We start from the raw sequence: 227,254 nt of genomic DNA, 5'->3' as shown, positions 1-227,254 counted from the left end.
GGATAGTTCGCCGGCCGCACCAGGCGCTCGGCGCGCTCGATGAACACCAGGGCTTCGCGCTGGTCCCAGGAATGATTGCCGAGCGTCACCGCATCGGCGCCGGCGTCGAGAAACTCCTGATAGATCGCCTCCGTGATGCCGAAGCCGCCGGCCGAATTCTCGCCGTTGACGACGACGAAATCGAGCGACCAGTCCTTGACCATGCCGGGGAGATATTCGGCGATGGCGTTACGCCCGCTACGGCCGACGACATCACCCACGAAGAGAATGCGCAACTTCAGAACTCCGGAAATCGAACACGTCGGATTCCGTTAGCACATAATCCAGCGCCACGTCGTGCGATAGTGCCGGCACCGCCTTGATCTCCTGCGCCGCAAAGGCGAGCCCGATGCCGACGATGTGCTTGGTTTTCCGCAAATGCGCGAAGGTGACATCGTAATGCCCTGCACCATAGCCAATGCGATGGCCGAGACGGTCGAATGCCGCAAGCGGCGTCAGCATGATGTCGGGAATGACTTCGGCTGCTGCCGGCGACGGCTCGGGAATGCCGAGCGGGCCGAGCATCAGGCGGTCGTTCGGATGGAAGAGGCGGAAGATCAGCGACTGACCGCGCGCGGTGACGCAGGGCAGCGCCAGCCTGGCGCCTTCTTCGGCGAGCTTCTTCAGCAGCGGGATCGGATCGATCTCGCTGCGGATCGGCGAATAGCCGGAAACGATGCTGCCGGGCAGCAACTCGAACGGCAGCCCGCGCTTGGCGAGTTTTGCAGCGGCCGTGATGCGTTTCTTCTCGCTCAGCGCATCGCGCGCCGCGAGGGCTTTGGCGCGGAGTTCGGATTTGGTGTTGGTCATGTGCGCTTTTCCCGAGGGCAAAGTCTTGCTCCGCCGTCATCACCCGCCTTGTGCGCTCTTTCGCACTGGGGCGGGTGATCCAGTATTCCAGAGACGCAGTGCTAGACCTCGACGCCGCGGCGTACTGGATGCCCCGCCCCCCGTGCGCAATTGCGCACTAGGCGGGGCATGACACCGAGCCTCAATAGAACCGCAAGCGTGTAGGGGACGCAATTTCGACAGAAACGAACAGGCCAACAAAAGTGCGAAGCCGCGGACGCCGTTGAAGCACTCGATCCCGGAGTTCCCTACGAAAGTAGGTGGGCACCATATGTCCGGGCCCACGGGCCCGGCCAGGGACAGTTCCCTAAAGGATCGATAAGGCCCCGGGGATATATGGCTCCGGACGCGCGTCGCAGCCTCGCTTGCGCAATGTAACAACGATACTGACGAATCGCCAGCCCGGCTGCCGGTTACTCACCTCCTCCCGCTTGCGGGAGAGGTCGACGCGCAAAGCGCGGCGGGTGAGGGTTCTCTCCTCTTGGGGGTTCTCGCCCGGCGGAGACACCCTCTCCCCAACCCTCCCCCGCAAGCGAGGGAGGGAGCGCACCGCCCGCGTGGTGGCAGCCCTACCCGATCGCGATCCCGTTGCCGACGGTCCGGTTCAAGACCTGGGTCGACTTCTCGATGCGTTCGGCGGCGGCGTTCAGCGCGTTGACCACGGCGGTCTGGGTCATCCGGGCGCGCTCGACGGCGGCATTACGGAAATCCCGGAGCTCAACCAGTTCCTGCTCCATGGCGCGGATGCGGTTGCCGGCGTCGATCAGTTCGTCGCAAACGGTCAGCGCTGCCATCACGGTGAGACGGGCATCGCCGATCTCTCCGAATTTTCCACGCAGCGACTGAATCCGCGTCTCCAGGCTCTCCGCAAGCTTCAACAGCCGGACTTCCTGACCTTCCTCGCAGGCCATACGATATTGCCGGGCGTTGATGGTGACGTTGATGTGGCTCATCCGTCCTCTCCGGTATCGAGCACCGAGCGTATCGTGACGATCGCGGAATCCAGCCGATCGGAGATCTCGCGGTTGGTGCGCTCGAGCTTGCGCGCCTTCACCAGCGCGCCGTCGAGCTCGTCGGCAAGCCGCGAACGGTCTGCGCCCAGCGCCTGAATCCGTGTCGCGAGCTCGTTCTCGTCACGGTCGGCATCGCGCCTTCGCTCGACCGCGCTTTCGAGCGCATCGAGCGCCGCCGTGAGCCTGCGGGTCGCGATCTCGATCTCGACGGCAGAGGACTCCGTCATGGCAGAGCTGTTGGATACGCGATCGTTCATGCAGTCAGCGGCGGAACCTATGGGCTTAGCCCGTGGCCTTTACCTCGGAGCTTGCCGTCCGGCAAAAGACTCGGTTCGGCAAGCGGTTAGAAGCAGAAATTTACGTGGCAAGCTAGCCGAGCGCAACGCCGCCGCGAAACTATGCACTGCTAAGCAACTTTTACGGCCAAACCGACGTTTGATTGCCTTGGACTCCCGGAACCGAGGTGCTATCCCAGCCCCCACCTTTCGTGGCCGCCAAGCTCCTCCCACGCGGCCGGCACCACCGCCAAGCGCCTCATTTCAGACGGATTTCAGACATGACGCAAGTCGACCACACCCGTATGGCCAACGCGATCCGTGGCCTCTCGATGGACGCTGTCGAGAAGGCGAAATCGGGCCATCCCGGGCTACCGATGGGCGCCGCCGACATCGCCACGGTGCTGTTTACGCAATTTCTGAAATTCGACGCCGCTGCAATCGACTGGCCCGACCGCGACCGCTTCGTGCTCTCGGCCGGCCACGGTTCGATGCTGCTCTATTCGCTGCTGTACCTGACCGGCAACGCAGGGATGACGCTGGACCAGCTCAAGAACTTCCGTCAGCTCGGCTCGCTGACGCCGGGTCACCCCGAGAACTTCCACACCAAGGGCATCGAGACCACCACCGGCCCGCTCGGCCAGGGCATCTCGACCGCGGTCGGCATGGCGCTCGCCGAGAAGATGCTCGCCGCCGAGTTCGGCAAGAAGATCGTCGACCATCACACCTACGTGCTCGCCTCCGACGGCGACCTGATGGAAGGTGTATCGCAGGAAGCGATCGCCATGGCTGGTCACTGGAAGCTCGGCAAGCTGATCGTGCTCTACGACGACAACGGCATTTCGATCGACGGCCCGACCTCGATCTCCGACTCCGTCGATCAGGTGAAGCGCTTCAAATCGGCCGGCTGGGCCGCCGAGAAGATCGACGGCCATGACCAGGCTGCCATCGCCGCAGCGATCACCCGCGCGCAGAAATCCAACAAGCCGACGCTGATCGCCTGCCGCACCACCATCGGCTTCGGCGCGCCACACAAGGCCGGCACGGCGAAGGCGCATGGCGAAGCGCTCGGCGCCGACGAGCTCAAGGCCGCCAAGGAAAACCTCGGCATCTCGCTTGAGCCGTTCTCGGTGCCGGACGATGTGCTGAAGGCCTGGCGTGCAGCCGGCAGCCGTGGCGCGACGGCACGCCAGGAATGGGAAGGACGTCTCGGTGAGCTCGGCAGCCGCAAGCGCGCCGAGTTCGAGCGCCGCCTGCGCCACGAGCGTCCGGCTTCGCTGGCAAAGGCCGTGCGCGCCTACAAGAAAGAGCTCTTGGAAAAGCCGATGACGGCCGCCACCCGCAAGTCGTCGGAAGCCGTGATCGAAGTCATTGCCGGCGCGATGCCGATGGAGTTCCTGGCGGGCTCGGCCGACCTCACCGGCTCCAACAACAACAAGGCGAAGTCGGCGACCGCCTTCTCCGCCAAGACGCCGAAAGGCCGCTTCATCCATTACGGCATCCGTGAGCACGGCATGGCCGCGGCGATGAACGGCATCTTCCTGCACGGCGGCTTCGCGCCGAACGGCGCGACCTTCCTGGTGTTCACCGACTACGCGCGGCCTGCGATGCGCCTGGCCGCACTGATGGGCGCCGGCGTCGTCTATGTGATGACACATGATTCCATCGGCCTCGGCGAAGACGGCCCGACCCACCAGCCGGTGGAGCATCTCGCCGCGCTCCGCGCCATTCCGAACATGCGCGTGTTCCGTCCCTGCGACGCCATGGAGGTGGCCGAGTGCTGGGAGCTTGCGCTGAACCGCATCGACGGTCCGACCACGCTGGCGCTGACGCGACAGAACCTGCCGCAGCTCCGCACCACCGCGCCGAATGACAACCCTTGCGCGGCCGGCGCCTACGAGCTGGTCGCCGCCCAGGGCGAAGCCAAGGCGACACTGTTCGCTTCCGGTTCCGAGGTCGAGATCGCAGTGGCCGCCCAGAAGCAGCTCGCCGAGCGCGGCATCGCGTCACGGGTGGTCTCGGTGCCCTCGCTGGAGCTGTTGTTAGCGCAACCAGAGGCCAAGCGCGCCGCCATCATCGGCAATGCACCGGTGAAGGTCGCAATCGAGGCCGCGGTGCGCTGGGGCTGGGATGCCGTGATCGGCCAGGATGGCGAATTTATCGGCATGCATTCCTTCGGCGCCAGCGCGCCGGCGAAGGATCTCTACAAGCATTTCGGCATTACCGCCGAGGCTGCGGTTAACGCTGTGCTGAAGCGCGTCAGCTGAGAGTTGAGGTTGCCAAAAAAAAGGACTACGTAGTCTCTCATATGATCAAGCATCGCCCGGCCGAACCGGGCGTCCGCCTCTAAAAAACCCTCGCAGGCGCGCAAAGCGCGTTGTGCGGGACGATGGGGTTATTGAACAGCCGTCACTGAACGGTCATAAGGAGACGAAACATGGCAGTCCGCGTTGGAATTAACGGTTTTGGTCGCATCGGCCGCAACGTCCTGCGGGCTATCGCCGAGTCCGGCCGCAAGGACATCGAGGTCGTCGGCATCAACGATCTCGGTCCGGTCGAGACCAATGCTCATCTCCTTCGCTTCGACAGCGTCCATGGCCGCTTCCCCGGCACCGTGACCGTCGACGGCGACTCGATCAGCCTCGGCGCCAACAAGATCAAGGTGACCGCCGAGCGCGATCCCTCGAAGCTGCCCTGGAAGGATCTCGGCGTCGACATCGCGCTGGAATGCACCGGCATCTTCACCTCGAAGGACAAGGCCTCCGCGCACCTGGCCGCCGGCGCCAAGCGCGTGCTGGTCTCCGCCCCGGCCGACGGCGCCGACGCCACCATCGTCTTCGGCGTCAACCACGACACGCTGACCAAGGATCATCTGGTCGTCTCCAACGGTTCCTGCACCACCAACTGCCTCGCGCCTGTCGCCAAGGTGCTGAACGATCTCGTCGGCATCGAGACCGGCTTCATGACCACGATCCACGCCTATACCGGCGACCAGCCGACGCTGGACACGCTGCACAAGGATCTCTACCGCGGCCGTGCGGCTGCGATGTCGATGATCCCGACCTCGACCGGCGCCGCCAAGGCCATCGGCCTCGTGCTGCCCGAGCTGAAGGGCAAGCTCGACGGCGTCGCGATCCGCGTGCCGACCCCGAACGTCTCGGTCGTCGATCTCAAGATCGTCGCCAAGCGCGCCACCGACGCCAAGGAAATCAACGCGGCGATGAAGCGCGCCAGCGAGCAGCAGCTCAAGGGCGTGCTCGGCTACACCACCGCGCCGAACGTCTCGATCGACTTCAACCATGATCCACACTCCTCGACCTTCCACGAGGACCAGACCAAGGTGCAGAACGGCACGCTGGTGCGCGTGATGTCCTGGTACGACAACGAGTGGGGCTTCTCGAACCGCATGGCCGACACCGCCGTCGCGATGTCGAAGGTGCTGTAAGGATCTGGCGCATTCGAGCACCGTCATTCCGGGATGGTCCGAAGGACCAGACCCGGAATCTCCGAGATTCCGGGTTCGCGCTACGCGCGCCCCGGAATGACCAGAGGCCCGGGACAGAGAGCCAGAGATGACCAACAAATTCCGCACCCTCGACGACGTTGATGTGAAGGGCAAGCGCGTGCTGCTGCGCGTCGATCTCAACGTGCCCATGGACAATGGCCGCGTCAGCGACGCAACCCGGCTCGAGCGCGTCGCGCCGACCATCACCGAAATCTCGGACAAGGGCGGCAAGGTCATCCTGCTCGCGCATTTCGGCCGGCCGAAGGGGCGTGATGCCAAGGACTCGCTCCAGCCCGTCGCCGAAGCGCTGTCGAAGGTCGTGAAGAAGCCCGTCGCCTTCGCCGAGGACTGCATCGGCGAGCCCGCGGCCAAGGCCGTGGCGGCGTTGCAGGACGGCGACATCCTCTGTCTGGAAAACACCCGCTTCCACAAGGAAGAGGAGAAGAACGATCCGGCCTTCGTCGCGGAGCTCGCAAAGCTCGGTGACATCTGGGTCAACGATGCGTTCTCGGCGGCGCACCGCGCCCACGCTTCGACCGAAGGGCTCGGTCACAAGCTTCCGGCCTATGCCGGCCGCACCATGCAGGCCGAGCTGGATGCGCTGGAGAAGGCGCTGGGCTCGCCGACCAAGCCCGTCATCGCCATCATCGGCGGCGCGAAGGTCTCGACCAAGATCGACCTGCTCGAAAACCTCGTCAACAAGGTCGACGCGCTCGTGATCGGCGGCGGCATGGCCAACACCTTCCTGCACGCCCAGGGCGTCGCGGTCGGCAAGTCGCTGGCCGAGAAGGATCTCGCCGCGACTGCGGTGCGCATCATGGAGAAGGCGGAAGCGGCCAATTGCGCCATCATCCTGCCGGTCGATGCGACGGTTGCCTATCATTTCGCCGCGAATGCGCCCTCGCATGCTTACGGCCTCGATGCGATTCCGGCCGACGGCATGATCCTGGACGTCGGCCCGCAGTCGATCGTGCGCGTCCAAGCCGCGATCGACGATGCCGCCACGCTGGTCTGGAACGGCCCGCTCGGGGCCTTCGAGATGCAGCCGTTCGACCGCGGCACGGTGGCGGCCGCCAAGCACGCCGCTGAGCGGACCAAGGCGAAAAAGCTGATCTCGATCGCGGGTGGCGGCGACACGGTTGCGGCCCTTAACCAGGCCCATGTGGCCGGTCAGTTCACCTATGTCTCGACCGCCGGCGGCGCATTTCTTGAATGGATGGAAGGCAAGCCGCTGCCCGGCGTCGAAGTGCTTCGCACCAAGTAATTCAAGGCAAGAAACAAGCGGCCCGAGAGGCCCAAACGGAGAAGAACACACATGGCTCGGATCACGTTGCGTCAATTGCTCGACCATGCGGCAGAGAACGATTACGGCGTACCGGCCTTCAACATCAACAACATGGAACAGGCGCTGGCGATCATGGACGCGGCCAACCAGGTCGACGCGCCCGTCATCATCCAGGCCTCGCGCGGTGCGCGCTCCTACGCCAACGACGTCATGCTCAAGCACATGATGGACGCCGTGACCGAGATCTACCCGCACATTCCGGTCTGCGTGCATCTCGACCATGGCAACGAGGCCGCGACCTGCATGACGGCGATCCAGGCCGGCTTCACCTCGGTGATGATGGACGGCTCGCTCAAGGCCGACGGCAAGACCCCCGGCGACTGGAATTATAATGTCGGCGTGACCAAGACGGTGACCGACATGGCCCATCTCGGCGGTATCTCCGTCGAGGGTGAGTTAGGCGTGCTCGGCTCGCTCGAAACCGGCATGGGCGACAAGGAAGACGGCCACGGCGCCGAAGGCAAGCTGAGCCACGACCAGCTCCTGACCAATCCGGACGAGGCGGTGAAGTTCGTCCAGGAGACCAAGGTCGACGCGCTCGCGATCGCGATGGGAACCTCGCACGGCGCCTACAAGTTCACCCGCAAGCCCGACGGCGACATCCTCGCCATGAATGTGATCGAGGAGATCCACCGCAAGCTGCCGAACACGCATCTGGTCATGCACGGCTCCTCGTCGGTGCCGCAGGACCTGCAGGACATCATCAACGCCTATGGCGGCAAGATGAAGCCGACCTGGGGCGTGCCGGTCGCCGAGATCCAGCGCGGCATCAAGAACGGCGTGCGCAAGATCAACATCGACACCGACAACCGCATGGCCATGACCGGCCAGATCCGGAAAGTGCTGAAGGACAATCCGGAAGAGTTCGATCCGCGCAAATATCTGAAGCCGGCGATGGAAGCGATGACCAAGCTGTGCAAGCAGCGGCTCCAGGAGTTCAACACCGCAGGCCAGGCCGCCAAGTTCAAGAAGATCCTGACCCCCGCCGACATGGCCAAGCGCTACGCCAAGGGCGAGCTGGATCCGAAGGTCGCGTAACGATCGCGCTCTATCGCTCCCTCGCCCCGCTTTTCGCGGGGAGAGGGTTGGGGTGAGGGGCTCTCTCCGCGAGTTGTGCCCTACCGATAGACCTGTACCCCCTCACCCGGATTTTACGCGTCGCGTAAAGTCCGACCTCTCCCCGCAAGCGGGGCGAGGTTGAGGGCAGCCAGCCCGGCCAAACGTATCCCCGATGACCTCCCCCCTTTACCCTGCGACCAACGTTAACTCGGCAATTGCCCGAGAACCGTCTATTTTCACAGGCAAGGGCAGAATCGTTTTGGGAGGACCTCTCGATGAATCTGACTGAGCTCAACAAGGTCGCGACCGCCATGGTCGCGCGCGGCAAGGGCATCCTTGCCGCCGACGAATCCTCCGGCACCATCAAGAAGCGATTCGACGCGATCGGCGTGGAATCGACCGAAGGCAACCGCCGCGACTATCGCGAGATGCTGTTCCGCTCCAAGGAGGCCATGAGCCAGTACATCTCGGGCGTGATCCTCTATGACGAGACGATCTGGCAGGACGCGAAAGACGGCACGCCGCTGGTCAAGCTGATCGAACAGAGCGGCGCCATTCCCGGCATCAAGGTCGACGAGGGCACGCAAGCCTTGCCGATGTGCCCGGGCGAGCTCGTCACCGTCGGACTCGACAAGCTCGCCGAGCGGCTGAAGAAATATTACGAACGCGGCGCGCGCTTCGCCAAATGGCGCGCGGTGATCGACATCGCCAGCGGCGTTCCCTCGATGACCGCAATCAGCGTCAACGCCCACGCGCTGGCGCGTTACGCCGCACTGTGCCAGGCCGCGCAGATCGTGCCGATCGTGGAGCCTGAGGTGCTGATGGACGGCGATCACGACATCGACCGCTGCTACGACGTTACGAGCCGCGTGCTCAACAAGACGTTTCAGGAATTGCGGGTGCAGCGCGTCGCGCTCGAGGGCATGGTGCTGAAGCCGAACATGGCGATCTCGGGCAAAAAATGCGCAAAGCAGGCCTCCGTCGAGGAAGTCGCGGAGAAGACGATCCGGCTGCTGAAGGCCTGCGTGCCGGCGGCCGTGCCCGGAATCGCCTTCCTCTCCGGCGGCCAATCCGATGAGGATGCGACCGCGCATCTCAACGCCATGCACAAGCTCGGCCCGCTGCCCTGGGGCCTGACCTTCTCCTATGGCCGCGCGCTGCAGGCCGCGCCGCAGAAGGCCTGGTCGGGCAGGCCTGAGAATGTTACGGCCGGACAAGACGCATTCAGTCATCGTGCGCGCATGAACGGCCTCGCCTCCAAGGGCGAATGGCAAAGCAGCCTGGAAAAGAAGGCAGCCTAGATCTTGTCGAACAAGCCGCCTCCGCCGCGCCCGGCGCCACGCCTTTATCTCGCGACGCCTGTTGTCGATGATCCCGCATCGCTTGTTGCCGAGCTGCCGGGCCTGCTCGCAGCCGCCGACGTTGCAGCGGTGCTGGTGCGGCTGAAGGAGACCGACCAGCGCACCATGATCTCGCGGATCAAGGCCCTGGCCCCGGTTGTGCAGAATGCCGGCGCGGCCCTGCTCGTCGACGGCCATCCTGAGCTCGTCGCGCGCGGCGGCGCCGACGGCGCGCATCTCCCCGGCATCGCCGCACTGAAAGAGGCGATGCCGTCGCTCAAGCCCGATCGCATCGCCGGCGTCGGCGGGCTGACGACGCGGCACCATTCCATGGAAGCGGGCGAGACGGGCGCCGACTATTTGCTGTTCGGCGAGCCCGACGCCAACGGCCAGCGCCCCTCTCCTCAGGCAATCGCCGAGCGGCTCGACTGGTGGGCCGAGCTGTTCGAGCCGCCCTGCGTCGGCTTCGCCATGTCGTTCGAGGAGGCGCATGACTTCGCCGCCAGCGGCGCCGATTTCGTGCTGGTCGGCGATCTCGTCTGGGCCGACCCGCGCGGCCCCAAAGCGGCGCTGATCGAGGCCGATGCCACGATCAAGAAGGCCTTCACGGCTGCTGCCGTGGGCCAGGGCTAGCGCCCGCCATGAAGCTCCCTCGCATCACGCTTCTGGCCGCGCTGGTCCTGGCAACGCCTGCGGCTGCGCAGCTCCAGCTCACGCCGCCGGCCACGATCCCGAGCCCTGCGCCCGACAAGCAGAAGCCCAAAGAAGCGCCCAAGGACGCGGCAAAGGACAAGCCGAAGGCCGCGCCGCACACGATCACCAAGAAGAAGGAGGCCGCGCCGGCGCCAAAGCCGTCGGCCTCGCCGAGCCCGACGCTGCCGGCCACCGTGATTCCGGCGCCGGCGACCGACAATTCCAACGTCGACCTGGTGTTCGGCGCCTATCAGCGCGGCCAGTACAAGACCGCCTTCGACCTCGCCAGCGCGCGCGCCAAGACCGGCGATGCCAAGGCCATGACCATGCTGGGCGAGCTTTACTCCAACGCCATGGGCATCCGGCGCGACTACGCCAAGGCGGTCGAGTGGTACAAGCGCGCCTCCGATGCCGGCGACCGCGAAGCGATGTTCGCGCTCGCCATGCTGCGCATGGCCGGCCGCGGCGGCCCGGTCGATAAGGGCGAGGCGGTCAAGCTGATGGCCTCCGCCGCCAAGCTCGGCGAGCCCAAGGCGGCCTATAATCTCGCGCTGCTTTATCTCGACGGCCAGACCCTGCCGCAGGACGTCAAGCGCTCCGCCGAGCTGCTGCGCCAGGCGGCCGACGCCGGCCTGCCCGAGGCGCAATACGCGCTCGCGACCTTCTACAAGGAGGGCACCGGGGTGCCGAAGGACCCCGAACGGTCGGTGCGGCTGCTCCAGGCGGCCTCGCTGGCCGACAATGTCGATGCCGAGGTCGAATATGCCATCGCCCTGTTCAACGGCACCGGCACGCCGCAGAACCAGCCCGCGGCCGTGGCGTTGCTGCGCAAGGCCTCCCGCCAGGGCAGCGCAATCGCGCAAAACCGGCTGGCCTGGGTGCTGATCAACGGCATGGGCACAGCGGTGGACAAGGTCGAGGGGTTCAAATGGCATCTGGTGGCCAAAACGTCCGGCAAGGGCGATCCGGAGCTCGACAAGCAGCTCTCCGACCTGCCGGCCGACGACCGCGCCAAGGCGGAGGCCGCCGCCAAGAAATGGCTCGGGACCAAATGACTTGACCTTTGGCCCCTCGCGGGGCACCCAATCCCACTCAAATGGCGCGGTTTTCGCGCCCCCTCCCCCCGATCAAGACCAGAACTCATGCTGTATTCCGCAACTATCAACGTCATGGTCAAAGCCGCGCGCCGTGCCGGCCGCAGCCTCAAGCGCGATCTCGGCGAGATCGAGCATCTCCAGGTCTCGCTGAAGGGGCCGGCCAACTTCGTCTCGCTCGCAGATAAGCGCGCCGAGGAGATCCTCTACCAGGACCTCGCCAAGGCGCGACCCGGCTACGGCTTCATCGGCGAGGAAGGGGGACAGCGCGAGGGCACCGACAAGAGCCACACCTGGATCGTCGATCCCCTGGACGGCACCACCAACTTCCTGCACGGCATTCCGCAATTCGCGATCTCGATCGGGCTCGCGCGCGAAGGCACCGTGATCGCCGGCGTGATCTACAATCCCGCCAATGACGAGCTCTACATCGCCGAGCGCGGCAAGGGCGTCTTCCTCAACGACCAGCGCCTGCGCGTCGCCGGCCGCCGCCAGCTCAACGAATGCGTGGTGGCCTGCGGCCTGCCCCATATCGGCCGCGGCGACCACGAGGAATTCCGCCGCGAGATGACCGCGATCCAGGATCGCGTCGCAGGCCTGCGCCGCTTCGGCGCCGCCTCGCTCGATCTCGCCTTCGTCGCCGCCGGCCGCCTCGACGGCTATTGGGAGCGCAATCTGCAATCCTGGGACATCGCCGCCGGCATGCTGATGGTGCGCGAAGCCGGTGGCACCGTGAGCGACATCAACACGCCGGGCGATCCGCTGCTGACGGGTCACGTCGTGTGCGGCAACGAGTTCGTGCACGGCGAGCTGGTGAAGATTTTGCGGAAGCCAGCGTAGCGCGACGCATCGACGGTGCGCCCCCTCGCCCCGCTTGCGGGGAGAGAGGGTGAGACAGCGTGCGCTCCTTACCAGCCTGCTGGCTGCTACGGTTTCACCGGCGCTGGCGGCCCATACGCCTCGGCTTTCGCCCTCGGCTCCCTGTCTCCCGCCAGCACGCGCTGCACGGAGACGAAGAACACCGGCACCATCAATAGCGCCAGGATCACGACCGCGATCATGCCGCCCATCACGATGGTGCCGAGCGATTGCTGGCTGGCTCCGCCGGCGCCGTGGGCAATCGCCATCGGCAGCACGCCGCAGATGAAGGCCAGGCCGGTCATCAGGATCGGGCGGAAGCGCAGGCGGCAGGCCTCGATCGTGGCCTCGACCAGGGGCTTGCCTTCCTTGCGCAAATCCTTGGCGAACTCGATGATCAGGATCGCGTCCTTCGCCGCGAGGCCAATGATGGTGATCAGGCCGACGGTGAAATAGACGTCATTGGGCAGGCCGCGCAGCATCGCCGCCACCACCGCGCCGACGATGCCGAGCGGCACCGTCAAGAGCACCGCGAGCGGAATGGTCCAGCTCTCATAGAGTGCGGCGAGACACAGGAACACCACGAACACGGACAGCGCCAGCAGGAACGGCGCCTGCGAGCCGGACAATTTCTCCTGGAGCGACTGTCCCGTCCATTCGTAGCCGAAGCCGCGCGGCAGCTTGCCGGCGAGCTTCTCCATCTCGGCGATCGCATCGCCCGAGGTGAAGCCGGGCTTGGCTTCGCCCGAGATGCGCACGGCGGGATAGTAGTTGAAGCCGGCGATCTGCGTCGGGCCGCGCGACCATTCGACGGTCGCGAAGGAGGAGAACGGCACCAGCTGGCCACGGCTGTTCTTGACGTTGTAGTTGAGGATGTCCTCGGTCTTCATGCGGTCGCGGCTATCGGCCTGCACCACGACGCGCTGCATGCGGCCGCGGTTCGGGAAGTCGTTGATGTAGTTCGAGCCGAGATTGGTCGAGATCGTGTTGTTGATGTCCTCGAAGGTGACGCCGAAGGCGCCGGCCTTCTCGCGGTCGATCACGAGATTGACCACGCCGGCCTCGGGCAGGCCCTCGACATAGACCTTCTGCAGCACCGGGCTCGCATTGGCCTCCGCGATCAGCTGGTCGGCGGCGCGCATCAGGGCCGGATAGCCTTTCTGTCCGCGATCCTGGAGACGGAACGAGAAGCCCGAGGAATTGCCGAGATTGTCGATCGGCGGCGGCTGCAGCGCCGAGATCTTGGCGTCGCGGATCGACGCCGACAGATCGCGGTTGATGTCGGCAACGATCGCGGCAGCGGATTCCTTCGGTCCGCGCTCCGACCAGTCCTTCAAGGTGATGAAGGCCTGCGCCGTGTTCATGCCCTGGCCGGAAAAGCTGAAGCCGGTGAGGAAGGTGACGTCGTCGACCCCCGGCCGCTCCGCCAGGTATTTCTCGACCTTCTCGATCACGGCCTCGGTGCGGCCGTAGGACGAATCCGACGGCGTCTGCACGTCGGTGGTGACAAAGCCCTGGTCGTCGACCGGCAGGAAGCCGCCGGGCAGACTGACGAAGGCCCAGGACAACCCGACCAGCAGCGCAGCATAGATCATCATCAGGCGACCGGTGCGCTTGAGCGAGAAGCCGACGGTGCGGGAATAGCCCTCCTTGCCGCCTTCGAGCATGCGGTTGAACCAGCCGAATACGCCCCTCTTTGCGTGACCATGACCGGCCGTGACGGGCTTGAGCAAGGTCGCGCACAGCGCCGGCGTCAGCGACAGCGCGAGGAAGGCGGAGAAGCCGATCGCCGCGACCATGGTCACCGAGAACTGGCGGTAGATGATGCCGACCGAACCCGGGAAGAACGCCATCGGCACGAATACCGCCATCAGCACCAGCGTAATGCCGATGATGGCGCCGGTGATTTGCGACATCGCCTTGCGCGTCGCCTCCTTCGGCGGCAGACCTTCCTCGGCCATGATGCGCTCGACGTTCTCGACCACGACGATGGCGTCATCGACGAGGATGCCGACCGCGAGCACCATGCCGAACATCGAGAGCATGTTGATGGAGTACCCTGCGAGCAGCAGCGTGGTACAGGCGCCCAAGAGCGCCACCGGCACCACGATGGTCGGGATGATGGTGTAGCGGATGTTCTGGAGAAATAAGAACATCACCACGAACACCAGCACCACGGCCTCGAGCAGCGTCGTCAGCACCTTCTTGATCGAGGCCTCGACCACCGGCGTGATGTTGTAGGGGATCTCGTAGGAGATGTTGGCCGGGAAGAAGCGCGACAGCTCCTTCATCTTCTCCTCGACCGCGCTCGCGGTCGCCAGCGCGTTGCCGGTCGGCGACATCAGCACGGAGAGACCGGCCGTCGGCTTGCCGTTCAGGCGGGTGTTGAACTGGTAGCTGAGGCCGCCGACCTCGACGCGCGCGACATCGCGCAGCCGCACCGTTGAACCATCGGCATTGGCGCGCAGGATGATGGCGCCGAATTCATCCGGCGACGAAAGCTGGCCCTTGACCAGCACCAGCGCGGAGGTGCGCTGGTTGTCGGTCGACGGCTCCGCGCCGATGCTGCCCGAAGCGACCTGCGCGTTCTGCGCAGCGATCGCCTTGTTGACGTCGTCCGCCGTGAGCCCGTAGCCGACCAGCTTGGCCGGATCGACCCAGACGCGAAGGCTGCGTTCGGTCGAATAAAGCGTGGCGCGGCCGACGCCGGGAATGCGGCGGATTTCGCCGAGGACGTTGCGGATCATGAAGTCGCCGAGACCGACCTCGTCGAGGCTGCCGTCGGTCGAGTTCAGCGTGATGATCTGCAGCACCGCGCTCGAGGCTTCCTCAATCAAGATGCCCTGCTGGATCACCGCGCGCGGCAGGCGCGCCTCGACGCGCTTGATGCGGTTCTGCACCTCGACCGAGGCCGCGCTGGTGTCGGTGCCCGGCTGGAAATTGGCGATGATCTCGACCTGGCCGAGCGAGTCGCTGGTCGATTCGAAATTGAGGATGCCGGAAGCGCCGTTGAGCTCCTCCTCGATCAGGCGGGTGACGCTGTTGTAGAGGTTTTCCGGCGACGCGCCCGGATAGCTCGTCGAGATCGAGATCGAGGGCGGCGCGATGATCGGATATTGCGCGATCGGCAACAGCGGGACCGAGATCGCGCCGATCAGACAGATGAACAGCGCGACGACCCAGGCGAAGATCGGCCTGTCGATGAAGAAGCTCGCCATGATGCGTTACCGCGCGACCTTGAGGGCGTGCCGGTTATCCGCGCTCGCCTCGGCCTCGGACCAGGATTGCGGCTTGACCTTGTCGCCGGCCGCGAACTTCTGGAAGCCCTCGACCACGACCTTGTCGCCGGCCTTCAGGCCGTCGGTGACGAACCAGATGCCGTCCTGCACGGAGCCGGTCCGGATCGGCTGCACCGCGATGCGGTTGTCGTCCTTGACGACGAACACCTCGCTGCCGCCGCCGCCATTGCGCTGGACCGCCTGCTGCGGCACCGCGATCGCATCGGAGTCCAGACCCTGGTCGAGACGGACACGCACATACATGCCCGGCAGCAGCTCGCGCTTGGGATTGCGGAACTCGCCGCGCAGCGTCACCTGGCCGGTATGGGCGTCGACCTTGGCGTCGGAGAACAGCAGCTTGCCATCGAGCGCATAGAGGGTGTTGTCGTCGAGCACGAGGCGCACCTTGACGGCATCGGCCTCGATGCGATCGAGATCGCCGCTTTCAAAAGCGCGGCGCAGCTGATTGAGCTCGGTCACCGACTGGGTGAAGTCGGCATAAATCGGATCGAGCTGCTGCACGGTGGCGAGATTGGTCTCGTTCTGCACGACGAGCGCGCCTTCGCTGACGAGTGCGGCACCGACTACGCCGTCGATCGGCGCGCGCACGGTCGCATAATCGAGATTGAGCTTTGCCCGCGCGAGCTCGGCCTTGCGGCCTTCGACCTCGGCCCTGGCTTGCAGCTCGGCGGCGATGGTCTTTTCGTTCTCGGCCTCCGGCGCGGCGCGCTGGCTGGTCAGCGTCGCGATACGGCGCGCCTGCTGCTGCGCCTGCATCAAGGCCGCGTCAGCCTTGGCAAGCGCGGCTTCATTGGCCATCACCTCGACCTCGAACGGGCGCGGATCGATGCGATAGAGCGGATCGCCCGCCTTCACCTCGCTGCCCTGGCGAAACAGGCGCTCGACCACGATGCCGGAGACGCGAGGGCGCACTTCGGCGACGCGCGTCGGCGAGATCCGGCCCGGCAGCTCGCGCACCACGGCGCGCAGCTGCGGCTTGACTGTGACGATGCTGACGTCGGGTTCGATGGGCTGGGCAGCCGAAATGGCCGATGAAGATTCGTCGCAAGCAGCTAGCAGCGGCGCAAGGGCCGCGAGCATCATTGCAACGCATGCCGATCGCGCTCGAAGTCCTGACATGAAGTGGGGTGCCCCAAAATTGTTGAAACTGATCACGCCTCGCGCAACGCCCGTCCTGGACTTCCTGCGCGGCTGATGCGATCAAAATAGAATGGGCGTACTGCGACGCAACGCATCGCGCGGGCGGCTCAATGTCACACGCGCTATCGCGCTGAGTTCAGGCTGATTTTTGGGACTCACCAGATTGTGAGTCAGGTTCCACGGCGCCGCGCTGCGACAGAACATCGCAATGGCGCAGCCTCTGCGCGTGCCTCTCAGCTCAATGTCATTGCGAGGATGGAGCTTGCGACAAGCTACTGGGCCTTATCGTAAGCCTGCAGGATCCTGACAAAATCAGCCATGCTGGATCGATCTTGGTTGTCAGCCATGGCCGCAACCTGAGTGTTGGGCGCGGGCTGGCTCCCCTGCCAGAGCCACACGAGGAGATCGGCGATGTTTCTCATGGCGTACTCGCTGCACCAGCTGTGACGGCCAACATCAGTTGAGTGGCAGAGCAGGGAGAAAGGCCGGTGGGCACTACGCCGCCGGCCTTGTCCCGCAACTGCCGGCTCGCTGGCCGGTTCCGTTGCCTTTCACTCTGGATGTATCGGTAACACCAAGGACCTGGCCGGACTATCGCGCGCAGGTATGAAGTGACCATACTTAGGTAGGCTTGGACTACGGCGCGGAAATCATCACGACGCGCCCCGCCCCGCCGCCTTCATCCGATAGTGGCTGACGCCACCCGTTCCGTCGGCGTAACCGAACAGGCCTGAGGCTGCGAGAAGAAACCAACGCCAGCGCCGCATCGAGAGCGATCACGAGCCCCAGCCAAAGTGATCGACCGGTTCACGGGGGGGACTTGCCCAATTGTAAACTATAGATTACAAAATGATCGTGGTCGATGTCGTAGAGACGGAAGCATTTCGGAGCTGGCTTGGCGGATTACGCGACCGTCGCGCAGTTGCGCGCATCGTAAGCCGAATCACATTGATCGAGCGCGGCGCACTTGGCGACGTGAAGTCTTTAGGTGGGGGCCTGTCTGAATTCAAAATAGACTACGGCCCGGGGTACCGTCTCTATGCGGCGCAACGCGGAGCCGTGACGGTCATCCTGCTCTGTGGTGGCGACAAGCGAAAGCAAGATGCGGACATCAAGCGAGCACGCGCGATGCTTGCGGAACTGGAGTAGTGCAATGGCGCTGAAAACAACACCATTTGATGCGGCGGAATATTTGGATACGCCGGAAGCACAAGCCGAGTTCATTACAGCGGCGCTGGAGACTGGCGACGCGGCGTTCATCCGCGACTCTGTGAATACGGTTGCGCGTGCCCGCGGCATGAGCGAGATAGCAAAATCGACCGGGCTGAGCCGCGAAGGGCTGTACAAGGCACTCGGCGAGACCGGAAATCCGGAGTTCTCAACCATGCTGGGGGTATTGCGCGCGCTTGGCTTAGGTCTGACTGCGCGCCCCTTATCCGGAAAGTCCGGCAAGCCGCGCAGATCGGCGAAGCCGCGAACCCGCAAGGCTGCTTAGGCTCAAAGGTCTGCCGCCTTCATCCGGTAGTGGCTGACGCCCCACTCCGTCCCATCGGCATAGCCGAACAAGCCGGCGGTGGCGAGAAAGAACCAGCGCCAGCGCCGCATCCACAAATAGGTCTCGTCGCCATAGACGTTGCGCAGAGAGGCTTCGATCGTGTCGCGTTGCGCGTCGAAATTGGCGAGCCAGTCGTTGGCGGTGCGCTGATAGTGCGTGCCGCTCCAGCGCCATTCCTTCTCGATCGCGAAGATGTCGGCATATTGCCTGACGAGATGATGGCTCGGCATCACGCCACCAGTGAAGAAGTGCTGCGCGATCCAGTCTTCGCGATTGGCGTGGTCGAACACGTAGGAGCCGACGCGATGGGTGAAGATGTGCATGAAGAAACGCCCCTCGGGGGCGAGCCATGAGCGCACGCGCGTCATCAGCTTACGCCAGTTCATCATGTGCTCGAACATCTCGATCGAGACGATGCGGTCGAACTGGCCCTCCGCCGCAAATACGTTCATGTCGGCGGTGACGACGCGCAAGTTGAGCAGACCGCGGCTCTGGGCCATCCCCTCGATATGGGCGCGCTGCGACTGCGAGTTCGACACCGCCGTCACCTTCGCATGCGGAAATTGCCGCGCCATCCACAGCGCCAGCGCCCCCCAGCCGCAGCCGAGTTCGAGGATGGTCTGCCCGTCGGCGAGACCGGCGTGCTCGACGGTCTGACGCAGCGCTTCCTCCTCGGCTTCCTGCAGCGTCGTCGCATCGGTCTTGTAGAAGCAGGAAGAGTATTTGCGGTTCGGGCCCAGCACCTGCGCGAAGAAGCTCGACGGCACCTCGTAGTGCTGGGTGTTGGCGGCGTCCGCGTGCTCGGCGATCGACCGCAGCATCATCCGTCCGGCAAAGGCGGCATCGTCACCTGCCCCGTGCGCCGACAGGCGCGTTGCGGTACGCGAGCACAGGCGCTGGATGGCGGCGCGGACCACGAGATCCGGCAGCGGCACGCGTTCGGCAGTCCCAATGATCGTGGACACGACGCTCATGCGGCCATTCCCTCTCTCGGTGGCAGGGGAAAGAACATGCTGGTTCTGGATTGATAGGCGCGGTAGCGCTCGCCGCGCGATCGCAGCATCTGCGCCTCCAGAGGCGGGATGCCGGTGACGTGGACCAGAATCCAGTACATGAAGGCGGGCGCGAGCAGGCTGGCCCAGCCCCACGCATATCCGTCGGCAAGGCCGATCACGGGATAGGCCAGCCAGCCGAGCCATTCGAAGAAGTAATTGGGATGGCGCGACCAGCGCCACAGCCCGGCATCGCAGACCTTGCCGTGGTTGGCGGGATCGTGCCGGAACCGGCGCAACTGCGCATCCGCCAGCGCTTCGCCGGCGATCCCGATCAGCAGGATCACAGCTCCGAGGACGTCCTGACTCCGCAACGCCGGCATAGGGACATGCGCCGCGACGAAAATGGAAAACACCAGCGGCACCGAGCCGAGCGCCTGGTTCTGCAGGAAGATGAACATCCGCCGCGGGGCGTTGAGCCCCCACTCCGCGGCGAAGGCGGCATAGCGGGGATCGTCGGTGATCCCAGCGGTGCGGATCGCGATATGGGTGCCCAGCCGGAGCGACCAGACCGCCACGAGGCCGGCGACCAGCCATTGCCGGGCGTTGGGACCGTCCCCCGCGATGGGCCACAATGCACTGCCCACCCCGACCAGGCCGACCGCAAAGGTCCAGATCGTATCGACCCAGCCGGAATTGCCGGTGCGCTGCTGCACGACCCAGGCGAAGGCCATCAGGACCGCGAGCGAGAGCGCGATGGCCGTCAGTCCTCCGAGAAACATCGCCATGCAAAAAATCCGACTTAAGCCTGTGGAATGCCGAAGTTTTTCAAAATACGTCTCTATCAAAGCCCGGTTTCAGCTTCGGGTTCCCCACCCTTCCCGAAATCCGCACATCCGGCGCTTTTTTTGGGCGAGCGCTGTGCCATAGTGCGGAGGCAAGCAAGCAGTCGTAATGGATGATACCGGCCATGCCGTCAGGCGCCTCGCCCCGCTCCTCCCTCGATATCGAGTACACAAAACTATCCTCGCCAAGCGTCTTCCTGGTCCGGATGCTGGTCTTCCTGGTGCTGTGCACGCTGGTGGGCGTGGTGCTCTACAAGCAGATCATCCAGGCCTTCTTCGCCAATCCCGGGCTGAACGCCCTGATCGGGGCCGTGCTGTTCATCGGCATCGTGCTGGCCTTCCGCCAGGTCATCCGGCTCTATCCCGAGGTGTCCTGGGTCAACAACTTCCGCATCGCCGATCCCGGCCTGGCGCCGGCCCGGCACCCGAAGCTCCTGGCGCCGATGGCGATGATCCTGGGCGGTGAGCGCACCGGGCGAATGTCCATCACCCAGACCACGATGCGGCACCTGCTCGATTCGATCGCGACCCGCCTGGACGAGGCCCGCGACATCTCCCGCTACATGACCGGCCTGCTCGTCTTCCTCGGCCTGCTCGGCACCTTCTGGGGCCTGATCGAGACGGTCGGCTCGGTCGGCAAGGTGATCGACGGCCTCAAGGTCGGCGGCGATGCCGGCGCCCTGTTCGACACGCTGAAGGAGGGGCTGGCCGCCCCGCTCGGCGGCATGGGCATTTCGTTTTCCAGCTCGCTGTTCGGCCTCGCCGGCTCGCTGATCCTCGGCTTCCTCGACCTGCAATCGAGCCAGGCGCAGAACCGCTTCTACACCGACCTCGAGGACTGGCTCGCCACCACCGTGCGCGAATACGGCAGCGGCGAGGTCGCCGCCATCGCGAGCAGTGGCGGCGGGGTTGCCAGCGGCGAGCTCCAGGCCGCCGTCGAACGCTTGCGCTCCGTGCTCGAGGAAGGCAGCGCCAGCCGCGGCACCACGGCGGCGATGGCGAGCCTTGCCGAAGCGATTCAGGCGCTGGTCTCGCATATGCGGACCGAGCAGCAGATGATCCGCGAATGGGCCGACGGCCAGGGCGAGCAGAACCGCGAGATCCGCCGCCTCCTGGAGCGCATCGCGCGCCAGCCCGAGAAGAGTTAAGCAATCAGCATTTGAGAGGCGAGCATGGCTCTAGCCCGCGGCCGCCGCAGCGAAGGCGCCTTCAACTACTGGCCCGGATTCGTCGACGCGCTGTCGACGCTGGTGCTGTCGATCGTGTTCCTGCTCTCGGTGTTCCTGGTCGTGCAGTTCTTCCTGTCGCAGGAGGTGACCGGCAAGGACAAGGCGCTGGAGCAGCTCAACGCCAAGATCGCCCAGCTCACTGAGCTGCTGTCGCTGGAGAAGCTCGGCAAGCTCTCTCTGGACGATCAGGTCTCGCAGCTCAAGGCTGGCCTCGCCTCGGCCGAGACCGAGCGCGACCGCATGAAGGGCCTCTATGACGGGCTCGCCGCTGCCGGCAACGACGCGCAAGGCAAGACCTCCGAGCTCGGCAAGGCGCTCGACTCCGAGAAAGCGGTTTCGGCGCGAGCGCTGGCGCAGATCGAGGTGCTGAACCAGCAGATCAGCGCGCTGCGCCGGCAATTGGCGGCGCTCGAAGAAGCGCTCGATGCTTCAGAAAAGAAAGACAAGGAATCCCAAAATCGCATCGCCGATCTCGGCTCGCGCCTCAACGTCGCGCTGGCGCAGCGCGTGCAGGAATTGTCGCGCTATCGCTCCGAGTTCTTCGGCCGGCTGCGCGCCATCCTCGGCAATCGCCCCGACATCCGCGTGGTCGGCGACCGCTTCGTGTTCCAGTCCGAAGTGTTCTTCGACACCGGACAGGCGACGCTGCTGCCCGAGGGCCGCGCCGAGCTCGATACGGTCGCAGCCGCGCTGATCGAGCTCGACAAGAAGATCCCGGCCGAGATCGCCTGGGTGCTGCGCGTCGACGGCCACACCGACGTGCGTCCGGTGAATGGCCCGAACTTCAAGTCGAACTGGGACCTGTCCGCGGCGCGCGCGATCTCGGTGGTGCAGTATCTGATCTCGCTCGGCGTGCCGGCGCAGCGCCTGGTCGCCGCCGGCTTCGGCGAATTCCAGCCGCTCGACACCGCCAACACCGAAGACGCCTACAAGCGCAACCGCCGCATCGAGCTGAAGCTGACGGAGCGGTAGTGGTGCTTCTTGAGACAGTCATTCCGGGGCGATGCAAAGCATCGAACCCGGAATCTCGAGGTTCCGGGTTCGCGCTGCGCGCACCCCGGAACGACGGTACATACTGATGACCTCCCTCCACCTCCGCCCCTATGTGGACGCCGACGAAGCGGCGGCGATCGACCTCTGGCATCGCACCTGGCAGCAGGCCTATCCGCAGATCGACTTCGCGGCACGGCTGGACTGGTGGCGCGAGCGCTGGCGCAGCGAGCTGGTGCCGAAGGCCCAAATCATCGTCTCGGAACAAGATGGCGTGCTGACCGGTTTCGTCACCATCGACGGCGAGGGCTATCTCGATCAGCTCGTCGTTGACCCAAACCATTGGGGCTCGGATGCGGCACGGTTGCTGGTCGACGAGGCAAAACGCCTGTCGCCATCGGGCGTCACGCTGCTGGTTAACAAGGACAACGGCCGCGCGATCCGCTTCTACGAACGCAACGGCTTTGCCCATGCCGGCGTAGACGTGAACCCGACGTCGGGACGGCCGGTGCTGAAGATGACGTGGCGGCCGTGACTGATGTCACGCAATAGCGCGGCGGGATTCGCTAGCGTGACAACGACCAAAGCAGATGGAGAGGATCGATGCGGCTGAGCGATCTGGCCAAGGGGTCTTCGGTGTTTCTCGGCGTCATCGTCGCCGGCTATGTCTCGACGATCTATGTCGATCAGCGCCTCGCTCCGCTCCCCAAGACGGCGAGTGAGACGGGTTCGCCCGCGCCAACGAATACCCCTGCCCCGACAGACAGCCCGGCGCCGGCCAATGGTGGCACGGCCTGCATCGGTGAGGGCGGCAGCTGGAAAAACTGGCCCTGGCCGAACGTGCCGATGGGCTCGCCGAAGTGCCCGTGAGCGCCCCGCGCCTCACACCCCCTCGAACTGCAACCTCGCCAGCCTCGCATAAAGCCCGTTCGCCGCAACGAGCTCGGCATGGGTGCCCTGCTCGACGATCCTGCCCTGGTCCATCACCAGAATACGGTCGCAGGACAGCACGGTGGCGAGGCGATGCGCGATGACGAGCGTGGTGCGGTGGCGCATCAGCTCTTCGAGCGCGGTCTGCACCAGCGTCTCGCTTTCGGCGTCGAGGGCGGAGGTGGCTTCATCGAGCAGCAAAAGCGGTGCATCGCGCAAGATGGCGCGTGCGATCGCGATGCGCTGGCGCTGGCCGCCGGAGAGCGTGACGCCACGCTCGCCGAGCGGGGTGTCGAAACCTTCGGGCAGGCGGCGGATGAACTCGGCGGCATGCGCGAGCTCGGCGGCGCGCTCGACCTCGGCATCGGTCGCATCGGGACGGCCGAAGCGGATGTTCTCGCGGGCGCTCGCCGCAAAGACATTGGATTCCTGCGGCACCAGCGCGATACATGAGCGGAAATCGCGCGGGTCGGCGGCCTTCACCGGCACGCCGTCGAGCGAGATCGCGCCATTGCGCGGATCGTAGAAGCGCAGCAGCAGATGGAAGATCGTGCTCTTGCCCGCGCCGGACGGGCCGACGATCGCGACCTTCTCGCCTGGGCGCACGGTGAACGACACGGCGTCGAGCACATTGACGTCGCGCCGCGCCGGATAGGCGAAGCTGACCTGATCGAAGCCGACCTCGCCGCGTGCCGGCACCGGCAGCGCGCGCGGCGTGACGGGCGCCTTGATGTCGGGCTGCACGTGCAGGATCTCGAACAGGCGTTCGGCTGCGCCTGATGCGGCCGACACCTCGCCCCAGACCTCGCTGAGCTGGCCGAGGCCGGCCGCGGCAAAGGCCGCATAGAGCACGAACTGGCCGAGCCGGCCCGGCGTGATCGTGCCGGTGAGCACGTCATGCGAGCCGATCCAGAGGATCCCGACCACGCTTGCGAACACGATGAAGATGACGATGGCGGTGAGCACGGCGCGGGCCTGGGTGGAGGTGCGCGCGGCCTCGTAGGCCTGCTCGACCTCGCCGCCGAAGCGCTTCGCGGCCAGCCCCTCGCTGGTATAGGCCTGCACGGTGCGGATCGCACCGACCAGCTCGCCGGCATAGGCGGACGCGTCGGCCAGCGTGTCCTGCGCGTTACGCGACAGCCGCCGCACCCAGCGCCCGAAGGCGACCAGCGGCAGCACGATCAGGGGGATCGCCAGCAGCACGAAGCCGGAGAGGCGCGGGCTGGTGATCACCATCATCGCAGCTGCACCGAAGAACATCATGAGGTTGCGCAGCGCGATCGACACCGAGGCGCCGACGGCGGATTTGATTTGCGTGGTATCGGCAGTGAGCCGCGACACCAATTCGCCGCTGCGCGCGGAATCGAAGAAAGACGGCGACAGCGAGAGCAGATGCGCAAAGACATCGCGCCTGAGATCGGCGACGATGCGCTCGCCGATCGTCATCACCAGATAGTAGCGCGAGGCGCTTGCGAGCGCGAGCACGGCCACCACCGCGATCATCACCGAGAAGTAGCTGTTGATGAGCTCGATGCCCTCGGGCGTCAGGCCGAAATCGATCATCCGGCGCACCGCGACCGGCACCAGCAGCGTGGTCAGCGCGGCAACCGTGAGCGCGACGAAGGCCAGCGCCGCCCGGCCGCGATAGCGGTTCACATAGGGTGCAAGCGCCATCAGCGGGCGCAGCCTGGCGCGGCCCTTGGCGGGCTGCTCGATCAGCTCGGCTTCGATTGAGGCGGTCTCAGCGGGCGCGATCTGGCCCTCGCGATATTGGTCGTCAAGCCGTTCCACTGCGCTCATGAGATCGGACCCAGGAAGAGGAGTTAGCTCCACATAGGCCGGTGCAAGGGTAGTGGCAAATCCGGTAAGTCCCTTAGGGGACGGCCCGGTTCTCCTGTCCCCACAATGGCTTGTTTTAAGGGGGCCCGTGAGGTATAGACCCGGCCAAATCCGTCATTCGATAGCCCCTCAAGCAAGGCGCCGGGCGCCCTAGGAATTGCCATGAAAGCCGAAATTCATCCGGATTATCATACGATTAAGGTCGTGATGACCGACGGAACCGAGTACCTGACCCGCTCCACCTGGGGCAAGGAAGGCGACACGCTGAACCTCGACATCGACCCGAAATCGCACCCGGCCTGGACCGGCGGCAACGCCCAGCTCATGGACCGCGGCGGCCGCGTCTCGCGCTTCCAGAAGAAGTTCTCGGGCTTCCTCAAGAAGGATTGATCCTGGCCACAAGGCTGGACACGAAAAACGCCCCTGGGAAACCAGGGGCGTTTTTGTTTTTGCCGTCATTCCGGGGCGCGACGTAAGTCGCGAGCTACGATGCGCAATTGCGCATTCTGAGAATCCATAACCACGATCGAGAGTATGGATTCCGGGCCCGCGCCAAGTGGCGCGTCCCGGAATGACGATTGAAATTGTTGATAGGAGCTTACCGCTCGAACGCAGCCTTCAACGCGTTGAGATGCGGCACCAGCGGGTTGCCGATCGCGATGTGGTCGGCCGGCGGAGTGTGGATGGTGGTGTCGAGGCGGCGCACTCGGGTCTGCAGGCTCATCGAGCGATGGATCAGATCCTGGAGCTGGCTCGGCAGCTTCTCGATGGTGTCGGCGGGGCCGGGATCGGCGGCGGTGAGCTTGACCTTGGTCTTCTCGCGGTTGGCCTGGACCAGCGTCATCTCGCCCTCCTTCACTGCGCGGTGCAGCAACAGCCAGGAGGCAAGCTGCATCAGGCGCGTGGTGAGGCGCATGCTTTCGGTTGCATAGGTGAGGCTGACGGCACGATCGAGCGCCTTGGCCTCGGTGCGGCCGGCGCCGTCGAGATAGGCGGCGGTCTCTTCAACGAGATCCATGCCCTCACGGAACAGGACGCCGAACGCCGCAGAATTGGTGAACCGCTCGCTGAGTTGAACGAGAGCACCTTCGGCTTGCAAACGTTCCATGGTTAACGCCCCTTACGCAACTGTTTACCTATCCGGCTTTGGCGCCGGCTTATGATGAACAAATCATTGCGCGGGCGGATCGCGGAGTCCAGCGACAAGCGCGGATATGGTTTCCGCGGGTCATTCCCAGGAATTCAACCCAAAAGAGAGGCAAAAAAAAGAGCCGCCGGAGACCGGCGGCTTTGAAAGTTGATAACAGGGAGGCGTCAAACAGAGTGGACAGGAGCCACTCGGTGTCCAAACGAGGACGGTTCCAGTCATAAACTCGAAAGCTTAATGGTGCGTAAACGAACGAATTCTTTGAGAGTTCGTTAGCCATGTCGGTCACTGGCCGAGTGGGTGTTGCGCGCGCTCCCCGCCGTCATTCCGGGGCGGCGCGTAGCGCGGAATGACGGCGGAGAGATCGGCGCGACGCGCGCCAAGACACGCAAGCCTCACGATTTGAAGAAACTGTTCGCGGCGTCGCGCGAGGCGCGCTTCTTGGACGCGGCGTCTTCCAATCGCGTGATCTCGGTCCTCAGCAGAGCGACCCGCTCGGTCAATTCCTCGACCGACAACAGTGAGAGATCCTGTCCAATTTCATGGGTGATCTTCTTGCGCGGGCGGTCGTCGTCTTCCATCGGCATCGTCGTTCCTCCTGCGTTCGTGTCCGGCCACACGGCTGAGGCGGTTGCCAGCTTGGACCGCGCTGGCTAAGCAATGGCCTCGTTCCTCCCGCACCTTTGCTCAAGGACACATCATGGACAAGCTGCCCGCGCAAATGACCGTGGTCGCCATCTCCACTCCCGGCGGACCCGAGGTGCTGGTGCCGGAACAACGAGCACTGCCGCAGCCCGGCCCCGACGAGATCCTGGTCAAGGTTGAGGCCGCCGGCGTCAACCGTCCCGACGTGGCGCAGCGCTCCGGCGCTTATCCGCCGCCGCCCGGCGCCAGCGACCTGCCCGGCCTCGAGATCGCAGGTGAAGTGGTCGCCGTCGGCAGCAACGCCAAGCGGCACAAGATCGGCGACAAGGTGATGTCGCTCGTCGCCGGCGGCGGCTATGCGCAGTATTGCATCGCGCAGGACGCCCAGGCCATGAGCGTGCCGCCGGCGCTGTCGATGAAGGAAGCCGGCGCACTGCCGGAAACCCTGATGACGGTGTGGCACAATGTGTTCGAGCGCGGCGGCCTGAAGGCCGGCGAGACGCTGCTGATCCATGGCGGCTCCTCCGGCATCGGCACGATGGCGATCCAGCTCGCCAAGGCATTCGGCGCAAAAGTATTCGTCACCGTCGGCTCGCAGGACAAGGTCGATGCCTGCCTCAAGCTCGGGGCCGACCGCGCCATCAACTACAAGACCGAGGACTTCGTCGCCGTGGTCAAGGAAGAGACCAACAAGGCCGGCGTCAATTTGATCCTCGACATGGTCGCGGGCGAGTATGTCGACCGCAACTATGACGCCGCCGCCGTCGACGGCCGCATCGTGCAGATCGCAACCCTCAACGGCCCCAAGATTACCGCCAACATCGCCAAGGTGATGGTCAAGCGTCTGACGCATACCGGCTCGACCTTGCGGCCCCGTAGTAATGCGGACAAGGCGGCGATGGTGGCCGCCATTGAAGCGAAAGTGATGCCGCTTCTGCGCGAAGGCCGGGTGAAACCGCTGATGGACAGCTCTTTCCCGCTGGAAAAGGCATCCGACGCGCACCGGCGCATGGAGACCTCAGCACATATTGGCAAAATTGTGTTGGAGGTCTAGGCCAGCGGCCCACAGGAGACGCCGGAAACCCTTTGATTTTCCTCGCTTTCGTGGCATCTATCGCGGCGCGCCGAACCAATTCCGTCCGGCGTGAAATCGTCTTGCACCGAAGAGTTGCGTCGAACGCGGAGAACTGACCTTGCGTCTGATCAGGTGCCTCGCGCCCATCGCGCTGGGCCTCATGGTTCTCGTCGCCGCGTCGCCTGCACGCGCGCTTGACGCCGTCAGCGTCCGCGGCGACGCGCCCGCGATCGACCTCACCGGCGTGCTCGAGCATCAGCGCAGCGACGCCGACCGCATCCAGGTCTCCACCGCGCCCGGCACCGACGGCATCGTCCGCCGCATCGAGGTGCGCGCCCGCGAGGGTGGCCAGAACTGGGTGGTGTTCGCGCTCGCCAACAACACCGACGACCAGCTCGACCGCCTGATCGTCGCCCCGCACTACCGCATCGTGTCCTCCGGCCTGTTGTGGCCCGACCTCGGGCTGTCGCGCATCGCGACCATCACTCCGTCCATCGGCGACCGGCCGGAACGCCAGGAGAGCGCGACCGCCGACGTGTTCCGTGTCACGCTCGACCCCGGCGCCGTCGTCACCTTCGTCGCGGAACTGCGCACCGACAAGCTACCGCAGCTCTATCTGTGGGAGCCGGAAGCCTACAAGGACAAGGTCAACTCCTTCACGCTCTACCAGGGCATCGTGATCGGCATCTCCGGCCTCTTGGCGCTGGTGCTGACGATTCTGTTCGTGGTGAAGGGCAGCATCATGTTCCCGGCCGCCGCGGCGCTGGCCTGGGCGGTGCTGGTCTATATCGGCGTCGATTTCGGCTTCTGGGGCAAGGTGCTCGACATGTCGAACAACGCCGAGCGCATTTGGCGCGCGGCCGGTGAAGCGATATTGGCGGCAACGCTACTGGTGTTCCTGTTTGCCTATCTCAACCTCAGCCGATGGCATGTGCGCTATTCACACATCACGGTGGGCTGGCTCGCGTTCCTCGGATCCCTCGTCGCGCTCGCGCTGTTTGATCCGGCTGTTGCCTCCGGCATCGCGCGCATCTCGCTGGTGCTGATCGCCTTCGCCGGTTTCGCGCTGATCGTCTATCTCTCCACCCACGGCTTCGACCGCGCGGTGCTCTTGATCCCGACCTGGTTCCTCCTCGTGGTCTGGGTGGTCGCAGCCGGCATGACGGTGGCGGGCTCCGTCACCAACGACATCGTCGGCCCTGCTTTGCTTGGCGGCCTCGTGCTGATCGTGATGCTGATCGGCTTCACGGTGATGCAGCATGCGTTCGCGGGCGGCGGCGCCACCACCGGCGTCGTCTCCGACATCGAACGCCGCGCGCTGGCGCTGGCCGGTTCCGGCGATCTGATCTGGGACTGGGACGTCTCCGCCGACAAGGTCTTCACCAGCCCCGAGACCGAGGCGCTGCTCGGCCTCAAGCGCGGCACGCTGGAAGGCCCGGCCGCGTCCTGGTTAGAGGTGCTGCATCCGCTCGACCAGGACCGTTTCCGCGCCGCGCTCGACAGCGTGCTCGACCAGCGCCGCGGCAGGTTGGTGCAGGATTTCCGCCTGCGCACCCCGGACGGCCATTTCATGTGGTTCGCGCTGAAGGCGCGGCCGGTGGTCGGCTCGGACGGCGAGGTCTCGCGCGTGGTCGGCACCCTCACGGACGTCACCGAACTGCGCAACGCCGAGGAACGGCTGCTGCACGATTCTGTGCACGACAACCTCACCGGCCTGCCCAACCGCAAGCTGTTCATGGACCGGCTCGGCGCAGTCGCGCATTTCGCCAAGTCGATGCCGACACTGCGGCCGACGCTGATGGTGATCGATCTCGACCGCTTCAAGCAGGTCAATGATTCCGTCGGCATCGCGGTCGGCGATTCCATCCTGCTGACGCTGGCCCGCCGCCTCACCCGCATCCTGAAGCCGCAGGACACGCTGGCGCGGCTCGCAGGCGATCAGTTCGGCCTGATCCTGCTGTCCGAGCAGGATCAGGCCCGCATCACCGCCTTCGCCGAGACCATCCGCAAGACCATCCGCGCGCCGATCGCCTTCAACGACCGCGAGATCTTCCTCACCGCTTCGATCGGGCTCGCCCTTTCTGATCCTCAGACGCAACTGACTGACGAGATCATCAAGGACGCCGAGCTCGCGATGTATCACTCCAAGCGCATCGGCGGCGACCGCATCGACGTCTACAAGCCCGCGATGCGGGCGCGGAAGACGGACCGGCTGACACTGGAAAGCGAGCTGCGCCGCGCCATCGAGCGGCAGGAGCTGACGATCCTGTATCAGCCGATCGTGCGGCTGGAGGATCGCTCGGTCGCCGGCTTCGAGGCGCTGGTGCGCTGGGATCATCCCAAGCTCGGGCGCATGGCGCCGTCGGAATTCATCACCATCGCGGAAGAGACCGGCCTGATCGTCGACCTCGGCATGTTCGTGCTCGACCAGACCGCGAAGCAGCTCTCGGTGTGGCAACGCGCGATGCGTTCGCGCGAGCCGATCTTCGCGAGCGTCAACGTCTCGTCGCGGCAGTTGCTGCGCCACGACCTGATCCACGACATCCGCACCGTGCTGTCGCGCTCCTCGGTGGCGCGCGGCACGTTGAAGCTGGAATTGACGGAATCGCTGGTGATGGAGAATCCCGAGCATGCGGCGCAGATGCTGACGCGGATCCGCGAGCTCGGCACCGGACTGTCGCTCGACGATTTCGGCACCGGCCATTCCTCGCTGGCCTATCTGCAGCGTTTCCCGTTCGACACCATCAAGATCGACCAATCCTTCGTCCGCACCACCAACCGCGGCACGCGCCCGGTGATCCTCAAGTCGATCATCGCACTCGCGCATGATCTTGGCATGGACGTGGTGGCGGAAGGCGCCGAGACCGATTCCGACGCCGTCGAGCTGTATCAATTGGGCTGCGAGTACGCGCAGGGCTTTGCCTTCGGCGAGCCCATGGATGCGGATGCGGCGATGCGCCTGCTGACGGAAGTGCGGCTCGAAGCTGCGAGCTGATCCATCCATGAGTTCGGTATCGTAGCAACCTTTGGAGAGCCGCCCTCTCCCTTCAAGGAAGCTTCAACCGCCTGCGCCGCTCTATCCCGGCCTGCGTCCGTCCTTCTTCCGCTTGGTAAACCGCACGCTCTGGCCGTCAGGCATCCGCGTCGCCACGAAGCCAGCGGCGAGGCAGGCTTCGCGCTGCGGCATCTGGATGTCGGGACTGCGCAGGCTGTCCCACCACGACGCACGGTTGGCCGCACGCGGCAGGGCCGCACCGATGATCTCCTCGATCTGCTCAAAGCTCAGCACGAATTCCATCTGCTTCTGCCGCAGCAGGTAATCGCGTAGCGCGTCGTAGTCGTTCACCGCCGTCCCCACCTTTGTCCGCGGCCTGATCTGCGCAAAAGCGATGCCTGCGGAAACCAATCCTTAACTCATTGCAGCAGCGCCGTCGCGACTTAAACACTATGCAAGATTTCAGGCGCATCCACTCATATCGGGAGCAAGCGATGCTGTCTGGATGGCGCGAAGCCAAGGCCCGCCGGCCGTGGCGCATTTCGGCGAAGCTGCTGATCATCTCGTCCGTCGTGACGGTGATCGGCTTTTCCGCCATTTGCGTCAACGTCATGCTCGACATGCGCCGCGGCGAGGAGGCGCTCGCCCGCCAGACGCTCGAAAACCTGGCCACCACCATCGACTCCGACGTCACCCGCAATATCGAGATCTACGACCTGTCGCTAAAGGCGGTCGTCAACAACATGCTGCTGCCCGAGATCGCCACGGTCTCGAAGCCGGTGCGCCAGCTCATCCTGTTCGACCACGCCACCACGGCGCGTCATTTCGGCGCCATCCAGGTCTTCGATGCCGACGGCAGGCTGACCATTGATGCCTCCACGCTCGATCCGCCGGCGGAGAACCGCGCCGACGAGGACTATTTCCGGATCCACCGCGACAATCCCGATGTCGGCCTGTTCATCAGCCGGCCGATGTTGTTCCGCGGAGCCTATTCGATCGTGCTGAGCCGGCGTATCAGCGACACCGACGGCGGCTTCCTGGGCGTGGTCGCCGGCTCGATCCGCTTCGGCTATTTCCACGAGCTGTTCGAACGGCTGAGCCTCGATCCCGCAGACACCATCACCGTGCTGAAGCGCGACCGCACCATCATGATGCGGCGACCGTTCGACCTCGACATCATCGGCAAGAACCTGGGAACGCAGCAGGAGTGGAAGCCCGACAATCTCAGGGCCGGCGGATCCTACGCCGGAAAGGGACCGGTGGACGTGACGCCGCGCCTCTACGTGCGCAGCAGCGGCTCGGGTCCTCTGTTTGTCGTGGCGGGTAAACCGCTCAGCGCCGTGTTCGAGCTTTGGCAGAAGGAGGCCTATCGCATCGGTGCAGTGGTGCTGGCGCTGATCCTGTTCGTGCTGGCATCGACGCTGGTCCTCGCCCGCGAGATCAGCCGCCGCGCCGATGCCGAAAACAAGCTCGAGGAGATGGCGACGACGGACGCACTCACCGGCTTGCGCAACCGCCGCAAGTTCGATTCCGTCATCGACATCGAATGGCGGCGCGCCATGCGCGAGAAGACGCAGATCGCGCTCCTGATGATCGATGCCGATCACTTCAAGGCCTACAACGACACGTACGGCCACCAGGCCGGCGACCAGGTGCTGGTCGGCATCGCCATCTGCATCTCGGATTCGGTGCGCCGCGCCGGCGACTGCGCCGCACGCTACGGCGGCGAGGAGTTCGCCGTGCTGCTGCCGAACAGCTCGGCCGCCGATGCCTTCAGAATCGCCGAGACCATCCGCGCCAAGGTGCAGGGCTGGTCGGACGTCGAGGCGGGATCGACTGTCTCCTGCGGCATCGCCAGCCTCGCGCCCACCGCCGGCATGGATTGGGCGATCCTGGTCGCCGCCGCCGACAAGGCGCTCTATGCCGCAAAAGCCGGCGGCCGCAACCGATCGGTGGTGGCGAGCCTGCCGAAGCTGTCGCTGGTGGCGTGAGCGTCTCTCTCCGTCATTGCCAATGACGCGGCGCTAGGACTGCCCCAGATACTTCTTCATCTCCGCAATCAGCCCCTCGCGCAGCTCGGGCCGCTTCAGTGCGTAGGCGATGTTGGCGCGGAGGAAGCCGGGTTTGGAGCCGCAATCATGGCGCTCGCCCTCGAACTCGACGCCATAGAACTTTTGCGATTTGGAAAGGCCGATCATGGCGTCGGTAAGCTGGATCTCGCCGCCGGCGCCGCGCTCCTGGGTCTCCAGGATCTTGAAGATTTCCGGCTGGAGAATGTAGCGGCCGGTGATCGAGAGGTTGGAGGGCGCGGTGCCCTTGGCCGGCTTCTCGACCATGCCGTCGACCTCGAACATCTTGCCGGTGCGCTTGCCGACGCCGCAGATACCGTATTGATGGGTGAGATGATCGGGTACCGCCTCGACCGCGATCAGGTTGGATTTCTCGCCGAGCGTTGCAGCGGTTTCGATCATCTGCTTCAGGCAGCCGGGCGAATTGAGCACGAGCTCGTCGGGCAGCACCACCGCGAACGGCTCGTTGCCGACGATGTCGCGCGCGCACCAGACCGCGTGGCCAAGGCCGAGCGGCGCCTGCTGGCGAGTGAAGCTGACGGCGCCGGCTTCCGGCTGGTTCTGCGCCAAAATCTCCTGCTCGGCCTTCTTGCCGCGCTGGCTCAGCGTCGTGTCGAGCTCGAACATCCTGTCGAAATGGTCTTCAATGACATTTTTGTTGCGGCCGGTGACGAAAATGAAGTGCTCGATACCGGCTTCACGCGCCTCGTCGTACACGTACTGGATCAGCGGCTTGTCGACGATGGTGAGCATTTCCTTCGGCATCGCCTTGGTCGCGGGCAAGACGCGGGTCCCGAGGCCGGCGACGGGGAATACAGCTTTGCGGATTTTCATGTGATTGATCGAATACCCTGGAGCGCAGGTGAAAGAAGCAATGACATCTTGCTAGCCGGTTTGCAGCCGGTAACAAAGGCGGATGTAGGGCTCGGTCTCCGAGAATTTGCGAAAAAGGTGACCAGCAGAAATTCACCTTTGTTAAGATATTGGCAACCGTAACGAGGCCTCCTGATGGCGAATTTTCGGCCAGACGGATGGGACATGATGCAATTGATGGCAGGACTGGCAAAACGCACGGGAATTATAGCCGGCGCAACAATGATTGCGGCCGGCCTGCTGTTCCCAGTGTCCGCGCAGGCCCAAGGACAACAAGGGCAGCAAGGGCAAAATGGCCTGTCAAAACTGTTCGGCGGCATTTTCTCCGGCTCGGACCCGGCACCGTCGCAACCTGCGCCCACCCCCGGCGGTGCCCAGCCCTGGAGCGGCGAGGACGGTGCCTCCGGCCATCCGCTGATGACGGCCACCGCGATCCGCGAGGCGGCGGGCAATTTCGACAATTGCGTCGCGGGCATGTGGCCGGATGCCGCACGGCGCAACATCACCCAGGAAAACTTTCAGCGCTTCACCGCAGGCCTTACGCCCGATCTGCGCATCATGGACCTGATGGATTCGCAGCCCGAGTTCACCAAGTCGATCTGGGACTATCTCGACATTCTCGTGAACGACAACCGCCTCGCCAAGGGCAAGGAAGTCCTCGCCAAATACAAGGCGCAGTTCGACGCGACAGAGAAGGCCTATGGCGTCGACCGTTATATCATCGCCGCGATCTGGGGCATCGAGTCCAACTATTCGACGCAGATGGGCGACCGCAGCGTGCTGCAATCGACCGCGACGCTCGCCTGCATCGGCCGCCGCCAGGCCTATTTCAAGGACGAATTCCTCTCCGCACTGGAGATCCTCAACCGCGGCGATCTCAGACCGGAGCAGATGCGCGGCTCCTGGGCCGGCGCGTTCGGCCCGACCCAGTTCATGCCGACCGCGTTCAAGCGCTTTGCCGTGGACGGCGACGGCGACGGACGGCGCGACGTGGTCGACAATCCAACCGACCTGATCGCCTCGACCGCCAATAATCTCAAGAAGGACGGCTGGCAAAGCGGCCAGACCTGGGGCTTTGAGGTCGTGGTGCCGCAGGGCTTCAACTACATGCTGGCCGACCGCGCCAAGATGATGACGATCGCGCAGTGGGAAAAGCTCGGGCTCAAACGGGCGACGGGCCAGCCTTTCCCGCATCCGGCGGAAAAGGCCTATCTGCTGGCGCCAGCCGGCGCGCAGGGACCGGGCTTCCTGATGCTGCAGAACTTCCGGGTCATCATGAAATACAATCCGGCCGAGGCCTATGCGATGGCGATCGGCCATTTCGCCGACCGCCTGCGTGGCGGAGCACCCTTCGTGCAGCCGTGGCCGCGGCAGGAGCGCGAATTGTCCAGGGGCGAGCGGCTGGAACTTCAGCAGCTTTTGGCCCAGCGCGGCTTCTACAAGGGCACCCCGGACGGCCAGTTCGGCGGCCAGACCCGGGACGCACTGCGCAATTTCCAGGCCTCGATCGGGGTACCCGCAGACGGGTTTGCCTCCTCCGACGTGCTGGAACGCCTGCGCGGGCGGTAAAATCGCGCCAAAAGTAACCCTGAGCGGGGATTTTGGCCGATCGTCGGTGTATGGCCCTAAGATTCTGCAAGAGAATTTGCCCGTTTGGCGCCCGATTCCGTTATTATATGGAGCTAATCCCAGACCCGCTGCGCGCGCCCGAGATCGCATGTCGAAGCCCAAATCCTTTTTCAAGGCGCTGACCGAGACCGGCCCGCTGATCGCGCTGGGGACATCGCTTGCGATTCTGATCTCGATCGCGGGACCGGCTTCGGCGCAGTTCTTCAACTTCCCCGGCTTCGGCGGCCCGCCGCAACGCGCGGCCCCGCCGCGCAGCGGCGGCGGCGGCTGGTTCGGCGGCGATTTCTTCGCGCCATTCCAGCAGCAACAGCCGCAGGCCCCGCGCCAGGATTTTTCGCGCGCGCCGGCGCCCGCCAAGCGCGACACCATTGCCGACAAGAACGCGCTGGTGATCGGCGACGCCATGGCCGACTGGCTCGCCTACGGTCTGGAAGACGCCTACACCGAGCAGCCCGACATGGGCGTGATCCGCAAGCACCGGACCACCTCGGGTCTGATCAAGTATCAGCCGAAGGGCGAGCCCTCGGATTGGGCTGCGGCCGCGAAGGGTATTTTGGAGACCGAGAAGCCCGACGTCATCGTCGTCATGCTCGGTCTCAACGACCGCATCGCGATCCGCGAAGCTGCGCCCGAGAAATCCGACAAGGACAAGAAGAACGACAAGGGCGCACGCGCCAAGCCGCAAGGAAAAGGTGACGCAAAGCCGGGCGAGGCCAAGCCTGACACCGCCGCCAAGCCCGACGACAAGCCTGTCGACACCGACCTGCCGCAGGATGACGCCGACAACGCCGATACGCCGGCCGCCGCACCTGAAAAGACCGCGCGCAACCCGAACGGCCTCTACGAATTCCGCGACGACCATTGGGTCGAACTGTACGGCAAGAAGATCGAGGAGCTCGCGAACGTCCTGAAGGCCAAGGGCGTTCCGGTTCTCTGGGTCGGCTTGCCCGCGATCCGCGGACCCAAGGGCACCGCCGACATGCTGTTCCTGGATTCGCTCTATCGCGAAGGCGCGGCCAAGGCCGGCATCACCTATGTGGATGTCTGGGACGGTTTTGTCGACGAAGCCGGCCGCTTCCTGCAGAAGGGCCCGGATTTCGAAGGCCAGATCCGCCAGCTCCGCAGCGGCGACGGCGTCTACTTCACAAAGCCGGGCGCCCGAAAACTCGCGCACTATGTCGAGCGCGAGATCACGCGCCTGCTGGCGGGGCGCTCCGGCCCGATCGCGTTGCCGAGCGAGCCGGCGACGCCGGATACCAACGCCGAGCCCGGCAAGCCCCCGCCGCGGCCGCTCGCCGGTCCGATCGTGCCGCTGGTTGCGGCCTCGATCTCGACCGATCAATTGCTGGGCGGACCGGGCACACGTCCGGCCGCCGTCGATGCACTCGCCGCGCGGACGCTGGTGAAAGGCGAGCCGCTGGCCGCGCCCGCCGGCCGTGCCGACGACTATTCCTGGCCGCGCCGCGAAGTCGGTCGTGAGCAGGCCAAGGGCGATACGCCCGTCGCGGCGACGACTCCCGACGGTGGTGCTGCAGCTCCCGGTACGCCTGGCGCGCCGGGCGCAGCCGCCGCAATTCTGCCGCCCAAGCCGCTCGCGCCGAAGAAGCCGACGACGCCGCAGCAGCCGGCTCAGGCCACACCGTCATTGCGGGAATTCTTCGGCTTCGGCTCGCCGCAGCCAGCGCCGCGTCAGCTGGCGCCCGCCCCGCGAAACCCGAATCCCGCGATCCCGCGTCCGCCGGGTAACGTCGGGCATTCGGCGGAAGTGGTTCGGTAAGCGTTGCTCTGAATTAAATTGTCATTCCGGGGCGCGCCTCTTGGCGCGAGCCCGGAATCCATTCATCAACATTGACGGCGGCTCGATGGATTCCGGGCTCGCGCTTCGCGCGCCCCGGAATGACGAGCGACTAACCGTAATAGCGCCAGCGCGGCGGCGGGCGACGTGCCGGGCGTGACATCAGAAGCGCGAGCGCGAAGCCGATGCCGCCGGCAACCAGCAGCGCGCCGAGCGGATTGTCCTGCACCTTCTTCGACAGCGCCTGTGAGCCATCGCGAAGGGTCTCGCCGCTGTTCTCATAGGCATCCTTGGCGTAGCTCGCGGCGGAGTCAGTGGCGTCACGCACGGCGTCCTTGGCCTGGCCATAGAGATTCTGCACCGTGCCTGCGGCTTCCCGCGCCTTGCCCGACGCCTGCGTCTGCGCGTCGCCTGCGAGATCGCCGACGGCGCCCTCTGCGCGTCCAGCAAATTCCTTGGCCGATCCGACAATCCGATCCTTGTCCATAATGCTCCTCCTCGGGGGTCTGCCCAAGTAACCGATCAGGAGGAGCGCAGTTCCATTGCTGCTCAGAGAATGAGTCCACCATCGACAACCAGCGTTTGCCCGATGATGTACGACGACAGCGGCGAGGCGAGGAACAGCGCTGCGCCTGCCATGTCGGCCGGCGTGCCCAATCGCCGCAGCGGAATGCGTGACAATGCACCTTCGAGCCGCTTGGGGTTGTCTGTCGTCACCTTCGTCATCTTGGTATCGACGAGGCCGGGCGCGATGCCGTTGACGCGGATGCCGTCTTCCGCCCACGCCTCGCCCAGCGTCCGCGTCAATCCGACCGCGCCGGTCTTCGACGCATTGTAGGCGGGATTGCCCATGGTGGAATGATAGGCCGCGGTCGAGGACACCATGATCAGCGCACCCTTGGAATCCCGCAACATGGAATGAAACCGCGTTGCGCACGCCATCAGGCTCATGAGGTTGACCTCGACGACCTTGCGGAAGCCTGCCATCTCGAACTCGCCGCGGCGATAGATCACCGCACCCTGCGCCAGCACCAGAATGTCGAGCCGATCGAAGGACGGCTTGAACGCTTCGATCGCGCCGGGGTTGCTGACGTCGAGCTGTGCATAAGCAAGACCGGTGAGATCGGAGCCCTCCTCCGCCAAATATTCCGTGTGCCGAGCACGCGTGCCGCACACCGCGACATGCGCGCCTCTTGTGCGAAAGGCTTGCGCGATGCCGTTGCCGATACCGCTGGAACCACCGACGACCAGCACCTGCTTGCCTGTGAAATCGAGCTCGCTCGCCATCGCGGCCTCCCTTGGTCCTTGCTTGTTTGACCTGTCTGCGGATCGGTGCCAGCCTTGTCTATCTCACAACAAGAAACAAGAGACACGAGGAATGCCATGTCCGAGTTCAAGCAGCTCAGCCGCTCCGTAAAGGATCTGGTCGTTCTCGTCACGGGCGCAGCCAGCGGCATGGGGCGCGCCACTGCGCGCGTGTTCGCAGCCGAGGGCGCCAACGTGGCGGTGACCGATCATGACGAGCAGGGCGCACATGCGGTCGCCAAGGACATCGCGGCAAGCGGCGGCTCGGCCAAGGCGTGGAAGCTCGATGTCGCCGATGGCGGCGAGATCAAACGCGTGGTCAACGGTGTCGCTGCGCATTTCGGCGGGATCGACGTCGTCGTCAACAATGCCGGCATCTCCGTGCGCGTCGCGATCGACGACGAGGGTTACGAAGATGCCTGGTCCAAAGGCATCGCCGTGATGCTGACGGCGCATCCGCGCATCATCCGCGCCGCGTTGCCGCATCTGCGCAGATCGAAGTCGCCGCGCATCGTCAACATCGCTTCGACCGAGGCGCTTGGGGCCACTGCATTGCACAGCCCCTATTCTGCTGCGAAGGGCGGTGTCGCGAGCCTCACCCGCTCGCTCGCGGTGGAGCTCGGTCGTGAGGGCATCACCGTCAACTGCATCTGCCCGGGGCCGATCCGCACCGGGATCACCGACCGCATCTCCGAAGAGCACAAGACCATCTACGCCAAGCGCCGCACGGCGCTCGGCCGTTACGGCGATCCCGAGGAAGTCGCGCATATGACGCTGAGCCTGTGCCTGCCCGCGGCATCGTTTCTTACCGGCGCGGTGATCCCGGTGGACGGCGGGCTGATGGCGCGCAACGCGTAAGAGCCATGCACGCGGAGCGTTGACATCAACCTGCACCGGAGTAGCTTTTTCATCGACAAGGGCGGAGCAACCGCTCATCTTCGGGGAGAGTCGCCATGACGATCGCCATCCGGCAGCTTCAGAAGCATTTTGTCGGTGAGGTTTCCGGCCTCGACCTACAGAAGCCTCTCACACCGGATCAGGCCCGCGAGATCGAGTCCGCGATGGACAAATACGCGGTGCTCGTCTTCCACGACCAGGACATCACCGACGAGCAGCAGATGGCCTTCGCGCTGAACTTCGGCCAGCGCGAAGATGCGCGCGGCGGCAACATTACCAAGGCCAGCGAATACCGCCTTAGCTCGGGCTTGAACGATGTTTCGAACCTCGGCAAGGACGGCAAGCCGCTCGCCAGGGACAGCCGCGCCAATCTGTTCAACCTCGGCAACTGCCTCTGGCACTCCGACAGCTCGTTCCGCCCCATCCCGGCAAAATTCTCGCTGCTGTCGGCGCGCGTGGTGAACCCGAAGGGCGGCAACACCGAGTTCGCCGACATGCGCGCGGCCTATGACGCGCTCGACGACGAGACCAAGGCCGAGATCGACGACCTCATCTGCGAGCACTCGCTGATGTATTCGCGGGGATCACTCGGCTTCACCGAATACACCGACGACGAGAAGGCGATGTTCAAGCCGGTGCTGCAGCGACTGGTCCGGACCCATCCGGTCCATCGCCGCAAGTCGCTGTATCTCTCATCGCATGCCGGCAAGATCGTCGGCATGAGCGTTCCGGAGGGACGACTGTTGCTGCGCGACCTCAACGAGCACGCGACACAGGCCGAGTTCGTCTACGTCCACACATGGAAGCTGCATGATCTCGTGATGTGGGACAACCGCCAGACCATGCACCGCGTCCGCCGCTACGACCAATCGCAACCCCGCGACATGCGCCGCGCAACGGTGGCGGGGACCGAGCCGACGGTGCAGCAACAGGCGGCTGAGTAGGTGCTTTGGACTAGCCACAAATTCCGCCGTCGTCCCGGACAAGCGCAGCGAAGCGGAGCGCAGATCCGGGATCCATAACCACAGGCCCTGGTTTGGCGAAGACTCATGGTGATGAGCCTGCCTCAAACTCCGCCCTGGGAGTATGGGTCCCGGATCTGCGCGCGCTCGAGGCGCGCTCGTCCGGGACGACGGCGGAGAGTGGGGCGAGCAGCGAGGACGACGGCCACCAACTACGCGTGCCCCGCCTCGTTCGACAGCATGCCGGGATCGATTCCGATCTTGCGCAAGGCGCGTCCGTATTTTTCGTCGACGTCGTCGCCGAAGATCAGATCTGCATCCGCGTCGCAATGCAGCCAGCCATTGCTCTGGATCTCGGTCTCGAGCTGGCCCGGCGCCCATCCGGCGTAGCCGAGCGCGAGAATGGCGTGCTTGGGGCCGGAGCCGTTGGCGATCGCACGCAGGATGTCGACGGTTGCGGTGAGGCAGACACCGTCATCGATCCGCAATGTCGCGTTCTCGATGTAGAAGTCGCTGGAATGCAGCACGAAGCCGCGCCCGGTGTCGACCGGCCCGCCGCGCAGCACCTTCATGCTTTCGGCATTCTCCGGCAGCTTGATGTGCTCGCCCTTCTTGACGATGCCGAGCTGTTCCAGCAGCTCGGGAAAATCGATGCTGCCGGCCGGGTGATTGACGATGATGCCCATCGCGCCCTCGGCCGAATGCGCACAAAGATAGATCACCGAGCGCTCAAAGCGCTCGTCGCCCATCACCGGCATCGCGATCAGGAGCCGGCCGTCGAGATAGCCGGCCGAATTGGGAAGCGCGGGGCCCGCGCGGCGCGTGCTTTCGCCCGTCCTTTTGCCTGTGGGAGCCATCGGTGAAGCACTCCGGTTTCAATTCCTATCCTGATGTCGGGCCGCCCTGCTGTCAAATCAAGGCTTGCAGAGACCTGATTCGAGTGCATCCATCACAAGCAATTCAATGGTTTGCCCCGGGGTGACCCTGTAAAGACGTGCCATGCTGACAAGAGTTCCCCTGCATGCGGCGATTGGCGTCGCAACAACCCTGCTTGCGTCGTCATTGACGACGGTAGCCCATGCCGACGACGCCTCGCCGTGGCAGCGCGACGGACATTCGGCGGTGCGGCTCTTGGCGGGATCGCGCAGCGGCGCGGTGCTGCTCGGCGGCATCGCCGTCCAGCTCCAGCCTGGCTGGAAGACCTACTGGCGCATGCCGGGCGATTCCGGCGTTCCACCGCGGTTCGACTTCTCGAAGTCGGACAATGTCGAAGCGGTGACCGTGATGTGGCCGGCGCCGCAAAAGTTCGACGACGGCGCGGGCGGCCATTCGATCGGCTATCACGACCAGATCGTGCTGCCCTTGCGTATCGTCGCCAAGGCCGCCGACAAGCCGGTGACGTTGCGTGCCGAGATCAATTACGCCGTGTGCGAAAAGCTCTGCATTCCCGTCGAGGCCAATGTCGAGCTCGGTTTCAACAACGTCGCCTCGACTGAAGACGCCAATCTGCGCACTGCGCTCGACACCGTGCCGAAACCCGCCAATGTCGGCGATCCCAATCCGCTCACCATCCGCGATGTCAAGCGCGACGGGCCCAAGAACGTGGTGGTGGATGTCGTTGCGCCCGAGAACAGCAAGGTGAATCTGTTCGTCGAAGGACCGACGCCCGAGTGGTCTTTGCCGATTCCCGATCTGGTCGAGCACAGCCCGCCCGGCGTGAAGCGATTTTCGTTCGAGCTCGACGGATTGCCGCCGGGCGTCAAGCCCGACGGCGCAGCGCTGAAGTTCACATTGGTCGGGCCGGAGAAATCGTACGAGTTCAATACGAATTTGGAGTAGGTGTCGTCCTGGCGAGAGCGTGTGAGTTGCGCTGCTAGCGCCCACCCTCAGCTGTCGTCCCGGACATGCGAAGCGCAGATCCGGGACCCCGTGCGAGCGCTTGTGCTCGTCACGATAGCCACAGGGAGTGGTTTGGCGAGGACTCGGAGTTGCCGGCCCGCGAAACGACTTCTCCCTGTGGTTATGGATCCCCGCGTTCGCGGGGATGACAGCGGCGGTTGGCGCGACAACACGCCCACCCAACCGAATCTTAACGAATGGTTGCTAATCCCAGGGACCACCGCACCAAGCCTGCCGCAGAATGCGCGGAACGCCCGGGGATTTTTCGAATTGGCCGTGATGGATGCAGAGCCTGCAACGACCGGACCGGCCGGGCTGATCGCGCGGCTGCGCGCCAGGTTGACGGGCGGCTCGAGCGAAGCGTCGCTGACGCGACGGCTTGCCGGCACCATTTTCATCATCCGCGTCATCAGCGCGGGCCTCGCCTATTTCTCGCAGGTCCTGCTCGCGCGCTGGATGGGCACGTCCGACTACGGCATCTACGTTTATGTCTGGACTTGGGTGCTGCTGCTCGGCAGCATGATGGACTTCGGCATCTCGGCTTCCGCGCAAAAAATCATTCCGGAATATCGCGCCAGCGGCGACCACGCGCTGCTGCGCGGCTTTCTCTCCGGCAGCCGCTGGCTCACCTTTGCCGTCTCGACGCTGACGTCGCTGGCGCTTGCCGGAATCGTCAAGCTGCTGTCGCCCTGGATCGATCCGGCCGAGGAGCTGCCGCTCTATATCGGCTGCATGACGCTGCCCGCTTTCGTCGTCGCCAACACCCAGGACGGCATCGCGCGCTCGCATGACTGGATGCAGCTCGGTCTGATGCCGCAATTCATCATCCGCCAGGCGCTGATCATCGGCATCACGGCGATCGCGTTCCTGCTCGGCTATCATCTCGGTGCGGTCGCGGCGATGGTCGCGAGCGCAGGCGCCGTGTGGGTCGCCATGACCGGGCAGATGGTGGTGCTGAACCGTAAGCTCGCCGGTCACATCGCGCCCGGCCCGAAGGCCTATGACATCAGCGGGTGGCTCGCAGTGTCGCTGCCGATCCTGCTGGTCGAAAGCTTTTACCTGCTGTTGTCCTACACCGACGTGCTGGTGCTGCAGCAGTTCCGTCCGTCGGACGAGGTCGGCGTCTACTTTGCCGTAGTGAAGACGCTGGCGCTGGTGTCCTTCATCCACTACGCGATGTCGGCGACGACGGCGCACCGCTTTGCCGAATACAATGCGCTCGGCGACAAGGCGCGGCTGTCCGCCTATGTCGCGCATGCCATCAACTGGACGTTCTGGCCGTCGCTGGCAGCGACCGCCGTGCTGCTCGCGCTCGGCAAGCCCCTGCTCTGGCTGTTCGGGCCGCAATTCGTGGTCGGCTACGACATCATGTTCGTCGCCGCGATCGGCCTCGTGGTGCGCGCCGCGATCGGCCCGGTGGAGCGTCTGCTCAACATGCTCGGCCAGCAGAAGATCTGCGCACTGGCCTATGCCCTGGCCTTCGTGATGAACGTCGTGCTCTGCATCGCGCTGGTGCCCCGCTTCGGCGGCCACGGCGCCGCCGCCGCGACCTCGATCTCGCTCACCTTCGAGACGGTGCTGCTGTTCTGGATCGTGCGGCAGCGGCTGGGCCTGCACGTGCTGGCGTTTGGTAAATAGGTACTTCGCACTTATATTGCCGCTCCCCGCGGAACGTCTGTTTCGCAACGAGCCCGAGAACAAGGCGAAACACCTAGCCAGTTCCGTTTCAGAGCAGAATTTTTCTTATTCCGTCCAAGCGGTTGCGCCCTGGGGGAAATTTATTCTACGTCATATTGCCCAACTGACGAGATAAACCTAGATTTCCCCGACCATGATTGATCCGCTTTACGTCGCCTCGGGTTTCGGCGTCGGCCTGCTTGTCGGGCTGACCGGAGTGGGAGGCGGCTCGTTGATGACGCCGCTGCTGATCCTGCTGTTCGGCATTCACCCGACCACCGCCGTCGGTACCGACCTGCTCTATGCCGCCGCCACCAAGACCGGCGGCAGCGTCGTGCATGGCTGGTCGCGCAGCGTGCACTGGCCGGCGGTGCTGCGGCTGGCCTGCGGCAGCATTCCGGCGAGCGCCCTGACGCTGCTGGTGCTGTGGAAGCTCGATCTCAAGAGCGATGCCGAGCGGAACCTGGTCAACCTGGTGCTGTGCTTTGCGCTGATCCTGACCGCAACATCGCTGATCTTCCGCAAGTCGATCATGGAGCGCTATCGCCGGCGCATGGAGCAGGTCAGTGAGCGCACCACGGTGATTGCCACGGTTGTCACCGGGATCGTGCTCGGCGTGCTGGTGTCGATTTCGTCGGTCGGTGCCGGCGCGGTCGGCGTGACCGTGCTGCTGTTGCTCTACCCGCGCCTGCCGATGGCGACCATCGTCGGCTCCGATATCGCGCACGCGGTGCCGCTGACGCTGGTGGCCGGCATCGGACACTGGATGCTCGGTTCGGTCGACTGGGGCCTGATGGGCGTGCTGCTGCTGGGCTCGCTGCCCGGCATCATCGTCGGCAGCTACAGCGCGACGCGCGTGCCGGAGACGGTACTGCGCGTGGCGCTCGCCAGCGTCCTCGTCGTGGTCGCCGGCAAGATCATGTTCGCGGAGCTCAACCTGCAATCCGCGATCGTGACGGCTCTGGCCTGGAGCCACTGAGGCAGAAGCTGTCGCCACACTCTCGCTGTCGTCGCCCGGCTTGACCGGGCGACCCCGCCCTGGATGCCTCGGTCAAGCCGGGCATGACAGAGGTTGGATTTACTCCGCCGTCCAGCCGCCGTCGATCGACAGGTTGGTACCGGTGATCTGCGCGGCATCGTCGCTGCACAGGAATAGCGCCAGCGCTGCGACCTGCTCCGACGTCACGAACTCCTTGGTCGGCTGGGCGTCGAGCAGCACGTCGTTGATGACCTGCTCGCGCGTGAGATTACGGGCCTTCATCGTGTCCGGGATCTGCTTCTCCACCAGCGGCGTCCAGACATAGCCGGGGCTGATGCAGTTGCAGGTGATCTTGCTGGTCGCGACTTCCAGCGCCACGGTCTTGGTCAGGCCGGCGATGCCGTGCTTGGCCGACACATAGGCCGACTTGAAGGGCGAGGCGACCAGAGAGTGCGCCGATGCGGTGTTGATGATGCGGCCCCAGCCCTTCTTCTTCATGCCGGGAACGGCGGCGCGGATGGCATGGAAGGCCGAGGACAGGTTGATCGCGATGATCTGGTCCCACTTCTCGAGCGGGAATTCCTCGATCGGCGAGACGAACTGGATGCCGGCATTGTTGACGAGAATGTCGACCGAGCCGAACGACTTCTCGCCGAGCGCGATCATCCCGGCAATCTCGGCCGGCTTGGTCATGTCGGCGGGCGAGTAGACCGCCTTCACGCCGAAATCGGACTCGATTTTCGTGCGCTCCTTCTCGATGTCCTCCGGTGAGCCGAAGCCGTTGATGACGACATTGGCGCCGGCAGCCGCGAACGCGCGCGCATAGGCAAGGCCAATGCCGCTGGTCGATCCGGTCACGACGGCGTTCTTGCCTGACAGAGTACCCATAGTTATTCGCTCCTTTTTGGCGGGGGCGCGGTGACGTCCCCCGTGAGATCGTAGGTCACCATGGTCTCGCCGGACTGCGGCTTCTCCAGCCAGTCCTTGTGGCGCATCGACAAATGCACGTCGCGCACGCCGCTTTCCCAATGCTCGACCATGGCGACATGGGAGAAGTCGTAGTCCTTGGACGAGGATTCGTAGTTCTTGCTGCGATAGATCAGGTGCACCACGGTGACGGTGCTTTCGCGCGACGCTTTTGCGAGGAATTCGACGGACGGGTCGTTCTTCAGATAGTCCGGCAATTTGCTGATGAGCTCGCGCGCGGCCCGGCGGGCGTTGTGCAACTGCTTGTTCTTGTCGGTGTTCATCCGCGTGCGGCTGGAGAAGCGGATGTCCTTCTCGCGCTCGGTGGCCTCGAGCAGCGAGGTCGGCAGGTCGCCGCGGGCGCTGAACAGATCGACCTGGAAGATCAGCATGTCGCGATCGAGCTCGGCATCGAGCACGAAATCGAGCGGTGTGTTGGAGGCGATGCCGCCGTCCCAGTAATGCTCGCCGTCGATGACGACCGACGGAAAGCCCGGCGGCAAGGCGCCGGAGGCCATGATGTGCTCGGGGCCGATGGTCTTGCCGAGCTTCTTGAACTCGTAATTGTCGAAATATTTGAAATTGCCGGAGGTGACGCCGACGGCCCCAACCGACAGGCGGGTCTTGAGGTCGTTGATGCGGTCGAAATCGACCAGCCGCTCCAGCGTCTTCTTCAGCGGCGCGGTGTCGTAATAGCTCTCGGCCTGCCGGCTGCCGGGTGGCCAGAGCGGCGCAGGCGGGACGCGCGGGACGAAGAAGCCCGGCACGCCGAACGTCGCGATCAGCGCGGCGCTGGTGGAATTGAACAGCTCGCGGCTGTGGTCGCTCTTGCCGATCGGCTTCCACGGCACCGGCGCGGAAACCATCTCCCAGAACTCCTTGAGCCGCTTGACGCGGATTTGACCCTCATTGCCGGCGATGATGGCGGCGTTGACCGCACCGATCGAGATGCCGGCAACCCATTCCGGCTCGAAGTCGAAATGGCAGAGCGCCTGATAGGCGCCGGCCTGATAGGAGCCGAGCGCACCACCGCCCTGGAGAACCAGGACGCGCTGCGCCTTCGCGGGGACTGTTGCGACTTCCGGGCTGTGATCTGTCATGCGGGAACAATAGCAAAGAGCGAGGCACCGTGGCGACAGTCTGTCGCTACGTCAATGCATCCCGGGATCAAGTCTGGCTTATCGTGGGTCGGTCGACGCCAAAATCATGGTCCAGAACACCTTGTACTTGGTACCTGGAGCATAGCTCGCCGCGATGCCCAATTTTGTGACACCACCCTTGAGCATGTTGGCGCGGTGCGGAGGCGAGTCGCGCCAGCCGGAAAACGCTTCCGCCAGCGTATGATAGCCAGCCGAGATGTTCTCGACCGCCACGGTTGCCGGATAACCGCCGGCATTGAGCCGCTTGGCCAAGGGCGCGCGGACGTCATGGTCCATCTTGTTGGCGGCGGCCATGGCGTTGGACTGGGATTCGGCGAGCCGCATCAATTCAGGGTCGATCTCGACGATGCCGAGACCGTTGTTCCGGCGGTATTGCGAGATCATGATCGCGGCGGCCGGCGCATCGAGCTTGGCGCCCGGGACCGACATATCGGCATACATCGACGGCTGCTGGACCGGCGCCTCGTTGCCGGCACAGCCGGCGAGAAGCAAAGTGATGAGAATTGCGGCCGCAGCGCGCATGAATCGGGGCCCCCAAATGAGGGGCCGTTGTTGCATACCAACCGTGGCTGAAAGGTGAATTTTGAGGAAAATCGTAGTCGTCATTCCGAGGCGCGCGCACAGCACGGACTATGGTGCGCAATCGCGCACCTGAGAACCTCGAGATTCTCTGGTGCGGAAGCCCGCACAGTAGTTCGATGCTTCGCATCGCCCCGGAATGACGGGGCGCCTCAGCCCGCAAATATGCGGTAACGACGGGGCTCGAGGCCGATTGTGTCGCCGGCGCGCAGTTCCCGGCCACGGGGGGCGTCGATCTCGATAGTCTCGCCGCCGGACAATGCGACCTCGGCCCGCTGCACGGGACCGAAATTGCGAACGTGCCGAACCGCGCCCTCGAAGGCGCCCGAGCCGGGCGGGCCGACCAGCATATCATGTCGCCGCACGAACAGTCGTGACGCGCCAGACACCAGGCCGTCTGCGGCAAGATTGAGCGGACGGTCGCCGAGCCTGACGACGCCGCCCTCGACCCGAACCGGCAGCTCGATGGATTCGCCGATAAAGCCGTGGACGAAGGCGGTCGCCGGAGTCTCATAGACGTCATCAGGCGAGCCGATCTGCTCGATCCTGCCCTTGTCCATGACCACGACTCGGTTGGCGACTTCGAGCGCCTCCTCCTGGTCGTGGGTGACGAAGATCGAGGTGACGTTGATCTCATGGTGCAGCGAGCGTAGCCATCTCCGCAGCTCTTTCCGCACCTTCGCATCGAGCGCACCAAAGGGCTCGTCGAGCAGGAGGATGCGCGGCTCGATCGCGAGCGCGCGGGCCAGCGCGATGCGCTGGCGCTGGCCGCCGGAGAGCTGGCTCGGATAGCGGTCGGCGAGCCAGTCCAGTTGCACGAGATCGAGCAGCTCCTTCACCCGCCTGCGGATCGTCGCCTCGTCCTTGCGGACCGCGCGCGGCTGCACGCGCAGGCCGAAGGCGACGTTCTCGAACACGCTCATGTGCCGGAACAGCGCGTAGTGCTGGAATACGAAGCCGACATGGCGCTCGCGTGCTCCCTGCGCCAGCGCGTCTTCTCCATTGATCAAGACCTCTCCGGCGTCAGGCCAATCGAGCCCAGCGACGATCCTGAGCAACGTCGTCTTGCCCGAGCCTGAGGGCCCCAGCAATGCCAGCAGTTCGCCGCTATCGACTTTGAGGTCGACGCCGTCGAGGGCTTTAAAGCTGCCGAACTGCTTGACGAGATTTTTGACTTCAATGGTCATTGACGTCCTGTCCTTCGTCGAGCTGACGTTCAAGAATGGTCTTGGCGATCAGCGTGATCAGCGCCAGCATCGCGAGCAGCGAGGCGATCGCGAATGCGGCGACGAACTGGTACTCGTCGTAGAGAATCTCGACCAGGAGCGGCATGGTATTGGTCTCGCCGCGGATGTGGCCGGAGACGACCGAGACCGCACCGAATTCGCCCATCGCGCGCGCATTGCAAAGCAGGACGCCGTAGAGCACGCCCCATTTGATGTTGGGCAGCGTGACGCGGAAGAAGGTTTGCAGGCCGGAGGCGCCGAGCGAGATCGCGGCCTCCTCTTCCTGCGTACCCTGCTCCTGCATCAGCGGGATCAGCGCACGCGCCACGAAGGGGAAGGTCACGAAGGTGGTGGCGAGCGCGATGCCGGGTACCGCGAACAGGATCTGGATGTCGTGATCCCTGAGCCAGCCACCGAAATAGCCCTGCGCGCCGAACAGCAGCACGAAGACGAGGCCGGAGATCACCGGGCTCACCGAGAACGGAAGATCGATCAGCGTGATCAGGAAGGTCTTGCCCGGGAATTCGAATTTGGCAATCGCCCAGGCGGCGACGAGGCCGAACACGAGATTGAGGCTGACCGAGATCGCCGCGACCAGCAGCGTGAGCTTGATCGCAGCCAGCGCCTCCGGCTCGGCAAGCGCGGAGAGGTAGGGAAGTATCCCCTTCGAGAACGCCTCCGCGAACACAAGCGCCAGCGGCAGCACGACGAAGACCGTGAGAAAGATCATTGCCAGCGCGATGATCGCGATGCGCACCGCCCTGGGCTCGGAGCGGAGATTGTTGCGCGCGGCCGCGGCATGCGCACGCGCCCTCGCCTCGGGCGAGGACAACGAAACGGAATCGGCGATCTGCATCGTCATGGTCCGCCCTCAGCGCGCCGGAATCCGGTTCTGCGCCCAGCGCTGCAACCGGTTGACCGCGAAGATGATGACGAAGGAAACGACGAGCATGACGACCGCGATGGCGGTCGCATCCGCGTAGCGGAATTCGGAGAGCCGGATCACGATCAGGAGCGGTGCGATCTCGGAGACGTTGGGTAGATTTCCGGCGATGAAGATCACCGAGCCATACTCGCCGACCGCGCGCGCAAAGGCGAGCGCGAGGCCAGTGAGCAGCGCCGGTGCGAGCGACGGCAGGATCACGCGAATGATGGTCTGCCAGCGGCTGGCCCCCAAGCTCCCCGCGGCCTCCTCGATCTCGGGGTCGAGATCCTGCAGCACCGGCTGCACGGTACGCACCACGAAGGGGATGCCGATGAAGATCATGGCGACGAAGATCCCGACCGGCGTAAAGGCCACCTTGATGCCGAGCGTGGCGAGCGGCGCTCCCAGCCACCCCTTCTCGGCGAACAGCGCGGTCAGCGCGACGCCCGCAACGGCCGTCGGCAGCGCGAACGGCACGTCGACGATGGCGTCGAAGATGCGGCGGCCGGGAAAGCGGTAGCGCACCAGCGCCCAGACGATGATGCTACCCATGACCAGATTGACGCAGGCAGCGGCAAAGGCGAGGCCGAACGAGACGCGGAGCGCATTCAGCGTGCGGCGGCTGGAGAGGATGTTCCAGAACTGCTCAGGGCTGAGCTCCAGCGACTTCAGGAACAGCCCGGCGAGCGGAATCAGGATGATGACCGACAGCCAGGTCAGCGTCAGTCCCATCGTGAGACCGAAGCCCGGCAATGTCCGCCGTCGTGCTGCGATTACGCTCACCAAGCCCCCTGCTGAAATCCTCCGACAGCGCCCGATCAGTTCTTGTAGATCTGATCAAAGACGCCGCCGTCGGCAAAATGCTCTTTCTGCGCCTTGGTCCAACCACCGAAAACATCGTCGATGGTGAATAGTTCGACCTTGGCGAAGGAATTTTCATGCTTCCTGGCGATCTCGGCATCGCGCGGGCGATAGAAGTTGCGTGCGGCAATCTCCTGCCCCTCCTTGGTGTACCAGTACTGGAGGTAAGCATCGGCGACGTTGCGGGTGCCCTTCTTGTCGGCAACCTTGTCGACGATCGCGACCGGCGGCTCGGCCAGGATCGAGAGCGGCGGCGCCACGAGTTCGAACTTCCCGGCCCCGAATTCCTTCAGTGCGAGATAGGCTTCGTTCTCCCAGGCGAGCAGCACGTCGCCGACGCCGCGCTCGACGAAGGTCACGGTCGCCCCGCGCGCGCCGGTGTCGAGCACCGGCACCTGCTGGTAGAGCTTTCCGATGAAATCCTTGGCCTTGTCGGCTGAGCCATACTTCTTCTGCGCAAAGCCCCAGGCGGCAAGATAATTCCAGCGCGCACCGCCCGACGTCTTCGGGTTCGGCGTGATCACGGCAACGCCGGGCTTGAGCAGATCGTCCCAGTCCTTGATCCCCTTGGGATTGCCCTTGCGCACCAGGAACACGATGGTCGACGTGTAGGGAGATGAATTCTGCGGCAGCCGCTTCTGCCAGTCCGCCGCGGTGAGACCCTTGCCGGCGATGGCGTCGATGTCGTAGGCCAGCGCGAGCGTCACCACGTCCGCTTGCAAGCCGTCGATCACCGCGCGCGCCTGCGATCCGCTGCCGCCGTGCGACTGCTTGATCTCGACGCTCTTGCCGGTCTCCTTCTGATAGGCGTTCGCGAACGCCTTGTTGAATTCGACATAGAGCTCGCGCGTCGGATCGTACGACACGTTCAGCAGATTGATGTCAGCGGCGAGAGCCGAGCTTGCCAAGAAACTCGTAACCAGGAGTCCTGCAGCGAGCGGAACGATACGACGCATCATGTCCATCTCCATTTACCTCGACGACGCCAGTGTCGACGAAGGCATGCAGGCGAAACTCGTGGCGAAACGGTCCCGAGTCAACGGAACCGGATTTTCTTGTTCGTAACCGCGCAGCTTGGCTGTGCTACGAAATCTTCATCGTGTGGATGCCGCATTCTGTCTTGGTGCGGCCGCGCCAGCGACCCGCGCGCTCATCCTCGCCTTCGGCTGTTCTGCTCGTGCAAGGCATACACCCAACCGAGCGAAAACCGGACGCCGCAAGTGGGTGACGCGGCAATTTGGCGCGGACGAAAATCGCTTCGAGTTCCTCGCGCGAGACGTTGGCGAACGGGTTGAACTTCAACCGCGTACCGTCATCCTCGACAACGGCAATGTCGGCGCGCGCATTTCCCTGGAAACGCTTGCGGCCGTTGAGCCAGGCTGAAAACGGTTTCAGCGCACGCGCCAGCGGTTCCACCTTGCGGATACGGCAGCAGGCGTCGGGATCGGAGAACCAGAGATCGCGGTCGGGATCTTCGCGTGACAGCGTCTCCTCGGTGGGCCTGACCGAGCGAACGTCCTTCAGGCCGAGCATCGCGATGAGCTTGTCGCGATAGGCGAACGTTTCCTCGAACAGCCAGCCGGTGTCCAGGAAGATCACCGGGATGGCCGGATCGACATCTGCCACCACCTTGAGCAGCGTCGCCGATTCCGTGCCGAACGACGACAGCAGCGCGAGCTTCTCGCGCCCGACCGCCTTCAACGCGGCCGCAACGACCTCCTGAGGCGAGGCATCGCGCAAGGCGCGATCGAGCTCTGCAGCCGAAGGCAGCGTGGATACGGACGAGACCTTGGTTGCGATGGCGTTCATGTGCCGACCCCCTCGGAGTGGCGCAGCTGCATGCGCCGGTGCAACGCCGTGATGCGGCCGTCGCCGGTCGGCTGGTAGAACACCGAGTAACGCTTGGCTGTCTGCATGAAGGCTTCCGCATCCGCCTGCTTCTTGACCTCGAAGGAATCGAAGCCGGCACGCAGCATGAACACGAACTGGTCGCGCAGGATCTGGCCAGTGGCTCGCAGTTCGCCGCGGTAGTTGTAACGCTCGCGCAGCAGCCGCGCCTGGCTGTAGGCGCGTCCGTCGCGGAAGGTCGGGAACACCAGCGCAACGGCGGCGATCTTGCCGAGATACGGCACGAGCTCGTCGATGTCGCGATTGTTCGGCCAGATCACACCGACCTTGCCGGCGCGCTTGAGCAACGCCTCCGCCTCGCCGACGAAACGCTCGGCCGGCACCAGGATGTCGCCGCCATCGGGCAGCGGCGTATCGACGGCCAGCTTGACGAAGCTGTCGTCGGCGATTTTTCCGCCGTTAACGAGTGGCATAAACGCGCTCCTTGAAGGGTTCGACGCCGAGGCGTTTGACCGTATCGATGAACAGCTCCTCCGGCCGCTCACGCAGCGCCAGATAGGCCTCCACGACGTCCTCGATGACATCGGCGACCTCGTCGAACTTGACGCCGGGGCCGATCAGATTGCCCAGCGCAGCGCCTTCGTCGGCGCGGCCGCCGATGGTGATCTGGTAGACCTCCTCGCCGTTCTTCTCGACGCCGAGGATGCCGATATGGCCGACATGGTGGTGGCCACAGGCATTGATGCAGCCCGAGATATTGATGTGGAGACGGCCGATCAGGTTGGCGAGCTCGTGGTTGGCGAAGCGCCGTGTCAGCTCCTGCGCGATCGGGATCGACCGCGCATTCGCCAGCGAGCAGTAATCGAGACCCGGGCAGGCGATGATGTCGGTGATCAGATTGACGTTCGGCGTCGCGAGCCCAAGCTTGTCCAGCGCCTTCCACAGGGCCGGCAGGTCGCGCTTGGCGACGTGCGGCAGCGCCAGGTTCTGCTCGTGGCCGACGCGGATCTCGCCGAAGGAATATTTGTCAGCGAGATCGGCGAGCGCATCCATCTGCTCGGCCGTGGCATCGCCCGGAGGCTTGCCGATCGGCTTCAGCGAAATGGTGACGATGGAATAGCCCTGCACCTTGTGCGGGGCGACCGAGTTCTTGCGCCATGCCTCGAACTCGGGATCGGCTGCGGCCTGGCGCAGTTCGTCCGGGATGTGCGGCAGCTTCTCGTACGTGGGATAGGTGAAGCGCGAGCGGATGTCCTCGATCACCTCGTCGTCGATCTGCAGCGAGGAATTGCGGATGTGCTGCCACTCCTCCTCGACCTCGCGCGAGAATTTTTCGATGCCGAGCTCGTGCACCAGGATCTTGATGCGCGCCTTGTAGATGTTGTCGCGGCGGCCATACTGGTTGTAGACGCGCAGGATCGCCTCGATATAGCTCAGGATATCGCGGCCATGCACGAAGTGCTTGATGGTCTTGGCGATGAACGGCGTGCGGCCGAGACCGCCGCCGACCAGAACCTCGAAGCCGGTCTCGCCCTTCTCGTTCTTGATCAACTTGAGCCCGATGTCGTGGATCTTGATCGCGGCGCGGTCATGGTCCGACGCGGTGATCGCGATCTTGAACTTGCGCGGCAGGAACGAGAATTCCGGATGCAGCGTGGTGTGCTGGCGGATCAGTTCGGACCAGATGCGCGGATCCTCGATCTCGCCAGGCGCGACGCCGGCCCACTGGTCCGAGGTGACGTTGCGCATGTTGTTGCCGGAGGTCTGCATCGCATGGATGCCGACCTTGGCCAGATCGGCCAGCGCATCCGGCAGCTCGGCGAGCTTGATCCAGTTGAACTGGATGTTCTGCCGCGTGGTGAAATGGCCGTAGCCGCGGTCATATTTACGCGCGACATGGGCGAGCGCCCGCAACTGGTTCGTCGCCAGCGTGCCATAGGGGATCGCCACACGGAACATGTAGGCGTGCAGTTGCAGATAGACGCCGTTCTGAAGCCGCAGGATCTTGAACTCGTCCTCGGTGAGCTCGCCCGAAAGGCGGCGCTTCACCTGGTCGCGGAACTCCGAGACGCGCTCGTTGACGAGCGTGCGATCGATTTCGTCGTAAGCGTACATAAGAGGATGCCTTAAACCTGGGCCGGCTGCCCGATCGTGACACCGGTGCGGCGGATCTGTTCGCGCAGATTGCCGGGTTCGACCTTGCCGTCCGCGCCGACCTGCACCGGGGCGATATAGGGACCGATGGCGCCGACGTCATCGGCCACCGACTCTGCAAGCAACGCCTTGGCGTCGTCCGAGTTGCGCACGATCGCAGCTTCCGAGAGGTCCGCGGACCAGCTCTTGGCGGCGGTGCGATACACCACGATGCCGTCCCAGGTGCGGTTCGCGGTCACGACCGAGGGGCCGGCGATTTTGATTTTCTTCTGTTCAAGCGGAGAGGTCATTCGGCTGCATCCAATAGGTCAGAGATGATTTGCTTTGGTGTTTGACGGCGAAGCGAACCGGCATGCCGGACCACATCGCCGATGATGAGAATGGCGGGACCACCGTTGGTCTGCCGCACGAGCTCGGGCAGGTCGCGCAGCGTGCCGATTGCGCCTTGCGCATCCGGACGCGTGACGCGGGCGAAAACGCCCACCGGCGTCTCTGCCGAGCGGCCGGCGGCAAGGAGGCCGGCGCGAACGGCAGGCGCAGCCGTCATGCCCATGTAGACAACGACGGTCATCTTGGTGTCGGTCAGCATCGACCAATCCACCGTCTCCGCATCGCGCGCCTTGTGCGCGGTAAGGAAGGTGATCCTGGTCGCCTCACGACGATAGGTGAGCGGCACCTCGAAATCGGCGGCGCCGCCGAGGCCTGCGGTGATGCCGGGAATGATCGAATAGGCAACGCCGGCAGCGCGCAGCGCTTCGACCTCTTCACCGCCGCGGCCGAACACGAAGGGATCACCACCCTTCAGCCGCACGACGCGCTGACCTGATTGCGCGGCCGCGATCATCCGCTCGTTGATGGCGTCCTGGCCGATACCCGGCTTGCCGACACGGCGGCCGACCGGAACGCGCGCGGTGTCGCGGCGGATGCGGTCGAGAATGTCTGGAGAAACCAGCTCGTCGTGGAAGACGATGTCGGCATCCTGGAGCGCGCGCAACGCCTTGATGGTGAGAAGGTCGGGATCGCCAGGACCGGCGCCGACCAGCGCGACCGAACCTTCCGGCTTGTCGGCGCGCGCGAAATCGGACGGATCGGAGATTGCCTTGAGCGCTGTGTCAGCCTCGCCCTTGCGACCGGCCAACACGGCCGCGCCGATCGGACCGTCGATGACGCGCTCCCAGAAGCGGCGACGCAGCGGAAACTCGGCGATGCGCTCGTTGATGGATTTGCGGAAGCCGCCGATGAACTCGGCGAGCTCGCCGATGCGCGCCGGCAGCAGTGCCTCGATCTTCTCGCGCACGCGCCGCGCCACCACCGGCGAGGTGCCGCCCGTGCCAACGGCGACCACGACATCGCCGCGATCGACGATCGCCGGAAAGATGAAGCTGGAATGTTCGAGATCGTCCATCACGTTGACGGGCAGGCCGAGCGACTTGGCGCGAGCCGACATCGCCACGCCGACATCGCCCGCACCCGCGCAGACCACGGCGATGACGCCGGCAAGATCAGAGGTCAGCGGATCGCCGCTCCTGATCTCGATACGCGCCGCGTCTTCAGTGCTCAGACCCAGGTCCTGATTGCCATCGATCGCATGCACGCGGATGCGCGCGCCGGCAGCGGCAAGCACGCGCAGTTTTGCGCGCAAAAGCTCGCCCGCGCCGATGAGGACCACCGGGCCGGCCTTGAGATCGAGGAATACCGGCAAGAACCGCATACGATACTCGCTTCCCCCACATCCGGGGTTGACTGGAATTATTTTCTATATATGTGTCGTTTCAAGCGCGCAAAGAGAAAATTTTTTCTTCTCTTCTGCAGCGCAACTATAGAATTTTAGCCTCCAAACGCAAAGTGGCAGAGATGCATCTTCTCAAGGACGATTCCGCAGTTGCCGGAGTGAGCAGCCCCGCCCCCGTCGGACGCTCGGGCTCGCAAGAATTTTCTGCTGATGTTGCCCCCAGCATGGACCATCTCGACCAGTTGGAAGCGCAAAGCATCTACATCTTCCGCGAGGCCTTTGGTCGTTTGAAAAAGATCGCCCTGCTGTGGTCGCTCGGCAAGGACTCCAACGTGATGATCTGGCTGGCGCGCAAGGCGTTCTTCGGCCGGCTGCCGTTTCCGGCGCTCCATGTCGACACCGGCAAGAAGTTTCCGGAGATGTATCGATTTCGCGATCACTACGGCAAGGAGTGGGAGCTCGATCTGCGCGTCGAGCCCTGCCCGCCGATCGATGCCGTCGATCCGACCCTGCCGCCGGCCGCCCGCTCCGCGGCGCGCAAGACCGAGGGCCTCAAGATGGCGCTCGCCAAATACGGCTTTGATGGCCTGATCGCCGGCATCCGCCGCGACGAGGAAGCCACCCGCGCCAAGGAGCGCGTGTTCTCGCCGCGCGGCCTGGAGGGCAATTGGGACGTCCGCGACCAGCCGCCGGAGTTCTGGGATCATTTCAACGCATCGCCGCCGCAGGGCGCGCATTTGCGCATCCACCCGATCCTGCATTGGACCGAGGCCGACATCTGGGCCTACACCAAGCGCGAGAACATCCCGATCATCCCGCTGTATCTCGCCAAGGACGGCAAGCGCTATCGCTCGCTGGGCGATCAGGACATCACCAATCCGGTCGCGTCGACCGCGTCGAACATCGACGAAATCCTGGTCGAGCTCGAGCAGACCAAGGTGCCGGAGCGCTCCGGCCGTGCGCTCGACCACGAGACCGAGGACGCTTTCGAGCGCCTGCGCGTCGCCGGCTATCTCTGATCAAGGACGCATCACGGCTATGAACATGATCGTCACCCCCGCTTCGCCCGCCACTCCGAACGGCACCACGCGTCCTCAAGTGCGCATCGTCATTGTCGGCCACGTCGATCACGGCAAGTCGACGCTGGTCGGCCGCCTCTTGCATGAGACCGGCAGCCTGCCCGACGGCAAGCTCGACATGCTGAAGGCCGTCAGCGCACGGCGCGGCATGCCGTTCGAATGGTCGTTCCTGCTCGACGCACTGCAGACCGAGCGCGACCAGGGCATCACCATCGACACCACGCAGATCCGCTTCCGCACCAATTCGCGCGACATCGTTTTGATCGACGCACCCGGTCACGCCGAATTCCTGCGCAACATGATCACCGGGGCCTCGCAGGCCGACGGCGCGGTGCTGATCATCGACGCGCTCGAAGGCGTGCGCGACCAGACCCGTCGTCACGGGTACCTGCTGCATCTGCTCGGCGTGAAGCAGGTCGCTGTCGTCGTCAACAAGATGGACCGCGTCGATTTCTCCGCGGAACGTTTCAAGGAGATCAGCGACGAGATCTCCGCGCATCTCAACGGCCTCGGCGTGGCGCCGGCGGCGATCATCCCGATCTCCGCACGTGACGGCGACGGCGTCGCCGAACGCACCGACCGGATCGGCTGGTACAAGGGATCGACCGTGGTCGAGGCGCTGGACCGCCTCGAACCGGCGCGGCCGCTCGAAGCGCTGGCGCTGCGCCTGCCGGTGCAGGCGATCTACAAGTTCGACGACCGCCGCATCGTGGCGGGCCGCATTGAATCCGGCAGCCTGATTGCCGGCGACGAGATCGTGATCATGCCGGCCGGCAAGATCGCCAAGATCAAGACCGTCGAGAGCTGGCCGGTGACCCCGGTCACAACGCGTCAGGGCGCCGGCCGCTCGGTCGGTATCACGCTCGACCGCGAATTGTTCATCGAGCGCGGCGACATCATCGCGCATACCGACGCCGCCCCGCGCGAGACGCGCCGGCTGCGCGCACGCATCTTCTGGCTGCACGACAAGCCGCTCGCCAAGGGCGATCAGATCCTGGTTCGCTCGGGCCCGAAGGAAAGCCGCGCCACCGTGGTGGCGATCGAGAAGGCCGTCGATCCCGGCGAGCTCGAGAGCCGTGAGAACAAGGCGATCGGCCGCAACCATGTCGGCGAGATCGACATCTCCCTGTCGAGCCCGATTGCTGCCGATCCCTACACCGAGAATCCGCGCACCGGCCGCCTCGTGATCGAGGTCTCCGGCCGCATCGCGGGCGGCGGTCTGGTGCTGTCGGTCGATGCCGGCCAGCGCGCCGTGCCTGTCGACATCGTGCCGGTGGAATCGGCGTTGCGCGCCGACGAACGCTCCGCACGCTATCGTCACAACGGCGCCGTGGTCTGGCTCACCGGCCTGCCCGCCTCCGGCAAGTCGACGCTGGCGAAGGCGTTGGAGCGGCGGCTGTTCGCCAATGGCGGCTCGCCGATCCTGCTCGACGGCGACACGCTGCGTGCCGGCCTCAACGGTGATCTCGGCTTCTCCGCCACCGATCGCAGCGAGAACATCCGCCGCCTTGCGGAAGTCGCAACGCATCTCGCCCGCAACGGCCATATCGCGATCGTTGCCGCTGTCTCGCCCGCGCGCGAAGACCGCGCCACCGCGCGCCGCATCGCCGACACGGCGTTCCGCGAGATCCATGTCGCGACGCCGGCCGAGATCTGCGAAGAGCGCGACCCCAAGGGCCATTACAAAAAGGCCCGCGCCGGCGCGCTCGCATCGTTCACCGGCATCGGCAACGACTACGAGCGGCCCGAGGCGGCCGAGCTCGTGATCGACACGTCGAAGCGGACGGTCGCGGATGCGGCGGACGAAATCGAGCAGATGCTGAAGACGTCAGGCGTGCTGTTCGACGAAGTCGTGGATCTCGCCGCGAATATTTGAGGCGTGTGCTTCGCTTGAGGGAGCACGCTGCGCGCAACATCACCGGTGTCGTCCTGGCGAAAGCCAGGACCCACCGCGTGATCTATCGGTTGGGCTCGACAGCAGTCCCGAACCACTCATCTTCGCCAAACTTCTCCCTGGAGTAATGGGTCCTGGCCTTCGCCAGGACGACGCCGGGGAGGGACCGCGCCCATTGCATTGGCATTGCGCACTCGGGCGCGGCCCGAGCAGACCGCCCCACCTTTTCTTGACATTTTGACAAGCCCCCGGGGGTCTTCTCACAGCCCCGATTTTGGGGCTAATAGGTCCCGAAAGTCGCCCCTTGCGGGCGCATTTTGCTGCTGACGGGTCAAAAGCAGCCAAAAACAGCCATTTCCAACAAGAAAGCCCATCATGAAACGCGTCGACGCCCACGGATTGAAGATCGCCCCCGTCCTTTTCGATTTCATCGCCAAGGAAGCCGCCCCGAAAACGGGGATCGCGCCGGATGCGTTCTGGGCCGGGGTCGCCGCCATCATCAAGGAGTTGGGACCGAAGAACCGGTCGCTGCTCGCTTTCCGTGATCAGCTCCAGGCCAAGATCGACGACTGGCACCGCGCCAACAAGGGCAAGGCGTTCGACCTCGCCGCCTATACCGCCTTCCTGAAGGAGATCGGCTATCTCGTCCCAGAGCCCGCGACGCAGAAGGTCGAGACCGCCAATGTCGACGAAGAGATCGGCAAGATCTGCGGCCCGCAGCTGGTCGTGCCCCTCACCAACGCACGCTATGCGCTGAACGCGGCGAACGCGCGCTGGGGCTCGCTCTACGATGCCTTCTACGGCACCGACGCCATTCCCCACGATCCGTCGGAGAGCGGCAAGGGTTACAACAAGGCGCGCGGCGACAAGGTGATCGCCAAGGCCAAGGCGTTCCTCGATGCCGCCGCACCGCTCGCGACCGGCAGCCACACCGACGTCACCGCCTACAGCGTCGTCGCGGGCCAGCTCGCGGTGAAGCTCAAGAGCGGCAACGCCACCGCACTGAAGAACGCCGCGCAATTCGCCGGCTTCCAGGGCGATGCGGCGGCGCCGAGCGCCGTGCTGCTGGTCAACAACGGCCTGCATGTCGAGGTGACGATCAACCGCAACAGCGCGATCGGCAAGGACGATCCGGCCGGCGTCGCCGACATGATGATGGAAGCTGCGGTCTCGACCATCCTCGACATGGAAGACTCCGTCGCCGCCGTCGATGCCGAGGACAAGGTGCTCGTCTACCGCAACACGCTCGGCCTGATGAACGGCACGCTGTCGGCGGACTTCGAGAAGGGCGGCAAGACGCTGACGCGCTCGCTCAATGCTGACCGCTCCTACAAGACGCCTGACGGCAAGGGCGAAGTGAAGTTGCACGGCCGCAGCCTGCTGTTGATGCGCAATTGCGGTCACCACATGTTCACCGACGCGGTGCTCGACGAGACCGGCGAGGAAGTGCCTGAAGGCCTGCTCGATGCCGCCGTTTCCGGCCTGCTGGCCATTCACGACCTCAAGGGCAATTCCCAGGTCAAGAACAGCCGCACCGGATCTGCCTATATCGTCAAGCCGAAGATGCACGGCCCGGACGAAGTATCGTTCACCTGCGAGATCTTCGACCGCGTCGAGAAGATGCTGGGCTTGGCCGAGAACACGCTCAAGGTCGGTATCATGGACGAGGAGCGGCGTACCACCGTCAACCTCAAGGCCTGCATCCAGCGCGCCTCCAAGCGCATCATGTTCATCAACACCGGCTTCCTCGACCGCACCGGCGACGAGATCCACACCTCGATGGAAGCGGGCCCGATGATCCGCAAGAACGAGATGAAGGCGCAGGCCTGGATCAAGGCCTATGAGGACTGGAACGTCGACATGGGCCTGATCGACGGCCTGCCCGGCCACGCCCAGATCGGCAAGGGCATGTGGGCTGCCCCCGACAAGATGGCGGACATGCTGCAGCAGAAGCTGGCGCATCCGCAGGCCGGCGCCACCACGGCGTGGGTGCCCTCGCCGACCGCCGCGACGCTGCACGCGCTGCACTATCACCAGGTGAACGTGATCGCACGCCAGCAGGAGCTGACCAAGGGCGGCCCGCGCGCAAAGCTGTCCGACATCCTCACCATTCCGGTGTCGAAGTCGAACTGGGCGCCAGACGACGTCAAGCAGGAGATCGACAACAACTGCCAGGGCATTCTCGGTTACGTCGTGCGCTGGATCGACCAGGGCGTCGGCTGCTCCAAGGTGCCCGACATTCACGACGTCGGCCTGATGGAAGACCGCGCGACGTTGCGCATCTCCAGCCAGCATCTCGCCAACTGGCTGCATCAGGGCGTGATCACGGAAGCGCAGGTGATGGAATCGCTCAAGCGCATGGCCGTCGTCGTCGACAAGCAGAACGCCGGCGATCCGATCTACAAGCCGATGGCCCCCGCCTTCGACGGCACAGCGTTCAAGGCCGCCTGCGAGCTGATCTTCAAGGGCCGCGAGCAGCCGAACGGCTACACCGAGTACATCCTCACCGCCCGCCGCCGCGAGGCCAAGGCGGTGGGTTGAGTTCCGTCGTGCTGACATCGAAAGCCCCGGCTCAGCCGGGGCTTTTTTGTTGGGCACGCGAGCCCGCTAAAACACTGCGAGATATTTCAGCAGCGACACGATGCCGATGATGATGACGATCACGCGCGCGATCTGCTTGGCGCGGCCGTCCATTGGCAGCATGTTGATGAGATAAAGCACGAGAATGACGACGAGAAAGGTGACGAGTACGCCGACAAGCATTGCAAGGCCCCCTTCAGGCAAATTGCTAACGAGGTCCTAACGCCCGTCTCGCGCGCCGGTTCCATTCGCGCAACCCATTGCAACTTCTAGTAAATGCGTAATTCTACCGGCGGGCAGCTGCCTAAAATTTTACCCTTTTCACTTCAGATGTCGAAACCGTTCGGTCTGCGAGGCAGGAACGGTACGTGATTGCCGATCCTGTCACGCCCTGTTTCTCGGTTTTTGCCGGGGCGTCCTGGACGTGAAATGGGAATTTGGGGGACTCCGATGCTCAATCGCCTGACCGTGTCTGCGCTGCTGAAGGCAGTGATTGCGATCACGTCGATCTGTGTGGTGATCGCGCTCTCGCTCACCGCCTACGAGTCATGGGATCGCCTCAAGACCGCCAACCGCATCTCGGAGATCGCCGACGCCTCCGCCGACCTGTTCAAGGCGATGCACAATCTGCGCACCGACCGCTCGACGACCAACCGGCTGCTCAATTCGACCGAGCCGATGGATTCCGAGATCGAGAAATATCTGCGCGCGATCCGGGACGCCGAGATGCCCGCCATGGCGCACGCACTCACGCTGCTGCCCGCGATGGACTTCCCGCAATCCGGAACGATGGTGCCGGAGCTCGCGCGTCTCTACAAGCTGCTGACCGAAGAGCAGAAGCAGTTCTGGGAGGACGTTGCCAAACCGAAGGACCAGCGTCGCGCCGGCCTGCCGAAGGAATATATGGAGACGACGCAGGGCCTGCTCGACACACTCGACAAGCTCTCAAACGTGCTGGCTGCCGCCGTCAACCACCAGGACGCCGCGATCGACCAGCTGCTGTCGATCAAGCAGAACGCCTGGCTGCTCCGCAACACCGGCGGCGAAGCCTCGCTGATCATCTCGACCGGGCTCAACGCTGGCCGTATCACGCCGGAGGCCCGCCTCGCCTATACCCAGTTCGTCGGCGGAACGACAGCGATCTGGAAGGCTCTGGAATTATCAGCTTCGGGCATGGAGCTGCCATCGGCGCTGTCGTCCGCCATGACCGCGGTCAAGACCGCCTATTTCGATCCGCAATATCTGGCTCTTCGCGATCGCCTGGTGGGTGCGCTCGCCAATGGCGAAAAGGCCGAGATGACCGCGAATCAGTGGACCCCCGTCACGGTGGGCCGCCTTTCCAGCGCCGTGGCCGTGGCCGAAGCCGCACTCGACGCCGCCAAGAACCATACGCTGGAGCAGCGCGCTGCAGCTCAACGCGCGCTGATCGTGCAGCTTGGATTGTTGGCGCTGGCCATCGCCCTTGCCGCCGGCGCGATCATGCTGGTCAACCGCCGCGTCATCACCCCGCTCAACACCATCCGCGATGCGATGCTCAAGGTCGCCTCCGGCGATCTTGCCGTCGACAGCGGCTATCTTGATCGCAAGGACGAGATCGGCGCCCTCGCCAGCGCGCTGGAGACTTTCAAGCAGCAGGCCAGCGACAAGCTCAAGATCGAAGAGCTCGAGCGCGAACGTCATGCGGGTGCCGCCACGCGCCAGCGCGCGGTCGAAGCCTATGTCGGGGAGTTCGAGAGTGCCGTGCGCAAGACGCTGGGCGAACTGAACGATGCGTCGGGGCGAATGCGCAAGACCTCGGGCGATCTCTCGGCCGTGTCGCGTCAGACCAACGACCGCGTGCAGGTTGCCGGCAAAGCCTCCGGCGACGCCTCGATGAGCGTTGATAGTGTCGCGGCGGCTGCGGAAGAGCTGTCTGCCTCGATCAACGACATCAGCCAGCAGGCCGCGCATGCCGCCGGCATCGCCAGCCGCGCCGTCAGCCAGGCGCGCGAGACCGACGGCACGGTGCAGGGCCTGGCGCAATCCGCAGGCCGCATCGGCGAAGTCGTCGGCCTGATCAACACGATCGCGGCGCAGACCAATCTGCTCGCGCTTAATGCCACGATCGAAGCCGCCCGCGCTGGTGAGGCGGGACGTGGCTTCGCCGTGGTCGCCTCCGAGGTGAAATCGCTCGCGAGCCAAACTGCGAGGGCAACCGAGGAGATCTCGGAGCAGATCGCCGACATCCAGAAGGTCGCCGGCGACGCCATCAACGCGATCCAGGCGATCGGCGGCATCATCGGCGAGGTCAACGAGGTCGCCACCGCGATCGCCGCCGCCGTGCAGGAGCAGGGCGCGGCGACGCAGGAGATCACGCGCAGCACGCAATATGCGGCGCAAGGCACCAAGAACGTCTCGGACAACATCACCGGCGTGAAAGCGGACGCAGATGCTGCAGCCGCGGCCGCCGACAATGTGAAGAGCGCCTCCGAAATGCTCGAGACCCAGAGCAACCAGCTCGGCCACGAGGTCACCGACTTCCTCGGCAAGATCCGCGCGGCGTAAGCTCCGCTGGCGCCATATCCTCGATGTCGTCCCGGCGAAGGCCCTAGGGCATGCACACATCTTTCTTGGCAGGAAGTTGCCTTGGGGGATTCCCGAATCGGCACTTTGTGTGATTCCTATTGCGACACTTCGGCTTTGGCGGAGGTGTTGGCATGCTGTCAGGCATCGATTGGACCTTGGGCCGGTTCGGGGATTGTCGTCTCGATAAAGGGGGGCGGCTCTCGTCGAACGCATGGTTGCGGGCAATACGGTCTGCCTGCGTCGGCTTTCCAAGGGAGATCGCGCGCTGGAAGTGCGGTTCAACCGCTTTCTCGGCCACGACAAGGTGACGGCGGAGCGGATTATCGAAAGCTGGAGCGAACGCACGATCACCGCGGTGGAAGGCCGCCACGTGCTGGCCATCCAGGACACCAGCGAGATCCACTTCAACACGACGCCACAACGACGGCGCGGGCTCGGAGAAATCGGCAAAGGCAATAATTATGGCGTGCTGTTGCACCCGCTGCTGGCGGTGGATGCCGACGATGGCACCTGTCTTGGGCTTTTGAGCGGACAGATATGGACGCGCCAAGGCCGCCGCACGACCTCGCACGACAATCGGGAATTATCGGACAAGGAATCGCAGCGCTGGATATCCACCGCCGTTGCGGCCAGGCCGCTGCTCACCAAGGCCTCGGCGGTGACAGTGCTGGGGGATCGCGAGAGCGATATCTTTGCCCTTTATGCCAGTTCGGCCGAGCAGCACTTCCACGTCATCGCGCGCAGTATGCATGACCGCAAGCTTGCAGACCGCAACGCTTTATATGAGGTCAGCGATGCCATGGCCGCGGCGGATCGGCGTGCGGTCCAACTGCCTGCGCGCGCCGCACGGCCGGCACGTCTGGTCCAGCTCGAACTTCGCTTTGGCACGATCGAGCTTGCCCGCCCACAGAGCAAGTTCCTGCGCCATCTGCCGAAAAGCTTGCCGCTGGCGGTGGTCGACGTGCGCGAGATCAATGCCAAAACCGGCGTCGAGCCGCTGCACTGGCGGCTTCTCACCTCTCACGACGTCGCCGGCATTGAAGACGCCTGGCGTATCGTCCAATGGTACAAGCAGCGCTGGATTATCGAGCAGTTCTTCCGCGCCCTGAAGACGCAAGGCCTTAAGCTCGAAGACAGCCAGATCGGAACCGCCGATCGCCTTCTCAAGCTGGTCGCTATAGCCGCCAAGGCCGCCGTCATCACGATCCAGCTTCTGCAAGCGCGCGGTGGCGGTCAGCAGCTCCATCGCGTTGCCTTCAACGACGGCGAAATCGGTGCGCTTGCTGCTCTCAACAAGCAACTCGAAGCCAAGAGCAAACGACTCAAGAACCCGCATCCGCCCGACAGCCTCGCCTGGGCCGCCTGGATCATCGGCCGCCTCGGCGGTTGGGATGGCTATCCATCGTCCAAACCGCCGGGCCCGATCACCTTCAAAAACGGCCTCGAATACTTCAAAGCCGCCGCAGCCGGATGGAGCCTCAGAGATACGTGCATGCCCTAGGGCGAAGGCCGGGACCCATAACCCCAGCGAGAAGTTGTCGCCCGAGCTGGCAACTCCGGGTCTTCGCCAAACTACTTCCTGCGGTGATGGGTCCCGGATCTGCGCTGCGCTTGTCCGGGACGACGGTGAAGATTGAGGCGGCGGCGAACGCTTCGCGCGAGGCTACCCCTACTCCTTCGCCACCACCGGCACCTGGCGGAACTTGGCGCGCACCGAGTCCGGCAAGGGCGAGAAGTTCATCGCGACGCCGCGGCGATCGTTGGCGTTGCGGTTGGCGACGACGAGGCCTTCGCTACCTGCAACGATATCGCCCCTGCGCAAGGTCGGATCCTCGTCGATCTTGACCTGCGCGAGCCCGACCGGATCCTTGCCGTTGCAGGTGCAACCAGCGACGATCTCACTGCGGTAGCGGAAGGCGTTGGGCAGGTCGGAATAGGATTTGCCTTTGTCCGTGGTGGCGTCGTCGATATCGCTGCCATAGACCAGTGAGGTCTCCGAGGCCGGGCAGAAGCTCTTGCAGGATTGCGCTTTGCTCTCGGCGTCCGCACCTTGCGCCGGGAAGTAGCGGCCGTCGCAGCCGCGCACGCAATAGGCCATGCCACCGCCATAGGACGCGCGCTGGCGCGGCGCGTCGTAGCGCGGCATGTCGTCGTTCGGGAACGGCATGCGGATCTCCGGCGGGGGCCGCATGCGGAAGCCACCGAACAGCGCCGAGAAGAAATCCTCCGCATGCGCCGAAGGCGTCAGCCCCAGGCCGAGGGAAGCGATCGCGACGAACGCCGCCGTTCCGCAAACCGACTTACTGATCGAACGTCTCACCATGTAACCTCACCCAACTCCTAGTCCACCGACGACGCCGAGATGTTCAGCGCCTGGCGCCCCGCGGGCAGCGGCGTCGCCGCCGGCCGCTTGCGCCAGGATTCACCGCCCTTATCGCCGCCGCGCGCCATCAGCGGCGCGTTCTTCGGCAACACCACGACCTTGGCACCGAGATTGACCCGGCTGAACAGGTCGGTGACATCCTCATTGGTGAGGCGGATGCAGCCGGAGGAGACGAACTTGCCGATCGTGGTGGGATCGTTGGTGCCGTGGATGCGGTACTCGCTCGAGCCGAGATACATTGCACGCGCACCCAGCGGATTGCCGGGCCCGCCGGCCACGAAGCGCGGCAGATAGGGCTGGCGCGCGATCATCTCTGCCGGCGGATGCCAATCCGGCCATTCCGCCTTGCGGCTGATGCTCTGCACGCCCGACCAGGTGAAGCCCTCGCGGCCGACGCCGACGCCGTAGCGCATGGCACGCCCGTTACCGAGCACGTAATAGAGATAGGTGTTGGCGGTATCGATCACGATGGTGCCGGCCGGCTCATTGCGGTCGAAGCTCACGACCTGGCGGCGGAGACGATCCGGCAACACCGCATCCTCGTCGGCGGCCTGCGGCGCTTCGCTCGCATAGCCCTGCGAATAGGCCGGATCCTGCTGATACGCCTGCGGCTGCATCGGCGCATAGCCGAGCGTTTGTGCCTGAGCCGCGCACGGCACAGTCAGCAAAGCGGTCGCGAATGCACAAGCGGTGACGACGCGCGGCGAGAAGCTGCGGCGGACTACGGAGAACGTTGTCATGTGCTGCCCCGTTGGATGTGTGCATCTGGGTGATGCTGCTGTCCCGTCAACGCGGGAGTGCCGACTCAAGTTCCGGCGCCATGTGCGTCAGCCGAGTCACAGTCAAGCGACCCCAACTTCACGAAGCCGCGATGGAACCCCGACCGTTCTCGCGCGTTTTCCCGACATTCATGGGCGCGCGGAGGCTTCCGTGCGGGAGAGATATTGTGCGCGTCCTTCCCAGTGAACGACTGATTTCCGGGCCCGACGAGGGTACCCCGCTTCCCGACAGCCACAGCGAATTGCCGCCGATAATCCGGCGCACCGAATTCGTTGCCTTTGCGCTGGCCGGCCTGCTCGTGATCGCCGTCGTCGCCGTGCTCTATGTCGCTAAAGCGTTCTTCCTGCCGGTGGTGATGGCTGTCGTCGCCGGTACCATGCTGTCACCGGCCGCAACCTTCCTGGAAAAGCGAAGGGTGCCGCGAGCTGTCGGCGCCGTGCTGATCGTGGCCGCCGTGAGCGCGATCGTCGCTTTCATCGTCGCACTTATCGCCTCACCGGTGATGGATTGGAGCTCACGCCTGCCGGACCTCGCCGGCCAGCTCAAGGGCAAGATGCACGTCTTCGACCGGCCTCTCGCGCTGTGGCAGGAGCTTCAAATCATGGTGGGCGGCTCCGAAGCGCTGCCGAGCCTCCAGCTCCCCAAGATCGAATGGGTGCAGCCGACGCTCGAATTCCTGTCGCCGACCTTTACCGAATTCCTGCTGTTCTTCGCCACCCTGATCCTGTTCATCGCGAGCTGGCGCGACCTGCGGCGCGCGTTGATCATGACGTTCGGTGAGCGCGACGCCCGGCTGCGCACGCTGCGGATCCTGAACGAGATCGAAGTCCATCTCGGCAACTATCTGCTGACGGTGACCGTCATCAATATCGGCGTGGGCATTGCCGCCGGTGTCGTTTGCGCGATTACGGGCATGCCCAATCCGGCCGGCCTCGGCGCCCTCGCGGCAACGCTCAACTTCATTCCGATCATCGGGCCGGTCGCGATGTTCCTCATATTGGCCGTCGTCGGTATTCTGGCCTTCCCGACGATCGGCGGTGGCCTCGCCGCGGCGATCGCCTTCGGCGGCATCACTTTCCTGGAAGGACATTTCGTCACGCCGACCATCATCGGCCGCAGGCTGGCGCTGAATGCGCTCGCCGTGTTCGTCGCGCTGGCCTTCTGGACCTGGCTATGGGGGCCGATGGGCGCATTCCTGTCGTCTCCGCTGCTGATCGTCGGATTGATCCTGAAGGAGCATCTCTTGCCGGAGAATTCGCCGCAGCTGCCGCAGGAGTGACGGCTGCCGCGAACGGAACTTACCGGAAGACGAGGCGTTTTCCGGCTATCTCCGCCGACAGTTTTGGAGCCCCCCGATGTCCATAACCAGTGACGAAACCGGGATGAGAGACTGGATCGACAAAGCCACCGCAGAACGCCTCGAGAAGGATGTAACAGCCGTGAAAAGCGATATCGCCGCCCTCACCGACCAGATCACCGATGCGCTCAATACGTTTGCCAACGCCACGGGCAAGCAGGCCCGGCGTGGCTACAAACAGGCGCGCGACAACATGGATTCGACGCTCGACGACTTCTCGGAGCGCGGTAGCGCAATGATGGACGCGGCACAGGATGCCTACGGGTCGCTCGAGGAGACGTTGGAAGACGCAATCACGCAGCGGCCGCTCGCGACCGTCGGTGTCGCGCTCGGCATCGGCTTCCTGATCGGTTTTGCCTGGCGCCGCTAGAGCGCGCAAAGGATTTTGAGGTCACGACGGCTATGCCGCCGTGACCGGCGGCGACGAATTGGCTTGTGGGGATCCGAGGAGCAAGACCGTGTTTCAGCGCATCATCGACGGCATCAGCACATCGACTGGCACGACCGTGCGGCTGACGTCGCTGGCGGCGGGCGCAGCGTTCGCGCTGTTCATCACCACCTGCTTCCTCTGTGCGGCGGCCTTCATCTCGGTGCTGGAGAAATACGGCCCAGTGCCGGCCTGCCTCGCGGGCGCCGGCATCTTCTTCTTGCTGACGCTCGCCGCCGCAGGGAGCTATTGGGGTTACAAGCGGGAAATTCGGACGCGCGCGCGCATCGCCGCCGAGCGCGCCGCGAAGGCGGCTCCCAGCATGCTTGCTGACCCCATGCTGATCGCAACAGGCTTGCAGATCGTGCGAGCCATCGGGGTCAAGCGGCTGCTGCCGATCCTTGCGATCGGTGGCGTCGCGCTGGGAATCATGGCAAGCCGCGTCGGCACGACGGACGAGCCTTCGGCTGAACCGGCCGAGTGAGGGCAATGCCACATTAAGAAAGTTGCGCCGCCGGCTGGACGAGCGGGCCGGTTGGAGTTCAACGGCCCGCCTCTGCGCAATAATTCATCAGGCGCGGTCAATCCACTCCGCTCACGCAAACGCTACTCGGATAGGCAGGCGGTTGCCGCTAAAAGCATCGCCCCTGATTCCAGAAGTCATTTTCCGCGATGAAACCGTCCGTCAAGGCGAACCTTGCCGCATTCCAGCACGACGCCAGGCTCTATTTGACGCTCGGCATTGCCAATTGGTCGGTCTTCGTCGACCACATCCCGAACAATGTCGTCAATCTGCTGACGCTACGCAATTTCGGTTTCAGCGGCGCGGCCGACCTGTTCGTGTTCGTGGTGGGCTATGGCGTCGCCATCATCCACGGCAGGATGACGCTGGAGCGCGGCTATATCGTCGCCGCGACCCGCATCTTCCGCCGCGTGTGGCGGCTCTATGCCGCCTATGTCGTGCTGTTCGTGCTCTACATCGACACCATCGCCTATGTCGCCTCACAATCGATGGCGCCGGAAATCATTGAGGAATACAATATCTCGGGAATTCTCGAGCACCCGCTGCGCATCCTGGTCCAGGGATTGGTGCTCCAGGAAGAGCCGCTCAACCTCGACCTTCTACAGCTGATGATTCCGCTAATGGCGTTCTTTCCGTTCGCCTTGTGGGGCCTGCTGCGACACCCGAACCTGACGCTGGCCGCATCGGTCGCGCTGTATCTCGCGGCGCGCTGGTTCGGTTGGAATTTTCACGCTTATCCTGACCGGGAATGGACGTTCAATCCGTTCTGCTGGCAGATGCTGATGGTGCTGGGCGGCTGGTTCGCCGTCACCGGCGCCTCAGGCCGCGGCTTGCGCAACCTGTCCTGGCTCCGCGCGCTCGCGGGTGCCTATCTGGTGTCGGCGATGGCCATCACCTTGATGCGCCATTCACCCGCATTGTCCGCCTATCTGCCGGACATCGTGCTCAACGGCATCACACCGACCGACAAGGAAAACCTCGCGCCCTATCGCGTGCTCCATTTCCTTGCGCTTGCCTTTATCGCAACCCATTACATTCCGGCCGGCCATCCGGGGCTGCAACTGAAGCCGCTCCAGATGGTGATCAAATGCGGCGAGGAATGGCTCGCCGTGTTCTGCGTCGGCGTATTCCTGTCCTTCGCCGGCCATCTCATCCTGATCACCGGCGCCAATCTGGTCGTGATGCAGATCGGGGTGAGCCTTGCCGGTTTCGCGGCGATGACCGCGGTGGCCTATTATATCTCCTGGTCGAAGCGGCAGGACGAGCCGGCGGCCTTGCGGCAGCGGGCTTAGAGCCCGGCTCGAAAACGCGCTCGCCAAGCCGCGCGATTCCGCTAGGCCGGGCGCCGCTCCTGCGCTATGCGAGACGGAACGGCCGCAGCGACCCGCGGCTCGTCGCTAAGGAGACCGGCTTGATCATGGCGAAAGGCACGTCTGATGCAGCCGAGGGTGCACCCCGGCGCGGCCGGCCGCGCTCGATCGAGACCACCAACGCCATCCTCGAGAGCGCCTATGCGCTGATGGCCACGACCGGCCTTGCCGCGACGACGATCGATGCGGTCGCGCGCCACTCCAACGTCTCCAAGATGACGATCTACAAATGGTGGCCGTCGCGGGAGGCGCTGCTGATCGACGCCTTTCTCCATCACGCAGCCCAAATGCTGCCGCTGCCCCCGGTGAGCGCGGGCACGCCCGCGACGCGCGCGCGCCGCCATGCCGCCGCCTATGCCGAAGCCTTGCAAAGCGAGTTCGGCAAGGTGCAGCTTGCCGTCATCTCCGAATGCATTTCCAAGACCGGCTCAGCCGAGCTGTTCTATACGCGCTATCTCCAGTTCCGGCGCGACGCGCTGGTAGAGATGATCGCGACCGGCCAGCGCGACGGCAGCATCCAGGCCGGCGGGCCGGCGGAGGATCTCTACGACGCGATCTATGGCAGCCTGTTCTATCGCTACGTCTTCGGCATCGCGCCGATCACGCCGACCTATGCGCGCAACCTGGTCGACCTGGTGTTGAGGCCGAAGAGCTGAGGCATTTAAGCAGGACGTGGCGATCCGCGTTAGGAAAGCCGCCAAATCAGCATCCGGTGCGATTTACTTCGCCGGCCTGACCGGCGCAGAAATCTTGTCCGTGCGGTCGCGTTCGGTCATGTCAACGACCGTTTCCATCGGCGCTATCAGCTCATAAACGTAGGAAACATCGGTGAAGTAGCGCTTGGCGGTGCCGCCGAGCGCCTCGGGCGCGACGCGATCGAGCAGGATCAAGCCAAAATCCGAATCCGGCCGGCGCGTCGCCTCGCTGGTGTTGAACTCCTCCCAGCGGAAATGAAACACCGTCTCCGGCTCCTCGCCCGTCACCGTCCAGTTCGCGGTGATGTGCGGATGCTTGCCGACCAGCGACAGGCCTTCGTCCGAATGCGAGGCCAGCTCGAAGAACAGCAGCGACAGGCTTTGGGCGGCACGCGCGCTGACTGCGATGTCCGGACCGCTGACGGCGATGCGATCGGCATGCGGAATGGCGCGCGCCTCGAACAGGCCTTTCAGCTTGACGCCCTGCCACTGGCTCTCACTGAGCAGGGACACCACGTTGGACATGGCGTGGATGCGACCGATCAAGAGCTCACGCGCCACATCGATGTCCGAGCCGTGGCGCAGCGTGCGCGTGACGATCGACTGGATCACCGCGAGGATGTTCTTGACGCGGTGGTTGAGCTCGTCGATGACAGCCGTCAGCCGCCGCTCGAAGCCGATCCGGACCTGGATCTCGCGGCTGAGTCTCAGATTGTTGTAGGCGACGTAGCCGAACAGGCCGCACACCATCGCCGTGATGGCGAAGCCGATCGCCGCAACGATGATCGCGGTCTGCTCGGCACGCCGCGCCGAATTGGTCTTGGCGTAATAGCCGAGCTGCCAGTCACGGCCACCAAAGCTCACGGTGCGCGTCGCTGACGGTGCAGGCCCGTCCGGCGTCGTCATGCGGGTGGAGACGACACCCTGGTCGTTGGCGACGAGCTCGCTGCCTTCCTTGCGCGGATCCTTGAGCGCGACAGAGAACAACGACAGATCGTCATTGGTCAACATCAGCGAGGCCAACTCGTACGAAAAGGTGACGAAGCCGACCGGCTCGGTCGCACCCTCGGGAATGACGGGAGCCGCGACGATGACGCCGATCGGCCCGCTGCCGCGCAAGAGCGGTATGGGGTCGGAGGCGACCGACCGCTTCTCGACCCTCGCCCGCGTCAGCATCGCGCTGCGAACCGGGTCGTCATCATAGCTGCGGCCCGGCAACGTCTTGGTCTCGTCGCTGCGCGGCTCGAGGTCCATCAGCACGTCGATCGGCTGGGTCAGGCTCGCCGGGTCGATCGGCTTGTCGTTGTAGTCGCGGATCTGCGGCTTGGGAAAGCCGGCGGCCGCAATCGCGGTCTGCGCCGCGCCGAGCTCGCGCGGTTGCAGCCGGGCGACCCAGCCAGCCACCACGAAATCTGTCTTGAAGGCGTAGATCGCCGACCGCAGCGGCTCCAGCATGTTGGGCTTCAGCACCGACGGCGCACGGAACAGGCCTGAGGCGACACGCGCCAGCAGCTCACGCTCGGTCGACCTGTCCTGGACCAGGCTCGCATGAACGTCGATCGCGCGCGCCAGCGCAATCCGGTCCAGCGCCAGCTCCTGGTCGTGGACGCGATAAGCCGCCAGCCCTGAGAGCAAGGCTCCGAGCAGAGCGATGAAGCCGATGATGAAACCCAGCCGGACCACGCGACTACTCAGGCGAACGCAGGAGGTCGGCAATAAACACGGAGCATATCAACGCCGCTCGAACGGCCATGTACCGAAACAGGGGTGGAGCCCAGTGGCAGAGATAATGACGGAGGAGGCATCTGTACGCAACTTGGGTCGCCCAAAAAGCTTAATCCGCCCGGCCGATCGTCTGGCCAATCGCGGCTTTGCCCCGGGCACCGGAGGTAGACAATCGCCATGTCCGAAATTTGTTCCGTCCGGCCCGCTTTGCCTCAGACCTTAACGGCGGAAAATGCCTGTGCTATGTCGCCGCGGCCCGTCGGGCCGCCCGTCTCAACCCGCTCGCTTCAGTCCACCTTTGGTTTCAATGAAGCCGACGATGCGGTCGAGCCCCTCGCTCTTCTTCAGATTGGTCATGACGAAGGGGCGCTCGCCGCGCATGCGTTTGGCGTCGGTGTTCATCTTCTCGAGGGACGCCCCGACATGGGGCGCGAGGTCGATCTTGTTGATGACCAGGAGGTCGGAACGGGTGATACCGGGGCCGCCCTTGGACGGAATCTTGTCGCCGGCGGCAACGTCGATGACATAGATGGTGAGGTCGGCGAGTTCCGGGGAAAAAGTGGCAGCGAGATTGTCACCGCCGGATTCGATCAGCACCAGGTCGAGGCCGGGGAATTTCGCGCGCATGTCAGCCACTGCGGCGAGATTCATCGAGGCATCCTCGCGGATCGCGGTGTGCGGGCAACCGCCGGTCTCGACGCCGGCGATGCGGTCCGGCGTCAGCGAACCCGAACGCACAAGGAATTCCGCATCCCATTTCGTATAGATGTCATTGGTGATCGCGGCGATATCGTAGCGCTCGCGCATGGTCTTGCAGAGCAGATCCATCAGCGCGGTCTTGCCCGATCCAACGGGGCCGCCGACGCCGACACGCAAGGGGCCGTGAGATTTCGACATACTCTCTCCTAATGTCGTCCCGGCGAAGGCCGGGACCCATAGCCACCGAACTCAATTGATGGGACAGGCTGTGGCTGCGTCCTGCCATAACCACACACATTTGTGGTTATGGGTTTCGGCCTTCGCCGGGACGACGAGCGGTTAGATTTCACGCCTCTCATGACCTGAACAGCCGGGTATATTGCGCCTCGTGCCGCAGGCTGGCGAGATCGGCGCGGAAGGTCGCGCCGCCGAGATCGTCCAGCGTCGCGCTCAGCGCCCGGTTGGCCGTCGCGGCGACGGCGGCTTCCAGCGACACCAGCACACGCTGGCTGTCGGTCTGCCCGAGCGGAATGAGCCGGCTTGCCGCCGAGATCCAGTTCGAGACCAGCGCGTGCAGGAAGGCGTGCAGCGTTGGCGCCAGCGGCACGCCGTGCAAGGCGGCGACGACGCCGACGGCGACGGGATAGACCATTGGCGTGCGGCACGCCGCGACCGTCGCATCCAGACCGTCCGCATCCCACGCGGCGCGGGTGATGTCGATGAAGGCGCGGCCCTGCGAGGTCGTCTCCAGTTGCCGCTCGCGCGACGGCACGAAGGCGGCAGCGAGCTCGGCGATGTCGTTCAAGGACGTGCCCTCGCCGGCATCGGCGGCACGATAGGCGTGGACCAGAAACGTCGCGTCGCAAAAGCCCGAACCGTCACCAAGCATGGCATCGAGCCAGTCGGCGAGCGTGGCAATGTCCGTGATGTCTCCGGCTTCGACCGCCCACTCGATACCGCTGGAATAAGAGAAGCCGCCGACGGGAAACGCCGGCGACAGCCACGTCATCAGCCGGTACAGCGCCGCCGCCTCGCGCTCGGCGAGGTCGCCGGCACCGACGGGCTCATTTGTGGTCGTGAGCATGCTTGTGGCCGTGGTGATGGTCGGGATGGTCGCAATGCTCATCGTGGTGATGATGATCGTGCCCATGGTCATGCGCGGCATGATGATGGTCGTGGCCGTGATGATCATGGTGATGATGGCCATGATCGTGGTGACCGTGATCATGATGTGCATGATCGTGATGCGCATGGTCATCGTGTCCATGCGCGTGGCCGGCCTCGGCGTAAGCGCCGCCTTCGGGATCGAACGGCGCCTCGATCTCGATCACCTTCGCACCGAGCCCCTTCACCATGGCTTCGATGACGTGATCCCGGCGGATACGCAGGGCTTTGGCCATGAGTTGTGTCGGCAAATGGCGATTGCCGAGGTGCCAGGCGACGCGGATGAGGTGGTGCGGGTCGCGGCCGCGGATCTCGAGCAGCGGCTCGGGCGCCGCAACCACTTCGACCAGCCTTCCGTCCTCCAGTACCAGCGCATCGCCGCCCCGGAGCGCGACGGCGTTCTCCAGGTCGAGCAAGAAGTTCAGCCCCCGCGTTCCCGTCATCGCCATGCGGCGGCGGTGCCGATCGTCGAAATCGAGCACGACCGTATCGGCCGGCGTTTCGGTGAAGCGGTGCTGTCCCTTAACCTGCGTCGCCCGGATCATGCGCTGTTACCTCGTCTCGACCTTCTCGGGCGTGATGTATTCGATCTTTGGCGGCGCCGCGAAGCATTTTACGGCGACCCGGCCGAACGTCTTCATGTGTTCGGCGGCGCGATGCGGCCCCAGCGCTTCCATGTTCTCCCACTGCTCGACGAACACCACCTTGCTGGGGTCGGTGACGCTCTCATGCAGGTCGTAGGCAATGTTGCCGGGCTCTTTCCGAGTCTCCTTGATGCAGGCAATAGCGGCCGCAATGAATTCGGCACGCGTTTCGGGCTTGATGGTCAAGGTCGCAACGACGTAGATCACGAGAAATCCTCCCGGCTTTTTCTTCTGAAGGGTTAGATACCGGGCGGGACATTAGACCAGCCGGGATCGAACGCAAAACCGGAAAAAGCCGCCCCCGAGGCATGCAATCGGGCATGCTTTGGGGACATGCGTTGAGGCGCTATTTCAGTACATGAAATATCGCTGCGCCATCGGCAGCACCTCGGCGGGCGGACAGGTCAGCAACTCGCCGTCGGCGCGCACCTCATAGGTCTCCGGATCGACCTCGATATTTGGCGTGGCGTCGTTGTGGATCATGCTCTTCTTCGAGATCTTGCTGCGGGTGTTCTGGACCGCATAGAGCTTCTTCTCGATGCCGAGCTTCCGCGCGAGACCGCCGGTAACCGCGGCCTTCGAGGTGAACACCACGGACGACGCCGTGCGCGCCTTGCCGAAGGCGCCGAACATCGGCTGATAGTGCACCGGCTGGGGCGTTGGGATCGAGGCATTGGGATCGCCCATGGGCGCCGCGACAATGGTCCCGCCCTTGACGATGCAGTCCGGCTTGACGCCGAAGAAGGCCGGCGACCACAGCACGAGATCGGCAAGCTTGCCTTTCTCCACCGAGCCGATCAGCTTTGACACGCCATGCGCGATCGCGGGGTTGATGGTGTATTTGGCGATGTAGCGCTTGACGCGGAAATTGTCGTTGTCCTTGCCCTTGTCCTGCGGCAACGACCCGCGCTGCTTCTTCATCTTGTCGGCGGTCTGCCAGGTCCGGATGATGACTTCGCCGAGGCGACCCATCGCCTGTGAGTCCGAGGACATCATCGAGAGCGCACCGAGATCGTGCAGGATGTCCTCAGCCGCGATGGTCTCCTTGCGGATGCGGCTTTCGGCGAAGGCGAGATCCTCCGCAATCGAGGGATCGAGATGGTGGCACACCATCAGCATGTCCAGATGCTCGTCGATCGTGTTGCGGGTGAAGGGGCGCGTCGGGTTGGTCGAGGACGGCAGCACGTTCTTCAGGCCGGCGACCTTGATGATGTCGGGCGCATGGCCGCCGCCGGCGCCCTCGGTGTGGAAGGCGTGAATGGTGCGACCCTTGAACGCTTTGATGGTGTCCTCGACGAAGCCGGACTCGTTCAGCGTGTCGGAATGCAGCATGACCTGGATGTCGTAATCGTCCGCCACCGACAGGCAATTGTCGATCGCGGCCGGCGTCGTGCCCCAATCCTCATGCAGCTTCAGCGCGCAGGCGCCGCCCTTGATCATCTCGATCAGCGCGGCGGGACGTGAGGCGTTGCCCTTGCCGGAGATGCCGAGATTGACCGGGAAGGCGTCGAACGACTGGATCATCCGCCCCATGTGCCAGGGACCGGGCGTGCAGGTGGTGGCAAAGGTGCCGTGCGAGGGGCCGGTGCCGCCGCCCAGCATCGAAGTCACGCCGGACATCAGCGCGTGCTCGATCTGCTGCGGGCAGATGAAATGGATGTGGCTGTCGAAGCCGCCGGCGGTGAGAATTTTTCCTTCGCCCGCGATCACATCGGTGCCGGGACCGATGATGATGGTCACACCGGGCTGGATGTCGGGATTGCCGGCCTTGCCGATCGCGGAAATCATGCCGTCCTTGATCGCGACGTCGGCTTTCACGATGCCCCAGTGATCGACGATCAGCGCATTGGTGATGACGGTGTCGGCCGCGCCCTGCTTGTTGGTCACCTGCGACTGCCCCATGCCGTCGCGGATCACTTTTCCGCCGCCAAATTTCACCTCCTCGCCATAGGTGGTGAAGTCCTTCTCGACCTCGATGATCAGATCGGTGTCGGCCAGCCGCACCTTGTCACCGGTGGTCGGGCCGAACATGTCGGCATAGACGGAACGTTTGATTTTCGTGCTCACAGTGAACTCCTTGCAAGCTTGACGGTGTCGTCGAACAGTTGGTCGAGCGTCGCGTTGCCGCCACGGCAACCCGCAACAACTTTTTCAGCCCATTCGACATAGTCGGCGAGATCTTCGCGCTCTTCCTGGCTAGGATCGGAATGAATGCGCGCACGGATGTTGCTGATCTTGTCGGCGATCTTGACCAGCTTAGCTCCGGGTGACTTTCCCGGCGCATCTACAATCTGCAACTGACGACGCGTGCTCTTCGGCAGCCGCATGTCGTCGGTTACTTCCGCCACGAGGCTCGCAACGTGTGGATTGAACTTATCCGCAAGCTCTTCCTGCGTGGTGGCCGTGTCTTCGATCGTATCGTGCAGCCGGCCCACGGCCACCAGATCGGCGTCCCGACCGCCCGTGACTGTCGCAAGCAGATTTGCCACTTCGGCCAGATGATTGACGTAAGGCTCGTCACCACGCCCCTTGCGCGCCATGCCCGCATGACGGCGCGCAGCAAGTTCTGCCGCTTCCGAGACGAGACAAATCGGCGCCATCCACATATCCCGACTTATTCCTCCGGCGACCTACAGCCCCAACAGGCTACACGCTCACAGCTTCCCCATCACGTCGCCACGGAAGCCGTAGATCGTCTTCTTCCCCGCGAGCGCGACGAGCTGGACGTCGCGAGTCTGGCCGGGTTCGAAGCGGACGGCGGTGCCGGCGGCGATGTCGAGGCGCATGCCGCGGGACTTCTTGCGGTCGAACTTCAAGGCCGGATTGGTCTCGAAGAAATGGTAGTGCGAGCCGACCTGGATCGGGCGGTCGCCGGTGTTGGCCACCGTCAGCGTCACCGTCTTGCGGCCGGCATTGAGTTCGATCTCGCCGTCCTGGATGAAGAGTTCACCGGGAATCATGTCTGTCTTCCTCCGTCATTCCGGGGCGCGCGAAGCGAGAACCCGGAATCTCGAAACTAAGAACCTCTGGATTCCAGGTTCGCCCTTTGGGCGCCCCGGAATGACGAACTCAAGCTACCTGATCGGTTCGTGCACGGTGACGAGCTTGGTGCCGTCGGGGAACGTCGCCTCGACCTGAATATCGTGGATCATCTCGGGAATGCCCGGCATCACCTGGTCGCGGGTGAGGACTTGCGCGCCGGATTGCATCAACTCGGCGACGGTCCGGCCGTCGCGCGCGCCTTCGAGGATGAAATCGGAGATGATGGCGATCGCCTCGGGATGATTCAGCTTGACGCCGCGGTCGAGCCTGCGGCGGGCCACGATGGCCGCCATCGAGATCAGAAGCTTGTCCTTTTCGCGGGGAGACAGGTTCATGAAGAATCTCTTCCGTTCAACACGTCAATTCAACCACAGCCGGGGCAGCGCGGCGCCGGTGCGCGCCAGCACGGTCATCATGTCGGCGCGCAAACGCGCCGCATCTTGGGCACAGAACCGCGCGATTGCAAAGCCATTCCACGCGGAGATCCCGACCTCGCCGGCGAAACGATCCGATGCCTCGCGAATGCGCTCGACCAGCGCCTCGCCACCGGGCACGATCAGGGCCGTGCCGATCGCAGCACCACCCTTGGCGACCGCCGCTCGCGCGAGTTTTGCGCCGATATTGCCGTCGAGCCGGATCGTCTCGGCGAAGACCAACCTGCCGCCACGGCGCAACCGCCAGCGGTCGACGAACTCGCCCTGCTCCACGCGCTCGCCCATCGCGGTGCGGCCAAATACGACGATCTCGCAGAGCAGGAGCGAGGCGGCGTCGTCGAGCTCGATGTCGAAACGGCGATGCACCCGGGCGCGGTCGAACAGGATCGTCTCCTGCGGCAGCCAGCCAAGATGCGCGCCCGCGCCGGCTTTCAGCGAGATATTGAGCTGCGCCGCGGCCCCAGGCGCGCGATAGACCTTTTCGGCGGCTGCCGTGGTCAGCGTCAGGCGCGCGGCGTCCGCGGCCGAGATCTCGACATCGAAACGATCGCCACCGGCGACACCACCGGCCGTGTTCACGAACACACCGGACAGGCCATCGTCCTCCGGCGAGGGAAAGCGCACGCGAAGCGAGCCGGACTCATGCAAAGCGCCGCGCCGCGTCACGCCCTCGCGGGCATGCACGTCGAAGCGCACCGCGCCGCGGGCGCGATTGGCGTCGAACACCGAAGATGTTGCCAAAGAGGTCACTAGGACGTCGCTGCGCATCCGTCTCCCCCAGCCGGCCGCGGCAGGATTTCACAAGCCTACGATGTCCAGGCTTACAGCGCCATCTGGCGGCTGATCTCGCTTGGGTCGAGATTGGAGCGGTCGCAGGTAAATTTCACCGCACCGCGATCCATCACCGCAAAACTGTCGCCGAGCTCGCAGGCAAAGTCGAGATATTGTTCGACCAGCACGATGGCGATGTTGCCGAGGTTGCGCAAGTAGGAGATGGCCCGGCCGATGTCCTTGATGATCGAGGGCTGGATACCTTCGGTCGGCTCGTCTAGCAGGAGCAATTTTGGCCGCATTACCAGCGCGCGCCCGATCGCGAGCTGCTGCTGCTGGCCGCCGGAGAGGTCGCCGCCGCGCCGGCCGAGCATGGACTCCAGCACCGGAAACAACGAGAACACGTCGTCCGGAATGTGCTTGTCTTCGCGCTTGAGCGGGCCGAAGCCGGTCTTGAGATTTTCCTCGACCGTCAGCAGCGGAAAGATCTCGCGGCCCTGCGGCACGAAGCCGATGCCCTTGCGCGCCCGCTCATAGGGCTTGAGACCGGTGATGTCGCTGCCGTCGAACACGATCGCGCCCGAGGAAATCGGGTACTGGCCGACCATGGCCCGCAGCAGCGAGGTCTTGCCGACGCCGTTGCGCCCGAGCACGCAGGTCACCTTGCCCGGCTCGGCCGCGATCGAGACGCCACGCAGTGCCTGCGCCGCCCCGTAGAACAGGTTGATGTCCTTGACCTCAAGCATCGCTCAGCGTCCCAGATAGACTTCGATGACCCGCTCGTTGGACGAAACCTGGTCGATGGTTCCTTCCGCGAGCACCGCACCTTCATGCAGACACGTCACCTTGACGCCGAGCTCGCGCACGAACGTCATGTCGTGCTCGACCACCATCACGGTGTGTGTCTTATTGATCTCCTTCAGCAGCTCGGCGGTGAGATGCGTCTCGACGTCGGTCATCCCTGCGACAGGCTCGTCGACGAGCAGCAGCTTCGGATCCTGCGCCAGCAGCATGCCGATCTCGAGCCACTGCTTCTGGCCGTGACTGAGGCTGCCGGCGAGGCGGTTGCGGGCGTCGGTGAGGCGGATCGTCTCCAGCACCTTGTCGATGCGCTCGGACTCTGCCTTGCTGCCGCGCCAGAACAGCGTGCCCCTGACGCTGTGATCGACATTGAGCGCGAGCAAGAGATTGTCCTGCACGGTCTGACTCTCGAACACCGTCGGCTTCTGGAATTTGCGGCCGATGCCGAGCTCGGCGATGCGGGTCTCGTCCAGCCGCGTCAAATCGGTGACGCCGTCGAACAGCACGGTCCCCTCGTCCGGCCTGGTCTTGCCGGTGATGATGTCCATCATCGTGGTCTTGCCGGCGCCGTTCGGGCCGATGATGGCGCGCATCTCGCCGGGCTCGAGCGTCAGCGACAGATTGTTGATGGCGTGGAAGCCGTCGAACGAGACGTGCACGCCGTCGAGATAGAGCATCGCACAGGTCGCGCGGGTATCCATGACGTTCATGACCGCTACTCCGCCATCTTGGGTTCGGTGACGCCGTCTTCGGCCGCCGCACTCGCCGCAGCAGGGCGCCTCTCTCTCGACGCCTCCCGCCAGGCGTTGAAGGTGCCAACGATGCCCTTCGGCAACAGCAGCGTCACCAGGATGAACAGCGCACCCAGCATGAACAGCCAGTACGGCGCCAGCACGCCGGAGGTGAAGAACGTCTTGGCGTAGTTGACGACGATGGCGCCGAGGGCCGCGCCGACCAGCGTGCCACGGCCGCCGACCGCGACCCAGATCACCGCCTCGATCGAATTGCCCGGTGCGAATTCGGATGGATTGATGATGCCGACCTGCGGCACGTAGAGCGCGCCGGCAACACCGGCCATGCAGGCCGATAGCGTGAACACGAACAGCTTATAGGATTCGACACGGTAGCCGAGGAAACGGCTGCGCGATTCCGCGTCGCGAATTGCGATCAGCACCTTGCCGAGCTTGGAGGACACGACCGAGCGGCAGATCAGGAAGCTGAAGATCAGTGCCAAACAACTCAGCGCGAACAACGCGGCGCGCGTGCCCTCGGCCTGGACGTTGAAGCCCAGGATGTCCTTGAAATCGGTCAGGCCGTTATTGCCGCCGAAGCCGAAATCGTTGCGGAAGAAGGCAAGCAGCAGCGCATAGGTCATCGCCTGCGTGATGATCGAGAGATACACGCCGGTGACGCGCGAGCGGAAGGCGAGCCAGCCGAAGCAGAAGGCGAGCAGCCCCGGCACGAACAGCACCATCAGCGCGGCAAACCAGAACATGTCGAAGCCGTGCCAGTACCAGGGCAGCTTCTGCCAGTTCAGGAACACCATGAAGTCGGGCAGGATCGGATTGCCATAGACGCCGCGGGTGCCGATCTGCCGCATCAGGTACATGCCCATCGCGTAGCCGCCGAGCGCGAAGAAGGCGCCGTGGCCGAGCGAGAGAATGCCGCAATAGCCCCAGATCAGGTCGATCGAGAGCGCCAGGATCGCGTAGCAGACGTATTTGCCCCAGAGCGCGACAAGATAGGTCGGCACCTGCAGAAACGAGCCCGCCGGCAGCAGCAGGTTGGAGAGCGGAATGAGGATGCCGCAGGCAGCGACGATCGCAAGAAAAATCGCCGCGCCGCGGTCCAGCGATCGCGTCAGCATGTGAGGGGTCATGCTTCCACCGCACGGCCCTTGAGCGCGAACAGGCCGCGCGGCCGCTTTTGAATGAACAGGATGATCAGCACCAGGATTGCGATCTTACCGAGCACCGCGCCGGCGACCGGCTCCAGGAACTTGTTGGAGATGCCGAGCGTGAAGGCGCCAACCAGCGTCCCCCAGAGATTGCCGACCCCGCCGAACACCACGACCATGAAACTGTCGATGATGTAGCTCTGGCCGAGATTGGGGCTGACATTGTCGATCTGCGACAGTGCCACGCCGGCAATGCCGGCAATGCCCGAACCAAGACCGAAGGTCAGCGCATCGACGCGGGAGGTGGCGATGCCCATGGACGCGGCCATGCGCCTGTTCTGCGTCACCGCGCGCATCTCCAGGCCAAGCGCTGTGTAGCGCAGCATGGCGAGCAGGATCATGAACACTGCAAGCGTGAAGACGAGGATCCAGAGCCGATTGTAGGTGATGGTGATCTGCCCGAGATCAAATGCACCGCTCATCCAGGAGGGGTTGCCGACCTCGCGATTGGTCGGACCGAACATGGTGCGCACCGCCTGCTGCAGCACCAGAGACAGGCCCCAGGTCGCGAGCAGCGTCTCCAGGGGGCGACCATAGAGGAAGCGGATGATGCTGCGCTCGATCAACACGCCGATGGCGCCGGCGACGAGGAAGGCGAGCGGCACGGCGATCAGCAGCGAATAGTCGAACAGAGCGGGATAGCGGGTGCGGATCACCTCCTGCACCACGAAGGTGGTGTAGGCACCGATCATCACCATCTCGCCGTGGGCCATGTTGATGACGCCCATCACGCCGAAGGTGATGGCGAGCCCGATCGCGGCGAGCAGCAGCACCGAGCCGAGCGACAGGCCGTACCAGGCGTTCTGCACCGTGGACCAGACCGCCAGCGAATTCTGGATCGAGCCGATCGCGCTCGTCGCAGCCTTCGCGACGGAGGCCGGCTGGTCGGTGCCGATGTCGGACAGCAGCGCCAGCGCTTCCTGGTCGCCGCGCGCCTTGATGGTGGCGACGGCCTCGAGCTTCTGCACTTCCGTGGCGTCGGACTTGAACAGCAGGATCGCCGCGCGCGCTTCACCGAGCGCAGTCTTGGCCGATCGGTTGGTTTCCTTGGCGAGCGCGCTTTCGACCGGCTCGAGCGCAGTCTCTTCATGCGACTTGAAAACGGATTGAGCGGCCTGGAGCCGCGCGCCGAGATCCGGCGACTGCAGCGTCAGGCTGCCGAGCGCAGCGTCGACACTGCGGCGCAGGCGGTTGTTGAGGCGGACGGCGCTGGCACTGTCAGGCACGCTGGCGACGGCCTCGCCGGTCGCGGCGTCGATCGACTTGCCGTCGGTGCCGGTGACGTAAACCTTCTTGCTGTCCGGGTCGGCCATCAGGCGGCCGTCCTGGAGCGCATTGATGATCGGGAAAGCGAGCTTGTTGCCGCTGCTGGCGACCGCGCCGATCGCCTCTTCGGTATCGGAGTAATCGTCGTTGGCGAATTTGGCGACCGCATCCTCAAACGGACCGGCGAAGGCCGGCAGCGCGAACGCGATCAGGAATAGCGAGAGGACGAACGTGCAGAGACGAGCGGATAGATTGGTTGGCACTGTGGATCACCCCGGCAGAAGTGGGGAGAAGACGGCGGAATAGCCGTCTTCTCCCGTCGTGCAGTCGAATGTCAGATCCGGATCAGGAGCCGGAGCCGAGGCACTTGTTGGTCTTGGTGTTGAAGTTGCCGCACTTCTTGCCGACCCAGTCGCCAATCAGGTCCTTGGAGCCGTCGAGCTCCTTCGACCAGGCGTCGCCCGCCACGAGACCGGGGGTCTTCCAGACCACGTCGAACTGGCCGTTGCCCTTGATCTCGCCGATGAACACCGGCTTGGTGATGTGGTGGTTCGGCAGCATCTTCGACACGCCACCGGTCAGGTTCGGCGCCTCGATGCCGGGAAGCGCATCGATCACCTTGTCCGGATCGGTCGACTTCACCTTCTCGACGGCCTTGATCCACATGTTGAAGCCGATCACGTGGGCTTCCATCGGGTCGTTGGTCGTGCGCTTCGGGTTCTTGGTGTAGGCCTGCCAGTCCTTGATGAACTTCTCGTTCGCCGGGGTCTTGATCGACTCGAAGTAGTTCCAGGCGGCGAGATGGCCGACCAGCGGCTTGGTATCGATGCCGGCGAGCTCTTCCTCACCCACCGAGAACGCGACCACCGGGATGTCCTTCGCCTTGATGCCCTGGTTGCCGAGCTCCTTGTAGAAGGGGACGTTGGCGTCGCCGTTGATGGTCGAGACCACCGCGGTCTTCTTGCCGGCCGAGCCGAACTTCTTGATGTCGGCCACGATCGTCTGCCAGTCGGAGTGACCGAACGGCGTGTAGTTGATCATGATGTCTTCCTGGGCGACACCCTTGGACTTCAGGTAAGCTTCCAGGATCTTGTTGGTGGTGCGCGGATAGACGTAGTCGGTGCCCGCGAGCACCCAGCGCTTCACCTTCTCTTCCTTCATAAGGTAGTCGACGGCGGGGATCGCCTGCTGGTTCGGCGCAGCACCGGTGTAGAACACGTTGCGCTCGGACTCCTCACCCTCGTACTGCACGGGATAGAACAGGATGTTGTTGAGCTCCTTGAACACCGGGAGCACCGACTTGCGCGACACCGAAGTCCAGCAGCCGAACACGACCGAGACCTTGTCCTTGGTGATCAGCTCGCGCGCCTTCTCGGCGAACAGCGGCCAGTTCGAGGCGGGATCGACGACGACGGCCTCGAGCTTCTTGCCGAGCACGCCGCCCTTCTTGTTCTGCTCGTCGATCAGGAAGAGGATGGTGTCCTTCAGCGTGGTTTCGCTGATGGCCATGGTGCCGGAGAGGGAGTGCAGGACGCCGACCTTGATGGTGTCGTCCGCGGCCTTCGCGCCGGAAATGGTCGCCAGACCAAGCATCAGTCCGGCGGACGCGGCGAGCACGCCGCGGCGGCTAAATGACGCCGCTATATCGTGAATGGATTTGGTAGGCATGGATGTATCATCTCCCTGACGCAGACGTGAAAAAGACGCTGCGAAACGGCCCCACGGCCGCCTGCGATTAACGGAATCGCAAGAACCATGCCATGGCCTAAGCACCTGCCAAGTGGTTGGTCGATCTAGGTAATTTCGCTGCAATCAAAGTTTGACCACAGCTTCTCTGCTTAAAACCTAGGCGAACAAAATGTATGCTTATGCGGCAGACAGTTCATTTTTTGAGCAAGAAATTGCCTCTGGCTAAAATTCCGGCATAACTATTTTTGCACCGCAATCGACACCCGGTGAACACCTGCCTTGAAAGCGCCCCGTCAATGTTCCATATGACGGGGGAGATCGCTTGCGAATCGAGCGGTCGTTGCGAGCCGCGTGTTCTTAAGCCCCGTACGGGCCTCTGGCTTGCCCCATATCACCCAAGCCATCCGACACCCCAAACACGCAGGTGTCTTCTCGACACCCTTGTGCGCGCGCCACGCTGCCTGCGTCGGCCGTCCGCATTTGACATGGAAAGAACCCATCTTTTGACTTCGTTTCAGGACTTCGGCCTCGCCGAACCCATCGCACGTGCTCTCGCCGAAGAGAATTACGTCACCCCCACCCCCATTCAGGCCCAGACGATTCCCACGGCGCTGACCGGCCGCGACGTCGTCGGCATCGCCCAGACCGGCACCGGCAAGACCGCATCCTTCGCGCTGCCGATCCTGCACCGCCTGCTCGAGAACCGCATCAAGCCACAGCCTAAGACCTGCCGCGTGCTGGTACTGTCGCCAACCCGCGAGCTTTCGGGACAGATCCTCGACAGCTTCAACGCCTATGGCCGCCACATCCGCCTGTCCTCGACGCTCGCCATCGGTGGCGTGCCGATGGGCCGCCAGGTCCGCGCCCTGATGCAGGGCGTCGATGTGCTGGTCGCCACCCCCGGCCGCCTGCTCGACCTCGTGCAGAGCAACGGGCTGAAGCTTGGCAGCGTCGAATTCCTCGTGCTCGACGAGGCCGACCGCATGCTCGACATGGGCTTCATCAACGACATCCGCAAAATCGTCGCCAAGCTGCCGATCAAGCGGCAGACGCTGTTCTTCTCGGCCACCATGCCGAAGGACATCGCCGAGCTCGCCGATGCCATGCTGCGCGACCCTGCCCGCGTTGCGGTGACCCCGGTCTCCTCGACCGCCGAGCGCATCAACCAGCGCATCATCCAGGTCGACTTCGCGTCCAAGCCAGCCTTCCTGACCAAGCTCCTGAAGGACGAGCCGATCAACCGCGCCCTGGTCTTCACCCGCACCAAGCACGGCGCCGACAAGGTGGTGAAGACGCTCGAGCGGGCCGGCATCCCCGCCAGCGCCATCCACGGCAACAAGTCGCAGAACCATCGCGAGCGGACGCTGGCGCAGTTCCGCTCCGGTGAGATTCGCACCCTGGTCGCCACCGACATCGCCGCCCGCGGCATCGATGTCGACGGCATCACCCACGTCATCAATTTCGACCTCCCCAACGTGCCCGAGACCTACGTGCATCGCATCGGCCGCACCGCGCGCGCCGGCGCCGACGGCACCGCGATCTCGCTGGTCGCAGGCGGCGAGGAGCTCAGCTATCTCCGCGACATCGAGAAGCTGATCCGCGTGGCGCTGCCGCGCGAGGATCTGCGCACCGATGCCGGCCGCCGCGATCCGGGGGCGCCGGCGCCGCAGCAACGGCAGGGCCGGCCGGGCGGCCGCCCGGGCCAGCGTCCGCAGGGCGCACGGCACGGTGACGGACGGCGTGGCGATGAAAGGCACGCCGACGGACGCCACCGCAGTTCCGGCAAGCCGAGCGACGGGCGGCCCGGTGAGGGCCGGCACGGCGAGGCGCGGCACACTGACGGCAGGCATGTCGACGGACGGGCCGGCAACGGCTCAAAGGGGCCTCGCCGCCGCCGCTCCGGTGGAAAGATGCATTCTTCGCCAGCCGATCGCTCGGAACAGCGTTCCGCGCATGGCGCCGGAGCGCCTGATGGGATACAAGGCGTGGCCTTTTTGCGCCGTGAGAGTCGGCCGAACGGCCACCCGAACCGCAAACCCCATTCGCACTAGCCGTCCACGACCTGGAGAAATTCATGGCTAAGGAAGAGCTGATCCAGTTCGAAGGACTGGTCACCGAAATCCTCCCCGACGCGCGCTACCGCGTGCAGCTCGACGCCGGGCACGAGATCGTCGCCTACACCGCCGGCAAGATGAAGAAGAACCGCATCAAGACGCTGGCGGGTGACCGCGTGACGGTGGAAATGTCGCCCTACGACCTGGAAAAGGGCCGGCTGATTTTCCGTCACAAGGACGAACGCCCGAGTGGGGTGGGCGGACCTCCGCGTCCTGGACAGCGCGGCGGCCAGTTCCGGCGCCGTTAACGGTTCTTCCGCGCGTATGCGCGGCACTAAAATGCTGATTTGTGTGCTGATCCGCCGTGGGCATCACGGCGGATCAAAAAATCGTGCGCGCCAGGATTGTTTTGGTGCCTTAATTCCAATAAAATGAACACATCGATTTTCGGCCGGACGATATTAGCATCCACCGGTACAGCCGGTTCAGACACGCTGACGACCCTTCCAAAAATTCGATCTAACCGGCCTGCGCAAGCGGGCTCTTACATTGTGTATCTGAGAAGGGACTACCCCCGTGAGCATGGGAACCGTGAAGTGGTTTAACGCGACCAAGGGCTATGGCTTCATCCAGCCCGACGACGGCGGCAAGGACGTGTTCGTTCACATCAGCGCCGTCGAGCGCGCCGGCCTCGGCTCGCTGCGCGAAGGCCAGAAGGTCTCCTACGAGATCGTCGCCGACCGCCGGTCCGGCAAGTCGGCCGCCGACAACCTCCGCGACGCAGGCTGATCCTGCCGGGCTCTTAGGCCCTGATCGCGCGACAGACCAACGGAAAAGGCCGCGCAAAATGCGCGGCCTTTTTTGTGTCGAGGATCAATGCTGCTCGCGCAGTCGCCGCGACGGGGCGTAACCGGCCTCCGGACACGATCATCTATCGTGGACGCACGACATCATCAGGGAAGATCAACGCGTAGCCGCGATCGAGCGGACTAACAGGTCTTCTGCTGCAAGTGCTGGATGCAGGTGCAAGTCGTCGTGGTCGGATACTTCACGTCATAATAGGGAAAGCTCGAATTGCTCGGGCTGTTCGTCGAGCAGCGCGGAAACAAATAATAGCTGTCGGTCAGCTTCACGGTGCCGCTGATCGTGTAACCGAGGTTGGGCGTGTAGTCGTAGGAAACCTCGCTGAGAACCAGCGAAATATTGGCATTGGTCGGATTCTTCGGGTCAGGTGCGGTAAACGACGACAGTGTCATCGCCTGACCGACCAGTCTTGCTCCCGTCGCACTGGTTGACCGGCTCCATTGAACCGTCGCGTTGCCGTTACCGTCGGTCGAGACTCCGGACACCGTGATCGTCATCAGGGACGCGCCACCGGCACCCGTGACGGGATAAGGAGCCATGATGGCGGTGGAAGCCGACAGGATACTGTCCATCCTGGACGTGCTGATCTGCGTGTTCTGCGAAATCATGTCGGCAACACTGTGGGCTGTTGCACTGACCTTGACGTTCATGGCCAGCCCGTTCCCGAGCTCGACGCCGCCGATATAGAGCACCAGCATGAACGGGACCACGATGGCAAACTCCGTCGCTGCAACGCCGCGAACGTCGGTCCACAGGTGCCGCGGGCGAAACGACAGGCCGGCGATCATAGCTCAACTCCTTCTAGGATGCGGGCTCGTTCTGGAAAGCGGCCGACGCCATGAGCTGCCGGTTGCCGTTCGACAGATTCGAGAGATTGAAACCGAGCGGTCCGAGCATCACGGGCCAGACATAGGTCACGCGGAGAACGACGATGTCGCCGGCATCTCCAGGATTGAATTGCCAGTTAGTATTCGTGACGTTCCCCGAGCTGTCGAACGTCAGGGTGGGCATGCTGGTGTTCGCCGTCGTCCAGGAGTTGGCGACCTGCACGTCGACCATGATGCCCGTGCAGCTGAAGAAGATCACGATCTGATCGCAGACCTTCTGCTTGTATGCGGCCTGCGTCATCTGCGCGGACTGGACCTGCCCCGTCATGATGAGGCGGGCGGATTGATGCACCACGGACTCGAGCAGCTGCTGAGCAAAGAAAACCAGGAAGGTCTGAATCAGCGCGACGATGAGGGCGAGGAACGGCGTGGCAACGAGCGCGAATTCGACGGCCGTTGCACCCTTGCTGTCGCCAAGGAAAGCGGCGCAGCGACTGCGGCGCCTCTTCTTTGTTATGGACTCAACTCCGGTCATGCGGCTGTCCTACTGCGAAAGGCTGGCTGTGCTCGACGCGACCTTGATGAACAGGTCCGTCAGGGCCGCGGAGATATCGCCGCCGGTTTGAACGTGAGAATAGAAGCCAGGCGAGGCACACGCCTGAAGGTTTTGCGCGATCGTGCCGGTTGAGGACGTAGGCTGGTCGTACTTGTCGATCCAGCTCATGTACCAGGAATCCGTTTTCTGGATGCCGGTGGAAACATTGGCGATCAGTTGCAGATACTCCGTATAGAGCACAGCGATCTTGATGCCCCGGTTCTTGATGGTCGTGCACATCGACGTGTCCATCGGCTGCTGGCATCGACTGTTGGAGGCGAAGCTCGCGTTGGGGCAAGTCGCGGAGATCTTGTCCTCGACGCCGTCGGTGACCAGGAACACCACTTCCTGCGGCGTATCGCCCGACGTGTTGCTCCCGAGCCCGGGGGCGGGCATGATCCCGTTGAGGGTTGTGAGCGCGCCTAGAATGTTCGTTCCATTGTCGGTCTTGCAGTTGGTCGTCGGAACGACGCAGTTCTGATAGGCGACCGACATCAGCGAAATGTTGGAAACCTGGGCTCCGGCGGAGGTCGGGGTGGTCAGGGTCGCCAGTGTATTCAAGCCGAGGTCGAACGTGTAGAGCGCCGCCTTGTAGGTGGTGTTATTCAACGCCGCCATGCACTGCATGACGCCCCCCGAAACGCCCGACTGCGGGCAGTTCGACCATGTGTTGAGCAACTGGTTGACGGCACTCGTCACGAGATCGATCCGCAAGGTGATATTGTTGTTGCGGGCGATCGTGAGGTTATCCTTGGTCCCGCCGTCGTGCGCGATGTTGGTTTGATGACAGGCAAAACCGCAATTCTGCGAGGCTCCCGCTGACTGGTACGCCGGGGCCGTGTACTTGATGAGATTGCTGATGTCGGTCGTGGTCGCGCCGATACCCATCGACGGCGAGTCATCCATCAGCAGATAGAAGTTCATGTTGGGCGCGCTCGAGGCTCGCGCCGTCGACGTTCCCTGAATCTGCCAGGTCTGCTTGCCAAGAATGCCCGGGAAATTATTGACGGATTGCGCGGTATAGGAAACCGTGATCGTCCGCTGGAGCCCGGAATCGACGATATTGATCGTCGGGGTCGGCACTGCCGACAGGCCTGGAAGATTCGCCTTCGCTGCAAAGACAGCCGCCGCGGTTGCCTGGACGACGGTGTCGTCGCTCTGCGTCAACATCGCCGGCCTCACGGCGGCGACCGCCGCGGCGTCTGCAGCTGCGTCCAATTGCGACTTCTTGCGCAAGGCAAGGGTATAGTCGAGCGCCATGCCCAGGAGAAAGATGGTCGGAACGATCACGAGCGCGAAGATAATGGCGACGTTGGCCCGCCGATCTCTCGCGAAACGTCGCATTGCACCGCGAAACATGACCCTTATCCCGTTTGGCGCCGGCGGAGCATGAGCGCTTCTCTCATTCAGAGGGAGAGGCATCGCCGCTTGCTCTGCCGGACGGTTCCAGCAGGGGCCAATCTGGGGATGGCCACTTAAACAATGCTTACTTCGAATGTGTGAACACGGGTCTGCGAGGAATCCCATCGCGGGATTGAACCGACATCATTAACCGAGCTTAAATGTTCGAAGCGAATCCCAAATCGGGGAAAGCTTTCCGAGCGACGTCCGCGCAAGCCGACGCGGGGCGCGGAAATCGCGGCAGATTGGCGGTATTTTCGCCGTGTTAGTTCGGCTTGGCACCGGCACTGCCGCTGGCGTTGCCGCTCAGTGAACCGGCCTGGCTCATCGTGGTGTTGAAATAATTGTCGCTGTCGCCGAGCGTGACACGGCGCTGGCAAAGCGGCATGCAGCTATAGGATTCCCGTTCGACACCGCGATAGACGGTGACGAGCCGGTCGCTCGGACCCTCGACCTGGATCTGCCGGTCGACCAGGATCTCGCCGCCGCGATCGAGCGCGATGAAGTTGGTGGCGCCGTAGCCTTTGCCGGTCACGACGATCATCCCGCCGGGTTGAAGCGTGACATCGGCGATCAGCGGATTGCCGACCACGATCGTTGCCACCTTGCCGGGCAGCCGCACGAGCTTGGCCTGGTCGACATTGACGGCGATGGTATCGACGGTCGGCTCGGCCAGGCCGATGGCCGGCGAAGCCAGCACAGCGGCCGCAGCCAGGAGACAGATGCGCGCATGACGGCGCAGAAACTCTTTACGCATACTCTTACCCCGGGACGTTACAAACCGGCATGATCGGTCAAGAAGCGGAGCCGGCGCCCGACCCGATTAACCTGCCTGTAATTCGTGAACGATCCGCAAACTCGGCACGTATTGTTTGAACGGACCGGCGTTTTGTCGCCCAGGACGCCTAGTGCCGGAATGGATAGGCAAGCTGGCCCGCAATTTCCTTGGGCATTGTCGCTTCGTCCTTGCCGTAGTCCTGCGGCAGCTCGTCCTTCGGCATGCGGAAGGTTCTGAACAGCACGTCCCAGATCGGGAAGGTACCGGCAAAATTGGTGTCGCCGCCCTCTTCGAGCGCGGTGTGATGCCACCGGTGGAATACCGGCGTCGCCAGCACATATCTGAACGGCCCGAAGGTCCAGTTCAGGTTGGCATGCACGAAAGCCGAATGGAAGGTCGTGAACGGGCCGACCCAGATCATCACGTTCGGCGAGATGCCGGCCATCAGCAGCACGACGTCAACGCCGATCGTGCCGAGCATCAGATTGACTGGGTGGAAACGGGCCGCCGAAATCCAGCTGATCTCCTCCGAGGAGTGATGGATCGCATGGTATTTCCAGAACCCGCCGCCGTGAAACAGCCGGTGCAGCCAGTACAGCATGAAGTCGGCCAGCACCAGGAACAGCACACCCTGCACCCAGAGCGGCAGTTGCGACAACGGACCGTGGCCGTTGTCGTAGAAGGCGATCAGCTCGTCGGCGTCGTGGATGTTGAAAACGATGCCGGCGGTGACGATCAGGAGCCCGATCCGCATGGTGCGGGCAAACACGGGGACGAAGAACCAGTAGCAGATGTCGGTCACGATCTCCCGCTTGCGCCACCATGACGGACCGGGATTGCAGGCCCAGAAATGCTCGAGCACCGTGAAGACCGCCGCAAGCATGAGAGTGACGGGGATCACCTTCTCTATGGTCTCGCCCAGCATCAGGGCGACTTGCATGGGCAGGCTCGACATCATCGCTTCGCTTCCAGGCTGCTGATCTCGTCTAGGCCTACTCCGCGAAATTTAAGGGAGGGTGAAGTTGACGGCGTGTTCGCAACCGGAGCGAATTGCAGCGGCCGCCTTAAGGCGAAATTCACTTTGGCCAAAAGCATCGCACTCGACGCGGGTTTGACCTACCGAATTAACTTCACCGAAAGAGCTCGGCTCACATGGTCGTTGCGTCAATGCAGCGCCGAACGTGGCGACCACACACCCAGATGGAGTTTAGTTCATGAAGAACCTGATTGCGCGTTTCGCGAAGGATGAATCCGGCGCCACCGCCATCGAATACGGCCTGATCGCCGCCGGCATCGCGCTGGCCATCATCACCGTCGTCAACAACCTCGGCAGCACGCTGAACACCAAGTTCGGCTCGATCAGCTCGTCGCTGAAGTAAGCCGACCGGCAAACGACGCAAAAGCCCCGGACCTCCGGGGCCTTTGTTTTTCTGGAGTGTGCGAGTTCCAGTGGCGTTGCGTAAGCACAGAACCGATGCCGCGATTGCGGCGAACGAGGCAGACACGACGCGCATCGACGCGTCGACCTATTGGGTCTGCCTTGCGCTGCTGCTCGCCATGGTCACGCTCGCGATGCGCATCGCCAGCCTGTGGTGAGGCCGCCGCGGCCGTTTTCGGTTTGTTTAGCACTGCCCGCTAGCATGCGCCGACGCCCCGATCCGGCGACAGACCCAGGCCTCAAGACGCAGCCCATGATCCTCGACCTCGCGCGCCTCCTGCTCTTCCCGGCCCTGATGGCGTTCGCAGCCGCCAGCGATCTCTTCACCATGACGATTTCGAACCGCGTCTCGCTGGCGCTGGTCGCAGGCTTCTTCGTGCTCGCCTTTGCCGGTGGCATGGCACCTTACGAGATGCTGAGCCATGTCGGCGCCGGCGCGCTGCTTCTGGTCGTGGCCTTCACCTGCTTTGCGATGGGCTGGATGGGCGGCGGCGATGCCAAGGTCGCGGCTTCCGTGGCGCTCTGGTTCGGCTTCGCCCAATTGATGGACTTCCTGCTCTACGCCTCGCTGTTCGGCGGAGCGCTGACGCTGCTCCTGCTCCAGTTCCGGCAATGGCCATTGCCTTACGGGCTTGCCGGCCAGGCCTGGCTCGCGCGGCTGCACGACAAGCAGACCGGCATTCCCTACGGCATCGCGCTCGCGCTTGGCGCATTGATGGTCTACCCCGAGACCGAATGGGTGAAAGCGATCGACCTCGCTCACCTCGCACTGCACTGAACAGTCCGGATAAACCAGGCGTTAAGGCGATTTAGATACGCCTCATTAACCATGCTTTGACGAATAGCTGGTCAACTGCCGATTACGGCGGCGGCAGCGTCGCGGCGTTCTGTGGAAAGTGAAGCGTATGAATAGGGCACGCATAGTCGTCCTGACGGTCGCCATCTGCGCCGGCGGTATCGCCGCGTACCTGGCGAGCAGTTCGGACTCTGCGCCGCCTCCGGCGGCTCCGGTCGCGCAGCTTCCCACCACCGACGTCCTGGTCGCCAAGAACGATATCGGCCTCGGCCAGACCGTGAAGCCGGAAGACGTGCAGTGGCAGACCTGGCCGACCGCGACTGCCAGCGCCGCCTTCATCCGCCGCAGCGAGCGCCCCGACGGCGCGACCCAGGTTACCGGCTCGATTGCGCGCGCTCCCTTCATCCAGGGCGAGCCGATCCGCGACCAGAAGCTGGTTAAGGCCGATGGTTCCGGCTTCATGGCCGCGATCCTGCCGAGCGGCATGCGCGCCATCTCCACCGAGATCTCGCCCGAGACCGGCGCCGGCGGCTTCATCCTGCCGAACGATCGCGTCGACGTGCTGCTCACGCGCCGCTTGAAGGACCAGAACGCCGGCGCCAACGATATCATCAAGTCCGAGGTCATTCTGGTCAATGTCCGCGTGCTGGCGATCGACCAGGCGCCGAAGGAAAAGGACGGCCAGAACACGGTGGTCGGCAAGACCGTGACCTTGGAGCTCAATGCTGCACAAACCCAGCTGCTGTCCTCGTCCCGCCAGGCCGGAACGATCTCGCTGGCGCTGCGCAGCATCGCGGACACCAAGATGAGCGAGATCACGCTCGATGACACCGCACTGAAGCGCGACGGCATTTCGATCATTCGATACGGCGTTCAGAGCCAGGCGTCGAAGGCACAATGAGGACAAGCGACATGAAATGCAGGGCAGATCTGGCGACGCTGCGGACCTCGATGGTTCGCGCCCTGTCGTTCTCGGCCGCTCTCGCGCTGACGCTCAACCCCGCGCTGACGCCCGTGATCGCAGCGGATTACCGTCCCGCGGCGCCGGTCGCGGCCGACGGCCAGATGAATGCGCGCTTCCTCTCGCTCGGCGTCGGCAAGTCGATCGTGATCGACCTGCCGCGCGACATCAAGGACGTGCTCGTCGCCGATCCCAAGATCGCCAATGCGGTGGTGCGCTCGTCCCAGCGCGCCTACATCATCGGTGCTTCGGTCGGCCAGACAAACATCGTGTTCTTCGATTCCGCCGGACAGCAGATCGCCGCCTATGACATCGCGGTCAAGCGCGACCTCAACGGCGTGCGCGCGGCGCTGAAGCAGATCCTGCCCAATTCCGACATCCAGATCGACGGCCTCGGCGACGGCGTCGTCCTGAGCGGCACCGCGGCCAATCCGGCCGAAGCGCAGCAGGCCAACGATCTCGCCGCACGGCTTGCCGGCGGCCCGGAAAAGGTCGTGAACTCGATCGTGGTCCGCGGGCGCGACCAGGTCATGCTGAAGGTGACGGTCGCGGAAGTCGCGCGCAACATCGTCAAGCAGCTCGGCATCGACCTCACCGCGAACCTCAACTACGGCACCTCCGTGGTGAGCTTCACCAATTCCAACCCGTTCACGGCGCTTGGCCACAATCTGGTGGACGGTAACAGCCTGACCACGAAGTTCGGTGCGACCCCGTCGGTGCAGGCAACCCTGCGCGCGATGGAAACCGCGGGCGTGATCCGGACCCTGGCCGAGCCGAACCTGACCGCGATTTCCGGCGAGTCCGCGACGTTTATCGCGGGAGGCGAATTCCCGGTGCCGGCAGGCTATGCCTGCGACCCCACCACGCATGTCTGTACCACCCAGATCAGCTTCAAGAAGTTCGGCATCTCACTCAACTTCACCCCCGTCGTTTTGAGCGAGGGGAAGATCAGCCTGCGGGTGATGACCGAGGTCTCGGAACTGTCGAACGACAATTCGATCACGCTGTCTCAGGCCGTGACATCGACCGCGGTCAACTCGCTGACGGTGCCTTCGATCAGGACCCGCCGCGCCGAGACCTCGCTGGAAATTCCCTCCGGCGGCGCGATGGCGATGGCCGGCCTGATCCAGCAGCAGACCAAGCAGGCGATCAGCGGATTGCCGGGGCTGATGCAGCTCCCGGTCCTCGGCTCACTGTTCCGCAGCCGCGACTTCGTCAACAACACGACCGAACTGGTCGTGATCGTGACGCCCTATGTCGTTCGTGCAGCGTCGCCAAAGGACCTGTCGCGGCCGGACGACGGCTTCGCGGCGCCTTCGGATCCGCAGGCCGAGCTGATTGGCAACATCAATCGGATCTATGGCGTGCCGGGCCGGACCGAGCCGGCAAAGAACTACCGCGGCACCTACGGCTTCATCACCGACTGACGCGGAACGGGGACATAATTATGAACACAGCACGACCCCAGATCCGCTACCGCGCCGCCGGCCTCGGTGCTGCGCTCGTCGGTATCGCGCTTGCGCTCGGCGGCTGCCAGCACGACGAAGTGGCCACCGCGTCCATTCCCGACGATTACAAGCAGCGTCATCCGATCGCGATCGAGGAACAGAACCGTTCGATCGTCGTGTTCGTCGGTCACGCCCGCGGCGGCCTGACCGCCGCCCAGCGCGCCGACGTGATGGGTCTGGCCTCGACCTGGCTGCACGAGGGCACCGGCGCCATCCACATCGACGTGCCGTCCGGAACGCCCAATGCGCGGCCGGCGGCGGAATCGCTGCGCGAGATTCAGGCGATGCTGGCAGCAGCGGGCGTTCCCCCGCGCGGCATCACCACCCGCCCCTACCAGCCGGAAGACAAGCGCTTCCTGCCGCCGATCAGGCTGACCTATTCGAAGATCGCCGCTGTCGCCGGCCCCTGCGGCCTGTGGCCAGAGGATCTCGGCCCCTCGATGAAGAACAAGAGCTGGTTCGAGAACAAGGATTATTACAATTTCGGCTGCTCTTATCAGCGCAACATGGCGGCCATGATCGACAATCCGTCGGATCTCGAACAGCCGCGGCCTGAAACTCCCTCCTACACGCCGCGGCGCATCACCGCCTTCGAGAAATACCGCAAGGGCACGCCGACGACCACCACCTATCCCGAGGCCGACAAGGCCAAACTCAGCGACACCGGCAAATGATCAGCTACGCGCGCCAGACTCAGGAAGAGCAGCCGGAGGCCTCCCCGCCGCCGATGGAGGAGCATATTGCGCCAGCGCCCCGCGTGTCGGTCCAGGCTTTCTGCGAGACCGTGGAAACCGCTGCGGCCGTGCAATCGGCCGGCGAGGATCGCCGTCTGGGCAAGGCGCATCTGAAGATCCAGATGGGCGGCATGGCGGCCGCGATCGAGGCTTATCGGTCTGCTCCCACTCCCAATGTGATCGTGCTCGAGAGCGACGCCCGCAACGATTTGCTGACCGGACTCGACCAGCTCGCCACCGTCTGCGACGCCGGCACCCGCGTGGTCGTGATCGGCCGCATCAACGACGTCATGCTCTATCGCGAGCTGGTGCGCCGCGGTGTCAGCGACTACGTGCTCGCGCCGGTCGGTCCGATCGACGTCGTGCGCTCGATCTGCAACCTGTTCTCGGCGCCGGAAGCCAAGGCGGTCGGCCGCATCATCGCGGTCGTCGGCGCCAAGGGCGGCGTCGGCGCCTCCACCATCTCCCACAATGTCGCCTGGGCGATCGCGCGGGACCTCGCGATGGACGCCGTGGTCGCCGACCTCGATCTCGCCTTCGGCACCGCCGGGCTCGACTACAACCAGGACCCGCCGCAGGGCATCGCGGACGCCGTGTTCTCGCCCGATCGCGTCGATACCGCCTTCATCGACCGCCTGCTCTCGAAATGCACCGACCATCTGAGCCTGCTGGCGGCGCCGGCGACGCTCGACCGGGTCTATGATTTCGGTACCGACGCCTTCGACGCGGTGTTCGACACGCTGCGCGCCACCATGCCCTGCATCGTGCTCGACATCCCGCATCAATGGTCGGGCTGGACCAAACGCGCCTTGATCGGCGCCGACGACATCCTGATCGTGGCGGCACCGGATCTTGCCAATCTGCGCAATACCAAGAACCTGTTTGATCTGCTGAAGGCCGCCCGCCCCAACGACCGCCCGCCGCTGTACTGCCTGAACCAGGTCGGCATTCCCAAGCGGCCGGAGATCGCCGCCACCGAATTCGCCAAGGCGATCGAGAGCCAGCCGGTGGTCTCGATCCCGTTCGAGCCGCAGATCTTCGGCGCAGCGGCCAACAACGGCCAGATGATCGCGGAGATCTCCGCCAACCACAAGTCGATCGAGATGTTTCTCCAGATCGCCCAGCGCCTGACCGGCCGCAGCGAGACGAAGAAACAAAAGTCGTCCTTGCTTTCACCGCTGATTGAGAAGTTGCGGGGAAAATAGGCCGCCGCATGGAGTCGTTAAGTGTTCGGTAAGCGTAGCGGAACAGACACCGATTTTCGGGCTCCCAAGCCCGGCGCCGTGTCGCCAGAGCCAGCCCCGGCTCCGGCGCCGACAGCGTCGCGCGCGCCGCCCCCGCCGGTGGTCGCCTCCCCCCCGCTCGCCCCCGCCCGGCCCGCCCCGGCCATGGAGACCCGCCGCTCGGACAATTACTACGAGGTCAAGGCGACTATCTTCGGCGCGCTGATCGAGGCCATCGACCTCGCCCAACTCGCCAAGCTCGACTCCGAGTCCGCGCGCGAGGAAATCCGCGACATCGTCAACGAGATCATCGCGATCAAGAACATCGTGATGTCGATCGCCGAGCAGGAAGAGCTGCTCGACGACATCTGCAACGACGTGCTCGGCTATGGCCCGCTCGAACCGCTTCTGGCGCGCGACGACATCGCCGACATCATGGTGAACGGGGCCGGCACGGTCTTCATCGAAGTCAGCGGCAAGATCCAGCGGACCGGAATCCGCTTCCGCGACAATCAGCAGCTTCTCAACATCTGCCAGCGCATCGTCAGCCAGGTCGGCCGGCGCGTCGACGAATCCTCGCCGATCTGCGACGCACGCCTCGCCGACGGCTCTCGCGTCAATGCCATTGTGCCGCCGCTGGCGATCGACGGCCCCGCACTCACCATCCGTAAGTTCAAGAAGGACAAGCTGACGCTGGATCAGCTGGTCAAGTTCGGCGCAATCTCGCCGGAAGGCGCGGAGATCCTCCAGATCATCGGGCGCGTTCGCTGCAACGTGCTGATCTCCGGTGGTACCGGCTCGGGCAAGACCACCCTGCTCAACTGTTTGACCAACTATATCGAGCACGACGAGCGCGTCATCACCTGCGAGGACGCGGCCGAGCTCCAGCTGCAGCAACCCCACGTGGTGCGCCTTGAAACCCGCCCGCCCAACATCGAGGGTGAGGGCCAGGTCACAATGCGCGAACTGGTGCGCAACTGCCTGCGTATGCGCCCCGAACGCATCATCGTCGGCGAAGTCCGCGGGCCGGAGGCCTTCGACCTCCTCCAGGCCATGAACACCGGCCATGACGGGTCGATGGGTACGCTGCACGCCAACAACCCCCGCGAAGCGCTGTCGCGTTGCGAATCCATGATCACGATGGGCGGCTTTTCCCTTCCTTCGCGGACAATTCGCGAGATGATCTGCGCCTCGATCGACGTCATCGTACAGGCCGCGCGCCTGCGCGACGGCTCCCGTCGCATCACCCACATCACCGAGGTGATGGGCATGGAAGGCGACACCATCATCACCCAGGACATCTTCCTCTACGACCTGGTCGGCGAGGACGCCAACGGCAAGATCATCGGCCAGCACCGCTCGACCGGCATCGGCCGCCCGAAATTCTGGGAACGTGCCCGCTATTACGGCGAGGAGAAGCGCCTTGCTGCTGCGCTCGACGCCGCGGAGAAGGCACCAAAGACGTGAGCAGGCTGGCGCAATCATGAACATTCAGGTCCTCGCCCTCGCGTTCCTCGCCACCGCCGCCGTCGGCGGCATCGCCTGGGTCTTCCTCTATCCCATGCTGTCAGGCGAGCGGAAGGCCGAGAGCCGCCGCGCTTCGATCGGGCGCGCCGACGCGCCCGCGGCCAAGCAGGCTGAGAAGAGTCAGCGCTCGCGCCGCGAGCAAGTCGAGAGCTCGCTCAAAGATCTCGAGGCGCGGCGAGCACAGGAAAAGAGCGTTCCGCTCCACATCCGCATTTCACAGGCGGGGCTCGACTGGACGACGCAGAAATTCTGGATCGTGTCCGGCGTCGTCGCGGGGGTGTTTTTCTTTGGCGCGCTGTTCGGTGGCGGCGGCTTGCTCGGCGCCGTCGGTCTCGCCTTTGCCGGCGGCTTCGGCCTGCCGCGCTGGGCGCTGGGCTTCCTGAAGAAGCGTCGCGAGAACAAGTTCCTGGTGGCCCTGCCCGACGCCGTCGACGTCATCGTCCGCGGCATCAAGGCCGGCCTGCCGCTGTTCGAATCGATCAAGGTCGTGGCAGCCGACGCGCCGGAGCCGCTGCGTAGCGAATTCCTGGCCATCATCGAGACGCAGGCGATCGGCATGCCGCTCGGCGAGGCCTGCTCGCGCCTTTACGACCGCATGCCGCTGCCCGAGGCCAATTTCTTCGGCATCGTGGTGTCGATCCAGCAAAAGTCGGGCGGCAACCTCTCCGAAGCGCTGGGCAACCTCTCCAAGGTGCTGCGTGACCGCAAGAAGATGAAGGAAAAGATCCAGGCGATGTCGATGGAAGCCAAGGCCTCGGCCGGCATCATCGGCTCGCTGCCGCCGATCGTGATGTTCCTCGTCTACCTCACGACGCCCGGCTACATCTCCCTGCTGTGGACCCATCCCACCGGTCAGCTCATGCTGGTCGGCTGCGTCGTCTGGATGTCGGTCGGCATCATGGTGATGAAGAAGATGATCAACTTCGATTTCTGATGGTGCCGCATGGTCGAGTTCCTCGTTACGAAACTGCATGACCCCCACTTCATGACCATGCTGCTGGCGGCCATCGCCGCCAGCGCCACCGTGTACACGCTGGTGATGCCGCTGTTCGCAGGCGAGGGCCTCTCCAAGCGGATGAAGGCGGTGGCAAGCGAACGCGAGCGCATCCGGCAGCGCGAGCGCGAGCGCCTCAACAAGAGCGAGAAGGTGTCCCTGCGCCAGACGCCGAAGCAGCTCGTCTCCAAGGTCGTCGAGGACTTCAACCTCACAAAATGGCTGGCGCAGGAAGCCGCGCGCGACAAGCTGATCATGGCCGGCTATCGCGGCCACGCACCTTACGTCACGTTCCTGTTCGCGCGTATGGTGGCCCCGATCGTGCTGTTCGTCGGCTCGGTCGTGTACGTGTTCCTGATCGCCCATATGGACCGCCCAATGCCGATCAAGATCGGCATCTGCGTCGGCGCGGCCTATCTCGGCCTGCAGGCGCCGATGCTGTTCCTCAAGAACGCGATCTCCAAGCGCCAGCTGTCGATCAAACGCGCCTTTCCCGATGCGCTCGACTTGCTGCTGATCTGTATCGAATCCGGCATGTCGGTGGAAATGGCATTCCGCAAGGTCGCCACCGAAATCGTCGGCCAGTCGATCGCACTGTCGGAGGAGTTCACCCTGACCACCGCCGAGCTGTCCTATCTGCAGGACCGCAAGGTGGCGTACGAAAACCTGGCGAAGCGCACCGGGCTCGAAGGCGTCAAATCGGTGTGTCTGGCGCTGCAGCAGGCGGAACGCTACGGCACCCCGCTCGGCCAATCCCTGCGCGTGATGGCGCAGGAAAACCGCGACATGCGCATGAACGAGGCCGAGAAGAAGGCCGCCGCGCTGCCGCCGAAGCTGACTGTGCCGATGATCCTGTTCTTCCTGCCGGTGCTGTTCGTCGTCATTCTCGGACCGACCGGCATCAAGATCTCCGAGCTGCACTGACACAGGGATTGCGGACCGCGCGCGGTCCGCAGCCAATTTCAGGATCGAAAAATCAGGTCTGATCAGTCGGGCTGGCTGAGCGCAGCGACCGGCGTCCGCCTCGATGCGCCGCGCGGGCCATCCTTGCGGTTCAGCATGTCCTTGAGATAGGCGACATTGGCGGCGGCCTCGTCCGGCGGCAAGTCCGCCTTCACGATGCTCTCGGCTTCAGCGAAGCGGCCCTGAAGGCCGACCACCAACCCCAGATTCTGCCGCACGCGCGAGCTTGCCCGCGGCGAAGCATAGGCTTGCCGCAGCGCCTCCTCGGCCTTGGGCAGGTCCCGCGACAGCATGTAGGACAGGCCAAGGTTGGAGAGCACGCCGGGATCGCCCGGCGCGATCTTCAGCGCGCTCGCATAATAGGCGCGCGCCTCATCGTGACGGCCCATCTGATCGAGCGCGGTGCCCTGCACCGAGAGCAGACGCCAGTCCGGATTATCGGGCGAATGCGCCTTCGACAACACGTCGAAGGCCTGCTGGAAATTACCGTTGTCGGCGAGCGCGCGGCCGTATAGGGCCAGCAGCGGCTTGTTGCCGGGATTGGCGATGGTCGCCTGTTCGAGCACGGCGGCGGCCTGGGCGCGCTGACCATTGGCGCGCAGGGCCTGGCCGTAGGCCAGTGCGGCGTCGGGATCCTTGGGATTGGCGCGGTACCGTTCGCCATAGACCTCGGTGGCGCGCGCGGGATCAACCGGCGCGGCTTCCGCCTTCGGACCGATCGAGCCGGTGACGTCGGAAAGTTTTGACATTGCCGTGCAGCCGCCGAGGCTCGCGGCCACCAGTGCAATCAGCGAGGCGGAGGCAAGAAGCCGGGCGGGACGGAACCGTTGACGCATGACGCTTTGACTCTCGAGCCTATTGATCGAGCCGAACGCGCCAGCAATAGACTGTTAACCCTAATGGCCGGTTAACGCGGGGATCGGCCGGCTTGCGGCGGCACCGCACCGCCCAAGCCCAGATCGAGGCCGAGCAGCTTGACCTGATCGTTCAGGTCCCGCAGCAATTGCAGCCGCTGCAGCGCCCTCGCATCAACATCGACCGTCTCACGCGGCAACCGCGGCCACCGGCGCGAGAGGTCGTCACGATTGACCAGGCGGTCGGCGCAAAGCTCGTCGCGCGCGGCGTGGTCGATGCCGAGCATGTCCGCGGATTGTCCGATCAACCGGCGGAGTAGCGCCCTCACCTCCGCCAGCGCCGCAACGTCGGGATTCGACGCCGCGTTGGCGAACCTGCCGTCAAGATCGGCCCAGGCATGGGAGGTGATGAGATAGATGTAGAGATTGTCCGCCCAGTTCTGCTCGCCATCGTCGTAGAACGCAGGGCGTGACAGCAACCGGCGGACCAGCGTCAGAACCTGATCTCGTTTCAACGACGCGCATGAGGCGATCTCGATCGATGACTGGATGGCGGGATCGCGGGACAGATCTCGCCCCATGGGAAGCCTGACGAGCCCATTCGGCAGATTCGAATCGAGCGGCCTGAAGCCGCCATGGCTGCGCAGCCGCGAATAGCGGGCGATTGTGAACTGATACCCGGGCCGCTCGGCCTCGGCTGTCGGACCAAAATGGATGATGTTGAAGCCGGCATCGTCGCCGCCCTGCCCGGTGGAGGACGGACAAGAGAGCACATAGATCGTGCGCCAGAAATCCTCACCGCCGCTCCGGGGCGCGCGTGGATCGGGAATCGAATAGCGACTGAGCCCCTCGACATGCCGGTGCCCATGCAGGACCAGGTTGACGTTGAGGGAGGTGGCCGCCTCGAGGAAGGTCGCGGGCGCGGCGAGATACATCAGCGGCTCGTCCGGAACGCCGAGAAACCGTTTGCCCTCGCCGGTCGCCTGCGGCAGCGGATGATGATGCAGCGCCAGCACACGCACCAGGTTTTCCGCGGGCTCGGAATAATCGGCACGTCTGGCCGAGCCGATGCTGCCTGCGAGCTCGACGCTCAGCCGGGCGGACTGCGCGACCATCGCATTGTAGGCCCGCTCGTCGATGTTGCCGTTGGCAAGCGTGGCCAGGCTTGCCCTGTTGGAGTCGAGCAGCACCAGGTCGAGACCGGCCTGGCGGTAATAGATGCTCTTCGAGGTCCGCGGCAGATGCAGATAGTCGTAGGCGTCGTGGCGGCCACTGCGCTGGCTCGGGCGCTTGACGTCGTGATTGCCGGCGACCGCCTGGATATCGGTGAACAGGCCGGTCTGCCGCAAGGACGCGATGACGGAGAGCGCTTCGTCGAGCGCAGGCGGAGTCGGATCGTTTACGATGTCTCCTGTGATCAGCAGGATGCGGTCAGGTACATCCGCGAAGGCCGCCATCCGCTCGCGCAGATCGGCGACGAGGGCCTCGATCGCCGAAAGCAGCCGGCCTGAGCCATCCAGATGCAGGTCGGAGATTTGCGCAACGACAAACGATCTATCCATTTTGCGCCGCTCGTCGCGAATGCTGCGTCGCCCAAACGATTGAGAGAAATGCCTTCGACAAAGAGTCCTGTCGGGTAACACCCCGGGATCGGCATCAGCCGAACTTCAACGCTCTCTTGCGCTGCATACGTGCAGAGACACGCTGCGCAACCTAAAAATATTCATCAATAATGCCACAACCGCGACGCCAGTAAAGCCCTGCGGCGACGCCCTCGTGAACGGCCGTTCTCGGCGGAGATACGTGCGTCGGCCGCAGATGGTTTCGCGAGCCGATCAGTATTCGATGGCGAGGCGCTTGCGGATTTCGTCGATGCGTTTGTCGAGCGCATCGAACCGCGCATGAATCGAACGGTCATGGAGATAAAAGACGTAGCCACCGGCCAGAAACGCAAAGACCCAGTGGTGATGCTCGACATAGCCAAAGATGGCCTCGATGGCCTGGCCGACGAATGTGACCACACTCCACACAAATTCCATTGCACGTCCTCCCGGCATGCTTCGTCTTGGTCACCGGCGTTTTCTGCGCGCTTGACAGCCCGCTTGGCAACCACGGCCAGAACCTAGCATGGCTCCTGCTCCGCGAGTAGCGGCTCACTGAGCGGTGACCGCAAAGCCGATTGCAGCCATGGCAAAACTCTGCGAAGTCTCCTCCAACCGAATGACCCAGCGGACCCGCCAATGCCTTCCGTCTTCGAGACATCTGCCACCGCTACGCCGATCACTTTCGTTACCCAATCGACTTGGCAGGCCGTGCGCGAGACGCTGCCGCCGGCACAACGCCAGTTCGCCACCGCGACCGCTTTCACCGCCAAGCCGGGCAGCTATCTTGCGCTGCCCGCGCCGGACGGTGCGATCGCGCAAGTGCTGTTCGGCCTCGAGGACGACGGCGCCAAATCGCGCGACCCGTTCCGGCCCGGCGCCCTGCCGGGCCTGCTGCCGCCGGGCACCTATCGCTTTGCCAACGCACCGCACGATACGCGGCTGGCGGCGCTCGCCTTCGCGCTCGGCAGCTACCGCTTTGCCCATTACCGCAAGGCCGACAGGCCCGACGTCCGGCTGGTGCCGCCTGACGGTGTCGATCCCGCCGAAATCAACCGCATGGCGGATGCCGCGATGCTGGCGCGCGATCTCATCAACACCCCGTCCAACGACATGGGGCCGGAGGAGCTGGCCGCAGCCGCGAAAGAGCTCGCGGCCGAATTCGGCGCGAGCTACGCCTGCACCATCGGCGAGGATCTGAAGACGAACTTTCCCCTGATTCACGCCGTCGGCATGGCCTCGAATCGCGCGCCGCGGCTGATCGACATCGTCTGGGGCGACCCTGATCATCCCAAGGTGACGCTGGTCGGCAAGGGCGTCTGCTTCGATACCGGCGGGCTCGATCTGAAGCCGTCGAGCGGCATGCTGATCATGAAGAAGGACATGGGGGGCGCTGCCAATGTCCTGGCGCTCGCGCGCATGGTGATGGATGCGAAGCTGAAGATCCGGCTGCGGGTGCTGATCCCGGCCGTGGAGAACGCCGTCGCCGGCAACGCCTTCCGCCCGCTCGACATCTTTACCTCGCGCAAGGGCATCACCGTCGAGATCGGCAATACCGACGCGGAAGGCCGGCTGGTGCTCGCCGACGCGCTGGCGCTGGCCGACGAGGAGACGCCCGAACTGCTGATCGATCTGGGCACGCTGACCGGCGCCGCCCGCGTCGCACTGGGGCCGGATTTACCGCCCTTTTACACCAATGATGAGACGCTGGCTGCCGACGTCGCGCGCTGCGCGGTGAAGGAGAACGATCCGTTGTGGCGCATGCCGCTGTGGCCGCCTTACGATGCGTGGCTGGACTCCAAGACGGCCACCATCACCAACGCACCATCCGGCGGCTTTGCCGGCTCGATCACCTGCGCGCTGTTCCTGCAACGCTTCGTCGAGCAGGCCGGCAGCTGGCTGCATGTCGACATCTATGGCTGGACGCCATCGGCCAAGCCGGCGCGGCCCGAGGGCGGCGAATGCCAGGCTGCCCGCGCCATCTACAAGGTGCTGAGCGAGCGCTATGCCTGATCCGAGATACGATCCGCGGCTGACACCGGCGCGGAGCGACCTCGCCGCGACATATCTCGAGGGCAAGGTGCAGGCCGACCGCTTCGTCACCGGCGAGGAATTCGAGGTGGTCGCGCCGATTGCGCCGGTGCGCGAACAGCCCTCCTCGAACGCGATGCTGATGACGGAGGCCCTGCGCGGCGAGCGGGTCACGGTCTACGACCGCAACGGCGAGGGCTGGGCCTGGGGCCAGCTCGGCGACGACGGCTATGTCGGCTGGCTGCCGGACGCCGCGCTGCTGAAGCCGGTGGCCGCACCGACGCACAAGGTCAGCGCGCTGCGGACGCTCGCCTTCCCCGGCCCCTCGATCAAGCTGCCACCGGCCGACACGCTGGTGCTGGGATCGAAGCTCACGATCACGCGCGAGGACGGCACATTCGCGGTCACCCGCGAGGGCACGTTCCTGCCGAAGGCCCATCTCGGGCCGCTCGACCATCGCGAGCCGGACTTCGTCGCGATCGCCGAGCGCTTCGTCGGCACGCCCTATCTCTGGGGCGGCAAGAGCAGCCTTGGCATTGATTGCTCGGGTCTCGTCCAGGTGTCGTTGACGGCTTCAGGCACCGGCTGTCCGCGCGACAGCGACATGCAGCAGGCCGGACTTGGCCGCGCGCTGGAGCCGCACGAGCGAAGCACGCTGCAACGTGGCGATCTGATCTTCTGGAAAGGCCACGTCGCCATCGTCCGCGACGGCGGCACCATGGTTCACGCCAACGCGCATCACATGGCCACCGTGATCGAGCCGATCGAGCCGGCCATTGCACGGATCAAGCAGGCGGGTAGCGAAATCGTCGCGGTCAAACGGCTCTAGCGGCACCTCGTGGGATGGGTGGAGCTCTGCGAAACCCATTGCTTACTCCACCCATCTCACCATCTGCTCCTCAGAACAGACGCAGATGCGGATTTTTCAGCAAACCACCGCCACCCAATTGAGGCGCGTTCTCAAAACGCGGCGGCAGCGGTGGTTCGAAGAACCGGCCGGGGGGACCGAAGTTCCAGACGTTGCCGCCGGCAACCTGCTCAAGTTCGCCCGCGGATAGCTCGCGCTTCGCCTGCGCGTCGACTTCAGAAAATGTCATCTCCGTCCTCCTGTCGCGATCGCGAGACCATCTCGCGACCGTGCGCACAGGATGCCGCAGCGATCGCGCTGCTGCCGTGATCGCAATCACGCTGGATCAGGTCGCGACCGCGCCGTTCCCGGCCGTCTCCAGGCGGAACGCCGCCGCGAACAGCGCGCGGGTGTAATCCGTCCTGGGATTTTTGAACAGCTCCGCTGCCTGGCCTTCCTCGACCACCTTGCCGCTGCGCATCACGATCAGATGGCTTGCGAGCGAGGCGACGACGCGCAGATCGTGCGAGATGAACATGTAGGTGAGATCGCGCTTGCGCTGAAGCTCGCGCAGCAGCTCCACCATCTGGGCCTGAAACAGCATGTCGAGTGCGCTCGTCGGCTCGTCCAGCACGACGAAGTCCGGCTCCAGCACCACCGCGCGCGCAATGCTGATGCGCTGGCGCTGGCCGCCGGAAAATTCATGCGGATAGCGAAAGCGCGTGTCCGGCTTCAGCCCGACATCCTCGAGCGCCTTGACGACGCGCGCCTCCCGCTCGTCACGCGACAGCTTTGGCTGATGCACGGAGAGGCCTTCGGCGATGATGTCGGCAATCGACATGCGCGGGCTGAGCGAGCCGAACGGGTCCTGGAACACGATCTGCATGTCGCGCCGGAACGGCCGCATCTCCTTGAAGCGCAGACCCTGGATGTCCTTGCCCAGAAATACGATGCGACCGTTCGACGAGATCAGCCGCAGCAATGCCAGCCCCAGCGTGGTCTTGCCCGACCCGGATTCGCCGACGACGCCGAGCGTCTCGCCCTTGCGCACGGCGACGCTCACGCCGTCGACCGCCTTGATGTGGCCGACCGTCTTGCGCATCAGGCCGCGCCTGATCGGAAACCACACCTTCAGGTCGTCGGCCGACATCACCACCGGCGCATTCGGCTGCGGCGGCGCCGGATCCGGCTTCGGCTCGGCTGCAAGCAGATCGCGCGTATAGGGATGCTTCGGGGTCTTGAAGACCTGCTCGACCGGCCCCTGCTCGACGATCTCGCCGCCCTTCATGACGCAGACGGTGTCGGCGATGCGGCGCACGATGCCGAGATCATGGGTGATGAAGAGCAGGCTCATGCCGAGCCGAGCGCGGATCTCGGCGAGCAGCGCCAGGATCTGCGCCTGCACCGTGACGTCGAGCGCCGTGGTCGGCTCGTCCGCGATCAGCAGATCCGGCTCGTTGGCGAGCGCCATCGCGATCATCACGCGCTGGCGCTGGCCGCCCGAGAGCTGATGCGGATAGCTCTTGAGCCGGGTCTCCGGCTCGGGAATGCCGACCTGCGTCAGCAGCTCGAGCGTCCGCTGGCGCGCCTGCGCATGGCTGGTGGGATTATGCAGCTGGATGATCTCGCCGATCTGCGCCTCGATCGTGTGCAGCGGATTGAGGGATGTCATCGGCTCCTGGAAGATGATGGAGATATCGCTGCCGCGAATCTCCCGCATCTGCTGCTCGCTCTGATCAATCAGCTCCTGCCCCTTGAAGCGGATGCTGCCCGAGGGATGCGAGGCATTCGGATAGGGCAGCAGCTTCAGGATCGAGAGCGCGCTGACGGACTTGCCGGAGCCGGATTCGCCGACCAGCGCGACGCACTCGCCGCGCTTGATCTGGAACGAGACCTTGTCGACCGCAAGCGTCGTGCTGCCGCCCTGGTGGAAGGCCACCGAGAGGTTACGCACGGCGAGCAGGGGCTGGTTGATCGCGTCCATCACGCCCTCACTTGAACGTCTTGCGCGGATCAAAGGCGTCGCGCACGGCTTCGCCGATGAAGATCAGGAGCGACAGCATGATCGCGACCGAGAAGAAGCCGGTGAAGCCGAGCCACGGTGCCTGCACGTTGGATTTGCCCTGCGACAGCAGCTCGCCAAGCGACGGCGAGCCGGGCGGCAGGCCGAAGCCGAGGAAGTCCAGCGCCGTCAGCGTCATCACCGAGCTCGAGACGATGAATGGCAGGAATGTCATGGTCGCGACCATCGCATTCGGCAACAGATGCCGGAACATGATCACTTTATTCGACACGCCCAGCGCCCGCGCCGCCTGGATGTACTCGAAATTGCGACCGCGCAGGAACTCCGCGCGCACGAGGCCGACCAGCGACACCCAGGAGAACAGCAGCAATATCCCGAGCAGCACGAAGAAGCCGGGCACCAGCACCGACGACAGGATCAGTAGCAGATAGAGCGAGGGGATCGCGGTCCATATCTCGATGAAGCGCTGGAACGTGAGATCGATCCAGCCACCGAAATAGCCCTGGATACCGCCTGCGGCGACGCCGACGATCGAGGAGACGATGGTGAGGCAGAGACCGAACAGCACCGAGATACGGAAGCCGTAGATCAGCCGCGCCACCACGTCGCGGCCCTGATCGTCGGTGCCGAGCCAGTTATATTCGAGGTCGCGGCAACTCTTCAGACCCTTCTTCTCGACCACCGGCTTGCACTGCGCTTCCGTCAGCATCCAGGTCGGCGGCGACGGCGCCGGCGTCGGCAAATCGAGATTGTGGGTGTCGTAGGAGTAGCGGATCAGCGGCCAGACGATGCTGCCGCCCTTGTCCTTGATCAGCTTCTGCAAGTACGGATCGCGGTAGTCGGCCGCGGTCTCAAAATCACCGCCGAAGGTCGTCTCCGAATAGGTCACGAAGGCCGGCCAGTAGAGATGACCGTCATATTTGATCAGGAACGGCCGGTCGTTGGCAATCAGCTCGGCAAACAGCGAGACCACGAACAGGACCATGAAGATCCAGAACGACCAGTAGCCGCGCCGGTTCGCCCTGAAGTTCTCCCAGCGCCGCCTATTCAGCGGCGACGGTGCGAACGGCTTGCGCGTGATCGGCACGGCCGCGCCAAGCGGCGTCTTGGCCGACGTCTCAATCGGGGTCGGGGCGGTCAGCGTCATCAGACCTCCCTCGCCTCGAAATCGATCCGCGGATCGATCCACATGTAAGTCAGATCCGAGATCAGGTTGACCACAAGACCGACCAGCGAAAAGATGTAGAGCGTGCCGAACACCACGGGATAATCGCGGTTCAGCACGCTTTCGAAACTGAGCAGCCCGAGCCCGTCGAGCGAGAAAATCGTCTCGATCAGCAGCGAGCCGGAAAAGAAGGCGTGGATGAAGGCGCCCGGGAAGCCCGCGATCACGATCAGCATCGCGTTGCGGAAGATGTGACCGTAGAGCACCTGGCTTTCACTACACCCTTTCGCGCGCGCGGTCATGACGTATTGCTTGCGGATCTCGTCCAGGAACGAATTCTTGGTGAGCAGCGTCATCGTGGCGAATGCGCTCAGCCCCATCGACAGCAGCGGCAAGGTCAGGTGCCAGAAATAGTCGATGATCTTCCAGTACCAGGGGAATTGCGACCAGCCGTCCGAGGTCAGGCCGCGCAGCGGGAACAGGTTGAAGAACGAGCCGCCGGCGAACAGGATGATCAGCAGGATCGCGAACAGGAAGCCTGGAATCGCGAAGCCGATGATGATGATCGCCGAAGTCCAGGTGTCGAAGCGCGTACCGTCCTTGACGGCCTTGCGGATGCCGAGCGGGATCGAGATCAGATAGGTGATCAGCGTCAGCCAGATGCCGAGCGAGATCGAGACCGGCAGCTTCTCCTTGATCAACTGGATCACGCTGACATCGCGGAAATAGCTCTTGCCGAAATCGAAGCGCGCAAAATTCCACACCATCAGAGCGAAACGCTCCGGCGCCGGCTTGTCGAAGCCGAACTGAGCCTCGAGCTTCTTGATGAAGTCGGGGTCGAGGCCCTGAGCGCCGCGATATTTCGAGTTGACGGCATCTCCACCGGCGCCCAGCTGCCCCGGCGCGCGTTGCGCAAAGTCGCCGCCGCCCGAGATGCGGGAGCTACCGCCGGTGTCGGCGCCCGAAAGCTGCGCGATCACGCGCTCGACCGGACCGCCCGGCGCGAATTGCACGACCACGAAGGAGACAAAGAGGATTCCGAGCAGCGTCGGAATCATCAGGAGAATACGGCGGGCGATATAGGCGCTCATGTCATTTCGCCTGCTCGAGCTTGGCCGCCTTCGCGCGGTCGTACCACCAGTTTTCCGGAGCGCCGACGCCTTGCGCGTATTTGGGGGGCTTTTCGGGATGGCTGAACTGGTCCCAATAGGCGACCCGATGGAAGTTCGCATACCATTGCGGCACCCAATAGCGCCCGGCGCGGAACACGCGGTCAAACGCCCGGCAAGCCGTGGTCAGCTCCGCCCGGGTCTGGGCTGCGATGATCTTGTCGATCAGCGCGTCGATGATCGGATCGGAGATACCAGCGAGATTGTACGACCCCTTGGTTTTTGCCGTCTGGGAGGAGAAGAACGCCCGCATGGCATCGCCTGGCGTCGCCGACATCGAGAACCGTTCGATCGTCATGTCGAAATCGAAATCCTCCAGTCGGGCGCGGTACTGCACCGCGTCGACCAGCCGGAATGTCGCATCGATGCCGAGCGTCGCAAGGTTCTTCAAGTACGGCCCGTGATGCGGCTGGATCGACTGCTCGTCGTTGAGGAACTCGATGGTGAAGGGCTCGCCATTCGGCAGCACCCGCTTGCGCTCCTTGACGAGGTAGCCGGCTTCATTGAGCAGCTCGCCCGCCTTTCGCAGCAGGCCGCGGTCCTGTCCCGAGCCATCCGACACCGGCGGCACGAAAGGCTGACCGAACACTTCATCGGGCACCTTGCCGCGGAAGGGTTCCAGCAGCACAAGTTCCTCAGGCGAAGGCGGGCCTGATACCATCATGTCGGAGTTCTGGAACGGCGAGCGCGTGCGCGCATAGGCGCCGTACATGATCGACTTGTTGGTCCACTCGAAATCGAAAGCATAGATCAGCGCCTCACGCACGCGCGGATCCCTGAATTTGTCGCGGCGCGTGTTGATGAACCAGCCCTGCGCGCCTGACGGGGTCTCATCCGGCAGTTGCTCTTGCTTGACGCGCCCGTCCTTCACTGCCGGGAAATCGTAACGCGTGGCCCAGATGCGGGATGTGAGCTCCTCGCGGAACAAATAGTTCTTGCCAGTGAACCCCTCGAACGCAACGTCGCGGTCGCGGTAGAATTCGTAGCGCACCGTATCGAAATTGTAGCTGCCGCGGCAGACCGGCAGATCGGCGCCCCACCAGTCCTTGACGCGGTCGTATTCGATGTACCGGTTGACCTCGAATTTGCCGACCTTGTACGGACCAGAGCCCAGCGGCGTATCGAGCGTCGATTCATCAAAGGCGCGCGTGGCGTAATATGCCTTCGAGAAAATCGGCAGGCTCGCGACATAGAGCGGAACGTCGCGTGCGCGGTTGGGCGCGAAGGTGACGACCACGGTGGAATCGTCGAGCGCCTCGGCCTTCACGAAATCGCGGAGCTGCACGACGATCAGGGGATGCCCCTTCTCCTTCAGCGCGGTCAGCGAGAAGGCGACATCATGCGCCGTGAGCCTGGAGCCATCGTGAAAACGAGCCTCGGATCGGATCGTGAAGGCGTAGGACAGCTTGTCCGGCGAGAACCGCACCGATCTTGCCGCAAGCCCATACATCGCGTCGGGCTCGTCATTGGCTCGCCCCATCAACGACGCGAAGGTCATATCCATGCCCTGCGCGCCCTCGCCCTTCAGGATATAGGCATTGAGCGAAGAGAACGTGAAATAGGACTGGTTATAGGCGCGGACCGACGGGATCAGCGAAAACGCGCCGCCCTTCGGCGCGTCAACATTGACGTAGTCGAAATGGTTGAAGTCGACCGGGTATTTGAGATCGCCAAATGCCGACATGCCGTGGGCTTCGGCCGCCGCCTCGGACGCTCGCGCACCGCGCAATAGCGGCGCGCTCAGGGCGCCTGCACCTAGGGCCAGCACATGCCGGCGTGAAAGCTGCGCCATGCGCAATTGCTTCCTCAAGAGCGTTTTCCGATGCGTGCCGCCTTTTCAGCGTCATACCACCATAGCGTCGGCAGGCCGGACCGACCGTATTTCGGCAGCGGATCGGCGTGGCCAAAGCGGTCCCAGCGGGCGTAGCGCGAGAAGCCGTAGGTGAATTGCGGCACGAGATAGAAATTCCACAGCAGCACACGATCGAGCGCGCGGGTCGCGGCGACCAGCTCGCCCCGGTCCTTGGCGTAGATCACCTTCTCGATCAGCGCGTCGATCGCGGGATTCTTGATGCCAATGGTGTTGCGTGCACCCGGCATGGCGGCAGCCTGCGAGCCCCAGAACTCGCGCTGCTCGTTGCCCGGCGAAAGCGACTCGCCCCATTGATCGATGATCATGTCAAAGTCGAAGCTGCGCAGCCGGTTCTGGTATTGCGCATCGTCGACGACACGAATCGAGGTGCCGACGCCAATGCGCTCCAGCGACGGCTTGTAGAACAGCGCGATACGCTCGGACGACGGATCCTGTACCAGGATCTCGACCGAGAGCGGCTTGCCGGAGGCATCGACCAGCTTGTGGTCTTTGACCTCGAAGCCGGCTTCCTTCAGGAGCTTTGCCGCCTCGCGCAGATTGGCACGCACGGCTTCAGGATTGCCGCCGACGGGATTCTGGTAGGCCGTCGTGAAGACCTCCGGCGGCACCTTGTCCTTCACGGCTTGAAGGATCTCCAGCTCCTGGCCCTGCGGCAGTCCGGAGGAAGCAAGATCGGTCCCCTCGAAATAGCTGCCGATGCGCTTGTACTGGCCGTAGAAGAGCTGCTTGTTCATCTCCTCGAAGTCGAAGGCGTAATTGAAGGCGCGGCGCAGCCGTGCGTCCTTGAACTGATCGCGCCGGATGTTGAAGACGAAGGCCTGCATGCGGCCGGAATCGTTGATCGGGAATTCTTCCTTGAGCACCCGCTTGTCCGCGACCGCGGGGAAGTCGTAGGCCGTCGCCCACTGCTTGGCGGAGTTCTCTGCGATCCAGTCGGCCTGGTCGGCCTTGAACGCCTCGAGCGCGACGAGGTTGTCCCGGAAGAACTCGAAGCGCAGCTCATCGAAATTGTTGGTGCCGATCTGGCTCGGGACGTTGGCCCCCCAATAATCCTTCACCCGCTCGAGCTTGATCGAGCGTCCGGCTACGAACTCCTTGATCTTGTAGGGACCCGAGCCGAGCGGCGGCTCCAGCGTGGTCGCACTGACATCGCGCTTGCGGCCTTGCGCATCGGTGCCTTCCCACCAGTGCTTCGGCAGCACCGTCAACTCGCCCACGATGGTCGGCAATTCACGGTTGCCCGGCGCGTCGAAGGTGAACCTGACGTCGCTCTCACCGACCTTTTCCGCCTTCACCACATGACGGTAGTAGGAGGCGTACATCGGCGACTGCTTCTTGAGCGTCTCGAGCGAAAAGATCACGTCCTCCGGGGTCACCGGCTTGCCGTCGTGCCAACGCGCCTCTTTCCGCAGGCGATAGGTCACCCAGGAAAAATCGTCCGGATGCTGCGCCGATTCGGCGAGCTCGCCATATTCGGTGGCGACCTCGTCTTGGGCGCGCGTCATCAGCGTTTCGTAGATCAGCGCCGCAGCCGGCGCGAGCGAGCCCTTGATGCCGGCGACCGCAATGTTGAAATTGTCGAAAGTGCCGAGCGAAATCAGGCGCGCCACGCCGCCCTTGGGCGCATCCGGATTGACGTAATCGAAGCGCTTGAAGCCGGCCGGGTATTTGATGTCGCCGAACAGCGACAGCGCATGGCGCCAGGGCAGTTCGCCGGCCGATTGCGCCTCTGCCGTCCCGACGACGGGAACACCCGCTACGGAGCCGAGGGCGGGAAGCGCGGCAGCGGCCGCGCCGGTGAGCAAGAGATCGCGTCGGGTAATGGCCAAATCAACATCCCTGTCTTGAAGGAGGCTACTCCTTTAAGTTCCCAATATAGGCGAGGTTTCGACGGAATATGTTGCTTTTTCCTCATCTTGAAAGGCCGGACGGCCTATCGGATGCGGCCAAACGCCCCGATAACAACGCCGCGAGGCGCGGATATGGAAACGGCCAGGCTTTGAGGCCTGGCCGCATATCCAAGATGATGTACCGATGAGCCTTATTTCGCCGCGGTGGGCAGCGGCTTCGGGCTGTCGGAGAGGCTGTTCAGGTAGGCGATGACGTCGGCGCGCTCCGAGTCCTTCGGGATGCCGGCGAAGCCCATCGCGGTGCCGGGAACGGCGGCCTTGGGATTGGCGATGAACTTGTTGAGCGCGTCGAAGTCCCAGGCGCCGCCCTTGCCCTTCATCGCGGCCGAGAAATTGAAACCACCGCGGCCTTCGCCGACATGGTCACCGACGATGCCGTAGAGATTCGGACCGACGCGATTCGGGCCACCCTTCTCGAAGGTGTGGCATGCGCCGCACTTCTTGGCGGCGGAAGCGCCCTTCTCGACGGAGGCGGTCTGGAGCAGCTTTTCGATCGGCTCGGACGCCGCTGCGGCAGCGCCTGCGCCGCCCTTGTCACCAGCCTCTTCCTTCACGGCGATCTCGAAGCCCGGCTTTTCCGGCATCTTGGGTGAGAACAGCGCACTCGCGGTGAAGCTCGTGACCAGCAGGATGAGACAGGTACCGAGCACGGCACCGAGAATCTTGTTGAGTTCGAAAGAGTCCATTTCCGGCTAGGCCCCACACCGCAAGAAGGAAAAGCGGCCGGGCGGCCGCCAGGACGAGCCTCGGGAGAATCAAACGTTCCTTATTGTTTCCCCGAGTTTTGCCATTGAGATATCGGTTTGCCCGGGGTCTGGCAACCCGTATAAGCGGTCCCGCTTTCAGCCCGTCCCCACTCTATTTCTCGATGCGGAAAACGCCCGTTTCCAGGCCCTTGAACCCAGTCGCTTGAACCAATGACCGATCCTCGCATCCTGGTGCTGATCCCGGCCCGCATGGCCGCCACCCGCCTGCCCGGCAAGCCGCTCGCCGACATCGCGGGCCTGCCGATGATCGTGCACGTGATGCGGCGGGCAGAGGCCGCCCGTATCGGCCGCGTTGCGGTGGCAACCGATACGGCGGAAATCGCGGCGGTCGTGACCGCCCATGGCGGCGAGGCCGTGATGACCCGCCCGGAGCATCCCTCCGGCTCCGACCGCATCCACGAGGCCATGCAGAAGCTCGATCCGGCGGGAAAAGCCGAGATCGTGGTGAATCTCCAGGGCGATTTCCCCACGATCACGGTCGACAACATTCGCGAGGTGCTGCCGCCGCTGGAAGACCCGGCCGTGGACATCGCCACACTGGCGTCACAGATCCACACCGAGGAGGAGGACCTTGCCCCAAGCGTCGTGAAGGCGATCGGAACCTCGCTCGGTGGCCGGCGCATGCGCGCACTTTATTTCACCCGCGCAACCGCGCCGACCGGCGACGGACCGCGTTACCACCATATCGGCCTCTACGCCTATCGCCGCGCTGCGCTGGAGCGCTATGTCTCCCTGCCGCCCTCGCCGCTGGAATTGCAGGAGAAGCTCGAGCAGCTCCGCGCCCTGGAGGCCGGGATGCGCATCGACTTCACCATCGTCGACACCGTCCCCCGCGGGGTCGACACGCCGGCGGACCTCGAGACCGCCCGCGGCATCCTTTCCAAATCCTGAGCCGCTGCTACAAGGCCCGTCATGAGCAAGATGAAGATCGCATTCCAGGGCGAACCTGGCGCCAATTCCCACATCGCCATCGTCGAGGCCTATCCCGACGCCGAGCCGATGCCCTGCGCCACCTTCGAGGACGCGCTGTCGGCGATCTCCTCGGGCGAGGCCGACCTCGGGATGATCCCGATCGAGAATTCGGTCGCCGGCCGTGTCGCCGATATCCATCATTTGCTGCCGGCCTCCGGCCTGTTCATCATCGGTGAATGGTTCCTGCCGGTCCGGCATCAATTGATGGCCGTGAAGGGGACCAAGATCTCCGACATCAAGTCCGTCGAGAGCCACGTGCATGCGCTCGGCCAGTGCCGTCGCATCATCCGCAAGCTCGGTATCAAGGGCATCGTCCACGCAGACACCGCCGGCAGCGCCCGCGACATCTCCGAGCGCAACGACAAGACGGTCGCAGCGATCGCCTCGCGCCTCGCCGCGAAGATCTATGGCCTCGATATCCTCGCCGAGGACATCGAGGACGAGGCGCACAACACCACGCGCTTCGTGGTGCTGGCGCGCGAGCCGAAATGGGCCGCACAAGGCTCCGGCCCGCTGGTCACGACTTTTGTATTTCGGGTGCGTAACCTCCCCGCCGCGCTCTACAAGGCGCTCGGCGGCTTTGCCACCAACGGCGTCAACATGACCAAGCTCGAGAGCTACATGGTCGACGGCAATTTCTTCGCGACGCAGTTTTATGCCGATGTCGACGGCCATCCCGACGACAAGGGCCTGGCATTTGCGATCGAGGAGCTAAAATTCTTCTCGCGCGAATTCCGGATCGTTGGCGTCTATCCCGGCCACCCGTTCCGCGCGACGTTCAGCGAGACGCAACAGGATTGATGCCGTCGTTCCGGGGCACGCGAAGCGTGAACCCGGAACCTCGAGATTCCATGGTGCGAGTGCGCACCAGAGTTCGATGCTTCGCATCGCCCCGGAATGACAATCAATAACTAGGCCGCCTGCTTCAGCCCAAACGCCTCCGCCAGCAGCGAATACGATTTCTTGCGCGCCTCGTGGTCGTAAACGGCCGTGATCACCATCAACTCGTCCGGCTTGCTCGCGTCCATCAGCGGCTGAAGCTCCTTCTGCACCGTTGCCGGATTGCCGACGAACAGGCGCGAACGGTTGCGCGCGATCGAGACGCGCTCGGAATCCGAATAGGGATAGGCCAGTGCCTCCTCGACACTCGGTAGCGGCAGATACTGACCGCGGTCGCGGCGCAGACGATTGAGGTCGAACGAGGCCGCGAGCTTTTCGGCCTCCTCGTCCGTGTCAGCCGTGATGACGGCAACGGCGAGGATCGCGTGCGGGGTCGCGCGCCAGGCCGAAGGCTGGAAGCGGTTGCGATAATGCACCATCGCATCGATTGCATCGTGAGACGCAAAGTGATGCGCGAAGGCGAAGCCCATGCCGACTTGCGCGGCGAGCTCCGAGGAATAGTCGCTGGAGCCGAGCAGCCAGATCGGCGGCAGCGGACTATCATCCGGCATCGCGACGACGTTGTGGTAGGGATGGCCTGCGGGGAATTCACGGGTCTCCCACAAAATCAGCTCATGCAGCCGCTCCAGAAAATCGTCGCCCTCGCGGCGATCGAGCCGGCTTCTGAGGGCGTAGGCCGTCGCACCGTCAGTGCCGGGGGCGCGACCAAGGCCGAGATCGATCCGGCCGGGAAACAGGGCCTCCAGCATCTTGAAGCGTTCGGCCACGACCAGGGGGGCGTGGTTGGGCAGCATCACGCCGCCCGAGCCGACGCGGATGTGCTTGGTCACCGCCGCGATCTGCCCGATCATCACGTCGGGCGCCGGGCTCGCGACCGAGGCCAGGTTGTGATGTTCGGCGAGCCAGTAGCGAACATAGCCGAGCCCATCGACATGGCGCGCCAGGTCGATGCTGTTGCGCAGCGCCGCGGCGGGCTTTGTGCCTGTGGTGACGACGGAGAGATCAAGGACAGAAAGCGGGATCATAGCGCGTTAACGTAGTGGAGGGCCGCGCCGCGGCAATGGGCCGACGGCGCAGATCTGGCGTGTGTCGGCCGAGCGGCGGAGAGAGCGGCGAGAACGGGGCGTGGGACAAACGCAAGTCACGCTACTCTGAATTCGGGCTGCCCACTGAATATTGAGCATCAAATTTCCAAATAAGAAAATGTCATGAAATTGATTTTATTGAAATATTTATCGAGCGTAACCCATTCCCACTCCAGACCTCGACATCGCAATATCTGACATAATTCCATGAAAAGTGGGCTATTTCCCATCATCGATGGGCTGTCGAGAAATCCGCCTTTGTCCTATCTTAGCCGCTTCCAAGGTTAGACCCGGCCACCGCCAGACCGCTGGTGAGCCCCTGCAGTGAGTGGTGCCATGATTGATTTGACGACGCCTGCCCAGACTGACGGGCAAGACGGGCACCTCGCCGCCAAGCGGCCTGCGATCTCGTTCGAGTTCTTTCCGCCCAAGACGGAAGATATGGAGCGGAATCTCTGGGAGACCATCAACCGGCTCGCCCCGCTCGATCCGAAATTCGTGTCGGTGACCTATGGCGCAGGCGGCTCGACCCGTGAGCGCACCCACTCGACCATTTCCCGCATCCTCAAGGAGACTGCGCTGCTGCCGGCTGCGCATCTGACCTGCGTCGGCGCCTCGCGCGGCGAGATCGACGAGATCGTCGACCGCTACCACGAGGTCGGCGTCCGCCACATCGTTGGCCTCCGCGGCGACCCCGCCGGCGGCATCGGCACGCCCTATGCGAGCCATCCCGACGGCTATCAGAGCTCGGCCGAGCTCGTCGCGGGGATCAAGAAGCGACACGCCGATATCGAGGTGTCCGTCTCGGCCTATCCCGAGAAGCACCCGGAAGCGCGCGACTTCGATGCCGATATCGACACGCTGAAGGCAAAAGTCGACGCCGGCGCGACGCGCGCAATCACCCAGGTCTTCTTCGATAACGATCTCTACTTCCGTTATCTCGACCGCGTGCGCGCCCGCGGCATCAACATCCCAATCGTGCCGGGCATCATGCCCATGCACAATTTCAAGCAGGCTCGCAATTTCGTCACCCGCGCCGGCACCACCGTGCCGGACTGGTTCGCCGCGAAATTCGAGGGCCTCGACGACGACGCCGAAACGCGCAAGCTGGTGGCCGCAACCGTCGCGGCGGGCCAAGTGCAGAAGCTCGCCAAGCACGGCGTCGACACCTTCCATTTCTACACCATGAACCGCGCCGATCTCGTGTTCGCGATCAGCCATTTGCTCGGCATTCGCGCCAAGAGCGCGCAGAAGGCGGCTTAAGACACCATGACCGTATCTCCCTCGCCCAAGCGAACCGCCCTCATCAACGCCGCGCGCGAACGCATCCTCGTGCTCGACGGCGCCATGGGCACAATGATCCAGAACCTCCAGTTCGACGAAGCTGCCTTCCGCGGCGAGCGCTTCAAGAACTTCCATCGCGACTTGCGCGGCAACAACGACCTGTTGATCCTGACCCAGCCGCAGGCGATCGAGGACATTCACGCCGCCTATTTGCGCGCCGGCGCCGACATCGTCGCCACCAACACCTTCTCGACCACGTCGATCGCGCAGGCCGATTACGACCTCACCGACATTGTGTATGAAATGGCGAGCGAAGGCGCCCGCCTCGCCGGCAATGCCGCCCGCAGCGTTGCCGCCGAGGACGGCAAGCCGCGCTTCGTCGCGGGTGCCATCGGTCCGACCAACCGCACCGCCTCGATCTCGCCTGATGTGGCCAATCCCGGCTACCGCGCCGTCACCTTCGACGACCTGCGCAAATCCTATGGCGAGCAGATCCGCGGCTTGATCGATGGCGGCGTCGACCTCTTGCTGGTCGAGACCATCTTCGACACGCTGAACGCCAAGGCGGCGCTCTACGCCATCGCCGAGATCACCGAGGAGCTCGGCATCGACATGCCCGTGATGGTGTCGGGCACCATCACCGACAAATCCGGCCGCCTGCTCTCCGGCCAGATGCCGGAAGCGTTCTGGAATTCGGTGCGGCACGCCAAGCCCGTCACCATCGGCTTCAACTGCGCGCTCGGCGCCGAAGATCTGCGCGCGCATATCGCCGATATCGGCCGCGTCGCCGATACGCTGGTTTGCGCCTATCCGAATGCCGGCCTTCCTAACGAGTTCGGCCAGTATGACGAGACGCCGGAATACATGGCGCGCCTGGTCGGCGAGTTTGCGCGCGACGGCCTCGTCAACATCGTCGGCGGCTGCTGCGGCACCACGCCGGACCATATCGCCGCGATTGCCGCCGCGGTCGCCCCGCACAAGCCGCGCGTCGTTCCCGAGATCGCGCCAAAGCTGCGGCTCTCGGGCCTCGAGCCGTTCGTGCTGACGGATGCGATCCCCTTCGTCAACGTCGGCGAGCGCACCAACGTCACGGGCTCTGCGAAATTCCGCAAGCTGATCACCAACGGCGACTATACCGCCGCTCTTCAAGTGGCGCGCGACCAGGTCGAGAACGGCGCGCAGATCATCGACGTCAACATGGACGAGGGCTTGCTCGACTCCGAAGCCGCGATGGTGACGTTCCTCAACCTCGTCGCCGCCGAGCCCGACATCGCCCGCGTCCCTGTGATGGTCGACTCCTCGAAGTTTTCGGTGATCGAGGCCGGCCTGAAATGCGTGCAGGGCAAGCCGGTCGTCAATTCGATCTCGATGAAGGAAGGCGAAGAGAAGTTCATTCACGAGGCCAAGATCGCCCGCCGTCACGGCGCGGCCGTCGTGGTGATGGCATTCGACGAGGTCGGCCAGGCCGACACGTTCGCGCGCAAGACCGAGATCTGCAAGCGCGCCTACGACATCCTGGTCAACCGCGTCGGCTTCCCGCCGGAAGACATCATCTTCGATCCGAACATCTTCGCGATCGCGACCGGCATCGAGGAGCACAACAATTACGGCGTCGACTTCATCGAGGCGACGCGCTGGATCCGGCAGAACCTGCCGGGCGCGCACATCTCGGGCGGCGTGTCGAACCTGTCGTTCTCGTTCCGCGGCAACGAGCCGGTGCGCGAGGCCATGCACTCGGTGTTCCTGTATCACGCCATCAAGGCCGGCATGGACATGGGCATCGTCAACGCGGGTCAGATGATCGTCTATGACGACATCGATCCCGAGCTGCGCCAGACCTGCGAGGACGTCGTCCTCAACCGCGACGCGGGCGCTTCCGAGCGCCTGCTGGCGCTCGCGGAGAAATTCCGCGGCAAGAAGACCGAAAGCAAGGAAGCCGACCTCGCCTGGCGCGAATGGCCGGTGGAGAAGCGGCTGTCGCACTCGCTGGTGCACGGCATCACCGAATTCATCGAGCAGGACACCGAGGAAGCCCGCAAGAACTCATCGCGCCCGCTCGACGTGATCGAGGGCCCGCTGATGGCCGGCATGAACGTGGTCGGCGACCTCTTCGGCGACGGCAAGATGTTCCTGCCGCAGGTGGTGAAGTCGGCGCGCGTGATGAAGCAGGCCGTGGCCTGGCTGATGCCGTTCATGGAAGAGGAAAAGGCGCGCAACGCCGCCAACGGCGTCGACGAGGGCGCCAATTCGTCGGCCGGCAAGATCGTGCTCGCGACCGTCAAGGGCGACGTCCACGACATCGGCAAGAACATCGTCGGCATCGTGCTCCAGTGCAACAATTACGAGGTGATCGATCTCGGCGTGATGGTGCCCGCGGCCAAGATCGTCGAGACCGTGAAGGCTGAGAAGGCCGACATCGTCGGGCTCTCGGGCCTGATCACGCCCTCGCTCGACGAGATGGCGTTCTTCGCCGGCGAACTGCAGCGCGAAGGCCTCAAGCTGCCGCTCTTGATCGGCGGCGCGACGACAAGCCGCGTGCATACGGCGGTGAAAATCGATCCGAGCTATCGCGCCGGTCCCGTCGTGCATGTCAACGATGCCAGCCGCGCCGTCGGCGTCGCGTCCTCGCTCCTGAGCCCAGAGAAGCGCGAGGCCTATGCCGCCGAGGTGCGGGCCGAATACGCAAAGATCTCGGAAGCGCATCTGCGCGCCCAGGCCGACAAGAAGCGCTTGAAGCTTGAGGCCGCGCGCAAGAACCGGGTGCCGGTCGACTTCGCGGCGAACAAGCCGGTGAAGCCGACCTTCCTCGGCACCCGCAGCTTCGACGACTACGATCTCGCCGAGCTCGTGCCCTATATCGACTGGACGCCGTTCTTCCAGACCTGGGAGCTCGCTGGCCGCTTCCCCGCGATTCTCGACGACGCAAAGGTCGGCGAAGTCGCGCGCTCGCTCTACGACGATGCGCGCAAGATGCTCGACACCATCGTCAAGGAGAAATGGTTCCGGGCGCGCGCCACGGTCGGCTTCTGGCCGGCGAACGCGCAAGGCGACGACATCGTGCTCTATGCCGACGAGAGCCGGACCAACAGCATCGCGACGCTGCACACGCTGCGCCAGCAGCTCGAAAAGCGCGAGGGCCGCTTCAACGCGGCGCTGTCGGACTTCATCGCGCCCGCCGGCGTGCCCGACTATGTCGGCGGCTTCGTCGTCACCGCAGGGATTGGCGAGGACGCCGTCGCCGACCGCTTCAAGATGGCGAACGACGACTACTCCTCGATCCTGTGCAAGGCGCTGGCCGACCGCCTCGCCGAAGCTTTTGCCGAGCGCATGCATGCCCGCGTCCGCCGCGAGTTCTGGGCCTATGCGCCGGACGAGGCGCTCTCCAACGACGAGCTGATCCTCGAAAAATATCAGGGCATTCGCCCCGCGCCCGGCTATCCCGCGCAGCCCGATCACACCGAGAAGGCGACGCTGTTCGAGCTGCTCGATGCCGAAGCCACCGCCGGCGTGAAGCTGACCGAGAGCTTTGCGATGTGGCCGGGCTCCTCCGTGTCCGGGCTCTATTTTGCGAACCCCGAGAGCTATTATTTCGGCGTCGGCAAGATCGAGCGCGACCAGGTCGAGGACTACGCTGCGCGCAAGGGCATGACGGTGGCCGAGACCGAGCGCTGGCTCGCGCCGGTGCTGAACTACATCCCGTCGCAGCAGGCGACCGACAAGGCGTTTGCCGCGACGGCCGCGAACGACGAGGCGCCGAGCGACCTCGCCTCGCATCCGCCCGGCTGCACCTGCGCGGTGCATCTGGTCTGGCAGAAGAAGCGCGCGGGCGCCGGTTAGGCGCCCCGACCTCGAAACGCGAAAACAACCCCATGCACAGTAGGGCCGGGGTTGACAGGCTTGACGATTTTTCGGCCTTACCGAAAATCGCTTGCTCCGTCGGGCAAAACACCTGTATCAAGGCAGGATCGGGGGTCGTGCCTGACACCGGCCGCCTCGCCCATCCGGTCATTCCGGGGCGCGTACCACACCCTCGGTGTCGTCCTGGCGAAAGCCAGGACGAGCTCGGAGAGGCAAGCGCGTCCGGTCGCGGTGCCTCACCCCTTCGGCGGCGCCAGCGGCTGCACGATCTCCTTGAACGGCGCCAGCGCCTCGCAGCGATCGGCATGCGCTGACAGCGCCGGATAGCGCGTCGCGTCGAACAATTGCGGATGCGCCTCGCGGGTGAAACGCACGACGCAGGCGACCGCGACATCGGCGTGACCGATACGCGTCCCGAGCCAGTACGGCGTCGTCACCTTCGTTCGCTCGGCCTCCAGCACGGCGAGCACGTCGCCGATCTGGGCCTGGCAGCGCTCGACCCAGAGCGCGAGCTGCTCCTTCCGCAGCACGCGCTCGTAGAGCAGGCTGACCGCCTTGTCGCCGAGGCCGGTCGCAAGCGCGCAGATGCGCAAGTGCCGGCGACGCTCGGCGCCGCTTCGCGGCAGCATCGCTTTCTCGGGCCCAACAAGCTCGTCGAGATGATCCAGAATGATCGCGCTCTCGATCAACGCCTCGCCGTCGTCGAGCACCAGCGTCGGCACCCGGCGCAGCGGATTGTAGGGCGCGATCTTGTCGGCATCGCCGAAGGTCGACCACGGTCTGTGCTCGAAGGCGAGCCCGTAGAGCCGCAGCGCAATCGCGACGCGGCGGACGAAGGGGGAATCATATTGGCCGATCAGGAACATGGTTCTCGCTCTTCCCCGTCGATGAATGAGGCAGGGCCGGCCAGTTTCCACGGCGCGGTTGGTGCCGCGCAAGAGAAATCTTCGAAATGGAGCATTGCGTCTGGAGCCGAGAAAGGGACGGGCAAAGCGCTCGCGCCCTGCTCACAGCCCGTCCCGCACCGCGCGCTTGAATGCCGCGATTGCGGCCTCGTCGCGCTTGTACATGGTCCACTGCTTGATGCGCTTGGCGCGCACCAGTTTCGCTGAGGTCAGCACCCGCATGTGTTCGCTCACGGTCGGCGCGCTTACGCCGAGCTTCTCGGCGATCAGCAGGCCGCAAACGCCGTCCTCGACCAGATCGCCGTCGGTCTGCGCACGGAAATGCCGCCGCGGATCCCGCAGCCATTCCAGGATCTGGAGACGGCGCTCATTGGCCAGCGCGCGCATGGCGGTCGCAAATTTCATTTAGTCATTTTGCTAATTACCTAATTGATGTCAACACCCGGACGCGCTAGCATCCGCCACCATGACAGCAACATCAGACATCAATCGGGAGCGGATCGCGGCGACCGAGGCCGTCATCCGTCCGCACATCAGGCGTACGCCACTGGTCGCGGCCGATCTCGCCGATTTCGGCCTGCCGGCTGCACCCGTCATCTTCAAGCTCGAAATGCTGCAGCATTCCGGATCGTTCAAGGCGCGGGGCGCGTTTGCCAATCTGTTGCTGCGGCAGGTGCCGCAAGCGGGTGTCGTCGCCGCATCCGGCGGCAATCACGGCGCGGCGGTCGCCTATGCGGCGCAGCAGCTCGGCATTCCCGCCACGATCTTCGTCCCTGACATCACCTCGCCCGCCAAGGCCGAGCGGATCAGGGGCTATGGCGCCCAGCTCGTGATCGCGGGCAACCGCTACGCCGATGCGCTCGCGGCCAGCGAAGCGCACGTCGCGCGGACCGGCGCGATGGCCGTTCACGCCTACGACCAGGCCGAAACTTTGCTCGGTCAGGGCAGCGTCGGCCTGGAGCTGGAGCAGGACGCGCCTGATATCGACACGCTGCTGGTGGCCGTCGGCGGCGGCGGACTGATCGGCGGCATCGCCGCCTGGAGCGCCGGCAGGACCCGCATCATTGCCGTGGAGCCGGAGCTCGCGCCGACCCTGCACGACGCATTCGCGGCCGGAGCTCCGGTCGACGCGCCGGCCGGCGGCCTCGCCGCCGACAGCCTCGCGCCGCGGCGCGTCGGAGCGCTGATGTTTCCGATCGCGCGCGCCCATGTCGAGCGCGTCGTCCTGGTCAGCGACGATGCGATCCGGCAGGCGCAGGCCGCGCTGTGGTCGCGCCTGCGCGTGGTCGCGGAGCCCGGCGGCGCCGCCGCGTTCGCCGCACTGCTCTCCGGCCGCTATCAGCCCTCGCCTGGCGAGCGCATCGCGGTGCTGGTCTGCGGGGCGAATACGACGGCGGTGAATTTCGACAGTTAGCAGCGGTGGGCGGCACCTCTGACACTTCGTCATTTCGAACGCAGCGAAGCAATTCAGAATCCTCCCGCGGTGGCAGCCTGGACTGCTTCGCTGCGCTCGCAATGACGGCGTGGATCCAGCCGCGCAGACCCGATCGGCAATGAGAGGCTTTGCGGCAACAGCCGCTGGTTTCCTTTGGCGCCCCGGTCCACTCCACCTTGCCGAACAAGATGTCGCATGGTTCATTCCGGGGAACCTTGGGGAAGGTCGATGAATCGGCAGTCGGCGGCGGCGATTGGCTTGGCGCTCGCGGCGATCTCGCTGAATGGCGGCGCGTCGGCCGCCGACCTGCCGCTGAAAGCTGCGCCCAAGCCGGTCGATTTCAATCCGTTCTGGGCCGAGGTCGATTACCTCGCCTGGAGCGTGACTGGCGACAAGCTTCCGGCGCTGGTCACCACGGCCCCGATCGGCACGCCGCTGGGCGTGGCCGGCGTGCTCGGGCAACCGACCACGACGGTGCTGTTCGGCAATTCCAGCGTGAACAATGACTGGCGCTCGGGCGGCCGCATCACGGCCGGCTATTGGTTCGATCCGCAGCGCAGCCGCGGCATCGAGGCCTCGTTCTTCGGACTGGAAAATATCGGGACCGGCTTTGCCGCCGACACCGGCACTTATCCGATCCTGACGCGGCCGTTCCTGAACGTCGCGACCGGTGCCCAGGACGCGCTGATCGCCGGCTTCCCCGGCATCGGCACCGGGAGCGTCAATGCCAACGAGACATCGCGCCTTCTCGGCGCGGGCGGGCTTTATCGCCAGGATATCGGCATGTGGAGCGGACAGCGCATCAGCGCGCTGATCGGCTATCGCTATCTGCGCTCCTCCGATACGCTGTGGATCACCGACACGATCAATAGCATCGCCTTCGGCACGTTCACGCCGACCGACAATTTCAAGGCGGTGAGCAACTTCCACGGCATCGATCTTGGTCTCACCGGCGACTGGCGGAGCGGTCCCTGGTCGCTGGAATGGCGCGGCAAGGTCGCGCTCGGCGCCAATCTCAACAGCGCCGATATTTCGGGCTCGACAACGAGCACGATCGGAGCTGTCACGACGACCACCGCGGGCGGTGCCCTCACCGCCCCCAGCAATATCGGCCATTTCGATCAGACCCGCTTTGCCGTCGTGCCGGAGATCTCGCTGAAGGCCGGTTATCAGATCGCACCGGCCTGGCGGCTGATCGCCGGCTATGACGTCATCTATTGGACCGGCGTGCAGCGTGCCGGCGGGCTGATCGACACCGGGCTCAATCCGACCCTGGTGCCGGGCCCCGGCATCGGACCGGTCCGGCCGCTGCCCGCGTTCAACACGACGAACCTGCTCGCACAGGGATTCAGCGTCGGCGTGCGGTATAATGATTGAAGGCACAGTAGCTGCGCTCACGCTCGTTGCGAGCGTCCCGTTCGCCATAGATCGCTGAGCGACGGCACCACCCTCAGTCATTGCGAGCCACCGGGTCCGCGCGAAGCGCAGCCCGATGACGGGCTCCAGCGAAGCAATCCGGAATCTTTGTACTGAGAGATTCTGGATTGCTTCGTCGCAAGAGCTCCTCGCAATGACGGTGGGGAAGCAGCGCTGCACCATTCGACGATCGGATGCCTCACGACATCGCGTCGCGCGTCGCGGCTGGAATGTCGTTGGAGATGCGTGAAGCACTTCACACACTGTAGTTGCAAACGTGATAAAATACCTGCGTGAAGCAATCGGGGGACTTGATGCAGCCACGCCGCATTTGAACCGTTCGCAACGGTTCGGGCGGACAACAGGGAGGAATTGCCATGTCCGTTGTACTGACCACGGGTAAGATCAGCGCCCTGACCGCGATTACCAAGATCCTTCCCGATCATGCCGACGCGTTACGCAGGACGCTTCAAGGGCTCACCGCCGCAAACGGCGGCAAGATCTCCTCTCTCGGCACGATCCATATCGTGCGTTGGGTCATTTTCGACAACGACACGCGCTTGTTGTTTGCAACGAATTTCGACGGCGGCGTCGAAGACTATATGCGTGATTTCGCCGAGCGGGCTCCCGATGGTATCGACGCGATCTGGGGCCATTGCGAAGGGTATCCGGGCGCGCGCGATTATCCAAAGCTGCGCGATTACATTCTCGGCAGCGCCATCGAGACCACCGGTTATTACTGCGCCTATCCGAACTCGACCGTCGCGGACATCAACAAGGCGCTGGACTGGAAGGGCAAATTCGACGCGTTCCTCGACCAGATCGGTTGACGGACATGCCGGCCCCGTCCGATGCCGGCGACCTGGATCGGAACGATATCCAGGGCATGGCGATGCGGCCGTATCGCTTCCCGGCGGCGCACTATCATCTGCTCGGCGTGAGCGACCCGGCTCGGGCCCGGCGATGGTTCGGTGACGCCGCCGGGCGATGCACGACCGTGGCAAATCTGGACGCATCCCCGTCACTGGGTTTCAACGTCGCGCTCTCATGGCAAGGTCTGTCGGCGATCGGTACGCCGGAGCCCAGCCTGTCGAGCTTCCCGCAGGAATTCCAGCAGGGAATGGCGGCGCGCGCTGACCGGCTCGGCGATGTCGGCGACAGCGCTCCGGCGCGCTGGGATCCACCGTTCGACAAGAGCGTGCACGCCCTTGTCGTGGTCAGTGCGATGACCGCAGCGGATCGCGATGCCGCTTCGACGGCATTGCTGTCCGATATCAGCGACAACGGCTTGACGGCGCTGGCCGCCATCGATGCGAAATTGCTGCCCGGGCCGGATGGCCGGCCTGTCCCGATCGAGCACTTCGGCTATCTTGACGGCATTACGCAGCCCGCGATCAAAGGCAGTGGCGAGCCCGCCCTGCCCGGCGCGGGCATTCCGGACGCAGGCGGTTGGCGAGCCCTCAAGGCTGGCGAGTTCGTGCTCGGGCAGCCCGACGAGACCGGCACCGTCCCTGACTTGCCTGCTCCTGCAAGTCTCAGCCGCAACGGCTCTTTCGTGGTGTTGCGCAAGCTGCACCAGCATGTCTTTGCCTTCAGGGATTTTCTGCGGCGCTCCGCCACTGATGAGATCGACGTCGCGCTGCTGGCGGCGAAGATGATGGGACGCTGGCCAAGTGGCGCACCGCTGGCCCTGGCGGCCGAGCGAGACGACCCGGCACTCGCCGGAGATCCGATGCGAAACAATCAATTCACGTATTCTGACGATCTGCGGGGACTGAACTGCCCGGTCGGAGCCCATGTGCGGCGACTCAATCCGCGCTCGGGGCTGACGGGCCCGAATGGCGCATCCGTCCATCGGCATCGGCTGCTGCGCCAGGGCTTGCCCTATGGCTCGCGCCTGCCTCTGGACGCGACCGCCGATGACGGCGCCGCGCGCGGCGCCATCATGTTGCTGGTGAACGCCGACATCGCCCGTCAATTCGAATTCGTCCAGAAAGTCTGGATCAGCGATGGCGACTTCGCCGGCCTCGGGAATGACAAGGATCCGATGATCGGCGGCAACGACGGCAGCGGCAGCTTCACGATCCCGCGCACCGGAGCGCCGCGGCACCGATTGCCCAACCTGCCGGCGTTCGTGAGCACGCGCGGCGGAGAATACTTCTTCCTGCCGGGCATCGCGGCGTTGCGGTCGCTTGCCGACTCCCTTGCCGTCTCCCTTGCCGACACGGCCTCATGATTGATTGGAGGACACAATGGCGTGGAAACCGAATTCGATCGTCGCCTCGCTGGCCCTGCTGTTCTCGGTCGCAGTTGCCGCGGTCATCGCGGTCGCGGGCGTGGTGGGCTACCCCTATGTCGCCAAGGTCTATGACGGCATCAGGGTGAAGCTGCCGGACTATCCGACAGCCCAGAAGACCCGCTGGCTCGACCAGAGCTGGACGGAACAGCGCGCATGGGTTCACCACGCCGATCAGGGCACGGCGACGTTCCACATCCCCTACGAATGGTTCATGGCGCTCGAACGGCCGGAGCTATCGCTGACGTCGGTGGGGCTCTTGAGCGACCCGGCTTATCTCGATCGTTTCGGCTTCATTCCCGATCCGGCCGATCCCAAGCTCGGACTGCCTGTCGGCATGGCGCGCGGCAGGGCGATGGTCGATGCCACCGCACAACCCTGGAAAAATCCTCGGGCCCCTTACAATGACATGACGCGGATCGGGCTGACCTGCGCGGCGTGCCACACCGGGCGTTTCACCTATCAGGGGACGGAATTCCTGGTCGACGGCGGCCCGGCCCTCACGGACCTCGGCAAGTTCAGAACCGCGCTCGGCCTCTCGCTGGCGTTCACGCGTTTCGTGCCCTTCCGCTTCGACCGGTTCGCCGAAAAGGTGATCGGACCAGATCCGAGCGAGGTGGAAAAGGGCCAGCTGCTGGCGCAGCTCGACAAGATCCTGGCGCAGGGCAAGGGACTCTCCGATCTCGACACCATGGTTGCTCCGCAGAGCGTCGTCGAAGGGTTCGGCCGGCTCGACGCGTTGAATCGCATCGGCAACGAGGTCTTTGCGGTCGACCTCAAGATTCCCGCCAACTATGCCGCCACCTCGGCGCCCGTGCATTTCCCGCGCATCTGGGATGCCTCGTGGTTCGATTGGGTGCAGTACAACGCATCGATCGAGCAGCCCATGGTGCGTAACGTCGGTGAAGCCATGGGCGTCTCCGCGATGATCAATCTGACGAGCGCGCGGGGCGGGCTTTTCAACTCGGGCGTCGAGATCATGAACCTGGACAGGATCGAGAAATCGCTGGCCGGGAAGCAGCCGAATGAAAGCACGGGCTTTACCGGATTGAAGTCGCCGCAATGGCCATCCGAGCTTCCTCCCATCGACAAGAAGCTCGCCGAGCAAGGCGCGGCGCTCTACAAGGACCATTGCCAGGCATGCCATTTGCCGCCGGTGAGCAGTGCCGAGTTCTGGACCTCCGACCGCTGGTCGCTGCCGGACAACCGGAAGGATGCGCGCTATCCAGGCGAGCGTTATCTCCGCCTCAACGTCGTCCCCATCACGCGGATCGGCACCGACCCGGCGCAGGCCCAGGACATGATCAATCGCAAGGTCATCGTTCCCAGGGAGCTCGACATTGCCTCCGACAGTTTCGGCCTGGCGCTCGGCGAGGTCACCGCAAAGACCATCAAGCATTGGTACGACAGCCAGACACCGCCGATCGGACCGGAGCAGCGCGAGGAGCTGAACGGATACCGCGAAAACGGCATCCAGGCGCCGCTGGCCTACAAGGCGCGTCCGCTCAACGGCATATGGGCCACGCCGCCCTACCTGCACAACGGCTCGGTGCCGAACCTCTACGCCCTGCTGTCACCGGTTGGCGAGCGGCCGGCGAAATTCTACCTCGGCAACCGCGAATATGACCCGGTCAATGTCGGATATCGCATCGACAGGCTGGACGGGGGATTCGAGCTCGATACGAGCATCCGGGGCAACACCAACACCGGGCACGAATTCAACACCGGAAAGGACGGCGTGATCGGGCGTCTCCTGACGCCGCAGGAGCGGCGGGCGCTGGTGGAGTTTCTGAAGACGATGTGAGTGGGAGGGCGGCGACTGCTCCACTTGCTCCGTCATTGCGAGCCAACGGGTCCGCGCGAAGCGCGGCCCGATGACGGGCTCCGCGAAGCAATCCAGAGCTCTTTCCGCGGATGCAGCCTGGATTGCTTCGTCGCAAGAACTCCTCGCCATGACGGTGAGGAGGCGGCTTCGCACGCTACCCGATGAGCGGCACGTGCTTTGCCGCATCGCGCGGCGCCGTGCCGTCGAGGCGCGGATCATCCGCCACCTCGATCTGGCGCCGGAACGGACGGAAGCCCGAGCGCTGATAGAAGGCAACGGCCGAGGGATGATCGAGGGTGCAGGTGTGCACCCAGACGCGGCCCACCTCGCCGGACCAGGCACGCTCCAGTGCGCGATTCATCAGAAAGCGGGCGGCACCCGTGCCGATCAGGCTCGTGGTGACACCGAAATAGACCAGCTCGCATTGGCCAGCCTCGCGAAAATCCAGCTCCAGCAGGCCTTCGTCGCGGCCGTCGGCGGCGAGGGCGTAGATCTCGATGCCCGGCGCGTGGATGATCGCGGCGAGCTCGGAATCGTTCATGCGGGCGCGCGAGAACCACAGCCACTCCTCGCCGACGCGACGGAAGAGATCGCGATACCAATCAAGCGCGGGCGCATCGATCTTGCGCAGGGACCACGCGCCAGGCGGATCGTCGCGGAGGGCGGGGCGCGCGGTCATCTCCAGATGGGTAACGACCGCCGCGATCTTGCCGGCGGGGATGTCGGAATAGCCGTCGGGGAGGATCACTCCTCCCCCTCGTCGCTCGCCAGCACGCCCTTCACCGCGCGCGCCCAGCCGGCGAGCTTTCGATCGCGGGTCGCCTGGCTCATGTTCGGCTTGAAGCGGTGCTCGAGGCGCCAATTGTCGGCGAACTTCGTCGGCTCGGGATAGACGCCCGCATTGAGGCCGGCGAGATAGGCCGCGCCAAGCGCGGTGGTCTCCTGGATCACGGGACGGTCGACCGGCGCGTCGAGCAGATCGGCGAGGCGCTGCATGGTCCAGTCCGAGGCGGTCATGCCGCCGTCGACACGGAGCACGACGCTCGCGGTTTCCGAGCTCGGCCAGTCCGCACGCATCGCAGCCCAGAGATCGAAGGTCTGGTAGCAGACGCTTTCCAGCGCGGCATGCGCGAGCTCGGCCGGGCCGGTGTTGCGGGTGAGGCCGAACAGCGCGCCGCGCACGCGCGGATTCCAGTAGGGCGCGCCCATGCCGACGAAGGCCGGCACGAGATAGACGCTCTGCATGGAATCGGATTGATCGGCAAGAGGTCCGGTTTCAGCGGCGTGCTTGATGATGCCGAGGCCGTCGCGCAGCCATTGCACGGCGCTGCCCGCAACGAAGATCGAGCCTTCGAGCGCGTAGGTGCGCTTGCCGTCGAGCTGGTAGGCGATGGTGGTGAGCAGCTTGTTCTTGGAGACGACGGGAGTCGTGCCGGTGTTGAGCAGCGCAAAACAGCCGGTGCCGTAGGTCGACTTCATCATGCCCGGGCGGAAGCAGGCCTGGCCGATGGTCGCAGCCTGCTGGTCGCCGGCGATGCCCGAGATCGGAATCGCGCCGCCGAACAAGTCGGGCGTGCTCTCGCCGAAGCGGGCGGAGGAATCTTTCACCTCGGGCAGCATCGAGCGGGGCACGCCGATGATCTCCAAGAGCTCGTCGTCCCACTGGCCGGTGTGGATGTTGAACAGCAGCGTGCGCGAGGCGTTGGTGGCGTCGGTGGCATGCACCTTGCCGCCGGTGAGGCGCCAGAGCAGATAGCAATCGACGGTGCCGAACATCAGTTCGCCGCGTGCCGCACGCGCGCGGGCGCCGGGGACGTGGTCGAGGATCCAGGCCACCTTGGTGCCGGAAAAATAGGGATCGATGATCAGGCCGGTCTTCTGCGAGATCAACGGCTCGCGGCCGTCATGCTTCAGCTTGGCGCAGATGTCCGCGGTGCGGCGGTCCTGCCAGACGATGGCGCGGTGCACGGCCTGGCCCGTGGCGCGGTCCCACACCACGGTGGTCTCGCGCTGGTTGGTGATGCCGATCGCGGCGATGTCCTTAGGCCCGATGCCGGCCTTCTCGATCGCGTCGCGGCAGACCATCACGGTCGAGGTCCAGATATCCTCCGGCTCGTGCTCGACCCAGCCCGAGGCCGGAAAGTGCTGCGGAAACTCCTGCTGCGCTTTGGCCGCGATGGAAATGTCACTGCGAAATACGATCGCGCGCGAGGAGGTGGTGCCCTGGTCGATGGCGAGGACGAAAGACATGGAAGCTTACCTTGGCGTTTCTCTTGGGGTTTTCTCTTGGGGGTTTCTTGGGCGTTTTCCCGGTGACGGGGCATTGTGTCGGGCCAAAGGGAGCGGATTAGGGCGGCAAGGTCAAGGCCGCTTGCGGGGCACCGGGGCAGGTGGCCGTCACATCCAGCTCGGGCCGGGACACTAGGAGGGCGGAGGCGAAGATGGTACATGCCGGACCGGGCAATCCGGGGCGGCATGACGTTCACTTCGTTTCAGTTCGGCATCTTCGTTGCGGTCGTGTTCGGCGCTTATTATTGGCCGCCGCTCCGCCGTTTCCAGGTCCAGCTGCTGGTGCTCGCAAGCCTGGCGTTCTACGGCTCCGGCCAGCCGGCCTTGCTGCCGCTGCTGCTGCTTGCCGTGCTCGGGACCTATCTCTGCCTGGTGCGGGCGTTCGACAACCGCGCGGTGTGGATGCCGGCCGGCATCGTCTTCAATCTCGCGCTGCTGGCGTTCTTCAAATACAAGCTGCTGTTCGTCGACTTAAGCGCGCTTCACCCGACCGGCGTCACGCCGCTGGATGTGCTGCTGCGGCTGCCCCTGCCGATCGGCATCTCGTTCTTCGTGTTCCACAATATCAGCCTGCTGGTGGACCTGACGCGCGAGGAGCGGCCACCTCGCTTGCGGGACGTGTTCCTCTACATCATCTTCTTCCCGCAGCTGGTCTCGGGCCCGATCACCCGTGCGGGCCAGTTCATGCCGCAGATCGCGCCCAAGCGGTTCGCCGATATCGACCTCGTCGAGGCCGCCAAATGGATCCTGACCGGCTTTTTCTTCAAGCTCTACGTCGCGAACAATCTCAACGAGATGACGTCCTACATGGACTATCCGCTCTATGAGACCGTAGCCACGCCGGACCGCTGGCTGCTCGTGTTCCTGTACAGCTACCAGATCTACGCCGATTTCTTCGGCTATTCGGCGATCGCGCTCGGCCTTGGACTGCTGTTCGGCTACCGCCTGCCCGTGAACTTCAACCTGCCCTACATCTCGGTTTCGTTCTCCGAGTTCTGGACGCGCTGGCACATCTCGCTGTCCACCTGGCTCAGGACCTATCTCTACATCCCGCTCGGCGGCAACCGGAAGGGGCCGGTCCGCACCGGCCTCAATCTGATGATCGTGATGACGCTCGGCGGGCTCTGGCACGGCGCGAGCCTGAGCTACGCGCTGTGGGGCATGCTGCATGGCCTGTTGCTCGTCGTCGAGCGCCCGTTCCTGAAGCTTCTCGGCGACGCCGGACCGGTGGTGCGGGTTGCCCGCATGGGCCTGGTGTTCTTCTGCGTGACGATGCTCTGGATCTTCTTCAAGCTGCCGAACTTCGATCACGCGGTCGGCTACCTCTCGGGCATGTTCTTAGCCACGGACAATCCAAACCCGACAAAATTGTATCGCAACATGGCGCTGCTCTACGCCCTGCCCGTGCTGATCCAGCACCTCGGCATCGGCGCGCTCTTCGACGGCAGATTGCGGCGATGGGAGCCGTATCTGTATGGCGCGCTGGCGGCGATGGCCTTTCTCGAAGCCGGCCCCGAGGCCGCCTTCATCTATTTTCAGTTCTGACCATGCGGCATTCATCAGGGCAATCGTGGCTGATCAAATGCGCTGGTGTCGCGGTGGCGCTGCTGCTGGCCTGCGGCCTTGCCACAGCGCGATTCGGCTCAGCGCTGCAGCAGCCGACGGTCACGACCCGCGACGGCACCATCATCACCCTCAACCGCTATGTCGGAGACCCCGTGCCCGACGTCGTGATGGTCGGCAGCTCGGTCGCCTGGCGGCTCAAGGAGGAATATTTCTCGCGGCCCCGCGTCCGCAATCTCGCTCTCGCCGGCGGCTCGCCGGTGACCAGCCTGGAGATCGTGGCGAAGCAGAAGAGCCTGCCGAAAATCGTCCTGATCGAGACCAATGTTCTCACGCGCCTGCCCGACGACGCGCTGATCGCGAAATTCTCGGGCGGCACGCGCAGCGAGGCGCTGTTCCTGCGCCCGGTGCGAACCGCCGTTGCCGCCTACGAGACCTGGAATCATACGCCGCCAGATCCCGCCGAGGCGCGCGCCGGGCGGGATCGCCTGCTCAACGAGCCGGCGAGCACATTCGACAACAAGGTCTATCTCGACCGCGCCGTGCAACAGATGAATGACGACGACCCCACCGTTCCGGCACAGGTGAATGCGGCGCGCATCAGGGCGCTGGTCGACGACATCGAGCGGCGGGGATCACGGGCCTTCCTGCTCGAAATTCCCTTCGCGGCGGAGATCGAGGACTCGCGCATGGTCAAAATGAGCAAGGCGATCGTCCATGCGGCATTCCCGGATCGCGATCGCTGGCTGCCGATCGATCCGCCGATGCGCGAGCTGCGCTGGGCCGATGGCGTGCATCTCGACGAGAGATCGGCCCTGCTCGTCGTGCGCGCCATCGAAAACGCCCTCGCCGAGCGCGGCCAATAGCGGCTAGGCCGCCGCCGTGGTCACGCCGCCGTCGATGACGATGGTCTGCCCGGTCATGAAGCTCGAGGCATCCGAGGCCAGATAGGCGACGGCGCCCGCGATCTCGTCGGGCTCGCCGATACGGCGGAGCGGCGTGGTGGCGGTGCGGCGCTTCAGCATGGCTTCGTCTTCCCACAGCGCGCGGGCGAAATCGGTTTTGACGAGGCCGGGCGCGATGCAATTGACGCGCACGCCTTTCGGGCCCCATTCACCGGCGAGCGAGCGGCACAGCGCGAAGTCGGCGGCCTTGGAGATGCCGTAGGCGCCGATCACGGTCGAGCCGCGCAGGCCGCCGATCGAGGAGATGATGACGACCGAGCCGTTGCCACGCTCGGCCATCTGCGGAATGGCCAGCGCGGAGAGCCAGATGTTGCTCTTCACGTTCGAGCCCATGATCTTGTCGAAGGCCTCATCGGTGATGTCGAGCAGCGGGCCGTAATACGGATTCACCGCGGCGTTGCAGACGAGGATGTCGATCTTGCCGTAATGCTTCGTGGCGCCTGCGATCAGCGCCTCGACCTCGGCCTTGCGGGCAATGTTGCAGGGGATGACGATGGCATCGCCGCCTGACGCATTGATGCCGTCGGCGACTTCCTTGCAGGCGTCGGCCTTGCGGGACGAGACCACGACTTTTGCCCCGAGCTTGGCCAGCAGTTCGGCGGAGGACCGGCCGATGCCGCGGCTGGAGCCGGTGACGATCGCGACTTTTCCGGTGAGATCGAACGGGGTGTTTTTCATTGTCTGTCTCCCTCTTCTTTTTCGTGCTCGCTTGCTCCGCCGTCATGGCCGGGCTCGTCCCGGCCATCAACGTTCCTCGTGCCGCCAAGACGTGGATGCCCGGGACAAGCCCACGGCTGTCCGGTTTAAATTTATTGGACGAAGCGCATGGCGTTGATTCTACTCGATCCTGGACGTCTGCAAGCGTTCCGGGACACGAATGGAGATCAGCGCCATGCCGCACCACAATACAGTATTTCGCGATCTGCTGAAGCTTGTGCCGTGGCATCGGTTCGAGGCGCTTGTGGACGATCATGATGCCGACGCGCGGGTTCGCCGGCTCTCGACCAAGGGCCAGTTTGTGGCACTGCTCTACGGCCAGCTGTCGGGCGCCTTGGGCTTGCGCGAGATCGTGACCGGGCTTTCGAGCCACGCGGCCCGGCTCTATCATCTGGGCGCGGATCCGGTCCGCCGGTCGACGATGTCGGATGCCAATGCCAAGCGGCCTGTTGCGGTGTTCGGCGAACTGCTGGAAGTCATGATGAAGCAGGCCCATCGCGGGCTGCGCCGCAAGCTCGCCGAGACGACCTATCTAATTGATTCCACGAGTGTGCGTTTGAGCGAGCACAGCTCCGGCTGGGCCCGGTTCTCGTCCGGGGTCTGCGGCGCCAAGGTGCACGTGATCTACGATGCCGACGCCGATCGTCCGATCTATGCCGCGGTCAGTGCTGCTAACGTCAACGACATCACTGCAGCCCATCAGATGCCGATCACGCCGGGTGCGACCTATGTCTTCGACCTCGGATATTACGATTATGCCTGGTGGGCCGAGCTTGATGCCGTCGGCTGCCGCATTGTCAGCCGGTTCAAATCCAACACCCCGATCGATGTGGTCAAGGAGCTGCCGGTCACCCCGGGCAGCAACATCCTGTCCGATCGCATCGGCTTCCTCCCGGCACGCCAGGCCAGATGCCGCCGCAACCCGATGCAGGATGCGGTGCGCGAGGTGCGCATCACCACCGAGACAGGAAAGGTGCTGCGCCTGCTGTCGAACGATCTCGATGCCAGCGCCGAGGACATCGCCGATCTTTACCGCCGCCGCTGGGCCATCGAGCTGTTCTTCCGCTGGGTCAAGCAGACCCTCAAGATCACTCGCTTCGTTGGCACCTCAGAAAACGCCGTGCGAATCCAGATTGCCGTTGCCCTGATCGCCTTCCTGCTGCTGCGCCTCGCTCAGGCCACGCAGCAAGCCATTCGAAGTCCGCTCGTCTTCGCAAGGCTGGTTCGCGCTAATCTCATGCAACGCCGCCGTATCGACAACTTGCTCGCCCCGCCGCCGACCGTCCAAGATCAGCGGCAGATGTGCCTAAGTCTTCCTCAAACCTAAACCGGACAGCCGTGGGACAAGCCCGGGCATGACGATCTTCGTGTGGCCGCCGCTTCGGCGATACAGCGCCTAGATCAACCCGCCCGCATCCGCGACGCGGCGCTGGTGATACTCGGTGTCGCCAAAGGTGTTCTCGATCATGGTGAGGCGCTTGAAGTAGTGGCCGATCTTGGCCTCCATGGTCATGCCGATACCGCCATGGAGCTGGATCGCCTGCTGGCCGACGAATTTCAGCGACTTGCCGATCTGCACCTTGGCGGCGGCGATGGCGTTGGAACGCTCCTTGGCGTCCTCGAAATCACCAGCCATGGTCGCGAACATCGACATCGAGCGCGCCTGCTCGGCCGCCACAAACATGTCGGAGGCGCGGTGCTGCAGCGACTGGAACGAGCCGATCGCAACGCCGAACTGCTTGCGCGTCTTGATGTACTCGACCGTGGTCTTGAGCGACTCGTCCATCAGGCCGACCGCTTCGGCGCAGAGCGCCACGCGGGCCTCATCCACCACGCGCTCGATCAGCGCGAGCGAGTCCTCGGGATTGCCGATCGCGGCGTCCGGGCCGATTTCAACACCGGTCAAGGTGATGTCGGCGGCGTGCAGGCCATCCTGGGTCGGGTAGGACTTCTTGGTGATGCCCTTGGCGTTCGCCGGCACCAGGAACACGCCGATGCCGGTCTTGTCGCGGCGGCCGCCCTTGGTGCGGGCGGTGACAATCAAGGTTTCCGCGTTCTCGCCATTGAGCACGACGAATTTTTCGCCGTCGATGACCCAGCCGTCGCCCTTCTTCTTCGCCGTCGTGGTGACGTCGAACAGATCATAACGCGAGTTCTTCTCGAGCTGGGCAAACGCCAGCGTCTTGCTGCCGTCGATGATCCCGGGCACATGCGCGGCCTTCTGCTCATCGCTGCCGGCGTGGCGCAGGAAGCCGCCGCCGATCACAACCGTTGCCAGATACGGCTCGAGCACCAGTGCCTTGCCGAGCGCCTCCATCACGATCATGGTCTCGACACCGCCGCCGCCGAAGCCGCCATCGGCCTCCGCGAAGGGCAGACCGAGCAGGCCCTGCTCAGCGAGCTTACCCCAGACGGCCTGGCTCCAGCCGCCCTTCTCTTTCATGTATTTCTTGCGGCTCTCGAAATCGTAGGAATCGGTCAGCAGGCCGTCGATGCTTTCCTTGAGAAGCCGCTGCTCCTCGTTCAGATCAAAATCCATTTCTGTTTCCTCAAGTAACCAGTGTGTGCGTTGCGTGGGGCTCCCTCTCCACCTCTCCCCGCTTGCGGGGAGAGGTCGGATCGCTCTTGCGATCCGGGTGAGGGGGTACCGCTCTCTCGACGATCTTTGCGCGGAGGGAGGCCCCTCACCCCGACCCTCTCCCCGTAAGAACGGGGAGAGGGGGAAGAAAGCATCACAGCCCCAGCACGGCCTTGGCGATGATGTTGCGCTGGATCTCGTTGGAGCCGCCGTAGATCGAGACCTTGCGGTTGTTGAAGTAGCTCGGCGCGATCTGGGCGGTCCAGTCCATGGCTTCGTTGGAGCCGTCGTCGCCATGCACGTCGTAGGGCGCGGCGAACGGGCCGATCACTTCCATCAGCAGCTCGGTGGTGGTCTGCTGGATCTCGGAGCCCTTGATCTTCAGCACCGAGGAGGCCGGATTGGGCTTGCCCTTGCCGTGCTTGCCTTCGTCGGCGACGACGCGCAGCTGCGTCAGCTCGAGCGCCTTCAGCTCGATCTCGCAGGCCGCCAGCTTCTCGCGGAACGCGGCGTCCTGGATGATCGGCTTGCCGGCGGATTCGACCTTGCCGGCGAGATCGCGGATGCGGCGCAGCCGCTCCTTGGAGACGCCGACGCGCGCGATGCCGGTGCGCTCATTGCCGAGCAGGAATTTGGCGTAATCCCAGCCCTTGTTCTCCTCGCCGATCAGATTCTCGACGGGCACCTCGACGTCGTCGAAGAAGACCTCGTTGACCTCATGGCCGCCGTCGATGGTCTGGATCGGACGCACGGTGACGCCCTTCGACTTCATCGAGAACACGATGAAGGAGATGCCCATCTGCTTCTTGGCGGAGGCGTCGGTGCGGCAGAGGCAGAAGATCATGTCGGCGTGCTGGGCCAGCGTGGTCCAGGTCTTCTGGCCGTTGATGATCCACTTGTCGCCCTTGCGCTCGGCTTTCGTCTTCAGCGAGGCGAGGTCCGAACCGGAGCCGGGCTCGGAGAAGCCCTGGCACCACCAATCGTCGACATTGGCGATGCGCGGCAGGTACTTCTTCTTCTGCTCCTCGTTGCCGAAGGTGTAGATGACGGGGCCAACCATGCTGACGCCGAAGGCGAGCGGCTGCGGCGCCGGATAGGACTGCAGCTCCTCGTTGAAGATGTAGTGCTGCACCGAGGTCCACCCCGTGCCGCCGTATTGTTTCGGCCAGTGGCTGACGCCCCAGCCCTTCTTGTTGAGGATGCGCCACCACGTCACCATCTCGTCCTTCGAGAGGTGGCGGCCCTCGAGCAGCTTGCGCCGCGTATCCGGCGGCACGTTGTCGCGGAAGAATGATCGCACTTCCTCGCGAAACGCCTGCTCTTCCTTCGTGAATGCGAGATCCATCGGATCCTCCTGTGAGCTTCCCTTGTCGTCCCGGCGAAGGCCGGGACCCATAACCACCGGCCTTCGCTTTGCGAAGGCAACTGCCGTCTGTCCGACACACTCCTGCTGCGGAGTATGGGTCCTGGCTTTCGCCAGGACGACAGAAAGTTACTGTAGCACCTCGAACAAGCCCGCCGCGCCCATGCCGCCGCCGACGCACATGGTGACGACCGCATACTTGGCCTTGCGGCGGCGACCCTCGATCAAGGCGTGGCCGGTCAGGCGCGCGCCCGACATGCCGTAGGGATGGCCGACTGCGATCGCGCCGCCATTGACGTTGATCTTGTCAGGGTCGATGCCGAGCTTGTCGCGGCAATACAGCACCTGCACCGCGAAGGCTTCGTTGAGCTCCCAGAGACCGATGTCATCGACCTTCAAGCCGTGGCGCTTGAGCAGGCGCGGCACGGCGAAGACCGGGCCGATGCCCATCTCGTCCGGCTCGCAGCCGGCGGAGACGAAGCCGCGGAAGATGCCGAGCGGCTTGAGGCCGCGCCTTGCCGCTTCCTTGTCGCTCATGATCACCGAGGCGCTGGCGCCGTCGGAGAGCTGGCTGGCATTGCCGGCGGTGACGGAGAACCCCTCGCCGCGCACGGCCTTCAGCCCGGCGAGGCCTTCGGCGGTGGTCTCGGGGCGCGGACCTTCGTCCTGCGACAGCGTCACTTCCTTCATCGACACCGCACCGGTCGCCTTGTCGGTGACCGCCATCTGCGTCGTGATCGGCGCGAGCTCGTCCTTGAACTTGCCGCCCTGCTGGGCTGCCGCGGTGCGGCGCTGGCTCTCCAGCGAATATTCGTCCTGCTTCTCGCGCGAGATGCCGTAGCGCTTGGCGACGATTTCAGCGGTGTCGATCATGGGCATGTAGACCTCGCCCTTGATCTTGAGCAGCGCGGGATCTTGCGCGTGGAAGCCGTTCATCTTGTCGTTCTGCACGAGCGAGATCGACTCGCCGCCACCACCGACCGCGACCTCGACGCCGTCGAAGATCACCGAGCGCGCGGCAAGCGCGATCGCCTGCAGGCCCGAGGCGCACTGCCGGTCGATCGTGGTGCCGGCCACGGTCACGGGAAGGCCGGCGCGGAGCAGCGCCTTGCGAGCGATATTGCCGCCGGTCGCGCCCTGCTGCAGCGCTGCGCCCATCACGACATCCTCGATCTCCTTCGGATCGACCTTTGCGCGCGCGACGGCTTCGCCGATGGCATGGCCGAGCAGCGTGGCGCCTTCGGTGGCGTTGAGCATGCCGCGATAGGCCTTGCCGATCGGCGTGCGGGCGGTGGAAACGATGACGGCGTCGGTCAAGAGCGACCTCCTGGTTGGGTGGATTGTGATGGTTTCTGCTGCTGGCGCAGTTCGTGGCGCGACAGCTTTCCGACCGGCGTGCGCGGCAGATCGTTGACGAACTCGACCGCCGCCGGCAATTCGTGCTTACCGACCTTGCCGGCGAGCTGCGCGCGCAGCTCGTCGAGCGAGAACGGCTTTGCGTCCGGCCTCAGCTTGATGAAGGCTTTTGCGGCCTCGCCGCGATACTGGTCGGGAATCCCGAGCACGATCACCTCGTGCACGCCGGGAACAGTGTAGATCGCCTGCTCGATCATCTGCGGATAGACGTTGAAGCCGCCGGAGATGATCATGTCCTTCTTGCGGTCGACCAGGAAGAAATAACCATCGGTATCGACATAGCCGATGTCGCCGGTCAGGAAGCGGCCATCAGCGAACGACTCAGCGGATTCCTTCGGCTTGTTCCAGTAGCCCTTGGTGACGTTCGGGCCCTTGATGCGGATCTCGCCGACTTCGCCCGGCGGCAGCACTTTTGTCGGGTCCTCCAGCGAGACCACGTCGAGCTCGATGCCGGGCAGCATCAATCCGATCGAGCCGGGCTTGTCCGGGCCCGTGGGCGGATGGCCGGTGCCGGGCGAGCAGGTCTCGGTCATGCCCCAGCCGCTCCTGAGCTTCTTGCCAACCTTGCTCTCGAAGAACCTTGCGACCTCGACCGGCAGCGGCGCGCCGCCGGAGCCGATGGCGACGAGCGAGGAGAAGTCGCGCTTGGCCAGATCAGGCAGTGCGGCGATCGCGATCCACATCGTCGGCACACCCGGGAAGTAGGTCGCGCGCTTGACCTCGATGTCGCGCATCACGGCTTCGACATCGAAACGCTGATGGAGCGAGATCAGATTGCCGCGACTGAGCGAGGACAGCAGCACGACGGTGAGCGCATAGATGTGGAACAGCGGCAGCACACAGATCACGCGCTCGATGGCATCGCCCCGCGCGGCACGTGCCGGCTTGCCCCAGACGTCGTAGATGGACACGGCCGAAGTGAGATTGCCGTGCGTCAGCATGGCGCCCTTCGGCAGACCGGTGGTGCCACCGGTATATTGCAGCAGCGCGACGTCATCGACCGCAACGGCGGGCCATTGCGCCGGCAGCGGCGCGCCCTCGACGAAGGCCCTGAAGGTGACGATGCGGGGATCGCTCGGGATCGCCGCCTGTGGCGTGCCGGCCTTGCCCCAATCGTCGTCCTCGCAGACGACGAGACGATCAATCAGCCCCTTCTCCAGGAATTTCAGCGCGGTCGGCAACAAGGCCTGGAGGTTCGAGGTGACCAGCAGCCGCGAGCCGGAGTCCGAGACCTTGTGCGTCAGCGCGATCTCACCGTCGAGCGGCGACAGATGCGCAACGCGGGCGCCTGCCTTCAGCGCGCCGAAGAAATTGACAGGATGATCCGGCGTATTGCCGAGGAACAGCGCGATCGAGGTGTTCTTGCCGCAGCCCGCGCGCAGGAACGCGGCGGCCGCGCGCTCGGCTTGGGCTGCGAGCTCGGTGTAGCTGATCGGACGATCGCGGAATTCCAGCGCGATACGCGGACCGAAATTTGCCGCGGCCGTCGAAAGCAGGTCAGGCAGCGTGCCCTGGACGATGGTGTCGTCCCAATGCACGCCCTCGGGGTAAAACTGTTCGCCGGGATGGGTCATTGAAGTTCGTTACTCTTCACTGCCTGGGCAGCAATTCCATGTGAGGCTGGCACTGGCGGTTGGGGCTCCCTCCCCCCTTGTGGGGGAGGGTTGGGGAGAGGGGTAGCCACAAACTCGAACCTCGCCCGGGAGCGTGCCTCGGAGGACGAAGTTGCGGCCACCGCCAATCCTATCAAGCCGCCTTCGTCGCCGCCGCCAGCGAGGCGAACGTCTTGCCTTCGGCTGCGAGCTTCTTCAACAGCGGAGCCGGCTCGAGGTTCGGGTCGTTGGTCTCCTTGGCGTAGAAGGCCAGACGATCGGCGATGTGCTTGAGGCCGACAGTGTCGGCCCAGAACATCGGGCCGCCGCGGTAGATCGGCCAGCCGTAGCCGTAGAGCCAGACCACGTCGATGTCGGACGGGCGCGCCGCAATGCCTTCTTCGAGGATCTTCGCGCCTTCATTGACCATCGGATACATCATGCGCTCGAGGATCTCCTCGTCGCTGACGACGCGCTTCTTGCGGCCGAGACGCAGCAGCGTCTCGTCGATCAGCTTCTCGACTTCCGGATCGGGCAGCGGCGAGCGGGAGCCAGCTTCATATTTGTAGTAGCCCTTGCCGGTCTTCTGGCCGAAGCGGCCGGCTTCGCACAGCGCATCCGCGATCTCCGACTTGATGCCGCGGTCCTTGCGCGAGCGCCAGCCGATGTCGAGGCCGGCGAGGTCGCCCATCGCGAACGGCCCCATCGGCATGCCGAACTTGGTGACGACGGCATCGACCTGCTGCGGCAAGGCACCTTCGAACAGCAGCTTCTCGGACTGCTTGCTGCGCTGGGCCAGCATGCGGTTGCCCACGAAACCGTCACAGACGCCGACCACGGCCGGCACCTTGGCGATCTTGCGCGCAATCGAGACCGCCGTGACCAATGCATCCGGCGCGGTCTTGTCCGCGCGCACGATCTCGCACAGCTTCATGACGTTGGCCGGCGAGAAGAAGTGCATGCCGAGCACGTCCTGCGGACGCTTGGTCGCCTTCGCGATCTCGTCGATGTTGAGATACGAGGTGTTGGATGCCAGCACGGCGCCTTGCTTGACGTACTGATCGAGCTTGCCGAACACCTCCTGCTTCACCGCCATGGTCTCGAACACGGCTTCGATCACGAGGTCGGCGTCGCCAACGTTCTCGATGCCGACGACGCCGTTGATCAGCGCCATGCGCTTGGCGGGCGCGTCCGCCGGAATGCCGCCGCGCGCGGCGGTCGCTTCCCAGTTCTTCTGCATGATGCCCATGCCGCGCTTGAGCTGCTCCTCGCCGGTCTCGATCAGGGTGACGGGAATGCCGGCATTGGCAAAGGACATCGCGATGCCGCCGCCCATGGTGCCGGCGCCGAGAATGGCAACACGGTTAACGGGACGCGACCTGGTGCCTTCAGGCACGCCCGCGATCTTGTTGGCCTCGCGCTCGGCGAAGAAGGCATAACGCTGCGCCCTGGACTGGTCGCTGGCGACGAGCTTGAGGAAACCCTCGCGCTCCTTCTTCAGACCTTCGTCGAACGGGAAGTCGATGGCATAGCCGACGGCGTCGGCGGCCGCGAACGGCGCCTCGAGGCCGCGCGACTTCTTGGTCATGGCGGCGACGGCATTGGTGAAGATCGAGCGGTCGGCCTTGGCCGCCGCGATCTTGGAATCGTCGTCGCGCAGGCGGCGAAGCGGACGCTTCTCGGCGAGCAGCTTGCGGACGAAGGCTTCGCCGCCCGACGCCGGGCCCTCGACGATCTCCTCGATCAGGCCGTTCTTCAGCGCTTCCGCAGCACCAATGGGATCGCCGCCGACGATCATCTTGACCGCAAGTTCCGGTCCGACCGCGCGCGGCAGGCGCTGGGTGCCGCCCGCGCCCGGCAAGAGGCCGAGCTTCACCTCGGGCAGGCCGAGCCTGGCTTCCTTGACCGCGACGCGGAAATGACAAGCGAGCGCGACCTCGAGGCCGCCGCCGAGCGCAGTGCCGTGGATCGCAGCGACGACGGGCTTGGACGAATTCTCGATCTCGGCCAGCACATCGTTGAGCGCGGGCGCCTTCGGCGGCTTGCCGAACTCGGTGATGTCGGCGCCGGCGATGAAGGTACGCCCGGCGCAGGTCAGAACGATGCCCTTGATCGCTGGATCGGCGACGGCGGCCTTGATGCACTCCAAGATGCCACCGCGGACTGCGGCACTCAGCGCATTGACCGGAGGGCTGTCGATCGTGACGATCCCGACTTCGTCATGACGCTCAAGCTTGACCACTTCGCTCACGATGTCCCTCCTTGGTGGGGAATTTACTTTTGTTCGATTTCGCGGTGCGGAATTTAATTCCGCATCTTGACGGCAGGGTTATTTTGAAGCACGTGGCTTGTCAACGACTCCGCGCAAGAAGCAGATCAGGGATGAAGCGTACAGGAAAGAAGACTGCGACCGATCGGAATTTCGTCGTCGCGCTTTCCCGCGGGCTTGATGTATTGCGCGCATTCCAACCGAGCGACGGACTTCTCGGCAATCAGGAGATTGCCGCCCGCACCAACCTGCCGAAACCGACGGTTTCGCGGTTGACCTATACGCTGACGAAGCTCGGCTACCTGACACCCGTTCCCCGTTTCGAGAAATATCAGCTCGCGCCCGCCGCGATGGCGCTCGGTTATGCCGCACTGGCCAATCTCGGTGTTCGGCATTTGTCCGAACCGTTCCGCGAGGAACTGATGCGCGCGACCGGAGGTGCCGTGGCGATCGGCGGCCGCGACCGCCATAGCATGATCTATTTCGGGCAAAGCCGCGGCAGCGAGACGGTCGGCGTTCAACTTGACGTCGGCTCCCGCGTGCCGATTGCAACCAGCGCGATGGGCCGCGCCTATTTCTGGGCGCTCGGCGACGAGGACCGCGCCGAAGTCACGCGCATCCTGCGCGAACATTACGGCAGCCGCTGGCCCAAGATGCGCGACGGACTGGAACGTTCGGGCGAGACGGTCGCGAAATACGGTTTCGCCCTGTCCGTCGGCGATTGGCACGACGACATCGGCGCGGCCGGCGTCGCTCTCAAGCTCAACGACGGAACCGGACCTTACGCATTCAATTGTGGCGCGCCTGCATTCCGCTTCACGGAAGAGCGTTTGATCAACGACATTGGACCACGTCTGCTTGCGATGGTAAGAAACATCGAAGCGGCACTTGGGGGTCTGATGCCGCAATCCAAAAAAGAAATCAGCAAAAAGCTGAAGCCAGGAGGAAAAGTTGCGCGAGTGGCCGAGGGGTTCAGATAGCCTGTGTGATCATCGGGAGCGGTCCGCATCGCCCCATCGCCCACTGAATGGTGTGGACGAGACGAGATGACGCAGGTACAGCTCGCGCAGGGGACATCGCCCCTGCTCGCTGTTCGCGACGTCAGCGTCGTGTTCGGCGGCATCGTTGCGCTCAACGGCGTGTCCTTCGACATGCACCAGGGCCAGATCCTCGGATTGATCGGCCCCAACGGCGCCGGCAAGACCACGCTGTTCAACTGCCTCTCCCGCCTCTATCAGCCGTCGTCCGGCGACATCCTGATGGATGGCGCGAGCATTTTGACGCGGCCGCCGCACCGCATCGCCGAGATCGGCATCGGCCGCACCTTCCAGAACGTAGCGCTGTTTCCGAACCTCTCGGTGATGGACAATGTCCGCGTCGGAACCCACGCCCGCACCTCCAGCGACATCATCAGCGACTCGCTGCGCCTTGCCTGGATTCGCCGCAGCGAAAGCAGCGTGAACAAGAAGGTGCACGAGATCCTCGCCTATCTCGACCTCGAGGACGTCGCCCACACCGTCGTGTCCGGCCTGCCCTTCGGCACGCAGAAGCGCGTCGAATTGGCGCGGGCGCTCGCGGCCGACCCGAAGATCCTGCTGCTCGACGAACCCGCCGGCGGCCTCAACCACGAAGAGGTCTACGTGCTCGGCGACCTCATCCGCAAAATCCGCGACGAGCGCCACATGACCGTGCTGCTGGTCGAGCATCACATGGGCCTCGTGATGTCGATCGCCGACCACGTCGTCGCGCTCAATTTCGGCAAGAAGCTCGCCGAAGGCACGCCCGCCCAGGTGCAGGCGGACCCCGACGTCATCAAGGCCTATCTCGGGAGCAAGGACCAATGACGACGCTGCTCAACGTCAAGGACCTGCGCGCCTATTACGGCCAGGTCCAGGCGCTCCATGGCCTGTCCTTCTCGCTCAACGAGGGCTCGTTGACGACGCTGCTCGGGGCCAACGGCGCCGGAAAGACCACGACGCTGCGCGCGATCTGCAACATGGTGCGCTCCACCGGCGGCATCGAGTTCGACGGCAAGCCGCTGAACAACAAATCGACCGAGAGCATCGTGCGGTTCGGCATCGCCCATGTGCCGCAGGGCCGCGGCACCTTCACCACCATGACGGTGGAGGAGAACCTGCAGTTAGGGGCCATCACCCGCAAGGACAATGCCGGCATCGTCTCCGACATCGAGCGCATGTATGCGCATTTCCCGGTGCTGAAGCAGCGGCACACCCAGCAGGCCGGCACGCTCTCCGGCGGCGAGCAGCAGATGCTCGCGGTCGCCCGCGCCTTGATGCTGCGGCCGCGGCTGATGCTGCTGGACGAGCCGTCCTTCGGCCTCGCGCCTCTCGTCGTGCGCGACCTGTTCGGCATCCTCGGCAAGATCAACCGCGAGGACAAGGTGTCGATCCTGGTGGTCGAGCAGAACGCCCAGCTCGCGCTCGAGCTCGCCGACCAGGCCTATGTGATCGAGACCGGCCGCATCGTGATGTCGGGCAATGCCAAGGACATCGCGAACAACGAAGAAATCCGCAAATCCTACCTGGGTTACTGAGGAGCCGGCACGATGGAGCTGTTTACCAACCAGGTGCTGGCCGGGATTGCCACCGGCGCCATCTACGCCTGCATGGCGCTTGCCGTGGTCATGATCTATCAGGCGATCGACCATCTCAACTTCGCGCAGGGCGAGATGGCGATGTTCTCGACCTTCATCTCCTGGCAGCTGATGCAATGGGGCGTGCCTTATTGGGGCGCCTTCATCATCACGCTGGCGTTCTCCTTCGTCGCCGGCATCGCGATCGAGCGCATCCTGTTCAAGCCGCTCGCGAAGGCACCTGTTCTGACCAACGTCGCCGGCTTCATCGCGCTGTTTGCGATCATCAACTCCTCGGCCGGCCTGATCTGGGACTTCACCATCAAGCAATATCCGACCCCGTTCGGCTCCGCGCCGTTCCTCGGCAGCCAGCTGATCTCGACCCACCAGGCCGGCATGATCGGCGTCACCGTGCTGCTGCTGCTCGGGCTGTATTTCTTCTTCCAGTACACCCGCATCGGCCTTGCCATGCGCGCCGCCGCCTCGGTGCCTGAATCGGCCCGCCTGGTCGGCATCAACACCAGCTGGATGATAGCGCTCGGCTGGGGCATGGCGACCGCGATCGGCGCGATCGCCGGCATGCTGATCGCGCCGGTGGTGTTCCTCGAGCCCAACATGATGGGTGGCGTGCTGATCTACGGCTTCGCCGCGGCCGTGCTCGGCGGCCTGACCAGCCCGTTCGGCGCCGTGGTCGGCGGCTTCCTGGTCGGCATCTTCGAGAACCTCGCCGGCACCTACATTCCCGGCGTCGGCAACGAGCTGAAACTCCCGATCGCGCTCGCGCTGATCATCTCCGTCCTGGTCGTCAAACCCGCTGGTCTGTTCGGCCGGCACATCGTCAAGCGAGTTTGATCATGAGCGCAGCAGAAGAAGTCGTCGCCGAAGGCCACGAGGCGGTCGAAGCCGTTCCGAAGCGGGCCATGACGCTGGGCACGGGCACCTCGGTGGTGGTGCTGTTGCTTCTCATCGCCGTTCCCCTGTTCGCGAAGAATTTCGTGATCTTCCAGCTGACCCAGTTGCTTTATCTGGGCCTCGCGGTGCTGGCGCTGAACATCCTGACCGGCGGCTCGGGGCAGTTCTCGCTCGGCCAGAGCGCGTTCTACGCCATCGGCGCCTACGTCACCGCTGTCATGATGGAGCAGTTCAACGTCCCCTACTTCCTCTGCCTTCCGGTCTCAGCCGTGCTGTGCTTCGGCGCGGGCTTCCTGTTCGGCCAGCCGGCGCTGCGGCTCTCCGGCGTCTACCTCGCGCTCGCGACCTTCGCGCTCGCCACCGCGATGCCGCAGCTTCTCAAGCTGAACTTCCTCGAGCACTGGACCGGCGGCGTGCAGGGCCTCGTCGTCACCAAGCCCGATGCGCCGTTCGGCCTGAAGATGTCGCAGGACATGTGGCTGTATTATTTCACGCTCGTCGTCGTGCTCGCGATCTACATCCTCTCGGTGAACTTGCTGCGCTCCCGCTCGGGCCGCGCCTTCATGGCGATCCGCGACAACGAGATCGCGGCCTCCGCCATGGGCATCAACGTCGCGCTCTACAAGACCCTCGCCTTCGGCGTCTCTGCCGCCATCACCGGCGTCGCCGGCGGCCTCAGCGCCATTGCGGTCCAGTTCGTCGCGCCCGACAGCTTCACCATCACGCTCGCGATCCAGCTGTTCCTCGGCATGGTCGTCGGCGGCGTCGGCTGGCTGCCCGGCTCGATCGTCGGCGCCGCCTTCATCATCTTCGTGCCGAACATCGCAGAGGGGATCTCCAAGGGCCTCTCCGGCGCCGTGTTCGGCGTGCTGCTGTTCCTCGTCATCTACCTCGTGCCCCATGGCGCAAGGCAAGCCGCAATCCTGGGCCAGCAACTCGCCGGACGGCTCAGAAGAAACTGAACCTGTTGAATTAAGGAAGGAGACCAAATTGCTTTTCGGAAGAACACTAAGAACCGCTGTCCTGATAACGGCGGTCGCAACTCTCACCTCCGGCGCAGCACTCGCCCAAAAGAAATACGACACCGGCGCGTCCGATACCGAGATCAAGATCGGCAACATCATGCCGTACAGCGGTCCGGCCTCGGCCTATGGCATCATCGGCAAGACCGAAGAAGCCTATATCAAGATGATCAACGACAAGGGCGGCATCAACGGCCGCAAGATCGTCTACGTCACCTATGACGACGGCTATTCGCCGCCGAAAGCGGTCGAGCAGGTCCGCAAGCTGGTCGAGAGCGACGAGGTGCTCGCCGTATTCAACCCGCTCGGCACGCCCTCGAACAGCGCGATCCAGAAATATCTCAACGCCAAGAAGATCCCGCAGCTGTTCGTCGCCACCGGCGCCACCAAGTGGAACGATCCGAAGAACTTCCCCTGGACCATCGGCTGGCAGCCCTCCTACCAGAGCGAAGCGCAGATCTACGCGAAATGGCTGATGAAGGAAAAGCCGAACGCCAAGGTCGCGATCCTCTACCAGAACGACGATTTCGGCAAAGACTACCTCAAGGGCACCAAGGAGGGTCTCGGCGCCAAGGCCGCGTCCATGATCGTCATGGAAGAGAGCTATGAGGTCTCCGAGCCGTCGATCGACGGCCACATCGTCAAGATCAAAGCCGCCAATCCCGACGTGCTGCTGATCTACGCGACGCCGAAGTTCGCGGCCCAGACCATCAAGAAGACCGCCGAGCTGAGCTGGCAGCCACTCCAGATCCTCACCAATGTGTCGATCTCGGTCGGCAGCGTGATGAAGCCGGCCGGCTTCGAGGCCTCGCAGGAGGTGCTGTCGGCAGCCTATGCCAAGGACTCCACCGACCCGCAGTGGAACAACGACCCCGGCATGAAGAAATGGAACGAGTTCGTCGACAAGTACATGCCTGGCGCCGACAAGACCGACACCGGCATGGTCTACGGCTATGGTGCCGCCTCGACCCTCGTCAAGACGCTGGAAATGTGCGGTGACGATCTCACCCGCGCCAACCTGATGAAGCAGGCCGCGAGCCTGAAGGACTTTGCACCGGACACGCTGCTGCCCGGCGTCAAGATCAACACCAGCGCCACCGACTTCGCCCCGATCTCGCAGCTCCAGATGCAGCGCTTCAAGGGCGAGAAGTGGGAACTCTTCGGCGAGATCATCAGCGGCGACGTGGCTCCGGAATAGGGCGCCGTCGCAAGAGTCCAGACTGCAAAGGCCCCCGCGGGCGATCGCGGGGGCTTTTTGTTGACGCCGTGCATCAATCTTGTTCAATGCGACGCCGATCCAGGTGGGGCAGGAGAGCAATGACTGTCGTTCGATTTCAGGCTGCGATGCTTTCAGCCGCATTTGCGTTGTGCACTGCGATGAGCAATCCCGCCTTGGCGCAGCAGAGCTACGACAGCGGCGCCTCCGATACCGAGATCAAGATCGGCAACATCATGCCCTATAGCGGCCCGGCCTCCGCCTACGCCGTGATCGGCAAGGCCGAGGAAGCCTATTTCAACAAGGTCAATGCCGAGGGCGGCGTCAACGGCCGCAAGATCAAGTTCATCTCGTATGATGACGGCTATTCGCCGCCGAAGACGGTGGAGCAGGCGCGCAAGCTCGTCGAGAGCGACAACGTGCTCTTGATCTTCGGCTCGCTCGGCACCTCCACCAACGGCGCCATCCGCAAATACATGAACGAGAAGAAGGTGCCGCAATTGTTCGTGGCGAGCGGCGCCTCGAAGTGGAACGATCCCAAGCAATATCCCTGGACCATGGGCTGGCAGCCGAGCTACGCGAGCGAAGCCAAGATCTACGCCAAATACATCATGAAGGAGAAGCCCGACGCGAAGATAGGCGTGCTCTACCAGAACGATGATTTCGGCAAGGACTATCTAAGAGGGCTGAAGGACGGGCTCGGCGCCAAGGCCGGGATGGTCGCGCTGGAGGAGCCCTACGACACCTCGGAGCCGGCGATCGACGAACACATCGTGAAGCTGAAGGCCTCCGGCGCCGATGTCTTCGTCAGCATCACCACGCCGAAATTCGCGGCGCAAGCGATCAAGAAGGCGGCCGAGATCAACTGGCATCCGGTCTACATCATCTCGAACGTCTCGGCGTCGGTCGGCGGCGTGATCGAGCCGGCGGGCTTCGAGATTTCGCAAGGCATCCTGTCGGCCAGCTATACCAAGGACGGCTCCGACCCGCAGTGGAATGCCGACGACGGCATGAAGAAGTTCTACGATTTCGTCGCGCAGTATGATCCGAAGGCCAACAAGCTCGATGCCGGCGTGGTGTTCGGCTATGCGGCCGCTCAGACCATGGTGAAGGTGCTGCAGATGTGCGGTGACGACCTCACCCGCGACAACGTCATGAAGCAGGCCGCTTCCCTGAAGGATTTCGAGCCGGACACGCTGTTGCCCGGCATCAAGATCAACACCGCGCCCGACAATTTCGCGCCGATCGAGCAGCTCCAGATGATGCGTTTCAAGGGCAAGTCGTGGGAATTGTTCGGCGACATCATCTCGAGTGACCCCGGCCATTGACGGCAACTCAGAATAGCTCGACGTCCATCGGGCAACCCAAGACAGTTTCGCCTTCGCAGTTGCACAGGACGAATTCCGGCCGTGCCTGACTACTAAAGACGAAGCCCCTGTGACAACGTCACGGGGGCTTTCTGTTGAAGGCATCAGGCAAATCGTATTGAATTGCGGCTGCGCGGCCCAAGAACAATCACGACAAGAAAAGGAGCGCACACACACCAAGAAAATATAGGGAGATTGGAATGCCCGCTGTCACCGGCAAGCTTGCGGCCGCGTCACTGGCGCTCGCGCTCATTGCGGCCACGACCTCCATCGCGTCGGCCCAGAAGAAATACGATACCGGCGCGACCGATACCGAGATCAAGATCGGCAACATCATGCCCTACAGCGGACCGGCCTCCGCCTACGGCATCATCGGACGGACCGAAGCCGCCTATTTCAAGAAGATCAACGACGAAGGCGGCATCAACGGCCGCAAGATCAACTTCGTCTCCTACGATGACGCCTATTCGCCGCCGAAGGCCGTGGAGCAGGCGCGCAAGCTGGTTGAGAGCGACGAAGTGCTGTTCATCTTCAACTCGCTCGGCACGCCCTCGAATTCGGCGATCCACAAATACATGAACTCCAAGAAGGTGCCGCAGCTGTTCGTCGCGACCGGCGCCACCAAGTGGAACGATCCGCAGAACTTCCCGTGGACGATGGGATGGCAGCCGAATTACCAGAGCGAGACGCAGATCTATGCGAAGTGGCTGCTCAAGAACAAGCCTGACGCCAAGATCGCGGTGCTCTACCAGAACGACGATTACGGCAAGGACTATCTCAAGGGCCTGAAGGACGGCCTCGGTGCCAAGGCTGCCTCGATGATCGTCATGGAGGAGAGCTATGAGACCTCCGAGCCGACCATCGACAGCCACATCGTCAAGCTGCGGTCGACGAACGCCGATGTCTTCATGAACATCACCACGCCGAAATTCGCCGCGCAGGCGATCAAGAAGAACGCCGAGATCGGCTGGAAGCCGCTGCACTTCCTCAACAACGTGTCGGCCTCCGTCGGCAGCGTAATGAAGCCCGCCGGTTACGAGAACGGCCAGGACATCATCTCCGCCGACTATCTCAAGGACGTGTCCGATCCGGAGTGGAAAAACGATCCCGGCATGAAGGAATTTCAGGCTTTCATGGACAAATACTTTCCGGAAGGCGACAAGCTCGACAAGGGCACCATTGTCGGCTTCGCCGTGGCGCAGACGCTGGTCCAGGTGCTGAAGCAGTGCGGCGATGATCTCACGCGCGAGAACATCATGAAGCAGGCCGCCAGCCTGAAGAACTTCCGAACCGAGGCGCTGCTGCCGGGTATCCAGATCAACACGGGGCCGAACGACTTTGCGCCGATCAGCCAGCTCCAACTCGAGAAGTTCAAGGGCGAGCGCTGGGAACTGTTCGGTGACGTGATCAGCGCCGACGCCGGCGGCTAGCCCCAATCGGAAACACGACGATAAAAGCCCCCTGCGAGATGATCGCAGGGGGTTTTGCTTGCGCGCCGATTATGATCACGCGATTGCACAATCGAATGATGGTAAAGCCTGCTTACCCTTTGGCGTCCAATGCGCTAGGCAGGGGAATGGCGACGTGCTCGCCACAGCTCTAGTCTGCTCACGAGTTTGCCGAAGGCCACCGTCATGACCGACCGACGCCCCCTGCTCCGCGCGCTCTACGACGCCGCCGTTGCCGCGGCCCATCCCAATACGATCCTGGCGCCGCACTTGCGCCCCGCGCCCAAGGGCCGCGTGATCTGCCTCGCTGCCGGCAAGGGCGCCGCCGCGATGGCCGCAGCCGCGGAGCGGCACTATCTCGACACGCTCGAGCTCGCGCCGGAGCGCCTCCTCGGCATCGCCACCACGCGCCACGGCTATGGCGTGCCGACGCGCCGCATCCGCGTCGTCGAGGCCGGACATCCCGTTCCGGATGAGGCTGGCCTCAAGGGCGCGGCCGACACGCTCGCGCTCGCCGGCGAGGCCGGCCCGGACGATCTGCTGCTGGTGCTGCTCACCGGCGGCGGCTCGGCGAACTGGATCGCCCCGGTCGACGGCATCAACTTCGCGCAGAAGCAGGCGGTCAACAAGGCGCTGCTTCGCTCGGGCGCACCGATCGGCGAGATGAATATCGTCAGAAAGCATCTGTCGCGCATCAAGGGCGGGCGGCTGGCGCGCGCCGGCAAGAATGCCGCCGAGATCGTGACGCTCGCGATCTCGGATGTGCCGCATGACGACCCTTCCGCGATCGCCTCGGGGCCGACCGTGCCGGATCCAACCACGCTGGCCGATGCGCGCGCGATCGTCGCAAAGTACAAGCTCGCCGTCGACGATACCGTGCGCCGCGCGCTCGACGATCCTGCCAATGAAAGCTGCAAGCCCGGCGACGCCGCGTTTACCCACGCCCATTTCGAATTGATCGCGCGTCCCAAGCAGTCGCTCGACGCCGCGGTGAAGCTCGCGAAGGAAGCCGGCTACGAGACCGTCGATCTCGGCGCCGATCTCGAAGGCGAGGCGCGCGACGTCGCCGCCGGTCACGCGCAGCTCGCGCTCCAGGCCCGCGCGCAAGGCAAGCGCGTCGCGATCCTCTCCGGCGGCGAGCTCACGGTCACCGTCCGCGGCAATGGCCGCGGCGGCCCCAACCAGGAATACGCGCTGGCGCTCGCCTCCCTGTTGAAGGACACGCCTGACATCTCGGCGCTTGCCGGCGACACCGACGGCGCCGACGGCGGCGCCGGCCATCCCACCGATCCCGCCGGCGCGCTGATCGACGCAGCGACGTTTGCCAAGATGACGGCGCAGGGGCTGGCACCCCAGGCATATCTGGACAACAACGACGCGACGACGTTCTTCGAGGCGACGGGCGATCTGCTACAGCCTGGCCCGACGCTGACCAATGTGAACGACATCAGGGTGATCCTCGTCGACTGACGCCGCCTCCGCCCCAGGCCGGTCCGCCGGTGATTCCGGGATCGCCATGGTTAACGATCTCTGAGTTCTCGCCGGACACAGCCAATGGCGTCACCGGCGCTGCCGCCCTTAACCTCCCGTTCGCCGCAGTTTCAGGAACAAGCCCCCGATCCGGGCAAATCGTTGGGCTCGTTCACCATCGCCTGCTCTAATGCGCGCTTGGGGACAACGCGCATGGCTGAGAGTGACCAGGAGACGGCAGGCGTCGATGCGCTCGCGCTTGGCGAGCTGCTCACGTGCGCCACCAATAATCTGTGGCTCGGCATCATCCTGTTCAGCAGCGACCGCAAGGTCATCTTCTGCAATCCGCGTTACCGCGAAATGTACGCGCTCTCACCCGAACAGGTTCGCCCGGGCACGCCAATCAAGGATCTGATCGCACATCGGCTAAAGCTGGGCCTGAACATTCGTGGCGAAGCCGGCGCCTATATCCGGGCCCGCACCGAAGGCTCCATCGCCAGCGAAAAGACCGTCCAGCAATTCGCCGACGGAAAGATCATCGCCTACACCATCCACCCCCTGCCCGGCGGCGGCGGCATGGCGACCCACGAGGACATCACCGAGCGCGAAGAGCTCAGTGCGCGGCTCCAGGAGCGCAATCTCCAGTTCGACACCGCGGTCAACAACATGTCGCACGGGCTTTGCTTCTTCGACGCGGGCCATCGGCTGCTGGTCTGCAACACGCACTACATCGACATGTACGGCCTGCCGCCCGAGCGCGTTCGTCCGGGCACGCCGCTCTCGGAGATCCTGGACCTGCGCTTCGAAGCCGGCAGCGTGCCGGCGATGACGCGAGAGGAATATGCCAAATGGCGGACCGGTGTCGCCACGTCGGCCGAGGCCACCGACAGCATCGTCGAGATGCGGAACGGACGCACTTTCAAGATCAGGCACCGGCCGATGCCCGATCTCGGCTGGGTCGCAACCCACGAAGACATCACCGAGCAGCGGAAGGCGGAGCTGCGGATCGCACATATGGCGCATCACGATGCGCTGACGGACCTCGCCAATCGTGTCCTGCTCGGCCAGCGGCTCGAGCAGGCGCTCGAACAGGGCGCAATGTTCGCGGTCCATCACATCGATCTCGACAAGTTCAAGGCCGTCAATGACACCCTCGGCCATCAGGCCGGCGACAGCCTGCTCCAGGACGTCAGCCGCCGCCTCAGGCGGCTCGCGCGCGATAGCGATACGATCGCACGCATGGGCGGCGATGAGTTCGTGATCCTCCAGATGCCGATGTCCGACCAGAGCGAAGCGGAGGCGCTGGCGCGCGACGTCGTCGGCGCGTTGAGCGCGCCGTTCGGGCTCGACGGACACCAGGCCCTCGCAAGCGCGAGCATCGGCATCGCCATTGCCCCGCGCGACGGCGCGACGCCCGAGCAACTCCTGCATAATGCCGATCTCGCTTTGTATCGCGCAAAAAGCGATGGTCGCGGCATGCACCGCTTCTTCGAACCGGCCATGGACGAAGAGGCGCAAAACCGCCGTGCGCTGGAGTTCGACCTGCGCAACGGCCTTGCGGCCGGCGAGTTCGAGTTGCACTACCAGCCGATCGTGAAAACCGACGGGCGTGAGATCAGCGGGTTCGAGGCCTTGATCCGCTGGCGGCATCCGCGGCGCGGACTGGTGCCGCCGGGCAGCTTCATCCCGTTCGCGGAGGAGATCGGCTTGATCGTTCCGATCGGGGAGTGGGTGATCCGGCAGGCCTGCGCCACTGCGAGCCGGTGGCCAAACCATCTGCACATCGCCATCAACATCTCGGCCGTGCAATTCCGCCAGCCGGGTCTGACCGAGGTGATCGTGGGCGCGCTGGCAGCCACCGGCCTCGATCCGGGGCGGCTGGAGATCGAGATCACGGAAAGCGTGCTGATACAGGACCGGAATGGCGCGCTCGCGACGCTGCACCAGCTCCGCGCGCTGGGCATCAGGATCGCCATGGACGATTTCGGCACCGGCTATTCGTCACTGACCTATTTGCAGTGCTTCCCGTTCGACAAGATCAAGATCGACCGGTCTTTCGTCGGCGGCGTCGGTAACGATACCGGATCCCTCAGCATCGTGCGCGCGGTGGCGGCGCTGGCGCACGGGATGGGCATGACGACCACGGCCGAGGGCGTGGAGACTGACGAGCAGCGCGACCGGATCACGGCGGAAGGCTGCACGGAAATGCAGGGCTACTTGTTCAGCCCTCCCCTGCCCGCCGCGGAAATCGAGCGCCGCTTCCTCACTGCGGAAGTGCCCGCCATGCCCGACCGGTTCGCCGCGGCATAGCCGCGTCGTCACCGGGACAGTGGCGACCTCAAAACTCGTTGGCGATCTTCGAGAGCATCTCGAGCAGGGCTTCGCGGTTGGCCTGACCCAGAAGCTCGTTCAGTCGCGACTCGTGCTTGGTGGCGACCAGCTTCTTGGCCCGCGTCAGCACGGCCTTGCCCTTGTCGGTCAGCACCAGGATGTGCGAGCGGCGGTCGTTGGTGGAGCGGATCCGGGCGCAGAGGTCGCGGCTCTCGAGATTGTCGAGCATGGCGACGAAGTTCGGCCTGAGGATGCCGAGGGTCGAGGCGATCTCGGTCTGATTCCGGCCCGGATTCTTCTCGACCAGCAGCAGCACCGAGAACTGCGCCGGCGTCAGCTGGAGCGAGGCCATGCAGCGCAGGAAGTTTTCGAACACCTTGAGCTGTGCCCGCTTCAGCACGTAGCCGAGCTGTTCGGAGAGCTCGCCGAGCTGGAGGGCTTCGGGCAGGCCTTCGGGAGCATCCTTGCGGCCCTTGGCCGCGTTGGACGCCTTTTCAGAAGACTTTTCAGCGGCTTTGGAAACGGTCATCGCCTCGTGCTCGTAATCCCGCTAAATTCGGGGCAGGCCGTCCTGCCTCCCCTTGATGTTATATTTGATAATTGTTATGAACCATATCAAATATCGTCAGCGTATTTCAATGGCTGTGAGGGACCATCCACCGCAATTGCGGAGACCGGTCCCTAATCTTTAAGGGGGAGCGTCGGGTCTTGAACACCACCATCATGCTGTTCCTGCTGCAGGACGGCATCACCAATGGCGCGATCTATGCGCTGCTCGGCCTGGCGCTGGTGCTGGTGTTCGCCGTCACCCGCGTCATCCTCATCCCCCAGGGCGAGTTCGTCACCTATGGCGCGCTGACCTACGCCTCGCTGGCCTCCGGCCAGATGCCGGGCACGGCCAAGCTCGCGCTGGCCATGGGCATCGTCGCCTGCGCTTTCGACCTGTTCGTGGCGCGCAAGGCGCTGCATGCGCGGCTAGTCCTGCGCTCATTCTTCGCCAATATCGTGCTGCCCGCGATCGTGCTGGCGGTGACCCTCTATTTCGCTGCCCAGAAGCCGCCGGTCGCGGTCTGCATCGCGCTGTCGCTGGTGATCGTGGCGATGATCGGCCTCTATCTTTACCGCATCGCGTTCCAGCCGCTGGCGCATACCTCGGTGCTGGTGCTGCTGATCGCCTCGGTCGGCGTGCATCTGGCGCTTCAGGGGCTGGGCCTCTTGTTCTTCGGCGCCGAGGGCCAGCGCGGACCGGCTGTGCTCTCCGGCGCGTTTACCGCGGGCTCGCTACGCTTCACCGGCCAGAGCCTCACGGTCTACGGCATCACCATCGCCTTCATCGTCGGGCTCTGGCTGTTCTTCGGCCTCACCCTTTACGGCAAGGCGCTGCGCGCCACCGCCGTCAACCGGCTGGGTGCGCGTCTCGCCGGCATCCGCACCACGCTGTCGGGCCAGATCGCCTTCCTGCTGGCCTCCGTGATCGGCGCGCTGTCGGGCATCATGATCGTGCCGATCACGACGCTCTACTATGACTCGGGCTTCCTGATCGGCCTGAAAGGCTTTGTCGCCGCGATCATCGGCGGCCTCGTCAGCTATCCCCTTACGGCCGGCGCCGCGCTGGTCGTCGGCATCGTCGAGGCGTTCTCGTCCTTCTATGCCTCCAACTACAAGGAGGTGATCGTTTTCATGCTCCTGATCCCCGTGCTGCTGCTGCGCTCGCTCGCCGCGCCCGCCGTCGAAGAAGAGAAGGACTGAAGCTAAGATGCAGAGCCGGCTTCCCATCCTCGTCTTCGCGCTCGTCATGGCGGCGATCCCGTTCGTACCTAGCATGCCGCCGTTCTGGATCGTGCTGCTCGACAATATCGGCCTCGCCGCACTGGTCGCGATGGGCCTCGTGCTGCTGACCGGTGTCGGCGGCCTCACCTCGTTTGGTCAAGCCGCCTTCGTCGGCTTCGGCGCCTACACCACGGCGGTGCTGACGACGAGCTACGGCCTGTCGCCGTGGCTGACCCTGCCGCTGTCGCTGGTGGTCAGCGGGCTGTTCGCGGTGCTGCTCGGCCTGATCACGGTCCGCCTCTCCGGCCATTACCTGCCACTCGGCACGCTCGCCTGGGGACTCGGCCTGTTCTACCTCTTCAGCAAGCTGGAATTCCTCGGGCGTAACGACGGCGTCTCGGCGATTCCGCCGCTGTCGATCGGCACGTTCAAGATGCTCTCGCCCGGCTCGATCTATTACGCGATCTGGGTCGCCGTCCTCGTCTCGGCCCTGCTCACCATGAATCTGCTGGACTCCCGCACCGGCCGCGCCATCCGCGCGCTCAGGCGCGGCCATGTCGCCGCCGAAGCCTTCGGCGTTCACACCCCGCGCGCAAAACTCCTGGTGTTCATCCATGCCGCCGTGCTCGCCGGACTCTCCGGCTGGCTCTACGCCCATCTCCAGCGCGCGGTGACGCCGACGCCGTTCGGCGCGCATGCCGGCATCGAATATCTCTTTATCGCGGTGGTCGGCGGCGCCGGCTATGTCTGGGGCGGCGTGCTCGGCGCGGCGATCGTCGTGATCCTGAAAGAGGTGCTGCAAAGCTATCTGCCGCTGATCCTTCCCGGCTCCGGCCAGGTCGAGACCATCGTGTTCGGCATCATGCTGGTGGCCCTGCTCCAGCTTGCCCCCGGCGGCGTCTGGCCCTGGCTGATGGCGTTCTTCCCCGAGCGCACCGGCGGCAGGAAGCCGGATACCTCCCTGAAGCTCGAGACCCGCCCCCGCTTGCCCGGGCAGGGGAGCGTCCTGCTCCAGGTCGAGAAGGCGCGCAAGCAATTCGGCGGCGTGGTCGCGGTCAACAACGTTTCTTTCGACGTCCAGGCTCGCGAGATCGTCGCGCTGATCGGACCGAACGGCGCCGGCAAGAGCACCACCTTCAACCTGATCACCGGCGTGTTGTCGGCAACCTCGGGCTCGATCTCGGTGCTCGGCAGGAAGGTCGACCGCGCGCCGCCGCAGGAGATCGTCAAGCTCGGCATTTCCCGCACCTTCCAGCACGTCAAGCTGGTGCCCGACATGACCGTGCTGGAGAATGTCGCCATCGGCGCGCATCTGCGCGGCCAATCCGGGCCGCTCGCCTCGATGTTGCGGCTCGATCGCGCCGATGAGGCGAAGCTGCTCGCGGAAGCCGCGCGCCAGATCGAGCGCGTCGGCCTCGCTGAGCAGATGCATCAGCTCGCGGGCAGCCTGTCGCTGGGCCAGCAGCGCATCGTCGAGATCGCGCGGGCGCTCTGCGTCGATCCGCTGCTGCTGCTGCTCGACGAGCCGGCCGCCGGCCTGCGCCACATGGAGAAGCAGCAGCTCGCGAAATTGCTGCGCGATTTGCGCGACGGCGGCATGAGCGTGCTGCTGGTCGAGCACGACATGGGCTTCGTGATGAACCTGGCCGACCGCATCGTGGTGCTCGATTTCGGCACCAAGATCGCGGAAGGCACGCCCGCAACGATCAAGACCAATCCCGAAGTGATCAAAGCCTATCTCGGAGTGGCGGCATGAGCGCGCTGTTGTCCGTCACCGACGCGCATGTCGCCTATGGCAAGGTCGAGGCCGTGCGCTCGGTTACGCTCGAAGTCGGCAAGAACCAGATCGTCACCATCGTCGGCGCCAACGGCGCCGGCAAGACCACGCTGCTGTCGGCCATCATGGGCATCCTGCCGCTGAAGGGCCGCGTCGCCTTTGCGGGCCAGGATCTCGCCCGGCTGGACATCGAGGACCGCGTCGCGATGGGGCTCGGCCTCGTGCCGGAGCACCGGGAATTGTTCGTGACCATGAATGTCGAGGACAATCTCGAGCTGGGCGCCTTCCGCATCGAGAAGAGCAGGGCGAAGGCCTCGATCGAGCGGATCTACACGCTGTTTCCGCGCCTCAAGGAGCGCCGCAAGCAGCTTGCCGGCACCCTCTCCGGCGGCGAGCAGCAGATGCTGGCGATGGGGCGCGCGCTGATGGGCGAGCCAAAACTGCTGATGCTGGACGAGCCGAGCCTCGGCCTTGCGCCGATCATCGTCGCCGACATCTTCCGCATCGTCACCGAGCTGCGCGCCAGCGGCGTCTCCGTGCTGCTGGTCGAGCAGAACGCGCAGGCCGCGCTGAAGATCGCCGACCAGGCCTATGTGATGGAGCTCGGCGAATTCGTGCTGAGCGGCAAGGCCAGCGACATTGCGGCAAATGAGCGGGTGGCGGCGAGCTATCTCGGCTTCCAGCACGAAGGCGCAAGCGCGTTGTAGCCTCTCAATTGAGCATGATCTTTTCGGAAAACCGGTTCACGCTTTGCGCTAGCGCGGCCCTCCGGGTCCGGATCATGCTCCTGCGCGCTTCGCCGTCCCGGCAAAGCCCCAGGCGGCGATCGCGGCCATCAGCAGCGAGATCAGCACGTTGTAGCCGGCAAGCGAGAGGCCGAGGAAGCGCCACTGCACCTCGTCGCAGCGCACCACCTTGACGGTATCGAGCCGCGACAGCAGATCGCCGGCGCTGCCGAGGTTGACGACCGGACCGGAGCAATCGGTCGGCCCCTTCCAAAATCCCCATTCGACGCCGGAATGGTAGGTGCCGAGGCCGGCATTGGCGAGCGTCGCCAGCGCGAGGATCGCCAGTCCCGCCAGCAGCAGCGGCCGCGGCGCGCCGCTCCGCGCCGCAAGCACCGTGACCACCCCGACCGGAATCGCGAGATAATAGGCGTAGCGCTGCTCGAGACAGAGCGGACAGGGCAGGATCTCCAGGACGAGCTGGAAGAACCAGGCGCCCGCGATCGTCGCCGCCGCAATCAGGGTGACGGCCAGCGCGGCGGTGAGCGCAGGGCTGCGCGCAGCCGGTCGAAACGCAGGTATTGCAGCACTTTGGGTCGTCACGGCGGCCTCTTTCGGATGGGGCGTCGCACTATATTTTAGCGCGTTTTCTTCACGCGAACCGGTATCCATTTCGCTCGAAAACGCTATTAGCCTCTAACCCCGGCCCAAGCCCCTGTCGAGAACGGCGGGGATCACTTTGGCGCGGGTTGACCCCGTCTTTCCCATGGCTATAGTCCGCCGGCTTCGCGACGCCCTCCACCGGAGGTGGCCGACCGAGGGCCCCTGTGGCGGAACTGGTAGACGCGCTCGACTCAAAATCGAGTTCCGCAAGGAGTGCTGGTTCGATTCCGGCCAGGGGCACCAGTACGATGTTACCTTTTACTTCAAAATTGATTAGCAGTTTCAAAGCCATGCATCTGCATGGTTTTCCATTTTACTGCTCTATTTGTTCCGAAATTGAGAACCTAACTGACGCGCTCGGTGTGAGTACGATTCCGCTTTCGGGCACGCGTACTCACACCACTCGCTTGCGCATTTTCACACGCATGATTCAATGAACGGCATAAAAGCCAATCTAAAATTTCTATGTCAGCAAACATGCGAGCAAAGTTTCTTATCGAATCTATAACTCAGCATTCGACTGTTGAAGTTTTGAAAATGCGCGCCGTACCCAAGTCGAGCGTCTATCCGGAAGACGGCTCAGACGAAGACAATACTTATGCAAAGTTCTCTCCGTCAGCATCGCTCGAAATTACGCTCGCGAACACGCCAACCGAATAGGTCGCCGCATGCAAGCTCGTTTCCTTGATGAAGATCCCGTCCGGCCAAATGCGATTGAGCACAAATGCGAAGAAATCTTTGACGGAGATCGACTGGAGCAAAGGTACAACTACCTCATTTACCACTTCGAACTTAGCGGCTCCTACTTTTGGGCGAGAGCCTATCTGGACGACATCAAGAGCGTGTCGCTGCATGGTCCTTTTGAGAGCAGAGCAACAATGAGGCCGGTTGAGGGGTCCCCCGACGAGGCGGTGATTGCCTACTTGAAACGCAGATTTTGGAATATCCAAACTTTGCAGACGGATGGATACGCGCGGCTATAGTACCGCGCACCATCACCCGCCAAAACGCCCTAAACCCTGTGAGTAGGAGTGTGAGTACGCTCTGCATTGCACCATAAAATCTACAAGTTTATTCAGATACTTGTAAAATCAGTTAGGTTTCGGCCAGGGGCACCAAATTTTGCTATTAGATCCAAAATAGCGAACAATCCGGCATCGACACAAAGCGGACACGCCGACGGCCATCCTTCGCGTGCGCGATGTACACAACCATGCGCCGGCGCTAATGCGCGGCGATGCCCGCGCTCTCGATCACCCGCTTGTAGCGCGCGGTCTCCTCGACGATGAACGGACCCATCTCGGCCGGCCCCTTGTCGGCGATCGACACTTGGCCGTTGGTGGCGATGTCCGCGACGATGCCGGGGTCAGCGAGCACGGCGGCCAGCGCCTCAGAGAGCCTACCCACGATTCTCGGGTCGGTCCCGGCCGGGACCGAGACCCAGGTCGAGCCGACACTGACGGCGTCCGGGTAACCGGCCTCCAGCACCGTCGGCGCGTCGGGCAGCGCAGCCAGCCGCGCCGTGCCGGTGGTGCCGAGCACCTTGACCTTGCCGGTGTCGATCAGCGGCCTGAGCACGGCGAGGTAATCGAAGGAGACGTCCAGGATGCCCGACATCATGTCGGTCATCTGGCTCGAGCCCGACTTGTAGGGCACGTGGGTCAGCTTGATGCCGGCGGCCGCCTGGAACATCTCGCCGGCAAGGTGCTGGGCGGTGCCGGGGCCGGGGGAGCCGAAATTGACCTTGCCCGGGTTCGCCTTCGCGTAGGCGACGAACTCAGCCAGCGTGTTGTAGGGCGCTGTAGCGGTGGCGACGAGGATCTGGTTCGCCGAGCTCACGCCGCGGATATGGACGTAGCTCGTGAGCGGGTCGTAGTTGAGCTTCGTCAGCCCCAGGTTCGGCTGGATCGTCATCGGTCCGCCGGAGGCGTAGAGCACGGTGTAGCCGTCGGGCTGAGCCCGGGCAACGAACTCCGTCCCGATGGTCCCGCCGGCGCCGGGTCGGTTCTCCACCACCACGGGCTGCCCAAGCCGCGTCCGCAGCAGCTCCGCGATCTTGCGCGAGACGAGGTCGGTGACGCCGCCGGCTCCAAACGGCACCACCCAGGTGATCGCGCGGTTCGGCCAGGATTCCGCGGCCGTCTGGGCCCCCGCGGCGCCCGCCTGGAGCACCAGCGTCGTCGCGGCGACGAGACACAGGAACTGACGATAGCCGCGCTGGACGAAGAGTCCGAAGTCCATGGATGCAGTCCCTCCCTCGTTGCGGCATGGCGTTTATGGCCATGTTGACCGAAGGCTACAGACTTGAGTCTCTTCCAACCATTGGCGCAATCCGAGCATCTCTTTTGCAAAATATGAAAAGATCGATGCATCGCCTTCAGGCCATGGAGCTGCTTGTCAGCACCATCCGCGAGAGCTTCTCTGCCGCCGACCACAGCGCCGGGCTCGCTGCGGCGCACAACCTCTCCGTTTGTCTGAGGCCCTCTGGAAGAGGGCGATCTCCGCGCAGGCCCCACCAAATTACCTATTGCCGGGAAAGAGCCCGCACGCGTAAGTTGTCGCCGCGGGGAGCGTCCCTCGTCTTAAAACATAGAAAAATTTGGGGCATTGGAAATGAGCTACAAGGCATTGATGGCAGCGGCTGTCCTGGCGTTTGCCGGGCTGAACAGTGCTTCGGCGACTGTTATAAACGACACGAACCTCACGGCGGGATGGCATAACGGCACTGGTACGGTTGATGGCCATTTCACGGTCGATCAGGAAAATGGTGTCGAGCTGGGATTGCGTGCAGCAATTCGTTTCATCGGACCGATCACGCCCTCCGGCAACGTGTATGTTGCTCCCCAGAGCACAATCGGATCGACGCTCGCTCTCTGGAATTTCGAGTATTCGTACGATCCTGGAGCGAATGCCGGCACGACGACCACTATCAGCGTTACCGACCATCTCGGTCACACGCTGGCTTTTCCTCTCGATCTCATTCTCGACAATACACACGTTGGAACGGCGTCGCAGAACAGCGAAAACATCGGCTTCTTCACGACTCCCGGCGGTCCGTTTGATCCTACCATTCCAGCGATCTACTCGATCGATTTGCTGACGACGGACAGCAACGGCGCCAGGCTCGCCTCGGTGGATATCCAGGTGAACGTGGGCGCCGTTCCCGAACCGTCGACATGGGCGATGATGATCCTTGGTTTCTGCGGCCTCGGCTTCATGGGCTACCGCCGGCGCGCCGGCTATTCGGCCGCTTAGAACCTCAGGCTGCGAGAGTAGAGAAAGGCCGCCTTCGGGCGGCCTTTTTCCGATCGGGCCTTCACGACACCCGCGTGTAGGCCGTGACCATCGTGTAGTCCTTGCGCGGGCCTGACACGACGTGACGAATGACGAAGCCACCATCGCCGCAGAAGGTGTAAGTCGATTGATAATGATCGAGATTGCAGAGATGGCCGGCGCTTCCGCTCAAGGCGCCGCTATCGGATGCGGACAGTGAGATCGCGTGGAATAGCCGCGGTGGATCTTCCTTGAAGAAGACGTCGAATCCTCGCTCGCCTTTGCGGAAGATGTACTCGCGCACGGCCTCGAACTCGGCGCCGTTCAAGAGCTTCAAGCGTCCCTGCTCCTGATAAACCAGGCGCTCCGCGTCCAATGGCATGAAGGTCGCAAGGCCCTGCATGGTTCCTTGACCCCGGATGACCCGGTCGAACGACCAGACGCCGATCAATCGCATCGTCACCTGCGATACATCGCGCCAACCATCGATCACGGTTTCGTTCATGTCCTCTGGACCCAAGAGCCCCGTTCGACTCCGCCACGCCAGTATCTATATCCTGGAGGCAACGCATTTGGATGTAGTGAGCAAATGATGGCCAGGAGACCCAGGACGGACACCGAGGCCGACGACTTCCCCCGCTATTTCGTCTGGGTCCGCGGCCTTGACGGGCCGGAGCCGCAGAAATGGGTCGACATGGAGTTTGGCGTCGGCGACTGGAAGCGGCCGCTGGTGCTGGCCTGGCGGGAGCTGCCGGCCGACGAGCGGCGCCTGTCGCTGTCGATGCTTGCGCGGCGATATCCGCCGCCGAAGGTGGAGACTTTATAGGCGCGATCCCTCACTTGCCCCGTGCGGCGGTCGGGGTCAGGCCGAACCTGCGGCGAAAGCAGCGGTTGAAATAAGAGAGATCGTTGAAGCCGCAGGCGAAGGCGACATCGCTGATACGGCCTTCGCGATGGGCGAGCAGGTCGGCCGCCTTGCGCAGGCGCAACTCGGTCAGGCGGGTGGTGAAGCTGGCTCCGGCCTCGAACAAGAGCTCGTTGACGTAGCGCTCGGAGAGACCGGCGGCAACGGCGAGCCTCTGCGCGGAGAAATCCGGCTCGTGGAAACGCGCCTCGAGGACCGACAGCACGGCTTTGAGCCTTACCGCACGCAGGCCCCGGCGCCGCGCCGCTGTAGCGATGTCTCTGCGCGCCCCCAAACCGATCGCGGCGAGATCGAGCAGATGGGATGCGATCGCCATGCCGGCCTCGTCGGCCGCCACGGGATGGCGAAGCAGGAGATCGCTATAGTCCATCACCAGCGACAGCGCACCGCCGGCCTCGAGCTCACAGCCGACGAGGTCGTCGACATCGGTGACCATGGCGCGCAGGGAATCGACCGGCAGATGCACGTTGGTGAAGCGCTTCTGGCTGGCGCCGTCGGCGGCGAAGAACGGCTCGTCGAGCTTGAGCAGCACCATCGATCCCGGCCGCATGGTGAATTCGCGACCGCGATGGCTCACCTGCGAGGCGCGATCGCCGGTGTTGCGCACGAGGCAAAAGCGATCGTCCCCGGTCTCGATCACCTGGCGCTTTTCCCGCCGCACCGTGACGAAGCTGCCGTCACAACGGCCGAGCATGGTGGTGCCGATATGGATCGAGTTCATCGTGGCGCGAAACGGCACGTCGGAGGCCGGATCGAGCTCGCCGGTGTTGGAAAAATGCTCGAACAGCTCGGCAAAACGGATGAAGCGCTGCCGGTCCGACAGCTCCCTCGGCAGCATCTCGGTCGAGAGCGACTTCCTGATGACGGACATCGAGAACGACTTTTTCGAGAAATGGCTTTTCGAAGTTGAAAAGGCGGGGCACGACGAGATCAATCGGGCTACGCTGGTCAGTCCAAGCCGCGAGGGCGCGGGCGCCGGACAGTCCAAGACGGCCCGCAGCGCCTATCCTATTCAAGCAGAGGATGCGACATCCCGCCACACACGATTCGCGTCCGGGCAACCGGGCGGCCCCAGCCTGACGCCCGCTGGAGGAGACAACGACATGCGAACCTCTCTACCCCGCAGCCTCGTGCTCGGCGGCGCCATCGCAACCAGCCTCTGCATCGGCTACGCGCTCGGCGCGCAACCGCACATGAACGAGGCGATCGCGATCCTGCAATCGGCCCGCGGCGAACTCGCGAAGGCCGAGCCCAACAAGGGCGGCCATCGTGAACGGGCGATGGGGCTGATCGACCAGGCGATCACCGAAGTGCGCGCCGGCATCGCTTTCGCAGCCACCCACTGAGACGACAGCACCAGGGAGCAAGACGCATGATACGAATGGCTTTTTCCGTGGCGCTCACGCTCGGCGCAGTCATCAGCTCTGCCCAGGCCATGCCGCTGGCGCCGTTCGGCGCGGCGGCCAACGGCGATGTGATCGCTGTCGCCGGCGGTTGCGGCGCGGGCTGGCACCGCGGTCCCTATGGCGGCTGCCTGAGAAACTACGCCAACCCTGCCGCCCATGCCTGCCCGCGCGGCTACCATATCGGCCCGGGCGGCGCCTGCCGCGGCAACGGCAGGTGAGAGCCGGGGGCACGACCGTTTCGCAATAGCGGCCGCTGCGCAAAGCAAACAGAGAAATGCCCGGGCTTGCCCCGGGCATTTTCTTTTGCCGACTGTGGCGCAGTTCATAGACGGCGGGAGCGAGACGTCGCAATCCTCATTGCTACCTCGGCGCGTTTGTCGGCAGAATACATCCATCACGTATTTCATGACGCACTCGTTGATTGAATTCGGAAGGTGCCGCCCCAACGGGGCTTGAAGCATCTCCACTGACATTTCGGAGGAGTCCATGACGCACCGGGACGGAGCGCTGCATGGCGGTCCTGCAAGGCCGGACCCTGCGCACGATGATCCAAATGCTGCGGCGACTGCACCCGACCCATGTCCACCGCGCAAGCTTGTGCTGTTCGCTGACGGCACCGGCAACGCCTTCACCACCCAGGAGTCCAGCGTCTGGCGTCTCTATGAGGCGCTCGACCATACCCAGCCCGATCAGATCGCCTATTACATCAAGGGCGTCGGCACCGCCGGCTGGGCGCCGCTCGCCGCACTCGACGGCGCCACCGGCATCGGCGTGCCGGCCAACGTCCGCAAGCTCTATCGTTTCCTGTGCTGGAACTGGCGCGAAGGCGACGAGATCTACATCTTCGGCTTCAGCCGCGGCGCCTTCACCGCGCGCACGCTGGCAGCCCTGATCGCAAGCCAGGGCCTCGTGCCCGCGATGATCGGAGACGAGCCGGTGTCGCATGAGGAGATGGTGCGCAACACCATGTCCGCGTGGCGAGAGTACCGCCGCGACACCGTGCCGTGGAAGAAAAGCCTGCCGACGATCTGGATCGCGCGCGTGATCCGGGACATCGTGCTCTACTTCTACCATTTGATCTGCGGACACCGCTCCTACGCCGATGTCCGCGCGGCGATGAACGGCCGCAAGGACGTCAACATCGAGTTCCTCGGACTGTTCGACACGGTCGAAGCCTTCGGCGTCCCGATCGAGGAGCTGCGTGTTGCGATCGACTGGGCGATCTGGCCGATCTCGTTCCGCAATCACCGGCCTTCGCACAAGGTGAAGCACATCTGTCACGCGCTCGCACTCGACGACGAGCGCACCACATTCCATCCGCTGCGGATCGACCAGAGCCATCTGGCGGCCGACCAGACGGTCAAAGAAGTCTGGTTCGCCGGCGTCCACTCCGACATTGGCGGCGGCTATCCGGAATGCACGTTGTCCTTCGTGCCGCTGGTCTGGATGACCGATCAGCTCGGCGGCCAGCTTCGTTTCCAGGACGGCGAGATCGAGCATTTCAGGGAGTATCAATCGGCGATCGGCCCGATGCACGATTCGCGCAGCGGCGCGGCGATCCTCTACCGCTACGGGCCGCGCCCGGTCCTCGCGGGTGAGGTCAATGGCGGCCTACCGGTCGTGCACTTCGCCGTCATCGAACGCATGCTGTTCGGCTGCGATGCCTACGCGCCGATCATGCTGCCGGCGGAAGCGCTGGTGCTGATGCCGGACGGCACCCACCTGAACCTGTCCGCAAATACCACGCACGAAGCGATGAAGGAAGCCTATCTGGCGATAGCCGATGACGCGCGACGCACGGCGGAGGCCGAGGCATTTGCGCTCATGGGCACGCCGAGCGCCGAGATGGCGAAGCTCACGCGCGATACGGTGTGGTTGCGGCGCGTCGCCTATTTCTCGCTGCTGTTCATGGTCGGCGTGATCGTAGCCTGGCCGTGGATAGCGTACAGCCTGGTCGGCGTCTCGAAGGACCACGGCCTGCGAGGCACGCCATTGCTCCACATCATCGCCACCATCGATTGGATCGTTGGCGGCGTCCTGGGTCCGCTCGCCAAGCTGGTTGGAAACGTCCTGCCGTCCTATGCGGCCCCGTGGATCAACATCACGCTGTATTACCCGTTCATCACCTCGATCGTGCTGATCATCACCTATCTGGTGTGGCGCAGGAACACTGTGCTGCGTGACGCCATTCAGGAGCGCGCGCGACTCGCCTGGAGCCGGCCACGCCGAATGGCAAGCCGGAAACATGCCGACGAGCCAGGTCTGCTGCTCCGCTCCGCCCGGTGGATGCGGTTGAATGCGGAGCCGGCCCGCTGGCTCTTTTCCAGGCTCGTGCTGCCCTTCGTCTTCCTGTTCGTCATCTTCTACTCTGCGCTGCTGATTGGATCGACCAGCGTCTTCACGGCCCGCATTGCGACGGGCAGCATTTGCGCCGCGCCGACCGTCAAGAACCCGGCTTCCCCAGAGCTTGAAGTCGGAACACCGGTGCTCGACGAACCGATCGATGCCCGCGGCCTGTTCGAGACAAAGGCATTTTGCTGGTGGAGCGGCCTTGCGGTCGAGAAAGGCCGGAAATACCGGGTCTGGATCCAGATCGAGGATCCCTGGTTCGACAGCACCATCATGAGCGGGACAAACGGCTTCACGATCTATTCGCTGCCGCATTATCTCGCCTTGCCGACGCTCCGTCAGTTCGGTGCCGATTGGTTCCAGCCCGTCGTACGCATCGGCTCGAAGGGGATGAGCGACATACCGCTGAAGGCCATCAACGTCATGCCGGCGGAGGAGCTGCCGCGCCGGTTACATCCAACGATTCCGGCGGAGGACGATCCACCGACGGACGAGGCGGGGAAGAGCCGCAGATATCCGGTTCGGCTCGAACAGACGCAGGAATTTGCCGCGCTTCCCAGCGACAATCCGTTCAAGGTCGAGATCGACAAGCTCGGGCATTTCAAGCCTATGCCGAAGGACCCGACGGCGCGCGCAATCTGGCAGAGCCAGAACCTGGAAGGACGGCTGGTCGCGGAATTCGTCGCGCCCGACGCCGGCGACCTGTTCTTCTATGTCAACGACGCCGTCCAGATTTATCCAACCCTGCTGCCGTCATGGCTGCGCCCGGCGTCGCTGGACCCGCTCCAGGGCCCGTACGAGCAGTTCTACAAGAACAATGGCGGCACTGCGCGCATCACCGTACAGCGGCTGCCTGGTTCGCGCATGCCGCCGGAAAGGCTGGCCGCGACGAAGCCATAACCGTCGCCATCGCTACACCAGAGTCTGCGCGCCAGTCAGCGGTGCCGTGCTGCGTGTCGGAATCAAGGTCCGATCGACGGCCCCTTTGAGCGTGATCGTCAGATCGCGGAGAAACTTGGCGTCGGAGAAATACCATGAATGCGACATGGGCACATCGATGCTGACGTCACCCGTAGGTGGGTAGGTTGCGTGAAAATGTTCGGAGCAATCGACATTGACCGCTTTCGGCGGCGCATCAGCAGGCAGGCCCACACGACCGACGCGTGGCGAAAGCCCGATCCGCTTGACGTTAGAAATTTGCAAGACCTCGTCATAGCCGCTGCAGAAATTGGTCAAACGGTAGCAGTGCCGGTAAGTGCTTTCGGTCTCCGGATTGCCGGCGGAGAATGACGCCGCGGACACATCACCTGCGATGAGCACGAGCTGACCGGCAGTCCAGGCGGTTGCCGTCGCCTGGCCGTCGTCGGCATGATCGAACGCCTCCCGAATGAGGAACGCACCGGTCGAATGACCGAGGATGTGGACGTTGATGTCGCACTTTTCCGCCTGCGCTCGTACGAACAATTTGATCCCGTGGCTGACCAGGCGAACCGACGCCAGCCGTGCCTCGTCGCGATCCCTGAGGTAACCAAGCGCGAGGTCGCCCGACGGCCAATCAAAGCTGATCACCTGGCAGGAAAATCCGTTTGCCGTGAGACCGGCCTGGATCAGCTTGTGACGGTCGTCGACGTTCTCAACGGTGTTGGCATAGCCGTGAACAAAGAAAAGAATATCGCCACTCGGTCCGTCATCCGGATAATGCGGATCCGGCGGAAAGATGGCTATGATCTGCCGGAGCCATTGCATCTGCGGAATCTGATGCCGAGGCGCAGGGATCTCGTTATCGGGAATGGCGAGGTAGCGAACGGGACCCAGCTCATCCGTAAACGCGTCGCCGGATACTTTCCGCAAGCTGATCCAGTATTTCATCGTGATGCCTCAAATGGTTAAGGCTGAAATCGTCACGGCTCAAATAGCGGACGCTCAAATCGCGCGATCGAAAGGATCGCCGCATCCGATTTCGAAGCCTAGGCGCAACGCGGCAAGCCGTCAATCAAGAGGTGCATCGCAACCGCTTTGCGCTCCTCGCGCGCCACTGCCGTTTCCCCCGCCCCCATGATTATGGGTGTCGCGCCCGCAGCACCGCGGCTAATCTTGCCTTGCGCGCCGCGGGGGACACGCGGCCGGGGCCATGATCATGACGGACCAGGGCAAGACCGGTGAAGCCATCACCATCCTCCTCGTCGAAGACGACGCACCGACCTGCTGGCGTCTCCAGGATGCGCTGGTGAAGGCTGCTTACGAGGTACGCACCGCCGGCACGCTCGGCGAAGCCCGCAGCGCGCTAGCGGCCAGCGCACCACGCGTGCTGCTGACCGACCTGCGGCTGCCCGACGGCCATGGCGTCGAGCTGATCCGCGAGACCAGACGGCGCTTTCCGGATACCGAGATCATGGTGATCTCGGCGCTGGGCGACGAGGAAAGCGTGATCTCCGCGATCACCGTCGGCGCCACCGGCTATCTGCTCAAGGACGCCTTCCCGACCGACATCGCCACCACGGTCCGCGATCTCGTCGCCGGGCATTCGCCGATCTCGGCCTCGATCGCACGCTTCATCGTGCGGCGAACACAGAACTCCACGGAGCCGCCGCCCGGGCCCGCGCTCAACACAGCAAGGCTCACGCCGCGCGAGATCGACATCCTCTGGGGTATCGCCAAGGGTTTCAGCTACGCCGAGATCGCGAGCCATCTTGGACTGTCCCGGCAAACCGTGCCCGGCCACATCAAGAACATCTATCGCAAGCTCGAAGTGCACACCCGGAGCGAAGCGGTGTTCGAGGCGGTGCAGCAGGGCCTGATCAAGCTGTGAGAGAGATCGCAGCGAAGGCACCTGCGCGACCGAAACGCCGGCTGATCGTGTCGCGCCTTGTGCCTTATCTGCTGCTTCAGGCGCTGATCGTGATCGCGACCATCCTCGGGCTACGGCTGCTCCAACCCAGCGATCCCGAAGATTTCGCGCTGAGCGGATTTTCGCTCAAGGAGGGCGGCACGACACGTCCGGTGACGTTGCCGCATTTCGCGTCGTCGCGCTATTCGCTTCCAGATCCTCCGCTCTACACCGGCGCTTTCACCTTCAGGAGCGGCGATGGCGGATGGTCCGTGTTCCTGCCGCGCTTCAGCAACGCGGTGGAGGTCGCCGTCAACGGCGTTGTCGTGCTCGACTCCCGCCGCGATGCCAATGCCAACCGGCCGGACCGCAACACGCCGCAGATCGCTGCCATTCCATCCTCGCTGCTGCATGACGGCAGCAACGAGATCACGGTGCGGCTGTTCGTGTGGGGGCCGCTGAAGGGATTTCTCGACACCGTCTATGTCGGGCCCGACGCTGCCTTGCGTCCCGCCTTTGAGACGCGCACGCTGCTGTTCGTCACCCTGCCCGTGGCATTCTCCGCCTGGCAGTCGATCCTCGCCGTCATCCTCGCGATCATGTGGCTGATGCGGCGGCGCGAGCCGGTCTACGGCGTGCTGGCCGCCGCGATGGTGCTGGGCGTGATCCAGGCTTTCGTGCCGCCGCCGGTGCCGCCCGCCACCGTGTCGCGCCTCGCCGGGGTGCTGCTCGCAACCGCGCCGATCGAGAGCGCGCTGATTGTCGTCTTCAGTGTGCTGTTCTTCGGCTGGCGCTGGCCGCGTTACGGCATGCTGCTGTTCGCGCCGGGGCTGATCGTGTTCGCAGTCGGTCTGGTCGCAGGCCCGCCGCTGCCACGCATCCTGTTTCTGGTGCTCGGCATCCCCACGGTCGGCCTCAGCCTCGTCCTGATGGCCTGCATCACCGCGGCCACGGTGGTGCGGCGGCAGGATGCGGCGAGCTTCACGATCGGCTGCGCCGTGACGATCGTGCTGACTTGCTGGGTCCACGACATGCTGTCGGTGTTCGAGGTCATCACCAACGAACGCACCTTCGTGTCCCGCCTGTCCTATTCGGCGATGCTGGTCGCGATCGGCGCCGGGCTGACCTGGCGCTTCGCCCGCGCACTGAACCAGGTCGACAGCTTTGCCGGTCAGCTCGTCGCGCGGGTGCGCGAGGCCGAGGAGCGGCTGAAGGCGAGCTTTGCCGGCGAGGAGGCCCGCGCGCGGGCGGCAACGCTGGCCAACGAGCGAACGCGGCTGATGCGCGACCTCCATGACGGCCTCGGCGGCCAGCTAATCAGCATCGTCGCGCTCTCCGAGCGCGGGCAGGAGGGCGCGACCATCACCGAGGCGGCGCGCACGGCGCTGAAGGATCTTCGACTGGTCATCGATTCCATGGACGACATCGGCGGCGATCTCATGCTCGCGCTCGGCTCCTGGCGCGAGCGCGCGGCGATGCAATTGCGGCCCCATGACATCGCGCTCGACTGGCGCGTGGCGACGCCACAAGGCCTGCCGCTGCATCCTGAACTCAGGCCCTGGCACGTCATCCAGATCGTACGGATTCTCGACGAGGCCGTGACCAATGCGGTCAAGCATGCGGCCGCGCCGCCATATCACCGTAACCATCGAGACGCACGATGACGGCCGTGGGCCATATGGCGTGATCAGCGTCGCGGATGACGGACGCGGTTTTACGCTTTGTGATGACGGCGGCGCTGGGGGCGCAGGCCAGACCGCGCGCGGCCTGCGCAACATGAGAAGTCGCGCCACGCGCTGCGGCGCAACTCTCGATCTGAGCTCGGATGAATCGGGCACGCGGGTGCGACTGCAATTGCCGCAGGTCTTCCCCGACAGCGATGCGGCCGCGAGCTGAAAAGCCTCTCCCCGAACGCGGGGGCGTTCGGAGAGAGGACCAGGCCGGGATGTCGGCTTGCGAAGGACGGGGGTTCGTTCGCAGGCTCCCTTTGCCCAATTCCCTCGACCCGAAAGTCTTTCCTCTGCCCGCAAGCGGGGCGAGGTGAGGACGCGAAGCTTAGCGCACGCCGACGCGATTGACCGGGCCGCCGCGATTCATCGGCGTGCCGGCGCGAACGCCGACGCCGGGCGCGCCGACGCCGGGCGTTGCCACGGCTGCAGCCGCGACCGGCGCTCCCACCACAACCGCCGTCGGCCGTACCACGCAGCCCTTGGGCACGCCGACCGTCTTGCAATAGACCACCGCCTGCGCCGGGCTCGTGCCCAGCGACACCGTCGCCGCACCCGCCAGCATCATCACCGTCAGCCCGGCGCTCAGCGCTCCCGCTTTTTTCGACATCTTGCTCTCCTGCTTCCCGTTCGGCGCCCGATGCAATCACCGAGTCTCGCAGCCGACGTGCAGCCTCAATGGCAAAAGACGATGCGCCAAGACATGCCATGAAGATGGGGGTGCGGCAGGCGGGCAAGCGACCCGATGCCATGAACATGGCATGGACCGGCCAAGGATCTCCGCGAGATGGTCCGGCTCGCCCGAACCCGAGCGGAACCGACCGCCATTCCAACGAGGTGCTTTATGAAGATTTCAGTTCTTGCCGCGCTACTGCTCACCGCCGCTGCCCTGCCCGCCGCGGCACAATCCGGCCCGACGCCGCAGGAGCAGATGGCCTGCCGTAGCGACGCCGGCAAATTCTGCGCCGAACATATCGGCAAGCCGCCGCAGATGAATGCCTGCCTGCGCGAGAACAAGGCCAGGCTGTCCGACAGCTGCCGCAAGGTGGTGGAGTCGCACGGCGGGTGATGCATGATCTTTCCACACGAGCGGTGTCGTCGGATGGGCCAAGCGACAGCGTACCACCACTTCTGTAGGTGGGCACTGCGCTTTGCGCCTTTGCCCACCCGACGGTTTCGGGCGCGCTGAACTAGTTCGTGAGCCCGTAGACGTCGAGCTGTCCGTTGTAGGTCGGACGATAGATCCGGCCTTTCCAGACGATCGGGCGATTAAACTTGGGATGCATGAAGGCGTGCTCCGGACCCCAGTTCTCGCTGTCCCAGACCACCTGGAGCCGCTTCGAGCCGTCCGGATTGGTCGCAAAGTTCTGGGCATCATAGACCAGGAAGCGGCCGGGGCTCAGCATCATGTTGCTGTCCTTGTAGGGGACCATCGCAACGACGATGGCGTCAGAGCCGTTGTTGGCCGCGAGCGTGATGCTCCAGCCGGGCATGCCGCCCGATGGTCGCGGCGATTGCGGCGAGGCGATCTCGTTGGATCCGGCGAGATAGGTCGAGGTCCCGTCGGCAGCGATCGACCATGCCCGCAGGGCGCTATTCTCGCCGCCGACGATGTGCATCACGCCATGCGTGGTTGAGGAGAATAGCAGCGGCGTACCGTGCAGATGCCGCGTCGCGCCGCCAGGATACAGATTCAGTTGCGTTGGCGAAGCCGGCGCCGGCGGCACGGTGGGATCAAAGTACGTATAGAGGATCGGCGGCATCTTGAGCTTGGCATAATTGGCGGCGAAGTGTCCGGCCTGGAGATCGCCCGGCTGCGTGTCGCCGAGCGCTGCGGCGTTGCCCGTGTAGAGAATGCCGTCCTTGCCCGCCGCCAGCACGGCGTGGGCCGATGCGACGTAGACCGGACCACCCGATCCAAAATCCTGGTCGCTCCACGCCGATTCCTTCATCGCGGCCAAATGATGCGCCACGACCGGCGCGATCTGCGCATCCATGGCGTCGGGCCCGGACGTCACTGCCACATGCGCCATCTCGCGCGCATGAAGCGGCGTGAGCGCCATTCCCATTCGCTTGGCGTGGCCGATCACCGCCGTCAGCGAGACATTCGACGGCAGCGCGTGCGCGTCGTCATCATCGTCGTCGATCGCGGCGGCAAGTCCGGCGGCAGGTGCGGCGCCGACCCGATTGGCGTCGGTCCATGGCGTCCACCACGACAGCACCTCGAAATGCGCGTGGGGTCCGGTGTGCAGGGCGAGCCGCACGATGCTCTCGCCGAAATCGCCCTGCTGCGGCGAGAACGCGCCGTTGCCGGTGATGACGTAGATCGAGCCGTCGGGAGCAATGGCCGGGCCTGCGCCGCTCTGCCATAGCCCGCCGCCGGAGCGCGTGACGGTGGAGCACCATGCGGCCGCAAGATGCCAGGCATGGACATCGACCGCAATCAGCCAGCCCCGCGCCGCCGCCGAGGTCTCCCTGACCGTGCCGAAGGGAATCAGCACGTGGTTTCGTGTCAGCGTCAGCGCGCTGCGCTGCTTGCGTTGGATCGAGATGAATCTCTGCACGGGTAAGCCACCCGGCGGGGTGTAGACCGCGCCCTCGAGATTGAGCAGGTCGTGCACTTTCGAGCCGTCGCTGATCCGCAACGCTCCGAGAAAATGCTGCGCCTTGGCAACGCTGCCATCGTCGCTGATCCAGGCGCAGGCGTAGAGAATGCCGGCGGCCTCGTCGATCACAGGGGTCGAGAGGATCCCCCAATTGACGTTGGTCATGTGGCCGTCGATGGCCGGTGTCCCGACGATGGGACGACCGAGATTCGTCGCCCAAATCTTTTCGCCGGTCATCGCATCAAAGGCGTAGACCCAATTGCCCATCGTGGCCTGGAAGATCAGGTCGCGGGTCCTGCCGTCGGGCGTGTGCACGCCGGCAACCGCCAGCGGCTGCGCCTCGAGCCGGGGATCGTCGGGAATGGGAATGCTGAAGAGCTTGATGATACCCTTGGTGCGGACGGCGGTCGCCGTCAGCACCGTCTCGGCATTGTTCGTGCCAGTCCTCGCGAGATCATAGCCGCGGGTGGTGACGGAGGCGACCATGGTTAGCCTCCCCAGGCAAGCAGGCTTCCGGCCGCGATCAGGCAGGCAGCCGCCGGCGGCCGCGCATCGCGCAAGCCTGCGCGCCACCAATTCAGCACGATAGCCCCGCTGGCAAAACCGAGCCCGGCCATGATCGCGCTCGCTAGCGCCGCAAGGGCGGGCGCATCGCTCGTGCGTGACACGACATTGTCGATCGCCAGCAGCGGCGGCAAGACGTAGAGCCAGCCCGGCGCCGTCAGGAGGCGTTGCGCGATGGGCAAGCCGACGAGAAGCGCCGCGCCGCTCGCCATCAGCAGCATCGCGCCAAGCCCGCCCGCGAACGGCAGACTGACGCCGAGCGCGGAGCCGAGCCCGTCGCAGAGCCCGAACATCAGCGCAAGCGGCAGCGGGTGTCGCCAGGGCACAAGGACCGACAGCGCGAAGGCGGCAACGAGACTGTCCGCGGACGTCCACAACAGGTGCAGCGTCATGGAAACCTCTCAAATGATTTGTGGGGCGAGGTAGGTGATGTCGATCGAAAACGCCGCGCCGTGCTCGGGCAACTGCCGTCCCGCGACGCGGATATGATGTTCGCCGCTGGCGCCGGCCGTTCCGTCCGCGCTGACATGGCCGCCGTTGCACACGGCTTCGACCACGCTGTGCCCGTGCGCATCGGTAACGGTGACCTTGAGCGAACCATCCGCCGGCACGCCGTGGCGATCGAGGCCGGCTTGAAGGGCGATCTTGCTCCCTTGCTCAATCCAGATCCGTGCCGTCTCGGTCTCGACATTGGTGGCAGGCCCCGTGTCGAGATCGACCGCGCCGAAGATCGTCTGCGTGGTATGGCGAGGATGCCGGATGGATGCGAGCTTCAAGCCTGCACGCGAGAAGCACAGATAGCTCTGGCCCTTGCTGAAGGCGTTGCTTGGAATCGTGAAGCGCGCGACACCGTTTCCGTCGGTCCAGATGTCGTCATGATGGCCGGTGTAGTCGTGCAGATGCACGTTGGCGCCGAAAGCAGTCTGGCAGCTGATCGTGCGCGCGTTGATGGTGTCGAAGTTCAACGCGGTCAGCAGGCCGGGCGCGCCGGTCCGGTTGAGCACCACGACCTTGTCGTCGAGGAAGCGCGTGCTGGTCGGCCCGTTGGCGAGATGCTCGTGGATCCAGACCAGATTGTCGATCCATGGTTTCAGCCCGTAGGCGCCGGGCCAGACGCTGGGCGGGAAGTAGTCCTTGCCGTAAACGAACGGGTAGCCTTCGATCGACAGCAGGAAGGCATAGGCGAGCAGCTTGTTGCTGATGACCTGCTGGCCCGGCGAGGTGTCGGTATCGGGATTGTCGACGAAGGTGCAGGTGAGATCGGGACGCCAGCTGGTATAGCCGGCGCCATCCAGCGCGCGCGCGTTGCCGCCGTCGCAGGCCGCCTGCAGCGCCCAATGCAGGGGGAAGTCGGCGACCAGTGAACGACCGTTGAGTGGCGGCTGCGTCGCCCAGCCGTTGAGGATCGCGCGATTGCCGTCGAAATACTCCGAATAAAAGAACTTCGACGCCATCACGCCGTGAGTCATGAACTCGCGCACGAACGGCGCCCAGGTGCCCTTGACGTCGTCGAAGCGGGCGCCGTCCGCACCCGTGGTGCGGAACACCCACTGGCCGAAGTCGAGTGCATCCTCGATCGTGACGCGCGGCGGCCGGCAGCGCTGGTAGGACAGCTCGCGGCCGAACGGAAAATCGTTGGGCGGGCTCGGCACGTCATCGTCGGGCAGATCGTCCGGCGGCACGCCGCGAAACCAGCCGGGCGACGTCGTGTGCCTGCCGTTCAGCGACTGCCCGTCCGCGCCGAGATAGCGAAACACGCCGGGCCCGCCATTCTCGCCGCTGCGCTGATGCAGCACGAGGTCGAGATAGACGTCGATATCGCAGGCGTGCGCGATGGCGACGAGGCGTGTCAGCGACGTCTTCGTGCCATAGCGCGTGGCGACCGAGCCTTGCTGGTTCTTGCTGCCGATGTCGCGGGGATCGAACACGCCATAGCCGTCACAGCCTGGTCCGGCACCGCCTTGCGCTTTCGACGTCGGCGGCAGCTGGATCGCGGTGAAGCCGACATTGCGCAATGCGCGGGCATGGGTGGCGAGGAAATCGAGCAGCCAGGGGGCGCCGCGCCCATCGACCGGCGCCGGCACGGTCACGCGTTCGCCGTGCGGACCGAAGAAGCGTCCCCAAGCTAGCAGCGCAACTCCCATGACGCGGCCTCTGGCTGGCTGCGTCGATCATGCCTCGCACAGGGATCATCCGGAAGTTGAAAATTGAGGCAAGCGCTTCCACAGGACGAATCGCCGCTCACGATCGCGTGCGCAGGACGCCAGGCGCTAATCGTCGTCGTCGGAGCCAAACAATCGGATTTGCGGGAAGCCGCCACGCGAACGGCCGGCATAGTCGCGCGCGTCGGAATCCTCGCGGACGCTGCGCGCGACATCATCCCAATCGGCCTGATCGCGCGCGCCGCGTGCATCGCGCTGATCATAGCGGCGGCGCTCGGCCCAGCGCTCGCGCCGCTCCGCCCGCCGCCGTTCGGATGCGGCGCGCTTCACGTCAGAGTTGCTGGCCTTGGCATAAGCATTGTCAGGAGAGGATGCCGGCTCCGTCGCGGCCTGCTGCTCGGCCGGTCTTGCGGCTTGCGCTGGCGATGGTTTTGGCGGCTCGACCGCGGCAGCTTGCGAAAGCGGCGGTGCCGGCGATTCAGCGTTGGCCTGGGTGCTTCCCGCGTCAGGCTTCGTATCGGGTTTGGCGTCGTTCTGCGCCTGAGCCGGCGCAGCGGCCATCGCGCCGAACGCCTGCGATCCCGTGAGATATTGCACGCGTTCCGATGGTGCGTTGGTGGCAGCCGGCGCCGCGGCTTCCGCGCGTTGCGCCATCTTGCTGGTATCGGGCCCTTGCTTGGGCGCGATCGGATTCATGATGTTGCCGGCAACGATTCCACCGCCGAGACCAATGGCGATAGCGGCGACAATCGTTCCGGCACCGACGAAATAAGCTGTCGAGGCGCGCATTCGGCCCACTCCCTGTTTGGAGCGAGCAACGCGGTGGGATTGCCGGATGTTCCTGATTCAGAACGGTTCCTGAGAAGGAACGTCGTATCAGATCTGCTGCGCGACCTTCTCGAGCCCGATGACGCGGGCGAGCTTGCGCACTTCTTCCTTCTGGTCGTCACGCAGCTGGAACAGCAGCGGCATCGCAGCCGACTTCAGCTGCTGGACCTCGTCGCAGTTCGGATCGATCTGCACGTTCGGCCCGTTGGGATTCGAGAGCTTGTTCGCCGAGATCTTGCGGACGACGTTGCGCAACGCGGTCTCGACCGAGGGCCAGTAATATTCCTGCGACGACGACAGCTTCAGACGATCCCTGATGCCGGCGATCTGCACGTCGGAGAGCAGCGAGTAGGTTTTCTGCGGCTGCGGCTTGGCGACGGGCCTCGGCTTCGGCGGCGGCTCAATGGCGGCGGTGGTCTCCGCAGGCGCGGGCGCCTCGTTGACGCTCGCTTTGGGCATCGGGAAATCGGTCGACGTCGCTGCGGCAAAAGCCTGGCGCAGCGGTTCGGTCAGCACGGGAGCCTGGGACAGCTTGTCGGCGGGAACCTGCACCGGGTCGATCGCGGCGGATGCCAGCGCCAAAGTCGGAACCAGCCGGTCCGCCTTGGCGGCCCGGTTGGTCGAAAGCGGCTTCGGCAGGGCCGGCGTGACCATCTCTGCACTGACGCTCGGCACGCTGTCGCGGCCGAGAATGGCAGTGGTGGCGGCACCGAGGACGAGGAAGCAGGTCAGCACGGTGATGGTGATGGCTCTGGACAAACGTCTCTCCGGAAGGGCCGCTTCACGATGTTGTTAGAGATGCCCGGGAAAAGGGCGCGAATTAAGGCTTGAGTGTGCCTTTGCGGCGACAATCATCGGGTCCACGGCGACAAGGTCGAAAAAGCCAAGGAAAATCAAGCGGCTGCCGACAGATCGTAAGCGTCCTGGATGTCGGCGACGATCTCGGAAGCCTCCCAGACGGCGCGTGGCTCGACCGATTGCAGCGTCACGGTCCAATTGCCGCCCCGGCGGGTGCGGGGGACGCTGACGATGTCGAAGCGGACATTGCGGCAGAGCGGGTGACGGGCCAGCGCGTGCGCGACGCGGACGCGGATTTCGTCCAGCGTTGCGCCGGTCTTGCTGTTGAGAAAATCGAAATCCATCGCCTGTCCCCCTCGTTCTGATTGGCGGCCGTGAGGGGGATTCTTGGCGGGCGATGGTTAATCTGCCGTTAAATGGGCGCGTCCGGAGCCATGCGGGATTAACCGTGCCGGGCGGCGCGGAGCATTACCGGCCACCCGCTTCGCGGTACTCCGCAACCGTGCGGGCAACGAGGTCGTCGACCGCCATTACGTCGGTAACACCCGACGTCGAATGCCCGCCGCTCCAGATATCGCGCCAGCGCTTCGGCCGGCTCTCGCGCGCATTGACGTCGATGTCCGTGCCGATATCGATCGTACCGCGCGCCGGAAGGTCATCAGGGTCAAGCCCGGCCGCGACGATCGACGGCTTCAGCATGCTGGTCTGCAGGCCCGTGAATGCGGTGGTGAGCAGAATGTCATCGGCGCTGCTTTCGACCAGCATCTGCTTGTGACGCGCGTCCGCCATGCTCTCGCGCGTGGCGATGAACTTCGTGCCCATATAGCCGAGATCGCAGCCGAGCACTTCGGCCGCATGCAGCGCGCGGCCGTCGCTGATGCCGCCAGCGAGCACGATGATGCCGTCGTAGAATGCACGCACCGCGCGGACGAAGGCGAACGGATTGAGCCAGCCGGTCTGCCCACCCGCGCCGGCGGTGAGCAATACCAGTCCGTCAGCCCCTGCTTCCGCCGCGCGCTCGGCGTGGCGGATCGAGGCGACATCCGCCAGCACCAGCGCGCCGGCATCGTGCAGCGGCTTCAACACCGGTGCAGGCGAGCCGACCGAGGTGATGACGATCTCCGGCTTGTGCTCGAGCAGCACGGCGAGATCCTGCGCCAGCCGCGCGTTGGAGCGATGCACGATCAGGTTTGGACAGAGCGGCGCGGCCTTGCGGCCAGCTTGATCCTCATGCCGCCGCAGCCGCGTTGCGATCTCGGTAAACCATTGATCGAGCTGTTCCGTGTTGCGGCAGTTCACGGTCGGGAAGCTGCCGATCACGCCGCTCTGGCAAGCCGCAACCATGAGCTCGACACCGGACACCAGAAACATCGGCGCTGCAATCAGCGGCAGGCTGAGACGATCGCGAAAACGTTGCAGTCGATCGGATGTCACCAGAGCCTCCCTCATCGCCCTCGCCTCTCTGCGCAGGCGGGCTTTGTCGTTCCATCCCGCATTCTCTGTGCTAGCGTCATCTGCAACATTGGCACGTGAGAAGCCGATGACAAAGCAACGAGGAAACATATGTCCGATCCGCTCCACGCATCGTCACCGACTTGTGCGCAGACGCTACGGGCGCTGGCGCGCTATCCCGACCGCATTGCGTTCGCATGGCCCGGCGGATCGCTGAGCTATCAGGGCACACTCGATCTGATCGGACGCATCCAGGACGTGTTCATGCGGCTCGGCCTGCAGCCCGGCGCGCGCGTCGCCTTCCTCACCGCCAACCGCGCCGACACCTGGTGCGCCGGCGTCGCCGCGCAATTGTCGCGATGCTGCATCACCTGGCTGCATCCGCTGGGATCGGAGACGGACCAGCTGTTCCAGCTCGAGGACTCCGAAGCTGAAGTGCTGGTGGTCGATGTGGCCGCCTTCCGCGACCGCGGTGGCGAACTCGCCGCAAAGGCAACCCCGCTCAAGGCGGTCTTCACGACGGGACCGGCCGACTATGGCGTCGATCTGCTGGCGACGATCGATCGCGCGGGACATGCCAGCGCGCGATGCCTCGCGAGCCTCGATGATCTCTCCACGCTGAACTACACCGGCGGCACCACGGGCAAATCCAAGGGCGCGCTGCGCTATCATCGCGAAAACGCCGGAGCCGCCGGCGCGATCCTCGCCGACTTCGAGATCCCCGACGCCGCCCGCTATCTCACCGTTGCTCCGATCAGCCATGTCGCCGGCACAAAAGTGCTGCCGACGCTCATGCGCGGCGGCACCGTGCACATGTTGAAGGGCTTCGATCCCGAGGCGGTGCTGGCGACGATCGCGCGCGAGCGCATCAATTTCACGCTGTTCGTGCCGACCATGATCTATGTGCTGCTCGATCATCCCGCGCTTGATAAGACCGATCTCTCCTCGCTCGAGCTCGTGCTCTACGGCGCCTCCGCGATGTCGCCGAGCCGGTTGCTCGAGGGCATCGAACGCATTGGCCCGGTGTTCTCGCAGCTCTACGGCCAGACCGAATGCTATCCGGTCTCGGTGCTGCGCAAGAAGGACCACGATCCGAAGACGCCCGAGCTGTTCTTGTCCTGCGGATTTCCGATCGCGGCCTGCGAGGTCAGGATTCTCGACGACGACGACCGGGAGGTGAAGACGGGCGAGGCCGGCGAGATCTGCGTGCGCGCCCCGCACGTGATGGCGGAATACTGGAAGCGGCCCGACATCACCGCCGAGACGCTGAAGAACGGCTGGGTCCACACCGGCGACATCGCGCGCCAGGACGAACGCGGCTACATGTTCATCCTCGACCGCAAGAAGGACATGATCGTCACCGGCGGCTTCAACATCTTTCCACGCGAGGTCGAGGATGTGTTGTCGCAGCATGCGGACGTCGCGATGGTCGCGGTCGTCGGCATCCCCGACGAGAAATGGGGCGAGGCCGTCACGGCCATCGTCGTGCCGCGCGAAGGCACGAAGCCCGATCCGGACGAGCTGATCAATCTGGTGAGGTCGCGAAAGGGCTCCGCGCATGCGCCGAAGCAGGTCCAGTTCGTCAAGCAGCTGCCGATGACCGGTGTCGGCAAGGTCGACAAGAAGGTGCTGCGCGCAGGCTTCTGGAGCGGCCGGGACCGCATGGTCGGGTAATCTTCCTGATTGCAGCGACGGGTTCGGAATACACGCATCGCGCGAAATCCCGGGAACGAATGGCGTTTTTACCCGGGATTTTACGGTGTCATTGTGGCCCCGGCACCACAACGCGCGGCGGAGTGCGTGTCCGCGCGGCCTGCGCGATTGCGGGCGAATCAGGGAATCAACTAGACCGCTGGTGGGGCTGGGAAGCGGAGTGGGACATGAGAGTCGCTTCCCTGGAAAGTGCGGTCGCCGCGGTCACGTTGATCACGGCTATCATCGTGGTGCTGTGGGAGATCAAGATCTTCTACGGATTATGAACTGGCAGGATGGCAAGCATCCCTTCCGCGGCGGCGGAAGTCTGCCGTTCAATCGGCTCCAAAAACAATCGCGGCGCTTGCCGTGACGCTCACTGCTTCTCGATCACCTGACTTTACCACGCAACAGGTATCATCGCCCGGCTTGCCGCCTTCGCTAAAGCTTCGGCGTGCCGAGCAGCCCTGTGGGCCTCGGCGTAGCCTTGGCGGGGCCGGGACCTGGCGATCCGGTACTCCGAGACAGCTGTCATTGAATCGATAGGCCGCGGCGTACTGGATGCCCCGCTTTCGCGGAGCATCACAGCGAAAATGACGCACAGACTTCGCAATCCTCACCGTTTCTCGATCACAAGGCTCTGCACTGCGCGGCCGAAATAGCCCCGCCTGTCCGCGAGCCGCGACATCGCAAGCCCGGCACCGTCAGGGCCGATCCAGGATTCACCGTCGAGCAAAATCCAGTCACCGACCGGCTGACGCGCGAGGCTCACCGAGAGGTCGGCGTTGATGTAGGTCCAGGTGCGGAAGTCGAGCGTCGAGGCTGTGCCATTGGAGAAATCGGCGGCCACCACGGCACGCATCGCCTGGGAGACCGCTTCGCCTTCGACCAGCGGATGGTCGAGCCGAAACCAGATCGCACCGGCGCCGGCCTGGCCGAAGCGCCCCCGCGCAGCGCGCATCGAGACCATGCCGGCGAACGGACTGGTCGCACCGTGGCCATCCTCGACCAGCGAGTCCTCGGGCGAGGGCAGCGTGACCGGCAGATCCCCGACGTCATCGGGCAAGGGCTGCGCCTGCTGCTTGATCTTGAGCACAGTGGCGCCGACGACCTGAACGCCGTCGGCGAGCAGCTTGACCTCGCAGAGCTGGATCTTGCGGCCCTCGCGCAAAACCTCGCTTTCAATCGTGAGCGGCGCCACCGGCACCGGGCGCATCAGGTCGATGGTGACGCGCGCGATGTTCATCGGCACCGGCGTCGGAATGCGCTCCGACGCCCACGTCACCAGCGCAGATGGCGCCGAACCGTGCTGCATGCGCCGGTCCCAGGGACCGGCGGCATTGGGGCTGGTAACGACGCTGTTGCCGTCGACGCGATAGATGGCGCTCATCGCGAGCGCCATCACAACGGCGGATCGATCGCCTCGTCGTATTCCTTCTTGAAGCGCGCAATCAGTTCGGCAGCGGGCACGATGCCCTCGACGCTGCCGATACCCTGGCCGGAGCCCCAGATCTCCTTCCAGGCCTTCGGCTTGGCACGCTCGCCGGAGGCATCGGTACCGAAGTTCATCTTCGACGGATCTGACGTCGGCAGGTTTTCCGGATCCATGCCGGCGGCGAGGATCGAGGGCTTCAGGTAGTTGCCGTGCACACCGGTGAAGAGATTGGAGTAGACGATGTCATCGGCCGTCGAGCCTGCGATCATCTCCTTGTACTTCTCGACCGCGTTGGCTTCCTTGGTCGCGATGAAGGCCGAACCGATATAGGCGAAGTCAGCGCCGAGGATGCGCGCGGCGCGGATCGCCCTGCCGTTGCCGATGGCGCCCGACAGCGCGATCGGACCGTCGAACCACTTTCGCGTTTCGGCAACGAAGGCGAGCGGCGAGATCGTGCCGGCATGGCCACCAGCGCCTGCCGCAACCAGGATCAGGCCGTCGGCGCCCTTCTCGATCGCCTTGTGCGCGAATTTCTGGTTGATCACGTCATGGAAGACGATGCCGCCCCAGCCGTGCACGGCCTGATTCAGCTCCTCGCGCGCGCCGAGCGAGGAGATGATCATCGGCACCTTGTACTTGGCGCAGAGCTGCATGTCGTGGTCGAGCCGGTTGTTCGACTTGTGCACGATCTGGTTGACCGCGAACGGCGCCGACGGCCTGTCGGGATGCGCGCGGTCGTAGGCCGCGAGCTCCTCGGTGATCCGTGCCAGCCATTCGTCGAGCAGCTCCGGCGGCCGCGCATTCAGCGCCGGGAACGAGCCGACCACACCCGCCTTGCACTGCGCGATCACGAGGTCGGGCACCGAGATGATGAAGAGCGGCGAACCGATCACGGGGATCGACAGGCGTCCCTTGAACAGAGCAGGCATGGACATTGCGGGGCGGTCCTTTGTTGGCAGGCGCATTGAAGGTTGGGGGCCATACCAACAAGGCAATCTTTCCACTGTCAAGTATTGCGTTTTGACGTCGTGGCGGACGCCGCTACCGCAATTCCAACGCGCGGAATTCCTTGCTTGTCATTCCGGGGCGCGCGAAGCGTCGAGCCCGGAATGACAGCAACCGCCTACCCGATCAAATCCGGATTGATCAGCCGCTCGAACGAGAACATCTCGTCCCATTTTTCCTGTGTCAGCAGCTTACGCTCGACCACGACGATCTGGTGCAGCGACTTGCCGCTCTTGTAGCCCTCGCGCGCGATCTCGGCGCATTGCTTGTAGCCGAGCAGCGGCTTCAGCACGGTCACGATGCCGAGCGAGTTGAGCACCATGTTGCGGGTGTGCTCCTCATTGGCGGTGATGCCGACGACGCAATTCTCGCGCAGGCTGTTGACGGCGCGCTCCATGGTGCGGATCGAGAAGAACAGCGCGAACGAGATCACCGGCTCCATCACGTTGAGCTGGAGCTGGCCGGCGGACGCCGCGAGCGTCACCGTGGTGTCGAGGCCGATGACGAGGAAGCTGGTCTGGTTGACGACCTCGGGGATCACAGGATTGACCTTGCCCGGCATGATCGAGGAGCCCGGCTGCAATTGCGGCAGGTTGATCTCGTTGAAGCCGGCGCGCGGGCCCGAGGCGAGCAGGCGGATGTCGTTACAGATTTTGGTCAGTTTGCTCGCTGTGCGCTTGAGCACGCCGGAGAGCTGCACATAGGCGCCGGTGTCCGAGGTCGCCTCGACGAGGTCGCCGGCGAGAATGAAGTCGACGCCGGTCAGTGCGCTCAGGTGCCTGACGGCCAGCTTGGGATAGCCGACCGCCGCCGTGACGGAGGTGCCGATTGCGGTGGCGCCGAGATTGATCTCGCGCAGCAGCGCGCGCGCCTCCGAGATGCGGTCGACCTCCTCGCCGATCGTGGTGCCCCATCCGCGGAATTCGGCGCCGAGCGACATCGGCACCGCGTCCTGCAGATGCGTACGGCCCATCTTCAGCACGCGATCGAACTCGCGCCCCTTGGCGAAGAAGGCCTCCTGAAGCTGGCGGAGCGCCGTCATATAACTCTCGAGCCGCAGGATCAGGGCGAGACGAAATGCGGTCGGATAGGTGTCGTTGGTCGATTGGCCGTAATTGACGTGGTCGTTCGGGCTGACGTGCTGGTAGTCGCCCTTGCCAAAGCCGAGCGATTCCAGCGCGAGGTTGGCGATCACCTCGTTGGCGTTCATATTGGTCGAGGTACCGGCGCCGCCCTGGATGAAGTCGGTGACAAACTGGTCCATCATGTCGCCGGCGATGACGCGATCGCAGCCGAGGATGATCGCGTCGGCTACCTTGGCGTCGATCGCGCCGAGATCGCGATTGGCCATCGCCGCGGCCTTCTTCACGTAACCGAGCGCCTTCACGAAGTAAGGCTCCTGGTTCATCGGAATGCCGGTGATGTGGAAGTTCTCCTTACCCCGGATGGTCTGGACGCCGTAATAGATGTCGTCGGCGATCTCACGCTGTCCGAGGAAGTCCTGCTCCGTGCGGCTCATGGGCGCTCCTTGCTGCTCGCGCGACGTCCTTAGTTCTGGCACAACGCGCTGGTGACGACGGTATCGGTACGGCAATCATCCGGTTTGCGTTGCCGGCCCGGAATGAGAACCTTGGCCGAGCACTTCTCGGCGGAATCAGTGTTGAGACTCTTGCCTTCCTTGTAGCCCTTGCTCTGACACAGCTGGTCGGCGGCGAGTTTGCAGTCGGGTGCGCCGTTCGAGGAGAGCGGACAGGCCGAGCGTCCAGAGACCATGGTCGACGGCTTTGCCAGCCGCGACAGGTCGTTCATGGTCTCACCAGGGCTTTTGATCGGCGGCAGGATCGAGGGCAGCTTGTCGAACAGCTTGCCCATTTCGTTGATCAGCCCGGGATTCTCCTCGCGGGCGGGCGGTGGCGTCGAGGGCGGCGGCACAGCCTGCGGCCCCTGCTCTTGCAAGCCGAGCGTGGGAGCGGATTGCGGCCAGCCGGTCCCGCTGGCCGCGAGCAGGAGCGAAAGCGCCGCAACTATCAGCGTCCCCAGCCGCAGGACCGGATTGCCGGATCGAACCATCATGACCACAAGCGTAGCCGAACCGGACGCGGCGGCAAAGCTTTGTGGGTCAGATCAGCTTGATCGCCACCACGAAGCCGAGCACCAGCACCAGGGCGCCGAGCGCGACCCACAGACCGAGGTGCCTCTCGATCCGCTCGCGGATCCAGTCGCCATAGCGGTTGAGCAGAATCGCCACGATGAAGAATCGTCCGCCGCGCGCGACGATCGAGCACAGGATGAACAGAACGAGATTGTAGCCTGCGAAGCCCGAGGTGATGGTGACGAGCTTGTAGGGAATCGGCGTCAGGCCCTTGAGCAGAATGATCACCGCGCCCCACTCCGCATAGGAGGCGCGGAAGGCATCGACCTTGTCGCCGAGGCCATAGACCTGGATCAGCCAGTGGCCGACCGAGTCGAACAGTAGCGCGCCGATGGCGTAGCCGAGCAGGCCGCCCAGCACCGAGGTGACGGTGCAAATCGCCGCATAGACCCAGGCGCGCTGCGGACGCGCCAGTGACATCGGGATCAGCATCACGTCGGGGGGAACTGGAAAGAAGGAGCTTTCGGCGAAAGCCACCGCCCCCATGATCCAGAGCGCATAGGGCTTGTGGGCGGCGTCGATGCACCAGTCGTAGATACGTTTCAGCATGGCGCCGCGATGAAGCACCACGGGACGGATTTGTCCATCGGCAGTTTTGTGACGTTCTAGTGGCGCTTGCGCGCCACGCGGCCCTCGAGCGCGGCAATCGGCCGCCTGGCGGCAACGCGCGGTGACGCCACTTTGGGCAGCTTCATCGGCGACTTCGGCAGCTTTTCGGCAATGCCCAGCATGTCCTCACGCCGCGACATCTCGCGCCAGACGTCCTCGGGACGCACGCCGGCCGAGGCCCAGAGCACGGTGAGATTGTAAAGCAGATCGGCGCTTTCCCGGACCACGGCCTCGGTGTCGCCGTTGACCGCGTCGATCACGACCTCGATCGCTTCTTCCGCCAGCTTCTTGGCCATTTTGGAGGGCCCACGCTGAAACAGCCGGGCGGTACGTGAGGTTGCCGGATCAAGGTCCCTGGCCGCGAGCACAGCCAGATATAGCCGCTCAAGCGAATCACTCATGGGCGCAAAACTACTCTAAACAAATGGTCGACGCGTTAATGCTTGACAATAAAAGGCAAAAAAGGCCGGCGCGGCAAGCGCGCCAGCCTTTCGTGGTCAATGACTTACCAACAACCCGCGCCGCCCCGGCTGCACGTGGCAAAGGGGTCGCGACCGACGCTGCCGTTGCCCGGGTATTCGCGACTGTTGCTGTAGTGATAGCTCGGGCCACCGTAATAGACCGGCCCCTCATCGTAATAGACCGGACCGCCGCCGTAATAGGCCGGGGCATCATAGGCGTAGGCGTCACGGGTCGCGGCGATCGCAAGCCCGGTGCCGATGGCGCCGGCAATGGCTGCGCCGGCAAAGGCCGCACCGCCGCCGCCATGCCAGTGACGGCCGCCTGCGAAGGATGCGGTGGGAGCGACGGTGGTCAGCGCCAGCACTGCGGCGGTGGCGAGAACGGCCTTACGGCCGGCAAATTTAGAAAACTGGCCAAGCATGATTTGGACCCTCCTTGGGACCTTCATTGGTGCCTCGAGACAGGCTCATGCCTCTCAAACACCCGCATCCCATGTTGGGTTCCCCAACCCCAATGGAAGATGAACGGGGTTGCGTGATCGTGACGCAACCACCGCTCATCTGCCGTTCAGGTTGACGTGATCAGACTTTGCCGGCAGCCGGCGCTGCAAGCGTCACGAAACCATAACAAGGCGGAACCGGCGCGACCGATGGTTGGATTCAAGACGATCGCTTCTCACTGCCTGCTGGCCCTCTCGATCGCGCTTGCCGCATGCAACGTCCATGCGTCTGAGACGGCCGCGCCGTCCGTCGCGATCCATTTCAGCTTCGATCGTCCGGTCGATGCGAGCATGGCGCCATTCTTCCTGGCGGCGAAGGACGGCAGGTTCGCTGCCGAGCATCTGAACGTTTCCTTCACCAGCGCGGCCGGATCGCCGGAAGCGCTTGCCCGCGTTGCCGCAGGCGACAGCGACCTCGCGCTCGTCGACATCAACGCGCTCATTCGTTTTCGCGACAAGGCCGATACGCCGCCGCTCAAGGCGGTGTTCGTGCTGTTCAACAGCGCGCCTTACGCGATCGTCGCCCGCAAGAGCCGCGGCATTCACCTGCTCTCCGATCTCGACGGCAAGACCGTCGGCGTCGCCGACAGCGATCTGTCGATCCGGTTATGGCCGGCGCTGGCGCGCCAGAACGGCATCAACGTCTCGCACGTGAAATTCTTTGGGATGAGCGCGGCGGTACGTGAGCCGGTGCTCTCGGCAGGACAGGTCGATGCCGTCGCCGGGTTCTCCTATCTCTCCGCCGTGAACCTGCGCGACCGCGGCGTGCCGGCCGACGATCTCGCCGTGCTGCGCTATGCCGACTATGGCTGCGAGGCCTATGGCTTCGTGGTCGTCGCCAATCCCGCCTTCGCCGCGGCGAGGCCGGACGCACTGAAGGGCTTTGTCCGCGCCCTGATTGCAGGCATCAATGCAACTGCGAAGGAGCCCGCCCGTGCGGCGGACGAGGCCGCAAGCCACATCGACGACGGCGACCATGACCTCGAGCTTGCGCGCCTGCGCACCGTGCTCGCCGACAACATCCTGACCGACGAGGTCCGGCGCAACGGCCTCGGCGGCATCGACCCGGCACGCCTGGAGCGTTCGATCGACCAGATCGCGGAAGATTTCAAATTTCGCAAGAAGCCTGTTGCAGGCGACATCTTCGACGGCAGGTTCCTACCGCCGGTCGAAAGCCGGCTTATCAATTGAGCAAAACCGACAGCTTCCGCTGTATCTCACGGGCAATCCCTGCTTAGAATAACGGCTCCGTGACCCGCCCGAGCTCTTCGCCCGCATGCCCATCCTTCGCCTTTATACCCGCGTTCTCGAGTTGCTCGGCAAGGAGGCGCGGCTCGGCTGGCTGCTTGCGGTCGCCAATCTCCTGCTGGCTGCGTCGCAATTCGCGGAACCCGTGCTGTTCGGACGGATCGTCGACGTGCTCTCCGGCAAGACGGTGGCCGGCTCCAATTCGGCCTGGCCATTCCTGGCCGCCTGGGTCGCATTCGGACTGTTCACGATCGGCTGCAGCGCGCTCGTGGCACTGCAGGCCGACCGGCTCTCGCACCGCCAGCGTCAGGCAGTGCTGACGAGCTATTTCGAGCACATCCTGCAACTGCCGCTGACCTTCCATTCCGGCACCCATTCGGGCCGGCTGATGAAGGTGATGCTCAACGGCACGGACGCGCTGTGGCGGCTCTGGCTCGGGTTCTTCCGCGAGCACTTTGCAGCGATCCTCTCGGTCGTGGTGCTGCTGCCGCTGTCACTCTATCTGAACTGGCGCCTAGCGATCCTGCTGTTCGTGCTGTGCGTGGTCTTTACCGCGCTGACGACCTTTGTGGTGCGCAAGACCTTCGGCATGCAGATGGCGGTCGAGGAGCACTACAGCGAGCTGTCCGCGCGCGCCTCGGACGCGCTCGGCAACGTCGCGCTGGTGCAGAGCTTCGTCCGCGTCGAATCCGAGGTGAAGGGACTGCGCTCCGTCGCCGACGAGCTGCTGGCCGCGCAGATGCCGGTGCTGTCCTGGTGGGCACTTGTCACCGTGATCACGCGCGCCTCCACCACCATCACGGTGCTCGCGATCTTCACGCTCGGCATCGCCCTGCACGACCAGGGGCAGACCTCCGTCGGCGAGATCGTGATGTTCGTGAGCTTCGCGACCATGCTGATCCAGAAGCTCGAGCAGGTCGTGAGCTTCATCAACAACGTGTTCATGGAAGCGCCGCGCCTGCGCGAGTTCTTCAACGTGCTCGATGCCGTGCCTGCGGTGCATGACCGGCCCGATGCGATCGATGCAGGGCGGCTCTCCGGCCTCGTCGAGTTCAACGACGTCACCTTCTCCTATGACGGCAAGCGGCCGGCGATCGAGGACCTCTCCTTCACCGCACTGCCGGGCCAGACCATCGCGCTGGTCGGCCCGACCGGCGCGGGCAAGTCCACCGCGATTGCGCTGCTGCACCGCGCCTTCGATCCGCAATCCGGCTTCATCAAGATCGACGGCATGGACGTGCGCGGCGTCACGCTGACATCGCTGCGGCGAAACATCGGCGTCGTGTTCCAGGAAGCGCTGCTGTTCAACCGCTCGATCGCGGAGAATTTGCGCGTCGGCAGGCCGGATGCGACCGAAGCCGAGATGCGCAAGGCGGCCGAGCGCGCGCAGGCGATCGACTTCATTGATCGCAGCGGCGGCTTCGAGACCAATGCCGGCGAGCGCGGCCGCATGCTCTCCGGCGGCGAGCGCCAGCGGCTATCGATCGCCCGCGCGCTGCTTAAGGACCCGCCGATTCTGATCCTGGACGAGGCGACCAGCGCGCTCGATGCCGTCACCGAAGCCAAGGTGAATGCCGCTCTCGATGAAGTGATGAAGGGCCGCACCACCTTCGTGATCGCCCACCGCCTCTCCACCATCCGTAATGCCACGCGGATCCTGGTGTTCGAGAACGGGCGCGTGACCGAAAGCGGAACTTTCGATGAACTCGTGGCCAAAGGCGGCCATTTCGCCGATCTCGCCAAGGCCCAGTTCATGGTGCAGGAACAAAAACAGACGAGCGCGCAGGCTGGTGTGAGTCCCGCCGAGGCCGCTTCCTCTGCCGCCAGATCCCCTTAGCAGGTCCCCGTAGCACCGTCGAAATTCGGCCTACTTCGTTGCGGAATACGCGGCAGAAGCCCCTATTCTCGACGCACGAGCCGGTATAGGTTTGCGCTGCCGCGAGCGGCGGCGCTGGATTTCAGAACCGAACATCAGATCACGAGGGCCGCCCGTATCAGGCGGTTCTCCAAGGACCGGAATCGGATAGTGCACGCCTTTCGCCCGCTGCTTCGCAAATCCCTGTTCAATCTGTTCGCTGCGACGCTCGCCGTCGGTGCGCTCATGGCACCGCGCCTCGCCAAGGCCGAAGCGCTGCTGCTGATCGAGGCCGACAGCGGCAAGGTGCTGCAGGCGGAGAATGCGACCATTCCCTGGTATCCGGCCTCGGTCACCAAGATCATGACCGCCTATGTGACGCTCAAGGCGGTGAAGGACGGCAAGATCTCACTCGACACGCTGGTCACGGTGTCGCCGATGGCAGCCTCGCAATCGCCGTCGAAGATGGGGTTCCGTCCGGGAACGCAACTCACCATCGACAACGCACTGAAGATGATGATGGTCAAGTCGGCGAACGACATGGCCGTGGTGCTGGCAGAAGGCGTCGGCGGCTCGATCGACGGCTTCTCCGCGATGATGAACGACACCGCGAAGCGGCTCGGCATGACGCAGACGAGCTACGTCAATCCGAACGGCCTGCCGGCCGACGGCCAGATCACCTCGGCGCGCGACCTCGGCATTCTCGCCCGCTCGTTCCTGCGCGACCTGCCGGAATACGAGTATTTCGTGCATATCCCGGCGATCCGCTTCGGCAAGCGCGTCACCGGTAATTTCAACAAGTTGATCGGCCGCTATCCCGGCGCCGACGGATTCAAGACAGGCTTCATCTGCGCCTCCGGCTACAACCTCGTGGCATCGGCCACGCGCAACGGCCGCCGGCTGATCGCCGTGGTGCTCGGCGCCAACTCCGGTACCGCGCGCGCGGTGAAGGCGGCGCAGCTGCTCGAGCGCGGCTTCGGCCAGGACAATCTGTCGTGGCTGCGCCCCTCGCTCGGCACCGTCGAGAACCTCGTGCCGGTGGACGCCTCGCCGCCGAACCTGCGTGAAGAAATGTGCGGCGGTCACCGCAAGCGTCCGGCCAGCGACGACGACGACGCGCTGATCGCGACCAATGGCGGTACCAGCGGATCGGGCTCCGCGACCGGCGGCGAAGCCCAGGTGACCTTCTTCACCGCAGGACTCCAGCCGCCGCTGATGAAGGCGTCGGAGCTGATGGCCTCGGCGCCTGCGGCCGCAGAGCCCGTGCTGGTCTACACCGGCCCGACCCGCACCGGCGCCGCCCTGGTCGCGGCGGTCGCAGCCGATGCCGACCAGCAGAACCCTCCGAAGGCGCGCGGCAAGAAGACGCGTATCGCCAAGAAGCCCGACACCGGCAGCGATGCCAAGACTGACGCCAAGACTGACGCCAAGACTGGCACCAAGACGGCTGCGGCGAAACCGGCAGCCGCCAAGCCCGATGCTTCGGCCAAGGGCGATGCAAAGGGCGAAGCCAAAACCGCAGCGAAGCCGGCGGCAAGCAAGCATGCCGCCGCCAAGCCCGCAGAGAAGCCGGCGAGCGGCGATGCCAAGCCGGCCAAGCCCAAGGCCGCCACCAAGCCGAAGCCCGCGCCCAACAACAGCTAGGTTAACGGGCCGAGCCCGCCAGGCGGCGTCTGCACTTCGCACCTGCGGCAGCGATTTGCGACGATTCCAGTAGCCACTCTCCAGCCTTTGCCCTAAGCCTCGACCGCTTGCCAGCCGTTCAGGCAGGCTCGATACTGCCGGCAATGAGGCAAGCCCGAGACACAACGGGCTCTGGTGCAAGAGAGGGGAGTTTCCATGGAGCGCATCTGGCTCAAGCAATATCCACCCGGCGTGCCCGCCGATATCGAGCCGACGCAATACGCATCGCTGGTCGACCTTCTTGAGGAGAGCTTTGCGAAGTTCGCCGACCGCAAGGCGTTCATCTGCATGGACAAGGCGATCACCTATCGCGACCTCGACCAGATGTCGCTGGCGCTCGCCACCTATTTGCAGGGACGCGGCCTGCAGCGCGGCGCCCGCGTCGCGATCATGATGCCGAACGTGCTGCAATATCCGATCGCCACCGCCGCGGTGCTGCGCGCCGGGTTTGCGGTCGTCAACGTCAATCCGCTCTACACCCCGCGCGAGCTCGAGCATCAGCTCAAGGATTCCGGCGCCGAAGCCGTCATCGTGCTGGAGAACTTTGCCCACACCGTCGAGCAGGTGATTGCGAAGACGCCGGTGAAGCACGTCATCGTCGCCAGCATGGGCGATCTGCTCGGCTTCAAGGGCGTGATCGTCAATCTCGTCGTCCGCCGCGTCAAGAAGATGGTACCGGCCTGGTCGCTGCCGGGCGCGGTCTCGTTCAACGACGCACTGTCGGCCGGCCGTGGCCAGACCTTCAACAAGCCGAAACTGTCGCCCGGCGACGTAGCCTTCCTGCAATATACCGGCGGCACAACCGGCGTCTCCAAGGGCGCCACGCTGCTCCACCGCAACATCGTCGCCAATGTGCTGCAGAACGATGCCTGGCTGCAGCCGGCGCTCAATGCGCCGCCGCATGTCGAGCAACTCATGATCGTCTGCGCGCTGCCGCTCTACCATATCTTCGCGCTGACAGCCTGCTACCTGCTCGCAGTGCGGGCCGGCGGCTGCAATCTCTTGATCCCGAATCCGCGCGACATCGCCGGCTTCGTCAAGGAGCTCGCCAAGTACCAGGTCAACAGCTTCCCGGCCGTCAACACGCTCTACAACGGCTTGATGCATCATCCTGACTTCAAGAAGCTGGACTTCTCCAAGCTCAAGATCTCGAACGGCGGCGGCATGGCCGTGCAGCGCCCGGTCGCCGAGCAGTGGAAGGCCGTGACCGGCTGCTTCATCGCTGAGGGCTACGGCCTGTCGGAGACTTCGCCGACGCTGACCTGCAATCCCGCGACCACGACCGAATTCTCCGGATCGATCGGCATTCCCGTGCCCTCGACCTGGATCTCGATCCGCGACGACGACGGCAACGAGGTCCCGCTCGGCCAACCCGGCGAGATCTGCGCCAAGGGCCCGCAGGTGATGTCAGGCTATTGGAACAGGCCGGAGGAAACCGCGAAAGTGATGACCGCGGACGGCTATTTCCGCACCGGCGACATCGGCGTGATGGACGAGAAGGGCTACACCAAGATCGTGGATCGCAAGAAGGACATGATCCTGGTCTCCGGCTTCAACGTCTATCCCAACGAGATCGAGGAAGTGATCGCAAGCCATCCGGGCGTGCTGGAATGCGCCGTGATCGGCATTCCCGATTCCAAATCGGGCGAGGCGGTAAAGGCCTTTGTGGTGAAGAAGGATCCGAACCTCACTGCCGAAGCCGTGATCAAATTCTGTCACGAGCAGCTGACGGGCTACAAGGTGCCGAAGCACATCGAATTCCGCACCGACCTGCCCAAGACCAATGTCGGCAAGATCCTGCGCCGACAGCTCCGCGACGAGAAGAAGGCCGAGGCCGCGTAAGTCTTCACCGTCGTTCCAGGGCGCACGCGTCGGTGTGAACCCGGGTGCGCAATTGCGCACCCGAGAATCTCGAGATTCCGGGGCCGGTGCTTCGCACCGCCCCGGAATGACGCGCCCGTCGCCTCATCACACCTCTTTGAAGCCGTTTCCCTCGGCCGGTAAAATGTTCTAGAACGGCCCCGCCCCTTTTTCAGGAGAAACGACGATGGCAATCCAAGTTGGCGACAAGCTGCCCGAGGCGAAATTCCGCGTGATGACGGCGGAAGGCCCGCAGGTGAAGACCACCGACGATATCTTCAAGGGCAAGAAAGTGGCGCTGTTCGCGGTGCCCGGCGCCTATACCGGCACCTGTCACAAGATGCATCTGCCGAGCATCTTCCTTAACGCCTACGCCATGAAGGACAAGGGCGTCGACACCATTGCGATCGTCTCCGTCAACGACGCCTTCGTCATGAACGCCTGGAAGCGCGACACCGACCAGCGCGACGAGGCGATCTTCCTCGCCGACGGCAATGCCGACTTCGCCAAGGCGATCGGCATGGAGCTCGATGCTTCCGGCAACGGCCTCGGCATCCGTTCCAAGCGCTACTCGATGCTGGTCGAGGACGGCATGGTCAAGAAGCTGAACCTGGAGGCGATGCCCGGCAAGGTCGAGGTGTCCGGCGGCGATACGCTGCTGGGACAGCTGTAAGCTTTAGCCGCAGGCTGATGTCATTCCGGGGCGCGCAAAGCGCGAACCCGGAATCTCGAGATTCCGGGTTCGGTGCTACGCACCGCCCCGGAATGACGGAGCAGAGGTCCTACTCCGCCACCCGCTGCTGCAACCTTGCCTTCACAATCCCGTCGCGCGCCAGCTGATCGGCCCGCTCATTCTCGGGGTGCCCAGCGTGGCCTTTGACCCAATGCCAGCGCACCTCATGCGCCTTCAACGCAGCGTCGAGGCGCTGCCATAGCTCGACATTCTTCACCGGCTTCTTGTCGGCGGTGCGCCAGCCATTGCGCTTCCAGCCGTGGATCCAGCCGGTGATGCCCTGCCGGACATATTGGCTGTCGGTATAGAGATCGACGGTGCATGGCTTCTTCAGCGCTTCAAGCGCGGAGATCGCCGCCATCAATTCCATCTGGTTGTTGGTGGTGTGGCGCTCGCCGCCGTTCAGCTCTTTTTCCTTGTCGCCGAACTTCAGGATTGCGCCCCAGCCGCCGGGCCCGGGATTTCCCGAGCACGCGCCATCGGTGAAGATCGTGACATTGGGGAGCTCGCTCACGCGACCAGTCCTGACGGCATCAGCCCGTAGTCGCGCGCACTCGTCACGCTCTGGTGAAAGCGCAGCTTGCGGACATATTCCAGCGGATCCTTCGGCTTGACCAGCGCGCCGGGCGGCACATTGAGCCAATCCACCAGCCGCGTCAGCAGGAAGCGGATCGCGGCGCCGCGCGCGAGCAGCGGCAGCGCGGCCTCTTCCGCCTCCGAGAGCTTCCGCACCCGGCCGTAAGCATTGAGGAAGGCGCGCGCCTTGGTGACGTTGAAGGAATGATCCGGCTCGAAGCACCAGGCGTTGAGGCAGATCGCGACGTCATAGGCCAGCATGTCATTGCAGGCGAAAGTGAAGTCGATGATCCCCGAGAGCTTGTCGCCGAGAAAGAAGACGTTGTCGTTGAAGAGATCGGCGTGGATCACACCTTCGGGCAGGCTGCTCGGCCAGACGCCGCTCGAGAGATGGTCGAGCTCGGCTGCGAGGAAGGCGCGCAGTCCCGGCTGGACCTCGTCGGCGCGGTCCGCCGCCGCATCGAACAGCGGCCGCCAGCCCGCGACCGACAGCGCGTTGGCACGCTTGATCGCGAAATTGGCGCCGGCCAGATGCATCCTGGCGAGCCCGTCGCCGACACCGGCGCAATGGGCTACGTTGGGCTTGCGCGGCCACATGCCTTCGAGAAAAGTGATGATCGCGGCAGGCCGCCCCGACAGCTCGCGCAGCGCCTCGCCATCCCTCGCCTTCACCGGCAGCGGGCAATTGACGCCGTGCTCGGCCAGATGCGTCATCAATGCGAGGAAGAACGGCAAATCGTTCTTCGCAACGCGCTTTTCATAGAGCGTGAGAATGAACGAGCCTTTGCTCGTATGCAGCAGGAAGTTGGTGTTTTCGACGCCCTCGGCGATGCCCTTATAGGAGAGCAGCTCGCCGAGATCGTATTGCCTCAGGAAATCCGCAAGCTCGTCGGCGGCAACGTCGGTGTAGACCGCCATAAAGGTCTACTCGGCGGCGGCTTCGGGGCGCACCTGGCGCGGCAACGGGAAGAACTCGTTCTCTTCCGCGGCCGAGACCGTCTCCACATGCAGCGTGTAGCGCTCGGCGAACGCGTCCATGATCTCCTCGACGATCACTTCCGGCGCCGAGGCACCCGCGGTGATGCCGAGGCTCGAAATATTGCCGAACTTGTCCCAGTCGATGTCGGCGGCGCGCTGCGCCAGCACCGCGATCTTGCAGCCCTCGCGCTCGGCGACCTCGCGCAGACGCTGCGAGTTCGACGAATTGGGGGCACCGACAACAATGAGCGCGTCGACCACCGGCGCCACCTTCTTCACCGCGAGCTGGCGGTTGGTGGTGGCGTAGCAGATGTCTTCCTTGTGCGGGCCGTTGATGTTCGGAAAGCGCTCCTTGAGCAGCGCCACGATCTCCGCAGTGTCGTCGATCGACAGCGTGGTCTGGGTCACGAAGGCGAGGTTATTCGGGTCCTTCGGATTGATGGTCTTGGCGTCCTCGGCGGTCTCGATCAGGGTGACGGCGCCGACCGGAAGCTGGCCGAGCGTGCCGACCACTTCAGGATGATGCGAATGACCAATCAGGAAGATCTCGCGGCCGCGCTTGAAATGAATCGCCGCCTCGCGGTGCACCTTGGTCACCAGCGGGCAGGTCGCATCCAGCGAGAACAAATTGCGGGAGGTGGCGTCGGCCGGAACCGACTTCGGCACGCCATGGGCAGAGAAAACCACCGGCGCGGTGGCGTTTTCCGGGATTTCGGCGAGCTCCTCGACGAAGATCGCACCTTTCTTCTTCAACCCGTCGACGACGTACTTGTTGTGCACAATCTCGTGGCGAACATAGACGGGAGCGCCATACTTATCGAGCGCCCGTTCCACGGTGTCGATCGCCCGGACCACCCCGGCGCAGAAGCCACGGGGAGAACAAAGCACGATCTTGAGGTCTGGTTTGGCTGACATTGAGCGATCTCGGGACCGAATCACCCGTTTCGCCTTCTGGCGGGGGCGGTCGATGGGTGGAAAGGGGCTAAAAACGGTCTGCTTGGACTTTACAGCGACTTCAGAGGGAATTGGGCCCCCTTTCGGGCGCTGTCAAGGCACTATCTATAGCAGAACCATTGCGTGGCTACCCCCTCCGGGCTTATATAACGCGAATTCCCTGTCATCGCTGATGACCACCGGTTTCGCCTCCTGAGGGGGTGGGCGAAGCACAAAGGAGATTTGCCATGAGCAACGCACCTCTGATGCCCAAGGCGACCGCCGTCTGGCTGCTCGACAACACCGCGCTGACCTTCGACCAGGTCGCCGATTTCACCAAGATGCATCCCCTCGAGGTGCGCGCGATCGCCGACGGCGACGCCGCCCAGGGCATCAAGGGCATGGATCCCCTCTCCAACGGCCAGCTGACCCGCGAGGAGATCGAGAAGGGCGAGAAGAACCCGGACTACCGCCTCCGCCTCCAGGAGAGCAAGGTGGTGTTGCCGCCGCAGCCCAAGCGCAAGGGCCCACGCTACACCCCGGTGTCGCGCCGCCACGAGCGCCCCAGCGCCATCCTCTGGCTGCTGCGCAGCCATCCGGAGCTGAAGGACGCCCAGGTGATGCGCCTGGTCGGCACCACCAAGAGCACGATTGCCAGCGTTCGCGACCGCACCCACTGGAATACGTCCCAGTTGACGCCGATCGACCCCGTCACCCTCGGCCTCTGCTCGCAGATCGAGCTCGATTTCGAAGTGGCGCGCGCGGCCAAGGAAAAGCCGATCGACGCAGCCTATGGCGGCGCCACTCTGCTCCCGGCCTCCGAGACCACCAAGAAGGACGAGTACGAGCCGTCGGAGAAGTCGAGCGACGACCTCAACGTCGACGCCGTGTTCGCCAAGCTGAAGACCCTCGGCGGCAAGAAGCACGAGGAAGAGGAGGAGTAGTCTTCCTTCTTCCTTCGTCATTGCGGGCAAACGCGGCGGAGCGATCCGCCGCGTTTTGTTTTCGAACGGAGATTTGGTGGCGCGGCTGCGGGGAACCATGCAGCTGCCGTCGCATTATTTCCAATCCGGAGGATCTGCGATGCGGGCTGACGAAGACCATTTTGCGGTGATGCTGGGACGCGCTGTCCTCGCAGCCTGGGGGGATATGCCCCGGGATATCCAGGAAGCACTGTTCGAAATTGCCGTCAAAGACCGCCCCGGCGATCGCGACGCACTGGCGAAGTTATTGCATGAGCGGCATCCGCGAACGGTGCACGCGGGATAGCGGTATCTCCGCTCGTGAAGCGAATACGACGATGCCGTCTCTCAGGGATGATCTCGGACGAATCGAACGGGAAAGTATTGCCGCGGCGCCGGGTGCCCCCACCCGGCGCCGCAGGAGCGTTAGAACTTGTAAGTGACACCGCCGCCGACGAGCCACGGATCAATATGCGCGCTGCCGGTGACGGGCAGCCCGCTCACGGTCGCGCTGTAGTCCGGCCGCAGCCAGAGCTTCTTCACGTCGACGTTGAGGCCCCAGTGCCGGTCGAGCATGTAGTCGAAGCCGAACTGAACGGCGCCGCCCCAGGCGTTGCTGACATGCAGGGACGTGGTTGTTGCAACGATTGCGGGCGGCCCGGCGATGGCAGCGGGCGTGTTGGCGGCCGAGTTGTTGAAGAACACCGTGTAGTTCACGCCGGCGCCGACATAAGGCTTGAACGCGCCGAAATTGTCGAAGTGATATTGCAGCGTCAGCGTCGGCGGCAGCAGCGTGGTCTTGCCGACAGGCAGATTCGCAAGCGAGCCGGTGCCGCTGATCGAATGCCTGGTCACGCCGAGGATCAGCTCGGCCGCGATGTTCTTCGTGAAGAAGTAACTGATATCGAGCTCAGGCACCGCCTGGTTGCTGATCGAGAGGCCCGAGGTCGGCGACGACAGCGACGGCACGCCGGCGACATTGACGGTCGAGCCGCCCGCATCCGGCAACACGCCGAGCACGCGCAGACGGACCATCCAAGGATTGAAGCTCTCAACGGGTGGCGGCGCTTTCGTGTAAACTGGCAGATCGGCCGCCTGCGCAGCGCCAGCCGTCACCGCGACCATCGCACCAAGCGTCGCGAGCCGCGCCAGGTTTCTCATCGTTCTCTGCATTGCATTCCCCTTCAGCCATGTCGCGCTTCGTTGCGCGACGCCCGCGTCAGAGCAGAAAGGGAACGAGGAAGGATTTGATGCCGATCAAATCAGCGCAGACACGTCGCGATTTGGCCACGACGTTGCAGATGTGCCACGAGATGCGCGATTGCCGTGCGCAGGATAGTTCCGCAGCCGGCGTCAGGGCCGGTCGGGATGGTTCAGCATGTATTCACCGAGATCGCGCTGACGGCGGTCGGCACGGGCGGTGGCGGCGCTGCGCTGCACGTCGCGGTCCTTGCGGCAGGCCACGTATTCCGGCGAGCCCTGCGCATAGCCGCGGCTCCGGCACACCGCATCATCGTCGTCGCCCCCCATCGCGGTCGGCGTCTGGTAACGCGCCGAGCAGGCGGAGAGAGCGATGGCGAGAGCCACTGCAATGAGCAGGCGCGACGTGGTAGCGAGTGGCATGCAAGGTCCCCTGTTGGCGGCCCCTGTTTAGCGCGGAATGCGGAGAATGTAAGTCGGCAAGCCCATCATTCCGGGATGGTGCGTAGGCACCAGACCCGGAATCTCAAGATCCTCAGGTGCGCAATTGCTCACCTGAGTCTAGTTCGGTCCTGCGAACCGCCCAAGGTGACGCCTCGCGTCACACCCTCCCCTTCAGCGCATCGCCGATCTCGTCCAGCACCTTGGGGTCCTCGATCGTGGCCGGCATGGACCAGGCCTCGCCGTCGGCGATCTTCTTGATGGTGCCGCGCAAGATCTTGCCCGAGCGCGTCTTGGGCAGGCGGCCGACGGTGATGGCGAGCTTGAAGGCGGCGACGGGGCCGAGCTTGTCGCGCACCAGCGCGATGATCTCCTTCTCGATCTCGGCAGGCGATCGTTTCACGCCGGCCTTCAGCACCAGGAAGCCGCAGGGAACCTCGCCCTTGATCGCATCCTTGACGCCGAGCACGGCGCATTCGGCGACATCGGGATGCGATGCCAGGATCTCCTCCATGCCGCCCGTGGACAGACGATGGCCGGCGACGTTGATGATGTCGTCGGTGCGACCCATGACGAAGACATAGCCGTCCTCGTCCTTGTAGCCGGCGTCCGAGGTTTTGTAGTAGCCGGGAAATTCGCTCAGGTAAGCTTCCTTGAAGCGCGCGTCCTGATTCCACAGCGTCGGCAGGCAACCCGGCGGCATCGGCAGCTTGATGACGATCGATCCCATGGTGTTGGGACCGACTGGCTTCGCGGCCTCGTCGACGACGTCGACCTGGTAGCCCGGCATCGGCACCGTCGGCGAGCCATGCTTGACCGGCAGCACCCCCAAGCCCACAGGATTACCGGCGATGCACCAGCCCGTCTCGGTCTGCCACCAGTGATCGATCACCGGCACCTTCAGCTGCTGCTCCGCCCACTCCACCGTCGGCGGATCGGCGCGCTCACCGGCGAGGAACAGGGTCCGGAATTTCGACAGATCATATTGCCGGATGTACTTGCCTTCCGGATCCTCCTTCCGGATCGCGCGGAATGCGGTCGGCGCGGTGAACAAGGCCACAGCCTTGTGCTCTGAGATCACACGCCAGAACGCACCGGCATCGGGCGTGCCGATCGGCTTGCCCTCATACATGATCGAGGTCGCGCCATGCAGCAGCGGGCCGTAGACGATGTAGCTGTGGCCGACCACCCAGCCGATGTCGGAGCCGCACCACCAAACCTCTCCCGGCTTGACGCCATAGACGTTGAACATCGACCATTTCACGGCAACCAGATGCCCGCCATTGTCGCGCACGACGCCCTTGGGGATACCGGTCGTGCCCGACGTATAGAGAATGTACAGCGGATCGGTCGCAGCGACCGATACGCAAGGCGCTTTCTTGCCATCGTTCATGGCCTTACGTCGCAGGCTGGCCCAATCATAGTCGCGCTTCGGCGTGAGGTCGCAGACGAACTGCGGCCGCTGCAATATGATGCAGGCCGCGGGCTTCGCAGAAGCGAGCTTGATCGCCTCGTCCAGCAGCGGCTTGTATTGCACGATACGACCAGGCTCGATGCCGCAGCTTGCAGAGAGAATGAGCTTCGGCTGCGCATCGTCGATGCGGGTCGCAAGCTCCTTTGCGGCAAAGCCGCCGAATACCACGGAATGCACCGCGCCGATGCGCGCGCAGGCGAGCATCGCAACCACGGCCTCCGGCACCATTGGCATATAGAGAATGACGCGGTCGCCCTTGACGACGCCAAAATCCTGCATGATAGCGGCGAGCGCCTGCACCTCGGCCAGCAATTCGGCATAGGTGAACTTGGTGACCGAGCCCGCCAGCGGCGAGTCGTGTATCAGGGCCACCTGGTCGGCGCGGCCGCGTTCGACATGGCGATCGAGCGCATTGTAGCAGGTGTTGACGACGCCGCCGGCGAACCAGCGGCCGTAGACGCCTTGCGCGGGGTCAAAGATCGTCTTCGGCGGCTCGATCCAGTCGATCTCTTTGGCAGCCTCGGCCCAAAAACCCTGAGGATCGGCCAGCGAGCGCGCATGGACCTCGTGATATTTGCTCTGCACTTGGCTGTTCATTCCCGCGCTCCCGTTCCCCTTATCGGCCTCACCTGAACCTTGCGGCAGGACCGGCGTCCCGCCATGACAGGGATCAAGTATGGGCCTTGTTTGGGAGCTATTTTCCCGGGAACGGGCCGCGGTTCAAGCCGAAAAGACCCCATCCTCTCCCTCTCCCCGTTCTTACGGGGAGAGGGTCGGGGGGTGAGGGGGCTGTTTCGGCGGGCAAAGTGAGAATTGGATTCGCGGAGGGCCCCCTTACCCGGAATTTGCTACGCAAACTCCGGCCTCTCCCCGCACGCGGGGGAGAGGCGAAGAAAGCGCCTACCCCTCCATCGCGTTCAGCCGCTGCAACCGGTCCTGCATGACCTTCTTCAGGTCGTAGCCGGGGCGGCGGAAGCTGGCGTCGCGGGTGGCGAGGAACTCATGCTGGGATTTGCGCAGATCGGCCGCCGAGCGCCGGTTCATCGATTTCAGCACGCGCTCATAGGCCTCGGCGAGTTGGCGGTCGAGCGCACCCAATTGCGGATCGGCGCAGATCACCTTCTCCACCTCACGCTTGGCATTGGCGCAATCGAATGACGGGCCGTTGCCGGAATTCGCGGCCAGCGGCTGCGGCGCCTCGGCGCCGAACTTCGCGATCTCCGCCATCATGGTGCGGCGGCCGTCTGCCGCGTTCGTATTGCCGGGGTCGAGCCGCAGCGCCGTCTCGTAATCGGCCAGCGCCTTCTTGCGCTCGCCCATCTTGGTATAGAGCACCGCACGGTTGTTATAGGCCTTCGCAAAATTCGGATCGAGCTTCAGCGCGGCCTCGTAATCGCCAAGCGCGGCGCCAAACTCACCCTTGAACTGATAGGAATCGCCGCGGTTGGTGAAGAAGTTCGGCCGCGGCGCCAGCCTTAAGGCCTGCTCGTAGTCGGCGATCGCCTTGTCGTAGTCTTTCATAGCGGCATAAGAGAGACCGCGATTGTCGTAATATTCCGGCACCTTCGGATCGAGCCTGATCGCCTCGCTGTCGTCGGCAATCGACTTGTCGAGCTGGCCGAGCTTCTTGTAGGCGGCGCCGCGATTGGTGTAGCTCCGCGCCCGGTTCGGATCGAGCAGCAAGGCCTGGCTGAGATCGGCGACCGCCTTCTCGTTGTCTCCGTTGAGATAAAAGGTTGCGCCGCGGTCGGACCAGGCCTGTGCATAATCCGGCTTCAGCTTGATCGCCTGGTCGTAGTCGGCGATCGCGCGGTCGAGCCGGCGCTGGTTGGTGTAGGCGACGCCGCGCAGCTCATAGGCTTCGGCATCTGCGGGATCGAGCTCGATTGCCTTGCTGAGATCGGACGTGGCGCGATTGAGATCCCCGCCCGCCTCCCGCAACAGGTCGCCGCGCAGGCGCCAGGCCCGCGCGTTCTTGCCGTCCAGCGCAATGGCGCGGTCTATGTCCCGCAGCGCCTGCGTGAGACCGCCTGATGTCCGCGCATTGGCATCCGCCCGGACCAGCAGCGCCGCGACGCGCTCGGAATTCGGGTTCGAAGTCTGGTCGATGATGGCGCTGCACGCCGGGATGATCTCCGCCGGTGCCGCCTTGCTGCCCGTCACGCAATCGGCTGCGGCCGCCGCCGGGGCGGCGAGGACAAGGCTGATTGCTGCACCGAGGAGGAAGGTGCGCAGCGGATTTCTGGATATCTGCGCGGAACAACGCGTGCGCATGCCGAAGCACTCCATGGCATCAGGTTTTCACCATTGTCGCGGCGGGCGAGGGATGGGTTCAAGTCGGGCCCGTCTACCCGGGCATGACGCCCCTTCGAGCGGCGAAGGACCTCAATACCCGTCCACCCCGTTCAGCCGTTGCAGCCGCTCCTGCATCGCCTTCTTCAAGTCATATCCCGGACGGCCAAAGCCGGCATTGCGGCGGGCGATGAAATCATCCTGCTCGCGCTGGAGAGTCTTTGCTTCACCCGCATTGCGCGCCCCGCGCAGCACGCGTGCATTGGCGGCATAAACCTCACGGTCGAGATCGGCGAGCTCGCGATTTGCGCAGATCGCCTTCTCGACGGGGCGGCGCGCGCCTGCGCAATTGAAGCTGGGCTTGCCGGCGACCGCCATCTGCGCCCCGATCCGCTCGAGCTCGCGCGCCATCGCCCTGTGATTGGCCTTGGCCTTTTCGTGGTTCGGATCAATCCGGAGCGCCGCGCCGAAATCCTGCACCGCCTTCGGCTTGTCACCCTTCTTCAGCCAAAGCTCGCCGCGCGCGTTGAAGACGTCGGCCAGCGTGGGATCGAGCAGCAGGGCGCGGCTGTCGTCGGCGATGGCCCGGTCGATCTGATCATGCCGTGCAAAGAGCCCGCCACGCGCGACCAGCGCCTTGATCAGGTCGGGCTTTGCGGTCTTCTCGTTGTCGATGACGGCTGCGCAGGCCGGGCCTGCTCCGTCCATGTCGTCGGCCGTGACGGCGGCCAGGCATGCCGCGACGTCAACCTGCACGACGGCGGCCGGCTCGCCGCCAGTCGCAGCCTTGGCCGGGCCGGGCCAGAGTGCCGAGAGCATCAGAGCGGCCGACAATTGAATGAGTTTTTGAAAACGCATGCTCATTGCAGTCGGAAAATCTTGCCTCGAGGCCATACTATCCATCATACGGCCGGATTGGTGCTAGCTTGTAGCGCCGCTCAATTCGGTATCGGGGACCAATTTGTCGACATTCGAATGGATCATCGTGCTTCTGCTTGGCGCCGTTGCATTATCGGCGCTGGCGCGGCGGATCAAGGTCCCCTACCCGACCTTTCTCGCGATCGGCGGCGCGCTGATCGCCTTCGTGCCGAACAGCCCGTCCTGGACGCTGGAGCCGGACCTGGCGTTGGCCCTTTTTGTCGCACCGGTCCTGCTCGATGCCGCGTTCGACACGTCGCTGCGCGATCTGCGCAACAACTGGGTTCCGGTCTCGACCCTGGTCGTGGCCGCCGTCGGCCTGACCACGGCCGGCGTCGCCTATGTTGCACATCGGCTGATGCCTGACATGCCCTGGGCCGCGGCGGTGGCGCTCGGCGCCATCGTCGCGCCGCCGGATGCCGCGGCTGCAGTCGCGATCCTGAGCCAGGTGAAGCTGCCCTATCGCATGGTGAAGGTGTTGGAAGGCGAGAGCCTGCTCAACGATGCGACCGCACTCCTGATCTATCGCATCGCCGTCGGCGCGGTCGTCACCCAGCATCTAACGTGGAGCCAGGTCGCGCCGACCATGGCGCTGGCGCTGGTCGGCAGCGTCATCGCAGGTCTCGTCGCAGCCCGCCTCATCCCGCCCATCATGGAACGCGTGACGGAAGCACCGAGCGCCATCATCGTTCAGTTCGCCACCACCTTCATGATCTGGATCGGCGCCGAGCATCTCGGTCTCTCCGGCATCCTCACTATCGTCGTTTACGCCATCAGCATCGCGCGCACGGCGGGAGAGCGCATGCCGGCTCGGCTGCGGGTGCCCTCGTATGCAGTGTGGGAAACGACGGTGTTCGTGCTCAACGTGCTCGCCTTCATGCTGATCGGCATGCAGATGCGGCCGATCTGGACGCGGCTGGACACCGACGTGCGCTGGGAATATTGCGTGGCCGCGGCCTCGGTCCTGCTCACGGTGGTACTGGTGCGGCTGCTCTGGGTGACGTTCTACCGCACGACCCTGCGTGTGCTGGTTGCGCAAGGGATCTATCATCCGAAAGACCCGAGAGCCGTCGCCTCGCCCAAGGGCGGTCTCATCATCTCATGGTGCGGCATGCGCGGCCTCGTCACGCTCGCCACCGCATTCGCGCTGCCGGAGAACTTTCCCTATCGCGACTTCATCGTCTTCGTCGCCTTCGCGGTGGTGCTGGGATCGCTGGTGATCCAGGGCCTGACGCTGCGGCCGCTGATCCTGGCCTTCGGCCTCAAGGACGACGATCCCGTCGGCATCGAGGTCGCACGCGCCCGCACGATTGCCTATCGCGCCGCGCTCGATGCGATCGAGGACGATCCGTCGGAGGAAGCCGAAATCCTCAGGCTCGAATACCGCGCCGTCCTGATGCAGGCCGACGACGATCCGCACGGCGGCATCGCCAATGGCGAACTGCCCGCCGATCCCCTGCGCCGCCGCGCCATCTCGGCTGCGCGGAAATCGATCTTCGACCTCCGCGCCACCGAAGTGATCGGTGATGACGCGTTCCATCGGATCGAGGAAGAGCTGGATCGGGCGGAGTTGAGCGCCGGGGGATAGATCGACAACCTCCGCTGTCGTCCCGGACAAGCGAAGCGCATATTGCGCGCGCCCCGGGACGACGTTGGAGGGGCGTCTGGCGTTGAACCAAACCCTGCCTCCCTAGACTCATTCCAGATGACGACTCTGATCGACGACCGTCGTGTACGCGCGCGTGATGCGTCGCCCGCACGATATTTTTATCTCCACATGGCGCTGGCCTGCGCGGCCACCGCCTTCCTTGGCTTCGCACCGACCTATTGGATGCCGCTCGCCCACCGGACGTTTTCCGCAAGTCCGGTGATCCATTTTCACGGATTCTTGTTCTTCACCTGGACGCTCTATTTCGTGCTGCAGACCTGGCTCGCGGCCTCGGGACGCGTCGTCAATCATCGTTCGCTCGGGATTGCCGGCGTCTCGCTCGCGACCGCGATGACGATCTTCGGCTTCCTCGCCTCGGTACATGTGATGCAGCATTCCGCCGCGCTTGGACAGAAGGATGCGGGCATAGCCTTCTCGATCGTGCCGATGAGCGGAATCGCGTTCTTCGCGTTGGCGTTTGTGCTCGCCATCATGAACACACGCCGGCCGGAGATCCATAAGCGCTTGATGCTGCTCGCCGCGGTCTCGATCCTCGATGCCGCGATCGCGCGCTGGTTCCTGACTTTCCTCGCTCCTCCGGGACCGCCCGGCCCGCCGCCGGTGCCGGTGACGATCGCCCCGGCCGTGGTCGCCTCGCTTCTGCTCGTCGTCGCCATGGTGCGCGACTGGCGCACCGAAGGCCGCGTGCATCCCGTCTACATCTACGGTACGCTCGCGATGCTGGCGGTGAAGGTGTTGAACTGGCCAATCAGCGAAAGCGCGGCGTGGCACGCATTCGCCGGCGGAATTTTGGCGCTGGCGCAATAGCGGCCGCTGTCATCCCGGACAAGCGCAGCGAAGCGGAGCGCCGATCCGGGACGACGACGGAGGCCGGAGCTACGCCCCCGCCTTGCACGTGATCCCGCCATCGACCACGAGCTCGATACCCGTCACATATTTCGACTCGTCCGACGCCAGGAACAGCGCCGCGTTGGCAACGTCGAAGGCGTCGCCCATATGGCCCATCGGCACCTGGGCGTCGCGGGCGCGCCACATCGCCTCGACATCGCCCTTGGCGTAGCTGTTGGCGAGGCCTGCGGAATGCTCGACCATCGGCGTCTTCATCAGGCCGGGCAGGATCGCGTTCACCCGCACATGATGCCGCGCAAACTCGATCGCGGTGGTGCGCGTCATCTGGTTCATCGCCGCCTTCGAGGTGCCGTAGGTGACGTAGGAGATGCCCATGTGACGGATCGAGGCGATCGAGGAGATGTTGATGATCGAGCCGCCGCCCTGTTTCACCATGACGGGAATGACGTGCTTCATGGCGAAATAAGCGCTCTTGAGGTTGACGGCGAAGACGCGGTCCCAGCTCTCCTCGGTGACCTCGACCACGCTGCCCATCTCGGCGATGCCGACATTGTTGTCGAGCACGTCGATCCGGCCATAAGTCTTCAGGCACGCCGCGACCATCGCCTCGATCTCGGCGGACCGTGACACGTCGGCGGTGAACGCCGTCGCCTTACCGCCTTCGCCGGTGATGATGTCAGCGGTCTCCTCAGCGGCGGCGCCGTTGCGGTCGACGCAAAAAACCTGCGCGCCCTCGCGCGCAAAGGTCACTGCGGTTACCTTGCCGTTGCCCCAGCCGGGGCCGATCGAGCCGGCACCCACGACCATCGCAACCTTGCCCTTGAGCCGGTCCATCGCATGTCTCCCTTATTTCTGCTGTTCGTCGCAGATGCTCATCCTGGTGACGTTAGCACCGATGGGATGGCCGACAATCTGCGAAAGCATCCGGCAGCTTCCGTCATGGCATAGCCGCCATTCCCCTGCCGCGCCGGAATTGCCGAGCACCACTTCCTGCATTGGTGCCCGCGCGGGTCTCCATTGAAACCAGCCGTCGATCAGCCGCGCCTCGGGCGGCGGCTCCATGCCGGGGCCGGTGCCCTTGACGCGGGCCTGCACCAGCTCGAGGCCCGCGGGCGTGACGCGCCAGTCTTCCTGCCAGTCGACTTTCGCGATCGAATGTGTCCACACCAGCGTGAACGCCGACAGCGCCAGCGCCTTCACGCCCCCGGCTGTTGCGAAGCAGAGGCTCACACCGCCTCGACCGCTGCCGGCGGACGCTGCCGCCATTGCCACAGCACGAGCGCCGCCGAGAGCACAAAGCCGGCGGTGTCGCTGAACGGGAAGTCGCCGAGCAGGCACAGCGCGGCGCCGAGCGCCACCAGGCGCTCGATCAGCGTGAGCCGCGTAAACAGGAAGCCGATCGCGACCATGCCGAACAGCGCAATCGCCACCAGCGCCTTGAAGCTCGCAAGCGCCACCGCACCGTAGAAGCCGAGCTTCGCCGCCATGGGGTCACAGGCCTGCAGCATCAAGGCCGGCGAGTAGACGAAGATGAACGGGATAACGTAGCCGGCGAGCGCGATGCGCATCGCCTCCCAGCCGATCTTGTCCGGATTTTCCTTCGCGATGGGCGCCGCGGCAAGGGCCGCGAGCGCGACCGGCGGCGAGAGGTCGGCCATGATGCCGTAATAGAACGCGAACATGTGGCTCGCGATCAGGGGCACGCCGAGCTTCGCCAGCGCCGGCGCGGCAAGTGCGGCGGTGATGATGTAGGTCGGGATGGTCGGGATGCCGGTGCCGAGCAGGATCGACAGCAGCATGGTCATGATCAGCGCCAGGAACAGGCTCTTCTCGCCCAGACCGATCACCCAGCTGCCAAAGATTGTGCCGACGCCGGTCTGCGACATCATGCCGATGATGACGCCGACGATGGCGCAAGCCATGCCGACGGTGATCGCGGATTTAGCACTTTCGGCCAAGGCATCGCGGCATTCGCGCAGGGCTTTGAGGCCGCCACGAATGAAGCCCGTGATCACGATCAGGCCGACCACGACGCTCGCGACCGGCACGATCTGGAAACCGTCGCGCGACAGCGCGGCGACGACGAGCGCGAGCCCGATCCAGAAGATATAGCGGATCACCATCGAGGAGGCGCCCGTCGTGATGGCGGTGCCGAGGATCAACGTCACCGTCAGCGCAAGGCCCATGCTGCCGGCATAGAGCGGCGTGAAGCCCTCGAACAGCATGTAAACGAGCGCTGCGAGCGGCAGCACGAGGTACCAGCGCGTCACCAGCGCCTTCCAGGCGCTCGGGATCTCCGAGCGCTTCATGCCGACGAGGCCATGCTTTCCGGCTTCGAGATGCACCATCCAGAAGGCCGAGGCGAAATAGAGCACCGCCGGAATAGCGGCGGCCTTCACGATCTCGGAGTACTGGACGCCGAGCGTCTCCGCCATGATGAAGGCGACCGCGCCCATCACCGGCGGCATGATCTGCCCGCCCATCGAGGCCGTCGCCTCGACGCCGGCGGCAAACGCGCGGCGGTAGCCGAACCTGATCATCAGGGGAATGGTGAACTGGCCGACCGTGACGACGTTGGCGACGCCGGAGCCGGAGATGGTGCCCATCATGCCCGAGGCGAACACGGCGACCTTGGCGGGGCCACCGCGGGTGCGGCCGAACAGGCCGAGCGAGACGTCGGTGAAGAGCTGGATCATACCGGCACGTTCCAGGAACGAGCCGAACAGGATGAACAGGAAAATGTAGGTCGCCGAGACGTAGACCGGCACGCCGTAAAAGCCTTCGGTGCCGTAGGACAGGTGCGTGACGATCTGGTCGAAATCATATCCGCGATGGTTGAGCGGCGACGGCAGGTACTGCCCGAAGAACCAGTAGACAAGACACGCGCCGCACATCAGCGGCAGCGCCCCGCCCATCAGGCGCCGCGTGCCCTCGAAGATCAGCACCGCGAGCAGCGTCCCGACGGCGAGGTCGAGTTTGGTCGGATCGCCGTCACGCGCGATCAAATCGGCATAGAAGATCCATTGATAGAGCCCGCAGAAGAAGCCGGCGGCACCGATCACCCAGCCGAGCGTGCGGCCAAAATTGCTCTTCGCGGTGAAGTTGGCGATCAGGCCGAAGGTAAGCAGGATGAGAAAGCCGACATGGACGCCGCGCACCACCTGGCTCGGCAGATAGTTGAAGGCGGCGACATAGAGCTGAAAGGTCGCAAAGGCGATGCCGATCCAATAGGCGAGCGCGCCCCACCAGCCGGGGCCAAACCCTTCCGGAAAACCGTGCTCGAAATTGTCGAACTCGACCTTGATCGGCGCCGCGTCGGTGCCCTCTGCCTTTTCCAGCATTTTTAGATCACCCCAGTCCAGCCTATTCAAATCATAGCAGCAGCAGGATCCTATCGGATCGTCATGGCCGGGCTTGTCCCGGCCATCCACCGCCTGCGGTGCCTTCCAAGAACGTGGATGCCCGGGACGAGCCCGGGCATGACGTCCGTTGCCAAAAGCAGACCTTACTTGATCAGCCCTTTTTCCTTGTAATAGCGGATCGCGCCGGGATGCAGCGGGATCGGACTGCCGGTGGCCGCCGTCTCGAGCTTGATCTCCTTGCCGGCCGCGTGCGCGTTGGCCAGTTCGGGCAGCGATTCGTAGACCAGCTTTGTCATTTGATAGGCAAGGTCGTCGGACACGGCTGAGCTGGTGACCAGGTAGTTGACCACGGCTGCGGTCGGCACGTCCTTGTCCTGGCCGGTATAGGTGTTGGCCGGGATGACCGCCGAGATGAAGGGCGGCCCGATCTTGTCGACGGTCTCCTTCGGCACCGCCACCACCGAGATCGGGCTTGAGGTCGACAGATCCTTCAACGAGGCGACGCCAAGGCCGGCCGACTGCAAGGTCGCGGCGAGCTGGCGGTTCTTCATGAGATCGACGGATTCGGCGAACGGCAGATATTCGACCTTGCCGAGATCCTTGTAGGTCATGCCGGCCGCGGACAGGATCGCGCGCGAGTTCAGCTCCGTGCCCGATTTCGGCGCGCCGACCGACAGGCTCTTGCCCTTGAGATCCGCGAGCGTCTTGATGCCGCTCTCGGCGGTGGCGACGATCTGGATGTAGTTCGGGTAGATCGCACCGATGGTCCTGAGCTTGTCGAGCTTGGTCTTGAAGCCCGCTTCCTCGTCGCCGTCCCAGGCGGCCTTCAGGGAGTCGCCAAGCGTGAACGCCAGTTCGCCGCGACCCTGCTGCAGCAGAATGAGATTTTCGACCGACGCCTTGGTGGCCTGCACCTGCGTCTTCACGTTCGGAATCTTGTCGCCGTAGATTTTTCCGATCGCGACCCCGAGCGGATAATAGACGCCTGAGGTGCCGCCGGTCAGCACGTTGATGAAGGATTGCGCATGCGCGCAAGGTGCCGACGCCGCCAGAGCAAGAGCCGCGGCCGCGCCGAAAATCGTCCGTTTCATGGTTGTTGTACTCCCCAAACCGGCGGCGAAATTGGCCGGATGAGGAGGACTGGTCAACCCATCCAAAAGACAAAACAGGGCTGCGGAAGCGCCTGTTTTACCTGGGCTTTGATGGAACCCGGCGGGTGCGGCGACGTGGCGCAGCTGGACCGGACGTGGATGCGAGACTCAATCGGGCGCCGCTGGCTCGATCACCTCTCCCGCTTGCGGGAGAGGGAGCGCACCGTCATTGGAAGGTCATGTCCAGGCACTTGGAGATGTCAGATCCAAGGCCGGAGGAGATGGTGATGCAGCCGCGGATCTTCTGCGCGGCCATGTCGGCCGCCCAGATCGAGTAGCCGCCGGGGCCGAAGAACGAGTTGGTGTTCGGCGGCTCGGTCTCGGTCGCGTCGAAATCATAGTGCCCGTCGGTCTCGAAGATGCGCGGCTTCTTGGTGCAGCCACCGTCAGTCTGGACGTTGATGACTTCCTTGTTGTCGCGGGTCAGCGCCAGCGAGACCTGGCAACGAAAATATTCCGAGGTCTTGGTGTTGAAGAGATAGGTGTAGGATTTGCAAGTCGCAGTGTTGAGCTTGCCCGGAGCTAGGCCACGGCTGCATGAAATCCGCTGGTTATGGCTGAGCTGGTAATCATCGGCCCGGGCGGCCGGCACCAGCGCCGTCAGCGACAATACAGCGGCCCAGCAAAACTTAGTGACGTGGCGCATTCGAATCATCCCCACCAATATCTTTGTCGTGTTGCGTTCTAGACTGAAAGCGGAACATAGTCGCGAGGGGACGAAGGGAAAATCACAAACTGCTGGGTGAGACGTGATGCGCTGCGGCGTCATCGCGGATTGACCCGCAAACGCCGTTCGTGATTTGTTCAAGCGGGCACCCCAACGGACGGGGAGAATGGATGATGGCATTTTCGATCAAGACATTTGCAATTGTAGCCGCGCTGGGCGCGTTCGCCGCTCCCGCATGCGCTCAGACCGAGGCGGCGCCGTGGGAGCTCAAGCCGGACATGGGCTATGCCTATGACAAGGAAGGCAAGACCTTCTCCTACAAGATGGGCACCAGCAATGCCGGCGAACTCCTGAAGGGCGCCAAGAAGGTGCCCAAGGGAACGCTGTTCTTCATCGGCCACAATGGCCAGCTCTACATGCGCAGCGGCCAGTATCTCGAGGGCGACGGCAAGTTCAAGTTTGGGCCGGACCAGTAGAGGCTGCGATGACGGTGCGCTCCCTCGCCCCGTTCTTACGGGGAGAGGGTTGGGGTGAGGGGCATCTCTCCGCGCATGAGATTGTCGAGGGACCTGTACCCCCTCACCCGGATTGCATCTTCGATGCAATCCGGCCTCTCCCCGCAAGCGGGGCGGGGTTAAGAGGCAGCTCGCCAGCCATCAAAACGCCCCCGCCAATTCTCTTGCGCCGGCGTTGTTGCTGTTCGAATCCATCCGCGCATCCGTCACTGCGAGCAGCTTCGCCACCGTGTTGTGGCGGATCGCGACCGGGTTGCGCTCGTAGCCGCCGCGCTGGAAGAAGTTCGAGGTCGGTACCTGCTCGCGCATGGCCTGCGGCATCGTCACCATGTCGAGGCCGGTGCCATCGCCGGTGAGGTTCATCATCTCGAGCTCGGCGGCGGTGAGCGGGCGGGTGTAGCCCTTGGCGCGGGCGAACAGCACCGAGGTCAGGAGCTTGTGGGTTTGCAGCATCGGCCCGATGTCGACGTCCAGCACCATCGCATGCATGGCCCAGCCCTGCGCGGTGTCGCCGATCTTCTCATGCTCCGACCAGGTGTCCGGCACCGACTTCGCATGGGTTACCATCTTCTTCAGGACAACAAGCTTGCGCTCCAGCGACTGGCGCGACGGTCCTGAGGTGCGGGCCACCTTGTCGGAAAGCGCGCGGATGAATTCATGGCCCTGCTCAGCCAGTAGCTCGACGCTGTTGGTGGTGAGCAGCTGGTTGTAGCCCATCGCGGTCGAGATCGCGCGCTTGCCGCCATGCTCGATGCCGGCCTGCACGTCGTAGTTTCCGGTTCCGCCGGTCTCGAACGAATAGACCCGCACCGCCTGCTCGCGTGTCAGTCCCGCGGCGAGCGCGTAGCGCGCATAGGCGCGCTTGAACTCGACCTCGTTCGTCGGCCGCTGCGGCGTGAATTGGTAGAGATCCAGCGCCGCGCGCAGGAGATCGGAAGCCACCGGAAGCGGCTTGCGGGCGGGGCGTTCCGGAGTTTCCTCCGGCTCCGGGTTCACCGGCCGCTTCGGCCCGGTATAAACCGGCGGCTGCTCCAGCACATAATCATCGAGCGTGATCTGCTGCCCGCTGCGTCGCTTGGCATTGCGGCCTTTCCGCTTTTCCGTGACCTGGCTCCAATAGGCGCCGGCCTCGGCATCGAAGGCGCCGCGAATTTGCTGATACTCGGCCAGCTTGCGGCGATATTCGAGCACGGCCGGCGACGCACCGCCGCCTTGCGCAAAAAACTGCGACAAGAGCTGGGCATTGGCGTTGCTGACGGCGGGTGGCAGCGTCTCGGACTCACCGCCGCGCGCGGCGGAGACGAGCAGGACGAGCGCGAGTGGAACCAGCGCGAGATGATTTCGAATCGAATGATGCATGCTGCCCTCTTAGCAGGCATCCGGTAACCGTCACGTTAACGCGCCGTTTACCATCACTTCCAGGCGAAAACAGGCTGTTCCAGGTCGGTGACGCGCGTCTGCCGCCCCGCCAGCACCTCGCGGAACTGGTAGATCAGCGCCGCCGTCGGCGCGTGGATCAGGCTCATCTGGTGATGGAAGCGGATCACCCTGCGGGTGCTTTCCGGAATCGCGGTGAAATCGAAGGCATCGTCGCGCTCGATCGTGTCGAGCGCGATGCGATGAACGGAGGCGACCTCGTCGGGGTTCGGTCGGATCGTCGCGCTGTCGGTGGCCCACACCACGACCGGCGTGATCAGATAGCCGGAGCGCGTCGGATAGTCGTCGAGCGTGCCGAGCACCGCATCGACTGAGAGCTTGAGCGCCAGCTCCTCGTCGAGCTCGCGCAGCGCGGCCCCGACCGGCGTCTCTCCGGCATCACATCGCCCACCGGGCAGCGCCCACTGACCGCGATGCGCGCGCAGATGTGATGCGCGCCGGGTGAGCAGAAACGCAGTGCCCTCGCCGTCATCGGATGCGGTCAGTGCCAGCACCACCGCGGCGCGCTTCAGCTTCGGCGGCTCGGCCGCATCGGGTAGCCGCGCGAAGGACGCGCAGGCCTCTGCGATATTCCGTCTGGTGGCATTGCCGAAAGCTCTCATGATGCTTGACTACACCAGGACCTCGCTCGATGAAACGAGGAGAGATCAAGCGTTGCACGGATGGACGGGGCGATGACCAGCAAGACCGCCGCAAAGCTCAAATCGGACGGCTGGACCATCCTGGAGACCACAGGCTTCATGCACCTCGTCGGTCCATTGTGGGAGCGCAAGGTCGGCGGCCAGCACGAATTCGCGCTCGCCACCGAAGACAAGCACCACAATCGCCGCGGCATGGTCCAGGGCGGCGTGATGATGACCTTCGCGGACCGCACCTGCGGCATGACCGCCCGCTACGTCTCCGGCAAGGAGTACATGGCGACGGTGCAGCTCGACACCCATTTCGTCGAGGCCGGCCAGATCGGCGACATCCTGATCTCCCGCCCCCGCGTCGTGCGCTCGACCCGCAGCCTGATCTTCATGAGCACCGAAGTGACCGTCGATGATCGCTGCATCGTGATGGCGAATGGTGTGTTCAAGATCTTGAAGGGGCCGGGATAGGTTTGCTCTGCGAGACTGCCACCGCCGCGCATCACACCCTCCGCCGTCGTCGCCCGGCCTAGCGCGCAATTGCGCGCGGGGAGCCGGGACCCATAATCCCAGGGAGTAGTTTGAGGCAAAGCTGGTAACTCCGAGCCTTCGCAAAACTATTGCTGCGGCGTATGGGTCCCGGATCTTCGCTGCGCTCGTCCGGGACGACGAGAGGAGACGGCATTGCTGGATTGCTTCGCTGCGCTCGCAATGACGGGCGTAGCTGGCTATGGTGGCCACAACAGGAGCCTCGAGGAAACAGCCCATGCAGTACCGCCAACTCGGCCGCAGCGGCCTGAAAGTGTCGCCGATTTGTTTGGGCACCATGATGTTCGGTGGGCCGACCGACGAAGCCGCATCAACGCGGATCATTGCCAAGGCGCATGATGCCGGCATCAATTTCATCGACACAGCAGACGCCTATTCGAAGGGCGGCTCCGAGGAAGTCGTCGGCCGTGCGATCGGCAACAACCGTCACGCCTGGGTGCTCGCGACGAAACTCGCCAATCCCATGAACAACGATACGCGCGACGACCCCAACCGCGTCGGGCTGTCGCGGCGCTGGGTGCTGCAAGCCGCCGACGAGAGCCTGAAGCGGCTCGGTACCGACCACATCGACATCTACTATCTGCACAAGGAAGACCATACGACGCCGCTGGAGGAAACGGTGCGCGCGATGGGCGATCTGATCCGCGCCGGCAAGATCCGATATTTCGGCGCCTCCAACTACCGCGCCTGGCGCGTCGCCGAGATTTGCAACATCTGCGATCGGCTCGGCATCGACCGTCCCGTGGCAAGCCAGCCCTATTACAACGCGATGAACCGCATGCCCGAGGTCGAGCACTTTCCGGCCTGTTCTTATTATGGCCTTGGCATCGTGCCCTATAGCCCGCTGGCGCGCGGCGTGCTCACCGGCAAGTACAAGCCCGATGCGGTGCCGGACAAGAACACGCGCGCCGGCCGCAACGACACCCGCATGATGCAAACGGAATGGCGGCCGGAATCGCTCCAGCTCGCGCAGGAGATCAAGAGCCACGCCGAGAAGAACCGCATCACCGCCGGCCAGTTCGCGGTCGCCTGGGTGCTGAACTCCGCCTTCGTCTCCTCGATCGTTGCAGGTCCGCGCACCGAGGAGCAGTGGGACGGCTACATCCGCGCGCTCGACTACCGCTTCACCGCGGAAGACGAGGCGCTGATCGACCGGCTGGTCGTGCCGGGCCATCCGTCGACGCCGGGCTATAACGATCCTGCTTATCCGATCGAGGGACGTCGCGCGCGGACGGCTTAACCGGAGACCACGATGGCGCTTGAAGACCGCTACGGATTGCCGCTCTCGACCTCTTCGCATGAAGCCGCCTCCGCCTATCGCGAAGGCGTCGACCTCATGCTCGCCGGCTGGACCGGCATGGCGGCGACGCTCGAGCGCGCGATTGCCGCCGATCCGGATTTCGCGCTGGCCCACATCGCCCGCGCTCGCGTGCATGCGTTCTATCAGCAAGGCGATCTCGCGCGGAGCAAGGCGGCCTTGGCGCGCGAGCGCGTCGCCAGGCGCGGCACGGAGCGCGAGCGCTCCCACGTCGAAATTCTGGCGCTCGCGATCGAGGGTCGGGGACCCGAGGCGATCGCGGCGATGTCTCGGCATGTCGACGCGTGGCCGCGCGATGCCATGGTGTTGTCATTGCCGCTCGGCGCGTTCGGCCTGTTCGCCTTCTCCGGCATGGCCGATCACGACCGTGCGCGACACGAGCTGTGCGAGCGCGTCGCGCATCATTACGGCGAGGACTGGTGGTTTCTCACCATGTCCGGCTGGGCGATGACGGAGAATGGCGACGTCGCCCGCGGCCGCACCGTTACCGAGCGCGGATTCAGTCTACGCCGGGCCAATGCCCACGCCGCGCACGCCGTGCTGCATGCGATGTTCGAGGACGGTTCGATCGAGGACGCCGACCGGCTCGTCGATGAATGGATTCCGACCTATGACCGCGCCGGCATCCTGCACGGCCATATCCTCTGGCACCAGGCGCTCGGCGCGCTCGAGCACGGCGATGCGGCCCGCGCGCTCAAGATCTATGCCGACGTGCTGCAGCCCACCGCCACGCAGGCGCCACCGCTCAACGTCATCACCGACAGCGCCTCGCTGCTGTGGCGCCTCTCGGCCTATGGCCACAAGGTGCCGAATGCGCTCTGGGTCGATGCCGACGCTGCCGCGCAAAAGCTCTTCCCGAAATCGGGCTTGGCCTTCGCGGACATCCACATGGCGCTGCTCGCGGCCGCGACGCAAAATCGGGAGGCGCTCACCGCACGCCTCACCGTGATCGAGCAGCGGCTCACTGAAGGCAAGCTCCCGGCAGGCCCGGTAGTGCCGGCGATCTGCCGCGCGCTGGCGGCCTTCGCGGATGAGAATTACGCGGCTTGCGTGCGCGAGCTCATGCCTGTCCTTGCCGACGTCGTGCGCATCGGCGGCAGCCATGCCCAGCGTGAGCTGATCGAGGACACCTTCCTCGTCGCCCTGATGCGGAGCGGTGAGCTGCCCCGCGCCCGCAGCCTTCTCGACGCCCGCCTGCACCGCCGCCCCTCCCCGCGCGATAGGCGCTGGCAGGCGGCGATGGCATGAGGCAGGATGGAGACAACAGACCGGGAGGACGCCCATGACCGAGATCGTTGCGCTGGAGGCGCTGGCCGCGCGCGTTACGCCGGGGCAGTCGCTGGCAATCCCCGTCGACGGTTCGGGCGTGGCGATGGCGGCGACCGCCGCGTTACTTGAAACGGGCATCCGTGACCTCAAGCTGATTTGCCTACCGATCTCCGGCATGCAGGCCGATCTCCTGATCGGCGCTGGTCGCATCGCCTCGATCGAGACGAGCGCGGTGTCGCTGGGCGAGGCTGGCGCCGCGCCGCGCTTCACGGCCGGCGTCAAGAACGGTGCGTTCACGATGCGCGACTCCACCTGCCCTGCGATCTATGCCGGTCTGCTCGCCGCGCAGAAAGGCGTGCCGTTCATGCCGATCGCCGGCATCATCGGCAGCGATCTCCTCAACGTGCGGCCCGACTGGCAGGTGATCGACAGTCCGGTCGGCGAGGCGCGCAAGGTGGTCGTGGTGCCCGCGATCTCCCCCGATGTCGCACTGTTTCACACGCCCGAGGCCGACCGCGCCGGCAATGTCCGCATCGGCCGGCATCGCGAGCTCGCCGACCTCGCTTATGCCTCCAAGCGCTCGCTGGTCACCGTCGAGCGCATCGTCGATCGCAATCTGCTAGACAGCGAGGATTCCGCCGCCGGCGTATTGCCCTCGCTCTATGTCGACAGCATCGCGGTCGCCACAGGCGGCGCCTGGCCGCTGGCATTGTGGGACGAATATCCGGCCGACGAGGCCGAGATCGCGCGCTATGCGGCGATGGCGCGCAGCGAGGACGGCTTCCGCGCCTATCTCTCGGCGTTCCTGACGCATCGCAAGCAGGTGGCCTGATGTCGACCGAGCGCGAGCGGCGCGAGATTCTGATCGCCACCATTGCCGATCTGCTCGACGGGATCCGTCACGTCGCGGTCGGCGCATCCTCGCCGATCCCCGCGGCCGGCGCCATGCTGCTGCGCGCCCGCAACGAACTCTGTGGCAAGCCGCCGGTGCGTATCTCGATCCTGGGATCGCAGGCGCACAATTTCTTCACCAATGGCGGCGTCGAGCTGTTCGACTGCGCCGCACAGGGCCGGGTCGACGCGTTCTTTCTCGGCGGCGGCCAGATCGACGGCCATGGCAACATCAACCTGGTCGGCACCGGCGATTATCCCACCACCAGCGTGCGCTGGCCGGGCTCGTTCGGCTCTGCCTATCTTTATCATCTCATTCCGCGCGTGATCCTGTTTCGCGAGGAGCATTCACCGCGGGTGTTCGTACCCCAGGTCGATTTCGTCAGCGCACGCGCCATCACGCCGGAGATCCCGCGGCGCGGCGGGCCGCACGCGCTTCTGACCAACATGGCGCTGTTCGACTTCGACCGCGAGGCAGGCGGCTTCTCACTGCGCTCGGTGCACCCGCCCTTCACCCCGGCCGACATAAGGGAGAACACCGGCTTGGCCTATCAGGAGCCGGATGTCGTGCGCGAAACGCCGCGGCCGGACGCTGCAACGCTGGCGCTGCTGCGCGGGCGGATTTTCGACGAGCTCGCCGAGACTTACCCGGCCTTTGCGCGGACCATGAAGCAGGCGGCATGAGGCCGTCTGCCACGAAAAAAACATCGGCTTGGCGGCATGTGCCTGCTAGACGGATCGGGGCGATCAGGGACGAATCGCCGATGGGGCGCGCGGTGGTATTCCAATCGGGGTTGGCCGGACAAACGGGATCGCAACCAATTTGCGCTTCGATGGTTATCGGGCGGGACGTCTGCCCGTCCATGGCCTCCCGGCACATGAGCCTGACGATGCGCCTCCGCCGACCGGTCCTGGCTGCAATCCTCGTTTCCCTCGCAAGCCCTTGTTTTGCCGAGTCTTCCACCGCGATCCCGGTGAACAATCCGCCGGCCCGGCAGCATTCCTTCATCGACCTCCTGGCGCTGATGTCAGGCCACTGCAAGACGCTGAAGGTCGCGGGCCGCACCTTTGCGTGCAAGACGGTGGCCTATGCGCACGGCGACAAGGGCCGGGTCAATTTCGCGGTCGCCGTCGACGACCCCACCGACGCCAATCACGTGGTGTCGTTCTCCGGCGAGAACGGCAAGCGGGCCGATGACAATTCCTACGAGTTGCCGATCGACCGCATGCTCCTGAACTCCAAGGACCGGCCCAAGATCGACGGCCTTCCGGTACCGGCGGAGCAGACTTCCACGGGCGTCTGCCGCCAAACCGGCAATTTCGCCGCCAAGAAGGTCAAGGACGTCACCTGCTCGGCGACCGACAATGAAGGCCGGACGTACGAACTCCTGTTCGTCTCCGATGGCACGCCGGTGAGCGTGCGCCGTATCAGGCAATCGTCGCCGTCGATCCAGGATCCGTTCAAGTAGCAGGTATCACGCGAACGCCTTCTCCAGCGTCGCAAAGATCACGGCAAGCGACTTGTCGTGGCGGGTCACGGCCGGCACCGGGCGGTCGATCTTCATCAGCTGATAGACCGCGGTCTGCGCCGCGCGCACCGAATATTCGACGGTGAAGACGACGTCGTCGGGAATCTCGACGAACTGGCTGACGAAAGCGAGGTTCACCGAATTCGCGGGCACCGGCAACGGCCGGTCGGCAGCGTTGCGCGGCATGAACATGCTGGTGATGTAGGGCATGCGGCACGGGATGCAGATCGCGTCGTCGAACACGGCGCGGTCGAAGTTCAGATGGCCGCAGAGCTCCTTCAGGATATCGGCACCGCCGCAATCGGACATCGGCTTGGCGACGAAATTGCCGATGCGATCGGGATGCAGCGCATAGCCCCAGAACACCTGGACGTTCTTCGGTTGGCCGACGAAATGCGGCTGGTGATAGAGCACCACCGACATCAGCCAGTTGGAATC

General features: G+C 64.3%; 208 protein-coding genes, 1 tRNA gene, 1 other RNA gene and 3 pseudogenes (2 of these 213 running past the window's edge). 101 read left to right on the top strand and 112 right to left on the bottom strand.

The features are described from left to right. The 5 genes from ACWAT4_RS05925 to ACWAT4_RS05905 all read right to left on the bottom strand — a co-directional run. On the bottom strand, positions 1–275 hold the 5' portion of the coding sequence (locus ACWAT4_RS05925) for a TIGR00282 family metallophosphoesterase (protein ID WP_212298306.1). 550 nt of this gene lie to the left of the window's left edge; 275 of the gene's 825 nt are visible here — the first part of the coding sequence; its start codon is at positions 273–275; its stop codon lies beyond the left edge, outside the window. Continuing rightward, positions 253–849, bottom strand: coding sequence for a 5-formyltetrahydrofolate cyclo-ligase (locus ACWAT4_RS05920; protein ID WP_449730023.1), 597 nt, complete (start codon positions 847–849; stop codon positions 253–255). Before ACWAT4_RS05920 ends, ACWAT4_RS05925 begins: the two co-directional genes overlap by 23 nt. A gap of 243 nt (positions 850–1,092) precedes the next feature. Beyond that, positions 1,093–1,253: non-coding RNA, 6S RNA (gene ssrS, locus ACWAT4_RS05915), on the bottom strand. A gap of 204 nt (positions 1,254–1,457) precedes the next feature. After that, positions 1,458–1,841 (bottom strand): cell division protein ZapA, encoded by a 384-nt coding sequence (locus tag ACWAT4_RS05910; protein WP_212298308.1) that lies wholly within the window; start codon positions 1,839–1,841, stop codon positions 1,458–1,460. Continuing rightward, positions 1,838–2,158, bottom strand: a complete 321-nt coding sequence (locus tag ACWAT4_RS05905) for a DUF4164 domain-containing protein (RefSeq protein ID WP_027530137.1) — start codon at positions 2,156–2,158, stop codon at positions 1,838–1,840. Before ACWAT4_RS05905 ends, ACWAT4_RS05910 begins: the two co-directional genes overlap by 4 nt. Positions 2,159–2,457: 299 nt before the next feature. Between ACWAT4_RS05905 and tkt the strand changes: the two genes are divergently transcribed. The 8 genes from tkt (at position 2,458) to ACWAT4_RS05865 (ending at position 12,052) form a co-directional block, all read left to right on the top strand. Then, the gene (gene tkt / locus ACWAT4_RS05900) at positions 2,458–4,443 is read left to right on the top strand and encodes a transketolase (protein WP_212446286.1); all 1,986 of its coding nucleotides are present in this window, start codon (positions 2,458–2,460) and stop codon (positions 4,441–4,443) included. 170 nt (positions 4,444–4,613) lie between these two features. Continuing rightward, a complete protein-coding gene (gene gap / locus ACWAT4_RS05895) occupies positions 4,614–5,621 on the top strand; it encodes a type I glyceraldehyde-3-phosphate dehydrogenase (protein ID WP_449730022.1) in 1,008 nt (335 codons plus the stop codon). A gap of 127 nt (positions 5,622–5,748) precedes the next feature. Further along, on the top strand, positions 5,749–6,945 hold the full coding sequence (locus tag ACWAT4_RS05890) for a phosphoglycerate kinase (protein ID WP_212425878.1): 1,197 nt from the start codon (positions 5,749–5,751) through the stop codon (positions 6,943–6,945). Between the two features lie 51 nt (positions 6,946–6,996). Next, on the top strand, positions 6,997–8,064 hold the full coding sequence (fba, locus tag ACWAT4_RS05885; protein WP_212298312.1) for a class II fructose-bisphosphate aldolase: 1,068 nt from the start codon (positions 6,997–6,999) through the stop codon (positions 8,062–8,064). Positions 8,065–8,360: 296 nt separating this feature from the next. Next, a complete protein-coding gene (locus ACWAT4_RS05880; RefSeq protein ID WP_449730021.1) occupies positions 8,361–9,386 on the top strand; it encodes a class I fructose-bisphosphate aldolase in 1,026 nt (341 codons plus the stop codon). Between the two features lie 3 nt (positions 9,387–9,389). After that, positions 9,390–10,058, top strand: a complete 669-nt coding sequence (locus ACWAT4_RS05875; protein ID WP_212446283.1) for a thiamine phosphate synthase — start codon at positions 9,390–9,392, stop codon at positions 10,056–10,058. A gap of 8 nt (positions 10,059–10,066) precedes the next feature. Next, complete coding sequence (locus ACWAT4_RS05870) at positions 10,067–11,173, top strand: tetratricopeptide repeat protein (RefSeq protein WP_449730020.1); 1,107 nt, start codon at positions 10,067–10,069, stop codon at positions 11,171–11,173. An 87-nt stretch (positions 11,174–11,260) separates the two neighbouring features. After that, complete coding sequence (locus ACWAT4_RS05865) at positions 11,261–12,052, top strand: inositol monophosphatase family protein (RefSeq protein ID WP_212425876.1); 792 nt, start codon at positions 11,261–11,263, stop codon at positions 12,050–12,052. Positions 12,053–12,138: 86 nt separating this feature from the next. Here ACWAT4_RS05865 and ACWAT4_RS05860 read toward each other — a convergent pair whose 3' ends face one another. The 4 genes and pseudogenes from ACWAT4_RS05860 to ACWAT4_RS05845 all read right to left on the bottom strand — a co-directional run. Next, positions 12,139–15,288, bottom strand: a complete 3,150-nt coding sequence (locus ACWAT4_RS05860) for a multidrug efflux RND transporter permease subunit (RefSeq protein WP_212298317.1) — start codon at positions 15,286–15,288, stop codon at positions 12,139–12,141. 6 nt (positions 15,289–15,294) lie between these two features. Continuing rightward, positions 15,295–16,488, bottom strand: a complete 1,194-nt coding sequence (locus ACWAT4_RS05855) for an efflux RND transporter periplasmic adaptor subunit (protein ID WP_212425874.1) — start codon at positions 16,486–16,488, stop codon at positions 15,295–15,297. Positions 16,489–16,781: 293 nt separating this feature from the next. Then, positions 16,782–16,931 (bottom strand): hypothetical protein, encoded by a 150-nt coding sequence (locus ACWAT4_RS05850; RefSeq protein WP_449730019.1) that lies wholly within the window; start codon positions 16,929–16,931, stop codon positions 16,782–16,784. A gap of 231 nt (positions 16,932–17,162) precedes the next feature. Beyond that, a pseudogene (locus tag ACWAT4_RS05845) lies at positions 17,163–17,285 on the bottom strand (SAM-dependent methyltransferase); the annotation flags it as partial. Between the two features lie 73 nt (positions 17,286–17,358). On the opposite strand from ACWAT4_RS05845, the gene ACWAT4_RS05840 reads away from it, so the two are divergent. Beyond that, on the top strand, positions 17,359–17,658 hold the full coding sequence (locus ACWAT4_RS05840) for a type II toxin-antitoxin system RelE/ParE family toxin (RefSeq protein ID WP_449730018.1): 300 nt from the start codon (positions 17,359–17,361) through the stop codon (positions 17,656–17,658). Between the two features lie 4 nt (positions 17,659–17,662). Further along, a complete protein-coding gene (locus ACWAT4_RS05835) occupies positions 17,663–18,004 on the top strand; it encodes an addiction module antidote protein (protein ID WP_449730017.1) in 342 nt (113 codons plus the stop codon). Between the two features lie 2 nt (positions 18,005–18,006). Here the strand turns inward: ACWAT4_RS05835 and ACWAT4_RS05830 are convergent, their stop codons facing one another. Both ACWAT4_RS05830 and ACWAT4_RS05825 read right to left on the bottom strand, forming a co-directional pair. After that, the gene (locus tag ACWAT4_RS05830) at positions 18,007–19,038 is read right to left on the bottom strand and encodes an SAM-dependent methyltransferase (RefSeq protein ID WP_449730016.1); all 1,032 of its coding nucleotides are present in this window, start codon (positions 19,036–19,038) and stop codon (positions 18,007–18,009) included. Continuing rightward, positions 19,035–19,844: a DUF1295 domain-containing protein gene (locus tag ACWAT4_RS05825; protein ID WP_449730015.1), complete on the bottom strand. Its 810-nt coding sequence runs from the start codon at positions 19,842–19,844 to the stop codon at positions 19,035–19,037. Before ACWAT4_RS05825 ends, ACWAT4_RS05830 begins: the two co-directional genes overlap by 4 nt. A gap of 182 nt (positions 19,845–20,026) precedes the next feature. On the opposite strand from ACWAT4_RS05825, the gene ACWAT4_RS05820 reads away from it, so the two are divergent. The 4 genes from ACWAT4_RS05820 to ACWAT4_RS05805 all read left to right on the top strand — a co-directional run bounded on the left by ACWAT4_RS05820 (position 20,027) and on the right by ACWAT4_RS05805 (position 22,990). After that, positions 20,027–21,049 carry a flagellar motor protein MotA gene (locus tag ACWAT4_RS05820; protein ID WP_212298323.1) on the top strand — a complete coding sequence of 341 codons (1,023 nt, stop codon included), beginning with the start codon at positions 20,027–20,029 and terminating at the stop codon, positions 21,047–21,049. Between the two features lie 24 nt (positions 21,050–21,073). After that, positions 21,074–22,102 carry a peptidoglycan -binding protein gene (locus tag ACWAT4_RS05815; protein WP_212425870.1) on the top strand — a complete coding sequence of 343 codons (1,029 nt, stop codon included), beginning with the start codon at positions 21,074–21,076 and terminating at the stop codon, positions 22,100–22,102. A gap of 106 nt (positions 22,103–22,208) precedes the next feature. Further along, the gene (locus ACWAT4_RS05810; protein WP_212425869.1) at positions 22,209–22,655 is read left to right on the top strand and encodes a GNAT family N-acetyltransferase; all 447 of its coding nucleotides are present in this window, start codon (positions 22,209–22,211) and stop codon (positions 22,653–22,655) included. 68 nt (positions 22,656–22,723) lie between these two features. Next, the gene (locus ACWAT4_RS05805; protein WP_449730014.1) at positions 22,724–22,990 is read left to right on the top strand and encodes a hypothetical protein; all 267 of its coding nucleotides are present in this window, start codon (positions 22,724–22,726) and stop codon (positions 22,988–22,990) included. A 12-nt stretch (positions 22,991–23,002) separates the two neighbouring features. On the opposite strand, the gene ACWAT4_RS05800 is transcribed toward ACWAT4_RS05805, so the two are convergent. Continuing rightward, entirely contained in the window at positions 23,003–24,850 is a 1,848-nt protein-coding gene (locus ACWAT4_RS05800; protein ID WP_449730013.1) for an ABC transporter ATP-binding protein/permease, read from the bottom strand. Positions 24,851–25,051: 201 nt separating this feature from the next. Between ACWAT4_RS05800 and rpmE the strand changes: the two genes are divergently transcribed. Continuing rightward, the gene (gene rpmE / locus ACWAT4_RS05795; RefSeq protein WP_027530154.1) at positions 25,052–25,279 is read left to right on the top strand and encodes a 50S ribosomal protein L31; all 228 of its coding nucleotides are present in this window, start codon (positions 25,052–25,054) and stop codon (positions 25,277–25,279) included. 208 nt (positions 25,280–25,487) lie between these two features. Here rpmE and rcdA read toward each other — a convergent pair whose 3' ends face one another. After that, positions 25,488–25,997 carry a protease adaptor protein RcdA gene (gene rcdA, locus ACWAT4_RS05790; RefSeq protein WP_212298328.1) on the bottom strand — a complete coding sequence of 170 codons (510 nt, stop codon included), beginning with the start codon at positions 25,995–25,997 and terminating at the stop codon, positions 25,488–25,490. A gap of 434 nt (positions 25,998–26,431) precedes the next feature. After that, positions 26,432–26,623, bottom strand: a complete 192-nt coding sequence (locus ACWAT4_RS05785) for a DUF1192 domain-containing protein (RefSeq protein ID WP_212298329.1) — start codon at positions 26,621–26,623, stop codon at positions 26,432–26,434. Between the two features lie 113 nt (positions 26,624–26,736). On the opposite strand from ACWAT4_RS05785, the gene ACWAT4_RS05780 reads away from it, so the two are divergent. Together ACWAT4_RS05780 and ACWAT4_RS05775 are read left to right on the top strand one after the other, a co-directional pair. Beyond that, positions 26,737–27,735 (top strand): NAD(P)H-quinone oxidoreductase, encoded by a 999-nt coding sequence (locus ACWAT4_RS05780; RefSeq protein ID WP_212298330.1) that lies wholly within the window; start codon positions 26,737–26,739, stop codon positions 27,733–27,735. A 139-nt stretch (positions 27,736–27,874) separates the two neighbouring features. Then, positions 27,875–30,751, top strand: coding sequence for an EAL domain-containing protein (locus tag ACWAT4_RS05775; RefSeq protein ID WP_449730012.1), 2,877 nt, complete (start codon positions 27,875–27,877; stop codon positions 30,749–30,751). A gap of 81 nt (positions 30,752–30,832) precedes the next feature. On the opposite strand, the gene ACWAT4_RS05770 is transcribed toward ACWAT4_RS05775, so the two are convergent. Next, positions 30,833–31,102: a DUF7662 domain-containing protein gene (locus ACWAT4_RS05770; protein WP_212425865.1), complete on the bottom strand. Its 270-nt coding sequence runs from the start codon at positions 31,100–31,102 to the stop codon at positions 30,833–30,835. Positions 31,103–31,245: 143 nt separating this feature from the next. Between ACWAT4_RS05770 and ACWAT4_RS05765 the strand changes: the two genes are divergently transcribed. Continuing rightward, the gene (locus ACWAT4_RS05765; RefSeq protein WP_212298333.1) at positions 31,246–32,742 is read left to right on the top strand and encodes a sensor domain-containing diguanylate cyclase; all 1,497 of its coding nucleotides are present in this window, start codon (positions 31,246–31,248) and stop codon (positions 32,740–32,742) included. Positions 32,743–32,775: 33 nt separating this feature from the next. On the opposite strand, the gene ACWAT4_RS05760 is transcribed toward ACWAT4_RS05765, so the two are convergent. Then, positions 32,776–33,654, bottom strand: a complete 879-nt coding sequence (locus ACWAT4_RS05760) for a UTP--glucose-1-phosphate uridylyltransferase (protein WP_212298334.1) — start codon at positions 33,652–33,654, stop codon at positions 32,776–32,778. Positions 33,655–33,858: 204 nt separating this feature from the next. Between ACWAT4_RS05760 and ACWAT4_RS05755 the strand changes: the two genes are divergently transcribed. After that, positions 33,859–35,262, top strand: coding sequence for a lytic murein transglycosylase (locus ACWAT4_RS05755; protein ID WP_212425863.1), 1,404 nt, complete (start codon positions 33,859–33,861; stop codon positions 35,260–35,262). 148 nt (positions 35,263–35,410) lie between these two features. Then, a complete protein-coding gene (locus ACWAT4_RS05750) occupies positions 35,411–37,099 on the top strand; it encodes an SGNH/GDSL hydrolase family protein (protein WP_449730011.1) in 1,689 nt (562 codons plus the stop codon). Positions 37,100–37,229: 130 nt separating this feature from the next. On the opposite strand, the gene ACWAT4_RS05745 is transcribed toward ACWAT4_RS05750, so the two are convergent. Together ACWAT4_RS05745 and ACWAT4_RS05740 are read right to left on the bottom strand one after the other, a co-directional pair. Further along, the gene (locus tag ACWAT4_RS05745; protein ID WP_212298337.1) at positions 37,230–37,604 is read right to left on the bottom strand and encodes a CsbD family protein; all 375 of its coding nucleotides are present in this window, start codon (positions 37,602–37,604) and stop codon (positions 37,230–37,232) included. Between the two features lie 62 nt (positions 37,605–37,666). Next, the gene (locus ACWAT4_RS05740; protein WP_212298338.1) at positions 37,667–38,404 is read right to left on the bottom strand and encodes an SDR family NAD(P)-dependent oxidoreductase; all 738 of its coding nucleotides are present in this window, start codon (positions 38,402–38,404) and stop codon (positions 37,667–37,669) included. Between the two features lie 96 nt (positions 38,405–38,500). Here ACWAT4_RS05740 and ACWAT4_RS05735 point away from each other — a divergent pair, with 96 nt between their 5' ends. Together ACWAT4_RS05735 and ACWAT4_RS05730 are read left to right on the top strand one after the other, a co-directional pair. Continuing rightward, positions 38,501–39,280 (top strand): SDR family NAD(P)-dependent oxidoreductase, encoded by a 780-nt coding sequence (locus ACWAT4_RS05735; RefSeq protein ID WP_212298339.1) that lies wholly within the window; start codon positions 38,501–38,503, stop codon positions 39,278–39,280. Between the two features lie 95 nt (positions 39,281–39,375). Continuing rightward, a complete protein-coding gene (locus tag ACWAT4_RS05730; RefSeq protein ID WP_212298340.1) occupies positions 39,376–40,263 on the top strand; it encodes a TauD/TfdA dioxygenase family protein in 888 nt (295 codons plus the stop codon). 230 nt (positions 40,264–40,493) lie between these two features. Here the strand turns inward: ACWAT4_RS05730 and ACWAT4_RS05725 are convergent, their stop codons facing one another. Continuing rightward, entirely contained in the window at positions 40,494–41,138 is a 645-nt protein-coding gene (locus ACWAT4_RS05725; protein WP_188101517.1) for a YqgE/AlgH family protein, read from the bottom strand. A gap of 142 nt (positions 41,139–41,280) precedes the next feature. Here ACWAT4_RS05725 and ACWAT4_RS05720 point away from each other — a divergent pair, with 142 nt between their 5' ends. The 3 genes from ACWAT4_RS05720 to ACWAT4_RS05710 all read left to right on the top strand — a co-directional run bounded on the left by ACWAT4_RS05720 (position 41,281) and on the right by ACWAT4_RS05710 (position 44,836). Continuing rightward, a complete protein-coding gene (locus tag ACWAT4_RS05720; protein ID WP_449730010.1) occupies positions 41,281–42,120 on the top strand; it encodes a protein-disulfide reductase DsbD domain-containing protein in 840 nt (279 codons plus the stop codon). Between the two features lie 330 nt (positions 42,121–42,450). Then, positions 42,451–43,818, top strand: a complete 1,368-nt coding sequence (locus tag ACWAT4_RS05715; protein WP_449730009.1) for an oligosaccharide flippase family protein — start codon at positions 42,451–42,453, stop codon at positions 43,816–43,818. Between the two features lie 193 nt (positions 43,819–44,011). Further along, positions 44,012–44,836 carry a sulfite exporter TauE/SafE family protein gene (locus ACWAT4_RS05710; RefSeq protein ID WP_212425858.1) on the top strand — a complete coding sequence of 275 codons (825 nt, stop codon included), beginning with the start codon at positions 44,012–44,014 and terminating at the stop codon, positions 44,834–44,836. Between the two features lie 99 nt (positions 44,837–44,935). Here ACWAT4_RS05710 and ACWAT4_RS05705 read toward each other — a convergent pair whose 3' ends face one another. From ACWAT4_RS05705 to cysG, 12 genes are all read right to left on the bottom strand, one after another. Then, the gene (locus ACWAT4_RS05705; protein WP_209959058.1) at positions 44,936–45,724 is read right to left on the bottom strand and encodes a 3-hydroxybutyrate dehydrogenase; all 789 of its coding nucleotides are present in this window, start codon (positions 45,722–45,724) and stop codon (positions 44,936–44,938) included. 2 nt (positions 45,725–45,726) lie between these two features. After that, the gene (locus ACWAT4_RS05700; protein ID WP_449730008.1) at positions 45,727–46,902 is read right to left on the bottom strand and encodes a DUF3734 domain-containing protein; all 1,176 of its coding nucleotides are present in this window, start codon (positions 46,900–46,902) and stop codon (positions 45,727–45,729) included. A gap of 78 nt (positions 46,903–46,980) precedes the next feature. Then, a complete protein-coding gene (locus ACWAT4_RS05695) occupies positions 46,981–47,484 on the bottom strand; it encodes a CAP domain-containing protein (RefSeq protein ID WP_449730007.1) in 504 nt (167 codons plus the stop codon). Positions 47,485–47,693: 209 nt separating this feature from the next. Then, entirely contained in the window at positions 47,694–48,728 is a 1,035-nt protein-coding gene (locus tag ACWAT4_RS05690; RefSeq protein WP_212446269.1) for a sulfate/molybdate ABC transporter ATP-binding protein, read from the bottom strand. Then, entirely contained in the window at positions 48,718–49,629 is a 912-nt protein-coding gene (gene cysW / locus ACWAT4_RS05685; RefSeq protein ID WP_212298347.1) for a sulfate ABC transporter permease subunit CysW, read from the bottom strand. Before cysW ends, ACWAT4_RS05690 begins: the two co-directional genes overlap by 11 nt. 9 nt (positions 49,630–49,638) lie before the next feature. Next, on the bottom strand, positions 49,639–50,424 hold the full coding sequence (gene cysT, locus ACWAT4_RS05680) for a sulfate ABC transporter permease subunit CysT (RefSeq protein ID WP_449731166.1): 786 nt from the start codon (positions 50,422–50,424) through the stop codon (positions 49,639–49,641). 86 nt (positions 50,425–50,510) lie between these two features. Further along, positions 50,511–51,524 carry a sulfate ABC transporter substrate-binding protein gene (locus ACWAT4_RS05675; protein WP_433995294.1) on the bottom strand — a complete coding sequence of 338 codons (1,014 nt, stop codon included), beginning with the start codon at positions 51,522–51,524 and terminating at the stop codon, positions 50,511–50,513. Between the two features lie 112 nt (positions 51,525–51,636). Continuing rightward, positions 51,637–52,362, bottom strand: coding sequence for a phosphoadenylyl-sulfate reductase (locus ACWAT4_RS05670; protein WP_212425854.1), 726 nt, complete (start codon positions 52,360–52,362; stop codon positions 51,637–51,639). Next, positions 52,359–52,874: a DUF934 domain-containing protein gene (locus tag ACWAT4_RS05665; RefSeq protein WP_212425853.1), complete on the bottom strand. Its 516-nt coding sequence runs from the start codon at positions 52,872–52,874 to the stop codon at positions 52,359–52,361. Before ACWAT4_RS05665 ends, ACWAT4_RS05670 begins: the two co-directional genes overlap by 4 nt. After that, positions 52,861–54,516, bottom strand: coding sequence for a nitrite/sulfite reductase (locus tag ACWAT4_RS05660; protein ID WP_449730006.1), 1,656 nt, complete (start codon positions 54,514–54,516; stop codon positions 52,861–52,863). The genes ACWAT4_RS05665 and ACWAT4_RS05660 overlap by 14 nt, the downstream gene beginning before the upstream one ends. A gap of 11 nt (positions 54,517–54,527) precedes the next feature. After that, a complete protein-coding gene (locus tag ACWAT4_RS05655) occupies positions 54,528–54,845 on the bottom strand; it encodes a DUF2849 domain-containing protein (protein WP_212298353.1) in 318 nt (105 codons plus the stop codon). Continuing rightward, the gene (cysG, locus tag ACWAT4_RS05650) at positions 54,842–56,266 is read right to left on the bottom strand and encodes a siroheme synthase CysG (RefSeq protein WP_449730005.1); all 1,425 of its coding nucleotides are present in this window, start codon (positions 56,264–56,266) and stop codon (positions 54,842–54,844) included. Before cysG ends, ACWAT4_RS05655 begins: the two co-directional genes overlap by 4 nt. A gap of 245 nt (positions 56,267–56,511) precedes the next feature. On the opposite strand from cysG, the gene cysD reads away from it, so the two are divergent. The 3 genes from cysD (at position 56,512) to ACWAT4_RS05635 (ending at position 61,801) form a co-directional block, all read left to right on the top strand. Beyond that, on the top strand, positions 56,512–57,306 hold the full coding sequence (gene cysD / locus ACWAT4_RS05645) for a sulfate adenylyltransferase subunit CysD (protein WP_212298355.1): 795 nt from the start codon (positions 56,512–56,514) through the stop codon (positions 57,304–57,306). A 19-nt stretch (positions 57,307–57,325) separates the two neighbouring features. Next, positions 57,326–59,242, top strand: coding sequence for an adenylyl-sulfate kinase (cysC, locus tag ACWAT4_RS05640; RefSeq protein ID WP_449730004.1), 1,917 nt, complete (start codon positions 57,326–57,328; stop codon positions 59,240–59,242). Between the two features lie 393 nt (positions 59,243–59,635). After that, positions 59,636–61,801, top strand: a complete 2,166-nt coding sequence (locus tag ACWAT4_RS05635) for a malate synthase G (RefSeq protein ID WP_449730003.1) — start codon at positions 59,636–59,638, stop codon at positions 61,799–61,801. Positions 61,802–61,867: 66 nt separating this feature from the next. On the opposite strand, the gene ACWAT4_RS05630 is transcribed toward ACWAT4_RS05635, so the two are convergent. Next, positions 61,868–62,023: a Thivi_2564 family membrane protein gene (locus ACWAT4_RS05630; RefSeq protein WP_008546817.1), complete on the bottom strand. Its 156-nt coding sequence runs from the start codon at positions 62,021–62,023 to the stop codon at positions 61,868–61,870. 267 nt (positions 62,024–62,290) lie between these two features. Between ACWAT4_RS05630 and ACWAT4_RS05625 the strand changes: the two genes are divergently transcribed. After that, on the top strand, positions 62,291–64,384 hold the full coding sequence (locus ACWAT4_RS05625) for a methyl-accepting chemotaxis protein (RefSeq protein ID WP_449730002.1): 2,094 nt from the start codon (positions 62,291–62,293) through the stop codon (positions 64,382–64,384). 232 nt (positions 64,385–64,616) lie between these two features. Next, on the top strand, positions 64,617–65,906 hold the full coding sequence (locus tag ACWAT4_RS05620; RefSeq protein WP_449729792.1) for an IS4 family transposase: 1,290 nt from the start codon (positions 64,617–64,619) through the stop codon (positions 65,904–65,906). Between the two features lie 168 nt (positions 65,907–66,074). Here the strand turns inward: ACWAT4_RS05620 and ACWAT4_RS05615 are convergent, their stop codons facing one another. Both ACWAT4_RS05615 and ACWAT4_RS05610 read right to left on the bottom strand, forming a co-directional pair. Further along, positions 66,075–66,728: a DUF2865 domain-containing protein gene (locus ACWAT4_RS05615; RefSeq protein WP_449730001.1), complete on the bottom strand. Its 654-nt coding sequence runs from the start codon at positions 66,726–66,728 to the stop codon at positions 66,075–66,077. A gap of 17 nt (positions 66,729–66,745) precedes the next feature. Further along, entirely contained in the window at positions 66,746–67,528 is a 783-nt protein-coding gene (locus tag ACWAT4_RS05610; protein WP_212298358.1) for a L,D-transpeptidase, read from the bottom strand. Between the two features lie 206 nt (positions 67,529–67,734). Between ACWAT4_RS05610 and ACWAT4_RS05605 the strand changes: the two genes are divergently transcribed. From ACWAT4_RS05605 to ACWAT4_RS05585, 5 genes are all read left to right on the top strand, one after another. Further along, positions 67,735–68,847, top strand: a complete 1,113-nt coding sequence (locus ACWAT4_RS05605; RefSeq protein WP_212425846.1) for an AI-2E family transporter — start codon at positions 67,735–67,737, stop codon at positions 68,845–68,847. 76 nt (positions 68,848–68,923) lie between these two features. After that, a complete protein-coding gene (locus ACWAT4_RS05600) occupies positions 68,924–69,295 on the top strand; it encodes an ElaB/YgaM/YqjD family protein (protein WP_212298360.1) in 372 nt (123 codons plus the stop codon). 88 nt (positions 69,296–69,383) lie between these two features. After that, the gene (locus tag ACWAT4_RS05595; protein WP_212298361.1) at positions 69,384–69,836 is read left to right on the top strand and encodes a hypothetical protein; all 453 of its coding nucleotides are present in this window, start codon (positions 69,384–69,386) and stop codon (positions 69,834–69,836) included. A gap of 188 nt (positions 69,837–70,024) precedes the next feature. Next, a complete protein-coding gene (locus ACWAT4_RS05590) occupies positions 70,025–71,167 on the top strand; it encodes an OpgC domain-containing protein (RefSeq protein WP_212298362.1) in 1,143 nt (380 codons plus the stop codon). 125 nt (positions 71,168–71,292) lie between these two features. After that, positions 71,293–71,901: a TetR/AcrR family transcriptional regulator gene (locus tag ACWAT4_RS05585; RefSeq protein ID WP_212425845.1), complete on the top strand. Its 609-nt coding sequence runs from the start codon at positions 71,293–71,295 to the stop codon at positions 71,899–71,901. Positions 71,902–71,964: 63 nt separating this feature from the next. Here ACWAT4_RS05585 and ACWAT4_RS05580 read toward each other — a convergent pair whose 3' ends face one another. The 15 genes from ACWAT4_RS05580 to urtA form a co-directional block, all read right to left on the bottom strand. After that, on the bottom strand, positions 71,965–73,623 hold the full coding sequence (locus tag ACWAT4_RS05580; protein ID WP_212425844.1) for a CHASE domain-containing protein: 1,659 nt from the start codon (positions 73,621–73,623) through the stop codon (positions 71,965–71,967). A 315-nt stretch (positions 73,624–73,938) separates the two neighbouring features. Continuing rightward, positions 73,939–74,562, bottom strand: coding sequence for an urease accessory protein UreG (ureG, locus tag ACWAT4_RS05575; RefSeq protein ID WP_212298364.1), 624 nt, complete (start codon positions 74,560–74,562; stop codon positions 73,939–73,941). A 157-nt stretch (positions 74,563–74,719) separates the two neighbouring features. After that, on the bottom strand, positions 74,720–75,448 hold the full coding sequence (locus ACWAT4_RS05570) for an urease accessory protein UreF (RefSeq protein WP_212425995.1): 729 nt from the start codon (positions 75,446–75,448) through the stop codon (positions 74,720–74,722). Then, positions 75,429–76,073: an urease accessory protein UreE gene (gene ureE, locus ACWAT4_RS05565; protein WP_212425843.1), complete on the bottom strand. Its 645-nt coding sequence runs from the start codon at positions 76,071–76,073 to the stop codon at positions 75,429–75,431. The genes ACWAT4_RS05570 and ureE overlap by 20 nt, the downstream gene beginning before the upstream one ends. 6 nt (positions 76,074–76,079) lie before the next feature. Further along, positions 76,080–76,379 carry a putative quinol monooxygenase gene (locus ACWAT4_RS05560; RefSeq protein ID WP_212425842.1) on the bottom strand — a complete coding sequence of 100 codons (300 nt, stop codon included), beginning with the start codon at positions 76,377–76,379 and terminating at the stop codon, positions 76,080–76,082. Between the two features lie 144 nt (positions 76,380–76,523). Beyond that, positions 76,524–78,239: an urease subunit alpha gene (gene ureC / locus ACWAT4_RS05555; RefSeq protein WP_212425841.1), complete on the bottom strand. Its 1,716-nt coding sequence runs from the start codon at positions 78,237–78,239 to the stop codon at positions 76,524–76,526. Next, positions 78,236–78,778: an HD domain-containing protein gene (locus ACWAT4_RS05550; protein ID WP_449730000.1), complete on the bottom strand. Its 543-nt coding sequence runs from the start codon at positions 78,776–78,778 to the stop codon at positions 78,236–78,238. The genes ureC and ACWAT4_RS05550 overlap by 4 nt, the downstream gene beginning before the upstream one ends. Before the next feature lie 48 nt (positions 78,779–78,826). After that, positions 78,827–79,132 carry an urease subunit beta gene (locus ACWAT4_RS05545; protein ID WP_092227079.1) on the bottom strand — a complete coding sequence of 102 codons (306 nt, stop codon included), beginning with the start codon at positions 79,130–79,132 and terminating at the stop codon, positions 78,827–78,829. A 114-nt stretch (positions 79,133–79,246) separates the two neighbouring features. Beyond that, complete coding sequence (locus tag ACWAT4_RS05540) at positions 79,247–79,549, bottom strand: urease subunit gamma (RefSeq protein ID WP_007605424.1); 303 nt, start codon at positions 79,547–79,549, stop codon at positions 79,247–79,249. Positions 79,550–79,573: 24 nt separating this feature from the next. Further along, positions 79,574–80,416 carry an urease accessory protein UreD gene (locus tag ACWAT4_RS05535; RefSeq protein ID WP_212425838.1) on the bottom strand — a complete coding sequence of 281 codons (843 nt, stop codon included), beginning with the start codon at positions 80,414–80,416 and terminating at the stop codon, positions 79,574–79,576. A 53-nt stretch (positions 80,417–80,469) separates the two neighbouring features. Further along, positions 80,470–81,165: an urea ABC transporter ATP-binding subunit UrtE gene (gene urtE / locus ACWAT4_RS05530; RefSeq protein WP_212298370.1), complete on the bottom strand. Its 696-nt coding sequence runs from the start codon at positions 81,163–81,165 to the stop codon at positions 80,470–80,472. 3 nt (positions 81,166–81,168) lie between these two features. Beyond that, a complete protein-coding gene (urtD, locus tag ACWAT4_RS05525; protein WP_449729999.1) occupies positions 81,169–81,930 on the bottom strand; it encodes an urea ABC transporter ATP-binding protein UrtD in 762 nt (253 codons plus the stop codon). Positions 81,931–81,935: 5 nt separating this feature from the next. Continuing rightward, entirely contained in the window at positions 81,936–83,099 is a 1,164-nt protein-coding gene (urtC, locus tag ACWAT4_RS05520) for an urea ABC transporter permease subunit UrtC (protein WP_212298372.1), read from the bottom strand. Beyond that, positions 83,096–84,706 (bottom strand): urea ABC transporter permease subunit UrtB, encoded by a 1,611-nt coding sequence (urtB, locus tag ACWAT4_RS05515; RefSeq protein ID WP_212298373.1) that lies wholly within the window; start codon positions 84,704–84,706, stop codon positions 83,096–83,098. The genes urtC and urtB overlap by 4 nt, the downstream gene beginning before the upstream one ends. 82 nt (positions 84,707–84,788) lie before the next feature. Then, positions 84,789–86,111, bottom strand: coding sequence for an urea ABC transporter substrate-binding protein (urtA, locus tag ACWAT4_RS05510; protein ID WP_449729998.1), 1,323 nt, complete (start codon positions 86,109–86,111; stop codon positions 84,789–84,791). A gap of 506 nt (positions 86,112–86,617) precedes the next feature. On the opposite strand from urtA, the gene ACWAT4_RS05505 reads away from it, so the two are divergent. The 3 genes from ACWAT4_RS05505 to ACWAT4_RS05495 all read left to right on the top strand — a co-directional run bounded on the left by ACWAT4_RS05505 (position 86,618) and on the right by ACWAT4_RS05495 (position 88,975). Then, entirely contained in the window at positions 86,618–88,183 is a 1,566-nt protein-coding gene (locus tag ACWAT4_RS05505; RefSeq protein ID WP_449729997.1) for a DEAD/DEAH box helicase, read from the top strand. Positions 88,184–88,206: 23 nt separating this feature from the next. Beyond that, entirely contained in the window at positions 88,207–88,494 is a 288-nt protein-coding gene (infA, locus tag ACWAT4_RS05500) for a translation initiation factor IF-1 (protein WP_008131890.1), read from the top strand. A 268-nt stretch (positions 88,495–88,762) separates the two neighbouring features. After that, on the top strand, positions 88,763–88,975 hold the full coding sequence (locus ACWAT4_RS05495) for a cold-shock protein (protein ID WP_057759442.1): 213 nt from the start codon (positions 88,763–88,765) through the stop codon (positions 88,973–88,975). Positions 88,976–89,175: 200 nt separating this feature from the next. Here the strand turns inward: ACWAT4_RS05495 and ACWAT4_RS05490 are convergent, their stop codons facing one another. The 5 genes from ACWAT4_RS05490 to ACWAT4_RS05470 all read right to left on the bottom strand — a co-directional run bounded on the left by ACWAT4_RS05490 (position 89,176) and on the right by ACWAT4_RS05470 (position 93,606). Next, a complete protein-coding gene (locus ACWAT4_RS05490) occupies positions 89,176–89,838 on the bottom strand; it encodes a TadE/TadG family type IV pilus assembly protein (protein ID WP_212298376.1) in 663 nt (220 codons plus the stop codon). A 13-nt stretch (positions 89,839–89,851) separates the two neighbouring features. Then, positions 89,852–90,412, bottom strand: coding sequence for a TadE/TadG family type IV pilus assembly protein (locus tag ACWAT4_RS05485; protein ID WP_212298377.1), 561 nt, complete (start codon positions 90,410–90,412; stop codon positions 89,852–89,854). A 9-nt stretch (positions 90,413–90,421) separates the two neighbouring features. Beyond that, on the bottom strand, positions 90,422–91,831 hold the full coding sequence (locus ACWAT4_RS05480) for a TadE/TadG family type IV pilus assembly protein (protein WP_212298648.1): 1,410 nt from the start codon (positions 91,829–91,831) through the stop codon (positions 90,422–90,424). A 307-nt stretch (positions 91,832–92,138) separates the two neighbouring features. Then, on the bottom strand, positions 92,139–92,630 hold the full coding sequence (locus ACWAT4_RS05475) for a pilus assembly protein N-terminal domain-containing protein (RefSeq protein WP_212298378.1): 492 nt from the start codon (positions 92,628–92,630) through the stop codon (positions 92,139–92,141). Between the two features lie 148 nt (positions 92,631–92,778). Further along, positions 92,779–93,606 (bottom strand): sterol desaturase family protein, encoded by an 828-nt coding sequence (locus ACWAT4_RS05470; protein WP_212298649.1) that lies wholly within the window; start codon positions 93,604–93,606, stop codon positions 92,779–92,781. 259 nt (positions 93,607–93,865) lie between these two features. On the opposite strand from ACWAT4_RS05470, the gene ACWAT4_RS05465 reads away from it, so the two are divergent. The 10 genes from ACWAT4_RS05465 to ACWAT4_RS05420 all read left to right on the top strand — a co-directional run bounded on the left by ACWAT4_RS05465 (position 93,866) and on the right by ACWAT4_RS05420 (position 102,756). Beyond that, a complete protein-coding gene (locus ACWAT4_RS05465; protein WP_018646598.1) occupies positions 93,866–94,030 on the top strand; it encodes a Flp family type IVb pilin in 165 nt (54 codons plus the stop codon). A 76-nt stretch (positions 94,031–94,106) separates the two neighbouring features. Then, entirely contained in the window at positions 94,107–94,247 is a 141-nt protein-coding gene (locus ACWAT4_RS05460) for a hypothetical protein (RefSeq protein WP_212298664.1), read from the top strand. Positions 94,248–94,342: 95 nt separating this feature from the next. Next, the gene (locus ACWAT4_RS05455; RefSeq protein WP_449729996.1) at positions 94,343–94,867 is read left to right on the top strand and encodes an A24 family peptidase; all 525 of its coding nucleotides are present in this window, start codon (positions 94,343–94,345) and stop codon (positions 94,865–94,867) included. Positions 94,868–94,994: 127 nt separating this feature from the next. Continuing rightward, entirely contained in the window at positions 94,995–95,786 is a 792-nt protein-coding gene (cpaB, locus tag ACWAT4_RS05450) for a Flp pilus assembly protein CpaB (protein ID WP_212298380.1), read from the top strand. A gap of 11 nt (positions 95,787–95,797) precedes the next feature. Continuing rightward, entirely contained in the window at positions 95,798–97,273 is a 1,476-nt protein-coding gene (locus ACWAT4_RS05445; protein WP_212298381.1) for a type II and III secretion system protein family protein, read from the top strand. 20 nt (positions 97,274–97,293) lie between these two features. After that, complete coding sequence (locus ACWAT4_RS05440) at positions 97,294–98,028, top strand: CpaD family pilus assembly protein (RefSeq protein ID WP_212298382.1); 735 nt, start codon at positions 97,294–97,296, stop codon at positions 98,026–98,028. Next, positions 98,025–99,293, top strand: a complete 1,269-nt coding sequence (locus ACWAT4_RS05435) for an AAA family ATPase (protein ID WP_212298383.1) — start codon at positions 98,025–98,027, stop codon at positions 99,291–99,293. The genes ACWAT4_RS05440 and ACWAT4_RS05435 overlap by 4 nt, the downstream gene beginning before the upstream one ends. Positions 99,294–99,314: 21 nt before the next feature. Further along, positions 99,315–100,778, top strand: a complete 1,464-nt coding sequence (locus ACWAT4_RS05430; RefSeq protein ID WP_212298384.1) for a CpaF family protein — start codon at positions 99,315–99,317, stop codon at positions 100,776–100,778. Between the two features lie 16 nt (positions 100,779–100,794). Continuing rightward, on the top strand, positions 100,795–101,772 hold the full coding sequence (locus ACWAT4_RS05425) for a type II secretion system F family protein (RefSeq protein WP_212298385.1): 978 nt from the start codon (positions 100,795–100,797) through the stop codon (positions 101,770–101,772). Positions 101,773–101,781: 9 nt separating this feature from the next. Continuing rightward, positions 101,782–102,756 (top strand): type II secretion system F family protein, encoded by a 975-nt coding sequence (locus tag ACWAT4_RS05420; RefSeq protein WP_212298386.1) that lies wholly within the window; start codon positions 101,782–101,784, stop codon positions 102,754–102,756. A 62-nt stretch (positions 102,757–102,818) separates the two neighbouring features. Here the strand turns inward: ACWAT4_RS05420 and ACWAT4_RS05415 are convergent, their stop codons facing one another. The 3 genes from ACWAT4_RS05415 to ACWAT4_RS05405 all read right to left on the bottom strand — a co-directional run bounded on the left by ACWAT4_RS05415 (position 102,819) and on the right by ACWAT4_RS05405 (position 105,688). Continuing rightward, positions 102,819–103,631, bottom strand: coding sequence for a tetratricopeptide repeat protein (locus ACWAT4_RS05415; protein WP_212298387.1), 813 nt, complete (start codon positions 103,629–103,631; stop codon positions 102,819–102,821). A gap of 71 nt (positions 103,632–103,702) precedes the next feature. Next, entirely contained in the window at positions 103,703–105,211 is a 1,509-nt protein-coding gene (locus ACWAT4_RS05410) for a metallophosphoesterase family protein (protein WP_449729995.1), read from the bottom strand. Positions 105,212–105,484: 273 nt separating this feature from the next. Continuing rightward, positions 105,485–105,688, bottom strand: a complete 204-nt coding sequence (locus ACWAT4_RS05405; protein WP_212298389.1) for a hypothetical protein — start codon at positions 105,686–105,688, stop codon at positions 105,485–105,487. A gap of 201 nt (positions 105,689–105,889) precedes the next feature. On the opposite strand from ACWAT4_RS05405, the gene ACWAT4_RS05400 reads away from it, so the two are divergent. Then, the gene (locus ACWAT4_RS05400) at positions 105,890–107,263 is read left to right on the top strand and encodes a leucyl aminopeptidase family protein (RefSeq protein ID WP_449729994.1); all 1,374 of its coding nucleotides are present in this window, start codon (positions 105,890–105,892) and stop codon (positions 107,261–107,263) included. Next, positions 107,256–108,110, top strand: coding sequence for a C40 family peptidase (locus ACWAT4_RS05395; RefSeq protein ID WP_449729993.1), 855 nt, complete (start codon positions 107,256–107,258; stop codon positions 108,108–108,110). Before ACWAT4_RS05400 ends, ACWAT4_RS05395 begins: the two co-directional genes overlap by 8 nt. A gap of 70 nt (positions 108,111–108,180) precedes the next feature. Here ACWAT4_RS05395 and ACWAT4_RS05390 read toward each other — a convergent pair whose 3' ends face one another. From ACWAT4_RS05390 to ACWAT4_RS05360, 7 genes are all read right to left on the bottom strand, one after another. After that, complete coding sequence (locus ACWAT4_RS05390) at positions 108,181–108,378, bottom strand: hypothetical protein (protein WP_212298392.1); 198 nt, start codon at positions 108,376–108,378, stop codon at positions 108,181–108,183. Between the two features lie 96 nt (positions 108,379–108,474). After that, positions 108,475–110,112, bottom strand: coding sequence for an ABC transporter ATP-binding protein (locus ACWAT4_RS05385; RefSeq protein ID WP_449729992.1), 1,638 nt, complete (start codon positions 110,110–110,112; stop codon positions 108,475–108,477). A gap of 7 nt (positions 110,113–110,119) precedes the next feature. Then, complete coding sequence (locus tag ACWAT4_RS05380) at positions 110,120–111,298, bottom strand: ABC transporter permease (RefSeq protein ID WP_449729991.1); 1,179 nt, start codon at positions 111,296–111,298, stop codon at positions 110,120–110,122. Then, positions 111,298–112,407, bottom strand: a complete 1,110-nt coding sequence (locus ACWAT4_RS05375; RefSeq protein ID WP_212298395.1) for a microcin C ABC transporter permease YejB — start codon at positions 112,405–112,407, stop codon at positions 111,298–111,300. Before ACWAT4_RS05375 ends, ACWAT4_RS05380 begins: the two co-directional genes overlap by 1 nt. A 1-nt stretch (position 112,408) precedes the next feature. After that, positions 112,409–114,277, bottom strand: a complete 1,869-nt coding sequence (locus tag ACWAT4_RS05370) for an extracellular solute-binding protein (protein ID WP_449729990.1) — start codon at positions 114,275–114,277, stop codon at positions 112,409–112,411. A 14-nt stretch (positions 114,278–114,291) separates the two neighbouring features. After that, on the bottom strand, positions 114,292–116,187 hold the full coding sequence (locus ACWAT4_RS05365; RefSeq protein ID WP_212298397.1) for an extracellular solute-binding protein: 1,896 nt from the start codon (positions 116,185–116,187) through the stop codon (positions 114,292–114,294). A 212-nt stretch (positions 116,188–116,399) separates the two neighbouring features. After that, complete coding sequence (locus ACWAT4_RS05360) at positions 116,400–116,954, bottom strand: c-type cytochrome (protein ID WP_212298398.1); 555 nt, start codon at positions 116,952–116,954, stop codon at positions 116,400–116,402. 231 nt (positions 116,955–117,185) lie between these two features. Here ACWAT4_RS05360 and ACWAT4_RS05355 point away from each other — a divergent pair, with 231 nt between their 5' ends. Both ACWAT4_RS05355 and ACWAT4_RS05350 read left to right on the top strand, forming a co-directional pair. Then, a complete protein-coding gene (locus tag ACWAT4_RS05355; RefSeq protein ID WP_212298399.1) occupies positions 117,186–117,926 on the top strand; it encodes a 3-deoxy-manno-octulosonate cytidylyltransferase in 741 nt (246 codons plus the stop codon). Between the two features lie 21 nt (positions 117,927–117,947). Further along, complete coding sequence (locus ACWAT4_RS05350; protein ID WP_212298400.1) at positions 117,948–118,808, top strand: prephenate dehydratase; 861 nt, start codon at positions 117,948–117,950, stop codon at positions 118,806–118,808. A 110-nt stretch (positions 118,809–118,918) separates the two neighbouring features. Here the strand turns inward: ACWAT4_RS05350 and ACWAT4_RS05345 are convergent, their stop codons facing one another. Beyond that, entirely contained in the window at positions 118,919–119,932 is a 1,014-nt protein-coding gene (locus ACWAT4_RS05345) for an LLM class flavin-dependent oxidoreductase (RefSeq protein WP_449729989.1), read from the bottom strand. A gap of 396 nt (positions 119,933–120,328) precedes the next feature. Here ACWAT4_RS05345 and metF point away from each other — a divergent pair, with 396 nt between their 5' ends. Together metF and metH are read left to right on the top strand one after the other, a co-directional pair. Continuing rightward, positions 120,329–121,255, top strand: coding sequence for a methylenetetrahydrofolate reductase [NAD(P)H] (metF, locus tag ACWAT4_RS05340; RefSeq protein WP_212298402.1), 927 nt, complete (start codon positions 120,329–120,331; stop codon positions 121,253–121,255). 6 nt (positions 121,256–121,261) lie between these two features. Beyond that, positions 121,262–125,113: a methionine synthase gene (metH, locus tag ACWAT4_RS05335; RefSeq protein WP_449729988.1), complete on the top strand. Its 3,852-nt coding sequence runs from the start codon at positions 121,262–121,264 to the stop codon at positions 125,111–125,113. A 257-nt stretch (positions 125,114–125,370) separates the two neighbouring features. On the opposite strand, the gene ACWAT4_RS05330 is transcribed toward metH, so the two are convergent. Together ACWAT4_RS05330 and ACWAT4_RS05325 are read right to left on the bottom strand one after the other, a co-directional pair. Next, positions 125,371–126,000, bottom strand: coding sequence for a glutathione S-transferase family protein (locus ACWAT4_RS05330; protein WP_212298404.1), 630 nt, complete (start codon positions 125,998–126,000; stop codon positions 125,371–125,373). A 141-nt stretch (positions 126,001–126,141) separates the two neighbouring features. Continuing rightward, positions 126,142–126,444 carry an ArsR/SmtB family transcription factor gene (locus ACWAT4_RS05325; RefSeq protein ID WP_212298405.1) on the bottom strand — a complete coding sequence of 101 codons (303 nt, stop codon included), beginning with the start codon at positions 126,442–126,444 and terminating at the stop codon, positions 126,142–126,144. 61 nt (positions 126,445–126,505) lie between these two features. Here ACWAT4_RS05325 and ACWAT4_RS05320 point away from each other — a divergent pair, with 61 nt between their 5' ends. The 5 genes from ACWAT4_RS05320 to ACWAT4_RS05300 all read left to right on the top strand — a co-directional run bounded on the left by ACWAT4_RS05320 (position 126,506) and on the right by ACWAT4_RS05300 (position 132,990). Continuing rightward, positions 126,506–127,453, top strand: coding sequence for a threonine/serine dehydratase (locus ACWAT4_RS05320; RefSeq protein WP_212298406.1), 948 nt, complete (start codon positions 126,506–126,508; stop codon positions 127,451–127,453). Between the two features lie 249 nt (positions 127,454–127,702). Then, positions 127,703–128,851 (top strand): BBP7 family outer membrane beta-barrel protein, encoded by a 1,149-nt coding sequence (locus ACWAT4_RS05315; RefSeq protein ID WP_449729987.1) that lies wholly within the window; start codon positions 127,703–127,705, stop codon positions 128,849–128,851. Between the two features lie 416 nt (positions 128,852–129,267). Then, positions 129,268–129,720 carry a hypothetical protein gene (locus tag ACWAT4_RS05310; protein ID WP_212425820.1) on the top strand — a complete coding sequence of 151 codons (453 nt, stop codon included), beginning with the start codon at positions 129,268–129,270 and terminating at the stop codon, positions 129,718–129,720. Between the two features lie 5 nt (positions 129,721–129,725). Further along, a complete protein-coding gene (locus ACWAT4_RS05305) occupies positions 129,726–131,126 on the top strand; it encodes a Dyp-type peroxidase (protein WP_449729986.1) in 1,401 nt (466 codons plus the stop codon). 16 nt (positions 131,127–131,142) lie between these two features. Beyond that, positions 131,143–132,990: a di-heme-cytochrome C peroxidase gene (locus ACWAT4_RS05300; protein ID WP_449729985.1), complete on the top strand. Its 1,848-nt coding sequence runs from the start codon at positions 131,143–131,145 to the stop codon at positions 132,988–132,990. A 175-nt stretch (positions 132,991–133,165) separates the two neighbouring features. Here the strand turns inward: ACWAT4_RS05300 and ACWAT4_RS05295 are convergent, their stop codons facing one another. Together ACWAT4_RS05295 and glpK are read right to left on the bottom strand one after the other, a co-directional pair. After that, positions 133,166–133,759 (bottom strand): GNAT family N-acetyltransferase, encoded by a 594-nt coding sequence (locus ACWAT4_RS05295; RefSeq protein ID WP_449729984.1) that lies wholly within the window; start codon positions 133,757–133,759, stop codon positions 133,166–133,168. After that, entirely contained in the window at positions 133,756–135,261 is a 1,506-nt protein-coding gene (gene glpK, locus ACWAT4_RS05290) for a glycerol kinase GlpK (RefSeq protein WP_212425816.1), read from the bottom strand. The genes ACWAT4_RS05295 and glpK overlap by 4 nt, the downstream gene beginning before the upstream one ends. 198 nt (positions 135,262–135,459) lie before the next feature. Between glpK and ACWAT4_RS05285 the strand changes: the two genes are divergently transcribed. Then, positions 135,460–136,845 (top strand): MBOAT family O-acyltransferase, encoded by a 1,386-nt coding sequence (locus ACWAT4_RS05285; RefSeq protein WP_449729983.1) that lies wholly within the window; start codon positions 135,460–135,462, stop codon positions 136,843–136,845. 2 nt (positions 136,846–136,847) lie between these two features. Further along, on the top strand, positions 136,848–137,729 hold the full coding sequence (locus ACWAT4_RS05280; protein WP_449729982.1) for a hypothetical protein: 882 nt from the start codon (positions 136,848–136,850) through the stop codon (positions 137,727–137,729). A 3-nt stretch (positions 137,730–137,732) separates the two neighbouring features. On the opposite strand, the gene ACWAT4_RS05275 is transcribed toward ACWAT4_RS05280, so the two are convergent. Beyond that, positions 137,733–138,506: an SDR family NAD(P)-dependent oxidoreductase gene (locus tag ACWAT4_RS05275; RefSeq protein WP_212298415.1), complete on the bottom strand. Its 774-nt coding sequence runs from the start codon at positions 138,504–138,506 to the stop codon at positions 137,733–137,735. 214 nt (positions 138,507–138,720) lie between these two features. On the opposite strand from ACWAT4_RS05275, the gene ACWAT4_RS05270 reads away from it, so the two are divergent. Beyond that, positions 138,721–139,872, top strand: a complete 1,152-nt coding sequence (locus ACWAT4_RS05270; RefSeq protein ID WP_449729981.1) for an IS4 family transposase — start codon at positions 138,721–138,723, stop codon at positions 139,870–139,872. A 69-nt stretch (positions 139,873–139,941) separates the two neighbouring features. Here ACWAT4_RS05270 and pimD read toward each other — a convergent pair whose 3' ends face one another. The 5 genes from pimD to ACWAT4_RS05245 all read right to left on the bottom strand — a co-directional run bounded on the left by pimD (position 139,942) and on the right by ACWAT4_RS05245 (position 147,745). Further along, complete coding sequence (pimD, locus tag ACWAT4_RS05265; protein WP_449729980.1) at positions 139,942–141,084, bottom strand: pimeloyl-CoA dehydrogenase small subunit; 1,143 nt, start codon at positions 141,082–141,084, stop codon at positions 139,942–139,944. Positions 141,085–141,277: 193 nt separating this feature from the next. Further along, a complete protein-coding gene (pimC, locus tag ACWAT4_RS05260; protein WP_449729979.1) occupies positions 141,278–142,468 on the bottom strand; it encodes a pimeloyl-CoA dehydrogenase large subunit in 1,191 nt (396 codons plus the stop codon). A 147-nt stretch (positions 142,469–142,615) separates the two neighbouring features. After that, positions 142,616–143,803, bottom strand: a complete 1,188-nt coding sequence (locus tag ACWAT4_RS05255; RefSeq protein WP_212298418.1) for an acetyl-CoA C-acyltransferase — start codon at positions 143,801–143,803, stop codon at positions 142,616–142,618. Next, a complete protein-coding gene (gene pimA, locus ACWAT4_RS05250) occupies positions 143,800–145,476 on the bottom strand; it encodes a dicarboxylate--CoA ligase PimA (RefSeq protein ID WP_212425812.1) in 1,677 nt (558 codons plus the stop codon). The genes ACWAT4_RS05255 and pimA overlap by 4 nt, the downstream gene beginning before the upstream one ends. A gap of 172 nt (positions 145,477–145,648) precedes the next feature. Next, positions 145,649–147,745, bottom strand: a complete 2,097-nt coding sequence (locus tag ACWAT4_RS05245) for a 3-hydroxyacyl-CoA dehydrogenase NAD-binding domain-containing protein (protein ID WP_212425811.1) — start codon at positions 147,743–147,745, stop codon at positions 145,649–145,651. A 131-nt stretch (positions 147,746–147,876) separates the two neighbouring features. Between ACWAT4_RS05245 and ACWAT4_RS05240 the strand changes: the two genes are divergently transcribed. The 10 genes from ACWAT4_RS05240 (at position 147,877) to ACWAT4_RS05195 (ending at position 160,101) form a co-directional block, all read left to right on the top strand. Continuing rightward, a complete protein-coding gene (locus ACWAT4_RS05240) occupies positions 147,877–148,743 on the top strand; it encodes an IclR family transcriptional regulator (RefSeq protein WP_212298650.1) in 867 nt (288 codons plus the stop codon). 66 nt (positions 148,744–148,809) lie between these two features. Continuing rightward, positions 148,810–149,607: an ABC transporter ATP-binding protein gene (locus ACWAT4_RS05235; RefSeq protein WP_449729978.1), complete on the top strand. Its 798-nt coding sequence runs from the start codon at positions 148,810–148,812 to the stop codon at positions 149,605–149,607. After that, positions 149,604–150,317 carry an ABC transporter ATP-binding protein gene (locus tag ACWAT4_RS05230; RefSeq protein WP_212298422.1) on the top strand — a complete coding sequence of 238 codons (714 nt, stop codon included), beginning with the start codon at positions 149,604–149,606 and terminating at the stop codon, positions 150,315–150,317. Before ACWAT4_RS05235 ends, ACWAT4_RS05230 begins: the two co-directional genes overlap by 4 nt. Before the next feature lie 12 nt (positions 150,318–150,329). Beyond that, positions 150,330–151,208 carry a branched-chain amino acid ABC transporter permease gene (locus ACWAT4_RS05225; protein ID WP_212298423.1) on the top strand — a complete coding sequence of 293 codons (879 nt, stop codon included), beginning with the start codon at positions 150,330–150,332 and terminating at the stop codon, positions 151,206–151,208. A gap of 2 nt (positions 151,209–151,210) precedes the next feature. After that, on the top strand, positions 151,211–152,230 hold the full coding sequence (locus ACWAT4_RS05220) for a branched-chain amino acid ABC transporter permease (RefSeq protein WP_212298424.1): 1,020 nt from the start codon (positions 151,211–151,213) through the stop codon (positions 152,228–152,230). Between the two features lie 28 nt (positions 152,231–152,258). Next, entirely contained in the window at positions 152,259–153,488 is a 1,230-nt protein-coding gene (locus ACWAT4_RS05215) for an ABC transporter substrate-binding protein (protein ID WP_449729977.1), read from the top strand. 119 nt (positions 153,489–153,607) lie between these two features. Then, complete coding sequence (locus tag ACWAT4_RS05210; protein WP_212426333.1) at positions 153,608–154,834, top strand: ABC transporter substrate-binding protein; 1,227 nt, start codon at positions 153,608–153,610, stop codon at positions 154,832–154,834. Between the two features lie 239 nt (positions 154,835–155,073). After that, complete coding sequence (locus ACWAT4_RS05205; protein WP_212426334.1) at positions 155,074–156,303, top strand: ABC transporter substrate-binding protein; 1,230 nt, start codon at positions 155,074–155,076, stop codon at positions 156,301–156,303. Between the two features lie 204 nt (positions 156,304–156,507). Continuing rightward, positions 156,508–157,791: a glycerate kinase type-2 family protein gene (locus ACWAT4_RS05200; RefSeq protein WP_449729976.1), complete on the top strand. Its 1,284-nt coding sequence runs from the start codon at positions 156,508–156,510 to the stop codon at positions 157,789–157,791. Positions 157,792–158,004: 213 nt separating this feature from the next. Continuing rightward, a complete protein-coding gene (locus tag ACWAT4_RS05195) occupies positions 158,005–160,101 on the top strand; it encodes an EAL domain-containing protein (protein ID WP_212446072.1) in 2,097 nt (698 codons plus the stop codon). Between the two features lie 28 nt (positions 160,102–160,129). On the opposite strand, the gene ACWAT4_RS05190 is transcribed toward ACWAT4_RS05195, so the two are convergent. Then, complete coding sequence (locus ACWAT4_RS05190) at positions 160,130–160,651, bottom strand: MarR family winged helix-turn-helix transcriptional regulator (protein WP_212298430.1); 522 nt, start codon at positions 160,649–160,651, stop codon at positions 160,130–160,132. A 179-nt stretch (positions 160,652–160,830) separates the two neighbouring features. Here ACWAT4_RS05190 and ACWAT4_RS05185 point away from each other — a divergent pair, with 179 nt between their 5' ends. Genes ACWAT4_RS05185 through ACWAT4_RS05175 form a run of 3 tightly spaced genes read left to right on the top strand, consistent with a single transcriptional unit; the run spans position 160,831 to position 164,376 of the window. After that, entirely contained in the window at positions 160,831–161,871 is a 1,041-nt protein-coding gene (locus ACWAT4_RS05185; RefSeq protein ID WP_212298431.1) for a branched-chain amino acid ABC transporter permease, read from the top strand. A 7-nt stretch (positions 161,872–161,878) separates the two neighbouring features. Continuing rightward, entirely contained in the window at positions 161,879–163,648 is a 1,770-nt protein-coding gene (locus ACWAT4_RS05180; protein WP_212298432.1) for a branched-chain amino acid ABC transporter ATP-binding protein/permease, read from the top strand. Continuing rightward, on the top strand, positions 163,645–164,376 hold the full coding sequence (locus ACWAT4_RS05175) for an ABC transporter ATP-binding protein (protein WP_212426337.1): 732 nt from the start codon (positions 163,645–163,647) through the stop codon (positions 164,374–164,376). The genes ACWAT4_RS05180 and ACWAT4_RS05175 overlap by 4 nt, the downstream gene beginning before the upstream one ends. Positions 164,377–164,448: 72 nt before the next feature. Here ACWAT4_RS05175 and ACWAT4_RS05170 read toward each other — a convergent pair whose 3' ends face one another. Next, positions 164,449–164,997: a disulfide bond formation protein B gene (locus tag ACWAT4_RS05170; protein WP_212298434.1), complete on the bottom strand. Its 549-nt coding sequence runs from the start codon at positions 164,995–164,997 to the stop codon at positions 164,449–164,451. A 218-nt stretch (positions 164,998–165,215) separates the two neighbouring features. Here ACWAT4_RS05170 and ACWAT4_RS05165 point away from each other — a divergent pair. Then, positions 165,216–165,300 (top strand) — tRNA-Leu (locus ACWAT4_RS05165). Between the two features lie 981 nt (positions 165,301–166,281). Here ACWAT4_RS05165 and ACWAT4_RS05160 read toward each other — a convergent pair. Further along, entirely contained in the window at positions 166,282–167,298 is a 1,017-nt protein-coding gene (locus tag ACWAT4_RS05160; protein WP_449729975.1) for a Bug family tripartite tricarboxylate transporter substrate binding protein, read from the bottom strand. Positions 167,299–168,213: 915 nt separating this feature from the next. On the opposite strand from ACWAT4_RS05160, the pseudogene ACWAT4_RS05155 reads away from it, so the two are divergent. Then, positions 168,214–168,312, top strand: a pseudogene (locus tag ACWAT4_RS05155) (PEP-CTERM sorting domain-containing protein); the annotation flags it as partial. A 61-nt stretch (positions 168,313–168,373) separates the two neighbouring features. Here ACWAT4_RS05155 and ACWAT4_RS05150 read toward each other — a convergent pair. Then, positions 168,374–168,835 carry a DUF6314 family protein gene (locus ACWAT4_RS05150; RefSeq protein WP_449729974.1) on the bottom strand — a complete coding sequence of 154 codons (462 nt, stop codon included), beginning with the start codon at positions 168,833–168,835 and terminating at the stop codon, positions 168,374–168,376. 87 nt (positions 168,836–168,922) lie between these two features. Between ACWAT4_RS05150 and ACWAT4_RS05145 the strand changes: the two genes are divergently transcribed. After that, complete coding sequence (locus tag ACWAT4_RS05145) at positions 168,923–169,156, top strand: hypothetical protein (RefSeq protein ID WP_212298654.1); 234 nt, start codon at positions 168,923–168,925, stop codon at positions 169,154–169,156. 10 nt (positions 169,157–169,166) lie between these two features. Here ACWAT4_RS05145 and ACWAT4_RS05140 read toward each other — a convergent pair whose 3' ends face one another. Next, on the bottom strand, positions 169,167–170,126 hold the full coding sequence (locus ACWAT4_RS05140) for an AraC family transcriptional regulator (RefSeq protein WP_449729973.1): 960 nt from the start codon (positions 170,124–170,126) through the stop codon (positions 169,167–169,169). Positions 170,127–170,358: 232 nt separating this feature from the next. Between ACWAT4_RS05140 and ACWAT4_RS05135 the strand changes: the two genes are divergently transcribed. The 3 genes from ACWAT4_RS05135 to ACWAT4_RS05125 all read left to right on the top strand — a co-directional run bounded on the left by ACWAT4_RS05135 (position 170,359) and on the right by ACWAT4_RS05125 (position 173,910). Continuing rightward, entirely contained in the window at positions 170,359–170,601 is a 243-nt protein-coding gene (locus tag ACWAT4_RS05135; RefSeq protein ID WP_449731165.1) for a hypothetical protein, read from the top strand. A gap of 26 nt (positions 170,602–170,627) precedes the next feature. Continuing rightward, positions 170,628–170,879 carry a GCG_CRPN prefix-to-repeats domain-containing protein gene (locus tag ACWAT4_RS05130; protein ID WP_449729972.1) on the top strand — a complete coding sequence of 84 codons (252 nt, stop codon included), beginning with the start codon at positions 170,628–170,630 and terminating at the stop codon, positions 170,877–170,879. A 268-nt stretch (positions 170,880–171,147) separates the two neighbouring features. Beyond that, the gene (locus ACWAT4_RS05125) at positions 171,148–173,910 is read left to right on the top strand and encodes a DUF2235 domain-containing protein (RefSeq protein WP_449729971.1); all 2,763 of its coding nucleotides are present in this window, start codon (positions 171,148–171,150) and stop codon (positions 173,908–173,910) included. Positions 173,911–173,922: 12 nt separating this feature from the next. Here the strand turns inward: ACWAT4_RS05125 and ACWAT4_RS05120 are convergent, their stop codons facing one another. Continuing rightward, positions 173,923–174,879, bottom strand: a complete 957-nt coding sequence (locus tag ACWAT4_RS05120; RefSeq protein WP_449729970.1) for an alpha/beta hydrolase — start codon at positions 174,877–174,879, stop codon at positions 173,923–173,925. Between the two features lie 268 nt (positions 174,880–175,147). On the opposite strand from ACWAT4_RS05120, the gene ACWAT4_RS05115 reads away from it, so the two are divergent. Beyond that, a complete protein-coding gene (locus tag ACWAT4_RS05115) occupies positions 175,148–175,819 on the top strand; it encodes a response regulator (RefSeq protein ID WP_212426487.1) in 672 nt (223 codons plus the stop codon). After that, a pseudogene (locus ACWAT4_RS05110) lies at positions 175,816–177,733 on the top strand (sensor histidine kinase). The gene ACWAT4_RS05115 and the pseudogene ACWAT4_RS05110 overlap by 4 nt, the downstream one beginning before the upstream one ends. A 159-nt stretch (positions 177,734–177,892) precedes the next feature. On the opposite strand, the gene ACWAT4_RS05105 reads toward ACWAT4_RS05110, so the two are convergent. Further along, positions 177,893–178,174, bottom strand: a complete 282-nt coding sequence (locus tag ACWAT4_RS05105; RefSeq protein WP_449729969.1) for a hypothetical protein — start codon at positions 178,172–178,174, stop codon at positions 177,893–177,895. A 234-nt stretch (positions 178,175–178,408) separates the two neighbouring features. Between ACWAT4_RS05105 and ACWAT4_RS05100 the strand changes: the two genes are divergently transcribed. After that, positions 178,409–178,633 (top strand): cysteine rich repeat-containing protein, encoded by a 225-nt coding sequence (locus ACWAT4_RS05100; protein ID WP_212298460.1) that lies wholly within the window; start codon positions 178,409–178,411, stop codon positions 178,631–178,633. A 121-nt stretch (positions 178,634–178,754) separates the two neighbouring features. Here ACWAT4_RS05100 and ACWAT4_RS05095 read toward each other — a convergent pair whose 3' ends face one another. The 7 genes from ACWAT4_RS05095 to ACWAT4_RS05065 form a co-directional block, all read right to left on the bottom strand. Next, positions 178,755–180,656 (bottom strand): PQQ-binding-like beta-propeller repeat protein, encoded by a 1,902-nt coding sequence (locus ACWAT4_RS05095; protein WP_449729968.1) that lies wholly within the window; start codon positions 180,654–180,656, stop codon positions 178,755–178,757. 2 nt (positions 180,657–180,658) lie between these two features. After that, the gene (locus tag ACWAT4_RS05090) at positions 180,659–181,126 is read right to left on the bottom strand and encodes a hypothetical protein (protein WP_449729967.1); all 468 of its coding nucleotides are present in this window, start codon (positions 181,124–181,126) and stop codon (positions 180,659–180,661) included. A gap of 9 nt (positions 181,127–181,135) precedes the next feature. Then, entirely contained in the window at positions 181,136–182,878 is a 1,743-nt protein-coding gene (locus ACWAT4_RS05085; protein ID WP_449729966.1) for an alpha-amylase family protein, read from the bottom strand. A gap of 126 nt (positions 182,879–183,004) precedes the next feature. Next, positions 183,005–183,685, bottom strand: a complete 681-nt coding sequence (locus tag ACWAT4_RS05080; protein ID WP_449729965.1) for a hypothetical protein — start codon at positions 183,683–183,685, stop codon at positions 183,005–183,007. Between the two features lie 87 nt (positions 183,686–183,772). Next, the gene (locus tag ACWAT4_RS05075; protein WP_449729964.1) at positions 183,773–184,483 is read right to left on the bottom strand and encodes a hypothetical protein; all 711 of its coding nucleotides are present in this window, start codon (positions 184,481–184,483) and stop codon (positions 183,773–183,775) included. A gap of 134 nt (positions 184,484–184,617) precedes the next feature. Beyond that, positions 184,618–184,866, bottom strand: coding sequence for a hypothetical protein (locus ACWAT4_RS05070; RefSeq protein WP_212298466.1), 249 nt, complete (start codon positions 184,864–184,866; stop codon positions 184,618–184,620). 124 nt (positions 184,867–184,990) lie between these two features. Beyond that, positions 184,991–185,956 carry an NAD(P)H-dependent flavin oxidoreductase gene (locus ACWAT4_RS05065; protein ID WP_212298467.1) on the bottom strand — a complete coding sequence of 322 codons (966 nt, stop codon included), beginning with the start codon at positions 185,954–185,956 and terminating at the stop codon, positions 184,991–184,993. A gap of 129 nt (positions 185,957–186,085) precedes the next feature. Between ACWAT4_RS05065 and ACWAT4_RS05060 the strand changes: the two genes are divergently transcribed. Next, entirely contained in the window at positions 186,086–187,648 is a 1,563-nt protein-coding gene (locus tag ACWAT4_RS05060) for an AMP-binding protein (protein ID WP_449729963.1), read from the top strand. 634 nt (positions 187,649–188,282) lie between these two features. Here ACWAT4_RS05060 and ACWAT4_RS05055 read toward each other — a convergent pair. The 7 genes from ACWAT4_RS05055 to ACWAT4_RS05025 all read right to left on the bottom strand — a co-directional run bounded on the left by ACWAT4_RS05055 (position 188,283) and on the right by ACWAT4_RS05025 (position 193,750). After that, a complete protein-coding gene (locus tag ACWAT4_RS05055; protein ID WP_212426349.1) occupies positions 188,283–189,056 on the bottom strand; it encodes a thioesterase family protein in 774 nt (257 codons plus the stop codon). 11 nt (positions 189,057–189,067) lie between these two features. Continuing rightward, positions 189,068–190,036 carry an NAD(P)H-dependent flavin oxidoreductase gene (locus ACWAT4_RS05050; RefSeq protein ID WP_212298470.1) on the bottom strand — a complete coding sequence of 323 codons (969 nt, stop codon included), beginning with the start codon at positions 190,034–190,036 and terminating at the stop codon, positions 189,068–189,070. Between the two features lie 188 nt (positions 190,037–190,224). Further along, positions 190,225–191,625 carry an aspartate ammonia-lyase gene (locus tag ACWAT4_RS05045; protein ID WP_018321324.1) on the bottom strand — a complete coding sequence of 467 codons (1,401 nt, stop codon included), beginning with the start codon at positions 191,623–191,625 and terminating at the stop codon, positions 190,225–190,227. Positions 191,626–191,654: 29 nt separating this feature from the next. Next, the gene (locus ACWAT4_RS05040) at positions 191,655–192,179 is read right to left on the bottom strand and encodes a hypothetical protein (protein WP_212298471.1); all 525 of its coding nucleotides are present in this window, start codon (positions 192,177–192,179) and stop codon (positions 191,655–191,657) included. A gap of 46 nt (positions 192,180–192,225) precedes the next feature. After that, positions 192,226–192,807: a YqaA family protein gene (locus ACWAT4_RS05035; RefSeq protein ID WP_212298472.1), complete on the bottom strand. Its 582-nt coding sequence runs from the start codon at positions 192,805–192,807 to the stop codon at positions 192,226–192,228. A 56-nt stretch (positions 192,808–192,863) separates the two neighbouring features. Further along, positions 192,864–193,268 carry a phosphoribosyl-ATP diphosphatase gene (gene hisE / locus ACWAT4_RS05030; RefSeq protein ID WP_212298473.1) on the bottom strand — a complete coding sequence of 135 codons (405 nt, stop codon included), beginning with the start codon at positions 193,266–193,268 and terminating at the stop codon, positions 192,864–192,866. 104 nt (positions 193,269–193,372) lie between these two features. After that, on the bottom strand, positions 193,373–193,750 hold the full coding sequence (locus ACWAT4_RS05025; protein WP_249149242.1) for a hypothetical protein: 378 nt from the start codon (positions 193,748–193,750) through the stop codon (positions 193,373–193,375). A gap of 228 nt (positions 193,751–193,978) precedes the next feature. Here ACWAT4_RS05025 and ACWAT4_RS05020 point away from each other — a divergent pair, with 228 nt between their 5' ends. The 5 genes from ACWAT4_RS05020 (at position 193,979) to ACWAT4_RS05000 (ending at position 201,147) form a co-directional block, all read left to right on the top strand. Continuing rightward, complete coding sequence (locus tag ACWAT4_RS05020; protein WP_449729962.1) at positions 193,979–195,019, top strand: ABC transporter substrate-binding protein; 1,041 nt, start codon at positions 193,979–193,981, stop codon at positions 195,017–195,019. Between the two features lie 85 nt (positions 195,020–195,104). Further along, complete coding sequence (locus ACWAT4_RS05015) at positions 195,105–196,913, top strand: glucan ABC transporter ATP-binding protein/ permease (protein ID WP_212298475.1); 1,809 nt, start codon at positions 195,105–195,107, stop codon at positions 196,911–196,913. Between the two features lie 189 nt (positions 196,914–197,102). Further along, a complete protein-coding gene (locus tag ACWAT4_RS05010) occupies positions 197,103–198,575 on the top strand; it encodes a D-alanyl-D-alanine carboxypeptidase family protein (protein WP_449729961.1) in 1,473 nt (490 codons plus the stop codon). Between the two features lie 195 nt (positions 198,576–198,770). Further along, positions 198,771–200,456, top strand: coding sequence for a long-chain fatty acid--CoA ligase (locus tag ACWAT4_RS05005; protein WP_212298477.1), 1,686 nt, complete (start codon positions 198,771–198,773; stop codon positions 200,454–200,456). A 205-nt stretch (positions 200,457–200,661) separates the two neighbouring features. Further along, positions 200,662–201,147: a peroxiredoxin gene (locus ACWAT4_RS05000; protein ID WP_212446093.1), complete on the top strand. Its 486-nt coding sequence runs from the start codon at positions 200,662–200,664 to the stop codon at positions 201,145–201,147. Positions 201,148–201,256: 109 nt separating this feature from the next. On the opposite strand, the gene rnhA is transcribed toward ACWAT4_RS05000, so the two are convergent. From rnhA to ispH, 3 genes are read right to left on the bottom strand one after another with little or no spacing between them, the layout of a single operon-like run. Then, the gene (gene rnhA / locus ACWAT4_RS04995) at positions 201,257–201,721 is read right to left on the bottom strand and encodes a ribonuclease HI (RefSeq protein WP_212298479.1); all 465 of its coding nucleotides are present in this window, start codon (positions 201,719–201,721) and stop codon (positions 201,257–201,259) included. Next, positions 201,718–202,701 carry a homoserine kinase gene (locus ACWAT4_RS04990; protein WP_212298480.1) on the bottom strand — a complete coding sequence of 328 codons (984 nt, stop codon included), beginning with the start codon at positions 202,699–202,701 and terminating at the stop codon, positions 201,718–201,720. Before ACWAT4_RS04990 ends, rnhA begins: the two co-directional genes overlap by 4 nt. A 6-nt stretch (positions 202,702–202,707) precedes the next feature. Next, positions 202,708–203,676, bottom strand: coding sequence for a 4-hydroxy-3-methylbut-2-enyl diphosphate reductase (gene ispH, locus ACWAT4_RS04985; RefSeq protein ID WP_212298481.1), 969 nt, complete (start codon positions 203,674–203,676; stop codon positions 202,708–202,710). 266 nt (positions 203,677–203,942) lie between these two features. Here ispH and ACWAT4_RS04980 point away from each other — a divergent pair, with 266 nt between their 5' ends. Together ACWAT4_RS04980 and ACWAT4_RS04975 are read left to right on the top strand one after the other, a co-directional pair. Then, complete coding sequence (locus tag ACWAT4_RS04980; protein ID WP_212298482.1) at positions 203,943–204,638, top strand: DUF1013 domain-containing protein; 696 nt, start codon at positions 203,943–203,945, stop codon at positions 204,636–204,638. Between the two features lie 139 nt (positions 204,639–204,777). After that, positions 204,778–204,963 (top strand): hypothetical protein, encoded by a 186-nt coding sequence (locus tag ACWAT4_RS04975; RefSeq protein ID WP_449729960.1) that lies wholly within the window; start codon positions 204,778–204,780, stop codon positions 204,961–204,963. A 119-nt stretch (positions 204,964–205,082) separates the two neighbouring features. Here the strand turns inward: ACWAT4_RS04975 and ACWAT4_RS04970 are convergent, their stop codons facing one another. The 5 genes from ACWAT4_RS04970 to ACWAT4_RS04950 all read right to left on the bottom strand — a co-directional run bounded on the left by ACWAT4_RS04970 (position 205,083) and on the right by ACWAT4_RS04950 (position 210,921). Continuing rightward, positions 205,083–205,829, bottom strand: coding sequence for an OmpW/AlkL family protein (locus ACWAT4_RS04970; RefSeq protein WP_212426355.1), 747 nt, complete (start codon positions 205,827–205,829; stop codon positions 205,083–205,085). Positions 205,830–206,009: 180 nt separating this feature from the next. Then, complete coding sequence (locus ACWAT4_RS04965; protein WP_449729959.1) at positions 206,010–206,279, bottom strand: hypothetical protein; 270 nt, start codon at positions 206,277–206,279, stop codon at positions 206,010–206,012. Between the two features lie 178 nt (positions 206,280–206,457). After that, the gene (locus ACWAT4_RS04960; RefSeq protein ID WP_449729958.1) at positions 206,458–208,368 is read right to left on the bottom strand and encodes a propionyl-CoA synthetase; all 1,911 of its coding nucleotides are present in this window, start codon (positions 208,366–208,368) and stop codon (positions 206,458–206,460) included. 303 nt (positions 208,369–208,671) lie between these two features. Beyond that, positions 208,672–210,045 carry a tetratricopeptide repeat protein gene (locus ACWAT4_RS04955; protein WP_449729957.1) on the bottom strand — a complete coding sequence of 458 codons (1,374 nt, stop codon included), beginning with the start codon at positions 210,043–210,045 and terminating at the stop codon, positions 208,672–208,674. Between the two features lie 111 nt (positions 210,046–210,156). Beyond that, positions 210,157–210,921, bottom strand: coding sequence for a tetratricopeptide repeat protein (locus ACWAT4_RS04950; RefSeq protein ID WP_449729956.1), 765 nt, complete (start codon positions 210,919–210,921; stop codon positions 210,157–210,159). A 103-nt stretch (positions 210,922–211,024) separates the two neighbouring features. Here ACWAT4_RS04950 and ACWAT4_RS04945 point away from each other — a divergent pair, with 103 nt between their 5' ends. Next, positions 211,025–212,569: a cation:proton antiporter gene (locus ACWAT4_RS04945; protein ID WP_449729955.1), complete on the top strand. Its 1,545-nt coding sequence runs from the start codon at positions 211,025–211,027 to the stop codon at positions 212,567–212,569. 117 nt (positions 212,570–212,686) lie between these two features. Next, on the top strand, positions 212,687–213,457 hold the full coding sequence (locus ACWAT4_RS04940; RefSeq protein WP_449729954.1) for a hypothetical protein: 771 nt from the start codon (positions 212,687–212,689) through the stop codon (positions 213,455–213,457). Positions 213,458–213,526: 69 nt separating this feature from the next. Here ACWAT4_RS04940 and ACWAT4_RS04935 read toward each other — a convergent pair whose 3' ends face one another. The 5 genes from ACWAT4_RS04935 to ACWAT4_RS04915 all read right to left on the bottom strand — a co-directional run bounded on the left by ACWAT4_RS04935 (position 213,527) and on the right by ACWAT4_RS04915 (position 218,658). Continuing rightward, complete coding sequence (locus tag ACWAT4_RS04935; protein WP_449729953.1) at positions 213,527–214,333, bottom strand: SDR family NAD(P)-dependent oxidoreductase; 807 nt, start codon at positions 214,331–214,333, stop codon at positions 213,527–213,529. Positions 214,334–214,345: 12 nt separating this feature from the next. Then, positions 214,346–214,765, bottom strand: a complete 420-nt coding sequence (locus tag ACWAT4_RS04930; protein ID WP_449729952.1) for a DUF1850 domain-containing protein — start codon at positions 214,763–214,765, stop codon at positions 214,346–214,348. Further along, a complete protein-coding gene (locus ACWAT4_RS04925; protein WP_449729951.1) occupies positions 214,726–216,840 on the bottom strand; it encodes a TRAP transporter permease in 2,115 nt (704 codons plus the stop codon). The genes ACWAT4_RS04930 and ACWAT4_RS04925 overlap by 40 nt, the downstream gene beginning before the upstream one ends. 164 nt (positions 216,841–217,004) lie before the next feature. Then, positions 217,005–217,952, bottom strand: a complete 948-nt coding sequence (locus tag ACWAT4_RS04920; protein ID WP_212298493.1) for a TAXI family TRAP transporter solute-binding subunit — start codon at positions 217,950–217,952, stop codon at positions 217,005–217,007. Between the two features lie 226 nt (positions 217,953–218,178). After that, positions 218,179–218,658 carry a hypothetical protein gene (locus ACWAT4_RS04915; RefSeq protein ID WP_212298494.1) on the bottom strand — a complete coding sequence of 160 codons (480 nt, stop codon included), beginning with the start codon at positions 218,656–218,658 and terminating at the stop codon, positions 218,179–218,181. A gap of 194 nt (positions 218,659–218,852) precedes the next feature. On the opposite strand from ACWAT4_RS04915, the gene ACWAT4_RS04910 reads away from it, so the two are divergent. Continuing rightward, on the top strand, positions 218,853–219,155 hold the full coding sequence (locus ACWAT4_RS04910) for a hypothetical protein (RefSeq protein WP_212298657.1): 303 nt from the start codon (positions 218,853–218,855) through the stop codon (positions 219,153–219,155). Between the two features lie 180 nt (positions 219,156–219,335). Here the strand turns inward: ACWAT4_RS04910 and ACWAT4_RS04905 are convergent, their stop codons facing one another. Together ACWAT4_RS04905 and ACWAT4_RS04900 are read right to left on the bottom strand one after the other, a co-directional pair. Next, entirely contained in the window at positions 219,336–220,553 is a 1,218-nt protein-coding gene (locus ACWAT4_RS04905) for a hypothetical protein (RefSeq protein WP_212426366.1), read from the bottom strand. A gap of 53 nt (positions 220,554–220,606) precedes the next feature. After that, a complete protein-coding gene (locus ACWAT4_RS04900) occupies positions 220,607–221,236 on the bottom strand; it encodes an NUDIX hydrolase (RefSeq protein WP_433995302.1) in 630 nt (209 codons plus the stop codon). Positions 221,237–221,305: 69 nt separating this feature from the next. Between ACWAT4_RS04900 and ACWAT4_RS04895 the strand changes: the two genes are divergently transcribed. The 6 genes from ACWAT4_RS04895 to ACWAT4_RS04870 all read left to right on the top strand — a co-directional run bounded on the left by ACWAT4_RS04895 (position 221,306) and on the right by ACWAT4_RS04870 (position 226,756). Continuing rightward, the gene (locus ACWAT4_RS04895) at positions 221,306–221,731 is read left to right on the top strand and encodes a PaaI family thioesterase (protein ID WP_212298497.1); all 426 of its coding nucleotides are present in this window, start codon (positions 221,306–221,308) and stop codon (positions 221,729–221,731) included. A gap of 295 nt (positions 221,732–222,026) precedes the next feature. Further along, positions 222,027–223,049 carry an aldo/keto reductase gene (locus ACWAT4_RS04890; protein ID WP_212426368.1) on the top strand — a complete coding sequence of 341 codons (1,023 nt, stop codon included), beginning with the start codon at positions 222,027–222,029 and terminating at the stop codon, positions 223,047–223,049. A 12-nt stretch (positions 223,050–223,061) separates the two neighbouring features. Beyond that, complete coding sequence (locus ACWAT4_RS04885; protein ID WP_449729950.1) at positions 223,062–224,375, top strand: tetratricopeptide repeat protein; 1,314 nt, start codon at positions 223,062–223,064, stop codon at positions 224,373–224,375. Positions 224,376–224,409: 34 nt separating this feature from the next. After that, positions 224,410–225,228 carry a CoA transferase subunit A gene (locus ACWAT4_RS04880; protein WP_449729949.1) on the top strand — a complete coding sequence of 273 codons (819 nt, stop codon included), beginning with the start codon at positions 224,410–224,412 and terminating at the stop codon, positions 225,226–225,228. Next, positions 225,228–225,971, top strand: coding sequence for a CoA-transferase (locus ACWAT4_RS04875; protein WP_449729948.1), 744 nt, complete (start codon positions 225,228–225,230; stop codon positions 225,969–225,971). Before ACWAT4_RS04880 ends, ACWAT4_RS04875 begins: the two co-directional genes overlap by 1 nt. 206 nt (positions 225,972–226,177) lie before the next feature. Next, positions 226,178–226,756: a hypothetical protein gene (locus ACWAT4_RS04870; RefSeq protein ID WP_212298502.1), complete on the top strand. Its 579-nt coding sequence runs from the start codon at positions 226,178–226,180 to the stop codon at positions 226,754–226,756. 6 nt (positions 226,757–226,762) lie between these two features. On the opposite strand, the gene ACWAT4_RS04865 is transcribed toward ACWAT4_RS04870, so the two are convergent. After that, positions 226,763–227,254: the final stretch of an oleate hydratase gene (locus ACWAT4_RS04865; protein WP_449729947.1), read on the bottom strand. Its footprint extends 1,068 nt past the window's final position; the window shows 492 of its 1,560 coding nt (coding positions 1,069–1,560); its start codon lies beyond the right edge, outside the window — the gene reads right to left on this strand; the stop codon is at positions 226,763–226,765.

Source organism: Bradyrhizobium sp. T-1 (assembly GCF_053592855.1).
This window is presented reverse-complemented; position numbering and strand designations above follow the sequence as displayed.

What these genes read in the sequence shown, in the direction of transcription:
- ACWAT4_RS04905 (WP_212426366.1), bottom strand. Translation starts at nt 220,553, where the DNA reads ATGCATCATTCGATTCGAAATCATCTCGCGCTGGTTCCACTCGCGCTC.
- ACWAT4_RS05690 (WP_212446269.1), bottom strand. Translation starts at nt 48,728, where the DNA reads ATGACCATTGAAGTCAAAAATCTCGTCAAGCAGTTCGGCAGCTTTAAA.
- ACWAT4_RS05470 (WP_212298649.1), bottom strand. Translation starts at nt 93,606, where the DNA reads ATGTCGAGCCTGCCCATGCAAGTCGCCCTGATGCTGGGCGAGACCATA.
- ACWAT4_RS05220 (WP_212298424.1), top strand. Translation starts at nt 151,211, where the DNA reads ATGAGCGCAGCAGAAGAAGTCGTCGCCGAAGGCCACGAGGCGGTCGAA.
- ACWAT4_RS05535 (WP_212425838.1), bottom strand. Translation starts at nt 80,416, where the DNA reads ATGCGCAGCGACGTCCTAGTGACCTCTTTGGCAACATCTTCGGTGTTC.
- ACWAT4_RS05585 (WP_212425845.1), top strand. Translation starts at nt 71,293, where the DNA reads ATGGCGAAAGGCACGTCTGATGCAGCCGAGGGTGCACCCCGGCGCGGC.
- ACWAT4_RS05225 (WP_212298423.1), top strand. Translation starts at nt 150,330, where the DNA reads ATGGAGCTGTTTACCAACCAGGTGCTGGCCGGGATTGCCACCGGCGCC.
- ACWAT4_RS05765 (WP_212298333.1), top strand. Translation starts at nt 31,246, where the DNA reads ATGCTGTCTGGATGGCGCGAAGCCAAGGCCCGCCGGCCGTGGCGCATT.
- ACWAT4_RS05315 (WP_449729987.1), top strand. Translation starts at nt 127,703, where the DNA reads ATGAATCGGCAGTCGGCGGCGGCGATTGGCTTGGCGCTCGCGGCGATC.
- ACWAT4_RS05370 (WP_449729990.1), bottom strand. Translation starts at nt 114,277, where the DNA reads ATGGCGCAGCTTTCACGCCGGCATGTGCTGGCCCTAGGTGCAGGCGCC.
- ACWAT4_RS04935 (WP_449729953.1), bottom strand. Translation starts at nt 214,333, where the DNA reads ATGGACCGGCTCAAGGGCAAGGTTGCGATGGTCGTGGGTGCCGGCTCG.
- ACWAT4_RS05425 (WP_212298385.1), top strand. Translation starts at nt 100,795, where the DNA reads ATGAACATTCAGGTCCTCGCCCTCGCGTTCCTCGCCACCGCCGCCGTC.
- ACWAT4_RS05870 (WP_449730020.1), top strand. Translation starts at nt 10,067, where the DNA reads ATGAAGCTCCCTCGCATCACGCTTCTGGCCGCGCTGGTCCTGGCAACG.
- ACWAT4_RS05325 (WP_212298405.1), bottom strand. Translation starts at nt 126,444, where the DNA reads ATGAAATTTGCGACCGCCATGCGCGCGCTGGCCAATGAGCGCCGTCTC.
- ACWAT4_RS05750 (WP_449730011.1), top strand. Translation starts at nt 35,411, where the DNA reads ATGTCGAAGCCCAAATCCTTTTTCAAGGCGCTGACCGAGACCGGCCCG.
- ACWAT4_RS05615 (WP_449730001.1), bottom strand. Translation starts at nt 66,728, where the DNA reads ATGGTGAGACGTTCGATCAGTAAGTCGGTTTGCGGAACGGCGGCGTTC.
- ACWAT4_RS05835 (WP_449730017.1), top strand. Translation starts at nt 17,663, where the DNA reads ATGGCGCTGAAAACAACACCATTTGATGCGGCGGAATATTTGGATACG.
- ACWAT4_RS04940 (WP_449729954.1), top strand. Translation starts at nt 212,687, where the DNA reads ATGACGACTCTGATCGACGACCGTCGTGTACGCGCGCGTGATGCGTCG.
- ACWAT4_RS05545 (WP_092227079.1), bottom strand. Translation starts at nt 79,132, where the DNA reads ATGATTCCCGGTGAACTCTTCATCCAGGACGGCGAGATCGAACTCAAT.
- ACWAT4_RS05400 (WP_449729994.1), top strand. Translation starts at nt 105,890, where the DNA reads ATGCCTTCCGTCTTCGAGACATCTGCCACCGCTACGCCGATCACTTTC.
- ACWAT4_RS05100 (WP_212298460.1), top strand. Translation starts at nt 178,409, where the DNA reads ATGAAGATTTCAGTTCTTGCCGCGCTACTGCTCACCGCCGCTGCCCTG.
- ACWAT4_RS05415 (WP_212298387.1), bottom strand. Translation starts at nt 103,631, where the DNA reads ATGCGTCAACGGTTCCGTCCCGCCCGGCTTCTTGCCTCCGCCTCGCTG.
- ACWAT4_RS05130 (WP_449729972.1), top strand. Translation starts at nt 170,628, where the DNA reads ATGATACGAATGGCTTTTTCCGTGGCGCTCACGCTCGGCGCAGTCATC.
- ACWAT4_RS05190 (WP_212298430.1), bottom strand. Translation starts at nt 160,651, where the DNA reads ATGACCGTTTCCAAAGCCGCTGAAAAGTCTTCTGAAAAGGCGTCCAAC.
- metF (WP_212298402.1), top strand. Translation starts at nt 120,329, where the DNA reads ATGATTGATTTGACGACGCCTGCCCAGACTGACGGGCAAGACGGGCAC.
- ACWAT4_RS05780 (WP_212298330.1), top strand. Translation starts at nt 26,737, where the DNA reads ATGGACAAGCTGCCCGCGCAAATGACCGTGGTCGCCATCTCCACTCCC.
- ACWAT4_RS05125 (WP_449729971.1), top strand. Translation starts at nt 171,148, where the DNA reads ATGACGCACCGGGACGGAGCGCTGCATGGCGGTCCTGCAAGGCCGGAC.
- ACWAT4_RS05210 (WP_212426333.1), top strand. Translation starts at nt 153,608, where the DNA reads ATGACTGTCGTTCGATTTCAGGCTGCGATGCTTTCAGCCGCATTTGCG.
- ACWAT4_RS05630 (WP_008546817.1), bottom strand. Translation starts at nt 62,023, where the DNA reads ATGCTTGTCGGCGTACTCGTCACCTTTCTCGTCGTCATTCTCGTGCTT.
- cysD (WP_212298355.1), top strand. Translation starts at nt 56,512, where the DNA reads ATGGACCATCTCGACCAGTTGGAAGCGCAAAGCATCTACATCTTCCGC.
- ACWAT4_RS05815 (WP_212425870.1), top strand. Translation starts at nt 21,074, where the DNA reads ATGGCTCTAGCCCGCGGCCGCCGCAGCGAAGGCGCCTTCAACTACTGG.
- ACWAT4_RS05310 (WP_212425820.1), top strand. Translation starts at nt 129,268, where the DNA reads ATGTCCGTTGTACTGACCACGGGTAAGATCAGCGCCCTGACCGCGATT.
- ACWAT4_RS05570 (WP_212425995.1), bottom strand. Translation starts at nt 75,448, where the DNA reads ATGCTCACGACCACAAATGAGCCCGTCGGTGCCGGCGACCTCGCCGAG.
- cysG (WP_449730005.1), bottom strand. Translation starts at nt 56,266, where the DNA reads ATGCGGTTCTTGCCGGTATTCCTCGATCTCAAGGCCGGCCCGGTGGTC.
- ACWAT4_RS04960 (WP_449729958.1), bottom strand. Translation starts at nt 208,368, where the DNA reads ATGAACAGCCAAGTGCAGAGCAAATATCACGAGGTCCATGCGCGCTCG.
- urtE (WP_212298370.1), bottom strand. Translation starts at nt 81,165, where the DNA reads ATGCTTGAGGTCAAGGACATCAACCTGTTCTACGGGGCGGCGCAGGCA.
- cysW (WP_212298347.1), bottom strand. Translation starts at nt 49,629, where the DNA reads ATGACGATGCAGATCGCCGATTCCGTTTCGTTGTCCTCGCCCGAGGCG.
- ACWAT4_RS05345 (WP_449729989.1), bottom strand. Translation starts at nt 119,932, where the DNA reads ATGATCCCGCTTTCTGTCCTTGATCTCTCCGTCGTCACCACAGGCACA.
- ACWAT4_RS04895 (WP_212298497.1), top strand. Translation starts at nt 221,306, where the DNA reads ATGACCAGCAAGACCGCCGCAAAGCTCAAATCGGACGGCTGGACCATC.
- ACWAT4_RS05625 (WP_449730002.1), top strand. Translation starts at nt 62,291, where the DNA reads ATGCTCAATCGCCTGACCGTGTCTGCGCTGCTGAAGGCAGTGATTGCG.
- ACWAT4_RS05175 (WP_212426337.1), top strand. Translation starts at nt 163,645, where the DNA reads ATGAGCGCGCTGTTGTCCGTCACCGACGCGCATGTCGCCTATGGCAAG.
- ACWAT4_RS05620 (WP_449729792.1), top strand. Translation starts at nt 64,617, where the DNA reads ATGGTTGCGGGCAATACGGTCTGCCTGCGTCGGCTTTCCAAGGGAGAT.
- ACWAT4_RS05235 (WP_449729978.1), top strand. Translation starts at nt 148,810, where the DNA reads ATGACGCAGGTACAGCTCGCGCAGGGGACATCGCCCCTGCTCGCTGTT.
- ACWAT4_RS05480 (WP_212298648.1), bottom strand. Translation starts at nt 91,831, where the DNA reads ATGTTTCGCGGTGCAATGCGACGTTTCGCGAGAGATCGGCGGGCCAAC.
- ACWAT4_RS05675 (WP_433995294.1), bottom strand. Translation starts at nt 51,524, where the DNA reads ATGGAGATGGACATGATGCGTCGTATCGTTCCGCTCGCTGCAGGACTC.
- ACWAT4_RS05785 (WP_212298329.1), bottom strand. Translation starts at nt 26,623, where the DNA reads ATGCCGATGGAAGACGACGACCGCCCGCGCAAGAAGATCACCCATGAA.
- ACWAT4_RS05825 (WP_449730015.1), bottom strand. Translation starts at nt 19,844, where the DNA reads ATGGCGATGTTTCTCGGAGGACTGACGGCCATCGCGCTCTCGCTCGCG.
- ACWAT4_RS05755 (WP_212425863.1), top strand. Translation starts at nt 33,859, where the DNA reads ATGATGCAATTGATGGCAGGACTGGCAAAACGCACGGGAATTATAGCC.
- ACWAT4_RS05405 (WP_212298389.1), bottom strand. Translation starts at nt 105,688, where the DNA reads ATGGAATTTGTGTGGAGTGTGGTCACATTCGTCGGCCAGGCCATCGAG.
- ACWAT4_RS05840 (WP_449730018.1), top strand. Translation starts at nt 17,359, where the DNA reads ATGATCGTGGTCGATGTCGTAGAGACGGAAGCATTTCGGAGCTGGCTT.
- metH (WP_449729988.1), top strand. Translation starts at nt 121,262, where the DNA reads ATGACCGTATCTCCCTCGCCCAAGCGAACCGCCCTCATCAACGCCGCG.
- ACWAT4_RS05910 (WP_212298308.1), bottom strand. Translation starts at nt 1,841, where the DNA reads ATGAGCCACATCAACGTCACCATCAACGCCCGGCAATATCGTATGGCC.
- ACWAT4_RS05005 (WP_212298477.1), top strand. Translation starts at nt 198,771, where the DNA reads ATGGAGCGCATCTGGCTCAAGCAATATCCACCCGGCGTGCCCGCCGAT.
- ACWAT4_RS05015 (WP_212298475.1), top strand. Translation starts at nt 195,105, where the DNA reads ATGCCCATCCTTCGCCTTTATACCCGCGTTCTCGAGTTGCTCGGCAAG.
- ACWAT4_RS05505 (WP_449729997.1), top strand. Translation starts at nt 86,618, where the DNA reads ATGGAAAGAACCCATCTTTTGACTTCGTTTCAGGACTTCGGCCTCGCC.
- ACWAT4_RS05695 (WP_449730007.1), bottom strand. Translation starts at nt 47,484, where the DNA reads ATGCGCGCTGCGGCCGCAATTCTCATCACTTTGCTTCTCGCCGGCTGT.
- ACWAT4_RS05300 (WP_449729985.1), top strand. Translation starts at nt 131,143, where the DNA reads ATGGCGTGGAAACCGAATTCGATCGTCGCCTCGCTGGCCCTGCTGTTC.
- ACWAT4_RS05070 (WP_212298466.1), bottom strand. Translation starts at nt 184,866, where the DNA reads ATGGATTTCGATTTTCTCAACAGCAAGACCGGCGCAACGCTGGACGAA.
- ACWAT4_RS05850 (WP_449730019.1), bottom strand. Translation starts at nt 16,931, where the DNA reads ATGAGAAACATCGCCGATCTCCTCGTGTGGCTCTGGCAGGGGAGCCAG.
- cysT (WP_449731166.1), bottom strand. Translation starts at nt 50,424, where the DNA reads ATGGGACTGACGCTGACCTGGCTGTCGGTCATCATCCTGATTCCGCTC.
- ACWAT4_RS05455 (WP_449729996.1), top strand. Translation starts at nt 94,343, where the DNA reads ATGATCCTCGACCTCGCGCGCCTCCTGCTCTTCCCGGCCCTGATGGCG.
- pimA (WP_212425812.1), bottom strand. Translation starts at nt 145,476, where the DNA reads ATGACCCATCCCGGCGAACAGTTTTACCCCGAGGGCGTGCATTGGGAC.
- ACWAT4_RS05280 (WP_449729982.1), top strand. Translation starts at nt 136,848, where the DNA reads ATGCGGCATTCATCAGGGCAATCGTGGCTGATCAAATGCGCTGGTGTC.
- ACWAT4_RS05830 (WP_449730016.1), bottom strand. Translation starts at nt 19,038, where the DNA reads ATGAGCGTCGTGTCCACGATCATTGGGACTGCCGAACGCGTGCCGCTG.
- ACWAT4_RS04880 (WP_449729949.1), top strand. Translation starts at nt 224,410, where the DNA reads ATGACCGAGATCGTTGCGCTGGAGGCGCTGGCCGCGCGCGTTACGCCG.
- ACWAT4_RS05820 (WP_212298323.1), top strand. Translation starts at nt 20,027, where the DNA reads ATGCCGTCAGGCGCCTCGCCCCGCTCCTCCCTCGATATCGAGTACACA.
- ACWAT4_RS05050 (WP_212298470.1), bottom strand. Translation starts at nt 190,036, where the DNA reads ATGTCCATGCCTGCTCTGTTCAAGGGACGCCTGTCGATCCCCGTGATC.
- ACWAT4_RS05730 (WP_212298340.1), top strand. Translation starts at nt 39,376, where the DNA reads ATGACGATCGCCATCCGGCAGCTTCAGAAGCATTTTGTCGGTGAGGTT.
- ACWAT4_RS05465 (WP_018646598.1), top strand. Translation starts at nt 93,866, where the DNA reads ATGAAGAACCTGATTGCGCGTTTCGCGAAGGATGAATCCGGCGCCACC.
- ACWAT4_RS05385 (WP_449729992.1), bottom strand. Translation starts at nt 110,112, where the DNA reads ATGGACGCGATCAACCAGCCCCTGCTCGCCGTGCGTAACCTCTCGGTG.
- ACWAT4_RS05600 (WP_212298360.1), top strand. Translation starts at nt 68,924, where the DNA reads ATGTCCATAACCAGTGACGAAACCGGGATGAGAGACTGGATCGACAAA.
- cysC (WP_449730004.1), top strand. Translation starts at nt 57,326, where the DNA reads ATGAACATGATCGTCACCCCCGCTTCGCCCGCCACTCCGAACGGCACC.
- ACWAT4_RS05180 (WP_212298432.1), top strand. Translation starts at nt 161,879, where the DNA reads ATGCAGAGCCGGCTTCCCATCCTCGTCTTCGCGCTCGTCATGGCGGCG.
- ACWAT4_RS05135 (WP_449731165.1), top strand. Translation starts at nt 170,359, where the DNA reads ATGCGAACCTCTCTACCCCGCAGCCTCGTGCTCGGCGGCGCCATCGCA.
- ACWAT4_RS05020 (WP_449729962.1), top strand. Translation starts at nt 193,979, where the DNA reads ATGGTTGGATTCAAGACGATCGCTTCTCACTGCCTGCTGGCCCTCTCG.
- ACWAT4_RS04890 (WP_212426368.1), top strand. Translation starts at nt 222,027, where the DNA reads ATGCAGTACCGCCAACTCGGCCGCAGCGGCCTGAAAGTGTCGCCGATT.
- ACWAT4_RS05420 (WP_212298386.1), top strand. Translation starts at nt 101,782, where the DNA reads ATGGTCGAGTTCCTCGTTACGAAACTGCATGACCCCCACTTCATGACC.
- ACWAT4_RS05045 (WP_018321324.1), bottom strand. Translation starts at nt 191,625, where the DNA reads ATGAGCCGCACGGAGCAGGACTTCCTCGGACAGCGTGAGATCGCCGAC.
- ACWAT4_RS05060 (WP_449729963.1), top strand. Translation starts at nt 186,086, where the DNA reads ATGTCCGATCCGCTCCACGCATCGTCACCGACTTGTGCGCAGACGCTA.
- ACWAT4_RS04975 (WP_449729960.1), top strand. Translation starts at nt 204,778, where the DNA reads ATGCGGGCTGACGAAGACCATTTTGCGGTGATGCTGGGACGCGCTGTC.
- ACWAT4_RS05085 (WP_449729966.1), bottom strand. Translation starts at nt 182,878, where the DNA reads ATGGGAGTTGCGCTGCTAGCTTGGGGACGCTTCTTCGGTCCGCACGGC.
- ACWAT4_RS05920 (WP_449730023.1), bottom strand. Translation starts at nt 849, where the DNA reads ATGACCAACACCAAATCCGAACTCCGCGCCAAAGCCCTCGCGGCGCGC.
- ACWAT4_RS05195 (WP_212446072.1), top strand. Translation starts at nt 158,005, where the DNA reads ATGGCTGAGAGTGACCAGGAGACGGCAGGCGTCGATGCGCTCGCGCTT.
- ACWAT4_RS05550 (WP_449730000.1), bottom strand. Translation starts at nt 78,778, where the DNA reads ATGTGGATGGCGCCGATTTGTCTCGTCTCGGAAGCGGCAGAACTTGCT.
- rpmE (WP_027530154.1), top strand. Translation starts at nt 25,052, where the DNA reads ATGAAAGCCGAAATTCATCCGGATTATCATACGATTAAGGTCGTGATG.
- ACWAT4_RS05655 (WP_212298353.1), bottom strand. Translation starts at nt 54,845, where the DNA reads ATGACCTCTCCGCTTGAACAGAAGAAAATCAAAATCGCCGGCCCCTCG.
- hisE (WP_212298473.1), bottom strand. Translation starts at nt 193,268, where the DNA reads ATGAGTGATTCGCTTGAGCGGCTATATCTGGCTGTGCTCGCGGCCAGG.
- ACWAT4_RS04990 (WP_212298480.1), bottom strand. Translation starts at nt 202,701, where the DNA reads ATGGCGGTCTACACCGACGTTGCCGCCGACGAGCTTGCGGATTTCCTG.
- ACWAT4_RS04980 (WP_212298482.1), top strand. Translation starts at nt 203,943, where the DNA reads ATGAGCAACGCACCTCTGATGCCCAAGGCGACCGCCGTCTGGCTGCTC.
- ACWAT4_RS05660 (WP_449730006.1), bottom strand. Translation starts at nt 54,516, where the DNA reads ATGTACGCTTACGACGAAATCGATCGCACGCTCGTCAACGAGCGCGTC.
- ACWAT4_RS05635 (WP_449730003.1), top strand. Translation starts at nt 59,636, where the DNA reads ATGAAACGCGTCGACGCCCACGGATTGAAGATCGCCCCCGTCCTTTTC.
- ACWAT4_RS05665 (WP_212425853.1), bottom strand. Translation starts at nt 52,874, where the DNA reads ATGCCACTCGTTAACGGCGGAAAAATCGCCGACGACAGCTTCGTCAAG.
- ACWAT4_RS04870 (WP_212298502.1), top strand. Translation starts at nt 226,178, where the DNA reads ATGCGCCTCCGCCGACCGGTCCTGGCTGCAATCCTCGTTTCCCTCGCA.
- urtD (WP_449729999.1), bottom strand. Translation starts at nt 81,930, where the DNA reads ATGAACGTCATGGATACCCGCGCGACCTGTGCGATGCTCTATCTCGAC.
- ACWAT4_RS05710 (WP_212425858.1), top strand. Translation starts at nt 44,012, where the DNA reads ATGATTGATCCGCTTTACGTCGCCTCGGGTTTCGGCGTCGGCCTGCTT.
- ACWAT4_RS05440 (WP_212298382.1), top strand. Translation starts at nt 97,294, where the DNA reads ATGAACACAGCACGACCCCAGATCCGCTACCGCGCCGCCGGCCTCGGT.
- ACWAT4_RS05055 (WP_212426349.1), bottom strand. Translation starts at nt 189,056, where the DNA reads ATGAGCGCCATCTATCGCGTCGACGGCAACAGCGTCGTTACCAGCCCC.
- pimD (WP_449729980.1), bottom strand. Translation starts at nt 141,084, where the DNA reads ATGGATTTTGATCTGAACGAGGAGCAGCGGCTTCTCAAGGAAAGCATC.
- ACWAT4_RS05670 (WP_212425854.1), bottom strand. Translation starts at nt 52,362, where the DNA reads ATGAACGCCATCGCAACCAAGGTCTCGTCCGTATCCACGCTGCCTTCG.
- ACWAT4_RS05040 (WP_212298471.1), bottom strand. Translation starts at nt 192,179, where the DNA reads ATGATGGTTCGATCCGGCAATCCGGTCCTGCGGCTGGGGACGCTGATA.
- ACWAT4_RS05475 (WP_212298378.1), bottom strand. Translation starts at nt 92,630, where the DNA reads ATGCGTAAAGAGTTTCTGCGCCGTCATGCGCGCATCTGTCTCCTGGCT.
- ACWAT4_RS05205 (WP_212426334.1), top strand. Translation starts at nt 155,074, where the DNA reads ATGCCCGCTGTCACCGGCAAGCTTGCGGCCGCGTCACTGGCGCTCGCG.
- ACWAT4_RS05720 (WP_449730010.1), top strand. Translation starts at nt 41,281, where the DNA reads ATGCTGACAAGAGTTCCCCTGCATGCGGCGATTGGCGTCGCAACAACC.
- ACWAT4_RS05725 (WP_188101517.1), bottom strand. Translation starts at nt 41,138, where the DNA reads ATGGCTCCCACAGGCAAAAGGACGGGCGAAAGCACGCGCCGCGCGGGC.
- ACWAT4_RS05740 (WP_212298338.1), bottom strand. Translation starts at nt 38,404, where the DNA reads ATGGCGAGCGAGCTCGATTTCACAGGCAAGCAGGTGCTGGTCGTCGGT.
- ACWAT4_RS04950 (WP_449729956.1), bottom strand. Translation starts at nt 210,921, where the DNA reads ATGCGTTTTCAAAAACTCATTCAATTGTCGGCCGCTCTGATGCTCTCG.
- cpaB (WP_212298380.1), top strand. Translation starts at nt 94,995, where the DNA reads ATGAATAGGGCACGCATAGTCGTCCTGACGGTCGCCATCTGCGCCGGC.
- ACWAT4_RS05590 (WP_212298362.1), top strand. Translation starts at nt 70,025, where the DNA reads ATGAAACCGTCCGTCAAGGCGAACCTTGCCGCATTCCAGCACGACGCC.
- ACWAT4_RS05140 (WP_449729973.1), bottom strand. Translation starts at nt 170,126, where the DNA reads ATGTCCGTCATCAGGAAGTCGCTCTCGACCGAGATGCTGCCGAGGGAG.
- ACWAT4_RS05485 (WP_212298377.1), bottom strand. Translation starts at nt 90,412, where the DNA reads ATGACCGGAGTTGAGTCCATAACAAAGAAGAGGCGCCGCAGTCGCTGC.
- glpK (WP_212425816.1), bottom strand. Translation starts at nt 135,261, where the DNA reads ATGTCTTTCGTCCTCGCCATCGACCAGGGCACCACCTCCTCGCGCGCG.
- ACWAT4_RS05080 (WP_449729965.1), bottom strand. Translation starts at nt 183,685, where the DNA reads ATGCGCGCCTCGACAGCTTATTTCGTCGGTGCCGGAACGATTGTCGCC.
- ureE (WP_212425843.1), bottom strand. Translation starts at nt 76,073, where the DNA reads ATGATCCGGGCGACGCAGGTTAAGGGACAGCACCGCTTCACCGAAACG.
- ACWAT4_RS05610 (WP_212298358.1), bottom strand. Translation starts at nt 67,528, where the DNA reads ATGACAACGTTCTCCGTAGTCCGCCGCAGCTTCTCGCCGCGCGTCGTC.
- ureG (WP_212298364.1), bottom strand. Translation starts at nt 74,562, where the DNA reads ATGTCGAAATCTCACGGCCCCTTGCGTGTCGGCGTCGGCGGCCCCGTT.
- fba (WP_212298312.1), top strand. Translation starts at nt 6,997, where the DNA reads ATGGCTCGGATCACGTTGCGTCAATTGCTCGACCATGCGGCAGAGAAC.
- ACWAT4_RS05390 (WP_212298392.1), bottom strand. Translation starts at nt 108,378, where the DNA reads ATGACATTTTCTGAAGTCGACGCGCAGGCGAAGCGCGAGCTATCCGCG.
- ACWAT4_RS05445 (WP_212298381.1), top strand. Translation starts at nt 95,798, where the DNA reads ATGAAATGCAGGGCAGATCTGGCGACGCTGCGGACCTCGATGGTTCGC.
- tkt (WP_212446286.1), top strand. Translation starts at nt 2,458, where the DNA reads ATGACGCAAGTCGACCACACCCGTATGGCCAACGCGATCCGTGGCCTC.
- ACWAT4_RS05375 (WP_212298395.1), bottom strand. Translation starts at nt 112,407, where the DNA reads ATGAGCGCCTATATCGCCCGCCGTATTCTCCTGATGATTCCGACGCTG.
- ACWAT4_RS05435 (WP_212298383.1), top strand. Translation starts at nt 98,025, where the DNA reads ATGATCAGCTACGCGCGCCAGACTCAGGAAGAGCAGCCGGAGGCCTCC.
- ACWAT4_RS05880 (WP_449730021.1), top strand. Translation starts at nt 8,361, where the DNA reads ATGAATCTGACTGAGCTCAACAAGGTCGCGACCGCCATGGTCGCGCGC.
- ACWAT4_RS05855 (WP_212425874.1), bottom strand. Translation starts at nt 16,488, where the DNA reads ATGTCAGGACTTCGAGCGCGATCGGCATGCGTTGCAATGATGCTCGCG.
- ACWAT4_RS05150 (WP_449729974.1), bottom strand. Translation starts at nt 168,835, where the DNA reads ATGAACGAAACCGTGATCGATGGTTGGCGCGATGTATCGCAGGTGACG.
- ACWAT4_RS04885 (WP_449729950.1), top strand. Translation starts at nt 223,062, where the DNA reads ATGGCGCTTGAAGACCGCTACGGATTGCCGCTCTCGACCTCTTCGCAT.
- ACWAT4_RS05705 (WP_209959058.1), bottom strand. Translation starts at nt 45,724, where the DNA reads ATGGGTACTCTGTCAGGCAAGAACGCCGTCGTGACCGGATCGACCAGC.
- ACWAT4_RS05905 (WP_027530137.1), bottom strand. Translation starts at nt 2,158, where the DNA reads ATGAACGATCGCGTATCCAACAGCTCTGCCATGACGGAGTCCTCTGCC.
- ACWAT4_RS05860 (WP_212298317.1), bottom strand. Translation starts at nt 15,288, where the DNA reads ATGGCGAGCTTCTTCATCGACAGGCCGATCTTCGCCTGGGTCGTCGCG.
- ACWAT4_RS05000 (WP_212446093.1), top strand. Translation starts at nt 200,662, where the DNA reads ATGGCAATCCAAGTTGGCGACAAGCTGCCCGAGGCGAAATTCCGCGTG.
- ACWAT4_RS05700 (WP_449730008.1), bottom strand. Translation starts at nt 46,902, where the DNA reads ATGACAGATCACAGCCCGGAAGTCGCAACAGTCCCCGCGAAGGCGCAG.
- pimC (WP_449729979.1), bottom strand. Translation starts at nt 142,468, where the DNA reads ATGGATCTCGCATTCACGAAGGAAGAGCAGGCGTTTCGCGAGGAAGTG.
- ACWAT4_RS04915 (WP_212298494.1), bottom strand. Translation starts at nt 218,658, where the DNA reads ATGCGCCACGTCACTAAGTTTTGCTGGGCCGCTGTATTGTCGCTGACG.
- ACWAT4_RS05145 (WP_212298654.1), top strand. Translation starts at nt 168,923, where the DNA reads ATGGCCAGGAGACCCAGGACGGACACCGAGGCCGACGACTTCCCCCGC.
- ACWAT4_RS05115 (WP_212426487.1), top strand. Translation starts at nt 175,148, where the DNA reads ATGACGGACCAGGGCAAGACCGGTGAAGCCATCACCATCCTCCTCGTC.
- ACWAT4_RS04930 (WP_449729952.1), bottom strand. Translation starts at nt 214,765, where the DNA reads ATGGCGGCAGCGTCCGCCGGCAGCGGTCGAGGCGGTGTGAGCCTCTGC.
- gap (WP_449730022.1), top strand. Translation starts at nt 4,614, where the DNA reads ATGGCAGTCCGCGTTGGAATTAACGGTTTTGGTCGCATCGGCCGCAAC.
- ACWAT4_RS05330 (WP_212298404.1), bottom strand. Translation starts at nt 126,000, where the DNA reads ATGTTCCTGATCGGCCAATATGATTCCCCCTTCGTCCGCCGCGTCGCG.
- ACWAT4_RS05360 (WP_212298398.1), bottom strand. Translation starts at nt 116,954, where the DNA reads ATGGACTCTTTCGAACTCAACAAGATTCTCGGTGCCGTGCTCGGTACC.
- ACWAT4_RS05410 (WP_449729995.1), bottom strand. Translation starts at nt 105,211, where the DNA reads ATGGATAGATCGTTTGTCGTTGCGCAAATCTCCGACCTGCATCTGGAT.
- ACWAT4_RS05090 (WP_449729967.1), bottom strand. Translation starts at nt 181,126, where the DNA reads ATGACGCTGCACCTGTTGTGGACGTCCGCGGACAGTCTCGTTGCCGCC.
- ACWAT4_RS04955 (WP_449729957.1), bottom strand. Translation starts at nt 210,045, where the DNA reads ATGCGCACGCGTTGTTCCGCGCAGATATCCAGAAATCCGCTGCGCACC.
- ispH (WP_212298481.1), bottom strand. Translation starts at nt 203,676, where the DNA reads ATGTCAGCCAAACCAGACCTCAAGATCGTGCTTTGTTCTCCCCGTGGC.
- ACWAT4_RS05105 (WP_449729969.1), bottom strand. Translation starts at nt 178,174, where the DNA reads ATGTCGAAAAAAGCGGGAGCGCTGAGCGCCGGGCTGACGGTGATGATG.
- ACWAT4_RS05120 (WP_449729970.1), bottom strand. Translation starts at nt 174,879, where the DNA reads ATGAAATACTGGATCAGCTTGCGGAAAGTATCCGGCGACGCGTTTACG.
- ACWAT4_RS05270 (WP_449729981.1), top strand. Translation starts at nt 138,721, where the DNA reads ATGCCGCACCACAATACAGTATTTCGCGATCTGCTGAAGCTTGTGCCG.
- ACWAT4_RS04875 (WP_449729948.1), top strand. Translation starts at nt 225,228, where the DNA reads ATGTCGACCGAGCGCGAGCGGCGCGAGATTCTGATCGCCACCATTGCC.
- ACWAT4_RS05800 (WP_449730013.1), bottom strand. Translation starts at nt 24,850, where the DNA reads ATGAGCGCAGTGGAACGGCTTGACGACCAATATCGCGAGGGCCAGATC.
- ACWAT4_RS05540 (WP_007605424.1), bottom strand. Translation starts at nt 79,549, where the DNA reads ATGAACCTGTCTCCCCGCGAAAAGGACAAGCTTCTGATCTCGATGGCG.
- ACWAT4_RS05305 (WP_449729986.1), top strand. Translation starts at nt 129,726, where the DNA reads ATGCCGGCCCCGTCCGATGCCGGCGACCTGGATCGGAACGATATCCAG.
- ACWAT4_RS05320 (WP_212298406.1), top strand. Translation starts at nt 126,506, where the DNA reads ATGACAGCAACATCAGACATCAATCGGGAGCGGATCGCGGCGACCGAG.
- ACWAT4_RS05810 (WP_212425869.1), top strand. Translation starts at nt 22,209, where the DNA reads ATGACCTCCCTCCACCTCCGCCCCTATGTGGACGCCGACGAAGCGGCG.
- ACWAT4_RS05200 (WP_449729976.1), top strand. Translation starts at nt 156,508, where the DNA reads ATGACCGACCGACGCCCCCTGCTCCGCGCGCTCTACGACGCCGCCGTT.
- ACWAT4_RS05230 (WP_212298422.1), top strand. Translation starts at nt 149,604, where the DNA reads ATGACGACGCTGCTCAACGTCAAGGACCTGCGCGCCTATTACGGCCAG.
- ACWAT4_RS04910 (WP_212298657.1), top strand. Translation starts at nt 218,853, where the DNA reads ATGGCATTTTCGATCAAGACATTTGCAATTGTAGCCGCGCTGGGCGCG.
- infA (WP_008131890.1), top strand. Translation starts at nt 88,207, where the DNA reads ATGGCTAAGGAAGAGCTGATCCAGTTCGAAGGACTGGTCACCGAAATC.
- urtA (WP_449729998.1), bottom strand. Translation starts at nt 86,111, where the DNA reads ATGCCTACCAAATCCATTCACGATATAGCGGCGTCATTTAGCCGCCGC.
- ACWAT4_RS05035 (WP_212298472.1), bottom strand. Translation starts at nt 192,807, where the DNA reads ATGCTGAAACGTATCTACGACTGGTGCATCGACGCCGCCCACAAGCCC.
- ACWAT4_RS05890 (WP_212425878.1), top strand. Translation starts at nt 5,749, where the DNA reads ATGACCAACAAATTCCGCACCCTCGACGACGTTGATGTGAAGGGCAAG.
- ACWAT4_RS05395 (WP_449729993.1), top strand. Translation starts at nt 107,256, where the DNA reads ATGCCTGATCCGAGATACGATCCGCGGCTGACACCGGCGCGGAGCGAC.
- ACWAT4_RS05275 (WP_212298415.1), bottom strand. Translation starts at nt 138,506, where the DNA reads ATGAAAAACACCCCGTTCGATCTCACCGGAAAAGTCGCGATCGTCACC.
- ACWAT4_RS05490 (WP_212298376.1), bottom strand. Translation starts at nt 89,838, where the DNA reads ATGATCGCCGGCCTGTCGTTTCGCCCGCGGCACCTGTGGACCGACGTT.
- ACWAT4_RS05380 (WP_449729991.1), bottom strand. Translation starts at nt 111,298, where the DNA reads ATGACGCTGACCGCCCCGACCCCGATTGAGACGTCGGCCAAGACGCCG.
- rcdA (WP_212298328.1), bottom strand. Translation starts at nt 25,997, where the DNA reads ATGGAACGTTTGCAAGCCGAAGGTGCTCTCGTTCAACTCAGCGAGCGG.
- ACWAT4_RS05355 (WP_212298399.1), top strand. Translation starts at nt 117,186, where the DNA reads ATGACCGATCCTCGCATCCTGGTGCTGATCCCGGCCCGCATGGCCGCC.
- urtC (WP_212298372.1), bottom strand. Translation starts at nt 83,099, where the DNA reads ATGACCCCTCACATGCTGACGCGATCGCTGGACCGCGGCGCGGCGATT.
- ACWAT4_RS05350 (WP_212298400.1), top strand. Translation starts at nt 117,948, where the DNA reads ATGAGCAAGATGAAGATCGCATTCCAGGGCGAACCTGGCGCCAATTCC.
- ACWAT4_RS05095 (WP_449729968.1), bottom strand. Translation starts at nt 180,656, where the DNA reads ATGGTCGCCTCCGTCACCACCCGCGGCTATGATCTCGCGAGGACTGGC.
- ACWAT4_RS04965 (WP_449729959.1), bottom strand. Translation starts at nt 206,279, where the DNA reads ATGCCACTCGCTACCACGTCGCGCCTGCTCATTGCAGTGGCTCTCGCC.
- ACWAT4_RS05805 (WP_449730014.1), top strand. Translation starts at nt 22,724, where the DNA reads ATGCGGCTGAGCGATCTGGCCAAGGGGTCTTCGGTGTTTCTCGGCGTC.
- ACWAT4_RS04925 (WP_449729951.1), bottom strand. Translation starts at nt 216,840, where the DNA reads ATGCTGGAAAAGGCAGAGGGCACCGACGCGGCGCCGATCAAGGTCGAG.
- ACWAT4_RS04920 (WP_212298493.1), bottom strand. Translation starts at nt 217,952, where the DNA reads ATGAAACGGACGATTTTCGGCGCGGCCGCGGCTCTTGCTCTGGCGGCG.
- ACWAT4_RS05865 (WP_212425876.1), top strand. Translation starts at nt 11,261, where the DNA reads ATGCTGTATTCCGCAACTATCAACGTCATGGTCAAAGCCGCGCGCCGT.
- ACWAT4_RS05735 (WP_212298339.1), top strand. Translation starts at nt 38,501, where the DNA reads ATGTCCGAGTTCAAGCAGCTCAGCCGCTCCGTAAAGGATCTGGTCGTT.
- ACWAT4_RS05025 (WP_249149242.1), bottom strand. Translation starts at nt 193,750, where the DNA reads ATGCTTGGCCAGTTTTCTAAATTTGCCGGCCGTAAGGCCGTTCTCGCC.
- ACWAT4_RS05160 (WP_449729975.1), bottom strand. Translation starts at nt 167,298, where the DNA reads ATGGACTTCGGACTCTTCGTCCAGCGCGGCTATCGTCAGTTCCTGTGT.
- ACWAT4_RS05745 (WP_212298337.1), bottom strand. Translation starts at nt 37,604, where the DNA reads ATGGACAAGGATCGGATTGTCGGATCGGCCAAGGAATTTGCTGGACGC.
- ACWAT4_RS05285 (WP_449729983.1), top strand. Translation starts at nt 135,460, where the DNA reads ATGCCGGACCGGGCAATCCGGGGCGGCATGACGTTCACTTCGTTTCAG.
- ACWAT4_RS04970 (WP_212426355.1), bottom strand. Translation starts at nt 205,829, where the DNA reads ATGCAGAGAACGATGAGAAACCTGGCGCGGCTCGCGACGCTTGGTGCG.
- ACWAT4_RS05760 (WP_212298334.1), bottom strand. Translation starts at nt 33,654, where the DNA reads ATGAAAATCCGCAAAGCTGTATTCCCCGTCGCCGGCCTCGGGACCCGC.
- ACWAT4_RS05240 (WP_212298650.1), top strand. Translation starts at nt 147,877, where the DNA reads ATGAAGCGTACAGGAAAGAAGACTGCGACCGATCGGAATTTCGTCGTC.